A 178,968-nucleotide genomic window follows, 5' to 3' on the forward strand; every position below is an offset into this window, starting at 1 on the left:
TAGTCATAAACATACCCGTTTGCCTATCCCTTATCTTAAGGGGGGAACGGTGTCCTGTCTTTCATGGGGCTCGTTCATAGGAGAAGCACGAATGGCTAAGAGGAGACAGAGGGGAAGAGGACGAGATTACGTCTCTCCCAGAAACGAAAACCCCGGCTCGAGGCCGGGGCGGGTGTTTCGTGGTCTTTGCAAGGAGTCGTAAGCTTTCGCTCATTGGAGCTCAGTGCCAACCTGTGAATCAATCCTACGAGTGGTTGACACCCATGTCAACCCCCATTTATACAGGCGCCTCGCCGAAAGGAATCCGAGAATGCCGCACACTGTCCAGTATAGACCCCAGCTAATCGACCAGCTCATCAGTTCCCACCGCATCGCCAGCTACAGCAAGGTATTTTCGACCAGTAATGACGCGGAGCTGGTAGGGGCTTACCTGTGGAACTCCCACATTTGTGGCGTTCTCTATCCTCTGCTCAGCGCGGCTGAGGTCACGTTACGAAACTCAATTGACACCGCTCTGACAGCTGATATTGGCAAGTTCTGGTGGAAGGCGGGGAAGCTCAAGTATAAAAGCTTCGCCCCTGGCACACCTGCGCCGGACGTGGTTGACAAGCTGACAAAAAATTTTGGATCAGCCTTCAACACTGCTCGATTCGAGCGCAGGAGTCGGCAGGTGAGCGGGAGTCCAGATCACCAAGAGGTCGTAGCAAAAACGGAGTTTTCCACATGGGAGTTCGTTCTTGATAACGAATACATGGGCAACAACCTCATTTGGCCCAAGAATCTGGGACGGGTTTTCAAGGGACAATGGCCAACGAGTCAGGCCGGTGCAATGCTAGCCGGGTGTAAGGATCAGGTGGCACTGGTAAGGAAGTTCCGAAATCGGGTGTTCCATCATGAACCCGCGTGGAAGCGTTTCAACGTCACCAATGAACAGCAGGCGGTAGCTCACCTCCACGAGAAGATCGGCAAAATCACCGATCTGATTTGTTGGATATCACCGGAAAAAATCGATCTTCTTGAAAAAAGCGGCGTTATCCGAACCGCCTATCGGGCCTGCTCCGTAGCCGAGATTCAGCGTTTCAAGTACCAGTGTAAGACCAGCACGGTCAAAAGCATGGCCAAGCTCATTAAGGTCGCTGAGGCTGCCAGTGCCGGAAATGAAGTCCTCCAGATCGCGGTATATGGAAGGCGCAAGCAGGTATATACCCTCCATCCCGCCTGAGTGCCCTGAGATCAGCCAGAACGTATCCGCCCTGGCGTCGGGCGAAGCGTGAATGGCCTTGAGCAGGGCTCACTTGGGGGCAACGTAGTAGCGAACCGATGACTCCAGGAAGCGTTTGTTGAGGTACTCAGGCGTGAGTTGACCGGCCTCTTGGAGATTGGCGAGCAGCTTCTCATCAAGCAACACGAGTTCAGGGCTCACGGGTAGTGCCAGGAAGCGTTGCTCGAAAAGGGCTACGTTCGAGTCGGGGAGAATAAATTTCTCTCTGGGTGTTGAGAAGGGCACCCATACAGTGTCCTTAATCAGCTCCCGGCCTCTGATGAAGAACGATGTGAGTGCCATGCTCACAACCGTGCGGGCTGCGGCATGTGGGTTTCCAGCTACCCTGAGGATTCGGACAGTATCGTGCACCTGCTCAATCTCATCCTTCTCAAGCTCAGCCTGAGACGGTGCCCAAGTCGGGGGCTCCATGATCGAGTCGTAAAGCGGTCTTTCTTTGGCTGCAAAGTAGGCCCGTGCTGCCAGCATCACGAAATATTCTGTGATCCAGGGGGAGCGAGCGATGCTTCCGGTTTCTGCGAATATCGTCAGTTGTTGCTGATAATTGTCCTCGTTCGTTTTGATCATGCCTTGCTCAGCAGGCTGATCCCAAAGACGGGCAACAACAAACGAGTTCTTAGGTGCGCGGTTCAGCGGCTCGCCACTCGATTTGTCTATGATCGTAAGCAGGTCTTCACCGCCTAACCACTGTTTCAAGTGCTTTTGGGGGATGACGTGTTGATTGACCGTAATATCGTTCGGGTTTTTTACACGCTTCCCATCTTCGTTTAGATTTTCGATTGGCTTTTCGTGAGGGGAGTGGTCTTTCTGATACATGTTTCTGGTCTCATTCGTTAAGGGGGCGGGCCGGTGGGCGGTGATATCCGGATCGCTACTGACGATGGAAACACCGTCTTTACCGAGCGACCACTTGGCGTCACGTCGAATTAGTTGAATAGCCGCTTGGAGGAGGAGTCCTCTGGCGTAGTAAACTTGGTCAGAATCCTGCTGCCCTTCGTAGGTGATCGACATGCCCAGAGTGAGCACCCCAGTCGCCTCGATGTAGGAGGCCGATTGCACCTGGCAGTCGCTGATGGAAAACTGACCTAGGTTGGTTTCGTCCATGGCGCGGGAAAGCACCTGCTTTAGCTCTTGATCCAGTTGAGAGAAAACATCGTCCTTGTGGATCGCGTCTTTGAAGTCACGCACGCCGAAGACGGCGAGCATCAAGCGCGGATCCGTGTGGCTTCGCTGGGCGACGACAACGAGCTCGTGGTACTCCTCGAACCCTGCCTGACGCGCAAGCGCTTCTTGAGCAGCAGAAAGCGTCATGCCGCATTGGCGACGATGCTGCTTGGCTCGCGATTTGAAAATGCTTAGAGGGGAAAAATCAGACATAGCAGTGTCACCAAAACCATTCGACGCTTTGGTTACCGATTGCCTGTTCACCGGGCAGCGCCTGGTAGGGACATGCCGATGTAAAACGAGTGGGTGTATCTTCGATGGGCTATTGCTTCGCGAAACAGGCGCCAGGCGACCATCACCGCCTGGCTTGATCATAGGTCAGGCAAATTCACTCTGCAATAGCCTGCGGGAGGGGCGCATCAGGTTGCTTCGCGGGGAGTGTCTTGGAGCTTGCTCGGGTATCAGGCACAACCGCAAGCGGAGCGCGCCGGCTCAGGATGGGCCAGAGGCTTGAGGACAAAAGTCCTGGGTGCCAAAACCGGGCGCAGCCGGGGTTTGGTAAACGAGAGCCGCTCTCCGGAGGGGCGAAGCCCAAAACGTATAGCGTAATGACTCCGATACGGGACATTGAGGCCATTTTTGCCCCTTAATGCGCCCATATGGGGGCATTAGAAGTCTCGCCCCATCGCCGAATCGCACCTTTGTGGTAACAGTCATTTGGGCTTAGCGTCATACCTGGCTAGCTCGCGATCACGCAGTTCCATCAATTCGTCACTCTTGCGCACGAACTCATCCGGAGTGATGTTTTTGAGCTTGAACTTTTTGTAGAGAGCATCGTACTTCTTCTGGTAAAGTGCCAGGGTAGTAGTCCTATGTACGCTTTCGGCGGCATCACCTATGCCATTGTCTCCCTCAAATACTTTTGTTAGGTAGTCCCTCAAAGAATCGATACGTTTATGGCCTGTCCACTCTCTTACCTTACGCAAGAACTCTCTGTCGCTAATCAGCGCCGCTTCGAAATCATCCTTGCTTTCAAATTTGTGTCGTTCGATGAGTAACGTGAACAAGTTTGTGATAAAAGCGTGACGGAACATGTGAGCGCATGCCTGCTCTTCTATGCCAGCAGCCTTTCTTATTAGCAATATGGTCGATGTCAGTGACTCGACAGCTAATGGGCGACCAGTTGTCTGAGAGATGAACAGGTAATCGTTGTTATTCTCTGGGTGTTTTTTTATTATTTTCTGTCTTTCGTGAATGTATTTCTTTACCTCATTTAAAGCAATTGCGTTGACAGGGACTTCGCGGATGAAGGCCTCCCCTCGCTTGAGCGTCACTAGCCTCAGCATTGGGTACTTCATGAGTAGAGCATCTCGTAACGCCGATAACGTTAATGACGCAATTTCTGCTCGACGGGCGCCGGTATGCTGAAGCAATGTTATTAAGGCAAAGTGTCGTGCCTTCAGGAAGTCCGACCCGCTTCCTGAGTTAACAGCCAGTTCCATGCTATCGATGTTGTGAAGGGGGATTGGGCCGCGTGTGTGTTCGCGAAAGGGTAAGGGGTGCGCATGGTGTGAAGTGGTATGTATCGCGACATTTTGATTATTGAACGTACGGATAACTTCTTCTGTGGTTAGTTTTATGGTTCCTTTGCTTGAAACGAAATTAGGGTCACCATGAAAATCCCCAATCCATGCAAGAAATTTTAAGCATTCCCTGCCAATGTTTATTGTGGTTCCGTCTTTCCTCTTCGGCTTGCCGGGACGTGTCGGGTGGGGTTCTTCTATTAATTCGATAATGAAGTCTTCATAGAATTTGTCAGTTATGTGATAGGGGTCAATACCATGCTGCCAGCAGCATTTTATAAGCAGGCTGATATTGCTAGCATACTGGCCTATCGTCCCGCCTTTGCTGTCCTGTCTACGGCCATCAGCGGAAATTTGTTGATGCTTTCTGGAGAGATGAAGTAGGTACAGGTTTGCGATATGGCACGGGTAGTTATCAGGCCACTTGATGTAGGGGAATTTATAGAATGACTTCTTTCGAGCCTTAGTCGAGGAAAATCTATGAAATAGATCTGCATGATCTAATGTTTCCACAAGAAAACCGTCAGTCATTTTTCCTACCCTTGGCCGTGATCGATACGACCGGTGCCTTTTGTATTGATGGGATTTGATACATTTCAGGGTTCAGGCTGGTAATCGCGGTAATGCGTTTCAAGATTTCCGCAGCACGAATCTTGCGAGTGACTTCATCTGGAGCGCTAACAACACCATCCAGTTTGCTGCGAGCGTCGGACAATGTTTGAAGGAGTATTAGGTTTGCGCGTTTGTGTATGTCCAGGTTGAGATTAGCCTCCGCCAATTGCTTAAGGAGCGCTTCGCGCGTTCTATTGTTTTTCGGAAGCGGCTTTCCCTCTTCCTTTTTGATAGCCAATACAGCATTTTTACGCAGGCGATCTATAGCGTCAAACCCCCCTGGTAGTCGCTCCTCAGATCTTTGCTTAAATGTGTTGAGGCTTAGAGGCAATATTTTCAGCGTTTCACCCTCGACCGTGGTCAGTAATTCGAGCTTTGCAAAGGATGCTTGGCTAATAAGTGCTTCTCTAACCACGGCATTGTCGAGATACTTTGATGGCGTCGAGATTACCGCTAGCAATAATTTTCTAGCGTTCTCAATTGACGCGGTTTGAATAGTTTTAACTTCATCCCAATTCATCTTGTTTCCTCAAAACAACAAGTATTTCAACCCGGAACCCGGTGTCACTCTCCAAGAAAACAGGCTCCATGGTCATCTGTCCGGTTTCCATAAGAAAATCAAAGTATCCTGCAAGCTTTTCCGCATCCATTACTGACACATTCCGAGTCCCAAATTTATCCTCAATCTGGTCAATCACATCAGTATAGTGCGTGGCGCCTCCCGTGGTCATATGCTCACTTAGAGCCTGTGCCAGGGTGTTTCGGAGCTCCTTGCCAGGCAGCTCCTCTGTTATGTAGTTCCAGATGTGCGCCGGGTCAGTGTGCCCGAACATCCACTGGAGGATGTCCGCGTTCGCCCCGTAGCCACAGTGCAGGAAAACCAAGGCAAAGAACCGCCTTAGCTGATGCTGACGGATGTAGTAGCGCCGCCCTTGGCCGTCACGCTCGACCTCGAAATAGTCGCAGAACAGGTCAATGTTCTTGTAGTAAAGGTAAACGTCGCAGGGTGTCAAAGAGCTTGTGCCGATGACGCCAGGGGATGAGAACAGGGGAAGACAGTGATCGATGAAGCCAATCTCGACCAGCTCCTTTTGGAAGTCGATCAGCGTCTGAACCATCTCTGCTGCGAGAGGATCGATGGGGCGCGCGTTCTGAGCCCTTAGGCCTTTCAGGCCGCGACTGGACTTCGCGATGCGAGCGATCAGCCAGCTTTTGTCCTCGCTGAGGCAGTTGGTCGGGTCGAGGCTGCGTAGCTCACTGCCACGCTTCGCCATGGTTGCTCCAACCAACAACTGGATGGCCCCGTAGTAAACCCCGATAAGCTCCAGTAGACCTGCGTTGCCCCGTAGCTTGCCAAAGTAAACTTCCTTGGATTCTTTGAGTTCAGTGCCAGGATCCCTACCGCTGGAGCGAGTCGAAATGCCCAGGTACTGCACCCCTAGATCAGCGATGGCGGGTTCGAGGAGCGCGAGGATAGTCTCCTCCGGGATGCCTGTGATGTTCACCTTGTGTTTGACGGAATAATTGGCGATGTTCACATAACTTTTAAGAAGCTGTGGGCCGTGTTCAAAGTGGAACTCAATCCCATCCTTGATCGCCTTGAAGATGATTGGGGTAGGGACGTTTTTGAAACGTCCCATTTTCGCACCGTTAACCTTAAAGGTGGCAATATCTCTGAGATCTTGTTTGCTGGGGAGCTTGAAGTCGAGGGTCGAGATCTTTTGCAAGAAGGTAAAAGCAGTACGATATAAGACCAAGTCCCGTTTGGTCATGCGGTCTGGGTTGCCATTAGTGACTGGGACGCTGTCGAACTCACGAATAAAACGGTCTGCGCGCCAGACAAAGCCTAATATGCTGTGTAGAGGCTTGAGTCGCTTTTTTCCTGCTAAAGTGTCTTTGTAAAGAAGTGCGCTAACTCGTTTTGAGTTTACGTTGAGTCCACCATTCGGATTTGTATGATACATCTTGTTAACATAAAGTGCGGCTCGTACACGCGGGATCAGCTCTAGAGGGATCTCCAGAGTATTCTCCTCTATTTGAAGAGGTGTTATATCTGCGAGGGAAGGGGTTTCCTCCAAGCACTCATCAATGATTTCCTCGCTGGTAGTCTTCAAAAGGGACAGGCAGTAGTCCGTGAGGCGGTTGTCCCAGTCGTAGGTACTCTCGGCAACGGAACTGCTAGTGCCGATCTGCTCAATGATGTCGCACATCTCGTCATAGGTAAGCGCGCTCAGGCCATGCTCTACCAGCTGTAATGCCTCAGCCCTTTGAAGGATATGATCGATAACCGTGATTGTCCGTCGGAAAGAGGCTGCCTGTGAGGCCCAGCTATTGGTGAAACTAGGCCCTATCGCACTTTCAGTCGAGGCGATCAGCCAGCATTGCAATGAGTGCAGGAGTTTGACGTGCTGCGGATCTGTTAATAACGAACCGTCGTACAGGTGGACATGCCAGTCGAGATCTTGGTCAGTCTTGTAACCAAAATTGTATTTCCATACGGGCTCCAGAAAGCTTGATACAAGCCAAGGTGCGGACATGAAGTGTGCTATCTCGCGCTTCTTGAACAGGCTGGCAAAATGGGCAAGGTGTTCAGGATACTGCATGGATCATGTTCTCGTAGGCACTGGGGTTGCAGTTCTTGAGTGCGCACTCCAAGTGTGCGTGTAGGACATTGTCGCGGCTTTTGAGGATGTATTTTTCGACTGTGTCGCAGACCCCGGCCCAGTATTTGGCCAGTCCTCGAACAGCTTGCGGCGTCTTACTCAGCGTGATGGCTTCCCTGATCGACACAAGCGCGGTCATGCTTTCAGATGATACCGCTATACCCACCTCGACTACCTCGCCATTTTCCAAGAGATTTTCCTCCTTGGTTTTGAGGCTGTCGGGCACCTCCTTGAGCGTGTACCGACTCAAAAACTCATGAAGCTGTTCGAGCTTGTTAAATTTGGAAGCACGAAGCAGGTATTTACTGTCTTTCATGGCTTCGCAGATGATGCCCTTCTGGAATATGCGCACGTACCGGGTTACGAAAAAATCGTAGATCGCGGTGGGCAGGTAGGAGTCCAGCAGGTCTCGGCTCAGGTGGGCGTGGCCGAGCTTTCTGGCTAATCTCGATAAGTTGTGATTCTGAATGTAATCGACGACCGCTGCCTGAGCGCGAACTCTGGAAATCGAGAGCTTCTTAATAAACTCCACCAAGTCCTCGCCCCTCTTCGCTGTATGGGGTGATAACCGCTCAATGAAGAAATTCCGCTTTGCTGTATCTTTCTCGACCGCAGTTCGATTCAGAATGTTGCTGTTGGCAGTTATCGGATAGTTGAAGCTATGCCCACAGGTCAAGAATAGCTTTTGCCATGTCGGATCGCCCTGCTTTTTAAGATACTGGCGAAGTGGCTCTGTGATCTGTTCGACCATACGCACGAGCGCAGCTGCCTTAGGATGCAGCAAAATTTTTTGCTCCGAACTCTTACTCCCACGCCGATCCTTGAATCCAATCAGTACATATCCCTTATCAGTCTTCAGGAACGAAACCCTTTCAGGGCCATCCCAGATCACCAAGTCATCCATAAAAGTGGTGGTGATTTCCGGGTGGTAAAGAGTTAGTAATAACTGAAACGGCAGCATGCTGTAGGTCGTGGGAAGGCCAAGTTTTAGTGCGAGTGCTGGGAGTCTGAATCCGTAACGAATACGCGCGTCAACGGTCGTGCACATTCCTTCTTCTTCGAAGGTACGGCAGACATCTTCAAAGACCAGGTTTTCGAAGTCGAAGTCGTTTCTGGGATTGCGGACAACTCGCTCTAGAATCATCCCGTCCTGGGCGTATCTAATCCGAAGTTTTTGAGCTTTGCGGATTTTCAATGCCTCTGATAGTCCCAATTTTTTGACGCACAAAAGATCACTGCCAATGTCTCCGTAAAGGAGGTCGATAGCCTGTATGTCCGTGACATGCACCGGTACTTCTGTCAGAAGTTTGTCTTTGATTTCAATGCCATGTTTGTTCTTCTTGATGTTCAGCTCTGAACCTCGCCGAGAGATTCCGGGAGGCAAAGGAATGGAGTCTTCTTCACCTGACCATACATCGGTTTTGAGGAAACACCTGATGATCAGGTTGCGCATAGTTCTGAAGGTGCGAGCATTAAGACCTGTGCTTTCATTACGCTCATATTCAGTCTCTTGGTAGTGCCAGAAAAAATCCCTGAAAAATTCTTCAAGGATTTCCGGGGACTTGAAAGCTGCCGGGGGGAAACGAAAGCTATGCTCAGCTATGTACATGGCGAGCTTGTTAATCATATGGCTCGAGACTTTGGCGCGCTTTATAGAGTCGCGCCTGATCGCTTCGTGGAAGGACTTCGTGAACTCGGGCCCGTGCGAGTGATACATCGCAGTCAGTTTGAGATAAACCGATTTTCCCTTTTTACCCCTGACCATCCAACCACTCCAGAAGGACACGGCCTCCGGATCTAGCTTGTGCTTACTCTCTTGCCATACCTGGTCGAAGTGAGCCAATCGGGCACGCGACCAAGTCACTGGTTGCAGGCCGGGCACCTGATCTATCAAACCAGAAATCATTTCAGCCGCTGTGATTGAGCGGATCCGGACGACCTCGTCTGCAAGTTGGGTAAGGTCGCCAACATGAAGGTTTCCAAGAAAGCTTTCGATTAGCCACGTTAGCTTTTGGGCTTCGAGGTTTGACAGGCTGAGGTGCTCGCCTAGGCAGTGGCAGTGACAGTCGAAAAGCTGAAGTGCATTCCCCCTCAACGCATCGAATCTTGTGGGGGTCATCAAAAGCTTGCACGCCAGCTCATCATCAATGGCTTGAAGTGGGTAGTGAGGCAGGTAGGCCTTGCTCTTGATGATTGTCACGGTTTTTTTTGTCCATGATTTCGGTCTTAGTCCAGAAAGGGTAGTGGTTAAGTAGGATTTTGACAACATGTCAAATCAGCAAACTCCAAGAACGCAGCCTCGATGCCGACCTGGCGCTGGCCTTGAGCCTGAACGGCCGCGAGCTGCTGCGCGATGACCCGCCGCTGAAGATTCTGCTGATGTCCGCGACCCTGGAAGGCGAGCGGCTATCAGCCATGCTCGATGACGCGCCGGTGATCCGCAGCGAGGGGCGGATGTTCCCGGTGGTGACCCGTTGGGGCAAGCCGTTCGCGCCCGGGGAATATATCGAACCGAGGGTGCAGAACACCGTGCTCGACGCCCTCAATGACGAGTCCGGCAGCCTGCTGGTGTTCCTGCCGGGGCAGGCCGAGATCCGCCGCGTGGCGCAAAATCTGAGTGAAGCCCTGAGCGGGCGGGACGACGTGCTGATCTGCCCGCTGCATGGTGAGCTGGACCTGAACGCGCAGCGTGCGGCCATCGATCCGGCGCCGCCGGGCAAGCGCAAGGTCGTACTGGCCACCAACATCGCTGAAACCAGTTTGACCATCGACGGCGTACGAGTGGTGATCGATGCCGGTCTGGCGCGGGTGCCGCGTTTCGACCCCAACAGCGGCATGACGCGGCTCGATACTCAGCGCATTTCCCGCGCCAGTGCGACCCAGCGCGCGGGCCGGGCAGGGCGTCTGGAGCCGGGTGTGTGTTACCGCCTGTGGTCCGAGGCGCAGCACGAGCAGCTGGCGGCGTACGGCAGTGCCGAGATTCTGCAGGCGGACCTGGCCGGGCTGGCCTTGCAGCTGGCGCGCTGGGGGGTGACGCCGGATCAACTGGCCTGGCTGGACGCGCCACCGGCCGCCGCCTATGCACAGGCCGGGGACTTGTTGCAGCGCCTCGGTGCTGTGGCGGAGCAGGGTCAAACGACGCTGACGCCGCACGGCCAGGCCATGGCGCAACTGCCCGCGCATCCGCGGATCGCGCATCTGCTGTTGCGTGGGCAGGCGCTGGGGCTGGCGGACTTGGCGTGTGATGTCGCCGCCATGCTCGGCGAGCGCGACATTCTGCGCGGCGCAGGTGCCGATCTGCACAGCCGTTTGGCGTTGCTAAGCGGCGAACAGCGCGCCGCTCGCGGGGCGCAGGGGGGCGTGCAGCGGATCAAGCAGTTGGCGCGACAGTACCGAGGTTATTTGCCGAAGCAGCCGGCCTCGCAAGCGGTCACCGATCCGGATCACTCGCGCTGGCTGGGGGCCTTGTTGGCGTTGGCTTATCCGGATCGAGTGGCCCATCAACGTCGCGCCGGTGGTGCCGAATACCGCCTCGCCAACGGCCGGGCCGCGCTGTTCGGCGAGGCCGATGCCTTGATGAAGCACGAATGGATCGTCATCGCCGACCTCGGCAGCCGCCAGGGCCAGCGCGAAGAGCGCATCTACCTGGCCAGCGATTTCGATCCGCAGTTGTTCGATGACGTGTTGGCCGAACAGGTGCGCAGCGTCGAGCAACTCGACTGGGACGAACGCGAAGGGGTGATGGTCGCCGAGCGCCAGCGCAAGGTCGGCGCGCTGATCCTCAGCCGCGAGCCCTTGACCGGTCTGGACGCCGACGCCCGCGCCCGTGCCTTGCTCGGCCTGGTGCGGCGCAAGGGCCTGGCGCTGCTGCCGTGGACGCCGGAGCTGCGCCAGTGGCAGGCGCGGGTGGGCCTGCTGCGCGGCCTGGATGTCGCGGCGGGCAAGCCGAGCGAGTGGCCGGACGTCAGCGACGACGCGCTGCTGGCGAGCCTGGAACACTGGTTGCAGCCCTATCTGGGCAAAGTCTCGCGCCTGAGCCATTTCGCCCAGCTGGACCTGCCGTCGATCATCCGCAATCTGCTGCCCTGGCCGCTGCCGCAACGGCTCGACGAGTACGCACCGCAGCAACTGCCAGTGCCGTCGGGCTCCTCGGTGCGCCTGGATTACAGCGAAACGCCGCCGGTGCTGGCGGTGCGGTTGCAGGAACTGTTCGGCCTGGCGCAGACCCCGAGCGTGGCCCAGGGCCGCCAGCCGGTGCTGTTGCATCTGCTGTCCCCAGCGCGGCGGCCGGTGCAGGTGACGCAGGATCTGGCGAGTTTCTGGGCCAACACCTATGAACAGGTGAAGAAGGATTTGAAGGGGCGGTATCCGAAGCATTACTGGCCGGATGATCCGTTGGTGGCCGAAGCGACGGCGCGCATCAAACCCCGGAAATAACCGTCTGCCCCCAGGTTCCATGTAGCGAGGGGGCTTGCCCCCGATACGGTGGGTCAGTCGCACGCGTGATGGCTGATGCAACCTATCGGGAGCAAGCCCCCTCGCCACAGGGTTGAACCCACAAGCGTGAATCAATCCACGACCCGAATCACCACCTTGCCAAAATGCGCCCCACTGCGCAGATGCTCGAACGCCGCCCGCGCTTCGGCGAAACCGAACACCTGATCGATCACCGGCGCAATCTGCCCTTGCGCCGTCGCCTGCACGGTAGCCTCCAGCAAAGACCGATCGCCTACATTGGTCGAACGCAAACTCGCTCCCGCCCCCATCAGATCGAAGTAATCCAGCGGCGCGCCGGTCTCGCCAAGAAAGCCCACCAGCACCACTTCGCCATGAAAGCTCACTGCCCGCAGCGATTGCTTGAGGGTGGCTGGCCCGCCGACCTCGACCACCCGATCCACGCCCTGGCCACCGGTCAATTCCCGCACGGCGGCGCCCCAGTCGGACGTATCGCGATAGTTGAGCACCTCATCGGCGCCGAGGGCCTTGAGCCGTTCGGCCTTGCTCGCTGACGAAGTCGTAGCGATCACCCGCGCGCCCATGGCCTTGGCGTATTGCAGCGCAAACACTGACACCCCGCCGCTGCCCAGTGTCAGCACCGTTTGCCCCGGGCCGACCGGCAGTTGGCCATTGACCGAGTTCCACGCAGTGACCGCCGCGCAGGGCAGCGTCGCGCCTTGCTCGTGACTCAGCCCATCCGGCAGGCGCACCACGGCCTCGCGGGACACTACCTTGAAGGAGGTCAGCCAGCCGTCGCGATCGTAGCCGTAGCTGCCAATGGCCCGCTCCGCGCGTTTGCGACCGCCGAACCAGCGGGGATGGAACAGGCTGACCACCCGATCGCCGGGGCGGAAATCATCGACATCCTCACCCACCTCGACCACTTCGGCCGAGGCATCGCTGACGGGAATGCCGTTGGCGATGGCTGGTTTGAGGATGCGCCCGTCGATCAGCGCCAGGTCGCGGTAGTTCAGCGACACCGCATGGACCCGCAGCAGCAATTCGCCTCTTTGCGGCACGGGCATGGGCTCGTCGCGCAGACGCAGGCCGTCGAGGGAGGGGCTGTTGAAGCGATAGCTTTGCATGGTGTTTCTCCAATGGGAGGGAAGTGGGACCCATGCTATTGCTTTGGAAAAATTGATAAATGGGCTATAGCTTGCAGGACTCTCAAGGAAAATTTGCCAATGAACCTGCTCAAGTCCATGCAGCTGTTCGTGCTCGCCGTCGACAAAGGCAGCTTGACCGCCGCTGCCGATGAGGCCGGATTGACGCCGACCATGGTTGGCAATCACCTGCGCGCGCTGGAAGAGCACGTCGGCATGCAGTTGCTCAATCGCACCACGCGTCAGCAGCATCTCACCGCGTTTGGCGCCAATTACTACGATCGCTGCGTGGAAATCCTCGGTCTGGTAGAGGCCTCCGAGACCATGGCGTCCAGTGCCCGCGCCGAGCCGCAGGGGCGTTTGCGGGTGACCATCCCACACGCGTTCGGGGCCGAGCGCTTGATGCCCGCGCTCCAGGAATACCTGGCGCAATACCCCAAGGTCGAGCTGGAGATCAGCTTTACCGACCGTTTGGTGGATTTGCTCGAGGAGGGCTTCGAGGCGGCGATACGCATTGGCGACCTGCCGGACTCCGGCCTTATCGCTCAAGCGCTCCAGCCCCATGATCTGGTGCTCTGCGCAGCACCGGCGTATCTGCAGCGACATTCGGCGCCCAGTCATCCCGCGCAATTGATGGAGCACGACTGCCTGACCTATCAATACGCGACCCGCTCGGCGCTGTCGCTGTGGCGGCTGGTCGGGCCGGATGGCGAGCATGGGGTGCAGGTCAAGGGGCGGGTGCAGATGGACAACGGCCCGGCGTTGCGCGAGGCGGCGGTGGCGGGCATGGGCATCACGCTGTTGCCGCAGGTGGTGGTCGCGGGTGATATCGCCGCGGGCCGCTTGCAGCGGGTGTTGCCAGCGTACAGCGCGCCGGCGCGGCAGCTGCATGTGCTGTACCTGCCGGATCGGCAGGGCTCACCGAAGCTGCGCAGTTTCATCCGCTTCATGGTCGAGCGCTTCGGTCGGACCGTGTAGCGAGGGGGCTTGCTCCCGATACGGTGGGTCAGTCGCAAGCGTGGTGTCTGATGCAGTCTATCGGGGGCAAGCCCCCTCGCTACAGGGCAGCGGCAGGGATTAGCGCGCCGGCAGGCTAAAGGTCGCCAAGACCGGCAGATGATCGGATATCTCCAGCGTATCGTCCTGCCGCACCATGGCCTCCTGGCGCGTGATCCGCGGGCTATGGAACAGATAGTCCACCGTCCGATCCGGGCTGTCGCCGGTCTGGCCGTTGGGATAATGGGTCAGCCATTGCGCGCGGTCGACGCTGTCGACTTCGGCATTGCTGGGGACCATGGGGTACTTGTCCCACAGCAGGTGCAGGTCTGCGTCCGCCGAATAACGTTGTTGCTGATCCGCCGGGAGGCGTTGGCGCTGGCCCAGCGGCAGCAGTTCAAAATCGCCGCCGATCAGCCAGGTTTCACCATGGGCTTCCAACTGGTCGAGCTGCTGGCTGATGGCCTGGAGCTGGCGCAGTTGCGTGTCATGGCTGGCGGTGTAGTGATCGAGGCGGGTATTGAGCACCGCCAGCTGGCCACCGCCCTGGATCGGCAGATAGGCGCTGAGCAGGGCACGCTGAGGCGCGAAGGGCAACTTGAGCGGATTGCCCTCGGTGCGTTGCGGCAGTTGCAGACGCTCGGCGTGCTCGATGCGGTAACGGCTCAGGGTCGCCAGGGTGCGTCCGACGCTGCCCAGAATATGCGCGCTGGGGTCGAAGTCGGCCTTCCACTCATAGGCCTGGGCGGAGCAGGGGTAGAGATCGGCCAGGCGTTCGCGGATCAACGCCAGTTGATCCTGGTAATCACTGGACTTGGCCCCCTTGTCCACGGCCTGCAACAGGACCAGGTCCGGTTGCTCGTCGCGGATGACGCGGGACACTTCATCGAGGTTATAGGCGAGGTCGGCGCTGGTGGCGCGGTCATCGGGGCCGCGGTCGTCGGCCAGCTCGTACCAGAACACATAACGCTTGCCCGCCAAAAACTGTACGTTCCAGGTCATCACCTTGAGGCCCTGGCCGGCGGCCAGCTCGGGCGCGCCGCTGTGGCATTGCACGGCGATGTTCTGCCGGGCCGGCGGTCGCCAGCTCAGCGCGTGTATGGCCACAAATACCAGCAGGATGACCAGGGCGATCAGGATCGAGGTGTAGCGCAGCAGTCGGCTCATGGGCGAGGCAGGTCGGTCAAGGTCATCGCCCGAGCATAACCGAGCCCGGGGGCCGCTGCCCACCCGCGCATCAGGCGGCGCTGTTGTCGAGGTCCGGTTCGGTGACCAGCATGAACAGGCGGAACATCACCACGCTGGTGAACAGTTGCAAGAAGCTGTTGAGGCTGTCGATGATCAGGTCCACAAGGGCGTTCTGGCCGGCCGGGAAGACCATGGCGCTGGCGTCGTCCAGCAGCCACAGCGGTATCAGCGCCGCCAGGATGCACACCATGATCTTCCAGAACCGCCCGCGGCTCAGTTCCAGGCTCTGCTTGATGGCCGCCAGGGGAGACAGGCCGTGCAGCACCAGCAGGTACTCGGAAAACGCCAGTTTGGTCATGATCCACAGCCCCGGCAGGATGAACATCGACATACCCAGCATGATCAGCAGGGTGCTGATGGCGGCCAGCAGGGCGTAAGGCGGCCAGATGCGCAGTGCCACCGCCAGCAGGTCGCGGTGGCGCGGAGTGTCGCCATTGCTGCGGGCATCGAGAAACAGGATCAGCGCCCCGGTGTACAGCGGATAGAACAGCAGCCCGACCAGCACGTCGAACACCGGCGAACCATCCGGGCCGACCAGGTGCCCGACCAGTTGCCGGCCAAGGGATTCGAGCACCAGCAACGGCAGGCACAGTTGCGCAATCGCCCACAGGTTGCGTTGGCAGAAGTAAAGCGAGTCGCGCAGAACGCTGAGTGGATTCATGGGTCGAAGTATTCACGGTAATAGCAATCGCACACTTTAGACGATGCGCCGGAGCGCTCCAACCGCTGACACCGGTGCGGTAAATAATCTTTCATGGGGCCGGGCTATTGAATCGGCGTTGATGCCGCCCCATTAATCTTTCGTACCCGGTTCACCTTGAACCCGGTCGGATCAATTCCGGCAATCTGACGAGGTCGCCATGAACAGCGATGAACAAACCCTGATCGATGGACTGTTTTCCCGGTTGCAGCAAGCCGAAAAGGACTCAGGCCCGCAGGACGCCTTGGCGCTAGCGCGGATCAAGGAACACGTGGCTGCCCAGCCGAACGTGGCCTACTACATGGCCCAGGCGATTCTGGTGCAGGAAGCCGCTATCAAGCGTCTCGATGAGCAGAACAAAAAGCTGCAGGCCGATCTGGCCCAGGCGCAAGCGCAACTTCAGGCTCAGGCCGCGCCGGCGCCGAGCAGTGGCGGTGGTGGTTTTCTGTCGAGCATCTTCGGCAGTGGCTCCCGCGATTCGGCGCCTGCCGCGCCGCAGCAATCGAACGGCGGCTGGCGTGAGCCGGCACCACGTTATGCCGCGCCGCCACCGCCACAACAGCAATACGCCCAGCCAGCCCCGGCAGCCGCGCCTGCGGGTGGCGGTTTCATGCGTGGCGCGTTGCAGACCGCGGCCGGCGTGGCCGGTGGCGTGATGCTGGCTGAAGGCATCAGCAGCCTGTTCCATCACAACTCCCAGCCTCAGGAAATCGTCGAGGTGTTGCAGGAATCGCCTGCCCAGTCCAACGACTGGGGCGGCGGTGGCGATGAGCAGCAGCGCCTGAGCAACAACGACAGCTGGGGCAACAGTGACTCGGGCGGCTTCGCCGACAGCGGTTACGACGATGGCGGCAGCGGCTTTTTTGCGGATGACGACGATACGTTCGTCTGACCGATAGCCTCGCTGCACAGGACCGGCCTCTGAATGAGGCCGGTTTTTTTTGTGGTATGGGTGTCAGGCATGCGGGCGTCTTCGCGGGCAAGCCTTGCTCCCATAGAGTGGGTTGAGCCTGTTGGAGCAAGGCGTGCCCGCGAAGAGGCCATCAAGGGCACCTGATAAAACACCCGATATCCCGCAGCGAATTCACAGCAACCCGCTTCGGGCTGGCATACTGGCGCCTCTTTCGGGCATTCGTTGCAGTGCCCGCCCCAGCGGTCAGTTCACGAGGACGAGCGGTGAAGAGAATCGCAGTGTTCGCCGATGTACAGAACCTCTATTACACGGTGCGTCAGGCATACGGCTGCCATTTCAACTATGCCGCGCTGTGGGCCGATATCAGCCAGCATGGCGAGATCGTCGAGGCGTACGCCTACGCCATCGACCGCGGCGACAGCAAGCAGCAGCAGTTCCAGCAAATCCTGCGCAACCTGGGCTTCGTGGTGAAGCTCAAGCCGTACATCCAGCGCAGCGACGGTTCCGCCAAAGGGGACTGGGATGTGGGCATCACCATCGATATCATGGACGCCGCGCCCCATGTCGACGAAGTGGTGCTGGCCTCGGGCGATGGTGATTTCGACCTGCTGCTCGAGCGCGTCATCGGCAAGCATGGGGTCAACGCCGTCGCCTACGGCGTGCCGGGGCTGACCGCCAATTCGCTGATTCGCGCCGCCAGCCGTTATGTGCCGATCGACGGCGCGTTGCTGTTGAGAAATTGATCACGTTGGAGCTGTTGTGGACCGTATAGCCGTCATCGACTTTGAAACCACCGGCCTGTCGCCGGGATCCTGCCGCGCCACCGAGATCGCGGTGGTGATGCTCGAGCGCGGGCAGATCGTCGAGCGCTATCAGAGCCTGATGAACGCGGGCGTGCCGATTCCGGCGTTCATCACCGGCCTGACCGGGATTTCCACGGCCATGGTGCGCAAGGCCCCGGCGGCAGCCCAAGTGATGAACGAAGTCGCCGAGTTCGTCGGCGATACGCCACTGGTGGCGCACAACGCCTCGTTCGATCAGAAGTTCTGGGACTACGAGCTGGGCCTGGTGCGCCGCCGCCGTGCGCAATCTTTCGCCTGCTCGCTGTTGCTGTCGCGGCGCTTGCTGCCGGCGGCCCCGGATCACAAGCTCGGTACCCTGACGCGCTGGGCCAACCTGCCGCACACCGGCCAGGCGCACCGGGCCATGGCCGATGCCGAGATGGCCGCCAACCTGCTGCAACACCTGGCCACTGAACTGCGCCAGACCCACGGCCTGAACAACGTCGGCCACGATCTGTTCTGCACCCTGCAGAAAGTCCCCAAGGCGAAGATCGCCGAGGTGCTGCAGCGCCATCGCGGTTAGGTAGGTGCTGGCGATTTTGCGTAAGGCGGCCGGCCTCTTCGCGGGCAAGCCCTGCTCCTACAGTGCAAACCGATCCCGAGCCGTACATCTGTGGGAGCGAGGCTTGCCCGCGAAGAGGCCCTCACTGACACCACATGACACACGAACCGCAGCCTTACAGGTAAACTGCGCGCCATTGCTGAATTTTCTGACGGTATCCCCATGACATTCGCCTCCCTCGGCCTGATCGAACCCCTGCTGCGCGCCCTCGAAACCCTCGGTTATCAGACCCCGACGCCCGTGCAGGCGCAGGCGATACCCGCGGTGCTGGCCGGCCGCGACCTGATGGCGGCGGCGCAGACCGGCACCGGCAAGACCGCCGGTTTCGCCTTGCCGCTGCTGCAGCGCCTGACTCAGGAGGGCGCCGTGGTGGCCCCCAACTCGGTGCGCGCGCTGATCCTGGTGCCGACCCGTGAGCTGGCCGAGCAGGTCCACGCCAATATCGCGGAATACGCCGAACACCTGCCGCTGCGCACTTACGCGGTGTACGGCGGGGTCAGCATCAACCCGCAGATGATGAAGCTGCGCAAGGGCGTCGACCTGCTGGTGGCCACGCCCGGCCGCCTGCTTGACCTGTTCCGTCAGAACGCCGTCAAGTTCTCGCAGTTGCAGACGCTGGTACTGGACGAAGCCGATCGCATGCTCGACCTCGGCTTCTCCGAAGAACTGCGCGACATCTACAAGGCGCTGCCGAAAAAGCGCCAGACGCTGCTGTTTTCCGCGACCTTCTCCGACGCCATTCGGGCCATGGCCGGGCAGACGCTCGACAACCCGGTGAGTATCGAAGTCAGCCCGCGCAATGTGGCGGCCAGCTCGGTCAAACAGTGGGTCGTCACGGTGGATAAGAAGCGCAAGCCGGAGCTGTTCATCCACTTGCTCAAGCAGCAGCACTGGAAGCAGGTGCTGGTGTTCGCCAAGACCCGCAAGGGCGTCGATGAACTGGTGGACCGCTTGCAGGGACTGGGCATCAACGCCGATGGCATTCACGGCGACAAGCCCCAGGCCACCCGTCAGCGCGCGCTGGACCGCTTCAAGGCCAGCGAAGTGCAGATTCTGGTGGCGACCGACGTCGCTGCCCGCGGTCTGGATATCGAAGAGCTGCCGACCGTTGTCAACTTCGACCTGCCAATCGTGGCCGAGGACTATGTACACCGTATCGGTCGTACCGGTCGCGCGGGCTTGAGTGGCGAGGCCATCTCGCTGGTGTGTGCCGATGAAGTGCAGTTGCTGGCGGCGATCGAAGTGCTGACGCGGCAGACGCTGCGCCGAGTGGAAGAGCCGGATTTCGAACCCGATCATCGCGTGCCGGAAACCAGCGCCAGCGGCGAAGTGTTGAAAAAGCCGAAGAAACCGAAAAAGCCCAAGGTCAGTGGCGGCAAGCGCAATCTGGGCAAGTGGGTGGATAGCGGGGATACACCTGAGTCAGTTCCCGCCGCCAAGCCAGTGCGCAAGGTTCCTGCCTTCAACACCGGCCCACGCAAGCGCAAGCCTTGATCTGACAGGTGGCCCGATGTACCTGTAGCGAGGGGGCTTGCCCCCGATTGCGGGGTATCTGGGACATTTGTTCTGTCTGGGCCACCGCGATCGGGGGCAAGCCCCCTCGCTACAGGGGCAAGTTTGCGTGTGTGGCAACGATCACCTCCTCATGATCCACCACAATCGGGCTCTCGGCCCGGTGGGTCACGATGAACAGCGTCGTCTGCGGGCTGATATTGGCCAGCACGTACTTCCACACTAACGGCTCGGTCCGCACGTCCAGCGAATTGGTCGCTTCATCCAGAAACAACACCCTCGGCCTACGCAACAAACTGCGCACTATCGCCACCCACTGCCGCTCCCCCGCCGACAGATCGTCCATCGGCTTATCCAGCCCCAACGCTCGATTGCCGAAGCCATAGCGCCATTGATCCAGTGCCCTTTGTACGTCCTCAGTACCGATATCCGGATGCTGCAGCGCGATATTTTCGAACACCGAGCCCTCGGTCCATTCCACCTGTGCGCTCAAGTAATGAATGCTTTGGTGCTCTACCTGATTGCCATCGATCAAGTGCTTGTATATCCGCCGCAGAAGGGTGGATTTGCCCGCCCCCGACGCGCCGACCAGCCGGATACGTTTGCCTGTGCCGATGTGCAAGGTACCTGCTTGTACTTCGAACGTTGTCCCCTCGTTGAGCGAGACTCGCCTCCAACTCTCATAAACATGCATGAACGACTCATCGCCGGATTTGTCCATCAGATCATCCATCAGGTCGTAACCCGCTCGAATGGAAATCAAACCGTGCTGGATATTGTTGATGGCCGACGACGCTCCAGTGATGGGCGCCAAGACCCTGTCCAAGTAAATCACCAGCAGAAATAACTGACTGGCCACGATCGCCTTCTCCTCAACCAACCATCCCGCCCAGGCAAAAACGGCCGCATATGCGAAGCAGACCGCCAGCGACAGATATGTGGCGCGAACATATTTTTGGGAGAACAGCAGATGGTGTTGCTGTAGGGAGGTATGGATCAGTTTATTTAGTTGCGAGCTGAAATAAGATTCAGCACTCATTTCGCGACTAAGTTTGGAGTGGGCGAGGATTTCACCGCAATAAATTAGTACATCATTGTCAGATTTGTACGAAGAACGTCCGAGCTGAATCTCTCGTTCTCGGCCAATATGAGTAGCAATGTACAGGACGACTGCTGCGATCAAAAAATAAGTGATAAATATGGGGCCTATAAAGAAATAGATGATGGTGAGCACGACGGTTGTTTCTATAGCAGCCGGTAATATGACTACAAAAAGTCCATGCAAAGCTGACATGGACCCGACATGCATCTTGCTCAGGATCGCTGTGCGCTCTGAGACTTGCGCCGCGCTTTCCGCGAAACCATTGGTGGCCTTGTAGATCGTATTGATACGTTTGACAATGGTGCAGCAGTATTGGTAGGTAACTTCGTATAGTAGCGGATTTACCAGTCGCCACCGTATATCGTTTAATGATTTGCCCGCCAATTTCAATGCGATAAAAGCGGCAATATAAAATAGAGGCTGTGAGCTCGGATTGGATATGTTCGATATCACCTGTGCCATGGCCAGCGGTGCGGTCGCGGAAAAAACTACCGAACCGATAATCACTGCAAGGCCAAGCAAAATCTTGAGTGTATTGTTATGGTTAAAGTCGCGGAGAATGTCTTCACAAATTTTTCTAGTAAACTTTTGATCAAACATATAGGTACCGTTATAAATAAGTTTCTAGGTGGTTGTAGAGGTGTTCGAGATCTTTCATCGAGTGCGAAGATATTGCTTGTTTGAGTCGATATCTGAAAGGTTGGATAGTGGTGCTATTCATAGCTTCGCCGGTCCGGTGCATTATTTTACCACCCTGTGGGCAAGCCCAAAAAAATGGTATATCGCCAGCTAATATATCCATTATTTCCTTCTTCCTTAGCTTGGGATCTAGGATTTTCGGGATATGCCCCGATGCCTTGAAAGCGGCTAGTGTTGATTTAAGATACAAGTCGTGCGAAGAGTTTTGGCTTGGGCTATAGATTCTGTCTACTACAGTCTTGTAATGTGCAGTGGTGCGTACTAGGAAGCGGGTCCGCACGCCACTAATAAGAGATGGATTAATTGAGCCTAATAATTCATTTTTTGTGTTGGCGATAAATTCGTAGCTTTGTGAAAAGGATTCTGTGATCAGTTTTTTGTAATTTGATATAGGGACCACTTTTCCTGATGCGTCCGAAATTCTGTTTGTGGGGGTTGCCTGATTTTTAATGTAGCGAGTAGAGCCACCAGTGCTTAATGTTAAATCAAGTTTTAATACGGGGGTATCACCTCCGCAAATTCCGGACAATGTTTTTTTTGGAGAGATTAATCCGGTATTTACAAGTCGAGTTGTCGTTGGAGGCGGACTATCGTAATAGTCATAAAGCATACATTCGGTGTCAACAATGTGTGGATATCCATCGGAGGTTATTACGTTCTCAATATGTAGATCCGTCATTTTTAGAAGGTAAGAAGTGGCGAGATGTGCTCCCAGGCAGCGGGCGTAATTCTCAATTTGTTCATCCGTATGAGTGGGCTGGGCTTGAAGGTAGGGTGTGATCTGATAGCTATAGTCGCGATCATAAGTTATCTTTATTTTCGGCGATGGAATGCAAAGGTGCGCGTATATTTTATAAAGAATGCTGTTGTAAATCAGGCTTGTTCTGGGGTCGGTGATTTTTAGGACTAATTTTTCATTCTCGCATTGCAATAGTATAGGGCGTTGGCCTTTGTTATGGCTATCCCCATCTAAAAAAGTGACGTGGTAGTCAGCGTGTGCATCGAGGTCGTATAGTGTGCGATTTATTTTTGAGTAAAGTTCACAGAAAAACCCTGCGCGTAGATATAATTTGCGCCTGATAAAATTTTTGTATTGATCGTCTAAGTGGAATCTTAGATGTGAAGAGTTTACATAAGAAAACGCTGATTTTTCTAAACTCGATTTACAGGAAAAAAGAAAGGAGTCGGCATTTGTTTTTCCTGTTGGGTGCGCTTCAATAAACCTACTGATGCGTAGCATCGAGTCATAAATGTAGGGCGGGGCGTACATGTGTTGTCTCCGTTAGATGGCTTAGTGAGTTATTGTTCTTCTTTTTTCAAAGAAAGGTTTCCTGCTGCGCGCCAATAATTTATTTTTCTTATTAAGCCCATGCTGGCTCAGCAGCGTTTCCATGCCGGTAAAGCCACAGGTAAAAATAGCGGTGTGATTAAAGCGAGTAGTCACGGCCTCAAGTAGCTTATGAGACAAACCTGTACCTCGGTATGATCTTAAGACGCAAAGCTCAGCGATGTAGCTCGTGATGATATCGTCCGAGAGGATTCGAGCAGCTCCAAGAAGTTTCCGGTCTTTTACAGAGATTGCGAAGAAACTAAAAGCATTTCCAAAAAATATTTTTTCTACGTGTTTCTCAATGTCATCACGGCTCCCGAAATTGCATTTAAAGTATAGGTCTGCGAGCTCAATGGGATTTATGTCCACGTGATCCATAGTAATCAAAATTTCCATGTTTCCATCCTTTGAAGAGCCGCAGGATTAGCTGCGGCTCAAATTTTAAGTTTTTAGCCGAAGCCACAGGCGTCGTCAAATTCGCAATCGCATGTTCCAGTCGCGCAGCAAGTGGTAGTTGATGCTGCTAATGGGCTTGCTGTTGAGCTGGCAAGGTATATATTGGGATCTGAATAGTATTTGAATTGCCTGTCCATTTCGGCGTGTATGGATGCTATAAATGCATCGTTTGTTAAGTCCGTATGCGTCAATAGTGCTTTTTCAATAGCCATCATTGTCTTCTCTTTTGTATTTTTTTTGTGGTCGGGTTTGCAGTCATTTGAGTGGATTTTTCATTTGAGTGCGGTGTTAAAGTTAGCACTTGGATTAGGTGTGTCCACTAAAAATTTTCTTTTGTACATACCTTGTATCAAAATCATAGCGTTGTAGGAAATTTCTCTTTTTTAGTTATGATCTGTTCAAGATCTATTTGGTTTCTATAATTGGGCGTTTCCGAAAATACTATTTCAAGACTGGAGCGCAAATATGACTGCATCGACTGACTGCTCAACTAACCTTCAGCTGGTCTCGCTAGGGTCTCGGCTGAGACTTGCACGCAAACGTCGAGAGCTCACTGCGGAGCGAGCGGCCCGCGAGGCAGGACTCTCTGTACCTACGCTGCGTGCGTTGGAGCGCGGAGGGGCGGGGGTCGGAATTGGAGCGTACTTGGCTGTTCTGAAGGTCTTCGGGCTGGAAGAAGACTTGGATTCAGTCGCGAGCGTCGATGAGATAGGTCGCCAATTGCAAGACTCACGGCTGCAGATGGGGAAGAAACGTTAGAACGTGACGCGTACGGATTGGGATAGCCCGTGTGGAGAAGGTCTCAGCGTAACCGCCAAACTCTGACGTTTCCCGCGAGGCCTGCTCCTGGTTTGAGGCGCCAGATACCGATGCGGATAGGATCCACCTTATCGGAGGTATCTCCTCACCACGGCAGAGATTGTGTTCAGAAATTCAAACCTGCCATTCAGCGTTGCAGCCAATCCAGCACTCCCCGCGCAGCCCGCCGGCCACTGGCGAAACACGCGGTCAGCAAATACCCCCCAGTCGGCGCTTCCCAATCCAGCATCTCCCCCGCGCAGAACACCCCCGGCAGGGCCTTGAGCATCAACCCTTCATCCAGCCCAGCCGCCATCACCCCACCCGCCGTGCTGATCGCCTCATCCATCGGTCGCGGTTTCAACAGCGTCAACGGCAGCGCCTTGAGCGCCCGTGCCAGCGCCTGTGGATCGGCAAAGCTGTCTTTGCTGGTCAACTCCCGCAGCAAGGCCGCCTTCACCCCATCGATATGCACCTGCCGATGCAGATGCTTGGCCATGGAGTTCGCGCCCCGGGGCCTGGCCAGCAGGCTGGCGACTTTATCCACAGCCATGCTCGGCAGCAGATCGATATGCACCGTCGCCGCGCCATCACGATTGATCGCCTCACGAATCCCCGCCGACAGCGCATAGATCAGGCTGCCTTCGATACCCGTCGCGGTAATCACGCATTCACCCAGGCGCATTGCATCGCCCGCCAGGCCAATGGCGACGTTCTTCAGCGGCGCTCCTGCGAACTTGTCCACAAGCAGCGGCGTCCAGGCCGCTACATCGAAGCCGCAGTTGGCTGCTTGCAAGGGCGCAGCGTCAACGCCTCGGGCCTGCAGCAGTGGCAGCCAGGCGCCGTCGGAGCCGAGTCGTGCCCAACTGCCGCCACCCAGGGCCAACAGCACGGCGCGTGGGCGCAGGGCCAATTCGCCCTGTGGATAACTGATCCGCAGCGCGCCCTCGACGGACCAGCCCTGCCAGCGATGGCGGGTGTGGATAACCACCCCGGCATCGCGCAGGCGCTTGAGCCAGGCACGCAGCAAAGGCGCGGCTTTCATGTCGGTGGGGAAGACCCGCCCGGAGGTGCCGACGAAGGTTTCGATGCCCAGGCTGTGGATCCAGGCCTGCACCGCGTCGGCATCGAAGTCCCGCAGCCACGACGCGACCCAATCCGCTTGGGCGCCATAGCGGCCGGCGAACGCCGAAAAGCCTTCGGAATGGGTGATGTTCATGCCACCCACACCCGCCAGCAGGAATTTGCGCCCCACCGAAGGCATGCCGTCGTACAGATCCACGGGCACTCCGGCCTGGCTGAGGACTTCAGCGGCCATCAGGCCGGCAGGGCCGCCGCCGATGATGGCGACGCGGGAGGAGGGTAGATCGCAAGTCATGGCGCAGAGCTATCGGCTGAAATAGCCGGGCATTCTACCTCAGCCTAGGTCGGTGGGTAGCTGTACAAAAAACGTACAGCGGCTTGCCGGCCTTGCTGCGCCTGGGCGTAACGGCCTTGCGCTCAGGTTATCCACAGGCCGCTCCACAGCCAATGTGAGTAACTAATTGTTTTCCCAGACGCTTTTTGCCGTGTGATGGAGAATGCCGTGGCGTCGGGCCAGGGCTTCACGGTCCTTGCTATAGCCGCCGCCGATCACGCCCATCACCGGGATGTCCCGATCCAGGCAGTGGCGCAGCACCCGTTCGTCGCGAGCGGCCACCCCTGCGTCGGTCAGTTTCAGATAGCCCAGGGCGTCATCCTTGTGTACATCGACGCCGGCGTCGTATAGCACCAGGTCCGGCTGATACAGCGGCAACAGGTAATTGAGGGCGTCATCCACCACTTGCAGGTACTCGCGGTCGCCCATGCCCATGGCCAACGGAATGTCCCAGTCACTGTGGGCCTTGCGCGCGGGGAAGTTTTTTTCGCAGTGCAGCGACACGGTGATGGCCTCGGGGGTATCGGCCAGAATCCGTGCAGTACCGTCGCCCTGGTGCACGTCGCAATCAAAAATCAGCACGCTGGACACCTTGCCCGCTGCCAGCAGGTAGCGACTGATCACCGCCAGGTCATTGAAAATGCAGAAGCCCGCCGGGTAATCGTAGTGCGCGTGGTGGGTGCCGCCTGCCAGGTGACAGGCCATGCCATGGCTCAGCGCCTGCTCGGCGGTGAGCAGCGAGCCGCCCACGGCGCGTACCGTTCGTCGTGCCAGCGCTTCGCTCCAGGGCAAGCCCAGGCGCCGCTGGTCTTCGCGGGACAACTCGCCGCTCATGTATCGCTCTATATACTCAGGCGCGTGGGCGAGGGCGAGGACGTCGGCCGGGCACAGCTCTGGGCGCAGCAAATCCTCATCGCGGGTCACGCCCGTGGCGATCAGGTGATCGTGCAACAAACGAAACTTGTCCATGGGAAAACGGTGATCGGGCGGGAAGTCCGGGCTGTAGTCTTCGTGGTAAATCAGGGGCAAGTGCATGGGCGCGTCGATTGGCAAGGGTGAGCCATCTTGCCAGCAGCATGCCGCCCGCTGCCAGCCCCGATCGGATCAACCAGGCACCACAGGAAGGGGACGATGGCAATTACCGAGCTCGAAAGCGCGCGCCTGCTGATGCGGCAGTGGCGCGATGCGGATCTGGATGCCTTTGCCGACATGTGCGCGGACGAACGAGTGATGAAGTATTTCCCGGACACGCTCAGCCGCCTCGAAAGCGCGGGCGTGATCGGTCGCATCCGCGGGCATTTTGCCGAATTCGGTTTCGGCTTGTGGGCGCTGGAGCGCAAGGATACCGGGGACTTCATCGGTTTCACCGGGCTCAGCACGGTGGCCTTCGACGCGCATTTCAGCCCGGCGGTGGAGATCGGCTGGCGTCTGGCCCATGACCATTGGGGCCTGGGCTTCGCCAGCGAGGCGGCCTGGACTGCGTTGCGCTGTGGTTTTGGCAAGTTGGAGCTCGAAGAGGTGGTCGCCTTTACCGCCGAACTCAATGTGCCCTCGGAGAAAGTCATGCAGGCCATCGGCATGAGCCGCGATGCCCAGGACGATTTCGACCACCCGGCGCTGGCCGTGGGGCACCCGCTGCAGCGTCACCGCTTGTATCGCATCACCCGCGAGCAGTGGCGGGCAACGCTCTGAGCACTCCCACAGGGCACCGTTGGGACTGTATGATTTCCCCTTGAATTCGCTGTTGGAGTGATACATGAGCCATGTGCTGGAAGATCTGGTCGACCTGCTGTCGCTGGAACCAGTTGAAGAAAACATCTTCCGCGGTCGCAGTCAGGACCTGGGGTTCCGCCAGCTGTTCGGCGGTCAGGTGTTGGGCCAGTCGCTGTCGGCGGCAACCCAGACGGTCGATCCCGAGCGCCAGGTGCATTCGTTGCACGGCTACTTCCTGCGCCCCGGCGACGCTTCGCTGCCGGTGGTGTACATGACCGACAAGGTCCGCGATGGCGGCAGTTTCAGCACCCGTCGGGTCACGGCGGTGCAGAAGGGCAAGCCGATTTTCTTCTGCTCGGCGTCGTTCCAGAGCGCCGAAGAAGGCTTCAACCACCAGGCGCAGATGCCTGAGGTGGTGGGCCCGGACAACCTGCCCACCGAGCTCGACATCATGCATCAGGCCGCGCACCTGATCCCCGAGCACATGCGCGAAAAGCTCCTGTGTGCCAAGCCCATCGAGGTGCGTCCGGTCACCGAGCGCGACCCTTACAACCCCAAGCCCGGCGATCCGCTCAAATATGTGTGGTTCCGCGCCGATGGAGCCTTGCCGGACACCCTCGCGCTGCACAAATACATCCTCGCCTACGCCTCGGATTTCAACCTGTTGACCACCTCCTTGCTGCCCCACGGCAAGTCGGTGTGGCATCGCGACATGCAGCTCGCCAGCCTCGATCACGCGCTGTGGTTCCACGGCCCGTTGCGCGCGGACGAGTGGCTGCTGTACGCCATGGACAGCCCCTGGGCCGGCAACGGTCGCGGTTTCGCTCGCGGCAGCATCTATAACCAATCGGGGCAATTGGTGGCGTCTTCGGCGCAGGAAGGCTTGATTCGTCATCGCGAGGATTGGTCATGAGCCTGAGCGATGTACGTCACTGGGTGTTCGACATGGACGGCACCCTGACGATCGCGGTGCATGACTTCGCGGCCATTCGCCAGGCCCTGGCGATCCCGGCCGAGGACGACATTCTCACGCACCTGGCCGCATTGCCCGCCGAAGAGGGGCGCGCCAAGCATGCCTGGCTGCTGGAGCACGAACGCGAGCTGGCGGTGGCCTCGCAGCCGGCCGAAGGCGCTGTGGCGCTGGTGCGCGAGCTGGCCGCCCGGGGTTGCCGGCTGGGCATTCTGACCCGCAACGCGCGGGAGCTGGCGCACATCACCTTGGCGGCGATCGGCCTGGACGAGTGCTTCCCGGTGGTCGATATCATCGGCCGTGACGAGGCGCTGCCCAAGCCTGATCCCGATGGCTTGCTGCAACTGGCCAATCGTTGGGGCGTGGAGCCGAGCGAGATGGTGATGGTGGGTGATTACCGCTTCGACCTGGACTGCGGCCGCGCGGCCGGCGCGCGCACGGTGCTGGTCAACGTGGCGGAAAATCCCTGGCCGGAACTGACCGACTGGCATGCCGAAGATTGCCATGCGCTGGCACGGTTGATCTGACCCGAAAAATCCGCCTCAACAGTGTAGCGGGGGGGCTTGCCCCCGATAGCGGCATGTCAGTCAATGCAGCGTTGCCTGCTGATATTTTTCGGGGGCAAGCCCCCTCGCTACGCATCGCATTCGCGCATGTAAATAAATTAACCAGTCCGAACATTCCGTCATGTTTCGGCAATAATCATTTTCACTTCCAGCGCTTAATCTCGCCCCCTCGTGTCTCTATCATGCCGCGCACCGGAGCCGCCCCTGCGACGGCTTGTCACACGATCTGCCTGAAGAGACCTATGCCCACTTTCGCCCCTCGTTCCCTGATGACCTCCAGCCTGGTCGCCGGCCTGTCCCTGAGCGCGTTGTTGATCAGCCCGGGAGCATCCGCCGCCGATGACGACCTGTATACCCGGCCCTACATGACCGGTGACTGGGGCGGCGAGCGTCAGAAGCTTGAGGACGAGGGCGTCAAGCTCAGCGCCGACTACGTCTCGGAAACCTTCAACAACCTGCACGGCGGTATCAAGCGCAGCACCCGCTACGCCCAGCAGATTCGCATGGGCGCGCGGTTTGATCTGAGCAAGTTGCTGGATACGCCGAATGCCGGCGTGGTGCAGGTGACCATCAATGACCGACGCGGCAACAGCGCCTCCGACGACTTGGTGGGCAACCGTCTGGCTGTCCAGGAAACCGCCGGCTACAACTACACACGCATGACCGAGTTGAGCTACGCCCGTTCGCTGTTCACGCCCGACCTGGAGGCCAAAGTCGGGTACATGGCCATGGGCAATGATTTCGGCGGCATGGGCATCTTGACCAGCTTCGTCAGCGCCGGCTTCTGCGCGCACCCCTTGTCGATGTCCGGTGGCAGTGGCTGGGGCAACTACCCGAACGCCCACTGGGGTGCGGAGCTGAAGTATCAGCTGACGCCGGAGTGGATGGTGCAGGCCGCGATTTTCCAGGTCGATGCCGCCAGCAATAGCGAATCACGCTACGCCTGGACGATGAAATCCTACGGCGCCACCGGCAACATCCTGCCGATCGAAGCGGTTTACACCTACCGCGGCGGTCTGGAAGGCCAATACAAATTCGGCTGGTACTACGACACCTCGGACACCAAGCGCATTGGCAGCAGCCACGAAAACAGCGGCCGCAGCGGTGCCTATGTGTTGGCCGACCAGACCCTGTGGCGCGATAGTGGCGATGCTGCGCGCAACCTGCACGTCTTCGCCCAGGCGACTCAGACCGACAAGGCGACGTCGCCGTTCAGCCACTGGTACTCGGCCGGTGTGGTGTTGCACAAGACCTTCGCCAACCGCGAGCACGACACTCTGGGCTTCGCCTACGGCCGCGCGGTGCTGAACTCGCGGACCCGCGACGTGCAGGAGCAGCAAGCCGCCGACCTGGCCGCCGCCGACAACATCGACAACCTCGACAGCGGTGAGCAACTGCTCGAAGCCAGCTACGGCGCGCAGATCACGCCTTGGCTGCTGGTGCGTCCGGATGTGCAATATGTGATCGAGCCGGGGGCTTTCTATGGCACCAATCAGGGCAATGCGCTGCTGGTGGGGTTGCAGGTCAAGGCGACGTTCTGATTGCGCTGTGTAGCGAGGGGGCTCGCCCCCGAAAATTTGCAAGGCGACGCAGATCGGCGAGCCGGATGGTTTCGGGGGCAAGCCCCCCCGCTACAACGAGTCTGCGGTGATGCCTACAAACTCCGCGCCTTGAACGTATCGCACTGCCCGATCTGCCCTTGCGCGAACCCGGCCTTGAACCAGCGCACCCGCTGCGCCGAAGTGCCATGGGTGAACGAGTCCGGCACCACACGCCCTTGACCCTGCTGCTGCAAGCGATCGTCACCGATCGCATTGGCGGCATTCAGCGCTTCTTCTATATCCCCCGGTTCCAGCCAGTTCAGGCGCTGTTGCGCATGGAAGGCCCAGACTCCGGCCAGGCAGTCGGCCTGCAGTTCCTGGCGCACCAGCAAGCCGCCATCGCCTTCCATCCGTTGCCCGCGCTGACGCGCCGCATCGACCTGGGCGGACACCCCGAGCAAGGTCTGCACGTGATGCCCGACCTCGTGGGCGATCACATAAGCCTGAGCGAAATCACCCGAGGCCGAGAACCGCCGGGACATCTCGTCAAAAAACGACATGTCCAGGTACACCTGCTGATCGGCCGGGCAGTAGAACGGCCCGGTGGCCGAACTGGCCAGCCCGCACGCGGAGTTGACCCGCCCGCTGAACAGCACCAGCTTGGGGTCGCGATACTGCTTGCCGGCCTGCTGGAAGATCGCCTGCCAGGTGTCTTCGGTATCGCCGAGGATCGAGCGCACGAATTCAGCCTGCTGGTCGTTGGCCGGCGGTGCTCGGCGCGTTTGCGGTGCGGGCGCGCTTTGCTGCTGGGTCATCTGCCCGGTGAGCTGGCCGAGGATCTGCATCGGGTCCTGCCCGGTCAGCAGGCCGAAACCGACGATCAACACCACAGCGCCCAGGCTCAGGCCCTTGCCGCCCAGGCGAATACCGCCCCCGCCGCCACCGCTGTCATCACCGCGCTCGTCCACCACGTTGTCGCTGCGCCGGCCTTTTTTCCAGAGCATGGAAAGATCCTTTTATTTCAGATGATTCATAACCAATTGGTTATGAATGCGAGGGTTATTTTCAGTATCGGCCCAGGATGTTTTCCCTGAGACTAGTACCAAGCCTGACCGTGGGCTTTGTATGACAGCAAAAGCTCTCAATAAATCAAATAACAGGAGATCGACATGTCTGATCAAGACACCAGTCGCTTCATTATCCGTGACCGTAATTGGCACCCTAAAGCCCTGACTCCCGACTACAAGACCTCCGTGCCGCGTTCACCGCGCCAGGCCTTGGTCAGCATTCCACAAACTGCCAGTGAGTCCACCGGCCCCGACTTCTCGCATTTGAAGTTCGGCGAGCACGACCATGACCTGCTGCTCAACTTCAATAACGGTGGCCTGCCCATCGGCGAGCGCATCATCCTGGCCGGCCGCGTGTGCGACCAGTACGGCAAGCCGCTGCCGCACACGCTGGTGGAGATCTGGCAGGCCAACGCCGGCGGCCGTTATCGCCACAAGAACGACCGCTACCTGGCGCCGCTCGACCCCAACTTCGGGGGTGTCGGCCGGATGCTCACCGACAGCGAAGGCTATTACAACTTCCGCACCATCAAGCCGGGTCCGTACCCATGGCGCAATGGCCCCAACGATTGGCGCCCGGCGCACATCCATGTGTCGATCAGCGGCCCGTCGATCTCCACGCGTCTGATCACCCAGCTGTATTTCGAAGGTGATCCGCTGATCCCGATGTGCCCGATCGTCAAGTCGATCGCCAATCCTGAAGCGGTACAGAGCCTGATCGCCAAGCTCGACATGGCCCACGCCAATCCGATGGATTGCCTGGCCTATCGCTTTGACATCGTCCTGCGCGGTCAGCGCAAGACGCACTTCGAAAACCGCTGAGGGGGAAACGCTCATGCCTATTCAATTGCTGAATGAAACCCCTTCACAGACCGCCGGCCCCTACGTCCACATCGGCCTGGCACTGGCCGCCGCCGGCCTGCCGCCGCGCGAACAGGAACTGTGGAACCGCCTGGCCAAGCCAGACGCGCCGGGGGAGCACATCCTGCTGCTGGGCAACGTCTACGACGGCAACGGCCATCTGGTGCGCGATTCCTTCCTGGAGTTCTGGCAGGCGGACCATCAAGGTCGTTACCAGCCCGAGTACAACCAGGAAAACGCCTTCAACAGCTTTGGCCGTACCGCGACTACCTTCGATGCCGGCGAGTGGACGCTGAACACCATCAAGCCGGGCGTGGTCACCACCAGCGCCGGTATCCCCATGGCGCCGCACATCAACGTCAGCCTGTTCGCGCGGGGGATCAACATCCACCTGCAGACCCGCCTGTACTTCGATGACGAAGCAGACGCCAACGGCAAGTGCCCGATCCTCAACCTGATCGAGCAACCGGCACGTCGTGAAACCTTGATCGCCAAGCGTTGCGAAGTGGACGGCAAGCTGGCGTATCGTTTCGATATTCGCATTCAAGGCGAAGGCGAAACGGTGTTCTTCGATTTCTAATCGAACGGCTACCTGTAGCGAGGGTGCTTGCGCCCGATTCGGTGTGTCAGGCACTCAAGTAGCGACTGACGAATCTGATCGGGGGCAAGCCCCCTCGCTACAGGGTCAGATCATGCATCCCACTGCGGCGCGAAATCCGGGCTCACCAGCCGCTGATCTTTCGGCAGCGCGGCAATCAGCGCCCGATCCTCATCATCCAACTGCACCTTCAACGCATCCAGGTTGCTCTGCTGGTTGGCCTTGCTGGCAGCCTTGGGAATCGCCGCCACGTTGGCCTGATCCAGCAACCACTTCAATGCCACCTGGGTCGGCAGCACGCCGTGCTTGGCGGCGATCTGCTGCAGCTCCTTGATCTGCGAAACCTTGTTGCGCACCAACGGGCTATACGCGGTCAGCGCCATATCGTGCTCACGGGCGTAGTCGAGCAGCGGGTTCTGCCCCAAGGTGACGTGGTACTCCACCTGAATAGCGGCCAGGGGGGCGTTCAGCTCCTCGACCACTTTTTTCAACAGCGGCAGGGGGAAGTTGGCCACGCCGATATTGCGCGCCCGGCCGTCTTCCTTGAATGACACCAGCGTCTCGATGGTCTTGGCCAGGTCCCAGTCCTTGCTCGGCCAGTGGATCAGGAACAGGTCGACGTAATCACTTTGCAGCGCATTGAGAGTGGCGTCGAAGGAGGCGCGCATGTCGGCCGGTTGCAATTTTTCCCACCAGACCTTGCTGGTCACGTGGATCAGCTCGCGGGCCACCGGCGATTGCACCAGCGCCTTGCCGACCGCCGCTTCGTTGTTGTACCCGGCGGCGGTATCGATGTGCCGATAGCCAAGTTCCAGCGCCTGCACCACTGCATCGGTGCATTCCTCGCCGAGCATGGGCCAGGTGCCGAGGCCCAGTTTGGGCATGTTCAGGTTCAGCTTGTTGGTGATGTTTTCCACGTCGATCTCCTTGGGGTGGCTGATGGGCTCCCGCTATTCATAAGCGCGGATGCCGGCGATATGGCGTGCTGCAATGTAGCCGAAGGTGAGGGCCGGGCCGAGGTTGATGCCGCCCGCCGGATAGTGGCCGCCCATGATGCTGGCCATGTCCGTGCCAGCCGCATAGAGGCCGGCGATGGGCTCGCCGTTGGCATTCAGCACCTGCGCATGCTCGTTGGTCTCGAGTCCGGCGAAGGTGCCAAAGCTGCCCGGCTGCACCTTGACCGCGTAGAACGGCCCTTGCTCGATTGGCGCGACGCAGGGATTGGGGCCGTGCAGCGCATCGCCCTGCTTGCGGTTGTAGGCAGTGCTGCCACGGCCGAATTCAGGGTCTTCGCCCAGCCGGGCATGGCGGTTGAATTCGCTGATGGTGGCATTCAGGCCCTCGGCATCGATACCGCAGGCGTGGGCCAGCTCGGTGATGGTGGCGCCGGTCTTCAGGTAGCCGGAGCGCACGTAGGGCGTCACTGGAATGGGAAAGGGCCGCGAGATGCCCAGGCCATAACGGCGCTGGAACGGCTGGCTGCAGATCAGCCACGAGGCGACCTCGTCGCCCGGCGCGGACTCGACCATGGCCTTGGTGTAGTCGAAATAGCCGCCTGCTTCGTTGACGAAGCGCTTGCCGTTGGCCAGCACGCCGATGATCCCAGGTTTGCCGCGCTCGATGATGTGCGGGAAATGCCCGACGCTGCCATCGCCGTAGGGCACCGCCGAGACCGGGCACCAGGCGACGGGCGAGGCGAGGTCGGTGGCGACCTGGGCGCCGACGCTTTCGCCCAGCCGCAGGCCATCGCCATTGGCCTCCAGCGGCGGCAGCGCCAGATGTTCCTGCCCGGTGGGCGTGCGCGGGAACAGCGCCTTGCGCCGTTCGATATCGTTGCCGAAGCCGCCAGCGGCGAGCACCACGGCCTTGCTGGCGCGAATGGCGACCGGCCCCTTGGCCGTATCGATATGGGCGCCGGCAACTCGGCCCTGTTCGTGAATCAGTTCGGTGACCGGCGCCGATTCCCACAACAGCACGCCCAGGTCCTCAGCCGATTTGGCCAGCCGCGCTACCAGTGCCACGCCATTGACCAAGTGGGTCGCCCGGCCCTTGATGGCCAGGCCCAGCAGGTGTCGGGTGAAGCGCTTGCTCACATGCAGCGCCGAGCGCCATGAGCGGGTCAGGGTGAGGAAGGCGGTGAGGTCGGCGCCTGCCATGATCGGCATGCCCAGGAACGAGGTTTCGCGCATCGTGCGGCGCAGGCGCTTGAGCAGGCTGCCCAGCGCATAGGCGCTGTAAGGGGCGGCGATCACCGAACGGCCACCAGTGCCGGCCCCGGGCGTATCGCCATGGATGTCGGCGATACCGTTGCCATCGGCGAATTGCAAGGCGGTATGGCGCTCGAAGAACGACACCATATGCGGCGCCGCTTCCAGAAATGCATCGACCCGCGCCGCATCGAAGCGCTCGCCGAGTTCGTGTTCGAGATAGCTGCGCGGCGCGGCCGGGTCTTCGATGATGCCGGCACGCTGGGCCAGCGGATTGCGCGGCACCCACATCCAGCCACCGGACCAGGCAGTGGCACCGCCGAACACCGGGGCCTTCTCGACCAGAATGACTTTCTGGCCATGCCAGGCGGCGGTCACAGCGGCGGACAGACCGGCGGCGCCGGAGCCGACCACCAGCACATCGCAATCGACGGTAGCGCGTATCGCGGGGCGGGCAGACATCAAGGTTTCTCCTCGCACTCGGTTCGATCGGGGGATGTTGTAGTATTGTGGAACCGAGTTCCATATTCTATTGTTGCGCGTGGTCCATCGCCAAGAGATGGATCGCCGCAAGTGTTCGAATATCGAACACCTCCCCTGTAGCGAGGGGGCTTGCCCCCGATCAGGTACGTCAGTCATTACTCTGGTGACTGACACTCCGAATCGGGGGCATGCCCCCTCGCCACAGGCGTATCCCTCATCAATCGGACCCCTTTGAACCATGGCTGGTAGTCAAATCGAACGTGCCCTGAGCCTGCTGGAAAGCCTGACCGGCGACTCGCGCGGCCTGCCGATGCAGGCCTTGGCCGAGCAGTTGCAGATCCCCAAGAGCGCGACTCATCGCATGCTCGCCGAGCTGACCCGCCTGGGTTACGTGCGGCAGAACCCGGACAACAGCCGTTATCAGCTGTCGACCAAACTGGTGGCCCTGGGTTTCCGCTACCTGGCCAACAGTGGCGCCGATATCGTCCAGCCCATTCTCGATCGCCTGGCCCAGGAAACCACTGAGCTGGTGCGCCTGGGTGTGGTGGAAGGCGACCACCTGACCTGGATCGCCAAGTCCCAGGGGGCGCGCTCCGGCCTGCGCTACGACCCCGACATGGGCCGCGACGCGCCGTTGTTCTACACCGCGTCCGGGCACGCCTGGCTGGCGCACCTGAGCGACGCCCAGGCGCTGGCGCTCATCGAGGCCCAAGGCATCGCCAACCCGGCGGATTTCGGCCCCCAGGCGCCGCGCAGCAATGTCGAACTGCTCGAGCGCCTGCGCCTGGCCCGTGAGCGTGGCTATGCTTGGGTGGTGGAGAGCTCGGCGGTGGGCATGTCGGCGCTGGCAGCGGCGGTGTGCCATCCCGTCAGCGGCCAGGTGGTCGGCGTGCTAAGCGTGGCGGGGCCGACCGCACGCTTCCCGGAGGCGCGCATGCACGAATTGTCCACCGCACTGCTGGAGGCGACGGCGGAGCTGGCGAACGCCAGTCCGGCGTCGGAGATGTTTGGTTAGCGGAAAATTGTGATTGCAGTGATTGCGAAACAACTGGAACTAGGTTCTAAATAATAAAAACAAACCTCGCCGTTCGGGACCCCCATGAGCCAACGCATCATCTCCCTCGCCGCGCTTACCGTCCTTGAGCTGTCCCCGCCGGATATGGTCGAGGTCGCGGCGCGGGCCGGTTACAGCCATGTCGGGCTGCGCACCGAGCCGGCGACTGCCGAAGAGCACCATTACCCCTTGCTGCGTGGCGCCGACCTGCGCCGTCAGACACTGGCGCGTCTGCGTGACACCGGGATCAAGGTGCTGGACATCGAAATCCTGCGTCTCAAGCCGGATACCCGGGTCGCCGACTTCGACATTCATCTGGCCGCCGGCGCCGAGTTTGGCGCCAGCGAAGTGCTGGTCGCCGGCAACGACCCGGACGAACGACGGCTGACCGAGCGCTTCGCCGAGCTCTGCGACCTGGCCGCGCCCTATGGCATCCATCCGCACATGGAGTTCATGCCCTGGACCGACTGCAAGAGTTTCAGCGAGGCGCAGCGTGTGGTGGAAAACGCCGGGCGCGAAAACGGCTGCGTATTGATCGACGCCTTTCACTTCGATCGCTCGGGATCGCGTCTCGAACAGATCGCTTCCCTGTCGCCCTCACGCATGCGCTACGCGCAGTTATGTGATGTGATCGGCCCCAGGCCCGACGACATGGCCGAGATCCTGCGCCAGGCGCGGCAGGAGCGACGCTTCCCCGGCGAGGGCGATTGTGACCTCATCGGCTTGCTGCGCGCGCTGCCGCCAAGGCTGCCGCTGAGCCTGGAGATCCCCACGCAACGCCTGCTGGAACAAGGCGTCAGCGCACTGCAACGTGCGCAAATGGCCATCGACCACACCCGCCACCTACTGGAACGTCTATAGCGCCATGAGTCCATCCAACACGTCGTTGACCGCCACCAGCCAGCCTTTCAAGGGCATTCTGGTGATGCTGTCCGCAACCCTGCTGTTTGCCGGTCACGATGTGTTGTCCAAGTATCTCTCGGGCTTCTACCCGGTGATGCTGGTGATCTGGGTGCGTTACCTGATTCACACGCTGTTGATGATGGGCATCTTCCTGCCGCAGTCCGGCCTGCGCGTGTTGCGCACCAAGCGCCCGGTGCTGCAGGTGGTGCGGGCCCTGTGCCTGCTCGCCACGAGCATGTTGTTCGTCACGGCGCTGCAGTACATCCCGCTGGCGGAGGCGACCGCGGTCAACTTTCTCGCGCCCTTGCTGGTGACGGCGCTGTCGGTGCCGCTGCTCAAGGAACACGTCAGCACCGGCCAGTGGATTGCCGTGCTGGTGGGTTTTTGCGGGGTGATGGTGATTGTGCATCCGGGCGGCGAACTGTTCACTCCGGCGATTGTGCTGCCGTTCTGTTCGGCGCTGTGTTTCGCGATTTATCAGTTGCTGACCCGGCTGGTGGCGCGGGTCGACAGCCCGACCACCAGTAATTTTTTCGCGGGGATTTTCAACACGCTGCTGATGAGCGCCATCGTGCCGTTCTACTGGCAATGGCCGACGTTCTGGCACGGGCTGTTGATGCTGGCGCTGGGCGGCTGCGGAATGAGCGCCCACTTGTTCCTGACCCAGGCGTTCCGCCATGCGCCACCGGCGGTGCTGGCGCCCTTCGGTTATGCGCAGATCGTCTTTGCGGGGATTCTGGGATATCTGATCTTCGATCACACGCCGAGTCTGACCGCGCAGATCGGCATTACGGTGATCTGCGCCAGCGGTATCGCCGCTGCATGGGTGCAGCGGCGAGTCTCCAGGGCGGTGGTCAAGCCTGATCCAGCACCGGCACCTTACGTGGCGCCATCAGGTACAGCCAACTCAGGGCAATGAAGTACATGACCGGGATCAGCGTGAACAGTAACGCGTAGTTGTTGTTGGTCTTGGTCAGGACATAGCCGACGATCTGGGTCATGAACATCCCGCCCACCGCCGCACACATGCTGCCAAAGCCGAACACCGTGCTCATCATGTGCTTGGGCGTGTAGTCCATGACCACGCTCCAGATGTTCGCGGTCCAGGCCTGATGCGCGGCGATCGCCACCGAGATGGCGGCCACGGCCACCCACAGGCTGGTGGCGCCGGCGGCGAAGATCACGCTGATGATGGTCAGGGCGAACACCAGCATCGACACCAGCCGCGCCGTCACCGGTTGCATGCCGCGGCCGATCAGCCACGACGAGAGAATCCCGCCGCCGATGCTGCCGAAATCCGCCGCCACATAAATGATGATCAGCGGGATGCCCATCTGGGTCACGTTGATGCCCAGGTTGTATTGCTGGTTGAGGAACGGCGGCAGCCAGTACAGGTAAAACCAGAACACCGGCGCCGTGCACATGAAGGCCCCGGCGAACGCCCAGGTGCCGCGCATGCGCAGGATACGGTGGAAGGGCACGCCCTGCTGATCGGGCTCGGGCTCGCCCATTACATAGGCGCGCTCGGTGTCGCTGAGCCGTGGGTGATCTTCGGGGTTGAAGTAGCGCAGGCCCCAGGTCACCGCCCAGAACAACCCCAGGAAGGCGATGCACAGGAACGCCGCCTGCCAGCCCCAGACGCTGAGGATCAACGGCAGCATCAGCGGCGTCAGCAGAGCGCCGACGTTGGTGCCGGCATTGAAGATACCGGTGGCGATGGCCCGCTCGCCGGCCGGGAACCACAGCCGCGTGGTCTTCACGCAGGCCGGGTAGTTGGCGGCTTCGGTCAGGCCGAGGATGAAGCGGCAGACCATGAAGCCCGCCGCCGAGGTAGCGAGGCCGTGGGCGCCGGTGGCCAGGCTCCACAGCAGCACGGCGCAGAAGAACACGCGCTTGACGCCGATCTTGTCGATCAACCGACCTTGCAGCAGGAAGCCGACGGCATATCCCACCTGGAACCAGAAGTTGATGTTGGCGTAGTCCATCGCCGTCCAGCTCATCTCCTTGGCGAGAATGGGCTGCATGACGCCCAGGGCGGCACGGTCGATGTAGTTCAGGGTAGTGGCGAAGAACACCAGGGCGAGCATGCCCCAGCGGGTTTTACCGACTGCCAGGCCACTGCGGATTTTTTCACCGATACCTGGCGTCGCGGCCTTGTCGAGTTGACGGGCTATCGCAGACATGAGTATTTACCGTTTGTTGAAATTTTTATGGGCGACTCTCAGGGTCTATGCACTGAGTAGGAGTAACCTGAGGCCCGCGCTGGCGTTTACCACCGGGAAGGGCTTCACTAAGGGGGTGGATGGTGCTGATCATCAAAGGTATCGTCAATTAACAACGCGGTGGTCTGGCCGATTATCGCACACAAAACTAACCGGTTCGTACGCACTCAATTGCGATATAGAATCGGCACCAACAGAATTCTCGCCCAAGATCGGTCCGCACGTTCAACCCGCGGGCCGGCGTGTCCGAAACCTGGCGCGCAGTGGAAACAGAGCCTTCAGCAAGGCCGTTTCAGCCGCCATTTGGAGTGGAAACATGCACCGTTCGATTGCCACCGTCTCCTTGAGCGGTACCCTGCCGGAAAAACTCGAAGCTATCGCGGCTGCGGGTTTCGATGGTGTCGAGATCTTCGAAAACGACCTGCTGTATTACGATGGCAGCCCGCGTGAAGTCCGGCAGATGTGCGCCGATCTGGGCATCGAAATCACGCTGTTCCAACCCTTTCGCGATTTCGAAGGCTGCCGCCGCGACAAGCTGGCGCGCAATCTGGAGCGGGCCGAGCGCAAGTTCGATCTGATGCAGGAACTGGGCACCGACCTGGTGCTGGTGTGCAGCAACGCGTCCGCCGACTCCGTGGGCGATCAGCAGATTCTGGTCGACGACTTGCGCCTGCTGGCCGAGCGCGCCGGCGCTCGCAACCTGCGCATCGGCTACGAGGCGCTGGCCTGGGGCCGCCACGTCAATACCTATCAGCAAGTCTGGGACATCGTCCGGCAGGCCGATCACCCGAGCCTGGGCGTGTTGCTCGACAGCTTCCACACCCTGTCGCTCAAGGGCGACCCGAGCGCCATCGCCAATATTCCCGGCGACAAGATCTTCTTCGTGCAAATGGCCGACGCGCCGATCCTGGCCATGGACGTGCTGGAGTGGAGTCGCCACTTCCGCTGTTTCCCGGGGCAGGGCGAGTTCGATCTGGCCAACTTCCTGGCGCCGATCATCAAGTCCGGTTACACCGGCCCGCTGTCGCTGGAGATCTTCAATGACGGTTTCCGCGCCGCACCGCCGCGCGCCAATGCCGCCGACGGCCTGCGTTCGCTGCTGTACCTCGAAGAGAAAACCCGCAAGGTGCTGGAGCAGGAAGCCGAGCCGGTACCGAACATCGATATCCTCTTCTCGCCGCCCGAGGCCAGCACCTACGACGGCGTCGAATTCCTCGAGTTCGCGGTCGACGAAGCCCTCGGCGCCAAGCTCGGTCACTGGCTTCAACGGCTGGGCTTTACCCAGGTCGGCGAGCACCGCTCCAAGGCGGTGGAGTTGTATCGCCAGGGCGATATCAACCTGATCCTCAACTCCGAGCCGTACTCCTTTGCCCACAGCTTCTTCGAGTCCCACGGCCCGTCGCTCTGTGCCACGGCGATCCGGGTCAAGGACAGCGCCAGCGCCCTGCAGCGCGCCATCGACTACCGCGGCCAGCCGTATCGCGGCCTGGTCGGCCCCAACGAGCGTCACCTGGCGGCCGTCCGCGCCCCGGATGGCAGCCTGATCTATCTGGTCGATCAGGACGCCGATGGCCGGACCATCTATGACACCGATTTCGCCATCAAGCCGCTGCCGCCGAGCACCGTCGGCCTCAAGCGCATCGACCACATGGCCATGGCCTTGCCGCCGGACAGCCTCGACACCTGGGTGCTGTTCTACAAGAGCCTGCTGGACTTCAAGGCAGACGACGAAGTGGTCCTGCCCGACCCTTACGGCCTGGTCAAAAGCCGCGCGATCCGCAGCCGCTGCAGCACCATCCGCCTGCCGCTGAACGTCTCGGAAAACCGCAACACGGCGATCTCCCATGCGCTGTCGACCTACCGCGGTTCGGGCGTGCACCACATCGCCTTCGATTGCGACGACATCTTCGCTGCCGTCAGCAAGGCCAAGGAGTCGGGCGTGGCCCTGCTCGACATCCCGCTCAACTACTACGACGACCTCGCCGCGCGCTTCGATTTCGATGACGAATTCCTCAGCGAACTGGCCTACTACAACGTGCTTTACGATCGTGACGCCAATGGCGGCGAGCTGTTTCACGTGTACACCGAGCCATTCGAAGATCGTTTCTTCTTCGAAATCATCCAGCGGCGCGGCGATTATGCCGGCTACGGGGCGGCAAACGTGGCGGTGCGCCTGGCGGCCATGGCCAAGGCCCGGGCCGGTGGTGTGCGCCACGCCAAACTTTAAGCTGCAGTGAGCGCCTGTGGGGTAACGTCTGATTCAGACGCCCGCAGGCTTCCCTTACCCCGGCCACGGACTTCATAATTGGAGCTGATTCACGTCGGCCACGAGCGCCCCATGACAATAATTCAAGATCCTGGCGTCGAGCCTGCTGCGGCGCCGCGCAAATCGCGCAAGAACAACCCTGAAAAGACCCGTGAGAATATTCTCCAGGCGGCTATCACCGAGTTCGTCCTGCAAGGCCTGGCGGGCGCCCGCGTCGATGCCATCGCCGAGCGCACGCAAACCTCCAAGCGCATGATCTATTACTACTTCGGCAGCAAGGAGCAGCTGTATGTCGAGGTACTCGAGAAGCTCTACGGAGACATCCGCAACACCGAGAACGACCTGCATCTGGCCGAACTCGGGCCTGTAGAAGGCATTACCCGCCTCGTGGAATTCACCTTCGATCACCATGATCGCAATGTCGATTTCGTGCGCATCGTGTGCAACGAAAACATGCACAAAGGCGAGTACGTCAAGCAGTCCGACGTGATCCGTTCGATGAACAAGAGCGTGCTGCTGGCGCTGGACGAGATACTGCAGCGGGGGGCCAAGCTGGGGATCTTTCGCAGTGGCCTGCAGGCGATCGATGTGCACCTGCTGATCAGCTCGTTCTGCTTCTACCGGGTGTCCAACCGCCACACTTTCGGCGAGCTGTTCCAGGTCGATTTCGGCGATGCGCAGTTGCGCCAGAGCCATCGGCAGATGATCTGCGATTCGGTGTTGCGGTATTTGCTGGTGTAGATGATCGGTTGTCACTCCTGTAGTGAGGGGGCTTGCCCCGATAGGCCATCACTGATTCAACCTCGGTGGGTCAGTGATTGCCTCTCGGGGGCAAGCCCCCTCACTACAGGGAAACTCACGACATCGAGTTATCCATTCATGCTGTTGAAGTGCTCGACCATCCGCTGGGCATCAGGCTCGATGCCACTGAACAATTCGAACGCCTTGACCGCCTGGAACACCGCCATGGTGCCGCCATCCAGGGTGCGTGCGCCCAGCGCTCGGGCTTCGCGCAGCAGTTCGGTTTCCAGCGGGAAGTAGACGATCTCCGCCACCCACAGGTCGGCGCGCAGCAGCGCCTTGGGTACTGGCATGCCCGGCAGTTTGGCCATGCCCATGGGCGTGGTGTTGACCAGGCCGTCGGCGGCGCCGACGCTGGCGCTCAGGTCGGTGCCGAGCACCGCGCGCTGGCCACTGAAATGTTCATTGATGTTGTCGACCAGTGCCTGGGCACGGCTGGCTTCGACGTCGAAAATCGTCAGTTGCTGCACACCTTCGGCGATCAGCGCGTGAGCCACGGCCGCACCGGCGCCGCCTGCGCCCATCTGCACCACGCGTTCACGGGCCACACCGGCCATGCCGCGCTTGAAGCCTTCGCCAAAGCCGAGGCAGTCCGTGTTGTGGCCGACGCGTTTGCCGTCCTTGAGCACCACGGTATTGACCGCGCCGATGCCGCGGGCTTCGGCGGACAGGTCGTCGAGCAGCGGGATGATCGCCTGCTTGCAGGGGAAGGTGATGTTCAAGCCGGTGTAGCTCATGCGCTCGGCGGCGGTGAGCAGTTCTTCGAGGTGACTGGTGTCGAGTTGCAGCTTGTCGAGGTCGATCAGCCGATACAGATAGCCCAGGCCCTGGGCGGCACCTTCCTGCTCGTGCAGGGCAGGGGTACGGGACAACTGGATGCCGGCGCCGATCAGGCCGGCCAGGACGCTGGCTTTTTTATTCTGGGACATACACGAATGCCTTTGTTGGTTCCAAGTGGCCGGCCGGCGAGGGCCGTGGGAGTGCCACACGAGCGCAGACGGACGAGCGTCCACACCATTGTTATTTTGGGTTCCTGCGGACAGGTTCACGGGCGACAAGGCGCTTGCCTGTAAATTGTACTAACCGGTTAATTTGGTCAAATGATTTCGTGTCCCCGAGGATGACATAACGCAACTGTAGCGAGGGGGCTTGCCCCCGATAGCGGAATGTCAGCCACATCGATTTGGCCGACGCATCGTATCGGGGGCAAGCCCCCCCGCTACAGGGTTTATTCAGTGTCGCAACAGATAGCGCAGCGAGGCCTCCAGCATCGGCCCATGATTCAGCCCGGGAAAACTCCGATACTGCACCTGTAACCCGGGCATCGGCTGCAGTGCCTTGAGCAAATCCCGCATCGGTTGATCAGCCTGTACCCCGGGCATTGGCTGAGCGTGGGGTTGCCCGGGTTCATCGTCACCGCGCATCAACAGCACACTCGTGGATTGTCCCTGCAGGCGCGGCGCCAATCCGGCAAGCGCCGCGTTCATGCGCGCCGGCCCCCACCACCACAGCGATGGGCTGGCCGCCGCGTAATGCTGGAAGCTGTGCGGCCGGGTCAGCAGTGCATCCAATACCAGCAGGCCCCCATAAGAGTGTCCCCACAGGGTCTGCTGATGGTTATCCACCACCAGGCGCTGTGCCACCGCCGGCTTGATGCGCTGCTCCAGCAGATCCAGAAACGCCTCTGCGCCGCCGCTGGGCAGTTGCGTCAGCGGGTCGCTGCCCCGTGGTCCCGGGGTGTAGTCCAGGGTCCGGGCGTCGCGGTCGATACGCTTGCCACCGGCATAACCGACCGCTACCAGCACCGGCGCCGCGCCTCGGTTCAGCGCTCGCAGGTCATCGGGCTTGAGCGCGCCCAAGGCCGCATTGCCGTCGAGCATGTACAGCACCGGGTAACCAGAGGCGGGCACCGGGTGCTCGGGTTTGCCGATCCAGATCTGGTAGTGGCGTTGGCCATCGGCCGAATCCAGTGTCAGCGTCTGAAAGTGATAGCCCGTGCCACGGCTATGCACAATAGAGTCATCCATCGGCTGATTCGGATCGGGCCTGGCCCAGGCCGTGGCACAGGCGCTCAGGCCCAGCAGCACAGTCAACGCCCCGCGGCGCAGGCGGCCCATCAGAACGACGCCGTCAGGCTGGTGAACAGGGTACGCCCCGACTCGTTGTAGGTCGCCGCGCCAGCGCCTTCGATATTGGTCACGCCCTGGGCATTGCCTTCACGCCAGTGGCGCTTGTCGAAGAGGTTGTCGACGCCCGCCGTTACACTCAGGTGCTTGGTCAGCGCGTAGGTGCCGCTGACGCCCACCAAGGTGTAAGGCGCGACTTCCTGGTTGGCGGTGCCGGTCACGCGGTTGCCATGGTAATCGTACTTTTTCGGCTTCTGCTTGCCGTACCAGGCCACGGTGGTCTGCAGCGACAGCTTGTCGGTGGCCTGCCAGTCGAGCATCGAGTTGAGGGTGTACTTGGGCGTGACCGACAGCACGTCGCCGGTTTCCTTGTTCACCGAACGCAGCATATAGGTGTAGTTGTTGGTCCAGGTCAGGCTGCTGGCCAGCGGCAGGGTCAGGTTGCCTTCCACGCCCTCGACCAGCGCCTTGGGCACGTTCTCCCACTGGAAGATGTTCGACGCGGTGCCGGTGCCTCCGGTTGCCGTGCCGACCGGCACCAGACCGGACTCGATCTTGTTCTTGTAGTCATTGCGGAAATACGTGAGCCCGGCCACCACGCCGTCATGCTTGTACTCGATGCCCAGTTCCTTGTTGATGCTGTTCTCGGCCTTGAGGTCCTTGTTGCCCTGCAGATAGCAGCTGACGGTCGAGCCATAGCAGCCTTGGCCATTGCTGTAGAGCAGGTAGTTGGGGTCCAGCTGATAGAGGTTCGGCGCCTTGTAGGCCCGGGCGATGCCGGCCTTGAGGGTGACGGTATCGGTCAAGACTTGCGAGAGGTTGAGCGACGGGCTCCAGTTGTCGCCGACGATATCGTGATGGTCGAAACGCAGGCCTGGGGTGAGCTTGGTGCCCGGCAGCAGTTGGATATTGTCCTCGACGAACAGCGAGGCGATTTCCGACGAGAATCGGCTATCTCGGCCCGTGCTCTCGAGCCCCGCGACTGTGCCCCCGGCGGCGGTACTGGTGGCCTGGCTATTGGCGCTCGGGTCGTCGAGTTTGGATTGCACCCACTCGGTGCCGACGGTCAGCACCTGATCGACGCCAAAGTGCAGCGGCAAATTGACCTCGCCATGGGCGGTCAGGTCGTTAAGCGTGGTGGTATAGAAGTCGCTGCTGGAGAAAATCCCCTCCAGCCCGCCGGCCAGGCCCTCGTTGATCCGGGTGTTGCGGGTTTTCTCGTATTGCAGGTACGCCAGGGTGGTGCCGAAGTCGTAGTCGCCGCGATCGGTGAGCGAGAACGTCTGGCGATACATCCGATTGGTCTCGTGGCCCAGCAACGATTTCACGTAGGCATTGCTGTTGGTGTTCTGGGTGTCACCGGTATAGATATTGCCCTGACGGCTGTAGCCCATTTCGAAATCCAGCGTTTGCTCGGGCGACAGCTTCCAGCTCAGCAGGCCATTGAGGTCCTTGTTGCGCACGCCTTCACGCCCCGCCGGCAAAGTGCCGACTTGATTGCCGGTGCGCACCGATTCGTGGCCGCTGTTGATGTCCGAGTCATCGGCTTCGGTCTTGGCGACGTTGCCGAACACGCGGTAGGTGAGGTTGTCGGTCAGCGGGCCGTCGAGGCTGAAGTTCATGCGCTGGGTGCCGCCCTCGTCGCTGTGGGTCGGGAAGCGGGTGTAGACCGTCGCCGAACCGTGGGTCTCCTGCGTGGGCTGCTTGGTGATGATATTGACCACGCCGCCGGCGGCGCCGTTGCCATAGCGCGCCGCAGCCGGGCCACGGATGACTTCGATGCGCTCGACCATCTCGGCCGGTACCCAGTTGGTGTCGCCACGGGTGTCGCGCTCGCCACGCCAGCCGTAACGCACCGAGCTGCGGCTGCTGACCGGTTTGCCGTCGACCAGGATCAGGGTGTTCTCCGGGCCCATGCCACGAATGTCGATCTGCCGGCCATTGCCGCGCTGGCCACTGCTGGAATTGCCGGTGAGGTTGACGCCGGGCATGGTGCGGATGATCTCCGACAGGTCATTGGCCGGCGGGCGCTTCTGGATGTCTTCGGCGGTGATGATCGACACGCCCGGCGCTTGCTTGATCTCCTCCTCGGCGGTACCGAGGATGGTCTGACTGTCCAGCACGATGGGCTTTGGCGCTTCTGCCGGGGCCTCGGCGTGAGCGACGGCAGGCAGCAGGTTGCAGGTGCTCAGGAGCACGGCGAAAAAAGGCAGGGGCGGCAGGCGCAGTTGCATGGTGATCTCCAGGGAAAACGTGGCCGACTGATAGCGGGTGGCCATGGCGATCACGGATGATAGTCAGTCTCAAATGAGAGTAAAGATCATTAACTTTCTAAACATTTGTGGAGTGATACACAGGTCGGGAGCTCAGCTTGCTGGCGAAGCGTCCGTGATGACGGCGCCCCATTCACGCCGCCGGCAAACGCAGATTCATGACCAGCCCGGCCTGGCCACGACTGGCCCATAACTTCCCGTCCTGCAATTCGATCGCTCTTCTGGCGATGCTCAACCCCAGGCCGAAGCCCTTGCCCGGGGTACCGTCCAGGCGCAGGAAGGGGTCGAAGATGCGTTCCAGTTCGGTCTCGGGCACGCCGGGCCCCTGGTCTTCCAGGTGCAGCTGCCAATAGTCGCCATCGCGGTGGCCGCTCAGACGGATCACGGCCGCCTCAGGCGAATGCCGAATTGCGTTACGCAGCAGATTCTCCAGCGCCTGCGCCAGGCTGTTGAGATGTACCTGCACCACGCAGTCCACCTCCAGATCACAGATGAACCGTGACGAGCCCCAGCCCGACTCGAAGCAGGCATCCGCGACCAGCGCTTCCCACACGGACAGCATCAGCACCGGCTCGCGGCTCAGTTGCGGACGTTCGGTGTCGAGCCAGGCGAGGTCGAGGGAGTCTTCGATCAGGCGTTGCATGTCGTCGATTTCCCGTGCCAGGCGCTCTTGCAGATTTTCCACGGGCAGTTGGCTTTCGCTGGCGATGCGCAGGCGCGCCAGGGGCGTGCGGATTTCATGGGACAGAGTGCGCAGCAGTTGGCGTTGCTGCTTGAGGCTCTGGCGCAAGCGCGCGGCCATGTGCTCGAAGGCTTGAGCCAGTTCGCCGAGTTCGTCCTGGCGGCGGGCGACGTCACTGTGCATCACGCTGTCGAGGTCGTCGGCGCGCAGGGCGTTGGCGCGTTCGCGCAGGTCGGTCAGCGGCACCACCAGATGGCGGTACAGCAGCAGGCCCAGGCCCAAGGCCAACAACGCCGGGACGACGCCATGGGTGAACAGGTGGGTCCAGGGTGTGAGGCCCTTGGGCAGCAGGCGCTCGGGCAGTTGCATCACCAGCCGGCCGGTTTGCGGGTGCGTGGGGAAATCGATACTGACGAACGGCAGCTCGTCCTGCAGCCGTCGGCTCATGGGCCAGTCGAGCTTGCGCATGAAGGTCAGATGGCTGTACTCCAGCGCCGTCAGCGGCTGAGTGCCGAGACTTTGCAGGTGGTCGCCCAGCACTGCCACCCAGGTGTGCTCTTGGCGCGCCAGCGCCTGGCGCCAGTGCTCGACACCGGCATTGCCGCCTTGCTCCCAGGCGCGCTCGGCCTGCTGCGCGTATCTGGCCAGGTGGTGCTGATCGGTCTTGTCGAGGAAGTAGGTGCTGCGCTCCACCTCCAGCCCCCAGAACCAGATCAGCCACACCAGCAGCAGGCAAAAGCCGATTTGCAGCAGGGCGAGCTTCCACAGCAGCGAATGACGGCGGCGCATCAATAGGCGTCGCTGGTGACGAGCATATAGCCCTGGTTGCGCACCGCCTGGATGTGCAGATCGGTCACTTCGAGCGCCGCGAGTTTGCGCCGCAGGTTGCAGACGTGCACGTCGAGGCCGCGGTCCAGGCGGGTGTAGGGCCGGTGCAGCACTTGCCGATAGAGAAACGCCTTGCTCAATGGCTCGCCCTGATGCTGGCGCAGCAGGCTCAAGAGGCGGAATTCGGAACCGGTCAGCCCGGCGTGACGACCGTGGTAACTGACGTCCTGGGCACTGAGGTCGTCTTCAAGATCGTCGGCCGGCGCGCGTACGGCGGGCTGTCGATCCAGCGCCACGCGACGCAACAGGGCTTCGAGGCGGGCATCCAGTTCGGCCAGGCTGAAGGGCTTGGGCAAATAATCATCGGCACCGCGGGTGAAGCCGCTGATGCGATCCTGTTCTGCGCCCAACGCCGACATCAGCATCACCGGGATGCCCTGTTCGCGGCGCAGTTGTTCGAGCACCGCAAGGCCATCCATGCCCGGCAGCATGATGTCGAGCAGCACCAGGTCGAAACGTTGCTGTTGCGCCAGGTGCAATCCACCATCGCCACGTTCCACGGCAGTCACGGCGAAACCGCGCTGGCGCAGGTGATGGGCAAGGTGAGTGCGCAGTTCGGCATCGTCCTCGATCAGGAGCAGATGGGCGCGGGGGAGGGGTAATTGAGATTGGTTCACAGTTGCGGGAGTATCGCATCTGTGCGCAAGGACGTCAAAATCCGCAGGCGCAATCCCTGTAGTGAGGGGGCTTGCCCCCGATAGGCCGGTACTGACACCCAGAGGTGAATCAGTGAAGGCCCATCGGGAGCAAGCCCCCTCGCCACAGGGACAACAGATTTACCGCGTCCAGTCTGGGTGGCTCAACGCTCCTGTAGTGAGGGGGCTTGCCCCCGATAGGCCGGTACTGACACACCGAGGTGAATCAGTTAAGGCCCATCGGGAGCAAGCTCCCTCGCCACAGGGACAGCAGATTTACCGCGTCCAGCCTGGGTAGCTCAACGCCGCACCAGCATCACACCGGATTCCATATGGTGGGTATACGGAAACTGGTCAAACAACGCACAGCGCTCGATCCGATGGGTGTCGTGCAGTTGCGCGATATTCTGCGCCAGGGTCTCCGGGTTGCAGGAGATGTACAGGATGTTGTCGAAGCGCCGGGTCAGCTCGCAGGTGTCCGGGTCCATGCCGGCGCGGGGCGGGTCGACGAAAACGCTGCCGAAGTTGTAGCTCTTGAGGTCCACGCCTTCGAGACGGCGGAACGGCCGCACTTCATTCAGTGCTTCGGTCAGCTCTTCGGCGGACAGCCGCACCAGGGTGACGTTGTCCACAGCGTTGTCGGCGAGGTTGTGCAGCGCGGCGTTGACGGACGTCTTGCTGATTTCGGTGGCCAGCACTTTACCCACCCGGGTCGCCAGCGGCAGCGTGAAGTTGCCGTTGCCGCAGTACAGCTCCAGCAGGTCATCCTGGCGCTCGCCCAAGGCGTCGAAGGCCCAGCTGAGCATCTTCTGGTTGACCGTGCCGTTGGGCTGGGTGAACGCGCCTTCGGGCTGACGGTAGCGGAAGGTGCGGCCACCGACCTGCAATTGCTCGACCGCATAATCACGGCCGATCACTACACGCTTGCCCTTGGAGCGACCGATGATGCTGACGTCCAGCTCCTGCGCCAGCTGTTCGGCGGCGACTTGCCAGTGTTCGTCCAGCGGGCGGTGATAGCACAGCGTGACCATGGCATCGCCGGCCAGGGTGGTCAGGAACTCCACTTGGAACAGCTTGTTGCTCAGCGCCGCATTGCCGTGCCAGGCCGCCTTGAGGCGCGGCATCAGATCATTGATACGCAGGCTGGCGATGGGGAACTGCTCGAAAAAGATCGGCGTGTGCTTGTCGCCCGGCGCAAACATCGCGTAAAGGCGCTGGCCGTCTTCGCGCCACAGGCGAAACTCGGCGCGCAAGCGATAGTGCTCGCGCGGCGAGTCGAACACGCTCGGCTCGGGGGCGTCGAAGGGCGCCAGCAGCTCGCGCAGGCGCGCCACTTTGGCCTGCAGTTGGGCGTCGTAGCTCGAGGGATCGAAGACAGCACTCATGCGTTGTACCAGCCCAGCTTGATGACGAACAGAATGGAAAGAATGATCAGCGCCGGGTTGACGTCCTGGCGACGGCCCGACAGCAGCTTGATCGCCGTCCAAGTGATAAAGCCGAAAGCGATGCCGTTGGCGATCGAGTAGGTAAATGGCATGGCCAGCGCCGTGACGACCACCGGTGCCGCTTCGGTAATGTCATCCCAGTTGATCTCGGCCAGGCCCGAGCACATCAGCACCGCCACGAACAACAGCGCTGGCGCAGTGGCATAGGCCGGCACGCTGCCGGCCAGCGGAGCGAAGAACAACGCCAGCAGGAACAGCACCGCAACCACCACCGCGGTCAGCCCGGTACGGCCGCCGGCGCTGACGCCCGCTGCCGACTCGATGTAGCTGGTGGTCGTCGACGTGCCCAGCAGCGAACCGGCCATGGCCGCGGTGCTGTCGGCGATCAGGGCGCGGCCCATCTTCGGCATATGGCCGTCCTTGCCCATCAGGCCGGCGCGTTTGGCCACACCGATCAGCGTGCCGGAGTTGTCGAACAGGTCGACGAACAGAAAGGCGAAGATCACGCTCACCAGGCCGATGTCCAGTGCGCCCCTGATGTCCAGCTGCAGGAAGGTCGGCAGCAGCGATGGTGGCATGGAGACGATGCCGCCGAAGGGGCTGAAGCCGCCGACGATGGACACGATGGTCACCGCCAGAATGCCGATCAGCACCGCACCTCGGACCTTCAGCGCCTCGAGGCCGACGATCAGGAAGAAACCCAGAATCGCCAGCACCGGCCCTGGCGCCTTGAGATCGCCGAGGCCGACCATGGTCGCCGGGTTGCTGACCACGATACCGGCTTCATGCATGCCGATCAGCGCCAGAAACAGGCCGATACCGGCCGCGATGCCGGAGCGCAGCGGCAGCGGGATGCTGTTGACGATCCACTCGCGGATGCGAAAGATCGACAGCACAAAGAAGCACACCGCCGAGATGAACACCGCCCCCAGCGCAACCTGCCAGGTATGGCCCATGTGCAGGACCACGGTGTAGGTGAAGAAGGCGTTCAGGCCCATCCCCGGCGCCAGGGCGATCGGGTAGTTGGCGATCAGGCCCATCACCGTGGAACCGATGGCGGCCGCCAGACAGGTGGCCACGAACACCGCGCCTTTGTCCATGCCGGTCTCGCCGAGGATGCTCGGGTTGACGAAGAGGATGTAGGCCATGGCCAGGAACGTGGTCACGCCCGCCAGGATTTCGGTGCGCACATTGGTGTTGTGCGCCTTGAGTTGAAACAGCCTTTCCAGCATGCCTGCCCCCGCAATGGATGTGACGACCCGTAGAGCACAGCACAGCCTGCGCCAGGTCGCAAAAAAGCCGCGCATCATACCAGCCGCGGGGGCTGTTGGCTCCCTGTAGCGAGGGGGCTTGCCCCCGAAAATCTTTCAAACACCCTGGTGTGCCAGATTGGTCCAATCGGGAGCAAGCCCCCTCGCCACAGAGTTGACTTGAAACCTCGTTAAACTGTTACTGATCCTGCAACACAGCTCCCACCACCTGAGGCAATCGGTCACGCGGCAATAGACCACGCGGGCGGTCGCGGGGAATGGGTCTACTCTTTTACAGATCATTGATCCAGGTCAACGCTTGCAGCCCTGCGAGCGGGTCGTGGCCATTGCTCGCAATCCCTGCGTATTCACACCCTGAAAGTGCCGTGCTCCCTATGCGCAGGGGCCGTTGGTCTGGTTAGCCGCCGGGCCGCATTACCCTGATAGAGGAAGCTATATGTTCGGTTTAGAGGCAATAGATCTCGCCCGAATGCAGTTTGCGTTTACGGTTTCGTTCCACATTCTCTTCCCTGCCATTACCATCGGTCTGGCCAGTTTTCTGGCGGTGCTCGAAGGTCTCTGGCTGAAGACCCATGACGACACCTACCGCGATCTGTATCACTTCTGGTCGAAGATTTTCGCCGTCAACTTCGGTATGGGCGTGGTCTCGGGCCTGGTCATGGCGTATGAATTCGGTACCAACTGGAGCGGATTTTCCGACTTCGCCGGTGCCATCAGCGGTCCGCTGCTGACGTACGAAGTACTCACCGCATTCTTCCTCGAAGCAGGTTTCCTCGGCGTCATGCTGTTCGGCTGGAACCGCGTCGGCCGTGGTCTGCACTTCTTCGCCACCGTCATGGTAGCGATCGGTACGCTGATCTCGACGTTCTGGATTCTGGCTTCCAACAGCTGGATGCAGACTCCGCAGGGCTACGAAATCATCGACGGTCGTGCTGTGCCTGCCGACTGGCTCGCGGTGATCTTCAACCCGTCGTTCCCGTTCCGCCTGGCGCACATGTCGATCGCTGCGTTCGTGGCCACGGCCTTCTTCGTCGGTGCTTCAGCTGCCTGGCACTTGCTGCGTGGTCGCCGTACTCCGGCCATCAAGCGCATGTTCTCCATGGCCATGTGGATGGCGCTGATCGTCGCGCCGATCCAGGCCTTTGTCGGTGATGCCCACGGTCTCAACACCCTGGAACATCAACCTGCCAAGATCGCTGCCATCGAAGGCCACTGGGAAAACGTCGGCAACGAGCCGACCCCGCTGGTGCTGTTCGGCTGGCCGGACATGCAAGCCGAGACCACGCGCTTCAAGATCGAAGTGCCGTACCTGGGCAGCCTGATCCTGACCCACAGCCTGGACAAGCAGATCCCGGCGCTCAAGTCCTTCCCGCCGGAAGATCGTCCTAACTCGACCATCATCTTCTGGTCGTTCCGGATCATGGCTGGCCTGGGCATGCTGATGATTTTCGTCGGTCTGTGGAGCCTCTGGCTGCGCAAGCGCGACGCGCTCTACACCTGCCGTCCGTTCCTGTACCTGACGCTGTGGATGGGGCCATCGGGCCTGATCGCGCTGCTGGCGGGTTGGTTCACCACCGAGGTCGGTCGTCAGCCGTGGGTCGTGTATGGCCTGCTGCGCACCGTCAATGCGGTGTCCAATCACAGCGTCACGCAGATGACCATCACCCTGGTGACCTTCGTCGTCGTGTACTTCTCGCTGTTCGGCGTGGGCCTTGGCTACATGATGCGCCTGGTGCGCAAAGGGCCTAAAGCCCACCACGATCATCAGCCGCACGGTGGTCCTGGCCAGCAGCGTACACCGGCACGTCCACTGTCTGCCGCCGATACTGGCGAGCACAGCGGCCACGACAGCTTGAGCAAGGGGAACTGAGTCATGGGTATTGATCTTCCACTGATCTGGGCCGTGATCATCATCTTCGGCGTCATGATGTACGTGGTCATGGACGGCTTCGACCTGGGGATTGGCATTCTCTTCCCCTTCTTCAAGGACAGCAAAGACCGCGACGTGGCGATGAACACCGTGGCGCCGGTCTGGGACGGTAACGAGACCTGGCTGGTGCTGGGTGGCGCAGGCCTGTTCGGTGCCTTCCCGCTGGCCTATTCGGTGGTGCTCTCGGCGCTGTATCTGCCGCTGATCTTCATGCTCGTGGGCCTGATCTTCCGCGGCGTGGCGTTCGAGTTCCGCTTCAAGGCCAAAGAAGACAAGCAGCACATCTGGGACAAGGCCTTCATCGGCGGTTCGCTGGTAGCGACCTTCTTCCAGGGCGTGGCGCTGGGGGCGTTCATCGACGGTATCCCGGTGGTCGACCGGCATTACGCCGGCGGTGGCCTGGACTGGCTGACACCCTTCAGCGTGTTCTGTGGCCTGGCCCTGATCGTCGCTTATGCACTGCTGGGTTGCACCTGGCTGATCATGAAGACCCAAGGCGGTCTGCAGCAGATCATGCACAACCTGGCGCGGCCGTTGACCTTGCTGCTGCTGGCGGTGACTGCGGTAGTGAGTATCTGGACACCGATGTCGCATCCGGAAATCGCGACCCGCTGGTTCAGCACGCCGAACCTGTTCTGGTTCCTGCCGGTACCGATCCTGGTGCTGGTGGCGGTGTATGGCCTGCTGCGCGCCGTGGCGCGTAACGCCCACTACACACCGTTCCTGCTGACCCTGCTGCTGGTGTTCCTGGGTTACACGGGGTTGGGCATCAGCCTGTGGCCGCACATCGTGCCGCCGTCGCTGAGCATCTGGGATGCCGCTTCGCCGCCCAAGAGCCAGGGATTCATTCTGGTCGGCACCCTGTTCATCCTGCCGTTCATCCTGGGCTACACCTTCTGGAGCTACTACGTGTTCCGCGGCAAGGTGACGCCTGAAGACGGTTACCACTAGTCGTCCGTCAGACGCCCGGGTCCTGGAGACTCGGGCGTTCTTTTAGGAGATGAGTCATGGTTCACAAAGACGTTGTTACCAATGAGCAAGCCAGCGAAACCGTCCAGTCGCCCTGGTACAAGCGCGTTGGCTGGCTGGTGTTGATCTATGTCGGTAGTGTGGTCGCCCTGGGGCTGTTCGCCATGCTGATCCGTCTGTTCATGACGGCGGCGGGGATGAAATCCCACTGAGATGTGTCGACTGTACTGGCCCCTTCGCGGGCAAGCCCTGCTCCCACGGGGATGAGGGACTGTGGTGGGGTTGACTGTACTGGCCCCTTCGCGGGCAACCCCTGCTCCTACGGGGATAAGGGTCTGTGGGAGCAGGGCTTGCCCGCGAAGGGGCCCGCACAGACACCCCACATCCGATCCTACTTACGTGCCTTCAGCACCACGAACTTGGGCGTCGCCGCCACCTGCTCCACCCCTCTGAACAACCGCGCCAGCTTGCTGTGATAGCCCAGGTGCCGGTTGCCGACGATATACAACGCCCCGCCCACCACCAGCGCTTCGCGCGCCTGCTGGAACATCCGCCACGCCAGAAAATCCCCCACCACCTGCTGCTGGTGGAACGGCGGATTGCACAGCACCACATCCAGTGAGTCACCCGGCTGCGTTGCCAGACCGTCATCGGCGCGCACCGTCACCGGGCGCTCGCCCAGTGCGGCTCGCCAGTTCTCGGCCGCCGACTGCACCGCCATGTAGGACTCATCCACCAGGCTGTATTGCGCCTGCGGGTTGGCCAGGGCGCTGGCGATGGCCAGCACGCCGTTGCCGCAACCCAGGTCCGCCACCCGGGCATCCCCCAGATTGCCCGGCAAATGCGGCAGGAAGGCGCGGGTGCCGATGTCCAGGCCCTCGCGGCAGAACACGTTGGCGTGATTGCGCAGTTCGATGGCCGGCGCATCGAGGCAGTAGCGCGTGGGGTAGGGCGAGACGGCGACCGGCCGCGGCTGCGCGGTAGCGATCAGCAAGCGGGCTTTCTTGATCGCCAGCGACGCCTGCATCGTGCCGATGTAGCGCTCCAGCAGATCACCGGCCGCCCGCGGCAGATGCTTGACCATCGCCGCCGCGATGACCTGGGCGCCGGGTGCCAGGTGGCCTTGCAGACGAATCAGTTGTTCCTCGAGCAGGGCCAGGGTTTTCGGCACGCGGATCAGCACCCGGTCGAACGGGCCCTGCCAAGGCGCGCTGGCTGGCAGAAAGGTGACCGAATCGAACGGCTGGTGATTGCGCGTCAGGTTCTTTTCCAGCGCCAGGTGGCCCAGGTAGGAATCGCCACTGCTGATCAGTTGGCACTGCCCGCTGAGGCTCACCGCCAGGGCGCCGAAACTGTCGTTGAGCACCAGCACCCGCGCGCTGGCCGGCAGTTGCTGATCGGCCAGGTGATTGAGCAGGTACTCATCGGCGGCGTCGAACGCCTGCAGCGGTTGGTCCGGCTGGTCGGGCTGGCGGATCAGATCAAGCTGGGCATAGGCGGTTTTGAGCAGGGGCATGGCAGGCGGACACGAAAGCGGCGGAGGGCAGTGATTCTACGGGGTTTTTCCGGGGCCTGCTGGAGATGACATTACAAACCGCCGGTGTTTATCTGCCGCAGTTTGCGGGAAACTGTCGCCCATCAGTTCAATGGAGCGCGTCATGTCCGCCAGCGCAGAGAAATTTACCCGTCAGACCATCACCCACGTCGAGCCGCTGACCCCCAGCCTGTTTATCCTGCGCACCAGCCGCGATGCCGGGTTTCGCTTCGTGGCCGGGCAGTTCGCACGCCTGGGAGTGACCAAGGCCGATGGCACGGTGGTGTGGCGGGCCTATTCGATGGTGTCGTCGCCCCATGACGAGTTTCTCGAGTTCCTTTCCATCGTGGTGCCGGGCGGCGAATTCACCAGCGAACTGAGTCGCTTGCAGGTGGGCGACGAATTGCTGGTGGAGCGCCAGGCGACGGGCTATCTGACGCTTGATCGATTCGTCGACGGTCGCGACCTGTGGATGCTGTCGACCGGGACCGGCGTGGCGCCGTTTCTGTCGATCCTGCAGGACTTCGAAGTGTGGGAAAGATTCGAGCGGATCATTCTGGTGTACAGCGTGCGCGAAGGCCGCGAGCTGGCGTATCAGGAACTGATCGCCGGGTTGGAGTCACGCGAGTATCTGGCGGATTACCGAGGCAAGTTGAGGTTCATCGGCACGGTCAGCCGCGAGGATTATCCCGATACGCTGCGCGGCAGGATCACCGGGCTGATCGAGAATGGCGAACTGGAAGCCAAGGCCGGGGTGGCCCTGACGCCGGAGCATTCGCGGGTGATGATCTGCGGCAACCCGCAGATGATCGACGATACCCGCAAGCTGCTCAAGGCTCGCGACATGAATCTGAGCCTCAGCCGCCGACCGGGTCAGGTGGCGGTCGAGAATTACTGGTAGGCATCAACTCTGTAGCGAGGGGGCTTGCCCCCGATACGTCGGATCAGCCACCGCAGTGATCGGGGGCAAGCCCCCTCGCTACAGGCGGCAAGTGCCTATGAGTTCAAACCAACCGATCAGGCGCCGCAGCAGCCGGAATCGCCTTAGCATTCTGATCCTTGAGCAGATCGCGGATCTCGCCCAACAGCACTTCCTCCTTGCTCGGGGTGGGTGGCAGGGTCGGGGCTTTGGCCTCTTCGCGCTTGAGGCGGTTGATCGCCTTGACGCCCATGAAGATGGCGAACGCAACGATGATGAAGTCGACTACCGTCTGGATGAATTTGCCGTAGGCCAGTACCACGGCCGGGGCATTGCCCTCTGCCGCGCGCAACGTGATGGCCAAGTTGCTGAAGTCAACGCCACCAATCAATAACCCCAGCGGCGGCATGATCACATCGCCGACGAAGGAGGAGACAATCTTGCCGAATGCGGCGCCGATGATGATACCAACGGCCATGTCGACTACATTGCCCTTGACCGCAAAGGCCTTGAATTCACTTAGCACGCTCATTGAGATATTCCTTGTTACAGATGAGGTTGGTCAGCGCAGTGTAATTCAGCCTTGTTTCATGCTCTACGCCCGTTTTTAGTGACACAGGTTATTGCGAGAAGTTTTGTCGAATCTCAGCCTAGACGCATTCGCGCAGCCTGCGGCGAAGTTTCATTCGCCTGTTTTTGCACGCCTCTGTCCCGTGGGTGAGGACGCCCACAGGCAGTGACAGGCGCGCTATCATGGCGGCTTTTGCGGCAGGAGTTTCCATGGCCAAGGCCAAGCGCATGTATGGCTGCACCGAGTGCGGCGCCACCTTCCCGAAATGGGCCGGGCAGTGCGGTGAGTGCGGGGCCTGGAACACTCTGGTAGAAACCGTGCTTGACCAGACCTCCGCCGCGCCCCCCAGCGGGCGCACCGGCTGGGCGGGCCAGCAGGCACAGATCCGCACCCTGGCGGAAGTCAGCGTCGAGGAGATCCCGCGCTTCTCTACCGCCTCTGCCGAACTCGACCGCGTGTTGGGCGGCGGCCTGGTCGATGGCTCGGTGGTGCTGATCGGTGGCGATCCCGGCATCGGCAAGTCGACCATCCTGTTGCAGACCCTGTGCAACATCGCCACACGCATGCCGGCGCTGTACGTCACCGGTGAGGAATCCCAGCAGCAGGTGGCCATGCGTGCCCGGCGTCTGGGCTTGCCGCAGGACAAGCTGCGGGTCATGACCGAAACCTGCATCGAAGCCATCATCGCCACGGCCAAGGTCGAGCGACCCAAGGTGATGGTGATCGACTCGATCCAGACGATCTTCACCGAGCAGTTGCAGTCTGCTCCCGGCGGCGTCTCCCAGGTGCGCGAGAGTGCGGCGCTGCTGGTGCGCTATGCCAAGCAGAGCGGTACGGCGATCTTCCTGGTGGGCCATGTCACCAAGGAAGGCGCGCTGGCCGGGCCGCGAGTGCTGGAGCACATGGTCGATACCGTGCTGTATTTCGAGGGCGAATCCGATGGCCGCTTGCGCCTGTTGCGGGCGGTGAAGAATCGCTTCGGCGCGGTCAACGAGCTGGGCGTGTTCGGCATGACCGATCGCGGGCTCAAGGAAGTCTCCAATCCTTCGGCGATTTTTCTTACACGCGCGCAGGAAGAGGTCCCGGGCAGCGTGGTCATGGCGACATGGGAAGGGACTCGGCCGATGCTGGTGGAAGTGCAGGCGCTGGTGGACGACAGTCATCTGGCCAACCCGCGTCGCGTCACCCTCGGTCTGGACCAGAATCGTCTGGCCATGTTGCTGGCGGTGCTGCATCGCCATGGCGGCATTCCCACTCATGATCAAGACGTGTTCCTCAATGTGGTGGGCGGCGTGAAGGTGCTCGAGACCGCCTCTGACCTGGCGCTGCTGGCGGCGATCATGTCCAGCCTGCGCAACCGGCCCTTGGCCAACGACTTGCTGGTGTTCGGCGAGGTCGGCCTGTCCGGCGAAGTGCGGCCGGTGCCCAGCGGCCAGGAACGCCTCAAGGAAGCCGCCAAACACGGCTTCAAACGCGCCATCGTGCCCAAGGCCAACGCTCCCAAGGAGAATCCGCCGGGGTTGCAGGTGATTGCCGTGACGCGGCTGGAACAGGCGCTGGATGCGCTGTTCGAATAAGCCTCGTTCGAATGGGCTGGCGCGGGGCAGGCGGACTTCTGCTGGCCCTCACCATTTTTCCACGATGCGCAGGTTGTTCAGGCTGTAATCGTTACCTCGTCCTGTGCCGACATGGCTTCTGATCGACAAGCGGGTGTTGGCCGTGGCGACGAAATCACGGGAGTAGGTGCCCCATTGTTCTATTTGCGGGGTAAATCGGGCTCCCAGTTCTTGCCCATCCTGGGTCAGCGAGAGAATGGGCGGTACTGGGTGGCCGATGTTATAGATGGCTTCGACGCTGAACGTGTAAAGCGTGCCAGGTGTGAGATCGGTGAACGTGCGCGTGAGCACATCGCCCGCATTGACGTCGGTGTCGTCGCCGAACGTTTCGAAATGCAATACCGTCCCGCGATTGAATTGGCCTTTGCGGAACACCGCGGTCTGGGTCGCTGTGGTGGGATGCCAAAGCCCCCAGGTGCCATCGTTGAAGTCGGTAAGATCCTCCTCGCGGCCGTAAACGTGAATGTCGTCCAGGTAAAAATTGCCGAAGCCTTGGGTAAATTCCTCGCCGACACTGACGAAATCGATCTTCACGGTGTCGGACTTGGCCTCGAACTGCCCTTCATATTCGATGAAATACATCCGCACCAGCGGTTCGCCCTCGATGATGACGGCATCACCGTACATGACTCTCAGGTACGGCAGATTTTGTGAAACGTTGGGAATATGTGCGCTTTTTCGGGCGCGATAGCTCATCCGGTAGGGTTCGCCCGGGACCAGCCCAGTGAAGGTTTTGCTGAGCACGACCCCTGTGTATTGCTTGTCGCTGTTGCCGAAGAGCACAGCACCCGCCGGCTCGTCCAGATCGATGATCGTGGCGTAGAAGGTATGTGGCTCGACGATCCAGCCATTGAAGTTTGCGTTAGTGAAGTCCGTCAGGTCATTGAGTGGCGGGATACGAATATCAATGGTGTTGCTGAGCGGCTGGATCATGATGGCAGTTCCACGGTGTGATTCCGGCGGAGTATGAGCGCGGGGTATCAACGGAAACACTCACAGAACTCATAGTTGTTCCGAATCCGGGACTCGCCTAAGCTGGTGATTTTTTCGGGGCGATGGCTCCTGAGGGTTGAGTCGTATGAGTGCAGTTGTCCCGCAATTCGGGCCGGTCAAGGCGGTGATCTTCGATATGGACGGGCTGCTGCTCGATACCGAAGGCGTTTACACCGAAGTCACGCAGATCATTGCCGATCGCTACGGCCGCACCTTCGATTGGAGCATCAAGCAGAACACCATCGGCCTGGGCGCCGGCGATCTGTCGAGGTACATCGTCAGCGCGCTGGATCTCCCGCTCAGTCCCGAGGAGTTCATGGAGGCCCGAGCGCCGTTGATGTACGAGCGTTTCCCCAAGGCAGGGGCCATGCCGGGCGCCGAGGCGTTGGTGCGGCATCTCAAGGCCAATGGTATTCCGGTGGCGGTCGGCACCAGCTCTTCGCTGCACTATTTCGACCTGAAGATTACCCGCCATCGTGAGTGGTTCGCGCTGTTCGATACCATCGTCACCGCGGACGACCCGCAGGTCGGCGCCGCCAAGCCCGCGCCGGACATCTTCCTGGTTGCCGCCGAGCGCCTGGGCGTGGACCCGGCCGACTGCCTGGTGTTCGAGGATTCACCCTTCGGCATCACGGCCGCCAAGGCCGCCGGCATGTTCGCCCTGGCAGTGCCCGACTCGGCGATGCCCGCAAGTAAATACACTCATGCCGATGGCTTGTTACCGAGTCTGGAGGCGTTTGTGCCAGCTGCCTGGGGATTGCCGGCGCGTTAACGGGAGATGTGAGGCTTGGCGGTCATTTCCAGTCCCAAGGCTTTCATGACCGTCAGATAGGCGGCGGGGTCGAACTCGGCAAAGGTGTCAGTCATGGTTTGCTAAGTCAAACCGCCAGCAACGCCTTGAGCTCCCGTTCGAGCTCCGCCTCATCACCGAGATTGAGCTCGACCAGGCGGCGCAGGTGGCTGATCGAGTCCACATCTATATGGCTGCAATGAAAGCCAAGCTGGCCGTGGTCGTCGTGCACCAACTCGACTTCCATCACCACCGGGGTGTCGTCGTTGAGGTGGATGCTCGCGGTAAAGCGCGCTTGCGGATCCCCCTCCCAAGGCTGCGGCTTTTCGATCAGCAAGCCTTTGAGTGAAAGGTCCAGCAACTTCACCGGCCAGCTGCTGCCAGCCTGGCTAAGCTCGGTCTTGGCGTCGAAGGCAATGCGTACGAAGCGCCGACGTTCGGCGTGGGTGTCAGTCATGATCGATCCCTCCTGGGTTGCCTGACTATAGCTCAGCGCGTCGAAGGCGATGGCGAACCGGTCGACAATCCATGCATCGACCCCGGTAAAAAAACACGCAACGCCTCTAGGACGAACGTGGGGGTGCTCTTTGGCGCAACTCTGGCTAAACTCGAATAGCTGGTTTCCGTATCCCCTAGCTGGAACTAAAAAATGAAAAATAATAATAGTCTGCTACGCCATCTGCCATGGCTCGTAGTGGCGGTCATAGGAGCTGGCGCATTGGGTGTGGTTGCCCTGCGCCGCGGTGAGCCGATCAACGCGCTGTGGATCGTGGTGGCGTCTGTCGCGATCTACCTGATCGCTTACCGTTACTACAGTCTGTTCATTGCCACCAAGGTGATGCGACTCGACCCCAGTCGCGCCACGCCCGCGGTGGTCAACAATGACGGGCTAGATTACGTACCTACCAACAAACACATTCTGTTCGGCCATCACTTTGCCGCAATCGCTGGCGCGGGCCCGCTGGTGGGTCCGGTACTGGCGGCGCAGATGGGCTATCTGCCAGGCACCCTGTGGCTGATCGCCGGGGTAGTGCTGGCGGGGGCAGTGCAGGACTTCATGGTGCTGTTCCTCTCCACCCGTCGCAATGGCCGCTCGCTGGGTGACATGGTGCGCGAGGAAATGGGCCGCATCCCTGGCACCATCGCACTATTTGGCTGTTTTTTGATCATGATCATCATCCTCGCGGTGCTGGCTTTGATCGTGGTCAAGGCGCTGGCCGAGAGCCCTTGGGGCATCTTCACGGTCATGGCGACCATCCCGATCGCGATGTTCATGGGCGTGTACATGCGTTACATCCGCCCGGGTCGGATTGGTGAAATATCCCTGATCGGCGTGGTGCTGCTGCTGGCCTCCATCTGGGCCGGCGGTCAGATCGCTGCGGATCCGGTGTGGGCCAAGGCGTTCACCTTCACCGGCATCCAGATCACCTGGATGCTCATCGGCTACGGTTTCGTCGCTGCGGTACTGCCGGTGTGGCTGATCCTCGCGCCACGGGATTACCTGTCGACCTTTCTGAAAATCGGCACCATCATCGCCTTGGCCATCGGCATCCTGGTGACCATGCCCGAGCTGAAAATGCCGGCGCTGACGCAGTTCACCGACGGCACCGGGCCGGTCTGGAAAGGCACGCTGTTTCCCTTCCTGTTCATCACCATCGCCTGCGGCGCGGTGTCGGGCTTCCATGCGCTGATCTCGTCGGGTACTACGCCAAAACTACTGGATAACGAAGTCAACGCGCGCTATATCGGCTACGGCGGCATGCTCATGGAGTCGTTCGTGGCGATCATGGCCATGGTTGCCGCTTCGGTAATCGAGCCTGGCGTGTATTTCGCCATGAACAGCCCCGCGGCAGTGGTCGGTGGGGATGTGGTGGCCGTTGCAACCGCAGTCAGCAACTGGGGTTTCACCATTACCCCTGAAGCCTTGCAGGCCGTCGCCCATGACATCGGCGAGACCACCATCCTCGCCCGTGCTGGCGGTGCGCCAACGCTGGCGGTCGGTATCGCGCAGATCCTCCATCAGGTGCTGCCGGGTCAGAACACCATGGCGTTCTGGTACCACTTCGCAATCCTGTTCGAGGCGCTGTTCATTCTCACCGCAGTCGATGCCGGCACCCGCGCGGGCCGCTTCATGCTGCAGGACTTGCTAGGCTCCTTCGTGCCCGCGCTCAAGCGTACCGAGTCGTGGGGCGCCAACGTGCTCGCCACGGCCATTTGCGTGGCGTTGTGGGGCTACCTGCTGTATCAAGGCGTCATCGATCCGCTGGGCGGCATCAACACCCTGTGGCCGCTGTTCGGTATCTCCAACCAGATGCTCGCCGGTATCGCCCTGATGCTCGGTGCGGTAGTCCTGGTGAAAATGAAGCGTCAGCGTTATGTATGGGTGCCACTGGTGCCGGCCGTCTGGCTGCTGATCTGCACCTCCACCGCGGGCTTCATCAAGCTGTTCGACGCCAGCCCGGCGGTAGGCTTCCTGGCGCTGGCGAAGAAGTACAGCGATGCGCTGGCGGCCGGTCAAGTGATAGCACCGGCCAAGAGCATCGAGCAGATGCAGCACGTGATCTTCAACGCGTACACCAACGCGACCTTGACCGCACTGTTCCTGTTCGTGGTGTTCGCGATTCTGTTCTTCGCCATCAAGGTCGGCGTTGCGGCCTGGGGCAAGAAGGAACGCACCGACAAGGAGGCGCCATTTCAGGCGCAGCCCAATGTGTGATCAACCGAGGGTAGCGCCATGTTCAACGACCTGAGCCGACTGGGTAAGTACCTGGGCCAGGCTGCGCGCCTGATGGTGGGGATGCCGGACTACGACAATTACGTCGCGCACATGCAGACCGAACATCCGGACAAGCCGATGATGAGCTACGAGGCGTTCTTCCGGGAGCGTCAGGAAGCGCGTTACGGCGGCAAGGGCGGGCCGAAGTGTTGTTGATGCGCCGCTGAACCTGTAGCGAGTGGGCTTGCCCCCGATTGTGGATTCTCAGTCACCTCGATGTGCCTGATACGCCGTGATCGGGGCAAGCCCCCTCGCTACATAAGCGATACACATTTTTTGCAGTTGGAGGCAGCGTTTGACCCTTCCCATCCCCATCCCCGTCACCGTGCTCAGCGGCTTCCTGGGCGCCGGCAAGACCACCTTGCTACGCTACCTGCTGCGCGCCGAACACGGGTTGAAAATCGCCGTGATCGAAAACGAATTCAGTGAAACCAGCATCGACAGCCAATTGCTGGGCGACGAGCCCGTGCAAGTCATGACCCTCGCCAACGGCTGCGTCTGCTGCACCATCCATACCGACCTGACCAAGGCCCTGTATCTGTTGCTCGAACGCCTCGACAGCGGCGCCATCGCCTTCGATCGCCTGGTGATCGAATGCACTGGCCTGGCCGATCCCGCGCCAGTGGCGCAGACGTTCTTCATCGACGAGGAGCTGCGCGAGCGCTACATCCTGGACGGCATCATCACCCTGGTCGATGCCGCCAACGCCGATACCCATCTGGCGCAGACCATCGCCCAGGCGCAGGTCGGTTTTGCCGATCGCCTGCTGTTGAGCAAGACCGATCTGGTCAGCGCTGATGCGGTCGATGCCCTGAGCGCGCGCCTGACCCGTATCAATCGGCGGGCGCCGATCCGCATCGTCAAGCAGGGCGAGATCGACCTCGCCGAGTTGGTGGATGTGCGCGGCTTCAACCTCAACGCCGACCTGGGCGGTGGCCTGAGCTTGCGCCCGGTGGTCGGCGCCTCCACGGATCGCATCTCGAGCCTGGTCCTGCGCACCGACAAGCCGCTGAACATCGACCGCCTCAGCGACTTCATGAACGAGCTGCTGGAAACTCATGGCAAGCAGCTGCTGCGCTACAAAGGCGTGCTGAATATCGAAGGCGAGTCTCGTCGGCTGGTGTTTCAGGGCGTACTGAAGCTCTACGGCTTCGACTGGGACAGCGAGTGGGGCGCGGATGAGCAGCGCGAAAGCGTGATGGTGTTCATCGCCGATGAGCTGCCGGAGCAGGCGATTCGCGAGGGGTTCGACGCGTTGTAATTGCTGGTGACTGTCCCGACGCCTTCGCCGGCAAGCCGTGCTCCCACCCTGTGGGAGCAGAGCTTGCTCGCGAAGGGGCCAGTCCTGTTGGCAATCACTTCCAGCCATCCAATAAAAAGCCCGGCTCACTGAGCCGGGCTTTTTCACCTCATCAACGCAATCAGCCGTAAACCGGCAGCTTGGCGCAGATGGCCTTGACCTTCTCGCGAACGGCGTCTATCACCGCTTCGTTGTTCAGGTCCGCCAGGATGTCGCAGATCCAGCCGGCCAGTTCCTTGCACTCGGCCTCCTTGAAGCCACGGGTGGTGACGGCCGGGGTGCCGAAGCGCAGGCCCGAGGTCACGAACGGCGAGCGAGGATCGTTCGGCACGGAGTTCTTGTTGACGGTGATGAAGGCGCGACCCAGGGCAGCGTCGGCGTCTTTGCCAGAGATGTCCTGCTTGATCAGCGACAGCAGGAACAGGTGGTTCTGCGTACCGCCCGACACCACGTCGAAACCGCGCTCGATGAACACGCCGGCCATGGCCTGGGCGTTCTTCACCACTTGCTGCTGGTATTCCTTGAACTCAGGCTGCAGCGCTTCCTTGAAGCAGATCGCCTTGGCCGCGATGACGTGCTCCAGTGGGCCGCCCTGGGCGCCCGGGAAGACTGCCGAATTGAGTTTCTTCTCGATGTCGGCGTTGGCACGGGCCAGGATCAGGCCGCCACGTGGACCGCGCAGGGTCTTGTGGGTAGTGGTGGTCACGACGTCGGCGAATGGCACCGGGTTCGGGTACACGCCTGCGGCGACCAGACCGGCCACGTGAGCCATATCGACGAACAGGTAGGCACCGACCTTGTCGGCGATTTCACGGAAGCGCGGGAAGTCGAGGATCTGCGAGTAAGCAGAGAAACCCGCCACGATCATCTTCGGCTTGTGCTCGACCGCCAGGCGCTCGACTTCGTCGTAGTCGATCAGGCCGTTGGCATCGATGCCGTACTGAATGGCGTTGTACAGCTTGCCCGACGAGCTGACGCTTGCGCCGTGGGTCAGGTGACCGCCGTGGGCCAGGCTCATGCCCAGAATGGTGTCGCCCGCTTGCAGCAGGGCCAGGTAGACCGCCGAGTTGGCTTGCGAGCCAGCGTGCGGCTGGACGTTGGCGTAATCGGCGCCGAACAGTTGCTTGGCGCGATCGATGGCGAGTTGCTCGACCACGTCGACGAACTCGCAGCCGCCGTAGTAACGCTTGCCTGGGTAGCCTTCAGCGTACTTGTTGGTCAGCACCGAGCCTTGGGCTTCCATGACAGCCGGGCTGGTGTAGTTTTCGGAAGCGATCAGCTCGATGTGCTCTTCCTGGCGCTGGGCTTCTTGCTCCATGGCGGCAAAGAGATCGGCGTCGTACTTGGCAATTGTCAAATCACGGCGGAACATGGCGGTCCTCGAGGATCGGTCAGAAAAGGGGGGCATTCTAACCCATCAAAAGTTATCTGGCATATGAATGCCAATCATCGCCTGGACGAGCGGGATTCATAAGGATTGCACCAGCCAACAGAGCGGCGGCGCTCCGTTCGCGGGCAAGCCTTGCTCCCACAGCGTTGACAGATCCAGCGGCATCCACCTGTGGGAGCGAGGCTTGCCCGCGAAGAGGCCCGCAAGAGCGCCACAATCAATCGAACATGAACAGCGCATCGTTGCTGAATTGCGCCTCGAAGCGGTTCGCTGGCATCGGCCTACCGAACAGATAACCCTGCACCTCATCACAGCCATGCTCGCGCAAGAACTCCAGCTGCTCGTGGGTTTCGACGCCCTCGGCGATCACCGCCAGGTTGAGGCTGTGGGCCATGGCGATGATCGCCCGGGCGATCTGCGCGTCCTGCTCGCCCGAGGGCAGGCCATCGACGAACGAGCGGTCGATCTTGAGCACATCGATGGGGAACTGCTTGAGGTAGTTGAGCGACGAATAACCGGTGCCGAAGTCGTCCACGGCGATGCTCAAGCCAAGGAATTTCAGGCTGTCGAGAATCTGCATGGCCTCGTCGACCTCGCGCATCAGGATGCTTTCGGTCAGCTCTAGCTCCAGGCAGGCTGGCGGCAGGCCGGTTTCCTTGAGGATGGTGGCGATGCGCGTCCCCAACTGGCCGTCCGAGAACTGCCGGGCCGAAATGTTCACCGAGACCTTCGGCACCCGCACCTTGGCCGCATGCCACGCCTTGAGCTGGCGGCAGGCCTCGGTCAGTACCCAATCGCCCACATCCACCACCAGGCCGAGTTCTTCGAGCACCGGAATGAAGTCACCGGGCGGCACCAGCCCGCGCCGTGGGTGACGCCAGCGCAGCAGCGCCTCGGTACCGGTCAGGCGCTTGCCGTCGCCGCTGAACTGCGGTTGGTAATACAGCACGAACTCTTCCTGCTCCAGCGCGTGACGCAGGTCGCTTTCGAGCTCCAGGCGTTCCAGCGCCGTGGCGTTCATGTCGGCCTGATAGAACTGGAAGTTGTTCTTGCCGCGTTCCTTGGCGTGATACATCGCGGTGTCGGCGTTCTTCATCAACTGGCTCAGCTCATTGCCGTCCTGAGGGCTGAGGGCGATACCGATACTGGCGGTCACGAAAAACTCGCGACCTTCGAGCACGAACGGCTTCACCAGACTGCCGAGTATCTGCTCGGCCACATGGATCGCCCGGTTAAGGGCGATCTCGCGGCTGGCGCCCGGCTGCAACAACAGGGTGAACTCGTCGCCGCCCATGCGCGCCACGGTGTCGTCGTCATCGACGCAGCCCAGCAGGCGCGTGGCCATCTCCTTGAGCATGCGGTCGCCGGCGGCGTGGCCCAGGGAGTCGTTGATAGGCTTGAAACGGTCGAGGTCGAGGAACATCAGCACCACCCACGACTTCTGCCGTTCCGCCGATTGCAGGGCGGTGTGCAGGCGGTCCTGGAACAGCGTGCGGTTGGGCAGGTGGGTGAGGGCGTCGTAATAGGCCAGTCGGTGAATGCGTTGCTCGCTGGCCTTGCGCTCGCTGATGTCGCTGAAAAAACACACGTAGCTGGCCAGGTCGCCTTCGTCATCGACCACCGCGGTGATGCCCACCCAGGCCGGGTAGTGTTCGCCACTGCGGCGTTTGAGCCAGACCTCACCCTCCCAGCTGCTGCGCTCGTGCAGCTGCTTGATGATGTAGGCCAGATGGGCTTCCTGCTGGTCCACCACGGTGAGCATCTTCGGCAGCTCGTCGAGGACCTGCGACACCTCATAGCCGCTCACACGGGTGAAGGCGTCGTTGGCCTGGACGATATAGCCAGCGGGGTCGGTTATCAGGATCGCCGAGGTCGAGTGCTCGAAGACCGTGGCGGCCATGCGCACGTCCTTTTCCGCACGGCGCTGCTGACTGATATCGCGGCCGACGCCCAAAATACCTTCGAATTGATCGTGTTCATCCCACACCAGCACCAACCGCAATTCGATCGGTATCTTGCGACCGTCGGCGCGCAGGCAGTCGAACAGAAACAGCTGGGTGTGCAGCGTGCGCCGCAGCTCGGCCATCGCTTCGGGCGCTTGCAGCGCTCGACGAAGCCGCTCGATCAGCGCTTCGAGGCTGATCAGTTGCGCCGGATTGGCGATGATCGCCTGCCAGCCCTGATCGAAAATAGCTGCCGCGTCGTAGCCGAGCACGGTCTGCACCGAGGGGCTGACATAGTTGAGCTGCAGGCGCCGGTCGGTGGAGAAGATCACGTCACTGATGCTTTCAGCCAGCATGCGATAGCGTTTTTCGCTGTCGCGCAGCGATTCGCTGGCCTCCAGTTGCTCGGTGATGTCCTTGGCCACACCAATGATCCGCGTGACGCGGCCGTTGTGGTCGCGGGCGAGCGTTTGTTCGCGGATATCGAAGCGCCGCCAGCCGCCATCCAGATGCTGAAAGCGATACTGCACGTGCAGTGGGTTGGCGTAGCCCGTGTCACGCTGGTGCTGACGCAATTTATAGTAGTGCGCGGCGTCATCGGGGTGCAGCAGGGTTTCCCAGAACTGCTCGCCTTTTTCTTCGAGCTCGCCTTTTCGGTAGCCGAGGATTTCACCCAGATGGTTGTTGCTGTAGATCTGCATGCGGCTGAGCACATCGCCCACGTACAGGTGATCCGGCACGGTGCTGACGACGTTGGACCAGAACCGCTCGCGCTCCACCAGCGACAACTCGATCTGCTTGCGCCGCGTGTTGTCGCTGAGGCTGAGGATGACCGCCTGGTAGTCGTCGGTCTGCTCGGGGAAGCGCACCATGACCCACACGTGCTGATCCAGCCCGCTGGCATCGGTCAGCCGTACTTCGATCTCGACCTCGTGCTGACGATCGAGCATCGCCTCCACGACCTGATAGCCAACGCCACGGGAGCTGCCTGCGCCTTCGAGCAACTGCAGCCATTGACCCTGCTTGACATCGGGGCCCAGCAGGCCGATGGCCACCTGGTTGATCTCGGTGATGCGCAGTTGCTGCATCAGCATGGGCAGGCGATCAGGGTGGATGCTCAGCCAACGATCGAGCTCCTCGCGGCGCTTGATGGCGATGCCGCGCAGAAACTGCTGCACGCCGCTGAGGTCGAGCACGCACAGGGCAACGCCGGTGCCCTCGAAAATGTCCTGGTAGCGTCGGCGTCCGGCTTGCAGTTCGCGTTGACGGCGCCGCAGGTTGAGCAGGGCAACGCCCGGCAGCAGCGACAGCAGGATGCCCAGTAGACATTTGGCCAGCAACGCCGGAATCAGCGCCCGGCGGGCCTGGGTCGCGTCATAGAGCGAGCGCAGCTGCCAGTCACTGTTGCTGAGGCGCGACATCATCAGGCTTTGCTCATGTTCCTGCGGCGTCAGCTGAGCGGGCGTATGGGGGGTATTGTCCTCACGCCGGATGACCTGCCCGGTCAGGTAGTTTTCCAGCAGCCAATGCTCGGTGCTCGCCCGGCCCGCCTGATGGGTGAGGGTTTCGTAGACGCCGGGTTGCAGGCGCAGCAGCCAGCGCGCGCCGTCGCGGCTGGCCGGTTGATTGAGCAGCAGGTAGATCCAGTCGCCGTTGGCGCTGTTGCTGTAGAAGTAACTCTGGCCAGCGGTGCGCGCGGCGATGCGGCGGATTTCGTCCTGATCGCTGCTTTGCGCCAGGCTGTCGGCGATCACCCGCCCGGCGTCGTCCAGCCAGGCCACGCTATGCAGGTCGGGCAGTGCCTGGCGCAGATCGTCGAGCAGGGTGGCCTTGTCGCTGGACGTGGCCCAGGAGGGGTTGCTGAGCATCTGGTTGAGGCCGATCTGGGCATACAGCGCCATGCCGCCGTCGACCTGCGCGGTGAGGTCGGTGCTGTAGTCCAGGGCACGCTGGCGCTGTTCGGCCTGGGTGCGCTGGAATTGATCGATCAGTTGCCAGAACAGCAACGCTAGCAGCACCAGGGCGAGCAGGGCCAGGGCGCTTTTTATAGAGCCGTGCAGGGGTGTGCCAGTTTCCTGGCCTTTGAGGCGCGATGGCGACGGCTGCGGGAACTGGGTCAAGCTGGTTCATCCTGCGAGTAGGGCGTGCTGGGCAGGTGGGGGGGCGCACGGGCGAATCGGACGCCTGCGTGTCACTCACAGTTTTCACTATAGGCCGCACGCGCGAATGACGCCTAGCTTGCCTTGAATTGTGGCAAAGGGCCAGACCCGGTGACGGTCTGTTCGTCGCGATTGCAGCATTCTTGACGCAAAGCAGCATTCCCCAGGTTTTACAGCGGGGTCAGCATGTTCATGACCGTGTCCAGGGCGGTGCGGGTATCGTCCAGCTGTACCAGCGAGGCATGGCGGGCGCCCAGGGCGTCACGGTTCCTGATGGCGGTGAGGATCGCCTTGTGTCGCGGCAAGGTGAGCTCTTTTATGTTGGGGCGCTGGTTGGTGACATTGATCGACTCGCGCAGAGGCAGCGACAGCATGTTGCACATATAGGCCAACAGATCGTTGTGGGTGGCGTCGGCGATAGCGCGGTGAAAGTCCAGGTCGGCCTGCAGGCGCGCTTCGTGGGTTTGCGCGCCCTCCATGCGCTGGTACGCCTGGGCGATGGTGTCGATATCGCGCTCGGTCGCGGTAGTGGCGGCCATGGCGGCGATTTCCGGTTCAAGCACTCGGCGCACCCCGGCCAGGGTGTTGAAGAACTCGCTGTGGGGCGTCGACTGCATCAGCCAGAACAGCACGTCCGGGTCCAGCAGGTGCCATTCCGCCCGGGGCCGCACCAGGGTGCCGACACGCGGTTTGGACGAGACCAGGCCCTTGGCGCTGAGCACCCGCGTGGCCTCACGCAGGACCGGTCGGCTGACCTGATATTCCTCACACAGCGTCGACTCCAGCGGCAGCTTGTGTTCCGGCTTGAAGCGCCCGGAAACGATGTGCATGCCCAGCTCCTGAACGATCTGGGCATGCATGCTCTTGCGCGGTTTTGGAGCCTGATAATCCATAGCGAGGGCAATGTCTCTGGCGAAAATACCGGCCATCATAGCATCGCGCTCGAACCCTCAGAGCATCCCCTGTGGCGAGGGGGCTTGCTCCCGATACGATCGATCAGTCACCACGGTTGGCGCTGACCCACCGTATCGGGGCCCTCCCCTGTGGCGAGGGGGCTTGCTCCCGATACGATCGATCAGTCACCACCGTTGGGGCTGACCCACCGTATCGGGGGCAAGCCCCCTCGCTACAGGGTGAGTGCCTCAATGGGAGTGGCGTGGCACCGCCGAGCCGCGGCAGCCGACCAGGAAGTCGAAGTCGCAGCCCTGGTCGGCCTGCAGCACATGGTCGACATACAGGCGTGCATAGCCGCTGGAGAAGATATTGGCGCTGGTGTCCGGCTGCAGATCGCTGAGGCGCGCGGCCAGCTCCTCGTCGCTGATGTCCAGATGCAAGCGGCCACCGGCACAGTCGAGTTCGATGAAATCGCCATTGCGTACGGCGGCCAGCGGACCACCGGCGGCCGCTTCCGGCGCCACGTGCAACACCACGGTGCCGTAGGCGGTGCCGCTCATGCGCGCATCCGAGATCCGCACCATGTCGCTCACGCCCTTGGCCAGCACCTTGGGCGGCAGGCCCATGTTGCCGACTTCGGCCATGCCCGGGTAACCCTTGGGCCCAGCGTTCTTGAGCACCAGCACGCAGGTCTCATCGACATCCAGATCGGGGTCGGCGATGCGCGCCTTGTAGTCGTCGAAATTCTCGAACACCACCGCGCGGCCGCGGTGTTGCATCAGTGCCGGGGTCGCCGCCGATGGCTTGAGCACGGCGCCCCGTGGCGACAGGTTGCCGCGCAGGATGCACAGGCCGCCATCGCTGACCAGCGGCTTGTCGAGGGGGCGGATCACTTCGTCGTTGTACTGCGGCGACGCCTGGCAGTTGTTCCACAGGCTCTGGCCATTGGCGGTCAGCGCCTCGGGGTTGGGCAACAGGCCGGCTTCGCCCAGGCGGCGGATCACCGCAGGCAGGCCGCCGGCGTAGTAGAACTCCTCCATCAAAAAGCGCCCCGACGGTTGCAGGTCGACGATGGTCGGCGTGCCGCGGCCGATGCGGGTCCAGTCTTCGAGGTCGAGCTCGACGCCAATGCGCCCGGCGATGGCCTTGAGGTGAATGACGGCGTTGGTCGAGCCACCGATGGCGGCGTTGATGCGGATCGCGTTCTCGAAAGCCGCCTTGGTGAGAATTTTCGACAGGCGCAGGTCTTCGCGGACCATGTCGACGATGCGCATGCCCGACAGGTGCGCCAGCACGTAGCGGCGCGAGTCCACGGCCGGGATCGCCGCGTTGTGCGGCAGCGAGGTGCCCAGCGCTTCGGCCATGCAGGCCATGGTCGAGGCCGTGCCCATGGTGTTGCAGGTACCGGCCGAACGGGACATGCCGGCTTCGGCGGAGAGGAATTCGTCGAGGCTGATCTGCCCGCCTTTATAGGCTTCGTGCATTTGCCACACCACCGTGCCCGAACCGATGTCCTTGCCATGGTGCTTGCCGTTGAGCATCGGCCCGCCGGTGACCACGATGGCCGGCACGTCGCAGCTGGCGGCGCCCATCAGCAGGGCGGGGGTAGTCTTGTCGCAGCCGGTGAGCAGCACCACGCCGTCGATCGGGTTGCCGCGGATGGCTTCCTCAACGTCCATGCTGGCGAGGTTGCGGGTCAGCATGGCGGTCGGGCGCAGGTTCGATTCGCCACTGGAGAACACCGGAAACTCCACCGGGTAGCCGCCGGCCTCGAGCACGCCTTTCTTCACGTGTTCGGCGATCTTGCGGAAATGGGCGTTGCAGGGCGTCAGCTCCGACCAGGTGTTGCAGATGCCGATGATGGGTTTGCCCTGGAATTCGTGATCCGGGATCCCTTGGTTCTTCATCCAGCTGCGGTACATGAAGCCGTTCTTGTCGGCGGTACCGAACCATTGCGCGGAGCGAAGCGGAGTCTTTTTGTCGGTCATGGTACTGGTCACTCTTATTGTATGACTATATTGGAGCGATATGAGAGGACTCTACCCCATAAAATGCCGATGCGAAACGATTGTGGTCAAAATAGTATTACTATATTGTCTCCCGACAGGTTCCTGCCTTCCCTGTAGCGGGGGGGCTTGCCCCCGAAAATCCTTCAGCCACGCAAGGGTGGGTGGCAGGACTTTTTTCGGGGGCGAGCCCCCTCGCTACAGGCGATGTGAAGTCGGGCAAGACTTCCTTCCATTACAAGAATAATTGTGGAGAAGACCATGAATCCGGAAGCTCGGATCATTCGCACGCTCACGCTCAGGTTGATTCCCTTCCTGGTGCTGCTGTACCTCGTGGCCTACGTCGATCGCTCTGCGGTGGGCTTTGCCAAGCTGCACATGAATACCGATCTCGGTATCAGCGATATGGCCTACGGTTTCGGCGCGGGGCTGTTCTTCATCGGTTACTTCCTCTTCGAAGTCCCCAGCAATCTGCTGCTGGAGCACTTTGGTGCGCGGCGCTGGTTCGCGCGGATCCTCATCACCTGGGGCGCGATCACGGTCGGGATGGCCTTCGTGCAGGGTTCGCAGAGCTTCTATGTCATGCGTTTTCTGCTGGGCGCGGCGGAGGCGGGGTTCTTCCCGGGGGTGCTGTACTACATCACCCGCTGGTTCCCGGTGCGCAACCGCGGCAAGGTGCTGGGGTATTTCATTCTCTCGCAGCCCCTCGCGCTGCTGGTGACCGGCCCCCTGGCCGGTGGCCTGTTGGGGCTGGACGGTGTGCAGGGACTGGCAGGCTGGCAGTGGCTGTTCATTGCCATCGGTGCCCCGGCCATCGTGCTGGCCTGGCCGACCTTGAGGTTTCTGCCCGATACGCCGAAAGACGCGCGCTGGCTGCCCGAGGCCGATCGCCAATGGTTGCTGGCTGCACTGGAGACCGATCGCAAGGAGTACGGCCAGACGGAGCACAGCAACCCGCTGCGGGCGCTCACCGATCGTCGCGTGCTGATCCTCGCGCTGCTGTACCTGCCGGGCACCCTCAGCATCTACGGGCTGAGCATGTGGCTGCCGACGCTGGTGCATCAGTTTGGCGGCAGCGATCTGACCACCGGCTTCGTGTCGGCGATTCCCTATCTGTTCGGCGTCATCGGGCTGTTGCTGGTACCGCGCAGTTCCGACCGTCTCAACGACCGTTATGGTCATCTCACCGTGCTCTATGTACTGGGCGCGCTGGGGCTGTTTCTCAGTGCCTGGTTCGCGCTGCCGGTGCTGCAACTGGCGGCGCTGTGCCTGGCGGCCTTCAGCCTGTTTTCGGTGACGGCGGTTTTCTGGACCTTGCCCGGTCGTTTCCTCTCCGGCGCCACGGCCGCAGCGGGCATCGCCCTGATCAACTCGTTCGGCAACCTGGGGGGCTATATCGGCCCGTTCGGGATCGGCGCCTTGAAGGAGTACACCGGGAGCCTGTCGTCGGGGCTGTATTTTCTCTCGGCGGTGATGCTCAGCGGGGTGTTGTTGACCTGGATCGTCTACGCGCGCCTCGAGAAAAAGGCCGCTGGCCCCGTAGCGAGGGGGCTTGCCCCCGATTCGATCCCTCCAACGCTTCAATAATTTGCGATTTTCGGGGGCAAGCCCCCTCGCTACGGGTTTGGACCTGGCTGGGGGCGCCGTTCGTCGTTTAGGCCGGACGGCGTGCTGGCATGCCAAGGCGGCTGGCTACCCTTAAGTGGGGCAAACCGTGCATTCCCCCTCATCGCGAATAGTCGATCAAGCGCTTTTGTCTTATGCTTCGCGCCTGTTTTTCACCGTTCCAGCGAGGTCCAGATTTTGGCTCAATACGTTTACACCATGCATCGGCTGAGCAAAGTTGTTCCGCCGAAGCGGGAAATTCTCAAGAACATCTCCTTGTCCTTTTTCCCGGGCGCCAAGATCGGCGTGTTGGGCCTCAACGGTTCGGGCAAGTCCACGCTGCTGAAGATCATGGCTGGCGTCGACAAGGAATTCGACGGCGAAGCACGGCCGATGCCTGAGCTGAACGTCGGCTACCTGCCTCAGGAGCCACAACTGGACCCGAACAAGACCGTGCGTGAAGTGGTCGAGGAAGCCGTGTCGGTGATCAAGGGCGCCCAGGCCCGCCTGGACGAGGTCTACGCCGCCTACGCCGACCCGGATGCCGATTTCGACAAGTTGGCCGCCGAGCAGGCCAAGCTCGAAGCCATCCTGCAGGCCAGTGATGGCCACAACCTGGAGCGTCAGCTGGAAGTGGCGGCCGATGCCCTGCGCCTGCCGGCCTGGGATGCCAAGGTCGAACACCTCTCCGGCGGTGAGAAGCGCCGTGTGGCTCTGTGCCGCCTGCTGCTCTCGGCCCCGGACATGCTGTTGCTCGACGAACCGACCAACCACCTGGACGCCGACTCCGTCGCCTGGCTGGAGCATTTCCTGCACGATTTCCCGGGCACCGTGGTCGCGATCACGCACGACCGTTACTTCCTCGACAACGTCGCCGGCTGGATCCTGGAGCTCGACCGCGGCGCCGGTATCCCGTACGAAGGCAACTATTCCGGTTGGCTCGAAGCCAAGTCGGACCGTCTGGCTCAGGAATCCAAGCAGCAATCGGCCCATGAAAAGGCCATGAAGGAAGAGCTGGAGTGGGTGCGCAAGGGCGCCAAGGCACGTCAGTCGAAATCCAAGGCCCGTCTGCAGCGCTTCGAAGAAATGCAGTCGCAGGAATTCCAGAAACGCAGCGAAACCAACGAGATCTACATCCCGGCCGGGCCGCGTCTGGGCGACAAGGTCATCGAGTTCAAGAACGTCAGCAAGGGCTACGGCGATCGCGTACTGATCGACAACCTGTCGTTCGTCATGCCAAAAGGCGCCATCGTCGGCGTGATCGGTGGTAACGGTGCCGGTAAATCGACGCTGTTCCGCATGCTGATGGGCAAGGAGCAACCGGATTCGGGCTCCATCGAAGTGGGTGAAACCGTGCAGCTGGCCTGCGTGGATCAAAGCCGCGACGACCTGGACGGCGGCAAGACCGTGTTCCAGCAGATTTCCGATGGCTCCGATCAGATCCGCATCGGCAACTACGAAATCCCTTCGCGCACCTATGTTGGCCGTTTCAACTTCAAGGGCGGCGACCAGCAGAAGTTCGTCAAGGACCTCTCCGGTGGTGAACGCGGCCGCTTGCACCTGGCGTTGACGTTGAAGGAGGGCGGCAACGTTCTGCTGCTCGACGAACCGTCCAACGACCTCGACGTCGAGACCCTGCGTTCATTGGAAGAAGCGCTGCTGGATTTTCCGGGCGCCGCCATTGTGATCTCTCACGATCGCTGGTTCCTGGACCGTGTGGCCACGCACATTCTGGCTTATGAGGATGACTCGCAGGCGGTGTTCTTCGAAGGCAACTACACCGAGTACGAGGCCGATCGCAAGAAACGCCTGGGTGAAGCTGCAGCGCAACCACACCGTGTGCGTCACAAGAAGCTGGCGTAATAGGTTGGGGCGGCGGCGTACAAGCCGCCGCCTTCGCCAGCAAGCTGTGCTCCCACAGTGCTGGCCGTACCTGCGCTGTAGGGCATAGCTCACTGGCCCTGCTTGCACTGTGGGAGCACAGCTTGCTGGCGAAAGCGGCCTAACAGGCGCAGCTGTCTCAGGGCGTGACCGATATCTCGGTCACTTCCAGATGCAGATCCCCCGCCGGACGCTCCCACAGCACTTCATCACCCACCGATGCGCCCAGCAATGCACGCCCCAGCGGCGAAGCCCAATTGATCAATCCCAACGCCACATCGGCCTGATCCTCACCCACCAGGCAGACCCGTTGCGGCGTGCCTGTGTCATCGACGAAGGTCACCCAGCTGCCGATCTGGACAGTGTCGGTAGTGGTCACTGGCGGTACCAGCTGCGCACTGTGCATGCGTTGCGTGAAATAGCGCAGGTCGCGTTCGAGCTCGGCAAGCAACTGCTGGTCGGCCTTGTCGCCACAAGTGGCTTGCTCGGCGTGCAGTTCCTGCACTTCATCGACCCTGGCGCGCAACTGCGCCATTCCGCTCTCGGTCACGTAGTTGGGTTGCATGCTGATCGGTCGCTCCACCGGCGGGCTGGCGAGAGTGGCGTGATCTTCGTTGACGAATGCGCGGCTCATGGCAAGTCTCCAAGTCGAATTTGGTCGATGCCCGTGGTGTATGGCGCTCCTGCCCGCAGGAGATTCCATGGTGCGTAGGCAACCCTGTAGCGCGGGGGGCTGGCCCCCGATTGGCAGTGTCAGCCGAGCAGTCGGAACAAGCCGACCGCACTGGCCCGCTGCGCCCTCGCGACGGGAACGGCGAGCCGTCTAGCCGATACTGCATGTAGCGATTTTCGACGCGTCAAAGCGCCTGCTGCTTAAGCTTGGGCACTCGAACCGATCAACAAGTTGCATCTATATATGCATCGACCCATCAATGAGACCGATAAGCCTTGGCCTCACCTTGGGCTTTCTCCTGATCCCAGTTGCGATCTCGATCACTCCAGAAGTGCTGGTCGAACTGTTGTTTGTCGGTGTTGACCAGCTGCGCCTGGCATTGCCGAAAACCATCGTCCCATCCACCACTGTAGAAGGTTTCGCTGGTATAGCGTGGCACGTCCTTGGCGAAGCTGCTCATAGCCCCTGCGGCTTGCCGTCCGCTGCTGCAGCCGTCCTTGTAGCCATCGGCGTAGGCCGGGGGGTAGCCACGGGACAGCAGATCATCATGGGTCGACTGGCAACCCGCTAATCCGGCAAGCGCACTCAAGGCGCCCAATAACGACCACAACGCGACTCTACTACTGTGCCGGCGCATGTTTGATGCTCCCGATGAACCACAGCCAGTACGGCGCCGAAAAGCGCCGCACCTGCGGTTGATTATAGACGCCGGGAGTGTGGCGGCGGATCTGGCGACAATCGGTCACGCCGTTGTCAAAAAACTGTATTGAAGACCCTCGCCACGGTTCAGTAGTGATACCACTTGAGTGACAGCATCACCTCGTTCTGTGCCGACGTCAGCCCGCTGAACTCACGTTGCGCACTCAGACGCAGGCCCAGGTTGCGGCTCAGTTCCCATTGCTGATTGAGGCTCAGGGTGCGGCGCACTTCGCCGTTGAGGAAGTAGTCACCCTGCGCCTCGACGCTGAAGTTGCCCAGCGGGTTGCGCCACAGCAGCCCGGTATCGAAGCCCGCCGCGGGGCTCACGAACGCGTCGAAATCGGCATTGTGCTCGACTCGCACTGTGCCCAGCGCGAAGCCCAGCGTCTGCTCGCCGAGCTGCCAGGTTCCGCCTGCGCCCCCGTTCACATGGCTGACCAGCGTCTCGTCGCCGTGCTTGCTCAAGACCCGCTCCAGTCCGCTGCTGACTTGCCAGGACAGCGGCTGGAGCATCTGATTGCGCGGCGTCAGCGAGCGAATGGTCGCCAGATCCAGGCGCTGCAATTGCCACTGATTGCCCTCGTACTGGCGCACCTTGAGTCCGAGAATCTCGATCTGCGCGCCCAGCGGGAAACCGTAGGCGTTGTCGTTCAGATCGTGGTAGGCCATGCGCAGGCCATATTCGGCGTAGGCGCGGTCGTCACGGCTGCCGGCCCCCAGCTCCCAGGTCCGCGAGTCGTGGCCGTTTTCCGGCAGCCCCGGGCGCTCGAGGGTGAGCGGCGGCGGTGGATTCTGGTTGATGGCACGCAGCAGCTCGAAGCTGCGCTGGGTGCGCGCCGGATCGCGATCCTGCCCGGTTGCGCGATAGCGCTCGAGGCGAAACGCGGTGTCCTGGATCAGCGCCTGGCGCGCCTTGGGCAAGGCCACGAACTCGGGGCTCTGGAGCTGCGCAGTGTCGTTGCTGAGCGCGAGAGCCTGCGCCTGTTCGTCATGGCTCAGAGGCTCGGCGCGGCCCAGCAGTTCGCGTTCGCGGGACGGGCGATAGTTGATAGTGTCGACCAGGCCGGCATCCTTCACCGCCTTGACCGTATCGGTGGGGATCGCGGTCAGCGGGAACTGATCGGTCAGGTGCAGACCCGGGCGTGCCACTTGCAGCAACTCCAGCAGACGGTACGAGCAGTTTTCGTCAAAGAAGAAGTAATCGAAGCGCACCTGCTGTAATTCCCACACGTGCTCGACCATGCGCGCGGTCTCGACGGGCGTCAGGTTGAGCCGGTATTCCCACAGGTCGCGGTTCTCCAGGCGGCTGTACTCGGCCAGTTTCTGCTGGTAGGGCACCATCGAGAACAGCCCGGGATAACCGCCCGCCAAGCCCTTCCAGGCATACAGAATGCTGTTGTCGCTGCCTTCGATATAGGCGCCGAAATTGATCGCGTAGCTGAGCAGGGCGGTCTTGTCGGTTTCGACATCGGCCTGGTCGACCCGCAGCAGGGTGTGGCCGAACATCGACGACGGGCTGTTGAGATAGGCCGCCGGAAAGATCATGACCGTGCTGTGTGGCGAGACGTCCTTGAACCACTCGTTGAAGCCCTTGCAATCGACCGCTGGCAGGTCAGTCAGATGCAGTTGATCGCGCAGCCAGCGGGTACGCGCCGGATACACGCATTGCGCCTGCTTGTCGCCCAGTGTCGGCGAGCCATAGAGCGCTTGCAGCGTGGCCTGCAGCTCATGATCGGGATGATGGGCACCGTCGGCGGCGAGGAAGAACTTCGCGTCGTCGACATAGCTGCGCCAGCCGCCCAGTTTGCTGGGGGTGTAATGCCCCAGGGCTATCCAGTACGGATCGCTGGCCAATTGCTGAATACGGGAGGAATCCACCGCCGTGGCGGCATGCAGAGGGGCACAGGCACAGAGCGCCAGGTAAGCGAGGCGTTTGAGCATGGAAGGCGCGACGTCCGAGAAAAAAGAGATTCTTGCACATGTAGTGAGGGGGCTTGCCCCCGATAAGGTGTATCAGTCACTTATGCAGCGTCTGAACCACCGTATCGGGCGCAAGCCCCCTCGCCACAGGGTTGAATTACGCCTGGGTAGCGTATTTGGCCAGGCGGCTATCGCCTTTGATCACGGCCAGGGTGTTGTTGTGCACATCTTCGGCAGTCGCTTCGCTGCTGGTGAAGATCTGCTGGAAGTGCTGGTGAGTCACGGATTCGAAATAAGCGCGGTCCTCCGGAGCGACACCCATGACCACTGCATAGGTGGTCAGCGCTTCGCCTTGGCCCTTGGCCATGTCTTCGGAAAGCTCATCCATCATGCCGTTCATGGCCAGCCACGACTTGCCGCCGTAAGTCAGCGGGGCATTGGTGGAGCAGCCGTTGGTGCCGGAGGTCATGCCGAACGTGGCGTTACCCGAGGAGCCATTGGTGGTGGAAGCGAGGAAGTGCGCAGGCGTGCCGCGTTGGCCTTCGAACAGCAAGTTGCCCCAGCCGCAATCCGGACCGCCTGGCGCTTGAGCCATGGCGTTGAGAGAAGCAGCGGCTAACAGAGTACCCAGAAGAATCCGTTTCATAGCGTTTATCTCTTTGTGTGTTGATCAAGGTCGGTCGGCCCCTAAGGCCTGAGGGGCTGGTTATAGGTCCAGCCGCGAATGTTGGAGTTTAGGCAGGTTCTTCAGGTTCCGCGTTTAATTGCAAAATATTGCTAGAAAATTTCGGCTTAAAGCCAATTCCTGCCTAGACGCGGATATGTTTCAAAACTCTACGATGTGCCTTGCCAGTCGTTGCCGCACGGCGCCAGAATGCCGTCATCTGCCCCGCCGAAGTAAGGAAGCCCGATGCCTGATCCTGTAGCTGCCAGCCTGCGTCTCGCGCCCGAGGCGCTGACGCGCCCGTTCTCCGCTGAACAGTTCAGCTTCTCTACCACCAACGATCTGGAGCCTTTTCGCGGTGTACTGGGGCAGGAGCGCGCTGTCGAAGCCCTGCAGTTCGGGGTCGCCATGCCGCGCCCCGGTTACAACGTATTCGTCATGGGGGAGCCGGGCACTGGCCGTTTCTCGTTCGTCAAACGCTACCTCAAGGCCGAAGGCAAACGCCTGCAAACTCCGTCGGATTGGGTCTATGTCAATCATTTCGACGAGCCTCGCGAACCTCGCGCGCTGGAGTTGCCGCCCGGCACCGCGGCCGATTTCATCGCCGATATCGGGGTGCTGATCGACAACCTGGTGTCAACCTTTCCAGCGGTGTTCGAGCACCCCTCGTTCCAGCAACGCAAGAGCGCCATCGATCGCGCCTTCAATCAGCGCTACGACCGGGCGTTGGACGTTATTGAACGTTTGTCGCTGGAAAAAGACGTCGCCCTGTACCGCGACAGCACCAACATCGCCTTCACCCCGATGCTCGACGGCAAGGCGCTCGACGAAGCCGAATTCGCGCAGTTGCCCGAGGCTGATCGCGATCGTTTTCACAAGGACATCTCGGACCTCGAAGAGCGTCTTAACGAAGAGCTCGCCAGCCTGCCGCAATGGAAGCGCGAATCGGGCAACCAGTTGCGCGAACTCAACGAAGAGACCATCACCCTGGCGCTGCAGCCCTTGCTCTCGCCGTTGTCGGAAAAGTACGCCGAGAACGCAGGAGTCTGCGCGTACCTGCAGGCCATGCAGGTGTATCTGCTCAAGACCGTGGTCGAGCAACTGGTCGACGACAGCAAGATCGACGCCCAGGCGCGCAAGCTCCTGGAGGAGCAATACAGCCCCAGCCTGGTGGTTGGCCACCACGTCAGCGGCGGCGCGCCGGTGGTGTTCGAACCCCATCCGACCTACGACAACCTGTTCGGCCGCATCGAATACAGCACCGACCAGGGTGCGCTCTACACCACCTACCGGCAATTGCGCCCTGGCGCGCTGCACCGTGCCAATGGCGGGTTTCTGATTCTCGAGGCCGAGAAGATGCTCGGCGAGCCGTTCGTGTGGGACGCGCTCAAGCGCGCCCTGCAATCGCGCAAGCTGAAGATGGAGTCGCCGTTGGGCGAATACGGCCGGCTGGCCACAGTGACCCTGACCCCGCAGCACATCCCGCTGCAGATCAAGCTGATCATCATCGGTTCGCGGCAGCTCTATTACGCGCTGCAGGACCACGATTCGGACTTCCAGGAGATGTTCCGCGTGCTGGTGGACTTCGATGAAGACATCGCCATGCACGACGACAGCCTCGAGCAGTTCGCGCAGTTGCTCAAGACCCGCACTTCCGAAGAAGGCATGGCGCCGCTGACCGCCGATGCGGTGGCGCGCCTGGCCACCTACAGTGCCCGCCTGGCCGAGCATCAGGGACGCTTGTCGGCCCGAATCGGCGATCTGTTCCAGTTGGTCAGCGAAGCGGATTTCATTCGCCACCTGGCCAACGACGAGATGACCGACGCCGGCCATATCGAGCGCGCGCTCAAGGCCAAGGCCACGCGCACCGGGCGGGTCTCGGCACGGATCCTCGACGACATGCTGGCGGGGATCATCCTGATCGATACCACAGGCGCGGCCGTGGGCAAGTGCAATGGCCTGACGGTGCTGGAGGTCGGTGACTCGGCGTTCGGCGTGCCGGCGCGGATCTCGGCGACGGTGTACCCGGGCGGTAGCGGTATCGTCGATATCGAGCGCGAGGTCAACCTCGGGCAGCCGATCCACTCCAAGGGCGTGATGATCCTCACCGGTTACCTGGGCAGCCGCTATGCCCAGGAATTCCCGCTGGCGATCTCGGCCAGTATTGCGCTGGAGCAGTCCTACGGTTACGTGGACGGCGACAGCGCTTCGCTGGGCGAGGCGTGCACGCTGATTTCGGCGCTGTCGAAGACGCCGCTCAAGCAGTGCTTCGCCATTACCGGTTCGATCAACCAGTTCGGTGAGGTGCAGGCGGTAGGTGGCGTCAACGAGAAGATCGAAGGCTTCTTCCGCCTGTGCGAAGCCCGCGGCTTGACCGGCGAGCAGGGGGCGATCATTCCCCAGGCCAACGTCGCCACGCTGATGCTCGACGAGCGCGTGCTGCAGGCGGTACGCGCCGGGCAGTTCCATGTGTATGCGGTGCGCCAGGCCGACGAGGCGCTGAGCCTGCTGGTGGGCGAACCTGCCGGCGAGCCGGATGCCGAAGGGCAATTCCCGGAAGGCAGCGTCAATGCCCGGGTGGTCGAGCGCCTGCGGGCCATCGCCGAGATGATCAGCGAAGAGGATCTCAAGGAGGCCGAAAAAGAAGCGGCCGTCGAAGCGTTGGCGGAGGTCAAGCCGACCTGATGACGCCCTGTAGCGAGGGGGCTTGTCCCCGAAAGGTCCCTCAGCCACTGCTGTGGCAACTGGCGGGCCTTTTCGGGGGCAAGCCCCCTCGCTACCTTTTCATTCCTTCGCGGTGACCATTCGGCGCCCGCCGATGCCATGCATTGGCCATCCTCGAAATTCTGCTCTACTCTGCAAAGAGATCTCCACTGGTCGTCGGAGCGAACCGATCTTCGCCGCGAGCGCGTTGAAGGTTGAAAGCAGGCCCTCCCGAGGAACGACGCCATGCCGCGCAACCTCTGCCTCACTCGCCAATGCCTGGGTCTGGTGACCCGCATTGAATGCAGTATCCGCCCCCTGACGGGCGAAAACGGTTTGTGGACCTTGCTGTTTGCCGCCGGCATGACGGGCGAGCAACCCACAGCACTCAAGGCCCAAGGCCCCTTTGCCGGTCCGCAGGCTGCCGAATCGGTGCTCACGGCTATCGTCGACAGCCTGACCCTGCATGGCTATTCGGTCGAGGAACAAGCTCCGCCGATCTGGTCGCTGCACCTGCAGGCGCAATGGCGCAAGGTGTGTGGTGGCCGCACGCCCGGGCTGTCGATGCATTAGCGGGCACTGGAGGCAGGCTCGGGAAACAATTGGTGACAGTTCTTTGCGCCTCATTCAATGCGGTCGCCATTGCCGTGTCCCCCGTGCCATCGGCCGTGCGGCTGGTATCCGCGTCTTTCTCCTGTGACTACGAGTCGCACCTGTTTGAAGTATCCATCGCTATAATCGGGGCCATTTTTCAATCGCTTTGTGAGTAGCAATGGAACGTTTAGTCGAAAAGACCATGTACGCCTCGCGCTGGTTGCTGGCGCCGATCTATCTGGGCCTGTCGCTGGGGCTGCTGGCATTGGCCGTGAAGTTCTTCCAGGAAATCATTCACGTCATGCCGCTGCTGCTGGAGACCTCCGAGGCCGATCTGATTCTGCTGCTGTTGTCGTTGATCGACATGGCGCTGGTCGGCGGCCTGCTGGTGATGGTGATGATCTCGGGTTACGAAAACTTCGTCTCGCAGCTGGATATCGACGAAGACGCCGAGAAGCTCAGTTGGCTGGGCAAGATGGATTCCACATCGCTCAAGGCCAAGGTTGCGGCGTCGATCGTGGCCATTTCGTCGATCCACCTGTTGCGGGTGTTCATGGATGCGGCGAACCTCGAAGTGGAACATTTGAAGTGGTACGTGATCATCCATATGACGTTCGTCGTGTCGGCGTTCGCCATGGGCTATCTGGACAAGCTCACCAAGCACTGATCCGGGCATTTGTCGTATGACGAGGGGGCGGGATGAATCTGCAGGAATTGACCGAGCATGTTCACGCAGGCCGTATCGATGAGCTGAACCTCATCTCCATCGAAGGCGGTATCTATCTGCTGGAGGTGCGCCACGGTGGTCGCGTCCAGCCCCTTGACGACGGCGCGGGCAGGGCGGTGCGGCTGCGCTCGGTAGAACACGCGCGGACCTATCTGGAAAACCTGCCGACGGTGCCCTTTCATCTGGTGCACGCCTCGGCCCACGACGAAATGTGCGGGCTGCGCAGCCGTGCCGACGAGCCGTTGAAGGTGCCTATCTCGCTGCGTTCGGCGCTGTACCGCTGAAACACCAGGTGTGTACGCAGGCGGGTTACAGGCGCTTGTGCTGAATCCTGGTGGCGCTCTGTGCTAGTCTGCTCGCCCTTTTGATCAAGGGCGCAATGGCTGCAGGTCAGCCATGTGCGACCCTTCTGCGGAGCGAAGACATGTCCGAAGTAAACCTGTCGACCGACGAAACCCGTGTCAGCTACGGCATCGGCCGTCAGCTGGGTGACCAACTGCGCGACAACCCGCCACCGGGTGTTGCGCTGGACGCCATCCTGGCCGGTCTGACCGACGCCTTCAACGCGCTGCCAAGCCGTGTCAGCCAGGAAGACCTGTCGGCCAGCTTCAAGGTCATCCGCGAAATCATGCAGGCCGAAGCCGCCGCCAAGGCTGAAGCTGCCGCCGGTGAAGGCCTGGCGTTCCTGGCTGAAAACGCCAAGCGTGACGGCATTACCACATTGGCTTCTGGCCTGCAGTTCGAAGTGCTGACGGCCGGCGAAGGCGCCAAGCCAAGCCGTGACGACAGCGTGCGCACCCATTACCACGGCACCCTCATCGACGGCACTGTGTTCGACAGCTCCTACGATCGTGGCCAGCCGGCTGAATTCCCGGTCAGCGGCGTGATCGCTGGCTGGACCGAAGCCCTGCAACTGATGAACGCTGGCAGCAAATGGCGCCTGTACGTGCCGAGCGAGCTGGCTTACGGCGCCCAAGGCGTGGGCAGCATCCCGCCGCACAGCGTGCTGGTGTTCGATGTAGAGCTGCTGGACGTTCTGTAAGCGCTGACGCTGTAGCGGGGGGGCTCGCCCCCGAAAGAGGATCGGCTGGATGTTGCAGTTAGCCGGTCGCTTTTTCGGGGGCAAGCCCCCTCGCCACATGAGCGCTCAGAAATAATGCTGTGCCTTGGCCGGAAACCCCGCGCCAATCGGGCGCAAGGCCCTGGCATAGCAGAACAGGAACAGGTTGCGCACCAGTTCCTTGAGGACCACAGGTTCGCTTGAGTTCAAGCCGGTCAGGTCCAGATCACCCTGATCGCGCAGTTCATCCAGGGCTTCTTCTTCCAGTACGGCACAGACCTCACCGGTTTCGCGATGCAGAATGCGCAAATACGGGTGGGGGCGGTCCAGCCAGGCATCGATCAAATAAGTCATCTCATATTCTCCTTGAGAGCACCCAATGAGAATAATTCTTATTCGAATAATAGCAAGTGACATTTGCCGATTTGTTGTTTCAGGTCATGACCGCCTGACGGATGGGCTCAGACCTTGCGCACGAATTCGGACTTGAGCTTCATCGCGCCAATTCCATCGATCTTGCAATCGATGTCATGGTCGCCATCGCACAGGCGGATGTTCTTGACCTTGGTGCCGACCTTGACTACCAGAGACGAGCCCTTGACCTTGAGGTCCTTGATCACGGTCACGGTGTCGCCATCCTGCAGCACGTTGCCGACCGAATCCTTTTTCACTTCGTCGCTCCCGGCCGCCTCGCTCTCGCCATGGGGGGACCACTCGTGGGCGCACTCCGGGCAGATCAGCTGGGCGCCGTCTTCGTAGGTGTATTCGGAATTGCAGTTGGGGCAGGGCGGCAAAGTGCTCACAGGTATCCTCGGACAGGCGGGGCCAATAAAGGCGCGCATTGTATAGGGTTTTTACCTCTGAATGTAGCGAGGGGGCTTGCCCCCGAAAGATAGCACTGGCACCCCGTAGGGTCAGGCCTATCGAATCGGGGGCAAGCCCCCTCGCTACAGGGTTGTCAGTGCGTGCGGGCGACGGCGAATTCGCTGAGTTCGACCAGCGCGTCGCGATATTCGCTAGCGGGCAGTGCGTCGAGGCAGGCGATGGCGCGTGCGACATAGTCGCGGGCCAGCTGTGCGGTGTAATCCAGCGCGCCGGCGGTTTCGACCGCCTCGCGGATGCTCTCGAGGTCTTCGATGCCGCCCTTCTGGATCGCCCGACGAACCAGCGCCGCTTGCTCGGCAGTGCCTTCGCGCATGGTGTAGATCAGCGGCAGCGTCGGCTTGCCCTCCGCCAGGTCGTCGCCAACGTTCTTGCCCAGGGTGTCGGCGTCGCCGCGGTAATCGAGCAGGTCGTCGACCAGCTGGAAGGCCACGCCCAAGTGATCCCCGAAAGTGCGCAGCGCTTCACGCTGGACTTCGCTGGCATCGGCCAATGCGGCGGCGCTGTGGGTCGAGGCCTCGAAGAGCATCGCGGTCTTGCCGCGGATGACTTCCATGTAGGTCTCTTCCGTGGTGCTGGCGTCACGCACCTTGGACAACTGCAGCACTTCGCCTTCGGCAATGATGCGCGTGGCCTGGGAGAGAATGCGCATGACCGGCATCGAGCCCAGCTCGACCATCATTTCGAACGAGCGCGAATAAAGGAAATCGCCCACCAGCACACTCGGTGCGTTGCCCCACATGGCGTTGGCCGTAGAGCGGCCGCGGCGCATGCCGGACATGTCGACCACGTCATCGTGCAGCAGCGTGGCGGTGTGCAGGAACTCTATGGTGGCCGCCAGCAGGTTCAGGTCCGGACCGTGATGGCCAAGTGCCTTGCCGCACAGCAGCACCAGCAGCGGTCGCAGGCGTTTGCCCCCGGCCGAGGTGATGTAATCGCCGATTTTCGACACCAGCGGCACACGCGAAGTCAGCTGCTTCTTGATGATTTCGTCAACGGCGATAAAATCATCCGCCACCGCGCGGTAGAAAGCTTGGGGTTGCATCAGCGAAAGGCGCTCCAGAAGGGTTGCGCGGCATGCTAGGTCGGGGGCGGGAGCCTGTCAAGGCGACACTTTCGACCTCTTGCGCCGCAGGCAAAGCTTACGTACAATCGCGCACCCTGAACTTCCTGGGCATCACCTGCCTTACGCAATTGCATCTGGGCCGTTCCAGCCCCGTGCAGCCATGCCAGCCGACACTCTACTTATAAAGAGCTGGGTGAGCAGGATTATCGGAGAAATACCATGTCTTATGCAGTAATCGTTACTGGCGGCAAGCAGTACAAAGTCGCCCCAGGTGAATACCTGAAGATCGAAAAACTGGAAATCGCCACTGGCGAATCCGTAACTTTTGATCGCGTTCTGTTGGTTGCCAACGGTGACGACGTGAATATCGGTGCTCCAGTCGTTGCTGGCGCTACCGTTGTGGCTGAAGTGATCTCCCAAGGTCGTCACGATAAAGTCCGCATCATCAAGTTCCGTCGTCGTAAGCACCACATGAAGCGTATGGGCCACCGCCAGTGGTACACCGAGATCAAAATCACCGGTATCCAGGCTTAATTCAGCCTCGACACCCTCTACTGGAGTATTGAACTCATGGCACACAAAAAAGCTGGTGGTAGTACCCGTAACGGTCGCGACTCAGAAGCCAAACGCCTTGGCGTGAAGATGTATGGCGGCCAGGCTATCATCCCAGGCAACATCATCGTGCGTCAGCGCGGCACCCAATTCCACGCCGGTTACGGTGTTGGCATGGGTAAAGATCACACCCTGTTCGCCAAAGTGGCAGGCGTGATCAAGTTCGAAGTAAAAGGCGCCTTCGGTCGTCGCTACGTGAGTGTTGTCGCGGCCTGATCGCGTTGACGCTGGAGAAGCCCTGTCTCGCGACGGGGCTTTTTCGTTTGTGGGGTGAGTCTCTTGCAAAGCTGTTTGTATGGGCTGCCGGCGCTGGATTCTACGGTCGTTGACGGGGGTCGCCGCGCTCATCTTTGCAAGAGCCTTATGTCTTTACGTTTTTCAGCTCGCCCGTGTGGCGAGGGGCGTGTTTATGAAGTTTGTTGATGAAGTGTCCATCCGCGTCAAGGCGGGTGATGGTGGTAACGGTTGCATGAGCTTCCGTCGGGAAAAGTTCATCGAGAACGGCGGCCCTAACGGCGGCGACGGCGGCGATGGCGGTTCGATCTATCTGGTGGCTGACGAAAACCTCAACACCCTGGTCGACTATCGCTACACCCGTCACTTCGATGCCGAGCGTGGCTCCAACGGCGGCAGCACCGACTGCACTGGCAAAAAAGGTGAAGACCTGCTGCTGCGCGTACCTGTCGGCACCACGGTGATCGATGCCGGCACCCAGGAAGTCATTGGTGACCTGGTCAAGGCCGGTCAGCGTTTGATGGTAGTACAGGGCGGCTGGCACGGGCTGGGCAACACCCGCTTCAAGTCCAGTACCAACCGCGCGCCGCGCCAGACCACTCCGGGCAAACCGGGCGAGCAGCGTGACCTCAAGCTGGAAATGAAAGTGCTGGCCGACGTCGGTCTGCTGGGCTTGCCGAATGCCGGCAAGAGCACCTTCATTCGTTCGGTGTCCGCTGCCAAGCCGAAAGTCGCCGACTATCCGTTCACCACCCTGGTGCCGAACCTCGGCGTGGTCAGTGTCGACCGCTGGAAGAGCTTCGTCATCGCCGATATTCCCGGCCTGATCGAGGGTGCGTCCGATGGCGCCGGCCTGGGCATTCGTTTCCTCAAGCACCTGGCGCGCACGCGTATCCTGCTGCACCTGGTCGACATGGCGCCGCTGGATGACACCAGTGCGGCCGACGCGGCTGAGGTGATCGTCAACGAGCTGCAGAAATTCAGCCCGGCGCTGGCGGATCGCGAGCGTTGGCTGGTGCTGAACAAGGCCGACCAGTTGCTCGAAGAAGAGCACGACGAGCGCATCAAGGAGATCGTCGATCGCCTGGAGTGGGAAGGTCCGGTCTATGTGATTTCGGCGATTTCCAAGCAGGGCACCGAGAAGCTCAGCCAGGACATCATGCGGTATCTGGAGGATCGTGCCGATCGTCTGGCCAACGATCCGGAGTTCGCCGCCGAGTTGGCCGAGCTCGATCAGCAGATCGAAGACGAAGCCCGTGCACAGTTGCAGGCCCTGGACGACAAGCGTGCCCTGCGCCGCAGCGGCGTCAAGAGCGTGCATGACTTCGGTGAAGATGACGACAGCGATTGGGATGAAGAAGACGCCGAAGATGGCCCGGAAATCATCTACGTCCGCGATTGATGTTATCCACTGTAGCGAGGGGGGCTTGTCCCCGAAAACCCGATGGGCCGATGAAAATCCTTGGTCGATCCATTTTTCGGGGGCAAGCCCCCTCGCTACAGATACCCGTAGTAAACTACAGCGCCGCTCACTCGAGCGGCGTTTTGGTTTCTACGATTTCTACCGGGTAAAGGTTGGAAGATGATGCGGAGCAAGGTGACGGGTGCGCAACGCTGGGTCGTGAAGATCGGCAGCGCGCTGCTGACGGCAGACGGCAAGGGCCTGGATCGCGCCGCGATGAGCGTCTGGGTCGAGCAGATGGTGGCCCTGCGTGAGGCGGGTGTCGAGTTGGTGCTGGTCTCCTCGGGGGCGGTCGCTGCAGGCATGAGTCGGCTGGGCTGGACCGTGCGACCGAGTGCCATGCACGAGCTGCAAGCCGCCGCCGCCATCGGTCAGATGGGCCTGGTGCAGGCCTGGGAGTCGAGCTTCGCCGAGCACGGTCGCCATACCGCGCAGATCCTGCTCACCCACGACGACCTGTCCGACCGCAAGCGCTACCTCAATGCCCGCAGCACCTTGCGTGCGCTGGTGGAGTTGGGCGTAGTTCCGGTGATCAACGAAAACGACACCGTGGTCACCGACGAAATCCGCTTTGGTGACAACGACACCTTGGCAGCCCTGGTGGCCAACCTGGTAGAGGCTGACCTGCTGGTGATTCTCACCGATCGCGATGGCATGTTCGACGCCGATCCGCGCAACAATCCCGATGCCCAGTTGATCTACGAGGCCCGCGCCGATGATCCGGCTCTGGATGCGGTCGCCGGTGGCACCGGTGGCGCGCTCGGGCGTGGCGGTATGCAGACCAAACTGCGTGCGGCGCGTCTGGCGGCCCGTTCGGGGGCACACACCATCATCGTCGGTGGTCGCCTGGAGCGTGTCCTGGATCGCCTCAAGGCGGGTGAGCGCCTCGGCACGCTGTTGTCGCCCGAGCGGGAGATGCTCGCGGCACGCAAGCAGTGGCTGGCAGGGCATCTGCAGACCCGCGGCACGCTGGTGCTCGATGACGGCGCAGTCAAGGCGTTGAGTCAGGATCACAAGAGTCTGCTCGCCGTTGGGGTCAAGACCGTGCAGGGCAGTTTCCGCCGTGGCGAGATGGTGGTGTGCGTGGCGGCGGACGGTCGTGAAATCGCCCGCGGCCTGACCAACTACAGCGCCCTCGAGGCACAAAAGATCATCGGTCTGCCATCGGACGCCATTGAAGGCGTGCTGGGCTATATGGCCGAGCCGGAGTTGCTGCATCGCGACAATCTGATTCTTGTCTGAAGGGAAGGCCGGCATGCGATTGATTCATGGAGTTCTGGGTGCGCTGTTGGCGTTGCCGCTGCTGGCGTCGGCCGAGGAAATCGGTCAGGTGTCGACGGTGTTCAAGTTTCTCGGGCCCAATGACCGGATCGTCGTCGAAGCCTTCGATGATCCCAAGGTGCCGGGGGTGACCTGTTACCTGTCGCGCGCCAAGACGGGTGGCGTCAAAGGTGGGCTGGGGCTGGCGGAGGATCGCGCCGAGGCGTCGATCGCCTGCCGTCAGGTCGGGCCGATCCAACTGCCTGCCGATCTCAAGGATGGCGAAGAGGTATTCAAGGAGCGCACCTCGCTGGTATTCAAGACCATGCAGGTGGTGCGCTTCTATGATGAGAAGCGCAACACGCTGGTGTACCTGGTGTATAGCGACAAGGTGATCGAGGGCAGTCCGCAGAATGCGGTGACGGCGATTCCGATCATGCCATGGCCACATCAGCAATAAGTCTGTGTATCAAGCGCAGATAACGGATCAAATGAAAGTTTAAATTCAAGTCTGCCCTGTATGAATTAATGCAGGGCTTTGATGTTGTGGCTGTTATTGCCATTAAGTATAAGTAGGATGGGTTGTTTTTTGGGTCGCCTGCTAGGCTGGTTTTTAACTGTGCACCCGGATCAATAAAAAGGTGCCGCTGAAGTAACTAGTGGGGGGCTATTATGTCCGGCGATCATGAAAAAAAATCCCTTGGCAGAGATGAGCTGAAAAATAAATATCACCCCGAAGACGTTGCCGAGATGGAGCGATTGACTGAGTTCTTTCCTGACTACATGAACATGGTGGTCGAATTCGGACTGGGGGATATTTGGCAGCGTGCTGGTTTATCTGCCCGAGAAAAAGAGTTGGTTGTGCTCTCCAGTCTGATATCGCAGGGGGACACCGAGCGCGCGCTGCGGCAGCATTTATATACCTCCTCTCAGCGGCAATTGCCCCTTGAGGATATTCTCGAGTGCGTGCTGCTACTGTCCCTGTATCTGGGTATTCCGCGCACGTACAACGCCCTAGAGATTATCCGTTCGGCCCGTGAGGTGCGGCCATGATTGCCGCGGCAGCCGTGCTTGATGTCGTGCGTCAGGAAGGGGTGTCCCATATTTTCTGTGTGCCCGGGCAGTCCATCGATTGCTTCCTTGAACGCCTTAGCGAAAGCCACGAACTGGTGACGATAGTCGCTGCGCATGAGGCGGGTGCTGCCTACATGGCCGACGGCTATAGTCGCGCCAGCGGGCGGTTTGGTGTCTGCTTGGCGATTGGTGGGCCCGGCGTCACCAATACCGTCACAGCAATGGCGACGGCTCGCACCGATCGATCGGCGGTATTCTTGATCACGGGCGAAACCAGCGCCGAAGTGCAAGGCTGCGGCGGGCTTCAGGATTCCAGTAGCGCGGGTATCAATGCTTCGGCGATTCTCTTGCCACTATTGGTCGCTCAGCGGGAGGCGGCATCCGCGCAGATTTATCGCCAGTTGGCTTATCTGTTTCGCAGGATGCTAAGTCCTGATTCTCGGGGGCCGGTGCGCCTGTCAGTACCGATGGATGTGCAGGTGTCGGATGTTGCTGGTCAGTGGAAGACGTTGCCTGAGGCGTTGTACTGTCCGCGCTTTATCGATGTTGACGCGTGTCGCTCATTCTGGAGTCGGGTAGGGAGCAGTCCCAGGATTGCGATTCTGGCGGGCTCGGGTTGCGTTCAATCGGCTGCGGATGGCGAGTTGCTTCGTTTCGCCGAACGCTTCAGCATCCCGGTCGCAACTACATTGGCGGCCAAGGGTATATTTCCCGAAAATCATCCATTGAGCATGGGTGTTTTTGGTTGGTATGGCAATGACCCCGCTATTAAAGCCCTGGGTACGCAGGCGCTGGATGTCCTGATAGTCATCGGCTCTCGGCTGAACATGCTCAGTACTTTGCGCTGGGTAAAGGGGTTTCAGCCGGTAGCGGCGTTAATAGTCAACGATATAAATATCAGTGAGGTGTTCAATAATTTTACTGTTGATCTGGCAGTCCTTGGCGATGCGCGCACTTTTCTTGCGGCTTTAAATTCGACGGGTGAGGATGAATGCTCGGCCTGTTTAAAAAGTGCGTCACAGCGAAGGGCGTGGTGGTCGAATCTGGCGAATGTTACCCCTCGCTATAAGCCAATCATGCCTGAAGACCAAGATCAGCTACTGATTCATCCCGCCCGAATAGTGACCGCTTTGCAACAGGTTATGCCGAGCAACGGCATGGTGTTTTCCGACAGTGGCGCCCATGCGTTTTTCGTCGGTCATTATTTTTGTAGTTGCAGTCCAGGAGGGTGGTATTCATCGATCAAGTATATGGGGGCGATGGGTTGGGCAATTCCTGCCGCTATTGGCGCGCTCCTGGCTCGACCAGATAAGCCTTGTGTGGTCGTGACCGGAGATGGCTGCATGTTGATGCACGGTATTGAAATGCAGACGGCTGCCCGATACGGCATCCCATTGATTTGTATCGTCATGAACAATGCTGCCTTGGGCAATCCTAAGCTTCGTGCTGAGCGGATCAGTCCGGCGATGGGTAAACTCCATGAGTTACCCCGGCACGATTGGGCGGGTTTCGCTCAGGCTTTGGGGGTGGAGGGGGTGACTGTCACTGAGGTATCCGGGCTGATACCTGCGCTGGCACTGGCCTTTAGCGCAAAAAAGGCCATGGTGATCGACGTGCTCTGCGAGAACGCTCCCGCCCCCACTGATCGATTCGATGCAGTGGGCCGTGGGGAGCCGCTGCATTTTGAGTGAGGCGTCAGCGTCGCGCTACTCACGCGCACAAAAAAACCGGCCCTGAGGCCGGTTTTTGTACACATCAAGCGACTAATCAGGCAGCAGCCTGGCTCAGTGCTTTGATGTGGCCGTTCAGGCGGCTCTTGTGGCGAGCAGCCTTGTTCTTGTGGATGATGCCCTTGTCGGCCATACGGTCGATGACAGGCACAGCCAGAACGTAAGCAGCTTGTGCTTTTTCGGCGTCTTTTGTGTCGATGGCTTTGACTACATTCTTGATGTAGGTGCGAACCATGGAACGCAGGCTGGCGTTGTGGCTGCGACGCTTCTCAGCCTGTTTTGCACGTTTTTTGGCAGAAGGTGAGTTGGCCACCGTCGAGCTCCTCGAAAGACTTGGTAAATATAGCGAACAAAATAGGCCGCGAATAATGCCGATGCAATGACGCGTTGTCAAGAGCATGGCGGACGTTCCGCTGAGCGGTCAACGTTGCCAGTGAAGTGATTCACTTATTGCCCGCGACCTGTAAACTCGCGGATCTCTAGGCTCTGCCTGCTTTAGCGGCGCGCAGTATTGCACAACTGGTCGCTGCACGGGCCTGCTCTTTGTCCATAGGCGCAAAAAACTTTCGATGAACCTCCTCAAATCCTTGGCTGCAGTCAGCTCCATCACCATGGTGTCGCGGGTCCTGGGCTTCGTGCGCGATACATTAGTTGCCCGAATCTTCGGCGCAGGCATGGCCACCGACGCCTTCTTCATCGCCTTCAAGCTGCCCAATCTGTTGCGCAGGGTGTTCGCCGAAGGGGCTTTCTCCCAGGCGTTCGTGCCGATTCTGGCCGAATACAAGAACCAGCAAGGGGAGGAGGCGACGCGCACGTTCATCGCCTATGTCGCCGGCCTGCTGACCTTGATGTTGGCCGTGGTGACGCTGATCGGCGTGCTGGCCGCGCCGGTGGTGATCTGGATCACCGCCCCCGGTTTCGCCGATACGCCCGAGAAGTTCAAGCTCACCAGCGATCTGCTCAGGGTGACGTTCCCCTATATATTGCTGATCTCGCTGTCCTCCTTCGTGGGCGCGATCCTCAACACCTGGAACCGTTTTTCGGTGCCGGCGTTCACGCCGACGCTGCTCAATGTCAGTCAAATCGTCTTTGCGCTGTTTCTCACGCCATATTTCAATCCGCCGATCATGGTGCTGGCCTGGGGTGTACTGGCCGGTGGTCTGGCGCAGTTGCTGTATCAGCTGCCGCACCTGAAAAAGATCGGCATGCTGGTGCTGCCGCGTCTCGATCTGCGCAACAGCGGCGCCCTGCGGGTGATGAAGCAAATGGGGCCGGCGATTCTCGGGGTGTCGGTCAGTCAGATCTCGCTGATCATCAACACCATCTTTGCCTCGTTCCTGGCGGCGGGCTCGGTGTCGTGGATGTACTACGCCGATCGCCTGATGGAACTGCCGTCCGGGGTGCTGGGGGTGGCGCTGGGCACCATATTGCTGCCGACCCTGGCCAAGACTTACGCCAACAAGGATCGCCACGAGTACTCGCGGATTCTCGACTGGGGCCTGCGCCTGTGCTTCGTGCTGGTGCTGCCGTGCTCGCTGGCCCTGGCGCTGCTGGCCGAGCCGCTGACGGTGTCGCTGTTCCAGTACGGCAAGTTCGGCGCCTTCGATGCGGCCATGACCCAGCGCGCGCTGGTGGCCTACGCCGTTGGTCTGCTGGGCATCATTCTCATCAAGGTGCTGGCGCCCGGGTTCTATGCGCAGCAGAACATCCGCACGCCGGTGAAGATCGCGATTTTCACCCTGGTGGCGACTCAGGTGCTGAATCTGCTGTTCATTAGCCATCTGCAGCACGCCGGCCTGGCGCTGGCGATCAGTGGCGGCGCCTGCATGAACGCCGGCCTGCTGTTCTGGCAACTGCGCAAACAGAAAATGTTCGAGCCGCAGCCGGGCTGGGCGGCGTTCCTCGGCAAGCTGATGATCGCCGTGCTGGCGATGTCGGTCGCGCTGCTGGGGCTGATGCACTACATGCCGGCCTGGAGTGACGGCACTATGCCCGAGCGCTTCCTGCGCCTGGGGCTGCTGGTGGGTACCGGGGTGGCGGTGTATTTCGGCATGTTGCTGCTGCTCGGCTTTCGTCTCAAGGACTTCGCCCGCAGAGGGTTGAGCTAGGCCTGTGCGTTGACCGATGCCTGTAGCGAGGGGGCTCGCCCCCGAAAAAAGTAGCGCGCTGCGCAGTGTCAGGTGTACCGAATCGGGGGCAAGCCCCCTCGCTACAGGGGGAGGCGGGCCGTCGGTTTCTCGATTTCAAGGTGAAAGCATGCTTGTGTCGCCTGTCGTCGCGGCCCGGGTGTGGTTATAATCGACCACTTTATGAGCAAGAAGCGTGTTATGCAGCTGGTTCGAGGTCTCCACAACCTGCGGCCCCAGCATCGGGGCTGTGTCGCCACCATTGGCAATTTCGACGGCGTTCATCGCGGTCATCAGGCTATCCTGGTGCGGCTGCGCGAGCGTGCCGTGGAGTTGGGCGTGCCCAGCTGCGTGGTGATTTTCGAGCCGCAACCCCGTGAGTACTTCGCGCCCGACAGCGCCCCGGCGCGTCTGGCCCGGTTGCGCGACAAGCTCGAACTGCTCGCCGCCGAAGGCGTCGATCAGGTGCTCTGCCTGGCGTTCAACCAGCGCCTGAGCAAGCTCAGCGCCGCCGAGTTCGTCGAGACCATTCTGGTCGACGGCCTGGGCGTCAAGCACCTGGAGGTCGGTGACGATTTCCGCTTCGGCTGCGATCGCCTGGGGGATTTCGACTTCCTCACCCAGGTCGGCGCCGCTCAGGGCTTCACCGTCGAGGCCGCCCGCACCGTCGAGATGCAAGGCGTACGGGTAAGCAGCACCCAGGTGCGCAAGGCGCTCGCGGTTGCCGATTTCAAGCTGGCCGAGGAATTGCTCGGCCGCCCGTTCCAGATCACCGGGCGAGTGCTGCATGGCCAGAAACTCGCTCGCCAGCTGGGTTGGCCGACTGCCAACGTCCAGCTCAAGCGCCGTCGTGTGCCGTTTACCGGGGTCTATCTGGTGAGCGTCGAGATCGACGGCAAGCAATGGCCGGGAGTCGCCAACATAGGCGTGCGGCCAACCGTTGCAGGTGATGGCAAAGCCCACCTGGAAGTGCACCTGCTGGATTTTGCCGGCAATCTTTACGACCGGCGTTTGACGGTGGCTTTCCACCACAAGCTGCGCGATGAGCAGCGTTTCGCCTCCCTGGAGGCGCTGAAGTCGGCGATCGATGCGGATGTTGCCGCCGCACGAGCCCACCGCCCTTAACTGAAAGCAGCGGCCAGCCGCTATTGAAGAGCCTGAAATGACCGACTACAAAGCCACGCTAAACCTTCCGGACACCGCCTTCCCCATGAAGGCCGGCCTGCCCCAGCGCGAGCCGCAGACGCTTGAGCGCTGGAACAGCATCGACCTGTACCGCAAGCTTCGCGAAATTGGCAAGGATCGTCCCAAGTTCGTCCTGCACGATGGTCCTCCTTACGCCAACGGCACTATTCACATCGGTCACGCGCTGAACAAGATTCTCAAGGACATGATCACGCGCTCCAAGACCCTCTCGGGCTTCGACGCGCCTTATGTCCCGGGTTGGGACTGCCACGGCCTGCCGATCGAGCACAAGGTCGAGGTCACCCACGGCAAGAACCTGCCTGCGGACAAGACCCGCGAACTGTGCCGCGCCTACGCCAGCGAGCAGATCGAAGGGCAAAAATCCGAGTTCATCCGCCTGGGTGTACTGGGTGATTGGTCCAACCCCTACAAGACCATGAACTTCACCAACGAGGCCGGTGAAATCCGCGCCCTGGCGGAAATGGTCAAGGGCGGCTTCGTGTTCAAGGGCCTCAAGCCCGTGAACTGGTGCTTCGATTGCGGTTCGGCCCTGGCCGAGGCCGAGGTCGAGTACGCCGACAAAAAGTCGCCCACCATCGACGTCGCTTTCCCGATCGATGATGCATTGGGTTTGGCCGATGCGTTCGAAACCGATCCGCTGACAAAACCCGCCGCCATCGTCATCTGGACCACCACGCCCTGGACCATCCCTGCCAACCAGGCGCTCAACGTGCACCCAGAGTTCACCTATGCCCTGGTGGACGTGGGCGATCGCTTGCTGGTCCTGGCTGAAGAGTTGGTGGAGTCCTGCCTGGCACGCTACAACCTGTCGGGCACCGTAATCGCCACGGCGGTTGGCGCACGCCTGGAGCTACTGGCGTTCCGTCACCCGTTCTATGATCGTCTGTCGCCGGTGTTCCTCGCCAACTACGTCGAGCTGGGTGCTGGTACCGGCGTGGTTCACTGCGCGCCCGCCTATGGCCTCGACGACTTCAACATCTGGAAGCAATACGGCCTGAGCAACGATGACATCATCAGCCCGGTGCAGAGCAACGGCGTGTACGTCGACTCGCTGGAATTCTTCGGTGGCCAGTTCATCTTCAAGGCCAACCAGAACATCGTCGACAAACTGACCGAAGTCGGCGCGCTGATGCACACCGAAGTCGTCAGCCACAGCTACATGCACTGCTGGCGCCACAAGACTCCGCTCATCTACCGCGCCACCGCGCAGTGGTTCGTGGGCATGGACAAGCAACCGGCAACCGGTGACACCCTGCGTGTGCGCGCGGTCAAGGCCATCGAAGACACCAAGTTCGTCCCGGCCTGGGGCCAGGCGCGCCTGCACTCGATGATCGCCAACCGCCCGGACTGGTGCATCTCGCGTCAGCGCAACTGGGGCGTGCCGATCCCGTTCTTCCTGCACAAGGCCACCGGCGAGCTGCACCCGCGCACCGTCGAGCTGATGGAGCAGGTGGCGCAGCGCGTCGAACAAGAGGGCATCGAAGCCTGGTTCAAGCTCGACGCCGCCGAACTGCTGGGCGATGAAGCCAGCCAGTACGACAAGATCAGCGACACCCTGGACGTGTGGTTCGACTCCGGTACCACCCACTGGCACGTGCTGCGCGGCTCGCACCCGATGGGCCACGAGACCGGCCCGCGCGCCGACCTGTACCTCGAAGGTTCCGACCAGCACCGCGGCTGGTTCCACTCGTCCTTGCTGACCGGTTGCGCCATCGACAACCACGCGCCGTACCGCGAGCTACTGACCCACGGCTTCACCGTCGACGAGAACGGCCGCAAGATGTCCAAGTCGCTGGGTAACGTCATCGCCCCGCAAAAGGTCAACGACACCCTGGGTGCCGACATCATGCGTCTGTGGGTGGCCTCGACCGACTACTCCGGCGAAATGGCCGTGTCGGAAACCATCCTGCAGCGCAGCGCCGACGCCTATCGGCGGATCCGCAACACCGCGCGCTTCCTGCTCTCCAACCTGAGCGGCTTCGACCCGGCCACCGACCTGCTGCCCGCCGACGAAATGATCGCGCTGGACCGCTGGGCCGTCGACCGCACCCTGCTGCTGCAGCGCGAACTCGAAGAGCACTACGACGAATACCGCTTCTGGAACGTCTACTCCAAGGTGCACAACTTCTGCGTGCAGGAGCTGGGCGGTTTCTACCTGGACATCATCAAGGACCGCCAGTACACCACCGGCGCCGACAGCATCCCGCGTCGTTCCTGCCAGACCGCGCTGTATCACATCAGCGAGGCGCTGGTGCGCTGGATCGCGCCGATCCTGGCGTTCACCGCCGACGAGCTGTGGCAGTACCTGCCGGGCGAGCGCAACGAGTCGGTCATGCTCAACACCTGGTACCAGGGCCTCACCGAGCTGCCGCAAGGCTTCGACATGGGCCGCGAGTACTGGGAGCGGATCATGGCGGTCAAGGTCGCGGTCAACAAGGAAATGGAAAACCTGCGCGCGGCCAAGGTCATTGGCGGCAACCTGCAGGCCGAAGTGACCCTGTACGGCGATGAAGCCCTGAGCGCCGATCTGAACAAACTCGGCGATGAGCTGCGTTTCGTGCTGATCACTTCCAAGGCCGCCGTGGCGCCATTCGTGCAGGCCCCGGCCGATGCCGTGGTCACCGACGTGCCTGGCCTCAAGCTGCAAGTGGTCAAGTCCGGCGGCGTCAAGTGCGCCCGTTGCTGGCACTTCCGCGAAGACGTAGGTGTGAACCCGGAGCATCCGGACATCTGCGGTCGCTGCGTCGACAACATCAGCGGTGCCGGCGAGGTGCGTCACTATGCCTAACACTGCGGGGCGCTTCGGGCGCCTTGGCTGGCTGTGGATCAGTGCGCTGGTGTTCATTCTCGATCAGGCCAGCAAGTACTACTTCGAGCACACCTTGGAGCTGTACCAGCAGATCGTGGTCATCCCCGACTACTTCAGCTGGATGCTGGCCTACAACACCGGCGCGGCCTTCAGCTTTCTGGCCGACAGCGGCGGCTGGCAGCGTTGGCTGTTCGCGTTGATCGCGGTGGTGGTCAGCGCGGTGCTGATCGTCTGGCTCAAGCGCCTTGGGCGCAACGACACCTGGCTCGCCATCGCCCTGGCGCTGGTGCTGGGCGGCGCGCTGGGCAACCTGTACGACCGCATCGTGCTGGGCCACGTGATCGATTTCATCTTCGTGCACTGGCACGAGCATGGCTTCCCGGCCTTCAACGTCGCTGACAGCGGCATTACCGTGGGTGCCATCATGCTGGCCCTGGACATGTTCAAAACCAAGAAGTCGGGAGCGCCTGTCCGTGACTGAACAACGTATAGCCCAGAACACCGAAGTGACCCTACACTTCGCGCTGCACCTGGAAAACGGCGACACCGTCGACAGCACCTTCGACAAGTCGCCGGCGACCTTCAAGGTTGGCGACGGCAACCTGCTGCCCGGCTTCGAAGCTGCGCTGTTCGGCTTCAAGGCCGGCGACAAGCGCACCGTCACCGTGCTGCCGGAAAACGCTTTCGGCCAACCGAACCCGCAGAACGTGCAGATCATGCCGCGTTCGCAGTTCGAGGGCATGGAGCTGTCCGAAGGCCTGCTGGTCATTTTCAACGACGCTGCCAACACCGAGCTGCCGGGCGTGGTCAAAGCTTTCGACAACGCTCAGGTGACGGTCGACTTCAACCACCCGCTGGCGGGCAAGACCTTGAATTTCGAGGTTGAAATCCTTTCGGTCACGGCCCTTTAAGGGCCCCGAGGCAAGCATGCACATCAAACTCGCCAACCCCCGTGGCTTCTGCGCTGGCGTGGACCGTGCGATCGAAATCGTCAACCGCGCCCTGGAAGTCTTCGGCCCGCCGATCTACGTGCGCCACGAAGTGGTCCACAACAAGTTCGTGGTCGAGGACCTGCGCAACCGCGGCGCGATCTTCGTCGAAGAACTCGACCAGGTGCCGGACGACGTCATCGTCATCTTCAGCGCCCACGGCGTTTCCCAGGCCGTGCGTCAGGAAGCGGCCGGCCGCGGGCTCAAGGTCTTTGACGCCACCTGTCCGCTGGTCACCAAGGTGCACATCGAGGTCGCCCGCTACAGTCGCGACGGCCGTGAGTGCATCCTTATCGGCCATGCCGGCCACCCGGAAGTCGAAGGCACCATGGGCCAGTACGACGGCAGCAATGGCGGCGCGATCTACCTGGTCGAGGACGAGCAGGATGTCGCCGACCTGCAGGTGCGTAACCCCGATGCCCTGGCGTTCGTGACCCAGACCACCCTGTCGATGGACGACACCGGTCGCGTCATCGACGCTTTGCGCGCGCGCTTCCCGAACATCGGCGGCCCGCGCAAGGACGACATCTGCTACGCCACCCAGAACCGCCAGGATGCGGTCAAGCAACTGGCCGACGAGTGCGACGTGGTGCTGGTGGTCGGCAGCCCCAACAGCTCCAACTCCAACCGCCTGCGCGAACTGGCCGAACGGCTGGCGACCCCGGCGTACCTGATCGACGGCGCCGAAGACATGCAACGCAGCTGGTTCGATGGCATCGAGCGTATCGGCGTCACGGCCGGCGCTTCGGCGCCTGAGGTGCTGGTGCGCGGCGTGATCGAGCAGTTGCAGGCCTGGGGCGCCACCGGCGCTGATGAACTGGCTGGACGTCCGGAAAACATTACGTTTTCGATGCCTAAGGAGTTACGCGTCAAGACCATCAGCTGAGGCTGCATGGCTCGGTATTGTCCGGGCCCGCGAGCAGCTGTACCCGCCCGGGAACGTTGATCACGACCCGGGAGTGGGTCAGCCCGGTGCCCTCATCGCAGATGTACAGGGTGCCATTGCCGGGTGATGCGCCGGCGTAAGACGGTGTGCCCATACCGTTGAAGCGAACCCACTTCTCCAGTCGGTAATTACCGACGATCCGTACCTTGCCGCCATTCTGACGCACCGCCAGCACTGGATTGTCCGGATCGCTCAGGCCCTTGCCGCTCACATCCGCAATCATCCTCCAGCCGAACGCCCAGTCGCCCTCGAGCGGCTGAATGATCACCGACTGATGTCGCAGGACCGCTTCCGTACGGGCGGAACGCACGGCGTTCAGCAGCTCGTTCGCAGCCACTTGTTGCCGATTGCTGCCGATCAACTGCCGAAACGACGGCATCGCCAGGTGCAGGATAATGGCGAGGATGGTCACGGTGGCCAGCAGTTCGATGAGGGTGATGCCGCGTTGATGCATGGTGGATACCGTCCTTGGAATGGGAATTGCTGGGACAGGGGATAGGTGTCAAAAGCCCGGCGGGAATTGAATCAACATGTTCCATCACGCTGATCCGGCCAGAACAACCCTATATTCTGATGTGCGCTTGCCAAGCGGCACAGTTGGCTTATAGTCGCCGGGTCTCGGGGAGTATCGCAATGCGGGATCGTAACAAGGGGTTTTCGCTGATTGAGTTGATCGTGACGGTTGCCGTCATCGCGATCGGCGCGTCTATTGCGATCCCGTCTTTCACCACGCTCATTCGTAACAACCGGGCTGATTCGGATACCGGCGATTTTTATCGCGCGCTCAACTACGCTCGCCTGGAGGCGATCAACCGTGGCGTCAATGTGCGCGTTACCCCCGCTACGGTCGGCGCAACCTGGGCAACCAACCTGAACGTGCAGTTCACCGACCCCCTCAACAGGGTGACAGTCCTGCGCGTCATTGCCCCCATGTCTGCGAACTCGGCGATGACGCCGTCGGTCACGGCCACCTATGTCGAATTCAATAATCTGGGTGCGCTGGCCTACCCGACGACTGCGGTCACCATGGTCTACACCAACGGCGCCACGAGTCGCAACGTAGGGATCTGCCTCAACGGGCGCGTCATCCTCAATGGAGCCTGCCCATGAGTCGCCGCCAGGCAGGCTTCAGCCTGATCGAAGTATTGGTGGCGCTTTTGGTTATGTGTATCGGTTTGCTCGGCGCTGCCGCCATTCAATTGAACGCCTTGAAATACACGGACAGTTCGTCGCTGAGCAGTCAGGCGAGCTTTATCGCCTACGACATGATGGATCGGATCCGTGCAAATACCGACAATATCTCCCAGTACGCGTTAACCAATCTCGCCTCGGCACCGACCACAGCGGGGAGCACCGCGGTCAGCCAGGACCTGACCGACTTGCGCACTAACATCACCAACATGAGCAACCTGCCAGGCACGGACGCCAGCATCGTGCTCAAGGGCTATGTGGTGACCATCACCATCGTCTGGAACGACACGCGGGCAGGTACGGTAATCAGGGCGGACAACAGCTCCGATGCCACCGCAACGACTCGCAATTTTGTGCTGGTGAGCCGGGTAGCGGCCGATGGGACGGCTTATCCATGAAGACATCTTGCAAAGGATACGGCCTGGTCGAGCTGATGGTCGCCATGGCCATCGGCTTGATCATCGTGCTGGGCGTGACGCAGATTTTCCTGTCCGCGAAGAATACCTTCATGTCGCAGAACGCTTCATCGACCATGCAGGAGGACGCGCGCTATGTGCTCAGCCGCATGGTGCAGGAGTTGCGCATGGTGGGGATGCAGGGCTGTATCGCTCAGGGGACCACGTCGTTCACCGATGTGAGCACCGGGTTGTCCTACACGCTGGCGACCGTGAATCCCATCATGTACACCTCGGTGACCACCGGCGGGGCCACTACCAACGTGCTCACGCTGGTCACTGGAGACGTCGGGGCCAATGGCGGTACGCCGACCTGGACCATCATTTCCGATTGCCTGACAACCGCCAAGGCGTACACCGGCCTGGCCACCGCGAATGCCTCTGCTGGAGAGCTGGCCTTCCCGATACGCAAGGTCATCTACACAGTTGCCAATAGCCAGCTTTCAACCACGGTGAACGGCACGACATCGGTACTGATAAACGGGGTCAAGACATTCAATGTCAGCTTTGGCATGGCCACGGCCGCATCGCCCAACACCGTGCAGTCCTACAGCGCTGCTCCCGCGTTAGCGGACTACGGCAACATCCGCAGCGTGCGCATCAGCATGACCCTGACCGATCCCAATAGTCGCGTCCGAGATCAGACGTTCAATGTGGTGGCCTCGCTACGTAACCGGTTGCGCTAGGGATGAGAGACATGAACAGACGATCCCCTCGCTTGGACTCATCCGCGCATCAGCGGGGCATGGCGCTGTTGGTCAGCCTGATCATGCTTTTGCTGTTGACCATGATTGGCATCTCGTCGATGCAGAACGCAACCCTGCAGGAAAAGATGAGCGGCAGTGTGATGAACCGCAACCAATCGTTCCAGGTGGCAGAGGCATCCCTGCGTGTGGGAGAAAATGTCGTTTCGGCATCTTCCTACTCGTTGGCCAAGTGCGCCACCGTCGCGGCCTGCGCGCCCCCTGATGCGACCCAGGTCACGGTGGCCAGTACGAACGCCAACGGTATCGCTTGGGTCGCGGCCTACAACGGCTTCTACGCGATCCAGAACATCGGCAGCAACGGTGCTCCGGTCAACATGCCGTCCGGTTGCAGTTCTTCATCCGCCATCACTTTGTATCGAATCACCGGTGTCGCGCAGGTCGGCAGCAGTCGCTCAATTGTGGAGAGTATTTATGCCAAATGCAGCGGTTGAGCGCAGTTCGTACTGGCGGCGTTTGAAGGCGGCATTGCTGGGTGGTGCGCTGGCCATGTATCTCGCTGCTCCGGCCATGGCGGCGTTCACGCCGTCTTCGGCACCTTTGCTCAGCACCGCCGCGGTCACGCCGAACGTGATGCTGCTGGTGGATGACTCTGGCAGTATGAACAACTTGATTCGTGCTACCGCCTTCGACCAATCCGTCAGCCGGACGCAGGTGTACAACTGCAGTAGTGATTCAAGTTGCAACAGAATTACCGCGCTCGATATGGACAGTGAAAACCTGTTCATCGGCGATCTCAACCGTGGCGGCTGCAGTAATCTCTATTACGGCTTCTACCGCTATTCGAATAACACGGTGTTGTGCCTGAAGCTTCCCGACCCCGTGGGCAGCGGGAATACCCGCTATTCGAGCAATTACATCGCGTACCTGATCGGCCTGGTGTCCACGTCGGTGAACTCCAAGGACTATACCGACGGCAGCATCCCCAACGACTACCGCATCAATGTCGCCCGCTCCGTGTCCAGCGCGCTAGTCACCGCCAACCGCGCGTTGCGCATCGGGCTGGCTACCTTCAATCCGCCGGCATTCGGGGACTCGGGCCCCGGTGGCTACATCGCGCGCACTGTCGCCGACCTGCAGGCCACGACCAGCACCACGGCGGCCCAGGCGAACACCAACTACAACAACCTGATTTCGTCGATCAATGGCTTGGGCGCCGTCGCCAACACGCCGCTGGCGGAAACCTACTACGAGATATCCCGTTACTTTCGGGGAATGTCCTCCTATTACAACTCGGGTGTCTCTTACACCAGCCCCATCCAATACCGCTGCCAGAAGAACTACGGCATCGTTATCACCGATGGCCTGCCCACCTATGACCGGACTTTTCCCACGGCGGTCGGTAGCATCGAGCCCAACAACAGCACCGCTACCAAGCTGCCCAACTGGGACAACAAGGCCAATGATGGCGACAACCTCAATGGCGATGGGGAAGGGGACACGCTTTATCTCGACGACCTGGCCAAGTTCACCTATGACATCGATATGCGCTCGACGGGTAACGATGCCGCTGGCAAGAGCTGGGACGCAACCGACTTTCCCAAACAAAACCTGTTGACCTATACCGTAGGTTTTACCGCCGCCAACCAGATGCTCTCGGATGCTGCGGCCTACGGGCAGGGCAAGTACTACCAGGCCACGGACAGCGCTTCATTGACCACTGCCCTGACGGCTGCACTCAATGCGATCAGCTCGACTGCCGGATCCGGGGGTGGTGGGGCGGCCAACAGCACCACCCTGACCAGCAATACCTTTTTCTATCAGACGGCCTACGATCCGACCGACTGGCGCGGCACGATAGGTGCGTACGCCATCAGCACGGCTGGCGTCATCAGCGATACGCCGACCTGGAGCACCGATGTGAAGGTTGCGGTGGGGACCACTACGCCGACGTACGAATCGTTCAATACCACTACCAACCTTCCCATTACCCTGGCATTCGCCAACTTTTCCGCTACCCAGCAGGCAACGCTCAACACCTCGGCCACCTCCAATTTTGGTGCGGCGTCCGGTATAACCGGCACCAACCTGGTGGACTGGTCAAAAGGCATCAACAAGACGGGCCTCAAGCAGCGCACGGTATTGCTGGGGGACATCATCAATTCGCCGCTGGTGCTGGCCTCGCCAAGCACCCAGACATCCTCGTCGGCCGACAGCGGCTATTCCGCTTACCTGACCGCCAAGGCGGCGGGCATGGTGCCGAGTCTGGTAGTCAACTCCAATGACGGAATGACCAGCGTCATCAATGCCAACACGGGCGCTCGTCTTTACGCCTACATGCCTTCGAGTGTCGTGCCGAACCTCTACGCAGTGGCCGACCCGACTTACATCAACGGCACCTCGCACAAGTTTCTGGACGATGGGCAGATCACTGTGTCGGATGCCAAGACCAACAGCTCCTGGAAGACCCTGGCGGTAGGCGGTACCGGGGCCGGCGGCAAGACCTTCTTTGCCCTGCAGCTCTACAATCAGGGTTCCGGAAGCGCACCCAAGGCTCTCTGGGAAATCAGTGCGCCGGCCACTGCTTCCACCAGCGCCACCTTCAATGACCTCGGCTACGCCTATGCCAAGCCTGAGATCGCCCAGTTGGCTGACGGTACCTGGGCGGCCTTCATCGCCAACGGCTATGGCAGCAACTCCGGCGTAGCAGCGCTTTATGTGGTGAGCCTTACCGATGGTTCGCTGATCAAGAAGATCGTCATCGATAGCACCGAGACCACCAATGGGTTGTCCTCGGTCAAACTGACGGTCAACGCCTCCAACGTCGTGCAAGCCGCCTATGGTGGCGATCTTAAAGGCCGTATGTGGAAGTTCGATCTGAGCGCCGCATCGCCCGCTAGCTGGGGCGTGGCGTTTTCAAACAAGCCACTGTTCACGGCCCCAGGCGGTGCGACTCAACCCATCACTGCCCAGCCACTGCTGGTCGCTTATCCGACTACCGGCTACATGGTGTATTTCGGCACCGGCAAATTCAACGAGGTGACTGATAAAGCCACGACTGACCCGCAAGGTTTCTACGCGGTCTGGGATTCAGGGACTGGCGCAGTGGGTAACTACACCACCGCCAATCTGCAGAGCCAATCTGTCATCAGTACGTTTGCGGGAACGGGAGGGCAGTACGTCACCAGCTCTGCCAACAAGGTGGATTACACCACGCAGAAGGGCTGGTATCTGCCCTTGGTCTATGGCACCAGCATGGTCGGCGAACGCGTGATTTATTCGGCTCAGATCAAGTTGGGGCGGATACTTTTCACCACGGCCAAGGTCGACTCTACCGACCCCTGTGCCAGCAGCGGTTCTGGTGAGTTCTTCGAACTGGACGCGTTGTCTGGTGGGATGCTGAGTTATCAGGTCATCGATACCAATGGCGATGGGCTGATCAATACCAGTGACACCATCACCTCCGGATTGGTCATTTCCACGGGTATCCCGACGCTGAACGCTATCATCGACATGCCGACGAGCACGACAAACTCGGATGGCTCGACCACCATGACATCCAGCCCGACGGACCCCAGCGAGAAGGTAATCATCGACTCCAAAGGCAACCGGGTGATCATCAAGGAAAAAGGCGCGGCTGGTAGTGGCGCTGGCCGCATCATGTGGCGACAAATTCAATGAGGACTAGAGACATGGCAGCCAGAAGCAGAGGTTTTTCCTTGATTGAACTGATGATCGTTGTGGCGATCATCGGTATTATCGCCGCTATTGCTTACCCCAGTTACACGAAATATGTCCAGCGCAGCCATCGGGCGGAGATCGCCGAGTTGCTGGCGGAGAGCGCGCAGACGTTCGAGCGTGTTTATTCGCGGCTTGGTACCTATGTCGATGCGACTACGCCCAATCCAGCGAGTAATAACTGGTACACGGTGGCGACGACTCGCAACCCTCAAGACTTCACTATCGTTGCAACGCCAATTGCGGGTGGGCTGATGTCGTCCGACGCCTGTGGGGCGTTCACGATCACCCAGACGGGTGCCCGTACGGTATCAGGCACGACCATAACCGCCGCTACTTGCTGGGGGCGCTGAGCCCGATATGCCGAATATCCCTCAGGCCATTCGGCTTCAACATTGGATTCTGCATGTCTGATTCAAGTCATATTCTAATCATCGGCGGCGGCGCCATCGGCCTGCTCACGGCCCTGAATCTCGCCCCCCATGTTGGCTCGATCACCATCCTCGACCGCAGCGAAGCCGGCCGTGAATCCTCATGGGCAGGCGGCGGCATCGTCTCGCCGCTGTATCCCTGGCGGTATAGCGCCGCTGTAACCGCCTTGGCCCATTGGTCCCAGGACTTCTATCCGCAGTTGAGCGATGAGCTGTTCAGCCGCACCGGTATCGATCCTGAAGTGCACGTCACGGGCCTGTACTGGCTGGATCTGGATGACGAAGCCGACGCATTGACCTGGGCGCAGCATCTGCAGCGGCCGTTGAGCGCTGTGAACATCGATGCCGTTTACCGGAAGGTGCCAGTACTCGGCGCAGGTTATGAGCGCGCGGTGTACATGGCCGACGTCGCCAACGTGCGCAATCCACGCTTGGTCAAATCGCTGAAGGCGGCGTTGCGTGCCCTGCCGAATGTGGAGATCCGTGAGCACTGTGCGGTCAGCGGATTCATCCGTGAAGGCGAGCGTATCGTCGGTGTGCACACCGAACAGGGTGATTTGCAGGCCGATCAGGTGGTGCTTACAGCCGGCGCCTGGAGCGGGGACTTGCTGAAGACCTTGGGCATCGACCTGCCGGTGGAGCCGGTCAAGGGCCAGATGATCCTGTTCAAATGCGCTGATGATTTCCTGCCGAGCATGGTCCTGGCCAAGGGCCGTTATGCGATCCCGCGGCGCGATGGACATATTCTGGTGGGCAGCACGCTGGAGCATGAAGGATTCGACAAGACGCCGACGCAATCAGCATTGGAGAGCCTGAGGGCTTCGGCCATCGAGCTGTTGCCAGCGCTGGTGGACGCCGAAGTGGTGGGGCATTGGGCAGGGCTGCGGCCGGGGTCGCCGGACGGGGTGCCATTCATCGGGCCGGTGGCGGGGCAGGAGGGGTTGTGGTTGAACTGCGGCCATTACCGTAACGGGCTGGTGCTGGCGCCGGCGTCCTGCCAGTTGTTCGCGGATTTGCTGTTGGGGCGTGAGCCGATCATCGATCCGGCACCTTATGCGCCAGAAACCAGGCTAGAACCGCCCATGTAGCGAGGGGGCTTGCCCCCGAAAATATCAGCTACCCCGAGATGTGTTGCGCAGCGGATGTTGTCGGGGGCAAGCCCCCTCGCTACAGGGTTAATCGAGCCCGAGCTTCTTGAGCCTGTAGCGCATCGAGCGAAACGACATGTTCAATCGTTGCGCTGCCGCAGTGCGATTCCAGCGGGTTTCTTCGAGGGCCTGGAGGATCAACTTGCGCTCCACGCTCTCCAGGTAATCCTCCAGATTATCCACCTCCGCCAGACTCGGTTCCCCGGCCTCGACGTTGGCGGCCTGGTCGGTCACCCGCAGATCACCGGCATCGATGCGATCGTCTTCGCACAGGGTGTAAGCCCGCTCGAGCATGTTCTCCAGTTCCCGCACGTTCCCCGGGAATCGGTAGCTTTTCAGGGTGTCCATCGCTCCAGGCGTGAGTACCGCAGGCGGTAATCCACTGCTGCAGGCCAAGCGCTTGAGCACTGCCTGGGCCAACTGCGGGATATCCTCGCGGCGCTCGCGCAGGGCCGGCACGCGCAATTCGATGACGTTGAGCCGGTAATAAAGGTCCTGACGAAAGCGCCCGGCCGCCACTTCAGCGGCCAGGTCCTTGTGGGTGGCGCACAGAATCCGCACATCCACCACCACCTCGGCTTGCCCGCCGACGCTACGGATAGCCTTCTCCTGAATGGCCCGCAGCAGTTTGACCTGCATGGCCAGCGGCAGATCGGCGACTTCGTCGAGGAACAGCGAGCCACCGTTGGCGGCCTGAAACAGCCCGGGCTTGTCCTCGGTCGCGCCGCTGAAGCTGCCTTTGCGGTGGCCGAAGAACTCGCTTTCCATCAGCTCCGAAGGAATGGCCCCACAGTTGACCGGCACAAAGGTGCCTTGCGCACGCGGCCCTTGCTCGTGGATCGAACGTGCGACCAGTTCCTTGCCGCTGCCGGATTCGCCGCTGATGTACACCGGCGCCTGGCTGCGGGCGAGGCGGGCGATCTGTTTGCGCAGCGCGGCCATGGGCGGGGATTCCCCGAGCAAGCGGCCGTCCATGGGCGTGGCGGCTTCGGCCGGGCCTTGCAGGCGCAAGGCGGTGCCGACCAGTTCGCGCAGGCGGGGGAGGTCTACCGGTTTGCTCAGAAAGTCGAATGCACCGGCCTTCAGCGCGGCGATGGCCGTGTCGACGCTGCCGAAGGCGGTGATCATCGCCACCGGCACTTGCGCGTGGCGCTGCTGAATGTGTTGCACCAGTTCCAGCCCCGTGCCGTCGGGCAGGCGCATGTCGGTCAGGCACAGGTCGAAGGGCTCGCGGGCCAGCCAGTCGCGGGCTTCCTTGACGTTGCGGGCGCTGCGGGTGTCGAGCTTCATCCGGCCCAGCGTGATTTCCAGGAGTTCGCGGATGTCCGGCTCGTCGTCGACAATCAGGATCTTTTGCCGTGGGCTCATGTTCGACTCTGCTTTTTGGCGTGGGCGAAGGTAATGCGCATACAGCTGCCGCCTTGTTCACGTGGCTTGTAGTCTAGGTGGGCCTGATTGCTTTCGCACAGCTCTTTGGAGATATACAGGCCCAGCCCGGTGCCCTTGGCTTCGGTGGTGAAGAAGGGCTCGAAAATATGCTGCAGGCGGTCCGCCGGGAAGCCCGGGCCATCATCGAGGACGTCGAGGATCGGCAGGCCGTTGGTCGGCTCGACGAACAGGTTCAGCCACACTTGCGCCTGACCATGCTGCTGGCCGCTGTAGCGCAGGCCGTTTTGCACCAGATTGTTCAGCACCTGATGCAGTTGGCTGGGGTCCATGCGCGTTTCGATCGGGTCGTCTGCCAGATAGATGTACAGTTGCTCGCTGGGCTTGGCGGTTTCGCGGAATTCGGTGACGTACTGCTGTAGCCAATGGCTGAGGTTGACGATCTCGGGTTCGGCCTCCCGTCGGCGGGATAGCTGCAACACGTTCTCGATCACCAGGTTCATGCGCCGGGATTGATCGATGATGATCTGCGTCAGGCGTCTCTCGGCCTCGGGCAGTTCTTCGGATTCCTGCAGCAACTGCCCGGCATGGCTGATGGCGCCCAGCGGGTTGCGTATCTCGTGGGCGATACCGGCGGTCAGGCGGCCCAAGGCAGCGAGTTTGAGTTGCTGGGCTTGCTGGATGATCTGTGACAGGTCTTCGAGAAACACCAGTGTCTGCTGGTCTTCGCGGCGGTTGAGGGCGATGAAGTTGACCTGCACGGAGGGGCCGGTGGAGGTCAAGCGCAGGCTCTTGATGCGCAGGCTCGGATTGACCTGCCACTGCAACAGGCGCTCGATCAGCTCAGGGGAGAAGTGACGGATGTCTTCGTCGATCAAGCGGTCGCGCTTGAACAGCGTCAGGGCGCCCTGATTTGCCAGCAGTACCCGTTGCTGGGCGTCGAGCACCAGGATGCCGGTGCGCATGCGCTGCAGGATCAGGGCGTTGAGGGCTTCGAGGCTGGTGACGTCGTCGGCGCGTTTTTCCGCCAGGGTTTCGCTGGTGTGCAGCAGCCGCGTCAGGCCCTGAACGATCAGGGCCACGGCGAAGCACAACACCCCCAGAGTGCTGGCCTGCAGGTAATCGTTGGCCGCGGTGGGGCGGCTGAAACTCAGGTAGAACGTCAGGTAGATGATGCCGCTGGAGGCCACCGCCGCGATCAGCAGGCCGAGGCGGTTGCGAAGCAGCAGGTTGCCCATGGCCACGGAGGCGATCATCAGGTTGCCGATGCCGCTGGGTGTGCCGCCACCGGCATAGAACACCGCGCTGAGCAGCATGACATCGGCCATGGACAGGGCGAAGACCTTGGCGGGGTGGCGCAGATTGCCGAACAGCAGCACGGTGGCGATGTTGAGGACCAGATACAGCCAGCTGCAAGCGCGGAACAGCTGGACGTTGGCCAGTTCCAGCAGGCTGCTGTCCATGTTGCTGGAGATCAGCGCTACCAGGCAGATGCCGATGAGCAATCGATACAGGTGGTACAGCCGCAGCATGCGCTGCGCTTGGGTGTGACCGGTCGATGACTCAGCGAGCACGCGGGCGCGGGCCTTCTTCCAGATGCAGGCGGGTGCAATACCACTCGCTGTCCTGCTGCAGGGCACGGCTTTGCAGAAGGTGCACGCCGCAGTTGGCGCAGCGGACCATGGGCGGGGCGTGCTCGTCGGCACTGCCACTGCGCGGTTGTGCGGGTTGCTGTGCGGGCGCCTTGAAGCGTCGCCAGGCCCAGAAGGCGATATAGATCAGGGCAGCCCAGAAAACGATGCGGATCATGTTGGCCAGCTTCGACGGAAAGAGTTCGCCAGTTTAGCTGTGGGCGGGGGCACAAGACAGGGGCTATCGGGTAATAAAATCGCTACGTTTTGTTGTGGGCCTGCTGGCCTCTTCGCGGGCAAGCCCTGCTCCCACAAATGCACGACTCTCTACTGTAGGAGCCGGGCTTGCCCGCGAAGAGGCCATCAGCAGCCCCCCAAAAAACCGGACAAAAAAAGAGGCCCTGTTTCAGAAGGCCTCCCCCACAGTAGAGGGTCACACACCTGTAGGAGCCGGGCTTGCCCGCGAAGAGGCCATCAGCAGCCTCCCAAAACCCCGGACAAAAAAAAGAGGCCCTGTTTCCAGAAGGCCTCTTTTTTCATCGCAGCACGAGATCAGTCAAACAAACCAAAGGTCGCATAACTGAACCACGAGCGGCTCTTCTTCACCGGCTCGCCGGGCACCTGGTCTTCCAGGGTACCGCCTTCGTCCTTGGGCAGCAGCTCTTTAGGAATGGATTCCTTGTAGTCGCGATACTGCTTGGTCAGTTCTTCGTTGGCGCGGGTTTCGCCCGGTGGCAGCGGCGGGGTGCTGCCGATCCAGCCCAGGGTCGCCTTGGACAGCCACGAACGGTTGTCGGCCTCCTGCTGCTGCGGCACGAACTTGCCGTCCTTGAGGCTCGGGTGGTTCGGGTAGTTGAGCTTCAGGGTTTCCAGGCTGGTGGCGGCCAGGTCGTCCAGGTGCAGGCGCTGGTAGGCCTCGGTCATCACCGCCAGGCCGTCACCGACCGAGGGGGTTTCCTGGAAGTTTTCCACCACGTAACGGCCACGGTTGGCGGCGGCGACATAGGCCTGACGGGTCAGGTAGTAGTCGGCGACGTGGATCTCGTAGGCGGCCAGCAGGTTGCGCAGGTAGATCATGCGCTGCTTGGCGTCCGGCGCGTAGCGGCTGTTCGGGTAGCGGCTGGTGAGCTGGGCGAATTCGTTGTACGAATCGCGCGCGGCGCCAGGGTCACGCTTGGTCATGTCCAGCGGCAGGAAGCGGGCAACGATGCCGCGGTCCTGGTCGAACGAAGTCAGGCCTTTCAGATAATAGGCGTAGTCGACGTTCGGGTGCTGTGGGTGCAGGCGGATGAAACGCTCGGCGGCAGATTTTGCGGCCTCGGGCTCCGAGTCCTTGTAGTTCGCATAGATCAGCTCGAGCTGCGCCTGATCAGCGTAGCGACCGAACGGATAGCGCGAGTCCAGGGCCTTGAGCTTGGCCACGGCGCTGGTATAGCTATGGTTGTCCAGGTCGGCCTGCGCCTGCTGGTACAACTCGACCTCGCTGAGGTTTTCGTCGACGACTTCCTTCTTCGACGAGCAGGCAGCGGTGAGTCCGAGGATGGCGATCAGCAGCAGGTGTTTCACTTGCATGGCGGCTTGCGTCCCTATGACGGCCGCTGTCTCGGGCGTGGCCGTCCTGTTATGATGTGCACCCCGAGCAACCCTCGGGACAAAAGACGCCGTATTTAACCACAAGCGTGCAGCTGAAACCAAAGGCTGTGCCCGCCGCCTAGTCCGAGCATGTCCGATATAATCAAACTCAGCGCCGAGGTGACCTCCGAAATGGGTGGTCAGCGCCTCGATCAAGTCGCCGCACAACTCTTCGCAGAGCACTCACGCTCGCGCCTTTCCGCCTGGATCAAGGAGGGCCGCTTGACCGTGGATGGTGCGGTGTTGCGTCCGCGCGACATCGTGCACGGCGGTGCCTTGCTGGAGCTCGAAGCCGAGCAGGAGGCCCAGGGTGAGTGGGTCGCTCAGGACATCGAGCTCGATATCGTCTATGAAGACGACCAATTGATGGTCATCAACAAGCCGGCCGGTCTGGTAGTGCATCCGGCTGCCGGTCATGCCGACGGCACGCTGCTCAACGCCTTGCTGCACCACGTGCCGGACATCATCAATGTGCCGCGCGCGGGCATCGTCCACCGTCTGGACAAGGACACCACCGGTCTGATGGTGGTGGCCAAGACCATCCAGGCGCAGACCGCCCTGGTGACCCAGTTGCAGAATCGTTCGGTCAGCCGCATCTATGAATGCATCGTGATCGGTGTGGTGACCGCCGGCGGCAAGATCAACGCCCCCATCGGTCGCCACGGCCAGCAGCGCCAGCGCATGGCCGTAATGGAAGGCGGCAAGCCGGCCGTCAGCCACTATCGGGTGCTGGAGCGCTTCCGCTCGCACACCCACGTGCGGGTCAAGCTCGAGACCGGTCGCACTCACCAGATTCGCGTGCACATGTCCCACATCAACTTCCCGCTGGTGGGCGATCCGGCCTACGGCGGGCGTTTCCGCATTCCGCCAGCGGCCAGCGCGACCATGGTCGATGCCCTCAAGACCTTCCCGCGTCAGGCCCTGCACGCGCGCTTCCTGGAACTGGAACACCCGGTGACCGGCGAGCGCATGAGCTGGGAGTCGCCATTGCCGGATGATTTCGTCTGGTTGCTGTCGCTGCTCAAGCAGGATCGCGAGGCGTTTATCGGATGAGTGGTTTTGCGCAGACGCTGCTGATTCCCGACTGGCCCGCGCCGGCTTCGGTGCAGGCCTGCGTGACCACTCGCGCTGGCGGTGTCAGCGCTGAGCCCTTTGACAGCCTCAATCTGGGCGATCATGTGGGCGATTCGCCCGAGTCGGTGGCGATCAACCGCCAACGTCTCACCGAACATTTCGATATTCAGCCGGCCTGGCTGAGTCAGGTGCATGGTGTGGTCGTCGCCGAGGCGGATCCAGCCCATATAGTTGAAGCCGACGGCAGCTGGAGCGCAACCCCGGGCGTCGCCTGTACGGTGATGACCGCCGACTGCCTGCCCGCGCTGTTCTGCAACCGTGCTGGCACTCGTGTCGCGGCGGCCCATGCCGGCTGGAGGGGGCTGGCCAATGGCGTGCTGGAGGCCACGGTCGAAGCGCTGGGCGTGGCGCCCGAGGACATCCTTGTGTGGCTGGGCCCGGCCATCGGGCCGCGCAACTTCGAAGTCGGGGCCGAGGTGCGGGAGGCCTTCGTCAGTCGTCACGGGCCAGCGGCCGAGGCCTTTGTGCCAGGCGCCGCGCCGGGCAAGTACCTGGCGGACATCTATCAGCTGGCGCGTGTGCGGTTGGCGGCGATAGGGGTGACGGCGGTGTATGGCGGCGGCTTGTGCACCATCGAAGATACCCGTTTCTTCTCCTACCGCCGCGCCAACCCCACCGGCCGCTTCGCCTCCCTGGTCTGGCTGAACCACCCATAACCCTGTAGCGGGGGGGCTTGCCCCCGAAAATAGTTGATTCGGCGCCCATTTGGTTGAAACACAGATTTTCGGGGGCAAGCCCCCTCGCTACAGAGTTCAGGCTTTAATTGACCTGCATCAGCAAATCTTGCACCACCGCTTGAATCTCCCCCATTCCCCCCCATCTAACTGATCATCTCAGGCAGGTTTTCTTCATCAGGTGTGTCCATCGCTCCGGCCTGCCCTTTCAGGAAGGTGACTCATGCGTATTGACCGTTTGACCAGCAAGTTGCAATTGGCCTTATCAGATTCTCAGTCCTTGGCGGTGGGCCTCGACCACCCGGCCATCGAGCCCGCGCACCTGATGCAAGCGCTGCTTGACCAGCAGGGCGGCTCGATCCGGCCGTTGTTGATGCAGGTGGGCTTCGATGTCCCCAGCCTGCGCCGCGAGCTGACCAAGGAGCTCGACCAGCTACCGAAAATCCAGAATCCTACGGGCGACGTCAATATGTCCCAGGACCTGGCGCGCCTGCTCAACCAAGCCGATCGTCTGGCGCAGCAAAAAAGCGATCAGTTCATCTCCAGCGAGCTGGTGTTGCTGGCCGCCATGGACGAAAACAGCAAGCTCGGCAAACTGCTGCTGGGCCAGGGCGTGACCAAAAAGGCCCTGGAAAACGCCATCCTCAACCTGCGCGGCGGCGATGCGGTCAACGACCCCAACGCCGAGGAGTCGCGCAAGGCCCTGGAAAAATACACCGTCGACCTGACCAAGCGCGCCGAAGAGGGCAAGCTTGATCCGGTGATCGGCCGTGACGACGAAATCCGTCGCACCATTCAGGTCCTGCAACGTCGCACCAAGAACAACCCGGTGCTGATCGGTGAGCCTGGTGTCGGCAAGACCGCCATCGCCGAGGGCCTGGCCCAGCGCATCATCAATGGTGAAGTGCCAGATGGCCTCAAGGGCAAGAAGCTGCTGTCCCTGGACATGGGCGCGCTGATCGCCGGGGCCAAGTTCCGCGGCGAGTTCGAAGAGCGCCTCAAGGGCCTGCTCAACGAGCTGTCCAAGCAGGAAGGGCAGATCATTCTGTTCATCGACGAGCTGCACACCATGGTCGGCGCCGGCAAGGGCGAAGGCTCCATGGACGCTGGCAACATGCTCAAGCCGGCTTTGGCTCGCGGTGAGCTGCATTGTGTTGGTGCCACCACGCTCAACGAGTATCGGCAATATATAGAGAAGGACGCGGCGCTCGAGCGGCGCTTCCAGAAGGTCCTGGTGGAGGAACCGAGCGAAGAAGACACCATCGCCATCCTGCGCGGCCTCAAGGAGCGCTATGAAGTGCACCACAAGGTCGCCATCACCGATGGCGCGATCATCGCTGCGGCCAAGCTGAGCCATCGCTACATTACCGATCGCCAGCTGCCGGACAAGGCCATCGACCTGATCGACGAGGCCGCCAGCCGCATCCGCATGGAAATCGACTCCAAGCCTGAAGTGCTCGATCGCCTGGAGCGTCGTCTGATCCAGCTCAAGGTCGAATCCCAGGCCCTGAAGAAAGAAGACGACGAAGCCGCGATCAAGCGTCTGGAAAAGCTGAAAGAAGAAATTACCCGGCTGGAGCGCGAGTACGCCGATCTCGAAGAAATCTGGACCTCGGAAAAAGCCGAGGTGCAGGGCTCGGCGCAGATCCAGCAGAAGATCGAGCAGGCCCGCCAGGAGCTCGAGGCCGCACGCCGCAAGGGCGACCTGAGCCGCATGGCCGAGTTGCAGTATGGGGTCATCCCGGACCTGGAGCGCAGCCTGCAGATGGTCGACCAGCACGGCAAGCCGGACAATCAGCTGTTGCGCAGCAAGGTCACCGAGGAAGAAATCGCCGAAGTGGTTTCCAAGTGGACTGGCATTCCCGTCGCCAAGATGCTCGAAGGCGAGCGGGACAAGCTGTTGAAAATGGAAAGCCTGCTGCACCAACGCGTGATCGGTCAGCATGAGGCGGTGGTGGCAGTTTCCAACGCGGTGCGGCGTTCCCGCGCCGGGCTATCGGATCCGGATCGGCCAAGTGGCTCGTTCATGTTCCTCGGCCCTACCGGTGTGGGCAAGACCGAGCTGTGCAAGGCCTTGGCGGAGTTCCTGTTCGACACCGAAGAGGCAATGGTGCGCATCGACATGTCCGAGTTCATGGAGAAGCACTCCGTGGCGCGGTTGATCGGTGCACCGCCAGGCTACGTGGGCTACGAGGAGGGCGGTTACCTGACCGAGGCGGTGCGTCGCAAGCCGTATTCGGTGGTGTTGCTGGATGAGGTCGAGAAGGCTCACCCTGACGTGTTCAACGTGCTGCTGCAGGTGCTCGAAGATGGTCGCTTGACCGACAGCCACGGGCGTACGGTGGATTTCCGCAATACCGTGATCGTGATGACCTCCAACCTGGGTTCCGCGCGGATTCAGGAGCTGGTGGGTGATCCCGATGCGCAGCGTGCCGCGGTGATGGATGCGCTGGGCTCGCACTTCCGGCCGGAGTTCATCAACCGGGTAGATGAAGTGGTGATCTTCGAGCCGTTGGCCCGTGATCAGATCGCCGGCATCACGCAAATCCAGCTGGCCCGCCTGCGCAGCCGCCTGGCCGAGCGCGAGCTGACCCTGGAGCTGAGCGACGAGGCGTTGGACAAGCTGATTGCCGTGGGGTACGACCCGGTCTATGGCGCGCGGCCACTCAAGCGCGCGATCCAGCGCTGGATCGAGAACCCGTTGGCGCAGCTGATCCTGTCCGGGAAATTCCTGCCGGGAACGCCAGTAACGGCCACGGTGGACAACGACGAGATCGTCTTTGCCTGATGCATCACCCTGTAGCGAGGGGGCTTGCCCCCGATTACGGTCTATCAGCCACAGAATGGGTGCTTGATATGACGTTTTCGGGGGCAAGCCCCCTCGCTACAAGTGCCAATGCTGGATTTGGATATTTTCCTTTGCATTTTCGCTTCGCTGCTTCTAAAATGCGCCCCGCTGTACGGTCACCCGCAGAAACACCGGCTCTGTCGGAATTCTGAAAAAAGTTGCAAATTCAGTGTCTTGAAAGCGATTTAAAGGGTTGACAGGGGTTTTGAAGCTTGTAGAATAGCGCGCCTCAGAGGCACTAACGTAGCGATACGGCAGGGTCGAAGAGTTCAAGGCGGTAGTGATACGGTTTTGAAATTGCAGCACGCAGTACTGAAATTGATGCATCTGAAATTGATAGTTCCGTGATAGCTCAGTCGGTAGAGCAAATGACTGTTAATCATTGGGTCCCAGGTTCGAGTCCTGGTCACGGAGCCAAATTTCACATCGGGGTATAGCGCAGTCCGGTAGCGCGCCTGCTTTGGGAGCAGGATGTCAGGAGTTCGAATCCCCTTACCCCGACCATTTTTGGGTCGTTAGCTCAGTTGGTAGAGCAGTTGGCTTTTAACCAATTGGTCGTAGGTTCGAATCCCACACGACCCACCATTTTTGATTCCGGTTCGCTGGGTCAGATCTTAAAAAGCCCTTGGATGTAACAGTTCAAGGCATCAAAAAAGGCGCCTTACGGGTGCCTTTTTTGTACCGGGGTATAGCGCAGTCCGGTAGCGCGCCTGCTTTGGGAGCAGGATGTCAGGAGTTCGAATCCCCTTACCCCGACCATATTCAGCAAAAAAGGCGTCCCGCAAAGGACGCCTTTTTTGTTGCCTGCGATTCTATCCCTGTAGCGAGGGGGCTTGCCCCCGAAAGCTATATCAGGCCCAGAGGCTTCGCTGGTGCGATCTATCGGGGGCAAGCCCCCTCACCACAGGGTGTGTTCACCCATCCCGCTGCGCGCCATTGACGGCCATGCGGCTGCCCAGCCGATACCGCGACGACGGATGCACCAGGCGCACATAGGTCACCACCTTGCCGCCGTTCCAGGTGCGCCGCATCAGCACCAGGCACGGTTCCGTGGCCCCCACCTGCAAATGCCGGCTTTCCTCGATGGAAGGATGCGCGGCTTCGACTATGTGCTCCATCTCGTCCGGGCTGATCACTTGCAACAGATACCGCGCCGGTTGCAATTGCCCGCCGAACTGCTGCTGCAGAAACTCCGGCACCAGCTCCGGGCTGACGTAGCGGTCTTCGAGCTGCACCGGCACGCCTTCTTCCAGATGCACACACACCAAATGGAACACCGAAGCGCCCGTGGGCAGCGCCAGCGCGGCGGCGACCGTCATCGATGCCGACTCGCGAGACAGCTGCAACACCTGGCAATCGTAGCGGTGGCCGCGGGCGGTGATCTCTTCGGCGATATTGGTGATGGTCAGCAGATTTGACTTGGGCTTGCTCTCGGCGACGAAGGTGCCGACGCCCGAGACCCGCAGCAGCAGACCCTCCTCGGTGAGCTCGCGCAGCGCGCGGTTGACCGTCATGCGCGACATGCCCAGCTCCACCACCAAGCGGTTTTCCGACGGGATCAGGTCGCCGGTCTTCCATTCGCCAGCGCGCAGTTTGCCCTGCACGTAATCCTTGGCCCGTTGGTACAGCGCTTGTGGAGGGTTCTTCATCGGCCCGTGTTCCCGGTCATGGCCGCAACTGCGGCAAAAGGCGTCGCAAGGTACCGCAAATGCGCAACTCAGGGAACCGCCCCGATCCCTGTAGCGGGGGGGCTTGCCCCCGAAAAACAACCAATCCCCACGCATTTGGGGAAAAGCGAGATCTTTCGGGGGCAAGCCCCCTCGCTACAGGCACGGTCATACGGCGGCTTCTGCTTTACCGTCCTGCCAGAACGCGTTGCGATCCAGATAGTTCTGCAAGAACTGTTGCAGGCGCGGATGTTCGGCCTGATGGAAAATCTGCTGCGGCGTGCCGCGGGCCACCACCTCGCCCTTGTCGAGGAAAACCACCGAGTCGGCCACCTGCGCGGCGAAGCCCATTTCGTGGGTGACCACCACCATGGTCATGCCTTCCTTGGCCAGATCCTTCATCACCTGCAGCACTTCGCCGACCAGTTCCGGGTCGAGGGCCGAAGTCGGCTCGTCGAACAGCATGATGTGCGGTTCCATGGCCAGTGCTCTGGCGATCGCCACTCGCTGCTGCTGCCCGCCGGACAGCTGCACCGGCCAGGCATCGGCCTTGTGCGCCAGGCCGACCTTGTCGAGCATCGCCAGCGCGCGCTCGCGGGCCTGTGCCTTGCTCTGTTTGCGCACCTGTTGCAGCGCTTCGCAGACATTGCCGAGCACGGTCATGTGCGGCCACAGATTGAACTGCTGGAACACCATGCCGACGTTCTGGCGCACCTGATTGATCTTCGATTGCGCTGCCCGCTTGCGCGTCGGGACGTCGGTATCGGCGTTCTGCCAACCGAGCAACTGGCCTTCGATATGAATCTGCCCCTCGTCGTACTCCTCGAGGAACGCCATGCTGCGCAACAGGGTGCTCTTGCCCGAGCCGGAAGGGCCGATCAGGCACACCACTTCGCTGTGATGGATGGTCAGGTCGATGCCCTTGAGCACCCGCAGTGGCCCGAAGTGCTTGCCGACGTTGCGCAGTTGCACCATGGCCTTGCGGCTGTCGGGGGCGTGGCTGGCGCTGCGGTCGTCGGGTGCCAGGGTGAGGGAAGCATTGCTTGGGTTCATCGAGGTTGCCTCTGCATAAAGCGTCCGACCCGCGTTTCCAGGAGCATGCCCAGGCGCGAGCAGGCTTCGACCAGTATCAGGTAGCCGATGCACAGGGCCAGCAGGGTCTCGACGAAGGCGAAAGTCTGCGAGCCGATGCCGGTCAGCACCATGGTCAGTTCGGGGATGGTAATGATCGACAGCACGGCGGTCTCCTTGCACAGCACGGTCACCAGATTGACCAGCGCCGGCAGAATGATCACCAGCATCTGCGGCAACTGGATGCGCAGGATGCAGCGCAGCCGGCCGATGCCCAAGCAATCCGCCGCTTCCAGCTGCCCACGCGGGATTGATTCGAAGCCGCCGCGGAAGATCTCCGCGAAGTACACGCTGCCGTACACCGACAGGCCGAGGATGCCGGCGGGCACCGGGTCCAGCTCAAGGCCGAACGAAGGCCCGCCGTAATACAGCAGAAACAGCTGCACCAGAAACGGCGTGCTGCGGATGATTTCGATGAACACCCGCAGCGGGGCGCGTATCAGGCTGTTGCCGAACACCTGAGCCAGGGCGATCAGCAGGCCCAGCAGCAGGCCGAGGACGACGCCGCTACTCCAGGTGCCCAGGGTCATGAGGAAGCCGTTGCCGATGTCATCCAGGTGGTCGGTGAGGATGTGCGGGTCGAAATTCATGCGCCGCGCTCCTTCAAGCGTTTTTCCAGGCGCCCGCCGGCATACGCCAGGGGGATGTTGATCAAGCAGTAGAAGGCCGCCAGCATCAGGTAGTCCTGAACGAACAGGTAATCGCTGGCGGCGAGGTTCTGGGCGGTGCGGGTGAGGTCGGCGAGGCCCACCACCGACACCAGCGATGAGGCCTTGATCAGCAGGATCATTTCGTTGATCAGGCCTGGCAAGGTCAGGCGCACGGCTTGGGGCACACGGATACGCACCAGCATCTGCCGACCGTTGAGGCCCAGCAGGCCAGCGGCTTCCAGTTGGCCGCCGGGGATGGCAAGCAAGCCACCGCGCAGGATTTCAGCGATATAGGCCGCGCAGCACAGCGCCAGGCTGATGATTGCCGCCACCATCGGCGACATGTTCGGCAGGCCAGCGCGAGGCAAGAAGTAATAGATGAACAGCAGTTGCACCAGCAGCGGGATGCCACGGAACACGAAAATATAGGCGCCGCCCAGCCGCCGCAGGATAGGGGCGGGCGACAGGCGCATGGCGGCGACGCCGACACCGATGAAAAAACCGATGAACAGCGCGGCGGCGGACACCTCGGCGGTGGTCAGCAGCGCGCTGAACAGCAGCGGAAAATTCTGTTGGAACGTTGACCAGTCGAACATCGTTCATTCGTCCATCAATACACGGCGCTGTAGCGAGGGGGCTTGCCCCCGAATGACAGCACAAGCAATGCAGCGCGCCAGACGTACCGAATCGGGGGCAAGCCCCCTCGCTACCAGTTTTGTAACACGACGGGCCGTTACCAGCTCGGCGTGAAGTCCGTCTTCGGCACATCCATCTCGGCACCCAGCCATTGTTTTTGCAGGGCAGCCAAACGACCGTCGTCATGCATTTTCAGCAAGGCGGCGTCGAGCGCGGCGATCAGGCTGTCGGCATCGGCGTCCTTGCGCCCCAGAAAGGCGAAGTAGGACTTCTTGCCGAACGGCGGCTGCACCACCTTGTACAGATTGCTCTTCTGCGCGGCTACGTAGGAGATGTTCGGCAGCGAGTTGGCCACCGCCGACAGGCGATGAGCCGCGAGGTCGGCGTACGCCTGGTTGTTGTCGACGTATTCGCGGATGGTGACCTTCTCCGGCAGCGTCGCCGCGTAGGCCTTGAGTTCTTCGAGCTGCGCCGAGCCCTTGCCGGCCCCGACCGTCTTGCCGGCGATGTCGGCAGGTTTGGTCAGCTTGTCATCCTTGGCGCCGGCCATCAGCGACACGGTGGCCTCGGCGATCGGCAGCATGAAGTGGTAGCGTTCCTGGCGTGCCTTGGTCTCAATGATCGGCCCGGCGACCACGTCGAACTTCTTCGCTTCCAGCCCCGGCAACACGCTCGGCCATGGCAGGTCGATGAACTTGATCTTGACCCCCAGCTCCTTGCCCAGCTCAGCGAACAGCGCCTTGTTGAGGCCGTCTTGCTCACCCTTGGTGAGGAAGTCGAACGGTGCGAATTGCATCTCGGTACCGACTACCAGCTCGCCGGCCTGTTTCACATCGGCCAACTGATCGGCCTGGGCGGCCATGGATCCCATTGCCATCGCCAAGGCCAGAGTCAGGCCACCGGCGGTTTTGCTGAACTTGCTGTACTGGGAATCGAGTTGCATGGATCACTCCTTCATCAGACGGTCGGTCGTGTGCGTTCGAGATGAAGAGGCTCCTGCAGTTCGCGTGCCATACCGGTATATACAAGTGGCGTGCGGGGTGCACATCCGAAAGAGAAGGGAACTGCGCAACGGGTGAGCACGAATGAATCACCCAAGCACCGTTTCAGGTCACGCCCCATGTAGCGAGGGGTCTTGCCCCCGATACGGCGTATCAGCCACCGCATCAGGATCTGATACCCCCTATCCTGTAGCGAGGGGGCTTGCCCCCGATACGTTGCATCAGCCACCGCATCGAGGACTGACACACCCTACCCTGTAGCGAGGGGGCTTGCCCCCGATACGTTGCATCAGCCACCGCATCAGTGACTGACACACCGTATCGGGGGCAAGCCCCCTCGCCACAGGAGATATCAGGCATACAAACGGGCAACTGGCAGCCATTGCCCAAACTTGCCATCCTCGACCCACGCCCGCGCGGCAGCGATATCAGGGGCGAAGTAGCGGTCTTCGTCGTAATGCGCCACGTCCGCACGAATCATCGCCAGCACTTCCCGCAGAATCGGCGAAGTCGTCAGCGGCGCGTGCAGGTCCACACCCTGAGCCGCACCGAGCAGCTCGATGGCCACCACGGCGCTGCTGTTGCCGGCCATGTCCAACAGGCGGCGGGCGGCGAAGGTCGCCATCGACACATGGTCTTCCTGGTTGGCCGAGGTCGGCAGGCTGTCGATCGATGCCGGGTGAGCCAGGGTCTTGTTCTCCGAGGCCAGTGCGGCAGCGGTCACCTGAGCGATCATGAAGCCGGAGTTCAGCCCGCCTTCCAGCACCAGAAACGCCGGCAGGCCGGACAGGGCCGGGTCCACCAACTGCGCGATGCGCCGTTCCGACAAGGCGCCGATTTCCGAGATGGCCAAGGCCAGCACGTCGGATGCCATGGCCACCGGTTCGGCGTGGAAGTTGCCACCCGACAGCACGTCGCCGTCGGCGCTAAACACCAGCGGGTTGTCCGATACCGCGTTGGCTTCACGCAGGAACACCCCGGCAGCAAAGCGCAGGTGGTCAAGGCAGGCGCCCATCACCTGCGGCTGGCAGCGCAGCGAGTACGGATCCTGCACGCGAGCGCAGTTGACGTGGGATGCACCGATCTCGCTGGTGGCCAGCAGTTCGCGGTAAAAGGCCGCCACGGCGATCTGCCCTGGCTGACCCCGCACCGCCTGAATACGCGGGTCGAAGGGCACGCGCGAGCCCATCAGCGCCTCGACGCTGAGGCTGCCGGCGACCACCGCGGCGCTGAACAGTTTTTCCGCCGCGAACAGGCCGCGCAAGGCCAGCGCTGTGGACACCTGGGTGCCGTTGATTAGCGCCAGGCCTTCCTTGGGCCCCAGCTCCATGGGTTGCAGACCGGCCAGCGCCAGACCTTCGACCGCGTCCATCTCGCGGCCTTGATGACGCACGCGACCGACGCCGATCAGCACCGCCGACATATGCGCCAGCGGCGCCAGGTCACCCGAAGCCCCCACCGAACCCTGCGACGGAATGCACGGGAAGACCTTGTGGCTGTACAGCGCATTCAGGGCCTGGATCAGCTCCCAGCGCACCCCGGAAAAACCGCGGGCCAGGGACGCGACCTTGAGGGCCATGATCAGACCGACACTGGCGTCATCCAGCAGTGGCCCGGTGCCGGTGCAGTGGGACAGCAGCAGGTTGCGTTGCAGCTTGGTCAGCGACTGGTCCGGGATCGAGGTGCGCGCCAGCAGCCCGAAGCCAGTATTGATGCCGTACACCGTGCGCTTGTTCTCGATGATCTGGGTGACGGTGCGCGCCGCCTCGTCGACTACCGTACGCGCGGCCGGATCGAGGCTGAAGTCGACTTGCTGCTGATAGATCGCGCGCAGTTGATCGAGGTCGAAGTGGCCGGGCTGGATGACGAGGGGCGCTGGCATGGCGATGTCCTGGATAAGGAGAGAAGAAGTGGCTATCTAAGCCTGTATATACAGGTAAGGCAAGATGCAAGCCAAAAATCTTTCTTCCAAGCCTAGACCAGGCAGATGGGGGTAGAGGGGAGCTCGGACGGAATGCCCGCGCGGGTGGATGTCACGGAAAGTTGCACTGGGGCGCTACGGATCGCACCGCCGTGGTGCCTGGGTAACGCGTGCTGGAGGAGGGGCTTGCGCGTCACTTAGCGAAGGAGGCCACCAGGGTGCCGGGCGGCACTCCCGTGCTGTATATACCGCTACCTGTAGCGAGGGGGCTTGCCCCCGATAGGGAGTGTCAGGCACGAATAGGTGCCTGATACACCGCCATCGGGGGCAAGCCCCCTCGCTACATAATTGATCAGTGCAGCTTGAGTCGTGGTTCGGTCCCACGGCCGATCCGGCTGCCCAGCATCAGCATCGCCGTGCGGAATATCCCGAACAGCGCCATCTGGTGCATGCGGTACAGCGACACGTAGAACATCCGCGCCAGCCACCCCTCGAGCATCACGCTGCCGGTCAGGTTGCCCATCAGGTTACCCACCGCCGAGAAGCGCGATAGCGAGATCAGCGAGCCGTAATCCTTGTAGGTGAACTCCGGCAGGCTGTTGCTCCCCTCGATGCGCAGTTTCAATGATTTCACCAGCATCGATGACTGCTGGTGCGCCGCCTGAGCGCGGGGCGGGACGTTGCGGTCGGTGCCGGCTTGCGGGCACGCGGCGCAGTCACCGAAAGCAAAGATGTTCTCGTCGCGGGTGGTCTGCAGGGTCGGCAGCACTTGCAGCTGATTGATGCGATTGGTCTCCAGGCCGTCGATGTCCTTGAGGAAGCCCGGCGCGCGGATGCCCGCTGCCCAGACTTTCAACGCCGCCGGGATTTCCTTGCCGTCGGCGGTGCGCAGGCCGTCGGCGGTCACCTCGCTCACCGAGGCGCCAGTCAGCACCGTGACGCCAAGTTTTTCCAGGGTCTTGTGCACCGGCGCGCCGATACGCTCGGGCAATGCCGGCAAGACCCGCGGGCTGGCTTCGATCAGGGTGATGTGCATGTTCTCGGGCTTGATCCGCCCCAGGCCATAGGCCGCCAGCTCCTGAGCGGCGTTGTGCAGCTCGGCGGCCAGTTCGACCCCGGTGGCGCCAGCGCCGACGATGGCGACGCTGATCGAGGCGACCTGATCCTCGTCACCGGCGTGGGCGCGCAGGTAGTGGTTGAGCAACTGCTGGTGAAAACGCTCGGCCTGCTTGCGGGTGTCGAGGAACAGGCAGTGCTCGGCCGCGCCCAGGGTACCGAAGTCGTTGGTGGTGCTGCCCACGGCCATGACCAGGGTGTCGTAGTTCAGCGAGCGCGCAGGCACCAGCTCATCGCCGTTCTCATCGAGGGTGGCTTCGAGGTGAATGCGCTTGGCGGCACGATCGAGCCCGCCCATGCGGCCCATCTGGAAGGTGAAGTGGTTCCACTTGGCCTGGGCGACATAGTTGAGCTCGTCTTCCGACGAGTTCAGCGAGCCGGCCGCCACTTCGTGCAGCAGTGGTTTCCAGATGTGGGTGAGGTTGGCGTCCACCAGCACGACGCTGGCCTTGCCTTTTTTGCCCAGGCTGTTACCCAGGCGGGTCGCCAGTTCCAGGCCGCCGGCGCCGCCGCCGACAATCACGATACGGTGTGTCATAGGGATATCTCATAAGGTTTACGGAATTCGGCCGAGTGCCCTGGGCGAGCGCGAAGCAGCTCACAGCGCCAGGGTATTCGGGGGAGGGCCGCACTCGATCAGCCGGACCACCACGACCACAGCTCGCAGCAGGAGCAATGGCTCGACTGGCTGTGCGGGGCTGTTCATCGGGGTTCATGGGGCGGGTCATGCGGGCCTCGGGGAAGTAGACGCTTCAGACTGCGGGAACGTTACACGGTTCACTACCGCAGAGGGTACTTGTAGGGAGGAGGCTTGCCCCCGAAAAATCGATCCGCCCCAGAGAGGGGGCGCATGGAGCGATACCCGCTTTGTATCACTGCTGCAGATCCTCGGCAATCGCTGCCTTAGAGACTGATCCCGACATCGAACACAATGCTGCGCCCCAGGTTGCTGCGTAGAAAATCCGGCGCATCCGGGTGGGCGAAAAGCACCCGCGCGAAGGTCGGCCCCACCAGGGACAGCGACCGCCAGCCCTGACGCAGGTATTCGGTTGGCGGCGGGAAATGGCTGTTGAGGTCGAGTGTTTCGCGCTTGAGGCTGGTGAAGGCGATGATGTCCAACTCGCCCAGGTCGATGTCGCGCTCTTTGTAGTTGTGCGCCTTCTTGCGCAAGGTCGGCGCCAGGCGCTGCAGCAACTCCGGGGCGCGGATGCGCTTGGGGCGGGCCTCGCGGCGCACCAGTTGGCTGAGGGAGAAGGCGCTGCGGCGGCGTTGCAGTTCTTCGCGCCACTCGTCATTGAGGCGTCGACCCTCGTCGAGCACGAAGAACACCTCGAAGCACGCCTCGCGAAACAGCACGTCCGGCGGCTCCTGTCCGGCGGGCAAGAACTCGTCGGCGCGATAGGGGATGTTCAGGCCTTGCAGCAGGCGCTCGCAGACCCAACGCTCACGCTCCCATTTGCGGGCATTGGACAGAAACGCATTGGCTTGTTCGGCCTGGTTGGTGAGCAGGCGCAGGTAGTCTGAGTCATCCATGAGCTCTAGCTTAGCGCTCAAATGTGACGTTGAAGAATTAAAAAACGCGGGGCCTGCTCCCGATCGGATGTGGCTGACACGCTGCGCATGGCAGGCCAGACCTATCGGGGGCAAGCCCCCTCGCCACAGGTTGCGCGGCCGGTCAGGCGATGCCGATTTTCCACTGCGGTGGCGGCGCCGTGCCGTTGACCGCGAAGTCGCCGACGATGCGGTCCTTGTAGATCCGCGGGTTGTGCGACGCCAGGGTCCGCGCGTTGCGCCAGAAGCGATCCAGGCCGTGGGGGCGCAACGTCGCCGAGGCGCTGAGGGCATCGAACAGCCGCGAGCTGGCGTCGATGATCAGGTCGCTGACGATGATCTGCGCCTGAGCGATCTCCAGCTCGGCGATGTTCACCGCATGGGTCAGGGCGCCAGCGTCCTCCTGCTGGCTGGCCTCGTAAGCGCGTTGCAGCGCCTCGGCGTTTTTCAGCACGATGGCCCCGGCGCAGTAGGCCGCAGCGCGCACGCTGCCGACCACCTGTAACACCTGCGGGTCCTGAGCCACCCGCGACGCGTTGCCGTGGCTGAAGCTGCGGGTGCGCTGACCCACCGCAGTGGCCAGTTCACCGCTCAGGGCACGGCCGATACCGGCGAGGTTGGCCAAGTGGAAGATCTGGTAGAAGGCCGGTGAATACTGGAAGCGCTCTTCGTTGCTGACGATATGGCGCGGGTCCACCGCAACGCTGCGCAGGTGCGTGGTGCCGCTGGCGGTGAGGGTCTGGCCGAAGCCGTCCCAGTCATCCACTACCTCGACGCCGGGGTCATCGCGGCGCACGGTGACGAACATACGCTTGCCCTCGTAGTCGCTGACCGTGACATCGAGCCAATCGCTGTACAGGCAGCCGGTGGTGTAGAACTTGCTGCCGTCGATGCGCCATTGTTCGCCATCCAGATACAGCCGCGAGTTGTGTTGCGCCTGCGCGGCCTGGCCGATTTCACCGGTCGCCGGGCCTATGGTTTCGCCCCGGCCGATGCGCTCCAGCCACAGTTGCTGGCGCGCCGGGTCGCGGCTGTTGAGGACGTTTTCGGTAAAGCCGAAGTGGCCGCGCAGGGCCTGCACCAGATTGGAGTCGGCTTCGCCCAGCTCGATCAGCAGGTTGGTCAGCTCGGTCAGGCTGGCGCCCGCGCCGCCGTAGGCCACGGGCACCCGCACAGCGGTAAAGCCTGACGCCTTGAGCTGTTGCAGTTCTTCCACGGGCAAGCGCCGCTGCCGTTCCCGTTCGATGGCGCCTTCGCGCAGTTGCGCGAATAGCGGCCGGAAGCGGGCGGCCAATGTTTCGTATCCGGGGGTGGGGCCTGCGCCCCATGCTGCGTCGATTTGAGTCATGTTGGTCTCGCTTGGCGCCAACGCAAATTTCTGTAGCGAGGGGGCTTGCCCCCGAAAAATGCAGCAGGCGCAGCATAGGTGGTGTGGTTGATATTTTTCGGGGGCGAGCCCCCTCGCTACAGGTGTGTACCTAGATCGCGATAGACCATTCAGCTGTCTGAACCTGCGCCGGATGCTGCGGATACGGCAACCCCAGCCGCTCACGCAGCGTTTTGCCCTGCGGTCCATCCGCCGGCACCAGACCACGGCGGCGCAACTCCGGGAGGATCAACGAAATGAAATCGTCCAGCCCCTCCGGATAGGTCGGCGGCAAGATATTGAAGCCATCCGCGCCACGCCCCTCGAACCAGCTCTGCAGCTGATCCACCACCTCGGTCGGCGAACCCACCAGCGTCCAGTGCCCACGCGCGCCCGAAAGCTTCAGGTACAGCTCGCGAATGCTCAGGCCTTCCGCTGCCAGTTTTTGAATCAACAGCTGGCGGCTCTTGGAAGCGTTGGTGACAGGCAGCTCCTTGGGCAGCGGGCCATCCAGCGGCAGCTGCGACAAGTCGACGCCGCCCAGCAGGCTCGACAGCAACGCCAGGCCCACTTGCGGATGCACAAGGTCCTGCAAGCGCTGATGCTTGGCGTGGGCCTCGGCGGAAGTCGCTGCGGTAAAGATGGTCACCCCCGGCAGAATCTTGATGTGCTCGGGGTTGCGGCCCAGCGCGGCGGCCTGGGATTTGACGTCGTTGTAGAACGCCTGGGCATCTTCGAGCGACTGATGCGCAGCGAAGATCGCCTCGGCGGTGGAGGCAGCCAGGGCGCGCCCATCTTCCGAGGCGCCGGCCTGCACCAGCACCGGTTTGCCCTGCGGCGAGCGCAGCACGTTGAGCGGCCCGCGCACATTGAAGTGCTCGCCCTCATGATGGGCGAAGTGCAGTTTGTGGCGGTCGATGAACACGCCGCTGGCCTTGTCGAGCAGCAGCGCGTCGTCTTCCCAGCTATCCCAGAGCTTGCTCACCACGTCGTGGAATTCCCGCGCGCGGCTGTAGCGATCGGCGTGAGCGGCTTGCTGGCGCTGGTGGGCGCCGCCGAAGTTTTTCGCCGCTTCCGGGTCGCTGCTGGTCACCAGGTTCCAGCCGATGCGGCCGCCGCTGATCTGGTCCAACGAGGCGAACTGACGGGCCAGGTTGTAGGGTTCGCTGTAGCTGGTGCTGGCGGTCGCCACCAGGCCGATCTTCGAGGTCACGGCGGCCAGGGCGCCGAGCAGGGTCAGCGGCTCGAAACTCAGGCTCGGGGCGATGACACGGTCGAAGGTCGGCGCATCGATGCCGCGGATCGACACGCTGTCGGCCAGGAACAGCGTGTCGAAACCCGCCGCCTCGGCCTTGCGCGCCAGGTCGACAAAGTGATCGAGGCGAATGCCGGCGTCGGCCTGCGAGCCGCTGTCGCGCCAGGCCGCCAGGTGGTGGCCGGTGGCGCGCAGGAAGAGGCCGAGCTTGAGCGTGTCTTTACGTTGGGTCATGAAAAGGCTCCTTGGTTAACAGGCCACAGCGAACGGCAAGCGCTGCTGGGCCAGTGGCAGTGGGCGTTGAATCGATGCGGGCGTGCGGGTGCCGGGGATGGCCGCCAGCAAGCGTTGGCTGTACGCGTGCCGAGGGCTGTGCCACAGGCTCTGGGGCGTGGCCTGCTCGACGATGCACCCGTCATGCATGACCAGCACCCGGTCGGCGAAATAGCGCACCACGGACAGGTCGTGGGAAATGAACAGATAGGACAGGTCGAAGGCTTCACGCAGCTCCACCAGCAGGTTGAGAATCTGCGCCTGGGTCGAGACGTCGAGCGCCGACACCGGCTCGTCGCAGATCACCAGCCGCGGCTTGACGATCAACGCCCGCGCGATACCGATGCGCTGGCGCTGGCCGCCGGAAAACTGGTGGGGCAGGCGATTGAGACTGCTGCGCGGCAGACCCACGGCGTCGAGGATCGATTCGCGCGCTTGTTGGCGCGCACGGGCATCGTCCTGACCATGCAGGCGCTGCACCCGGTCGAGCAATGTCTCGACGCTGTGGCGTGGATTGAGCGCGGCGTAGGGGTCTTGAAAGACCATCTGCAACTGGCTGCGCCATTGCCGTTGCTCGGTAGCGGTGAGCGTGGCGATGTCTCGGCCGGCGAATTGGATGTGGCCTTCGCGGGGTTTAAGCAGGCCCAGTAGTGCCCGGCTCAGGGTCGATTTGCCGCAACCCGATTCACCCACCAGGCCGACCGTCTCCCGCGCGCCGATCTGAAACGACAGTTGGCTGAGCACATCGCTCTGGCCATAGGCGAAGCTCAAGTTGTCGGCGCGCAGCAGCGGTGTGCTCTGCGCCGGCGTTGCCTGCGGCGTCTTGCCGGTTGCGTGCAGGGTGCTGCTGACCTTGTAGCTGTTGGGCTGCCCGGCACGGCGGGTGACCTGAATCTCGGCCAGGCGGTTGTGCCGGTAATGCTGATCGTGATCACGGTCCAACGAGGCACTGAGCAGGCCTTGGGTGTAGGGATGCGCCGGGCTGCGAAACAGCTCGGCGGTCGGCCGATGCTCCAGGGCGACGCCGTCGTGCATGATGATCACCCGGTCGGCCTGCTGCTTGACCACGCCCAGGTCGTGGGTGATCAACAGCAGGCCCATGCGCAATTCCCGGCGCAGGCGATCGAGCAATTCGAGAATCTGCGCCTGCACACACACGTCCAGCGCGGTGGTCGGTTCGTCGGCGATCAGCAGCCGCGGTTCGCAGGCGATGGCCATGGCGATCATCACCCGCTGCCGCTGGCCGCCGGACAGATGCTGCGGGTACTCGCGCAGGTGCGCGGCCGGGCGCGGCAGTTGCACCAGGGCGAACAGCTCCTCGGCGCGCTGCCAGGCCTGACGGCGAGTCAGGGCGGTGTGGGCGAGCAAGGTCTCGGTCAATTGCTCGCCGAGGGTGAGGACCGGGTTGAGGCTCGACAGCGGCTCCTGAAACACCATGGCGAGGTCCTTGCCCTGCACCTGGCGCAATTGCCGCGGCGACAGGCGCAGCAGGTCGCGCCCTTCGAACAGCACTTCACCGCTCAGCTGCGCGTTGCCGGGCAGCAGCCCCATCAACGCCAGCGCGGTGGTGGACTTGCCGCAGCCGGACTCGCCCACCAGCGCCAGGGTCTCCCCGGCCTCCAGATTGAAATCCAGGCCCTGCACCGCTTCGACACCTTGATACCCCACGCGCAGCCCGCGTACTTGCAGCAGGCTCATGGGATGTACCGGCGCAGGCGCGGGTTGAGGGCATCGTTAAGGCCGTCGCCGAGCAGGTTGAAGGCCAGCACCACGAGGATGATGGCGAAGCCCGGCAGCGCCGTAAGGTACCAGGCGCTGGCGATCTGTTCGCGGCCGGCGCCGATCATGCCGCCCCAGCTCGGCCGGTTGGGGTCGCTCATGCCGAGAAAGGCCAGCCCGGCTTCGATGAGGATCGCCGAGGCCACCAGAATCGACGTGGTGACGATCAGCGGCGCCAAGGCGTTGGGCAGTATTTCCCGCAGGATGATGGTGCCCGTGCTGAAGCCCTGAGCGCGTGCCGCGGTGACGAAATCGGCCTCGCGCAGGGTGCGAAATTCCGCGCGAATCAGTCGGGCAATGGTCGGCCACGAAGAGATACCGATCGCCAGGGCGATGATGTTCACCGTGGGGTTGCCGATGGCGACGATGACGATCACCAGCAAGAACGACGGCACGGTCTGGAACACTTCGGTGATGCGCATCAGCAGGTCGCCCAGACGCCCGCCGTGATAGCCGGCGCTGGCCCCCACCAGCACGCCGATGACCACGCTCAGCAGGGTCCCGGACACGGCGATCAGCAGCGACGCCCGCGCCCCGTAGGCGATGCCCGCCGCGACATTGCGGCCCAGCGAATCGGTGCCCAGCGGATAGGCCGGGTCGGCACCGGGCCACAGCAGCGGCTCGGCGACCATGTCCGACGGATCGCCGGGGAAGAAGTAGCTGGCGCTCAGCGCCATGGCCAGCATCGCTACCAGCACGGCGGTGCCGATCAGCGCTGCCGGGCTGCGGCGCAAGGCGGCCCAGAGGGTTTCGCTACGGCCTGTAGTAATCGACATTGCCTTACTCCTCAAACACTGTAGCGAGGGGGCTTGCCCCCGATTCGCCGGGTCAGATACACCGCTGGCGCTGGAACACCGCCGTCGGGGGCAAGCCCCCTCGCTACAAGGGTTGCGTTTATTGCACCTGCTGCGTGTAGCGCGGAGGCTTGCCTCCGATTGCAGAGTGTCAGCACCCGCTCTGTCGCTGACACGCCGCAGTCGGACGGAGACGCTGCACTCATTGCACCTGAATCCGTGGGTCGAGCCAGGCTTGCAGCAGGTCCATGGCGACGTTGATCACCACCACCAGCATCGACGACAGCAGCAGGATCCCCAGCAGCAGGTTGTAGTCCCGCGACAGCACGGCATCGAGGGTCAAGCGCCCCAGGCCGGGCCAGCCGAACAGCGTCTCGGTGACCGCCGCGCCGCCCAGCAGCGCAGCGAAATGCAGGCCGGCGAGGGTTGTCACCGGCAGCAGTGCATTGCGCAGCACATGGCGCACGGCGACCCGGCTGGGATGCAGGCCCTTGGCGCGCGCGGTGCGGACAAAATCCTGACGTTGCACCTCGAGCATCGACGCGCGAGTCAGCCGCGCATAGAGCGCGATATAGAAGGTCGCCAGGGTGAGAATCGGCAAGATCGCGTGCTTGCAGCGGTCGAACAGCCAGGCACTACCGTGCAAGTCCAGCCCCAGGGTTTCGATGCCGTCGCTGGGCAGCCAGCCCAGGGTCACCGAGAACAGCACCACCGCCATCAGACCGATCCAGAAGCCCGGCGTCGAATACAGCAGCAACACCGTCAGCGACAGCAATCGATCAGGCCAGCGCCCGACGCGACTGGCCATGATCACCCCGGCGCTGATGCCGATCGCCAAGGCCAGCGCCAGGGCGCCGACCATCAGCAACAAGGTGTTGGGCAGGCGCTCGGCGATCAGTTGGCCCACCGGCAGGTTGAAGCGCGGCGACACACCCAAGTCCAGGTGCACCAGGTGGTTGAGGTAGGCGAGCAACTGCTGGCCCAGGCTCAAATCCAGGCCGAAGTGACTGCGCCATTGCGCGAGGGTGGCCTCGGTAGCGCCGCCGGACTCGCTGGCGAGCACGTCCACCGCATCGCCGGGTATCAGGCGCAACAGCAGGAAGTTCAGCACCAGAATGCCCAACACCGTCGGTATCGCCTGCCACAACGTGCGCCGCGCCAGCCTGAACATCCGCCGCCCCTGGCCAAAGGTGGCATGCCCCCGATCATCACGCTGCCCAAGCTCGGCCGCCGAAGGCTCCTGTGGCAGCGGGCTCTGTCCGCGAAGCTGCAGAGGCTTACCCATTGGCCAGCGCCGTATTGCCCAACTGCACCGACGCCAAACTGCCATCCAGGCCGTTGCCATCCCCCTCGAAACCCGACACCCGAGCGTTGTACACCGTCACCTGCTGCTGCATCACCAGGGTGATCGAAGGCACCTCTTCGATGACGATCTTCTGGAACGCCTTGAACAGGTCACCGCGCTTCTGCTCGTCGGCCTCTACCGCAGCGGCTTCCAGCAGGCGGTCGACCTCAGGATTGTGGTAGTGGGTGCCGTTGGAAAACGGCAGGCCCTTGCGGAAGTTCTTCGACCAGAACAACCGCTGCACGCCCACCGTCGGGTCGAACATGGTGCCCATGCCGACCACCGCGAAGTCGAAATCGCGATCGGTGTAGATACGCTTGGTGTAGGTCGGAAAATCCTGCGAGCGCAATTGCACGTCGATGCCGATGCGCGACAGCGCCGTGCGGATATAGGCCGCAGTGCGCGCATAACTGTCGCCATAGGGCAGCGGATCCAGAGTCAGAGTAAAACGCGAGGCGCCCTTTTTCGGCAGATTGGCGGCGTCCAGCAGGGCGTTGGCCTTGGCGACATCGAAGGGGTAGGGATCAGGCCCGGTGTAGACGTATTGCGGGAAGTTTTTCGGGATCGGCGACACGCTGACGTCGGCATAGCCGTAATACACCACCTTCTTGATCACCTCGCGGTCGATGGCGTGGGCAATGGCCTGGCGCACTTCGAGGCGCGACAACAGCGGGTTGTCGAGATTGAACTCGAGCATGGTCGGCGTGATGCTGTAGTTGTAGCCGCGGGTGGTGGATTTCAGCTTGCCGGACGCGGTGATACGCGCCAGGTCGCTGAGCGGCACCGGGCTTTGCCCGCCGGCGTCGAGGCTGCCGTTTTCGAAGGCGGCCAGGCGCGCGGCGGAGTCCGGCACCACTTTCAGGTACAGGGTGTCGACCCCCGGCGGATTGGCGCCCCAGTAGTCGGCGTTACGCTCGAACTCGATGAAGCTGCCGCGCTGCCACTGCTTGAAGCGATAGGGGCCGGTGCCGATGGGCGCGTTGTTGTGCGGGTTGCTCAGCGGGTCGCCAGCGTCGTAGAGGTGCTTGGGCAGGATCGGTGTTTCACCGCCCGCGAACGCGCGAATCAGGTACGGCGCCGGTTTGCCCAGGCGTACGATGGCGGTGTGTTCGTCCGGCGTGTCCACCGCCGTCAGGTTGGCGAAGGTGCTGCCGCCGCGCGGGTGATAGCGCTTGATGAGATCCAGCGAGAAGGCCACGTCGGCTGAAGTGAACGGTTGGCCGTCATGCCATTTGACTCCCTGGCGCAGGTCGAAGTGGTAGCTCAGGCCGTCGTCGGCGACCTTCCAGGCGGTGGCCAGCCGCGGTTGTGGCGCCAGTTGCTCATCGTAACCGAGCAGGCCTTCGAGGACCTTGCTGCTGGCGGTGATGGTGGTGCCCGCGGTGGTGTTGAACGAGCTCAACGACGGTGGCTCAGGGTTGACCAGCAGGTTGAAGATGCGCCGACCGCTCGCGGCCTCGGCGGTGGCGGCCGCAAGAGCGCTGGGCAGGAACGGCACGCTGGCGCCCAGCAAGGGCAGCGCGGACAGACCCGCGATGAATTGGCGACGAGAAAAGGCCATGCACAGTCTTCCTTGCAATGTTGATCAGTAGCGCAGGCCGGCTTGGTACAGCAGCGGCAGGACGCGCTCGCCGAACTGTTCCAGATCCGGGGCGAAGTCGAAGAAGCTCAGTTGGATGCCATCGATGCCGGCCTGCTTGAGGCGGATGATGTCGCGCACCACGGTTTCGGGGCTGCCCACCAGCTGGATGTTGCCGCCCACGTAGCGGTGCGCCGCCTGATGGCCGCGCCAGGCATGGGCGTCGCTGGCCTCGCGGGCGTGGCCTTCCAGGGTGCCGGGGTCGCCGGCGGCGGTGATCGCGGCGTGCACTTCCCAGGCCTCGGCGTCGCTGTCGCGGCAGATCACCAGCGGGTTGATCAAGGTCCGCACCTCGCGGCCATAGCCCTTGGCGGCCTGTTTGATGCGCTGCAGGTGGTCGGGCAATTTCGCCAGCGCGTCTTCGATCTCGGCGCTGCCGGGGCTGGTGGTGAAGATGATGTCCGAGTGCCGCGCGGCGAAATCGATGCCCGCCGTGGAGCCAGTGGCATTGACCAGCACCGGCCGGCCGAAGCACGGCTTGACGCTGCTGTAGGCTTCTTCGAGGCGGTAATAGTCGCCGTTGAAGTCGAGGTTCTCGGTGCCGGTCCAGAGCTGCTGGACCACACGAATGAACTCATCGGCCTGGTGGTAGCGCTGATCGTGCTCGATGGGCGCCTGACCGAAGCGGCGATGCTCGCGATGGCGGTGGCCGGTCACCAGGTTGAGGCCCCAGCGGCCGTTGCTGATGTGATCCAGGGTGGCACCGAACTTGGCCAGGTGCAGCGGGTGCCAAGGGCCGTAGAGCACGTGCAGGGTGGAGATCAGCAGGATGCGTTCGGTCACCGAGGCCAGCGCCGCCTGGGTGATAAAGGCGTCCAACGACTCATCGTGGTAGCGGATTTCGCCGCCATAGCCGCCCTTGCCCAGCCACTCCGCCAGCGCGAAGACCAGATCGAAGCCGAGGGCTTCGGCGCGCAGGGTCAGCTGCTTGTTGTACTCGAAACGCCAGTCGGTGCTGCGTGGCAAGGCCGAGGCGCTCCAGCCGCCGGACTGCACCGGCAGGAACAGGCCAAGCATCAGCGGTTGTGCGAAAGCACGGGAGACAGGGCTGTCGGGAAAATCCAGGGGCGAGGGCAACAAGGGCAAAGGACACACTCCGACGTTTACGTTCGTCAGAGGGTGATTGCAACGGCTGTGCCGCTAGCATGGGATCGGTTGCAGGCTACTGAAAAGTCAGTAGATTTTCAGCTTTGATGGCATCCCGAGCAGGTTGTAGCGCTGTTGCAACCCAGGCTTTCTGTACACCAACTGTTGCCGCAGCAACACCCTGTAGCGAGGGGGCTTGCCCCCGACTGCGGTGTATCAGTCAACTCACCTATGGCCGACACACCCTGTCGGGGGCAAGCCCCCTCGCTACAGCCGGTGTGCAGGAGCACGCTCTGCCCACAAAAAGGCCCTTTGCAACACCCCTGACCTGAAGCGAACACCTGTGGGAGCAAGGCTTGCCCGCGAAGAGGCCCACAGCCCTCACCAACAGATCAATGCTCACGCGGCGGCAAATCATCCGAGAACAAATCATCCTCAGCATCCGGGCTAACCGGGATCTTGTGCTCCTCCGACGCCCAGGCGCCCAAGTCGATCAGTTTGCAGCGGTCGGAGCAGAACGGGCGATTGGCGTTGGCCGCATTCCACTCCACAGGCGCGCCGCAGGTAGGGCATTCGACGGTCAGGGGTTGGCTCATTCAGGGGCTCCAGGCAATGTCAGGTAAAAGTGATGCAGACGGTCGACCTCGCTGTGCAGCCAGGCCAGATCACGGTCGTTGAGCACCACGTCGTCGGCCAGCGCCAGGCGTTGTTCACGACTGGCCTGAGCCTTGAGGATGGCCTCGACCTGCTCCGGGGTCGTAGTGTCGCGCTTCAGCGTGCGCTCGCGTTGCAGCTGCGCCGGCGCGTCGATCACCAACAAGCGGTCGGTGCGCTTGTACTGCCCGGACTCCACCATCAACGGTGACACGAACACCGCATAAGGCGAAGTGGCCTGAGCCAGGTTATCGGCAATTTCCTGTGCGATCAGCGGATGCAGCAGCGCCTCGACCCAGCGCCGCTGCTCTGCGTCCTCGAAGATGCGTTTGCGCAGCGCCTGCCTATCCAAGGCACCGCTGGGCTGCAGAATCTCGGCACCAAAATGCTCGGCCAGTTTTTGCAAAGCGGGGCGCCCAGGCTCGACGACCCAGCGCGCAGCCTGGTCGGCATCGACCACATGAATCCCATGCGCGGCGAAGCGCTCGGCAGCGGCGCTCTTGCCGCTGCCGATGCCGCCGGTCAGGCCCAGCACCCAGGTTTTTGCAGCTGTGGTCATTTAGAATCCGGCGAATTGCAGGTACGAAGCGGTTATTTGACCACCCCACAGCAATGCAATCCACCCCGCAATCGCCAGATAAGGACCAAAGGGGATCGGCGTGCTGGTGGCCTGGTCACGCAGCTTCAACAGCATGACCCCAAGCACCGCACCCACCAGCGACGACAGCAGTACCGTCAGCGGCAAAATCTGCCAGCCGCCCCAGGCGCCGAGCATGGCCAGCAACTTGAAATCCCCGTAGCCCATGCCCTCCTTGTCGGTCACCAGCTTGAACAGCCAGAACACCAGCCACAGCGAGAGATAGCCGAACACCGCGCCCCACAGCGCGCTGGAGAGATCGGTGAGCAGGCCGAAGTTGTTGACGATCAGGCCTAGCCAGAGCAAAGGCAGCACGATGGCGTCGGGGAGGAGTTGGCGGTCGATGTCGATCATGCTCATCGCCAACAGGCCCCAGGTCAGGAGCATGAAAGCCCCTGCCGGGTAGCCGAAGCCGAAGTGGTAGGCGATGAAGGCGGTTAGCAGGCCGCTCGCCAGCTCCACGAGTGGGTAACGCTTGCTGATGGGGGCCTGGCAGGCGGAGCAGCGGCCTTTGAGAAACAGGTAGCTGATGATCGGGATGTTTTCGCTGGCGCGGATCTTGTGATTGCAGTGCGGGCAGGTGGAGTTGGGGAGGATCAGGCTGTAGCGTTCGGGCTGCGGCTCGGCTGGGAGGTCGAGGATTTCTCGGGATTGGGCCTTCCAGTCGCGGTCGAGCATGATCGGGAGGCGGTGGATCACGACGTTGAGGAAGCTGCCGACGAGAAGGCCGAGGAGCAGGGAACAGAGGGTGAAGGCCAGGGGGGAGCTGGCCAGGAATTCGGGTAGGGACATGTTATACGACGTTGCCGAGTTGGAAGATTGGGAGGTACATGGCGACGACGAGGCCGCCTACCACCACGCCAAGTATCGCCATGATAAAAGGTTCCATTAGGCTGGTGAGGCTATCTACCATGTTGTCTACTTCTACCTCATAAAAGCCTGCTACTTTGTCTAGCATTTCATCTAGAGCACCTGACTCCTCTCCGATGGCAGTCATTTGTATAGCCAAACTGGTGAATACGCCTGTGGAACGCATAGAAACATTTAACTGAGTACCAGATGATACATCCTGTTTTATTTTGCCTACTGCGTTTTTGAACACTACATTCCCTGTGGCGCCCGAAACTGAATCTAATGCTTCGACAAGAGGGACGCCAGCGGCGAAAGTAGTCGATAGTGTACGTGCGTATCGTGCTATCGCAGATTTATAAAGTATCTGTCCCACAATTGGCAGCTTAAGCAGCAGCCTATCAATGCCATCTCGCATTCGCTGGCTTTTTTTGAGTGCATATTTGAAGCTATACATTATTCCCACCAATGCAATCAAGACTATCCACCACCACTCCTGTAGATAGCGAGATATGCTAATTACAAACTGGGTAAAGGCTGGTAGTCCAGCGCCAAATCCCGAAAAAACTATCTCGAACTGAGGTACGACCTTGATTAGCAAGATTGCAGAAACGATGCATGCGACTACTACTACAGCGATGGGATAAGTCATTGCTTTTTTGATTTTAGCTTTAAGTGCCTCAGTTTTTTCCTTGTATGTTGCTACCCTGTCGAGCAAGGCCTCAAGGGCGCCGGCTTGTTCGCCTGCATTGACTAAGTTGCAGTAAAGATCATCAAAGTATTGGGGCTTCTGCATTAAAGCGCTTGCAAAGCTATTGCCCGCTGAGACCTCGAGTTTTAACTCAAGGATGAGATCTCGCATCTTTGGGTTGTCAACACCCTCCGCGATGATGTCGAATGATTGTAGCAATGGTACGCCTGCCCTCATCATCGTTGACATCTGACGGGTAAAGAGAGCAATGTCCATGGGCTTTATTTTTTTGCCCTTTCCAAACAAGGGTGCGCTTTTTTTACGGACTTTTTGTGGGGTTATCCCCTGTTTGCGTAAATGGGCTTTTACAATGGCAATATTGATCCCGGTGGTCTCTCCGGAAATTTTAGCGCCCTTGCGATCCGAGCCTTCCCAAGTGTAAACCGTGGTTTTTACAGGTTTGGGGGCCATGTTTAATCCTTGGTTACCCGGTTGATTTCGGCTAAGCTAGTTACTCCCTGCATTACCTTCGATAGTCCAGAAGAGCGGAGATCTTTGAATCCCTCTCTGCGCATCTGGTCAGCAATTTCGATCGAGTTTGCAGACTCCATAATTAGCCGTTGTAGTGCTTGAGTGTTTTTGACAACTTCATATATTCCTTGTCGCCCCTTGTATCCACCGGTGCATTGTTCGCACCCCACGGGTTCATACACTATGAATGAGCCGATTTTGTCGGCCGGGAATCCCTCTGCTATTAGTGCTTCTCTAGGAATATCTGATGTCTTTTTGCAGTGAGTGCATAGCTTTCTAGTAAGTCGTTGCGCAATGATCAAGTTGACCGATGTAGCGATGTTAAATCCTGCAACACCCATGTTCTGCAACCTGGTCAACGTCTCTGCGGCGCTATTTGTGTGGAGGGTGGAAAGTACCAAGTGACCAGTTTGTGCAGCTTTTATGGCAATCTCGGCGGTTTCCAGATCTCGAATTTCCCCTACCATAATGACGTCAGGGTCTTGGCGTAGAAAAGAGCGTAGAGCTGAGGCAAAGTCCAGGCCTTGACGGTTGTTGACGTTAACCTGGTTAATACCTTCCATGTTTATTTCTACGGGGTCTTCTGCAGTAGAAATATTTATGTCTACCGTATTGAGAATGTTGATGCCTGTGTAGAGGGAAACAGTTTTTCCCGATCCCGTGGGGCCAGTGACCAATATCATGCCTTGGGGCTGGCGTAGTGCTTGAAGGTAGAGTTCTTTCTGTTCCGGTTCATACCCAAGGGCATCAATACCCATCTGCGCACTCGACGGGTCCAGAATACGCATTACGATTTTTTCGCCCCACAAAGTAGGGAGTGTATTGACTCGGAAGTCGATTGCTTTATTTTTGGAAATACGCATTTTGATACGGCCATCTTGCGGTTTCCGACGCTCGGATATATCCAGGCTCGCCATTACTTTCAGGCGTGCCGCAATACGATTAGCCAGATTAATAGGAGGTTTCGCGATTTCCCTCAGCATCCCGTCTGTGCGAAATCTGACTCTATAGGTTTTTTCATATGGTTCGAAATGCAGATCTGAGGAGCCGCCACGGATAGCATCCAATAGCATTTTATTTACAAATCGGACCACTGGCGCGTCGTCTGCGTCTTGGCCCGCAATAGGTTCATTGCGATCGTCGCCGACTGACTCGACATCCATGCCATCGAGATCGACATCTGCCATGTCTTCGAGGCCGGTGGCGCCGTTATCGAAAAATTTTTCTATCGCTTCAGTCAGCTTGTCGTCTTCGACAAGTATCGCTTCTGCAGTCAGACCTGTACTAAACTGAATGTCGTTTATAGCCTGGTGGTTGGTTGGATCGGAGAGGCCGATGAACAGCTTATTGCCTCTGCGCCAGAGTGGAAGTGCATGGTGCTGGCGAATGAGCTTTTCGCTGATGACGCCTTGCGGCTGACTTTCCCTGTCAAGCGTTTTTAGGTCAAGCAAGGAAACGCCGAATTGATCGGCAGCCACTTCCGCCACTTCACGGCTGTTCGCCAGCTTATTTTGGACCAGAAAATGGACGAATGGTGTTTTGGTTCGCTGTGCCTGAGCGAACGCTTGCTGCGCGCTTTTGTCTGTCAGGATCTCCGCGAGCACCAGTTGCTTGGCCAAGCCGGATAAGGCGATATCGTTCATATAGGTACCTAAAACACCGAATTGGGAGAGTTATAGCGTAGTCGAGCTCTGGAGCCAAATCTCCCCGTCAAAGTGACAAAAAACGTCATAAATCTACCTTTTGCGCGTTATGTATGCGCCGAAATTCGTGCAGAGATCGCCTCGTGAGGGGGAGCGAAAAGTGGCATGGAGTTTGCTAAATACAACTCAGGCCTGAGGGCTTCAAAAATCTGACTTCGGAGAAGTATATGAAAGGGCAAAAAGGTTTTACGCTTATCGAACTGATGATCGTGGTTGCAATCATTGGTATCTTGGCCGCTATCGCTATTCCTGCCTACTCGAAGTACCAGGCGCGCGCTAAGACTTCAGCCGGCCTTGCTGAAATTTCGGCTCTGAAAACAAACTTTGAAGATCAACTGAACCAAGGGAATACGCCCGCTACAGTAGCGGATCTTGGCGGTGTTTCCCCAACGCCTAACTGCACAATTACCTTCACCACCGGCGTTACAGGCACTTTAGTTTGCACCTTGGCGAATGCGCCAGCCTCTGTTAGTGGCGGCGTTATTACTCTTACTCGCAACGCATCTACCGGGTGGACTTGCTCCACAAACGCTTCTATCGGTGCAGATTTGAAGCCTAAAGGCTGCTGATGCTGAATCTGTAATTTAACGGTACTGCTGTAGATAAAGCCCCGTATATTAGGGGCTTTATTTTTTGCGATACTGGAGTTTCGATGATGAATCAGCAAAAAGGATTTAATCTCATTGAATTGATGATTGTCGTTGCCATAGTTGGGGTGCTGGCTGCAATCGCTATACCCTCTTATTCCAAATATTTGGCAAAAGCGAAAGTAGTTGCGGGGGTTGAGGAGACCTCGTCGCTCACGAAGGTATTCGAAGTTAACCTGAGCCAGGGTTATAGTATATCCGGTCCTAGTGATATAGGGGGCCCTTCCAGTAGCGCAAACTGTAATCCTGTGACCGCATCTTATGATTCTGTAAGTGGTATTGGGTCCGTTGGATGTACGTTAATTAATGCTCCTGCAAGTGTCTCAGGCCAAGTCATAACGTGGACGCGTAACGCGTCAGGGGCTTGGGCTTGTTCTACCACAGCGTCTTTAGTTTATGCTCCAATGAGTTGCCCGGGATCATAGATGTAGTTATGTCTAAAATCTGCCGTTGCGGCACGCGATTTGTAATGTTATTTTGCGTGGTACGAAAAGCCGGTGTAGCTCAGTCGGTAGAGCAGCGCACTCGTAACGCGAAGGTCGTAGGTTCGATTCCTATCTCCGGCACCATTTCCCTTCTCCTGCATCCCCAGCCGCTCAGTGCGGTTTTTTTGCGTCCTGATTTTTACTCGAATACTACCGCCCGACATGCCCCGCAACGTGTCTGCAGATCAAGGCCATTGCAGCCCTCCCTGATGCTCGGTATCGTTCGCCCCGTCGCTGCACATTCAGCGACCGGGTTTGACGGCCCGATCAACTCTAGGCGCACAGGCGCCCCCATGACGATTGCAGGCGCTTTTTTGTGCCTGCACATTTTGTTATGGCGGCTGTGCGTGGGAGACCTTCGGGTCTGCCGGGTTCCTAGAGTTCCGGTCCGTCAACCTGCGCACAGTTGCCACCCTCATTCGTTTGACGGCGAACCGTGGCAGCTCCTCAACTCTAGGAGTTACACCAATGCCTATTATCGTATTGCCCAATTTTCGAGCCCGCCGGCCTGATAACCTCTCGTATGAGTGTCTCCGCTCACCGGCCACTCTGCGTCCAACGCCGAGCCACGGAGATGCCCAATGAAAAAACCATTGGTCACGAGAGAGCAAAAATTTTCAGACTACGGGTCAGATGGCGAAAAGGACTATGTATTCGCCGTAAACGCGGGAGTAAACGGTGATCGTGCGCTCCACCAAGCGTCCGACCTGATCGCGAGTGCCTTGGAGGCAGTAAAGGATGCCGCCATGGGCAAGCCCCTCCAGGACAATCAAGCATGGCTGGTGCACCACTCGCTCACCAGCGCCAAAGCGGTCGTCGATGCACTCAGTGCCACGTATCAATTCGATGACGGGAAGTAAGACGCGCCTTGCACTAAGCAAGTGCTGACGCAGGTGCTAGGTGACCGCTGTGTTCAGAAGCTCAGCGATCACTTCACCGCCAATCACAAGCGCTTGGTGACGCCTTCGTAAACCTCGTCGTTACGGCGAGGGTCTACGCTGCAACCGGTTGAAGTAGTCCATTGCGTGTCCGCTCATAGCTGCCTTTCTCTTTTGCGAAAAAAGCGGGCTACTACCCAGCAGCGCGCGGCCTGGGGGCCCTAACCAAATAGCTCGCTGTGAGAGCCTAGATCAACAAAAATAAGTAGGTGGCCATCATCTTGGTAGACCAGAAGAAAATCGCCGCCGATGTGGCATTCGCGAGAACCTTCCCAGTTTCCGCGTAGCTCGTGATCAAGATACTCCGCAGGTAGCGGCTTGCCCGCGAAAAGCAGGGACATGACCGTGATGGCTTCATTCATGTCCCTCATTCCTGCCCGCTCATAGCGCTTCCAGGATTTTTTAAAGTCAGGCGTGTACGCGACGCTCCTAGGTATTGCGGCCCGCTTTTGCTTCTTCTCCTGCTTCGCCATTCAAGTCCTCTAGCATCTCTTCCATCGAATAGAACTGACCGCGAATTTCGCGAGCTTGAGCAAGCGCTCGTGCGGTTTTCTCGCTAGGGACTTTTACCTCAAAGGGCAGTCCCTGGACGGCTACAACCTGGCGGAGGAAAAGGCGCATCGCGTCACTGATGCTGAGGCCGCAGCTCTGGAGTACCGCCGTGGCGCTCTCCTTCAAATCCTCCTCGATGCGACAGCGCACGTCAGTGGTCTTAAGTACGCCAGCCATAGTATTACCTCTTTCAAAAATGTAGCTACGTTGTGGTAACGTGCTTGCAATACTAAATGCTTGCTCAAATTTGATCAAGCAGACGCTATACGGCCTGACTAGCGGTTGCTTGATAAGCGATAGCAAAGCTGGATAGCCAACGGCCTGTGGCCTGTGGCGTGTGGCGTGTTGGTTCGGCTCGGGTCACTACTGAACATCGTTTTCATGGCAGTGGGGGATGGCAGAGGTCCGACTTGATCCCCAACGCCTTCTGCGCCAGCTCAGCCAATTCCAGTGTCTGCTCGGTCACGTTGCTGCTATCCAGCATAGTATTCACATTGCTGGCGGTACTGGCCTGAATACTGCCAATCATCTGTTCAATCTCTTGCGTTGACTGCGCCGTTGGCCTTTCATGGCGATGCTGCGCGATTCCTGGGACAGCTCCGAGGTGGAAGAGGCATTGCGCGTGACTTGCTCGATGGCGGTGGTCATCTCGGTCACGGCGTTGGCCGCCTGTTCTATTTCTCCATGTTGCTGTTGCAAGCCGCGGCTACCCTCTGCCAGCGGCGATCACTTCAAGCAAATCCCCGCCGCGCCGATAGTAGGGATACTGCATTTCGAAGGGCACGGAGGCTTTATGAAGAAGGTAGCTATCGCAGTAATGGTCGTGCTGATCTCGATGGTTTCGGTATCTGCATCGGCTTGCCCGAAGGGAACCCATCCGGTGGGCGGTACAGGTTCTCATCATAAGGGTGGGACTTGTAAGTAATGAAAGCCCGGCATTGAGCCGGGCTTCTTGTTTGCGGCGGCAGCGGTTGAGGGCGACGTTTACCGTTTGTTCACTCGCCGTAGTCGTAGTTGCAAAGGTGGTCAGCGCTTCGGTGATGACTGATTTCCCGCGCTTGCACGAATAGCGGAAGTACCTTGTAGGAAACGAGAGTTTTTTATCCAAACGCCCGCCAACGGTTGATCGAACCTGTGCGAGCGCCCAAAATCGGCGTCAGTTTTGAACTCACGCAAAGGGGAGGGCCGATGACTAATACCGAATCACCAAGCCGTCTCCTAAGCGTAGGCCTCTACACCCCCAGGGAAGCATCGCTCTACACCGGTATTCCCGCAAAAGACATTCGCCGCTGGATCTTCGGGTACAGCGCGCAGGGCGTTGATCACCCCGGATTGTGGATACCTGAACTGACATTTCTGGATGAGCAGGTGCTGGGGTTCCACGATCTGCTTGAGATCAGATTCGTCCATGCGTTCCGGCAACATGACGTTAGTCTCCAGGCCATTCGAAGCGCCTCCAGACAAGCCCGGGAGCTGTTCGCGCAAGATTATCCATTCACCTGCAAGCGGTTCCAAACGGATGGCCGTAATATTTTTGCTACGGTTCTGGATGAAACGGGCGATGAAGCGTTGCTCGATCTGGTCCGGCGGCAGTGGGCGTTCAAGCAGGTGATCAAGCCTTCTCTCCATGAAGGTATTGATTACGCGAGTGAGGGCGCCGCACAACGTTGGTATCCGCAGAAACGTAGTAAAGCCATAGTGCTGGACCCTGCTCGAAACTTCGGCAAACCCATCGTTACCGCTATTGGCATAGATACCTCGACGATCTACCAGGCCTATCAGGCTGAAGGTCAGGACGCCAGGCGAGTTGCCACAATATTCGAGATTGCAATCTCATCGGTGGATGCCGCTGTCGCGTTTGAGCTAAGGGTCGCGGCTTGAATTTTTTGATCGACAATAATCTCCCACCTGCTCTTGCGAGGGCCCTCCATGAGCTCTGTAAAGCGGATGGTTACCGAGTGGTCCCGTTACGAGATAAGTTCGATCGGGCTGATAGCGATATCAACTGGGTTTCACAGCTTCGTTCAGAAGGCGGATGGGCTGTTGTGTCTCAAGACAAATTCACCAAAGGCGAGTTTGAGAAAAAGGCCTTTTGAGAGAGTGGACTGCCCATATTCTGTTTGGCGAAACAGTGGGGGCAGGCTTCCTACTGGCACAAGGCGGAGAATCTCGTGAAGTGGTGGCCTGCGATCGTGGAGCAGTCCGAACGAATTAGTGGCGGGGCGGCGTTCCGAGTCGTATGGCGGTTCACCACTCCTGGAAAATTTGAACAACTGAAAATCTGACCCCGGAACGCTTCGATTTCCGCATCACCAACTATCTCAGGATCGTCATCGTGCAAAGAGCGACAGATGCAGTCGGTCCCCCGGGCAGCAGCGGCCTCAAAGAGGGAAGGACGGGGTCGACGCGATCAACCATTGTTCCTCCCCAGAAGAGGAAACAATCCATGCCATTTCTATCTCGAATTGCTGACGCGCCCTTGATAGTTCCCGAAAAGGGACCTATCGTTCCCTTTTTGGGACTTATCGAGCCAGTCATGTCCTCCCTGCCATTAAGTGATGCGCTGTTTTCAGCTACCCAGCAAAAAATCCTTGCGCTGCTGTTCGGCAAGCCGGAAAAAAGCTACTACGGCAACGAAATTGCCCGCTGGGCGAATGTAGGCAAAGGCAGTGTCATGCGCGAGCTGGATCGCCTGCAGCGATCCGGGATATTGACGGTGAGCCGCTAAGGTAACTAGGTCCACTATCGAGCCAATCCAATGATCGATGGGCTCATTCAGTCGGCCTGAACATAAGCCAACGGTTCTGAGGTGGTTTCAACGATCTCACCTGCGGCCATCTGACGATGGCCGTTCAGGCAGGCTGAGCCAATACGATGTCCGCCTCATGCCCCACCGCAAAATTCACCGACCGCGCGATAAAGCACTTCTCATGCGCCACCCCATGCAGCGCCTTCGCCTTGTCGACATCCGACCCCGGCGCCAGCACTACCCTGGGCTTGAGCACCACCGAGGTAAATTGCCCCGCGCCATCACGCTCTTCGACCATCGTCCCTTCGGCATGATCCTCATATTCCACCACCACGACCCCGGCCTCGGCGCACAACCCGAGATACCACAGCTTGTGGCAGGCCGATAACGACGCCAGCAGCAGCTCCTCCGGATTCCAGCGCGCCGGATCGCCGCGAAAGCTGGGGTCGGACGAACCCTCGATCGGCGCCTTGCCCGCCGCCTTGATCTCGTGTGCCCGGCTGTAGCCGCGATACGTGGCGGTGCCGGTGCCCTGGTTGCCGGTCCAGATGACTTGAACCTGGTAGTGGTGTTCTTTGTTGGCCATGGATCCTCCCTGTGGTGGCTACTGACGAGTAACAAGCTGTTGCCATGATGATTGCAGGCGATATCCTGCCTGATTCTCTCGGCCGTTATCAAAGAAAGGAAACACCATGGAACTGGGTCGCCACATCAAAGCCTGTGCTGTCCTGGCAATCATCGCCGCCATGGCGGGTTGCGCCACACCGACCAGCGCGCCGTCCAAGGGCTCGCGCACGACGCTGCAGCACGTCGCCTACCCCAGCGGCTACGAGGTCAACGTGATCCGTATCGTACTGCCGGCCAACACCAACTCGCCGCACCACACCCACCCCGGGCTGGAGTCCGGTTATGTGGTCCGTGGCTCGGTGACGGTGGCGATCGATGGCCAGCCGGAGCATGTTCTGCACGCCGGCGACACCTTCGAAACCCCGGCCAATGCGCCGCATATCGTCAAGAATGGGCCGCAGGAGACGGAAATCGTTTCGACCTATATCACTGAGGTGGGCAAGCCAATGACGCAGGTGATTCAGTAAGGTCTGTGCGCCACTTCGAAGTTGGGTGAAATATCGAGCGGCACTCAATCAGTGGAGCGAGGCTTGGTGTATCGGGATAATCGATCTTGTCACCAGAACGCTGGCAGAAGTCAGTCACGGTCTATCCAGCAGCGTAGATAGTGCGAAGCAAGCTCCGCTGCGCTTTGCATCAAGCCGCCATCTGGCGGCTTTGTTGTTTCTGGCAACGCTATAAGACTGATCACACGTTCTGCTTGGAGCGACTAGGCGTTAATTTTTATGTTTCTCCAAGTTGCAGAAAGAGATTGGCGGCTGAGCCTGGATTGTTGCAAAAGCCCCATCTAGACAGCCTCTTGCTGGTGGGCTGTCAGCTCTGAAGAGATAAATGCAGCAGCGCTTTGCAGGCCAAATTCAAGCAGCGAGACGTTAAAATCTCCAACAGAGACAGGAGATAACGTGTCCGACATCCTTAGCCATAAGACCAACAAGCTGATCGAACACCCGAACGGCGGAATGGTGTTCGGAATTGTCCCGGCGATCCACCGACTTGCGCTTGACCAGGGCCATATCTACTTGAGGGTGGGAATACACCGAGTGCACCGAGGGCAGGCAGCAGTCGGTTTCGGCTTAAGGCATATATGGGAAGGTAAAAAGCAGGAGCTGAAAAAGCGCGGATTGCTAGCGGCGGGTGAGATCCCTCGATTCATTACCACTTTGATAAAGAAAGGAACCGAGATTTATCACGATCCGGATCACCCGCGAGCCAGCATGAAGCGTATTACCCTACTGAGAACGGTGGATGGGACTCTGTTGTTGGAGCCTCGGCAATCAGATAGGTATTTGGGCTTTCATTACCAGATAATCACTTGGACGCCACGTGCTTTGCCCAAGGGAATAAAGGTGGGTGTCATCGAGCTTGAGCCAAGCCAATAAAAAAAGCGACCCTGAGGCCGCCTTTGATATTTTTGAGGGTAGTCGCAGCGATTCTTTAGCTTCGAGACTCGTTTCCGTGTCTCTTGGATCAGAACCCAACCAAATCAACGGCCTCTCGACCTATCGGTTGTCCCTACGTCAGTGAGAACCAGTTTCACTGCTGCCTAAGGTTCAGGGGGCCATTACTGGAAAGCCAAGCCCGAAAATGCGCAGTTGCAGACCTCGCGCCTAGTTTTGGGCAACCGAGTTGCTATGTCAACCCAAAAGGCTTTACATCTCGATGGTACGTTGCAGCTTGCTACGCCTTTGTGGGCACTCAACCCCTCACTTCCAAACCACATCCCCCACCACAATCTTCTTCGGCAACAACCCGTTCCCGTAAAACAGATCCGCCGTGGCCTGCTGCGCCTTCACCACCCCGTCGTCGATTGGCAGGATCGGCGAAGGCGGGCGGTTATCCACGTACCGTTCGATAATCCCCTGCGGCAGGCCCATCGATTGCGTCAGCAGCTGGATGCTTTCGTCCCGCTGACTGCGCGTCAGTGCCTCGGCCGCGGTCAATTCCCCCAGCAGTGCATGGACAAAATCGCCATAGTCCTGCGCATAAGCCCGCCGCGCCGTATAGATCGGCCCGGACAACCCCAGCCCTGTGCCATCGGCCAGCAACCGCGCATGCCCCTCGCTCAGCGCCAGCGACGCATACGGGTCCCAGATCGCCCAGGCATCCACGCTGCCTTGCTCGAACGCTGCGCGGGCATCGGCGGGGGTGAGGTACACCGGCTGAATGTCCTTGTAGCTCAGCCCAGCCTTGTTCAGCGCACGCAGCACCAGGTTATGGGAGCTGGAGCCTTTCTGGAACGCAACCTTCTTGCCCTTCAGCGCCGCCACGTCCTGCAGCGGGCTGTCGTTGCGCACCAGGATGTTCTCCGCCTGCGGCTTGGCCGGTTCGGCGCCGATATACACCAGGTCAGCCCCGGCAGCCTGGGCGAACAGCGGTGGGATATCGCCGGTCGAGCCGACATCCAGCGCGCCGACGTTCAGAGCTTCGAGCATCTGCGGCCCAGCGGGGAATTCCACCCACTTGACCTGGGTATGGGGGAAGCGTTTTTCCAGCAGGCCATGTTCCTTGGCCAGCACCAGCGCGATCGAACCCTTCTGATAACCGATGCGCAGGGTGGCGGGGTCGGCGGCCCAGGCGCTGAGGGTGAAGGCCAGCGCAAGCACGCTGGCGACTGCTTTGACGACGATGTTCATGAAGCTCTCACTTACTCAGCGCTGGAAGGTTTTTCCCACAGATTGATACCGCCCTCGACCGCAAAGCGATCGATTTCAGCCAGCTCTTCGGTACTGAAGGCCAGGTTGTTCAAGGCGCCGACGTTCTCGATGATTTGCTCCGGGCGGCTGGCGCCGATCAGTGCCGAGGTCACCCGCGGGTCGCGCAGGGTCCAGGCCAGGGCCATTTGCGCCAGGCTCTGGCCGCGGCGTTGGGCGATGTCGTTGAGGGCGCGCACGTGGGCGAGGTTGGCGTCGGACAGGTGATCGGCTTTCAGCGAGCCGCCGCCGGGACGATTGACGCGAGCGTCGGTAGGCGTGCCGTTGAGGTACTTGTCGGTGAGCAGGCCTTGGGCCAGGGCGGTGAAGGCGATGACGCCGGCGCCGAGCGCTTCGGTAGCCTCGAGCAGGTCTTTTTCCACCCAGCGGTTGAGCAGGTTGTAGGCCGGCTGGTGAATCAGCAGCGGAATTTTCCACTCGCGCAGCAGGGCGGCGATCTCGCGGGTCTTGCTGCCGGAGTAGGAGGAAATCCCGATGTACAGCGCCTTGCCCTGCTGCACGGCGGTGGCCAGGGCGCTGGCGGTTTCTTCCAGCGGGGTGAGCGGGTCGAAGCGGTGCGAATAGAAGATGTCGACGTAGTCGAGGCCCAGGCGCTTGAGGCTCTGATCGAGGCTGGCCAGCACGTATTTGCGCGAGCCGCCGCCCTGGCCGTAGGGGCCGGGCCACATGTCCCAGCCGGCCTTGGTGGAAATGATCAGTTCGTCACGGTACTGGCTGAAGTCTTCTTGCAGCAGGCGGCCGAAGTTGCTCTCGGCGCTGCCGTAGGGCGGGCCGTAGTTGTTGGCGAGGTCGAAGTGGTTGATGCCTAGGTCGAAGGCGGTGCGCAGCATGGCGCGCTGGGTGTCGATGGGCGTACTGTCGCCGAAGTTGTGCCACAGCCCGAGGGACAGCGCCGGCAGCACCAGGCCGCTGCGGCCAACGGCGCGGTAGGGCATGTTCTCGTAGCGGTTTTCGGCAGCGATATAGGTCATGGGGCAGATTACCTGTTGGCAGTGAAAGAAGGCCGCGCGAGGCCAAGGTGGTCGCGCAGCGTGGTGCCAGTGTAGTCATGACGGAATATTCCGCGCCGCTGCAGTTGCGGGATGACGTGGCGGGCGACGTCTTCGAGGCCACCGGGCAGGTGCGGCACCAGAATATTGAAGCCGTCTGCGCCATGGCCTTCGAACCAGGCTTGCATCTGCTCGGCAATGTCGTGGGCGGTACCGATCAGGCTGTAATGGCCGCGGCCGCCGGCGATCTTGCGGCCCAGCTGGGCGAGGGTGAGATTTTCGTCCCGGGACAGTTTGGTCAACAGGTGTTGTCGGCTTTGTTGACCGCTGTCGGTAAGCGGCAGCTCGGGCAGCGGCTGATCCAGCGGGTAGCCGGACAGGTCGAAATTGCCGAGCATGCGCCCGAGCAGGGCGACGCCGACTTGCGGCTCGACGAGGTCCTGGAACTGCTCGAACTTCTCCACGGCCTGGGCGGTGCTGTCGCCCACCACCACGAACACCCCTGGCATGATTTTCAAGGCGTCGGGGTCACGCCCGAAGCGCGTCATGCGGCCTTTCAGATCGCGATAGAAGGCCTGGGCGGCGGCCAGCGAGGTTTGCGCGGTGAACACCACCTCGGCGGTTTCGGCCGCCAGTTCCAGGCCGACCTCCGAAGACCCGGCCTGCACCACCACCGGCCGACCTTGCGGCGAGCGGGCGACGTTGAGCGGGCCCTTGACCTTGAAATGCTCGCCCTGGTGATCGAGCACGTGCAGTTTGGCCGGGTGGTAATACTGGCCGCTGGCTTTGTCGCGGACAAAAGCGTCGTCTTCCCAGCTGTCCCACAGGCCGGTCACTACCTGATGGAATTCCCGCGCCCGGGCGTAGCGCTCGGCATGGCCGACGTGGCTGTCGCGGCCGAAGTTGAGGGCCTCCGCGGCGGCATCCGAGGTCACCAGGTTCCAGCCCGCGCGGCCGCTGGACAGGTGGTCCAGCGAGGCGAACTTGCGCGCGACATGGTAGGGCTCGTTGTAGGTGGTGGTCGCGGTGGCGATCAGGCCGATGCGCTCGGTGACCGCGCTCAGGGCCGAGAGCAGGGTCAGCGGCTCGAAGTAGTCGGAGCGAGCCATGTGGCTGGCGATATCACCGGTGGCGGCGGCGATGCTGTCGGCGATGAAGATCGCGTCGAACTTCGCTGCCTCGGCGACTTGCGCCAGGTGCTTGTAATGCTTGAAGTCCAGGCCGGCGTTGGCCGGGACTTCAGGATGCCGCCAGGCCGCGACGTGGTGCCCGGTAGCCATGAGGAAGGCGCCGAGCTTGAGTTGTCGTGTTGCGGTGGTCATGTGCTGTCCTTAAAAAATATCGGGCTCCCCCTGTAGCGAGGGGGCTTGCCCCCGATAGCGGTAGTTCAGCCATATCTTCTGCGGCTGACATAGCTCAATCGGGGGCAAGCCCCCTCGCTACAGGTGTTTGCGGTTTTGTTTGTCAAAAATCCTTGCGCAACTGCACCCCGAAATACCGCTGATCATCCCGCGGCACCGCCCGATAGATATACCCCGTACCACTGGCCAGCAGCGGCGAATAGGACTTGTCGGTCAGGTTCTTGGCCAGCAACGCCACGCGCCAGCCATTGTTGTAGTCGGCCAATGCCACGCTGGCATTCCAGATGCCGTAGGCGCCCTGTTTGGTGTCGGGGTTCTGGCTGATGTCGTACTGCACTTCGCTCTGCCAGTTGTAATCGGTGCCGAGCTCCACATCCAGGCCGTTGTCCAGCGGGATGCTGTAGTCGGCGCGCACGTAGCTCTTCCAGTCCGGGCTGAAGGGCAGGGTCTTGCCGTTGACGTTGCACGACGCCGCCGCGCCCACCGGGCAGGAGAAGTCGTCGATGCGCGCGCGGGTGTACGCGAAGGCCCCGGACAGCTTCAGGTTGCGCGTTGCCTGCAAGGCGTAGTCGGCCTCGACGCCTTCGGTGCTGACGCTGCCGGCGTTGATCAGACGGGTCACTACCTGACCGGCCACGGTGTCGTAGAAGTTGGCCTGGTAGTTGTCGTATTCGCTGTGGAACACCGCCAGGTTGGTGGTCAGGCGATTGTCGAAGCTGGTGGCCTTGAGGCCCAGCTCCCAGTTGTTGGACGTCTCCGGCTTGAGCGCGCCGGTGTCGCGCGGCTGCATGTTGAAGAACACGTTGTACGCCGGGCCCTTGTAGCCGCGCGAGTAGGTCAGGTAGGCCATGACGTTGTCGGTCAGGTCGAACTGCGCACCCAAGCGCCCGGACCAGCCGTCTTCGTCCACCGAACCCGAGCTGCTGGTGCTCGGCTGAATGCCGCTGACGGTGGTGGCCGAGGTCGACACCCGGCGGTGATCGTACTCGAGCTGGTCGTGGGTCCAGCGCAAGCCGGCGATGCCGCGCAGGCGCGAGGTGAAGTTGAGGGTGGTCTCGCCAAACGCCGAGTAGCTGTCGCTGGTGGTGCTGTAGTTGGCCACGCCGTTGGTATTGCCGGTGGTGGTGCGCAAGGTGCGGCGGTAGGTTTCGTCATCCTTGCCGTGCATATAGAACAGGCCGCCGACGTATTCGAGGAATTGCCCCTTGGGCGACGCCAGGCGCAGCTCTTGCGAGTACTGGTCGTAACTGAGGTCGCCCTTGTCCTCGGTGCCGGGGAACGCCGCGCTGATGGTCGAAAGGCGATCGCCGTCCTGCCACTGGGTGTTGTCCCAGCCGCGCCAGGCGGTGATCGAGGTCAGGGTGTAATCGCCCAGGTTCCAGTCGAGCTGGGCGGACAGGCCCTTGTTGATGTCCTCGACGTGGCTGCGGTAGTCGCTGACGATGTGGCGGTTGTCGTGGCTGGCGGTCACCGGCGATAACGCGGTGGCGAAGGCCGGGGTCAGCGCCTGGCTGATCACGCCGTTGGGCGCATCGCTGTGGTTCTGCATGTAGTCGCCGATCAGGGTCAGCTTGACGTCTTCGTTAGGGGTGAACTCCAGCTTGCCGCGCAGGCCCTTGCGGTTGTAGCCGTTGACTTCCTGGCCGTTGGCCTTGTTGTCGACGTTGCCGTCGTAGCTGCCCACCAGCCCGGTCAGCGAGCCCCTGAGCACATCAGGCACCAGGGTGCCGCCGATGCCAAAGCGCGTGCGGCTTTCGGTGCCGGTGTAGAACGACTGATCGATGTAACCGTGGGTTTCGGCGCTGGGCGCCTTGGTGATGACGTTGAGCACGCCGGCCGAGGCGTTCTTGCCGAACAGCGTGCCTTGGGGGCCGCGCAGCACTTCGATACGCTCCAGATCCAGCAGGTCGAGGGTGGCCTGGCCCGGGCGTCCATAGACCACGCCATCGACCACGGTCGCCACAGTAGGCTCGACGCCGGGGGAAGTGGAGATGGTGCCGACGCCGCGGATGAACAGCGAAGTGTCTTTGTTCGAGGCGTTGGTGCGAAAATTCAGGGTCGGTATCTGTTGGGCGATGGTGGCAATATCGGTACGGTTGTCGCGCTCCAGTTGCTCGCCGTCGACCACGGTGACGGCTACGGGGACTTTCTGCAGCGATTCCTCGCGGCGGGTGGCGGTCACGGTGACGGCCTGCAGCTCCACGGATTGACCGCTGCTGTCGGCGCCGTAGCTGGGCGCGCCGACCAGCGCCAATGCGGCCGCGATGGCCTGGGCCAAGTGCGCGGGTTTGAGTGTTTCCCCGAAGTGTTGATGCATGGTTGGTGCTCGCGTGTGTGAATGCCGGGCTGCTACGGTTCTGCGACCGCTGCAGCAATACAGTGCTGGGGATGCAGTGCTGGAGAGTGTTCGGCGGCATTCGCTCATGCGAGTAGCAAGCGATAAAACACTTCGTTAGCGCTAACGGTGCAAGTATCATCAACTCCCGGATAGATCGTCAAATAATCAAAAATTACCTTCTTATGTCTTTTTCAATGATCGCAGGAGTATCCCTTTGAGCGACTCCAAGGGCCCGACGCGCAGCAAGCGGCGTTCGGCCGGGCGTACTACCCTGGCAGCCGTGGCCGCGCACCTGGGCGTATCGACGATGATGATCTCGCGCTATTTCAATCAGCCCGATCAGGTCTCGCCCGAGCAGCGCGAGAAGATCGCCGCGGCGGTGGCCGAGCTCGGTTACGTGCCCAATCTGGTGGCCGGCGGCCTGGCCTCGGCGCGCGGGCGTATCGTCGGCATGGTGGTGCCGAACATCTCCGGGCCGATCTTCGCCAATACCCTGCAGGGCTTCAGCGATACTCTCAGTCGCCACGGCTACCAGACGCTGCTGGCGTCCAGTTACTTCGATGAGCAAAAAGAAGAGAGCGCAGTGCGGGCCTTTCTCGGCTGGTCGCCGGCGGCCTTGGTGGTGACCGGCCACTTTCATTCACCCACCACGGAAAAGATGCTCGCCCAGGCAGACATCCCACTGATCGAAACCTGGGACTATCAACCGGATAGGGCGCCGGTACAGATCGGCTTCTCGCACCATGAGGTGGGGATCCAGAGCGCCCGCTACCTGTTCGGCAAAGGCTATCGACGCATTGCCTATGTGCTCAACAGCGCCCCGGGCGACCTCAGTGCCTTGGAGCGCTGCGAAGGCTATGCCGCGACCGTGACCGACTTGGGCCTGACCCCACAGGTGTTCACACCTGATGCGACCAACCCGCCATTCGAAGCCGGCAAGCAAGCGATGCAGGCATTGATGGCCAGCGCCGAGCCGCCGGACGCGATCATTTTTGCCAACGACAACCTTGCCGCCGGTGGTTTGCTGGCGGGGCAACGTGCAGGTCTGAGCATTCCCCGGGATTGCGCGATCCTCGGCTTTGGTGACTTTCCCTTCGCGCAGATGCTGATGCCCAGCCTCAGCACGCTCAAGCCGCCAGCGCTGGAAATCGGCGTGCTGGCGGCGACGCGGGTACTGGAAAGCCTGGGCGTGCTGGCTCTCGAGGGCGAGGTGCAGCGCCTTAATCTGCTGGGCTGCGAGGTGATCGAGCGGGAGAGCAGCTGAGCTTGGGTCACATCGAAAAGGCCAATAGTGGCAATAGATTCCACCCCCTACCGGACGGGGGCGCGGTTGCTCTACACTCGGTTCAGCTTCCCGCCACTACCAAAGAGAGGCCTTTGTGAACGCGCCGCAAAAACGCCGTACCTTCGATCGCATTCGTGATGCCGTGTTGCCTGAATACCGCGACCGGGTGGATGAGTATCTCGAACAGTATGAAAGTGTCTTGCACGATGAACTGGCCGAACCCGCCACCAGGACCGCCGCCGGGCAACAGTTGCGCGGCTATCTGCGTGGCCTCAACACCACCCGGGTGATCGGCATGGCCGAGTGGGAAGATCTGGACCACCGTGTGGTAGAAGCCTGGCTGCTCTAGGCCTCGCCGGAGTCGGACTTTTCCTGCTCGCTCAACTCTACCGCCAGCGCCGCCGCCTCCACGTCCGTGTGCCGATGGTGCACCTGGCCATCGGCGCCTTCTACCTGAAACACCACGTCCGGCGCCGAGTCATCGACGCGCAGCTCTTGCGGGATGTCCTTGCCGCTGAGTTTCTTCACCGAAATCGCCATGTGCCTGCCCCTGCAAGGTCGTAAAACAGTGGGACTGTAGCGGCAAGGAAGAGTGCGGTCGGATTGCCGACTGACCTGTGGGCGACTGCTGCCAGGCCACCATTCGTCAGCCCCGGAAACTTTCCCGGCCGGCCCGGCACTAACCCCCCAGAGCACAACTGCGCACGGGGGTAATCCATGGAAGCGAGCGACACCTTGACCAGCTACTGGGCGCTGGGGCTGGCGATTCCGTTGGTGGGGCTGGTGGCGATGTTCATGGAGCTGCATGCCCAGGCGCAGCCTGACGACAGCTGGTGGCACGACTGCCGGCAATCCATCCAGTGGGTAGGACGAACGTCGACGGCAGTATCGGTAGGGCTGTTTGCGATCGGTGCGCTACTGATGTGGGGAAGCGCTTGAGTCAGAGGCTCAAACGCATCGACAGGTCCACCGCTTTCACATCTTTAGTCATGGCGCCGATGGAGATGTAATCCACACCGGTTTCGGCAATCACCCGCAAGGTGCTGTCGTTGATGCCGCCGCTGGCTTCGAGCTTGGCGCGGCCGGCATTGAGGCGTACGGCTTCGCGCATGTCGTCGAGGCTGAGCTCGTCGAGCATGACGATGTCGGCGCCTGCGTCCAGGGCTTCTTTCAATTCGGCCAGGCTCTCCACTTCGATTTCCACCGGCTTGCCCGGGGCGATGCGGTGGGCGGCGCTGACCGCCTGGGCGATGCCGCCGCAGGCTGCAATGTGGTTTTCCTTGATCAGGAAGGCGTCGTACAGGCCGATGCGGTGGTTATGGCAGCCGCCGCAGGTGACGGCGTATTTCTGCGCAAGACGCAGGCCGGGCAGGGTCTTGCGGGTGTCGAGCAGTTTGACCTGGGTGTCGGCGACCTTGTCGGCGAAATACTGCGCGCGGGTGGCCACGGCCGAAAGCATCTGCAGGAAGTTCAGCGCCGTGCGCTCGCCGGTCAGCAGCGAGCGTGCCGGCCCTTCGAGGTGGAACAGCGGTTGATTGGCCGTGGCGCGCTGGCCGTCGCTGACCTGCCAGTGCACGGCAACCCGTGGATCGAGCTGACGAAACACCGCGTCGACCCAGGCGGTGCCGCTGATGGTGCAGTCGTCACGGGTGATGATGGTGGCCTTGGCCAGCCGCTCGGCGGGGATTAACTGAGCGGTGATATCGCCACTGCCGACGTCCTCGAGCAGTGCGCGACGCACATTGGCTTCGATTTCGGCGGTGAGGTCGGCGAGGCGTAGATTCGGCATGGCGGGCTCCCTGAACAAGTGCGGCGATTATAGGCAGCAAAGTGCGGGGAGGTAACCTTTGGCATTTGGCCACTATGCGCCGGAAATAATCGTGCCTTTGGTCGGCGTTTTCCTAACTATTTTTCAAATTTGTGGTCTACGGCTCAGCAGGTGCTCTTTGCAGTGAAGGCACTAGCAAGCCGTGGGCAATTCGCATAATAATGTGCGACTTGTTATTGACGTCACGTCTTTGACGTTTTCCTCCGTGATCCGTGAACTTTCGTTGTTCAACTCTGACAAAGAGTGTTCAGCAGGTGGGCGGTGCTTGGATGCCAGGGCTTGCAGTGAACGATCTCTCATATCGGGTTCCGAATCTACTCTGGCAGGGGGCAAGCATGCAGAACGACGGTAAGGTGGTGCCCTTGAACAAAGCGGCCGAGCAGGCTGCCAGTGCGCCGCTCGCTCGTTTGCCTGTGGTCCTCCTGCAAGTGCGCGACAAAGCCGCACAACAGTTGAAGCATGCCCTGCAGGCATTGTTCGACAATGCCGATGACACCCTGTTCGAAATGGCCGACAAGGCGCAGAACAACGTCGATCAAAACAACTTTTTCGAAGCCATGCGCGACTTGCGCTTGAAGCGAAAGAGTATCGAACGGGGGTTTCTGGACAAGTTCTACGAAGCCTTCGTTCGTATCGGTCAATATGATGTGGCCCACGATCCGGCCCCGCCCATGAGCTATGACAAGTTGGCACTGGTGCCCAACGATGAGCTCGAGCGCACCGTGGCCCTGGATGCCATGGTCGGCAAGGTGTTCGCGCGTGACGGGTTTGCCCTGGGGCAACTCACCACGCGCCTCAATACCCTGGTGCCGCGCCGCCTCGAAGACTCCACCAATCCCATGGGCCCCGCCATGCTCTGCGATTTTTTCCTGCAGGCCGGGCGCAACCTGGGGGTGGAGATCAAGGTCAAGCTGATCATCCTCAAGCTGTTCGAAAAGTACGTGCTGAGCGACACCGAAAAACTCTACGGTGACGCCAACCAGTTGCTCATCGCCACCGGGATCCTGCCGGAGCTCAAAGCCGCGCCGACCCGCCGTGCCGAAGACCGCCCGGCGCCCCGTGTGCGCAGCAACAACGATATCCCCACCAGCAGCGGTGCGCCCCAGCCGCCGCCGGATCAAGCCGTGCAGGAAGTCTTCACCGCCCTGCAGGATCTGATCCACGGCCTTCGCGGCAGCGTCGCGCCGAAGATGGAAACCCACAGCGAGCCGCAGCCGATCTCCACCAACGACCTCATGCGCCTGCTGTCGCACCTGCAACAATACGTGCCGAACGCTCCAGCGCATCAGGACGACTTCGATCTGCGCTATCAGTTGGAACAACTGCTGACCCGGGTCAGCGTCAAGAGCGGGAAGTTCCGCGTGGTAGGCGTGGTCGACGAAGACGTCATCAACCTGATCGCCATGCTGTTCGAGTTCATCCTCGACGACGGCAGCCTGCCGGACTCGCTCAAGTTGCTGATCGGTCGCTTGCAGATTCCGATGCTCAAAGTGGCGGTGCTGGACAAGAGCTTCTTTTCCCGCGGCAGTCATCCTGCTCGGCGCTTGCTCAACGAAATCGCCTCGGCGGCCATGGGCTGGGGCGGCCGCGACGATCATCAGCGCGACAGCCTTTATATGCGCATCGAGCAGATCGTCCAGCGCTTGCTCAACGACTTCGTCGACGATCCGGCGCTGTTTTCCGAGTTGCTGGTGGACTTTCTGGCTTTCAGCGCCGACGAACGCCGTCGCAGCGAACTGCTCGAGCAGCGCACCCGCGATGCCGAGGAGGGGCGTGCCAAGGCTGACCTGGCGCGGCGTCTGGTGCAGATCGAATTGAATCACCGCCTGTTCGGCAAGACCCTGCCCGAAGTGGTGGTGCGTCTGCTGGAAGAGGCCTGGAGCAAGGTGTTGCTGCTGGTGTGCCTCAAGCATGGCGTCGAGTCGCCGGAGTGGACCAGCGGCCTGCGCACCATGGACGACCTGATCTGGAGCGTCGAGCCGCACGATGAGCCGGCCGCGCGCATGCGTCTGCTGGAGCTCGTCCCGGGTCTGCTCAAGGCGCTGCGTGACGGCCTGACCAGCTCGGCGTTCGACCCGTTCGCCACCGGCGAATTCTTCAGCCAGCTCGAAGCCCTGCACGTGCAGGCCTTCCAGCGTGAGTTGGAGAGCGTCGACCCGGCTGCTCCCCACGACGAGCCACCCATGGTCGCGGTGCTTGAAGAGATCGTGCTCGAAGGTGCCGAGACCGCGCCGGCCGACGCGCAGATCGCCTTGGCCGATGACGATGCCGGGCTGGTGGAAGTCGACAAGCTGCGCCTGGGCAGCTGGGTCGAGATCCGCGAAGACGCCGAGTTCACCCTGCGCTGCAAGCTGACGGCGATCATCGAGTCCACCGGCAAGTACATTTTCGTCAACCGCACCGGGATGAAAGTGCTGGAGCGCACCCGCACCCAGCTGGCGCTGGAGTTCCGTGAAGGCCACGTGCGAGTGCTGGACGACACCCTGCTGTTCGATCGGGCGCTGGATTCGGTGGTCACCAACCTGCGCAAGCTCAAGGCTTGATGCACACCTGGCTGCACAAGGCCTGCGCTTCGCGGCATACTCTCCCGGTTGTCTCGCGTTCAAGGTAAGCCCATGCAGTTGGACCTTATCACTGGCTGGTGCGCCGGTGTACAGCATTGCCCCTCACCCAATTTCAATGAACGCCCGGCTGGCGAGATCTCGCTGCTGGTGATTCATAACATCAGCCTGCCGCCCGGCCAGTTCGGCACCGGCAAGGTACAACCGTTTTTCCAGAACCAACTGGATCACGGCGAGCATCCGTTCTTCGAGGAGATCGCCCACCTGCGGGTGTCGGCGCACTTTCTGATCGAGCGCGACGGCCGGGTCACTCAGTTCGTTTCCTGCCTGGATCGTGCCTGGCATGCCGGGGTCTCGCTGTTCGATGGCCGCGAGGGCTGCAACGACTTCTCCCTGGGGATCGAACTGGAAGGCACCGACACCCTGGCGTTCACCGATGCGCAGTACCGGGCGCTGATCACCTTGACCCGACAGTTGCAGGGGGCCTGGCCGGCCATTACTGTGGAGCGCATCTGCGGCCACAGCGATGTCGCGCCTGGCCGCAAGACCGATCCAGGCAGCGCCTTCGACTGGGTGCGCTATCGCGCCGGGTTGCGCGCCGAAGAGGATGCAAAATGAGTTTTCTGGTGTTGTTGCTGGTGTTGTTGATCGAGAAGTTCTCTGCGTTGCGCCAGCGTTTTCAGCGTGACGGGTTTTTCCTCGGCGAGCTGGCGCGGCTTGAAGTGCAGCGCAGCCTGGCGGCGCGGCCGTGGTTGCTGCTGATCATTCTGGTGCTGTTGCCGGCGGTGTTGCTGGGCCTGCTGCTGTTGGTGCTCAAGCCTGTGGCCTATGGCTTGCTGGCGCTGCCGGTGCATTTGCTGGTGGTGATCTACAGCCTGGGCCGCGGCGACATCAAGGCTTCCCTCGGGCCGTTGCGCGATGCCTGGCGCCGGGGTGATGAGCAGGCAGCGGTGCATGTGGCTGAACGCGATCTGGGGCTGGTGGCCGAAACCCCGGAGGCCTTGCTCGAGGGGGTGGAGAACCATTTGTTGTGGCACGCCTATCAGAGTTTCTTCGCGGTGGTGTTCTGGTATTTTCTGCTGGGGCCGGTGGCGGCGCTGAGCTATCGCCTGCTGGCCCTGATTGCCGAGCAGGGGCGCAATCCGGCGCTGGTCGAGCGTGCTGCGCAGTTGCGTCATGCCTTTGATTTTCTGCCGGTGCGGGTGCTGGCGGCGAGCTTTGCGATGGTGGGCAACTTCCTCGCGGTGAGCCGCGTGATGCTACACGAGTTGCTGAACTGGCACCTCAGTGCCTGGGACTTCATCGCCCGCTCCGGTCGCGTGGCGGGGGAGCTGTCGGCACCGCAGGTGGGCGCTGAAGGCGTCGAGAGCCTGGCCAGCCTGTGGGAACTGCTGCTGCGCTCGGCGGTGCTGTGGTACGCCGCGTTCGCGTTGTGGACGCTGTTCTACTGATCGTCGCCCGCTGGCCAGTTGAATAGCTGACAGGCATTGGCGCTGCTGGCCTCGGCCAGCGCCTCGGGCGTGCAGCCCATGATCTCGGCCAGCGCCCTGCAGATGTCCGGCAGGTGCACCGGGCTGTTGCGCACCCCCGGGTACATGGCCGGCGCCATGTCCGGGGAGTCGGTTTCCAGCACTACGCCCTCCAGCGGCAACTCGGCGATCACCTTGCGCAAGCGTAGTGCCTGGGGCCAGGTTGCCGCGCCGCCCAGGCCCAATTTGAAACCGAGCCTGAGATACTCCCGCGCTTCCTCCCGGCTACCTGAAAACGCATGGATGATCCCCGCGCGTTTGAGCTTGTACCGCTTGAGCGCGGCGGTCACCGGCGCATGGCTGCGACGCACGTGCAGCAACGCCGGCAACTCGAAGTCGGCGGCCAGCTGCAACTGCGCCTCGAACAAACCCTGCTGGCGTTCGCGATCAAGCTCGGGCAAATAGTAATCCAGGCCGAACTCGCCCACGGCGCACAACTGCGGATCACCCGCCAGGCGTTCCAGCCAATCGCGCAATTGCCGCAGATGCTCAGGGCGGTGCGAGTCGAGATACACCGGGTGCAGACCCAGCGCCGCATACAAGCGCGAATCGGCCTTGACCCCGTCCCACACCCGCTGCCAGTTACCACGCTCGACGCCCAGCACCACCATGTGCTCGATCCCTGCGGCCTGCGCCTGGGCCAGCAGCGCCAGGCGATCGCCGTCGAAGTCGGGAAAGTCCAGGTGGGTGTGGGTGTCGATCAGGCGCATCCTCAAGCCTCGGCGATGCGCTGCTTGAAGGTCCGCGGGATCGCGTGCACACCCGTTTCGTACGAGTTTTGCTCGATGGCCGCCAAAGCCAGGGCCAACGCCTGCTCGGCGATCAGTTCGTGTTGCTGGGCCATGGCATTCACTGGCAGCGGCAGGAAGTCCAGCAGTTGCGTGTCACCGAAGGTGGCCAGGTGCAGCGGCTGGGTGTCGAGCCTGAGCCCTTGCAGGATGTCGAACACGCCTTGCAACAGCACGTAGGAGGTGGTCACCAGGGCGTCCGGCAGATGCCCCAGGTGCTGCAGCAGGTCGCTCATCAACTGCCGCCCGCATTCGCGGCTGAACGCCTCGCCCTGTTGCAGCAGCACGTTGCCGTCGAAGCCTTCGAGGGCTTCCTGAAAGCCCCAGGTCCGCTCCTGGCTGACGCTCAGTTCCGGTCGCGCGCCAATCAGTGCGATATGCCGGGGCGTGGGGCGCAGCAGGCTGCGGGTCAGTTGCAGGCTGGCGTTGCGGTCGTCGCTGATGACCGAGCAGAAGTGCCGAGGGTCCAGGCAGCGGTCGATACCGATCACCGGCGTGCCCTTGCTCTGCAGCAACTGATAGCTGTCGTCTTCGGCGGGCAGGCAGGTGGCCACGAACAAGGCGTCGCAGCGCCGAGCCTGAAACAATTGCTGCAGCTGGCGCTCGCTGGTCGGGTCATCGTCGGAGCTGGCGATGAGCAATTGATAGCCCTTGGCCCGCGCGCGCTGTTCGAGGATCTTGGCGATCCGCGCGTAGCTGGGGTTCTCGAGGTCGGGGAGGATGAAGCCCAGGGTGCGGGTGTGGCGGCTGCGCAATCCGGCGGCCTGGGGGTTGGGCGTGAACCCATGGGCGTCCACCACGGCGCGTACGCGCTCCACGGTAGCGGCGCTGATGCGTTGCTGTTCGGCCTTGCCGTTGATGACATAGCTTGCGGTGGTGACCGAGACCCCGGCCAGGCGGGCGATATCGCTGAGTTTCAACCGAAATTTCCTTGTTCTGCTGAGCGAGACGACATGAGCGTCGGCCAAGGCTCTATTGTTACCGATCCGCAGTGCGTGCGGCAGTTCAACCTGTTTTTTGCACCGCCGAGCGACAGGAAGGGCTTCATTGGTCGCAGATTATCGAGTAACGTGCCAGTCATTCTAGATTAAACGATTCAGCTGGCGAGTCCATGCGGTAAATCTGCTTTGATCGGGGTCGTACTCTTATCCCGCTCAACACCAGCCGATCCTTGATCCTGTATAGCGGCGTTGCGCAGTTGATCGCCTCTATGTCGATTCGTCTACAACAATACCTCAGCGCCCCGATGACGCTGCAAAGGAGTAAGGCAATGCTCGAGCTCACTATAGAGCAGATTTCCATGGGCCAGACGGCGGCGGACAAGCCCGCCGCCCTGCAATTGCTGGCGGGCAAACTGGTGGCCGACGGCCTGGTCGCCGAGGGTTACCTGGCCGGGCTGCAGGCCCGCGAAGCTCAAGGCTCGACCTTTCTGGGGCAGGGCATCGCCATCCCCCACGGTACCCCCGAAACCCGCGACCTGGTGTACGCCACCGGTGTGCGCCTGCTGCAATTTCCCGAGGGTGTGGACTGGGGCGACGGCCAGATCGTCTACCTGGCCATCGGCATCGCCGCCAAATCCGATGAGCATCTGCGCCTGCTGCAGCTCCTGACTCGCGCACTGGGCGAGACCGATCTCGGTCAGGCCCTGCGCCGCGCCACGTCCGCCGAGGCGTTGTTGAAACTGCTGCAAGGCGCGCCGCAGGAACTGGCGCTGGATGCGCAGATGATCGGCCTGGGAGTGGCCGCCGACGACTTCGAAGAACTGGTGTGGCGCGGCGCTCGTTTGCTGCGCCAGGCCGATTGCGTGAGCGGTGGCTTTGCCGCCGTGCTGCAGCAGGTCGAAGCGCTGCCGCTGGGTGATGGCCTGTGGTGGCTGCACAGCGAGCAGACGGTCAAGCGCCCGGGCCTGGCATTCGTCACCCCGAGCCAGCCGCTGCGCTACCTCGGCCAGCCGTTGACCGGGCTGTTCTGCCTGGCCAGCCTCGGCGAAGCCCATCAGGCCTTGCTCGAGCGCTTGTGCGCCTTGCTGATCGAAGGCCGCGGCCAGGAACTCGGGCGCGCCACCAGCACCCGTGCGGTGCTCGAAGTCCTGGGCGGTGAAGTGCCGGCCGACTGGCCCAGCGCACGTATCACCCTGGCCAATGCCCACGGCTTGCATGCACGCCCGGCCAAGATCCTCGCGCAACTGGCCAAGAGTTTCGACGGCGAGGTGCACCTGCGCCTGGTCGACAGCAACGAGCCGGCGATCTCTGCCAAGAGCCTGAGCAAGCTGTTGAGCCTGGGCGCCCGTCGCGGTCAGGTACTGGAATTGATCGCCGAGCCCAGCGTTGCCGCCGATGCGTTGCCGGCCTTGCTGGCGGCCATCGAGTCTGGCCTGGGTGAGGAAGTCGAGGCGCTGCCCGTGGCCACCGCCGTGGTTGAGAAAGTCGCTGAAATCGAGCCCGAAGTCAGCGTTCAAGTCCCTGTCGCCGGCCAGCGCGTGCAAGGTATCGCGGCGGCTCCCGGCATTGCGGTGGGCCCGGCCCATGTGCAGGTGCTGGCCGATTTCGATTTCCCGCTGCGCGGCGAAAGCCCGGCGGCCGAACGTCAACGTCTGCAAGCGGCGTTGACCGCCGTGCGTGCCGACATCGAGGCGCTGGTGCAGCGCAGCAGCGTCAAGGCCATCCGCGAGATATTCATCACTCACCAGGAGATGCTCGACGACCCGGCCCTCACCGACGAAGTCGAAGCGCGGCTCAAGCACAACGAAAGCGCGGCCGCCGCCTGGAACACCGTCATTGAGGCCGCTGCCCGTCAGCAGGAATCGCTGCAGGACGCGCTGCTGGCCGAGCGCGCCGCCGACCTGCGTGACATCGGCCGCCGCGTGCTGGCCGAGCTGTGTGGCGTGCAGACCGTCGAAGCGCCGGATCAGGCCTACATCCTGGTGATGGACGAAGTCGGCCCCTCCGATGTGGCCCGGCTCGATCCGACCCGCGTCGCCGGCATCCTCACCGCCCGCGGTGGCGCCACGGCGCACAGCGCTATCGTCGCCCGCGCCCTGGGCATTCCTGCCGTGGTCGGCGCAGGTGCCGCAGTGCTGTTGATCACGCCGGGCACGCCGCTGTTGATCGACGGCCAGCGCGGCGTGCTCACCGTCGAGCCCGCCGCCGAGGTGCTGGAAAAAGCCCTCGCCGAGCGCGACAGCCGCGAGCAGCGCTTGCAGGCCGCTGCCGCCCGTCGTCACGAAACCGCAGTGACCCGCGATGGCCATGCGGTGGAAGTGTTCGCCAACATCGGCGAAAGCGCCGGCGTGGCCGCTGCGGTGGAGCAGGGTGCTGAAGGCGTCGGCCTGCTGCGCACCGAACTGATTTTCATGGCCCACTCCCAGGCGCCGGACGAAACCGTGCAGGAAGCCGAGTATCGCCGTGTGCTCGACGGCCTGGCAGGGCGGCCGCTGGTGGTGCGCACCCTCGATGTGGGCGGCGACAAGCCGCTGCCCTATTGGCCGATCGCCAAGGAGGAAAACCCCTTCCTCGGCGTGCGCGGCATCCGTTTGACCTTGCAGCGTCCGCAGTTGATGGAGGGCCAGTTGCGTGCCTTGTTGCGCGCCGCCGACAACCGCCCGCTGCGGATCATGTTCCCCATGGTCGGCAGCGTCGAAGAATGGCGCCAGGCGCGGGACATGACCGAGCGGCTGCGCGCCGAGATCCCGGTCGCCGACCTGCAACTGGGGATCATGATCGAGGTGCCGTCCGCTGCCCTGTTGGCGCCGGTGCTCGCCCGCGAGGTGGACTTCTTCAGCGTCGGCACCAACGACCTGACCCAGTACACCTTGGCCATCGACCGCGGTCACCCGACGCTGTCGGCCCAGGCCGATGGCCTGCATCCGGCGGTGTTGCAACTGATCGACATCACCGTGCGCGCCGCCCATGCCCATGGCAAGTGGGTGGGCATCTGCGGCGAATTGGCGGCAGACCCTGCAGCCGTGCCGTTACTGGTCGGTCTGGGGGTAGATGAATTGAGTGTCTCGGCGCGCAGCATTGCCGAGGTCAAGGCCGGGGTCCGCGAGTTGACCCTGGCACAAGCACAAGCGTGGGCGCAGCAAGCCCTCACGCTGGGCACCGCCGCCGAAGTGCGGGCCCTGGTGGAGAACGCATGATGGCCAAGATCCTGACCCTTACCCTCAACCCCGCGCTCGACCTGACCATGGAGCTGACCTCCCTGCGCCTGGGCGAAGTCAACCGCGGCGACGCGCTGCACGTGCACGCCGCCGGCAAAGGCATCAACGTCGCCCAGGTACTGGCCGACCTCGGCCATGAACTGACGGTGGCGGGTTTTCTCGGCGCCGACAACACCGGGCATTTCGATGAGTTGTTCACTGCCCGTGGTTTCGTCGACGAGTTCGTCCGCGTGCCGGGCGAGACGCGCCGCAACATCAAACTGGCGGAGACCGGTGGCCGTGTCACCGACGTCAACGGCCCCGGCCCGCAGGTCAGTGAAGAGGCGCAGCAGTTGTTGTTCGAACGCCTGGAGCAGATCGCCCCAGGCCACGATGTGGTCATCGTCGCCGGCAGCCTGCCCCGCGGCATCAGCCCGCAGTGGTTGCAGGCGCTGCTCGAACGCTTGCACGCCATGGGCCTCAAGGTGGTGCTCGACACCAGTGGCGCGGCTTTGCGCGCAGGCCTCACGGCACAGCCTTGGTTGATCAAGCCCAACACCGACGAGTTGACCGAAGTGCTCGGCGAAACCGTCAGCACCCTGGACGATCAAGCCCGCGTGGCCGCCCAGCTGCGCGCCCGTGGCATCGAGCACGTGGTCATTTCCCAGGGCGCTCAGGGCGTCAACTGGTTCCACAGCCAGGGCGCCTGGCAGGCCCTGCCGCCGACGGTGGATGTCGCCAGCACCGTGGGTGCGGGTGATTCGCTGTTGGCCGGGATGGTCCACGGGCTCCTCAGCCAACATGACGATGCCCAGACCCTGCGCAAGGCCACGGCGATCGCCGCCATGGCGGTGATGCAGATCGGCTTCGGCATCGGTGATCACGATGCACTGGAACGGCTCGAAAGCGGCGTCAGCGTCCGCGCGCTCGCAGAACAATAAGAGGGTCTGAAATGAAGTTAGCCATTGTCACGGCGTGCCCCAACGGGCGCGTCTCCAGCGTGCTCAGTGCGCGCCTGCTGGATGCCGCCGCTCAGCGTCAGGGCTGGAGCACCAGTGTTGAAGTGCATGATCCGCAGCATCCGGAGCGCCAGCTGACCCAGGCCACCATCGATGAGGCCGAGTGGGTGCTGGTGGTCAACACCGGGTCGCTGGACCTGCGCCGCTTCGCCGGCAAGCGCCTGTACCAGAGCACGCCGGCCCATGCGCTGCAAGACGTCGAGGCGTTTCTGCGCGATGCGGCGGCGCAGGCCCAGCCCTATGTGCCGGTGGCCGAGGCGGGCCCGGCGGTCGGCGCCGATCGTGCGCCGCGTCTGGTGGCGATCACCGCCTGTCCGACCGGCGTGGCGCACACCTTCATGGCGGCCGAGGCCCTGCAACAGGCGGCCAAACAGCTGGGCTACGAGCTCAAGGTCGAGACTCAGGGCTCGGTGGGCGCGCGCGATCCACTGAGCGCTACGGCGATCGCCGAGGCCGATGTGGTGTTGCTGGCCTGCGATATCGACGTCGCTACCGAGCGGTTTGCCGGCAAGCGGATTTTCCGCTGCGGCACCGGTGTGGCCCTCAAGCAGTCCCAGGCGACCTTGAAAAAGGCCTTGGCCGAAGCCAAGCAGGAATCCAGCGCCAAGGCTGAAGGCGCGGCCCCGGCGCGCAAGGAGAAGACCGGCGTCTACAAGCACCTGCTCACGGGCGTGTCCTACATGCTGCCGATGGTGGTGGCGGGGGGCTTGATGATCGCGCTGTCGTTCGTGTTCGGCATCAAGGCCTTCGAAGAACCGGGCACGCTGGCTGCAGCGCTCAAGCATGTCGGCGATGCTGCGTTCACCCTGATGGTGCCGTTGCTGGCGGGCTACATCGCCTATTCGATCGCCGACCGCCCGGGCCTCGCGCCGGGCATGATCGGCGGCCTGCTGGCGAGCACGTTGCTGGCGGGCTTCCTCGGGGGTATCGTCGCGGGCTTTATCGCTGGCTACACGGCCTTGGCCATGAGCCGCTATATCCGCTTGCCGGCCAGCCTCGATGCGCTCAAACCGATCCTGATCATCCCGTTGCTGGCGTCGTTGATTACCGGCTTGCTGATGCTCTATGTGGTCGGCTCGCCGATTGCGGGAGTGATGGCGGCCCTGACCGAGTTCCTCAAGAGCATGGGCACCACCAACGCCATTCTGCTGGGGATCTTCCTCGGCGGCATGATGTGCGTCGACCTCGGCGGCCCGGTGAACAAGGCGGCCTATGCGTTTTCGGTGGGCTTGCTGGCCAACGGCAGCCAACTGCCGATGGCCGCGGCCATGGCGGCGGGCATGGTGCCGCCGATCGGCCTGGCCATTGCCACCTTCATCGCGCGCCGCAAGTTCGCCCAGAGCGAGCGGGAGGCGGGCAAGGCGGCCTTGGTGCTGGGGCTGTGCTTCATTTCCGAAGGGGCGATTCCGTTCGCGGCCAAGGACCCGTTACGGGTTATTCCGGCCAGCATCGCTGGTGGTGCGCTGACCGGCGCGCTGTCGATGTACTTCGGCTGCCAGCTGGCCGCGCCCCATGGCGGCTTGTTCGTGTTGCTGATCCCGAACGCCATGAACCATGCGCTGCTGTATCTGCTGGCGATCGTGGCGGGGAGTGTGGTGACCGGGGTGGTTTACGCGTTGATCAAGCGGCCTGAAACCCAGGAAATAGCACTGGCCGAACCCGCCTGATAGCGCCTCCCCCTCGCTACAGGGGAGTGCGTTGTCGGTCATTGCATGGGAGTGCGGTGTCAGCCCCGTGCATGGGGGTGCGGTGTCGGTCAGTACACATCCCGGCGATACCGCCCCTGCTCGACCAACTGCTCCACAGCCTCCTCGCCGAGCACCTGTTTCAACACCTCATCCACCCCGCCGGCCATGCCGATCAGGCTGCCGCATACGTAGATATAGGCGCCGTCGGCCAGCCATTGCTGTAACTGCACTGCGGCGTCGAGCAAGCGGTCCTGGACATAGATCTTCTCGCTCTGGTCCCGTGAAAACGCCAGATCGAGCCGCTGCAGATCGCCGCGCTGCACAGCGCCTTGCAGCTCATCCTTGCAGTAGAAGTCATGCTCGGCATTGCGCTCGCCAAACACCAGCCAGTTGCGCTGCTGCCCCCGCGCAATCCGCGCTTGCAGCAGGCTGCGTAAACCCGCCAGCCCGGTGCCGTTGCCCAGCAGAATCACCGGTGCATCCTCGCTCGGCAGATGGAAGCTGCTGTTACGACGAATGCGCAGGCTGATGTGGGTACCCACCGCCGCGTGCTCGCACAACCAACCCGAGCCCATCCCCAATGTGCCGTCCGGATGCCGTTCCAGGCGCACGATCAATTGCAGCCGACCGTCTTCAGCCACCGAGGCGATGGAATATTCACGCGCATCCAACGGAATCAGCGCATCCACCACTGCCTGAGCGTGCAGGCCCACCAGATGCTCGGTGCTGGCCGGCAACTGGCGCATCGCCAGGGCCTGGCCAAGGGGTTCTTCGAGGTCGTTCAGGCGGACCTTGGCATATGCCGACAGGCCAAGGCGCTTGAGCAGTGCATCGATTGCCGCAGCGCTATTGCGCGGCAGCACCTCGACAAGGTCGCCAGCCTCCCAGTGGCTACCTGCAGGCCCCTGCAGATCCAGCAGATACACCGGCGAGCCGGCGCTGCCGGGGTTCAGTCGTTGGCGTTGTTGCAGGCTCCAGGCCTCGAACACCGGCGCCTGCCACGCGGTGGTCGGCGTGCTGCCGGTGAGTTGTGCCAGCTGGCGCTGCCACTGCTGCAAGGCCTCGCTGTCGGCGTTGTCGACCTCCACCGGGGTAAAGGCCGGGCGAGCGCCGTGCTGTTCCAGCCAGCCCTGCAGGCGCTGGCCGAAGGCGCAGAAGTTCGCGTACTGACGATCCCCCAGCGACAGTAGAGCGAAGCGGATATGCCCCAGCGCGTAGGCCTGGCCCAGCACCTTGCGCTCGAAACCTCGCGCGTTGTCCGGTGCCTGGCCGTCGCCGAAAGTACTGACCACGAACAGCGCCTGCTGCGTGGCCTGCCAGTCGTTGTCGTCCAGCTGCGCCAGCGAACGCACCCGCACGCTGTGCCCTGCGGCTTGTAGCTGACCCGCAGACTGCCACGCCAGTTGCTCGGCCAGACCGCTCTGGCTGGCGAAGGCCACCAGCCAGTCGCTGACGCCGGCGGGCTGCTCGGCGACATTGCCACGGGAACGGGCGATCTCGCGCTTTTTGCGCCGGCGGTCCAGATACAGCAGCCAGCCGGTCACGAAGAACAGCGGCATGCACAGGCTGGCCAAGGTCATCAGAATGCGCCCGACGATGCCGAAGTAGCTGCCGACGTGCAGCGCATAGATGCTGGCGAACAGCTGCCCGCCCAACGGCTGATCGGCATAGCGCTGTTGCTTGAGCACTTTGCCGGTGCCCGGCTCCAGCGAGATCTGGTTGAGCGCACGCTCGTGGGGGGAGCTGCGCAGCAGGTAGAACACGCTCGCCGGTTGCCCGCCGTTGGCGGCCACGCGCAGCACGAAGGAGGTCAGTTCAGGTCCGGCGGTGCGCTTGATGCTGTCAAACAGCGCATCGTAGTCGACGGCTGCGACTGCTTCGGCCTCGGGTTTCGCCTGGCTCTGCTTGCCACCCCCCGGCGGCCCGTCGCGGCGGCGCTGCTCACCCGCAGGCGGCCCGCCCACCAGCAACGCATTCACCCCATCGCGAAACCAGCCGTACGACCAGGTCAGCCCGGTCACGGCCGACATGAGGTAGAACACCAGACACCAGGTGCCGAACACCGAGTGCAGGTCCCAGTTGAACGCGCGGCCTTTCTTCGCCCAGTCCAGTGTCAACCAGGCTCGCCAGTCGAGTGCCTGCCGCGGCCAGCGCAGGTACAGCCCCGACAGAGCGAAGAACAACAGGATCAGGGTGCAGGCGCCGGTGATCTGCCGGCCGGTGTCGCCGATGGTCAAGAAGCGGTGCAGTTGCAGGACGAACTCGAAGAAGTCCTGGCCCATCACTTCGCCCTGCATCTGCCCGGTAAAGGGATCGAAATAGCGCTGCGTACCGCGGCGTTCACCCGGTGCTGGCGCGTAGTTGACCCGCGCGGCGTCGCCCAGTGCGGTATCGATGCGCAGCCCGAAGACCTTCTCGCCCTGCGCGGCCTCCAGCAACGGCACCAGTCGCGTGAGCGGCATGATGCCCTCGGGGCGCACTTGCACACTCATGCTCTGTGGATTGAGCGCATGCAGGATCTCGTCCGAAAACGAATACAGGGCGCCGCTGATACCCATGACGGCCAGCACCAGCCCGGCAGTGATGCCGAAAAACCAGTGCAACTGGAAGAGGACTTTCTTGAACACGCAAACCACCATGAAATCGGTAAAAGGGGCAGGGCGCCGGGATTATGGCAAAAAGCATTAAGAATTATTCAGCTTTTACACGCAAAAACCCCGCTTAGGTCAATAAGCGGGGCTGGTGTGCGGTGCTACAGAATCAGAAGTGGAAGCTGGCACTCATCATTGCGGTGCGGCCCGGGGCCACGTGCGCGTAGTGAGTGGTGAAGATCTGATCGAAGTAACGCTTGTTGGTCAGGTTCTGTACGTTGAGCTGCAGGTCGACGTTTTTGGTCAGCTTGTAGCTGGCCATCGCGTCGTAGCGCCAGTACGAGGGAATCTCGATGGAGTTGGCTTCATTGCCGAAACGCTGGTCGACGAAGGTTGCGCCCGCGCCCAGGGTGAGTTTGGGCACCACTTCATAGGTCGACCACAGGTTGAAGCTGTTACGCGGCGTACTTGGCATGTGATTGCCTTTGTCGGCTGCGGTGGAGGTCTTGACCAGCTCGCTTTCCATGTAGGTGTAGCCACCGAACACTTTCCACTGGCGCGTGATATTGCCGGTGTAGGTGAACTCGAAACCTTGTACGCGCTGCTCGCCATCCAGGACCTGGAAGCTGGAGTTGTCCGGATCGGTGATACGGGCGTTGGTCTTTTCGGTGCGGAACAGCGCGGCGGTCAGCGACAGGTCGTCGTCGAAGAAGTCCCACTTGGTACCGACTTCATAGTTGCGGCTCTTTTCCGGATCGAGGTCGGCGTTGTTGGCCGCGATCTCCTGCCCACCGTTACCGGCGGTTTCACCCGACGGGTTGCTGGAGGTGGACCATGCCGCATAGACGCTGCCGTTGGGCAGTGGCTTGTACACGACGCCGAGTTGATAGCTCCAGATGTCGCTGGTTTTTTCGCGGTTGAAATTACCGGCCACCGAACCGCGGCCACCGGTGGAGTAGCCACTGGAGGCGATTTCGTAGTGATCCAGACGCAGGCCCAGGTTCAACGACCATTGTTCGTTGAATTTCAACGTGTCGAACACATAGGCCGCGCTGTTTTTGGCGTCGGTGTCGGTGTACGCCAGGCTGTCGGTGATCGAGCCGTTCCAGCTGTCATGGGGATTTGGATCGTAGGCGCTGGTGCAGTCGTGGGACGCCAGCAAGGCGGCGTTACAGGTGTTGCCGGTGCTTGCCACGCCGATGTTGTAGCCGCGGTTGTGGGTGTCCTGATACGAGAACTCGATACCGGTGGCCAGGCTGTGTTCAAGGCTGCCTGTGTTGAATTTGGTGGTCAGGTCAGTCTGGTTGACGAAGCCCGAGGACGTCGAATTGCGGTTCTTGGACGAACGATACAGCAGGCCGTTGGCGACGTTGCCACGGCTGTCGTCGGGGTTGGTGACGATGTAGTCCAGCGTCGAACGCGACATGCGGAAGCTGTTGGAGAGGGTCGTATCTTCGTTGAGGTCATGCTCGATGCGGATCGTGCCGCTGTCGTTGACGCTTTTACGGTAGTCACGGTCGTTCAGACCGTAGAAGTTGCTCTTGCTGACGTTGGCCGGCCCATCGACGTGATACTTGCTGCGGTTGCTGCTCAGGGTCAGCGGAATGCCGTAGTCCGGCATGTCGTCGGTGCGCAGGTGATAGTAATCGACCATTACACGGGTATCGGTGCCAAGGCCGAAGGCGAACGAGGGGGCGAAGCCCCAGCGGCTGTTGTCGACATCGTCGCGGCCCGCCACGTTGTTCTCGTGTTTCATCAGGTTCAGACGAAACGCCGAAGTTTCGGTCAGCTGTTTGTTCACGTCCAGGGTGTAACGCTGGGTCTGATCCGAGCCGAAGCTGTATCCGCCGTTGTAGGCGTCGCCGAGTTTGGCGCTCTTGGTGATCAGGTTGAGGCTGCCGCCGGTGGAACCGACGCCGGTATAGGCAGAGCTTGGGCCTTTGCTGACTTCGACGGATTCGACGTTGAAGATCTCGCGGCTCTGCGCCGCCACGTCGCGCATGCCGTCGATGAAGATATCGCTTTCGGCACCGAAGCCGCGAATGATCGGACGGTCGGAGTTCGGGTTGCCGCCTTCACCGGCTCCGAAGGTGATGCCCGGCGTAGTGCGCAGCGCGTCGGTCAGTGACATCGCACCCGTGTCGCGGATCACCTGTTGCGGGATGACGGTGAGCGTCTTGGCCGAATCGCGCAGAGGTGCCGTCATTTTCTTCGACTCGGAGACGTCGGTCTTGTAACTGGTCTCCGATTGCTGGGCATTGATGTCGGTAGCGCCCAGCGAAATGGATTTGCCATCGCTCTGCTCGGCGGCCTGGGCCAGATGCCCTGCCGAAAAGGCTGTGATCGCCATACCGACCGCAGAAGCTAAGGCGCGCGGAGCGCCGAGCGCATTTTGCATGTTTTGACGCGACATGAATTGTTACCTTCCCCAAGGTTGAGGCGGCGAAATATAGGGGAAGTGTTCCTCTGTAGCAATTGAGACACATTGCTATTTGCGGTTAATTTACATTCTTTACACATTTCGACCATGGGATTTTCACGATTCCTTCACGGGGTGGTTGTGCTCAGGCAATAAGAATCAATATCATTGACGCCTTTCCGCTTTCAGGCCGCGCACCATGCTCATTCACATCCCCGGCGTCTTCAGCCGCGACGAAGTCGGCCGCATCCGCGAGGCGCTGGAGCAGGCCGATTGGGCTGATGGCAAGATTACCGCCGGTCATCAATCGGCCAAGGCCAAGCACAATCTGCAACTGCCCGAGAGCCACCCGCTGAGCAAGGAAATCGGCGCCGCGCTGCTCGAGCGTCTGTGGAGCCATCCGCTGTTCATGTCGGCGGCGTTGCCGAACAAGGTGTTCCCGCCGTTGCTGAACTGCTACCGGGCCGGCGACAACTTCGGTTTTCATATCGATAACGCCGTGCGCCAGGCCCGGGGCAATCCAGAGCGAGTCCGTACGGATCTGTCCACCACGCTGTTCTTCAGCAACCCTGAGGATTACGACGGTGGCGAACTGGTGATCCAGGACACCTTCGGCACCCGCGAGATCAAGCTGGCGGCCGGGGATCTGGTGCTGTACCCGGGCACCAGCCTGCACAAGGTCAACCCGGTGACGCGCGGCGTGCGTTACGCCGCGTTCTTCTGGACTCAGAGCCTGGTGCGCGAAGACGCACAGCGCGCCTTGCTGTTCGAGATGGACACGGCGATCCAGCGCCTGACCCAGGATGTGCCCGATCACCCGTCGCTGATCCAGCTCACCGGCACCTATCACAACCTGCTGCGCCGCTGGGTGGATGTCTGACATGGGCTTCGAGATGCGCCGTGAAGAAGTCCTCGATGCCGACAGCCTGCGCACGATGCTCGATGAGCAGCCGGGGCGGGCGGCCCAGGCGATCCTGGCCGCGGCCGGGCAGAACGTGGTCGAGGCCCAGGCATTGCTGGGGCAGATCCTTCTCGATGGTCGCGGTATCGCTCAGGATCAGCCCCTGGCCTTGCGCTGGTTCGCCATCGCCGCCGACGCCGGGCACTTGATGGCGCGCAACATGCTTGGCCGTTGCCATGAGCACGGTTGGGGCTGCGCCGCCGACGCGCGCGAGGCGGCGGTGCATTACCGCCTGGCTGCGGCGGCGGGGCTGGACTGGGGCTTGTACAACTACGCCAACCTGTTGAGCACCGGGCGCGGTGTGGCCGTGGATCAGGAGCTGGCGCTAGCCTGCTACCGCAAGGCGGCGAATCTGGGGCACGCCAAGTCGATGAACCTTTACGGTCGCTATCTGGAGCTTGGAGTGGCCTGTGAAGCGAACCCGGCCGAGGCATTCGACTGGTACGAACGCTCGGCTGAAGCCGGTGATTTTCGCGGGCAGTTCAGCCATGCCTCGGTACTGGCCAGCAAGGGCCAGGTCGAGCTGGCGCTGGCGTGGTTCGAAGAGGCGCTGCGCATTGGTAACGCCAACTTCCTGCGGGTCAGCGGGCCGCACCTCGAAAGCGCGGAAGACGAGCGGATCAGGGCGTTGGCTCCGCGCTATCACGCACGGCTGGCCGAGCTCGGTGGCTGAAACGACCCTGTGGTGAGGGGGCTTGCTCCCGATGCGGTGGGTCAGTTGCAAATGTTCTGTCTGCAATACCGCATCGGGAGC

154 protein-coding genes, 5 tRNA genes and 4 pseudogenes are annotated in these 178,968 nt (G+C 61.3%); 82 read left to right on the top strand and 81 right to left on the bottom strand.

What is annotated here, in order from left to right:
• Positions 1–310: 310 nt before the first annotated feature.
• Positions 311–1,222: a CAAX protease gene (locus AC3WJP_RS14335; RefSeq protein WP_493723895.1), complete on the top strand. Its 912-nt coding sequence runs from the start codon at positions 311–313 to the stop codon at positions 1,220–1,222.
• A 69-nt stretch (positions 1,223–1,291) separates the two neighbouring features.
• Here AC3WJP_RS14335 and AC3WJP_RS14340 read toward each other — a convergent pair whose 3' ends face one another.
• The 5 genes from AC3WJP_RS14340 to AC3WJP_RS14360 form a co-directional block, all read right to left on the bottom strand.
• A complete protein-coding gene (locus AC3WJP_RS14340; RefSeq protein ID WP_493723894.1) occupies positions 1,292–2,659 on the bottom strand; it encodes a hypothetical protein in 1,368 nt (455 codons plus the stop codon).
• A gap of 500 nt (positions 2,660–3,159) precedes the next feature.
• Complete coding sequence (locus AC3WJP_RS14345; RefSeq protein WP_493723893.1) at positions 3,160–4,560, bottom strand: tyrosine-type recombinase/integrase; 1,401 nt, start codon at positions 4,558–4,560, stop codon at positions 3,160–3,162.
• Positions 4,553–5,161 carry a hypothetical protein gene (locus tag AC3WJP_RS14350; protein ID WP_493723892.1) on the bottom strand — a complete coding sequence of 203 codons (609 nt, stop codon included), beginning with the start codon at positions 5,159–5,161 and terminating at the stop codon, positions 4,553–4,555. The genes AC3WJP_RS14345 and AC3WJP_RS14350 overlap by 8 nt, the downstream gene beginning before the upstream one ends.
• Positions 5,148–7,244, bottom strand: coding sequence for a hypothetical protein (locus AC3WJP_RS14355; protein WP_493723891.1), 2,097 nt, complete (start codon positions 7,242–7,244; stop codon positions 5,148–5,150). Before AC3WJP_RS14355 ends, AC3WJP_RS14350 begins: the two co-directional genes overlap by 14 nt.
• On the bottom strand, positions 7,231–9,504 hold the full coding sequence (locus AC3WJP_RS14360) for a hypothetical protein (RefSeq protein ID WP_493723890.1): 2,274 nt from the start codon (positions 9,502–9,504) through the stop codon (positions 7,231–7,233). Before AC3WJP_RS14360 ends, AC3WJP_RS14355 begins: the two co-directional genes overlap by 14 nt.
• Positions 9,505–9,584: 80 nt before the next feature.
• On the opposite strand from AC3WJP_RS14360, the pseudogene hrpB reads away from it, so the two are divergent.
• Positions 9,585–11,741 (top strand): annotated as a pseudogene (hrpB, locus tag AC3WJP_RS14365) (ATP-dependent helicase HrpB); the annotation flags it as partial.
• A gap of 131 nt (positions 11,742–11,872) precedes the next feature.
• On the opposite strand, the gene AC3WJP_RS14370 reads toward hrpB, so the two are convergent.
• On the bottom strand, positions 11,873–12,886 hold the full coding sequence (locus tag AC3WJP_RS14370; protein ID WP_493723889.1) for a zinc-dependent alcohol dehydrogenase family protein: 1,014 nt from the start codon (positions 12,884–12,886) through the stop codon (positions 11,873–11,875).
• A gap of 99 nt (positions 12,887–12,985) precedes the next feature.
• Here AC3WJP_RS14370 and AC3WJP_RS14375 point away from each other — a divergent pair, with 99 nt between their 5' ends.
• Positions 12,986–13,882 (top strand): LysR family transcriptional regulator, encoded by an 897-nt coding sequence (locus AC3WJP_RS14375; protein WP_493723888.1) that lies wholly within the window; start codon positions 12,986–12,988, stop codon positions 13,880–13,882.
• A 99-nt stretch (positions 13,883–13,981) separates the two neighbouring features.
• Here AC3WJP_RS14375 and AC3WJP_RS14380 read toward each other — a convergent pair whose 3' ends face one another.
• Positions 13,982–15,067 carry an endonuclease/exonuclease/phosphatase family protein gene (locus tag AC3WJP_RS14380; RefSeq protein ID WP_493723887.1) on the bottom strand — a complete coding sequence of 362 codons (1,086 nt, stop codon included), beginning with the start codon at positions 15,065–15,067 and terminating at the stop codon, positions 13,982–13,984.
• A 70-nt stretch (positions 15,068–15,137) separates the two neighbouring features.
• Positions 15,138–15,809, bottom strand: a complete 672-nt coding sequence (locus AC3WJP_RS14385) for a YciC family protein (RefSeq protein WP_493723886.1) — start codon at positions 15,807–15,809, stop codon at positions 15,138–15,140.
• Between the two features lie 199 nt (positions 15,810–16,008).
• Between AC3WJP_RS14385 and AC3WJP_RS14390 the strand changes: the two genes are divergently transcribed.
• The 4 genes from AC3WJP_RS14390 (at position 16,009) to rhlE1 (ending at position 19,659) form a co-directional block, all read left to right on the top strand.
• Positions 16,009–16,740: a DUF2076 domain-containing protein gene (locus tag AC3WJP_RS14390; RefSeq protein WP_493723885.1), complete on the top strand. Its 732-nt coding sequence runs from the start codon at positions 16,009–16,011 to the stop codon at positions 16,738–16,740.
• Positions 16,741–17,024: 284 nt separating this feature from the next.
• Positions 17,025–17,504, top strand: coding sequence for a LabA-like NYN domain-containing protein (locus AC3WJP_RS14395; protein WP_493723884.1), 480 nt, complete (start codon positions 17,025–17,027; stop codon positions 17,502–17,504).
• Between the two features lie 16 nt (positions 17,505–17,520).
• The gene (locus AC3WJP_RS14400; protein ID WP_493723883.1) at positions 17,521–18,126 is read left to right on the top strand and encodes a 3'-5' exonuclease; all 606 of its coding nucleotides are present in this window, start codon (positions 17,521–17,523) and stop codon (positions 18,124–18,126) included.
• A gap of 201 nt (positions 18,127–18,327) precedes the next feature.
• Positions 18,328–19,659 (top strand): RNA helicase RhlE1, encoded by a 1,332-nt coding sequence (gene rhlE1, locus AC3WJP_RS14405; protein ID WP_493723882.1) that lies wholly within the window; start codon positions 18,328–18,330, stop codon positions 19,657–19,659.
• Positions 19,660–19,768: 109 nt separating this feature from the next.
• Here rhlE1 and AC3WJP_RS14410 read toward each other — a convergent pair whose 3' ends face one another.
• The 3 genes from AC3WJP_RS14410 to AC3WJP_RS14420 are packed head-to-tail and all read right to left on the bottom strand — an operon-like array spanning position 19,769 to position 23,204.
• A complete protein-coding gene (locus tag AC3WJP_RS14410) occupies positions 19,769–21,379 on the bottom strand; it encodes an ATP-binding cassette domain-containing protein (RefSeq protein WP_493723881.1) in 1,611 nt (536 codons plus the stop codon).
• Positions 21,380–21,389: 10 nt separating this feature from the next.
• Entirely contained in the window at positions 21,390–22,748 is a 1,359-nt protein-coding gene (locus AC3WJP_RS14415; protein ID WP_493723880.1) for a DUF4135 domain-containing protein, read from the bottom strand.
• A gap of 21 nt (positions 22,749–22,769) precedes the next feature.
• Positions 22,770–23,204, bottom strand: coding sequence for a GNAT family N-acetyltransferase (locus tag AC3WJP_RS14420; RefSeq protein WP_493723879.1), 435 nt, complete (start codon positions 23,202–23,204; stop codon positions 22,770–22,772).
• A 525-nt stretch (positions 23,205–23,729) separates the two neighbouring features.
• Between AC3WJP_RS14420 and AC3WJP_RS14425 the strand changes: the two genes are divergently transcribed.
• Complete coding sequence (locus tag AC3WJP_RS14425) at positions 23,730–24,023, top strand: helix-turn-helix transcriptional regulator (RefSeq protein ID WP_493723878.1); 294 nt, start codon at positions 23,730–23,732, stop codon at positions 24,021–24,023.
• 187 nt (positions 24,024–24,210) lie between these two features.
• Here the strand turns inward: AC3WJP_RS14425 and AC3WJP_RS14430 are convergent, their stop codons facing one another.
• On the bottom strand, positions 24,211–25,440 hold the full coding sequence (locus AC3WJP_RS14430; protein WP_493723877.1) for a TIGR03862 family flavoprotein: 1,230 nt from the start codon (positions 25,438–25,440) through the stop codon (positions 24,211–24,213).
• Positions 25,441–25,602: 162 nt separating this feature from the next.
• Positions 25,603–26,514 (bottom strand): histone deacetylase family protein, encoded by a 912-nt coding sequence (locus AC3WJP_RS14435; RefSeq protein WP_493723876.1) that lies wholly within the window; start codon positions 26,512–26,514, stop codon positions 25,603–25,605.
• Between the two features lie 96 nt (positions 26,515–26,610).
• Between AC3WJP_RS14435 and AC3WJP_RS14440 the strand changes: the two genes are divergently transcribed.
• The 4 genes from AC3WJP_RS14440 to AC3WJP_RS14455 all read left to right on the top strand — a co-directional run bounded on the left by AC3WJP_RS14440 (position 26,611) and on the right by AC3WJP_RS14455 (position 30,269).
• The gene (locus AC3WJP_RS14440) at positions 26,611–27,171 is read left to right on the top strand and encodes a GNAT family N-acetyltransferase (protein WP_493723875.1); all 561 of its coding nucleotides are present in this window, start codon (positions 26,611–26,613) and stop codon (positions 27,169–27,171) included.
• Positions 27,172–27,235: 64 nt separating this feature from the next.
• Positions 27,236–28,105: an acyl-CoA thioesterase II gene (tesB, locus tag AC3WJP_RS14445; RefSeq protein ID WP_493723874.1), complete on the top strand. Its 870-nt coding sequence runs from the start codon at positions 27,236–27,238 to the stop codon at positions 28,103–28,105.
• Positions 28,102–28,689: an HAD family hydrolase gene (locus tag AC3WJP_RS14450; protein WP_493723873.1), complete on the top strand. Its 588-nt coding sequence runs from the start codon at positions 28,102–28,104 to the stop codon at positions 28,687–28,689. Before tesB ends, AC3WJP_RS14450 begins: the two co-directional genes overlap by 4 nt.
• A 308-nt stretch (positions 28,690–28,997) precedes the next feature.
• Positions 28,998–30,269, top strand: a complete 1,272-nt coding sequence (locus AC3WJP_RS14455) for a carbohydrate porin (protein WP_493723899.1) — start codon at positions 28,998–29,000, stop codon at positions 30,267–30,269.
• Between the two features lie 113 nt (positions 30,270–30,382).
• Here the strand turns inward: AC3WJP_RS14455 and ypfJ are convergent, their stop codons facing one another.
• Positions 30,383–31,273 (bottom strand): KPN_02809 family neutral zinc metallopeptidase, encoded by an 891-nt coding sequence (ypfJ, locus tag AC3WJP_RS14460; protein ID WP_493723872.1) that lies wholly within the window; start codon positions 31,271–31,273, stop codon positions 30,383–30,385.
• Between the two features lie 165 nt (positions 31,274–31,438).
• On the opposite strand from ypfJ, the gene pcaH reads away from it, so the two are divergent.
• Both pcaH and pcaG read left to right on the top strand, forming a co-directional pair.
• Positions 31,439–32,158, top strand: coding sequence for a protocatechuate 3,4-dioxygenase subunit beta (gene pcaH / locus AC3WJP_RS14465; RefSeq protein ID WP_493723871.1), 720 nt, complete (start codon positions 31,439–31,441; stop codon positions 32,156–32,158).
• A gap of 13 nt (positions 32,159–32,171) precedes the next feature.
• A complete protein-coding gene (pcaG, locus tag AC3WJP_RS14470; protein ID WP_493723870.1) occupies positions 32,172–32,777 on the top strand; it encodes a protocatechuate 3,4-dioxygenase subunit alpha in 606 nt (201 codons plus the stop codon).
• Between the two features lie 110 nt (positions 32,778–32,887).
• On the opposite strand, the gene AC3WJP_RS14475 is transcribed toward pcaG, so the two are convergent.
• Both AC3WJP_RS14475 and AC3WJP_RS14480 read right to left on the bottom strand, forming a co-directional pair.
• The gene (locus AC3WJP_RS14475; protein ID WP_493723898.1) at positions 32,888–33,679 is read right to left on the bottom strand and encodes an aldo/keto reductase; all 792 of its coding nucleotides are present in this window, start codon (positions 33,677–33,679) and stop codon (positions 32,888–32,890) included.
• Between the two features lie 66 nt (positions 33,680–33,745).
• A complete protein-coding gene (locus AC3WJP_RS14480; protein WP_493723869.1) occupies positions 33,746–35,464 on the bottom strand; it encodes an FAD-dependent oxidoreductase in 1,719 nt (572 codons plus the stop codon).
• Positions 35,465–35,723: 259 nt separating this feature from the next.
• On the opposite strand from AC3WJP_RS14480, the gene AC3WJP_RS14485 reads away from it, so the two are divergent.
• The 3 genes from AC3WJP_RS14485 (at position 35,724) to AC3WJP_RS14495 (ending at position 38,361) form a co-directional block, all read left to right on the top strand.
• Positions 35,724–36,500 carry an IclR family transcriptional regulator gene (locus tag AC3WJP_RS14485; RefSeq protein WP_493723868.1) on the top strand — a complete coding sequence of 259 codons (777 nt, stop codon included), beginning with the start codon at positions 35,724–35,726 and terminating at the stop codon, positions 36,498–36,500.
• Between the two features lie 84 nt (positions 36,501–36,584).
• Entirely contained in the window at positions 36,585–37,400 is an 816-nt protein-coding gene (locus AC3WJP_RS14490) for a sugar phosphate isomerase/epimerase family protein (RefSeq protein ID WP_493723867.1), read from the top strand.
• Positions 37,401–37,404: 4 nt separating this feature from the next.
• Positions 37,405–38,361 carry a DMT family transporter gene (locus AC3WJP_RS14495; RefSeq protein WP_493723866.1) on the top strand — a complete coding sequence of 319 codons (957 nt, stop codon included), beginning with the start codon at positions 37,405–37,407 and terminating at the stop codon, positions 38,359–38,361.
• Here AC3WJP_RS14495 and AC3WJP_RS14500 read toward each other — a convergent pair.
• Positions 38,297–39,625 carry an MFS transporter gene (locus AC3WJP_RS14500; protein WP_493723865.1) on the bottom strand — a complete coding sequence of 443 codons (1,329 nt, stop codon included), beginning with the start codon at positions 39,623–39,625 and terminating at the stop codon, positions 38,297–38,299. The genes AC3WJP_RS14495 and AC3WJP_RS14500 overlap by 65 nt on opposite strands.
• A gap of 355 nt (positions 39,626–39,980) precedes the next feature.
• On the opposite strand from AC3WJP_RS14500, the gene quiC reads away from it, so the two are divergent.
• Complete coding sequence (gene quiC, locus AC3WJP_RS14505; protein ID WP_493723864.1) at positions 39,981–41,891, top strand: 3-dehydroshikimate dehydratase QuiC; 1,911 nt, start codon at positions 39,981–39,983, stop codon at positions 41,889–41,891.
• A gap of 111 nt (positions 41,892–42,002) precedes the next feature.
• Entirely contained in the window at positions 42,003–42,671 is a 669-nt protein-coding gene (locus AC3WJP_RS14510; protein WP_493723863.1) for a TetR/AcrR family transcriptional regulator, read from the top strand.
• A gap of 128 nt (positions 42,672–42,799) precedes the next feature.
• Here AC3WJP_RS14510 and AC3WJP_RS14515 read toward each other — a convergent pair whose 3' ends face one another.
• The 7 genes from AC3WJP_RS14515 to AC3WJP_RS14545 all read right to left on the bottom strand — a co-directional run bounded on the left by AC3WJP_RS14515 (position 42,800) and on the right by AC3WJP_RS14545 (position 52,012).
• On the bottom strand, positions 42,800–43,660 hold the full coding sequence (locus AC3WJP_RS14515; RefSeq protein WP_226506363.1) for a shikimate dehydrogenase: 861 nt from the start codon (positions 43,658–43,660) through the stop codon (positions 42,800–42,802).
• A 303-nt stretch (positions 43,661–43,963) separates the two neighbouring features.
• Positions 43,964–44,839 carry an alpha/beta hydrolase gene (locus AC3WJP_RS14520; protein WP_493723897.1) on the bottom strand — a complete coding sequence of 292 codons (876 nt, stop codon included), beginning with the start codon at positions 44,837–44,839 and terminating at the stop codon, positions 43,964–43,966.
• An 8-nt stretch (positions 44,840–44,847) separates the two neighbouring features.
• Positions 44,848–47,091 (bottom strand): TonB-dependent siderophore receptor, encoded by a 2,244-nt coding sequence (locus tag AC3WJP_RS14525; RefSeq protein ID WP_493723896.1) that lies wholly within the window; start codon positions 47,089–47,091, stop codon positions 44,848–44,850.
• A gap of 172 nt (positions 47,092–47,263) precedes the next feature.
• Positions 47,264–48,601 carry a HAMP domain-containing sensor histidine kinase gene (locus AC3WJP_RS14530; protein ID WP_493723862.1) on the bottom strand — a complete coding sequence of 446 codons (1,338 nt, stop codon included), beginning with the start codon at positions 48,599–48,601 and terminating at the stop codon, positions 47,264–47,266.
• Positions 48,601–49,317 carry a response regulator transcription factor gene (locus AC3WJP_RS14535; RefSeq protein WP_493723861.1) on the bottom strand — a complete coding sequence of 239 codons (717 nt, stop codon included), beginning with the start codon at positions 49,315–49,317 and terminating at the stop codon, positions 48,601–48,603. The genes AC3WJP_RS14530 and AC3WJP_RS14535 overlap by 1 nt, the downstream gene beginning before the upstream one ends.
• Before the next feature lie 317 nt (positions 49,318–49,634).
• Positions 49,635–50,720, bottom strand: coding sequence for a tRNA (uridine(54)-C5)-methyltransferase TrmA (gene trmA / locus AC3WJP_RS14540; protein WP_493723860.1), 1,086 nt, complete (start codon positions 50,718–50,720; stop codon positions 49,635–49,637).
• A complete protein-coding gene (locus AC3WJP_RS14545) occupies positions 50,717–52,012 on the bottom strand; it encodes an NCS2 family permease (protein WP_493723859.1) in 1,296 nt (431 codons plus the stop codon). Before AC3WJP_RS14545 ends, trmA begins: the two co-directional genes overlap by 4 nt.
• Before the next feature lie 475 nt (positions 52,013–52,487).
• On the opposite strand from AC3WJP_RS14545, the gene AC3WJP_RS14550 reads away from it, so the two are divergent.
• From AC3WJP_RS14550 to AC3WJP_RS14560, 3 genes are read left to right on the top strand one after another with little or no spacing between them, the layout of a single operon-like run.
• Complete coding sequence (locus tag AC3WJP_RS14550) at positions 52,488–53,921, top strand: cytochrome ubiquinol oxidase subunit I (protein WP_493723858.1); 1,434 nt, start codon at positions 52,488–52,490, stop codon at positions 53,919–53,921.
• A 3-nt stretch (positions 53,922–53,924) separates the two neighbouring features.
• Positions 53,925–54,932 carry a cytochrome d ubiquinol oxidase subunit II gene (gene cydB / locus AC3WJP_RS14555; protein ID WP_493723857.1) on the top strand — a complete coding sequence of 336 codons (1,008 nt, stop codon included), beginning with the start codon at positions 53,925–53,927 and terminating at the stop codon, positions 54,930–54,932.
• A gap of 56 nt (positions 54,933–54,988) precedes the next feature.
• Positions 54,989–55,162 carry a DUF2474 domain-containing protein gene (locus AC3WJP_RS14560; RefSeq protein WP_493723856.1) on the top strand — a complete coding sequence of 58 codons (174 nt, stop codon included), beginning with the start codon at positions 54,989–54,991 and terminating at the stop codon, positions 55,160–55,162.
• 179 nt (positions 55,163–55,341) lie between these two features.
• On the opposite strand, the gene AC3WJP_RS14565 is transcribed toward AC3WJP_RS14560, so the two are convergent.
• Complete coding sequence (locus tag AC3WJP_RS14565; protein WP_493722427.1) at positions 55,342–56,466, bottom strand: methyltransferase; 1,125 nt, start codon at positions 56,464–56,466, stop codon at positions 55,342–55,344.
• Positions 56,467–56,608: 142 nt separating this feature from the next.
• Between AC3WJP_RS14565 and AC3WJP_RS14570 the strand changes: the two genes are divergently transcribed.
• Positions 56,609–57,385, top strand: a complete 777-nt coding sequence (locus AC3WJP_RS14570) for a ferredoxin--NADP reductase (RefSeq protein ID WP_493722428.1) — start codon at positions 56,609–56,611, stop codon at positions 57,383–57,385.
• Positions 57,386–57,488: 103 nt separating this feature from the next.
• On the opposite strand, the gene mscL is transcribed toward AC3WJP_RS14570, so the two are convergent.
• Entirely contained in the window at positions 57,489–57,935 is a 447-nt protein-coding gene (gene mscL, locus AC3WJP_RS14575; protein WP_493722429.1) for a large-conductance mechanosensitive channel protein MscL, read from the bottom strand.
• Positions 57,936–58,183: 248 nt separating this feature from the next.
• Between mscL and radA the strand changes: the two genes are divergently transcribed.
• Positions 58,184–59,551: a DNA repair protein RadA gene (gene radA, locus AC3WJP_RS14580; protein WP_493722430.1), complete on the top strand. Its 1,368-nt coding sequence runs from the start codon at positions 58,184–58,186 to the stop codon at positions 59,549–59,551.
• A gap of 48 nt (positions 59,552–59,599) precedes the next feature.
• Here the strand turns inward: radA and AC3WJP_RS14585 are convergent, their stop codons facing one another.
• Positions 59,600–60,523, bottom strand: a complete 924-nt coding sequence (locus AC3WJP_RS14585) for a carbohydrate binding domain-containing protein (RefSeq protein ID WP_493722431.1) — start codon at positions 60,521–60,523, stop codon at positions 59,600–59,602.
• Between the two features lie 145 nt (positions 60,524–60,668).
• Between AC3WJP_RS14585 and AC3WJP_RS14590 the strand changes: the two genes are divergently transcribed.
• Complete coding sequence (locus AC3WJP_RS14590) at positions 60,669–61,355, top strand: HAD-IA family hydrolase (RefSeq protein ID WP_493722432.1); 687 nt, start codon at positions 60,669–60,671, stop codon at positions 61,353–61,355.
• Between the two features lie 106 nt (positions 61,356–61,461).
• Here AC3WJP_RS14590 and AC3WJP_RS14595 read toward each other — a convergent pair whose 3' ends face one another.
• Complete coding sequence (locus tag AC3WJP_RS14595) at positions 61,462–61,830, bottom strand: PilZ domain-containing protein (RefSeq protein ID WP_493722433.1); 369 nt, start codon at positions 61,828–61,830, stop codon at positions 61,462–61,464.
• A 192-nt stretch (positions 61,831–62,022) separates the two neighbouring features.
• Here AC3WJP_RS14595 and AC3WJP_RS14600 point away from each other — a divergent pair, with 192 nt between their 5' ends.
• The 3 genes from AC3WJP_RS14600 (at position 62,023) to yjiA (ending at position 65,410) form a co-directional block, all read left to right on the top strand.
• Positions 62,023–64,089: a carbon starvation CstA family protein gene (locus tag AC3WJP_RS14600; protein ID WP_493722434.1), complete on the top strand. Its 2,067-nt coding sequence runs from the start codon at positions 62,023–62,025 to the stop codon at positions 64,087–64,089.
• Positions 64,090–64,107: 18 nt separating this feature from the next.
• Positions 64,108–64,305 (top strand): YbdD/YjiX family protein, encoded by a 198-nt coding sequence (locus AC3WJP_RS14605; RefSeq protein ID WP_493722435.1) that lies wholly within the window; start codon positions 64,108–64,110, stop codon positions 64,303–64,305.
• A 139-nt stretch (positions 64,306–64,444) separates the two neighbouring features.
• Positions 64,445–65,410, top strand: a complete 966-nt coding sequence (yjiA, locus tag AC3WJP_RS14610; protein WP_493722436.1) for a GTPase — start codon at positions 64,445–64,447, stop codon at positions 65,408–65,410.
• 160 nt (positions 65,411–65,570) lie between these two features.
• On the opposite strand, the gene glyA is transcribed toward yjiA, so the two are convergent.
• The 4 genes from glyA to AC3WJP_RS14630 form a co-directional block, all read right to left on the bottom strand.
• Entirely contained in the window at positions 65,571–66,821 is a 1,251-nt protein-coding gene (gene glyA, locus AC3WJP_RS14615) for a serine hydroxymethyltransferase (protein ID WP_493722437.1), read from the bottom strand.
• Between the two features lie 235 nt (positions 66,822–67,056).
• A complete protein-coding gene (locus tag AC3WJP_RS14620; protein ID WP_493722438.1) occupies positions 67,057–70,902 on the bottom strand; it encodes a sensor domain-containing protein in 3,846 nt (1,281 codons plus the stop codon).
• A 209-nt stretch (positions 70,903–71,111) separates the two neighbouring features.
• Complete coding sequence (locus tag AC3WJP_RS14625; protein WP_493722524.1) at positions 71,112–71,834, bottom strand: FadR/GntR family transcriptional regulator; 723 nt, start codon at positions 71,832–71,834, stop codon at positions 71,112–71,114.
• Positions 71,835–72,083: 249 nt separating this feature from the next.
• Complete coding sequence (locus AC3WJP_RS14630; protein ID WP_493722439.1) at positions 72,084–73,823, bottom strand: IlvD/Edd family dehydratase; 1,740 nt, start codon at positions 73,821–73,823, stop codon at positions 72,084–72,086.
• 279 nt (positions 73,824–74,102) lie between these two features.
• On the opposite strand from AC3WJP_RS14630, the gene AC3WJP_RS14635 reads away from it, so the two are divergent.
• Positions 74,103–75,428 carry an MFS transporter gene (locus tag AC3WJP_RS14635; protein ID WP_493722440.1) on the top strand — a complete coding sequence of 442 codons (1,326 nt, stop codon included), beginning with the start codon at positions 74,103–74,105 and terminating at the stop codon, positions 75,426–75,428.
• A 216-nt stretch (positions 75,429–75,644) separates the two neighbouring features.
• On the top strand, positions 75,645–77,309 hold the full coding sequence (gene ettA / locus AC3WJP_RS14640; RefSeq protein ID WP_493722441.1) for an energy-dependent translational throttle protein EttA: 1,665 nt from the start codon (positions 75,645–75,647) through the stop codon (positions 77,307–77,309).
• 157 nt (positions 77,310–77,466) lie between these two features.
• On the opposite strand, the gene AC3WJP_RS14645 is transcribed toward ettA, so the two are convergent.
• From AC3WJP_RS14645 to AC3WJP_RS14660, 4 genes are all read right to left on the bottom strand, one after another.
• A complete protein-coding gene (locus tag AC3WJP_RS14645) occupies positions 77,467–77,961 on the bottom strand; it encodes a GreA/GreB family elongation factor (RefSeq protein ID WP_493722442.1) in 495 nt (164 codons plus the stop codon).
• Between the two features lie 295 nt (positions 77,962–78,256).
• Positions 78,257–78,610, bottom strand: a complete 354-nt coding sequence (locus AC3WJP_RS14650) for a hypothetical protein (RefSeq protein WP_493722525.1) — start codon at positions 78,608–78,610, stop codon at positions 78,257–78,259.
• A gap of 176 nt (positions 78,611–78,786) precedes the next feature.
• Complete coding sequence (locus AC3WJP_RS14655) at positions 78,787–80,640, bottom strand: Lnb N-terminal periplasmic domain-containing protein (RefSeq protein ID WP_493722443.1); 1,854 nt, start codon at positions 80,638–80,640, stop codon at positions 78,787–78,789.
• 136 nt (positions 80,641–80,776) lie between these two features.
• Entirely contained in the window at positions 80,777–81,265 is a 489-nt protein-coding gene (locus tag AC3WJP_RS14660) for a DUF3015 domain-containing protein (protein ID WP_493722444.1), read from the bottom strand.
• A 264-nt stretch (positions 81,266–81,529) separates the two neighbouring features.
• Here AC3WJP_RS14660 and AC3WJP_RS14665 point away from each other — a divergent pair, with 264 nt between their 5' ends.
• The 5 genes from AC3WJP_RS14665 to bamJ all read left to right on the top strand — a co-directional run bounded on the left by AC3WJP_RS14665 (position 81,530) and on the right by bamJ (position 86,349).
• Entirely contained in the window at positions 81,530–83,968 is a 2,439-nt protein-coding gene (locus tag AC3WJP_RS14665; RefSeq protein WP_493722445.1) for a Lon protease family protein, read from the top strand.
• Positions 83,969–84,232: 264 nt separating this feature from the next.
• On the top strand, positions 84,233–84,559 hold the full coding sequence (locus tag AC3WJP_RS14670; RefSeq protein WP_493722446.1) for a PA4575 family protein: 327 nt from the start codon (positions 84,233–84,235) through the stop codon (positions 84,557–84,559).
• A 199-nt stretch (positions 84,560–84,758) separates the two neighbouring features.
• Positions 84,759–85,247, top strand: coding sequence for a TIGR00645 family protein (locus AC3WJP_RS14675; RefSeq protein WP_493722447.1), 489 nt, complete (start codon positions 84,759–84,761; stop codon positions 85,245–85,247).
• Positions 85,248–85,279: 32 nt separating this feature from the next.
• Positions 85,280–85,591, top strand: a complete 312-nt coding sequence (locus AC3WJP_RS14680) for a DUF6482 family protein (RefSeq protein WP_493722448.1) — start codon at positions 85,280–85,282, stop codon at positions 85,589–85,591.
• A gap of 140 nt (positions 85,592–85,731) precedes the next feature.
• Positions 85,732–86,349 (top strand): BamJ family beta-barrel-assembly machinery protein, encoded by a 618-nt coding sequence (gene bamJ, locus AC3WJP_RS14685; protein WP_493722449.1) that lies wholly within the window; start codon positions 85,732–85,734, stop codon positions 86,347–86,349.
• Between the two features lie 105 nt (positions 86,350–86,454).
• Here the strand turns inward: bamJ and AC3WJP_RS14690 are convergent, their stop codons facing one another.
• The 3 genes from AC3WJP_RS14690 to AC3WJP_RS14700 all read right to left on the bottom strand — a co-directional run bounded on the left by AC3WJP_RS14690 (position 86,455) and on the right by AC3WJP_RS14700 (position 88,294).
• Positions 86,455–86,721 (bottom strand): PA4570 family protein, encoded by a 267-nt coding sequence (locus AC3WJP_RS14690; protein WP_226506394.1) that lies wholly within the window; start codon positions 86,719–86,721, stop codon positions 86,455–86,457.
• A gap of 107 nt (positions 86,722–86,828) precedes the next feature.
• Positions 86,829–87,170 carry a zinc ribbon domain-containing protein YjdM gene (locus AC3WJP_RS14695; RefSeq protein WP_493722450.1) on the bottom strand — a complete coding sequence of 114 codons (342 nt, stop codon included), beginning with the start codon at positions 87,168–87,170 and terminating at the stop codon, positions 86,829–86,831.
• Between the two features lie 155 nt (positions 87,171–87,325).
• Complete coding sequence (locus tag AC3WJP_RS14700; RefSeq protein WP_493722451.1) at positions 87,326–88,294, bottom strand: polyprenyl synthetase family protein; 969 nt, start codon at positions 88,292–88,294, stop codon at positions 87,326–87,328.
• Positions 88,295–88,534: 240 nt separating this feature from the next.
• On the opposite strand from AC3WJP_RS14700, the gene rplU reads away from it, so the two are divergent.
• From rplU to AC3WJP_RS14735, 7 genes are all read left to right on the top strand, one after another.
• On the top strand, positions 88,535–88,849 hold the full coding sequence (rplU, locus tag AC3WJP_RS14705; protein ID WP_003176051.1) for a 50S ribosomal protein L21: 315 nt from the start codon (positions 88,535–88,537) through the stop codon (positions 88,847–88,849).
• A 36-nt stretch (positions 88,850–88,885) separates the two neighbouring features.
• On the top strand, positions 88,886–89,143 hold the full coding sequence (gene rpmA / locus AC3WJP_RS14710) for a 50S ribosomal protein L27 (protein WP_008371588.1): 258 nt from the start codon (positions 88,886–88,888) through the stop codon (positions 89,141–89,143).
• 193 nt (positions 89,144–89,336) lie between these two features.
• Positions 89,337–90,563 carry an Obg family GTPase CgtA gene (cgtA, locus tag AC3WJP_RS14715; RefSeq protein WP_493722452.1) on the top strand — a complete coding sequence of 409 codons (1,227 nt, stop codon included), beginning with the start codon at positions 89,337–89,339 and terminating at the stop codon, positions 90,561–90,563.
• 183 nt (positions 90,564–90,746) lie between these two features.
• Entirely contained in the window at positions 90,747–91,865 is a 1,119-nt protein-coding gene (proB, locus tag AC3WJP_RS14720; protein WP_226506481.1) for a glutamate 5-kinase, read from the top strand.
• A gap of 13 nt (positions 91,866–91,878) precedes the next feature.
• The gene (locus tag AC3WJP_RS14725; protein WP_493722453.1) at positions 91,879–92,343 is read left to right on the top strand and encodes a CreA family protein; all 465 of its coding nucleotides are present in this window, start codon (positions 91,879–91,881) and stop codon (positions 92,341–92,343) included.
• A gap of 212 nt (positions 92,344–92,555) precedes the next feature.
• Entirely contained in the window at positions 92,556–92,936 is a 381-nt protein-coding gene (locus AC3WJP_RS14730; RefSeq protein WP_493722454.1) for a carboxymuconolactone decarboxylase family protein, read from the top strand.
• Positions 92,933–94,648 carry a thiamine pyrophosphate-binding protein gene (locus AC3WJP_RS14735; RefSeq protein ID WP_493722455.1) on the top strand — a complete coding sequence of 572 codons (1,716 nt, stop codon included), beginning with the start codon at positions 92,933–92,935 and terminating at the stop codon, positions 94,646–94,648. The genes AC3WJP_RS14730 and AC3WJP_RS14735 overlap by 4 nt, the downstream gene beginning before the upstream one ends.
• A gap of 76 nt (positions 94,649–94,724) precedes the next feature.
• On the opposite strand, the gene rpsT is transcribed toward AC3WJP_RS14735, so the two are convergent.
• Positions 94,725–95,000, bottom strand: coding sequence for a 30S ribosomal protein S20 (gene rpsT / locus AC3WJP_RS14740; protein ID WP_226506402.1), 276 nt, complete (start codon positions 94,998–95,000; stop codon positions 94,725–94,727).
• 256 nt (positions 95,001–95,256) lie between these two features.
• Between rpsT and murJ the strand changes: the two genes are divergently transcribed.
• Entirely contained in the window at positions 95,257–96,795 is a 1,539-nt protein-coding gene (gene murJ, locus AC3WJP_RS14745; RefSeq protein ID WP_493722456.1) for a murein biosynthesis integral membrane protein MurJ, read from the top strand.
• Positions 96,796–96,930: 135 nt separating this feature from the next.
• On the opposite strand, the gene AC3WJP_RS14750 is transcribed toward murJ, so the two are convergent.
• A complete protein-coding gene (locus AC3WJP_RS14750) occupies positions 96,931–97,107 on the bottom strand; it encodes a hypothetical protein (RefSeq protein ID WP_493735677.1) in 177 nt (58 codons plus the stop codon).
• Between AC3WJP_RS14750 and ribF the strand changes: the two genes are divergently transcribed.
• Genes ribF through ispH form a run of 5 tightly spaced genes read left to right on the top strand, consistent with a single transcriptional unit; the run spans position 97,075 to position 102,703 of the window.
• Positions 97,075–97,938 (top strand): bifunctional riboflavin kinase/FAD synthetase, encoded by an 864-nt coding sequence (gene ribF, locus AC3WJP_RS14755; protein ID WP_493735676.1) that lies wholly within the window; start codon positions 97,075–97,077, stop codon positions 97,936–97,938. The genes AC3WJP_RS14750 and ribF overlap by 33 nt on opposite strands.
• A gap of 37 nt (positions 97,939–97,975) precedes the next feature.
• Positions 97,976–100,807 (top strand): isoleucine--tRNA ligase, encoded by a 2,832-nt coding sequence (gene ileS / locus AC3WJP_RS14760; protein WP_493722458.1) that lies wholly within the window; start codon positions 97,976–97,978, stop codon positions 100,805–100,807.
• Positions 100,800–101,309 (top strand): signal peptidase II, encoded by a 510-nt coding sequence (lspA, locus tag AC3WJP_RS14765; RefSeq protein ID WP_493722459.1) that lies wholly within the window; start codon positions 100,800–100,802, stop codon positions 101,307–101,309. Before ileS ends, lspA begins: the two co-directional genes overlap by 8 nt.
• On the top strand, positions 101,302–101,739 hold the full coding sequence (gene fkpB / locus AC3WJP_RS14770) for an FKBP-type peptidyl-prolyl cis-trans isomerase (RefSeq protein ID WP_493722460.1): 438 nt from the start codon (positions 101,302–101,304) through the stop codon (positions 101,737–101,739). Before lspA ends, fkpB begins: the two co-directional genes overlap by 8 nt.
• Before the next feature lie 16 nt (positions 101,740–101,755).
• Positions 101,756–102,703 carry a 4-hydroxy-3-methylbut-2-enyl diphosphate reductase gene (gene ispH / locus AC3WJP_RS14775; protein WP_493722461.1) on the top strand — a complete coding sequence of 316 codons (948 nt, stop codon included), beginning with the start codon at positions 101,756–101,758 and terminating at the stop codon, positions 102,701–102,703.
• Here ispH and AC3WJP_RS14780 read toward each other — a convergent pair.
• Positions 102,696–103,217 (bottom strand): GspH/FimT family pseudopilin, encoded by a 522-nt coding sequence (locus tag AC3WJP_RS14780; protein WP_493722462.1) that lies wholly within the window; start codon positions 103,215–103,217, stop codon positions 102,696–102,698. The genes ispH and AC3WJP_RS14780 overlap by 8 nt on opposite strands.
• 14 nt (positions 103,218–103,231) lie before the next feature.
• Between AC3WJP_RS14780 and AC3WJP_RS14785 the strand changes: the two genes are divergently transcribed.
• The 7 genes from AC3WJP_RS14785 to thiO are packed head-to-tail and all read left to right on the top strand — an operon-like array spanning position 103,232 to position 110,370.
• Positions 103,232–103,873 (top strand): GspH/FimT family pseudopilin, encoded by a 642-nt coding sequence (locus tag AC3WJP_RS14785; RefSeq protein ID WP_493722463.1) that lies wholly within the window; start codon positions 103,232–103,234, stop codon positions 103,871–103,873.
• Positions 103,831–104,352 (top strand): type IV pilus modification protein PilV, encoded by a 522-nt coding sequence (gene pilV, locus AC3WJP_RS14790; RefSeq protein WP_493722526.1) that lies wholly within the window; start codon positions 103,831–103,833, stop codon positions 104,350–104,352. Before AC3WJP_RS14785 ends, pilV begins: the two co-directional genes overlap by 43 nt.
• Entirely contained in the window at positions 104,349–105,095 is a 747-nt protein-coding gene (locus AC3WJP_RS14795) for a PilW family protein (RefSeq protein ID WP_493722464.1), read from the top strand. The genes pilV and AC3WJP_RS14795 overlap by 4 nt, the downstream gene beginning before the upstream one ends.
• Before the next feature lie 11 nt (positions 105,096–105,106).
• Complete coding sequence (locus AC3WJP_RS14800) at positions 105,107–105,607, top strand: pilus assembly PilX family protein (RefSeq protein WP_493722465.1); 501 nt, start codon at positions 105,107–105,109, stop codon at positions 105,605–105,607.
• On the top strand, positions 105,588–108,794 hold the full coding sequence (locus AC3WJP_RS14805) for a pilus assembly protein (RefSeq protein ID WP_493722466.1): 3,207 nt from the start codon (positions 105,588–105,590) through the stop codon (positions 108,792–108,794). The genes AC3WJP_RS14800 and AC3WJP_RS14805 overlap by 20 nt, the downstream gene beginning before the upstream one ends.
• An 11-nt stretch (positions 108,795–108,805) precedes the next feature.
• Positions 108,806–109,204 carry a type IV pilin protein gene (locus AC3WJP_RS14810; protein WP_493722467.1) on the top strand — a complete coding sequence of 133 codons (399 nt, stop codon included), beginning with the start codon at positions 108,806–108,808 and terminating at the stop codon, positions 109,202–109,204.
• A 53-nt stretch (positions 109,205–109,257) separates the two neighbouring features.
• Complete coding sequence (gene thiO, locus AC3WJP_RS14815; RefSeq protein WP_493722468.1) at positions 109,258–110,370, top strand: glycine oxidase ThiO; 1,113 nt, start codon at positions 109,258–109,260, stop codon at positions 110,368–110,370.
• 87 nt (positions 110,371–110,457) lie between these two features.
• Here thiO and AC3WJP_RS14820 read toward each other — a convergent pair whose 3' ends face one another.
• The 4 genes from AC3WJP_RS14820 to AC3WJP_RS14835 all read right to left on the bottom strand — a co-directional run bounded on the left by AC3WJP_RS14820 (position 110,458) and on the right by AC3WJP_RS14835 (position 115,019).
• The gene (locus AC3WJP_RS14820; RefSeq protein ID WP_493722469.1) at positions 110,458–111,798 is read right to left on the bottom strand and encodes a sigma-54-dependent transcriptional regulator; all 1,341 of its coding nucleotides are present in this window, start codon (positions 111,796–111,798) and stop codon (positions 110,458–110,460) included.
• Positions 111,795–113,390, bottom strand: coding sequence for a sensor histidine kinase (locus AC3WJP_RS14825; protein ID WP_493722470.1), 1,596 nt, complete (start codon positions 113,388–113,390; stop codon positions 111,795–111,797). The genes AC3WJP_RS14820 and AC3WJP_RS14825 overlap by 4 nt, the downstream gene beginning before the upstream one ends.
• Complete coding sequence (locus tag AC3WJP_RS14830; RefSeq protein ID WP_493722471.1) at positions 113,380–113,625, bottom strand: PP0621 family protein; 246 nt, start codon at positions 113,623–113,625, stop codon at positions 113,380–113,382. The genes AC3WJP_RS14825 and AC3WJP_RS14830 overlap by 11 nt, the downstream gene beginning before the upstream one ends.
• A gap of 374 nt (positions 113,626–113,999) precedes the next feature.
• The gene (locus tag AC3WJP_RS14835) at positions 114,000–115,019 is read right to left on the bottom strand and encodes an outer membrane protein assembly factor BamD (protein WP_493722472.1); all 1,020 of its coding nucleotides are present in this window, start codon (positions 115,017–115,019) and stop codon (positions 114,000–114,002) included.
• A 150-nt stretch (positions 115,020–115,169) separates the two neighbouring features.
• On the opposite strand from AC3WJP_RS14835, the gene rluD reads away from it, so the two are divergent.
• The 7 genes from rluD to AC3WJP_RS14870 all read left to right on the top strand — a co-directional run bounded on the left by rluD (position 115,170) and on the right by AC3WJP_RS14870 (position 120,494).
• Positions 115,170–116,132, top strand: coding sequence for a 23S rRNA pseudouridine(1911/1915/1917) synthase RluD (gene rluD, locus AC3WJP_RS14840; protein ID WP_493722473.1), 963 nt, complete (start codon positions 115,170–115,172; stop codon positions 116,130–116,132).
• Positions 116,129–116,869, top strand: coding sequence for a peptidoglycan editing factor PgeF (gene pgeF / locus AC3WJP_RS14845; protein WP_493722474.1), 741 nt, complete (start codon positions 116,129–116,131; stop codon positions 116,867–116,869). Before rluD ends, pgeF begins: the two co-directional genes overlap by 4 nt.
• 241 nt (positions 116,870–117,110) lie before the next feature.
• The gene (clpB, locus tag AC3WJP_RS14850) at positions 117,111–119,675 is read left to right on the top strand and encodes an ATP-dependent chaperone ClpB (RefSeq protein WP_493722475.1); all 2,565 of its coding nucleotides are present in this window, start codon (positions 117,111–117,113) and stop codon (positions 119,673–119,675) included.
• A gap of 401 nt (positions 119,676–120,076) precedes the next feature.
• A tRNA-Asn gene (locus AC3WJP_RS14855) sits at positions 120,077–120,152 on the top strand.
• A gap of 10 nt (positions 120,153–120,162) precedes the next feature.
• Positions 120,163–120,239 (top strand) — tRNA-Pro (locus AC3WJP_RS14860).
• A 5-nt stretch (positions 120,240–120,244) separates the two neighbouring features.
• Positions 120,245–120,320, top strand: a tRNA-Lys gene (locus tag AC3WJP_RS14865).
• 97 nt (positions 120,321–120,417) lie between these two features.
• Positions 120,418–120,494, top strand: a tRNA-Pro gene (locus tag AC3WJP_RS14870).
• Between the two features lie 155 nt (positions 120,495–120,649).
• Here AC3WJP_RS14870 and hutC read toward each other — a convergent pair.
• From hutC to pilB, 20 genes are all read right to left on the bottom strand, one after another.
• A complete protein-coding gene (gene hutC / locus AC3WJP_RS14875) occupies positions 120,650–121,384 on the bottom strand; it encodes a histidine utilization transcriptional repressor HutC (protein ID WP_493722476.1) in 735 nt (244 codons plus the stop codon).
• A gap of 186 nt (positions 121,385–121,570) precedes the next feature.
• Positions 121,571–122,377, bottom strand: coding sequence for an amino acid ABC transporter ATP-binding protein (locus tag AC3WJP_RS14880; protein WP_493722527.1), 807 nt, complete (start codon positions 122,375–122,377; stop codon positions 121,571–121,573).
• Between the two features lie 74 nt (positions 122,378–122,451).
• Positions 122,452–123,123 (bottom strand): amino acid ABC transporter permease, encoded by a 672-nt coding sequence (locus tag AC3WJP_RS14885; protein WP_493722477.1) that lies wholly within the window; start codon positions 123,121–123,123, stop codon positions 122,452–122,454.
• Entirely contained in the window at positions 123,120–123,779 is a 660-nt protein-coding gene (locus AC3WJP_RS14890) for an amino acid ABC transporter permease (protein ID WP_493722478.1), read from the bottom strand. The genes AC3WJP_RS14885 and AC3WJP_RS14890 overlap by 4 nt, the downstream gene beginning before the upstream one ends.
• Before the next feature lie 137 nt (positions 123,780–123,916).
• Positions 123,917–124,762, bottom strand: coding sequence for a transporter substrate-binding domain-containing protein (locus AC3WJP_RS14895; RefSeq protein ID WP_493722479.1), 846 nt, complete (start codon positions 124,760–124,762; stop codon positions 123,917–123,919).
• 410 nt (positions 124,763–125,172) lie between these two features.
• The gene (gene hutH, locus AC3WJP_RS14900) at positions 125,173–126,702 is read right to left on the bottom strand and encodes a histidine ammonia-lyase (RefSeq protein WP_493722480.1); all 1,530 of its coding nucleotides are present in this window, start codon (positions 126,700–126,702) and stop codon (positions 125,173–125,175) included.
• A gap of 391 nt (positions 126,703–127,093) precedes the next feature.
• On the bottom strand, positions 127,094–128,395 hold the full coding sequence (locus tag AC3WJP_RS14905; protein ID WP_493722481.1) for an NAD(P)/FAD-dependent oxidoreductase: 1,302 nt from the start codon (positions 128,393–128,395) through the stop codon (positions 127,094–127,096).
• A gap of 365 nt (positions 128,396–128,760) precedes the next feature.
• Positions 128,761–129,390, bottom strand: a complete 630-nt coding sequence (locus AC3WJP_RS14910; RefSeq protein WP_493722482.1) for a DUF1780 domain-containing protein — start codon at positions 129,388–129,390, stop codon at positions 128,761–128,763.
• 142 nt (positions 129,391–129,532) lie between these two features.
• On the bottom strand, positions 129,533–130,756 hold the full coding sequence (locus AC3WJP_RS14915) for an acyl-CoA dehydrogenase family protein (RefSeq protein WP_493722483.1): 1,224 nt from the start codon (positions 130,754–130,756) through the stop codon (positions 129,533–129,535).
• Positions 130,757–130,886: 130 nt separating this feature from the next.
• Positions 130,887–132,263, bottom strand: coding sequence for an LLM class flavin-dependent oxidoreductase (locus AC3WJP_RS14920; RefSeq protein WP_493722484.1), 1,377 nt, complete (start codon positions 132,261–132,263; stop codon positions 130,887–130,889).
• Between the two features lie 15 nt (positions 132,264–132,278).
• Positions 132,279–134,000 (bottom strand): dipeptide ABC transporter ATP-binding protein, encoded by a 1,722-nt coding sequence (locus AC3WJP_RS14925; protein WP_493722485.1) that lies wholly within the window; start codon positions 133,998–134,000, stop codon positions 132,279–132,281.
• Positions 133,997–134,857, bottom strand: a complete 861-nt coding sequence (locus AC3WJP_RS14930; RefSeq protein ID WP_493722486.1) for an ABC transporter permease — start codon at positions 134,855–134,857, stop codon at positions 133,997–133,999. The genes AC3WJP_RS14925 and AC3WJP_RS14930 overlap by 4 nt, the downstream gene beginning before the upstream one ends.
• A gap of 220 nt (positions 134,858–135,077) precedes the next feature.
• Complete coding sequence (locus AC3WJP_RS14935) at positions 135,078–136,160, bottom strand: ABC transporter permease (RefSeq protein ID WP_493722487.1); 1,083 nt, start codon at positions 136,158–136,160, stop codon at positions 135,078–135,080.
• Positions 136,153–137,781 (bottom strand): ABC transporter substrate-binding protein, encoded by a 1,629-nt coding sequence (locus tag AC3WJP_RS14940; RefSeq protein WP_493722488.1) that lies wholly within the window; start codon positions 137,779–137,781, stop codon positions 136,153–136,155. Before AC3WJP_RS14940 ends, AC3WJP_RS14935 begins: the two co-directional genes overlap by 8 nt.
• Positions 137,782–137,805: 24 nt before the next feature.
• Positions 137,806–138,945: an LLM class flavin-dependent oxidoreductase gene (locus AC3WJP_RS14945; protein WP_493722489.1), complete on the bottom strand. Its 1,140-nt coding sequence runs from the start codon at positions 138,943–138,945 to the stop codon at positions 137,806–137,808.
• A gap of 392 nt (positions 138,946–139,337) precedes the next feature.
• A complete protein-coding gene (yacG, locus tag AC3WJP_RS14950) occupies positions 139,338–139,541 on the bottom strand; it encodes a DNA gyrase inhibitor YacG (RefSeq protein ID WP_493722490.1) in 204 nt (67 codons plus the stop codon).
• Positions 139,538–140,158, bottom strand: a complete 621-nt coding sequence (gene coaE, locus AC3WJP_RS14955; RefSeq protein ID WP_493722491.1) for a dephospho-CoA kinase — start codon at positions 140,156–140,158, stop codon at positions 139,538–139,540. Before coaE ends, yacG begins: the two co-directional genes overlap by 4 nt.
• Positions 140,159–141,028, bottom strand: coding sequence for a prepilin peptidase (locus tag AC3WJP_RS14960; RefSeq protein ID WP_493722492.1), 870 nt, complete (start codon positions 141,026–141,028; stop codon positions 140,159–140,161).
• A 1-nt stretch (position 141,029) separates the two neighbouring features.
• Complete coding sequence (locus tag AC3WJP_RS14965; protein ID WP_493722493.1) at positions 141,030–142,247, bottom strand: type II secretion system F family protein; 1,218 nt, start codon at positions 142,245–142,247, stop codon at positions 141,030–141,032.
• Positions 142,248–142,249: 2 nt separating this feature from the next.
• A complete protein-coding gene (pilB, locus tag AC3WJP_RS14970) occupies positions 142,250–143,950 on the bottom strand; it encodes a type IV-A pilus assembly ATPase PilB (RefSeq protein WP_493722494.1) in 1,701 nt (566 codons plus the stop codon).
• Between the two features lie 227 nt (positions 143,951–144,177).
• Here pilB and AC3WJP_RS14975 point away from each other — a divergent pair, with 227 nt between their 5' ends.
• From AC3WJP_RS14975 to AC3WJP_RS14990, 4 genes are all read left to right on the top strand, one after another.
• A complete protein-coding gene (locus AC3WJP_RS14975; RefSeq protein WP_493722495.1) occupies positions 144,178–144,579 on the top strand; it encodes a pilin in 402 nt (133 codons plus the stop codon).
• Positions 144,580–144,665: 86 nt separating this feature from the next.
• Positions 144,666–145,082 carry a pilin gene (locus AC3WJP_RS14980; RefSeq protein ID WP_493722496.1) on the top strand — a complete coding sequence of 139 codons (417 nt, stop codon included), beginning with the start codon at positions 144,666–144,668 and terminating at the stop codon, positions 145,080–145,082.
• Positions 145,083–145,150: 68 nt separating this feature from the next.
• Positions 145,151–145,226 (top strand) — tRNA-Thr (locus tag AC3WJP_RS14985).
• A 497-nt stretch (positions 145,227–145,723) separates the two neighbouring features.
• Positions 145,724–146,002, top strand: a complete 279-nt coding sequence (locus AC3WJP_RS14990; RefSeq protein WP_493722497.1) for a DUF3077 domain-containing protein — start codon at positions 145,724–145,726, stop codon at positions 146,000–146,002.
• A 239-nt stretch (positions 146,003–146,241) separates the two neighbouring features.
• Here AC3WJP_RS14990 and AC3WJP_RS14995 read toward each other — a convergent pair whose 3' ends face one another.
• The 4 genes and pseudogenes from AC3WJP_RS14995 to AC3WJP_RS15010 all read right to left on the bottom strand — a co-directional run.
• On the bottom strand, positions 146,242–146,553 hold the full coding sequence (locus AC3WJP_RS14995; RefSeq protein WP_493722498.1) for a type II toxin-antitoxin system YafQ family toxin: 312 nt from the start codon (positions 146,551–146,553) through the stop codon (positions 146,242–146,244).
• Positions 146,510–146,809, bottom strand: coding sequence for a type II toxin-antitoxin system RelB/DinJ family antitoxin (locus AC3WJP_RS15000; protein WP_493722499.1), 300 nt, complete (start codon positions 146,807–146,809; stop codon positions 146,510–146,512). Before AC3WJP_RS15000 ends, AC3WJP_RS14995 begins: the two co-directional genes overlap by 44 nt.
• A gap of 202 nt (positions 146,810–147,011) precedes the next feature.
• On the bottom strand, positions 147,012–147,161 hold the full coding sequence (locus AC3WJP_RS15005; RefSeq protein WP_493722500.1) for a hypothetical protein: 150 nt from the start codon (positions 147,159–147,161) through the stop codon (positions 147,012–147,014).
• Between the two features lie 23 nt (positions 147,162–147,184).
• A pseudogene (locus tag AC3WJP_RS15010) lies at positions 147,185–147,346 on the bottom strand (methyl-accepting chemotaxis protein); the annotation flags it as partial.
• A gap of 579 nt (positions 147,347–147,925) precedes the next feature.
• On the opposite strand from AC3WJP_RS15010, the gene AC3WJP_RS15015 reads away from it, so the two are divergent.
• The 3 genes and pseudogenes from AC3WJP_RS15015 to AC3WJP_RS15025 form a co-directional block, all read left to right on the top strand.
• Positions 147,926–148,513 carry a DUF433 domain-containing protein gene (locus tag AC3WJP_RS15015; protein WP_493722528.1) on the top strand — a complete coding sequence of 196 codons (588 nt, stop codon included), beginning with the start codon at positions 147,926–147,928 and terminating at the stop codon, positions 148,511–148,513.
• A pseudogene (locus AC3WJP_RS15020) lies at positions 148,510–148,917 on the top strand (PIN-like domain-containing protein). Before AC3WJP_RS15015 ends, AC3WJP_RS15020 begins: the two are co-directional and overlap by 4 nt.
• A gap of 251 nt (positions 148,918–149,168) precedes the next feature.
• Positions 149,169–149,357: pseudogene (locus AC3WJP_RS15025) on the top strand (transcriptional regulator); the annotation flags it as partial.
• Positions 149,358–149,484: 127 nt separating this feature from the next.
• On the opposite strand, the gene AC3WJP_RS15030 reads toward AC3WJP_RS15025, so the two are convergent.
• Complete coding sequence (locus tag AC3WJP_RS15030) at positions 149,485–149,967, bottom strand: OsmC family protein (RefSeq protein ID WP_493722501.1); 483 nt, start codon at positions 149,965–149,967, stop codon at positions 149,485–149,487.
• 106 nt (positions 149,968–150,073) lie between these two features.
• On the opposite strand from AC3WJP_RS15030, the gene AC3WJP_RS15035 reads away from it, so the two are divergent.
• Positions 150,074–150,475 (top strand): cupin domain-containing protein, encoded by a 402-nt coding sequence (locus AC3WJP_RS15035; protein ID WP_493722502.1) that lies wholly within the window; start codon positions 150,074–150,076, stop codon positions 150,473–150,475.
• Between the two features lie 435 nt (positions 150,476–150,910).
• A complete protein-coding gene (locus AC3WJP_RS15040) occupies positions 150,911–151,387 on the top strand; it encodes a hypothetical protein (RefSeq protein ID WP_493722503.1) in 477 nt (158 codons plus the stop codon).
• A gap of 324 nt (positions 151,388–151,711) precedes the next feature.
• Here AC3WJP_RS15040 and AC3WJP_RS15045 read toward each other — a convergent pair whose 3' ends face one another.
• The 4 genes from AC3WJP_RS15045 to AC3WJP_RS15060 form a co-directional block, all read right to left on the bottom strand.
• The gene (locus AC3WJP_RS15045) at positions 151,712–152,641 is read right to left on the bottom strand and encodes a sulfonate ABC transporter substrate-binding protein (RefSeq protein ID WP_493722504.1); all 930 of its coding nucleotides are present in this window, start codon (positions 152,639–152,641) and stop codon (positions 151,712–151,714) included.
• 11 nt (positions 152,642–152,652) lie between these two features.
• Positions 152,653–153,690, bottom strand: coding sequence for an L-glyceraldehyde 3-phosphate reductase (mgrA, locus tag AC3WJP_RS15050; protein ID WP_493722505.1), 1,038 nt, complete (start codon positions 153,688–153,690; stop codon positions 152,653–152,655).
• A gap of 8 nt (positions 153,691–153,698) precedes the next feature.
• Positions 153,699–155,030: an LLM class flavin-dependent oxidoreductase gene (locus tag AC3WJP_RS15055; RefSeq protein ID WP_493722506.1), complete on the bottom strand. Its 1,332-nt coding sequence runs from the start codon at positions 155,028–155,030 to the stop codon at positions 153,699–153,701.
• 142 nt (positions 155,031–155,172) lie between these two features.
• Positions 155,173–157,386, bottom strand: coding sequence for a TonB-dependent receptor (locus AC3WJP_RS15060; RefSeq protein ID WP_493722507.1), 2,214 nt, complete (start codon positions 157,384–157,386; stop codon positions 155,173–155,175).
• 235 nt (positions 157,387–157,621) lie between these two features.
• Between AC3WJP_RS15060 and AC3WJP_RS15065 the strand changes: the two genes are divergently transcribed.
• Both AC3WJP_RS15065 and AC3WJP_RS15070 read left to right on the top strand, forming a co-directional pair.
• The gene (locus AC3WJP_RS15065; RefSeq protein ID WP_493722508.1) at positions 157,622–158,671 is read left to right on the top strand and encodes a LacI family DNA-binding transcriptional regulator; all 1,050 of its coding nucleotides are present in this window, start codon (positions 157,622–157,624) and stop codon (positions 158,669–158,671) included.
• A gap of 115 nt (positions 158,672–158,786) precedes the next feature.
• Complete coding sequence (locus tag AC3WJP_RS15070; RefSeq protein ID WP_493722509.1) at positions 158,787–159,041, top strand: hypothetical protein; 255 nt, start codon at positions 158,787–158,789, stop codon at positions 159,039–159,041.
• Here AC3WJP_RS15070 and AC3WJP_RS15075 read toward each other — a convergent pair.
• Positions 159,038–159,232, bottom strand: a complete 195-nt coding sequence (locus AC3WJP_RS15075; protein ID WP_493722510.1) for a hypothetical protein — start codon at positions 159,230–159,232, stop codon at positions 159,038–159,040. The two genes, AC3WJP_RS15070 and AC3WJP_RS15075, sit on opposite strands and share 4 nt — an antisense overlap.
• A gap of 177 nt (positions 159,233–159,409) precedes the next feature.
• Here AC3WJP_RS15075 and AC3WJP_RS15080 point away from each other — a divergent pair, with 177 nt between their 5' ends.
• Positions 159,410–159,631, top strand: a complete 222-nt coding sequence (locus AC3WJP_RS15080; RefSeq protein WP_493722511.1) for a hypothetical protein — start codon at positions 159,410–159,412, stop codon at positions 159,629–159,631.
• Between the two features lies 1 nt (position 159,632).
• Here the strand turns inward: AC3WJP_RS15080 and nadC are convergent, their stop codons facing one another.
• Complete coding sequence (gene nadC / locus AC3WJP_RS15085) at positions 159,633–160,481, bottom strand: carboxylating nicotinate-nucleotide diphosphorylase (protein ID WP_493722512.1); 849 nt, start codon at positions 160,479–160,481, stop codon at positions 159,633–159,635.
• A gap of 374 nt (positions 160,482–160,855) precedes the next feature.
• On the opposite strand from nadC, the gene AC3WJP_RS15090 reads away from it, so the two are divergent.
• From AC3WJP_RS15090 to ampE, 3 genes are all read left to right on the top strand, one after another.
• On the top strand, positions 160,856–163,063 hold the full coding sequence (locus AC3WJP_RS15090; RefSeq protein ID WP_493722513.1) for a DUF1631 domain-containing protein: 2,208 nt from the start codon (positions 160,856–160,858) through the stop codon (positions 163,061–163,063).
• A 72-nt stretch (positions 163,064–163,135) separates the two neighbouring features.
• Complete coding sequence (ampD, locus tag AC3WJP_RS15095; protein ID WP_493722514.1) at positions 163,136–163,699, top strand: 1,6-anhydro-N-acetylmuramyl-L-alanine amidase AmpD; 564 nt, start codon at positions 163,136–163,138, stop codon at positions 163,697–163,699.
• Positions 163,696–164,532, top strand: coding sequence for a regulatory signaling modulator protein AmpE (gene ampE, locus AC3WJP_RS15100; RefSeq protein ID WP_493722515.1), 837 nt, complete (start codon positions 163,696–163,698; stop codon positions 164,530–164,532). Before ampD ends, ampE begins: the two co-directional genes overlap by 4 nt.
• Here the strand turns inward: ampE and AC3WJP_RS15105 are convergent.
• Positions 164,526–165,320: a TatD family hydrolase gene (locus AC3WJP_RS15105; protein ID WP_493722516.1), complete on the bottom strand. Its 795-nt coding sequence runs from the start codon at positions 165,318–165,320 to the stop codon at positions 164,526–164,528. The two genes, ampE and AC3WJP_RS15105, sit on opposite strands and share 7 nt — an antisense overlap.
• 2 nt (positions 165,321–165,322) lie before the next feature.
• Positions 165,323–166,318: a catabolite repressor/activator gene (cra, locus tag AC3WJP_RS15110; RefSeq protein ID WP_493722517.1), complete on the bottom strand. Its 996-nt coding sequence runs from the start codon at positions 166,316–166,318 to the stop codon at positions 165,323–165,325.
• 350 nt (positions 166,319–166,668) lie between these two features.
• On the opposite strand from cra, the gene ptsP reads away from it, so the two are divergent.
• The 3 genes from ptsP to AC3WJP_RS15125 are packed head-to-tail and all read left to right on the top strand — an operon-like array spanning position 166,669 to position 172,222.
• The gene (gene ptsP, locus AC3WJP_RS15115) at positions 166,669–169,536 is read left to right on the top strand and encodes a phosphoenolpyruvate--protein phosphotransferase (protein WP_493722518.1); all 2,868 of its coding nucleotides are present in this window, start codon (positions 166,669–166,671) and stop codon (positions 169,534–169,536) included.
• Complete coding sequence (gene pfkB / locus AC3WJP_RS15120; protein WP_493722529.1) at positions 169,536–170,477, top strand: 1-phosphofructokinase; 942 nt, start codon at positions 169,536–169,538, stop codon at positions 170,475–170,477. The genes ptsP and pfkB overlap by 1 nt, the downstream gene beginning before the upstream one ends.
• Before the next feature lie 11 nt (positions 170,478–170,488).
• Positions 170,489–172,222: a PTS fructose-like transporter subunit IIB gene (locus AC3WJP_RS15125; RefSeq protein WP_493722519.1), complete on the top strand. Its 1,734-nt coding sequence runs from the start codon at positions 170,489–170,491 to the stop codon at positions 172,220–172,222.
• An 89-nt stretch (positions 172,223–172,311) separates the two neighbouring features.
• Here AC3WJP_RS15125 and AC3WJP_RS15130 read toward each other — a convergent pair whose 3' ends face one another.
• Positions 172,312–174,882 (bottom strand): PepSY domain-containing protein, encoded by a 2,571-nt coding sequence (locus tag AC3WJP_RS15130; protein WP_493722520.1) that lies wholly within the window; start codon positions 174,880–174,882, stop codon positions 172,312–172,314.
• 121 nt (positions 174,883–175,003) lie between these two features.
• The gene (locus AC3WJP_RS15135; RefSeq protein ID WP_493722521.1) at positions 175,004–177,247 is read right to left on the bottom strand and encodes a TonB-dependent receptor; all 2,244 of its coding nucleotides are present in this window, start codon (positions 177,245–177,247) and stop codon (positions 175,004–175,006) included.
• A gap of 205 nt (positions 177,248–177,452) precedes the next feature.
• On the opposite strand from AC3WJP_RS15135, the gene AC3WJP_RS15140 reads away from it, so the two are divergent.
• Positions 177,453–178,133, top strand: coding sequence for a Fe2+-dependent dioxygenase (locus AC3WJP_RS15140; protein ID WP_493722522.1), 681 nt, complete (start codon positions 177,453–177,455; stop codon positions 178,131–178,133).
• A gap of 1 nt (position 178,134) precedes the next feature.
• Complete coding sequence (locus AC3WJP_RS15145) at positions 178,135–178,887, top strand: tetratricopeptide repeat protein (RefSeq protein ID WP_493722523.1); 753 nt, start codon at positions 178,135–178,137, stop codon at positions 178,885–178,887.
• The last annotated feature ends 81 nt before the right edge of the window (positions 178,888–178,968 follow it).

The sequence above is a fragment of the Pseudomonas sp. GW821-FHT01A09 genome, from assembly GCF_058986725.1.

What these genes read in the sequence shown, in the direction of transcription:
- AC3WJP_RS14930 (WP_493722486.1), bottom strand. Translation starts at nt 134,857, where the DNA reads ATGTCGATTACTACAGGCCGTAGCGAAACCCTCTGGGCCGCCTTGCGC.
- AC3WJP_RS14510 (WP_493723863.1), top strand. Translation starts at nt 42,003, where the DNA reads ATGACAATAATTCAAGATCCTGGCGTCGAGCCTGCTGCGGCGCCGCGC.
- AC3WJP_RS14410 (WP_493723881.1), bottom strand. Translation starts at nt 21,379, where the DNA reads ATGTTTGATCAAAAGTTTACTAGAAAAATTTGTGAAGACATTCTCCGC.
- AC3WJP_RS14380 (WP_493723887.1), bottom strand. Translation starts at nt 15,067, where the DNA reads ATGAGCCGACTGCTGCGCTACACCTCGATCCTGATCGCCCTGGTCATC.
- AC3WJP_RS14625 (WP_493722524.1), bottom strand. Translation starts at nt 71,834, where the DNA reads ATGGATTATCAGGCTCCAAAACCGCGCAAGAGCATGCATGCCCAGATC.
- AC3WJP_RS15135 (WP_493722521.1), bottom strand. Translation starts at nt 177,247, where the DNA reads ATGTCGCGTCAAAACATGCAAAATGCGCTCGGCGCTCCGCGCGCCTTA.
- AC3WJP_RS15075 (WP_493722510.1), bottom strand. Translation starts at nt 159,232, where the DNA reads ATGGCGATTTCGGTGAAGAAACTCAGCGGCAAGGACATCCCGCAAGAG.
- AC3WJP_RS15080 (WP_493722511.1), top strand. Translation starts at nt 159,410, where the DNA reads ATGGAAGCGAGCGACACCTTGACCAGCTACTGGGCGCTGGGGCTGGCG.
- AC3WJP_RS14660 (WP_493722444.1), bottom strand. Translation starts at nt 81,265, where the DNA reads ATGAAACGGATTCTTCTGGGTACTCTGTTAGCCGCTGCTTCTCTCAAC.
- AC3WJP_RS14830 (WP_493722471.1), bottom strand. Translation starts at nt 113,625, where the DNA reads ATGATCCGCATCGTTTTCTGGGCTGCCCTGATCTATATCGCCTTCTGG.
- pgeF (WP_493722474.1), top strand. Translation starts at nt 116,129, where the DNA reads ATGAGTGGTTTTGCGCAGACGCTGCTGATTCCCGACTGGCCCGCGCCG.
- AC3WJP_RS15090 (WP_493722513.1), top strand. Translation starts at nt 160,856, where the DNA reads ATGCAGAACGACGGTAAGGTGGTGCCCTTGAACAAAGCGGCCGAGCAG.
- AC3WJP_RS14880 (WP_493722527.1), bottom strand. Translation starts at nt 122,377, where the DNA reads ATGGTGCAACTGCGCAACGTCGGCAAGCACTTCGGGCCACTGCGGGTG.
- trmA (WP_493723860.1), bottom strand. Translation starts at nt 50,720, where the DNA reads ATGAGTGCTGTCTTCGATCCCTCGAGCTACGACGCCCAACTGCAGGCC.
- AC3WJP_RS14495 (WP_493723866.1), top strand. Translation starts at nt 37,405, where the DNA reads ATGAGTCCATCCAACACGTCGTTGACCGCCACCAGCCAGCCTTTCAAG.
- tesB (WP_493723874.1), top strand. Translation starts at nt 27,236, where the DNA reads ATGAGCCATGTGCTGGAAGATCTGGTCGACCTGCTGTCGCTGGAACCA.
- AC3WJP_RS14430 (WP_493723877.1), bottom strand. Translation starts at nt 25,440, where the DNA reads ATGACTTGCGATCTACCCTCCTCCCGCGTCGCCATCATCGGCGGCGGC.
- AC3WJP_RS15005 (WP_493722500.1), bottom strand. Translation starts at nt 147,161, where the DNA reads ATGATTGGCAGTATTCAGGCCAGTACCGCCAGCAATGTGAATACTATG.
- cydB (WP_493723857.1), top strand. Translation starts at nt 53,925, where the DNA reads ATGGGTATTGATCTTCCACTGATCTGGGCCGTGATCATCATCTTCGGC.
- pilB (WP_493722494.1), bottom strand. Translation starts at nt 143,950, where the DNA reads ATGAACGATATCGCCTTATCCGGCTTGGCCAAGCAACTGGTGCTCGCG.
- AC3WJP_RS14700 (WP_493722451.1), bottom strand. Translation starts at nt 88,294, where the DNA reads ATGCAACCCCAAGCTTTCTACCGCGCGGTGGCGGATGATTTTATCGCC.
- bamJ (WP_493722449.1), top strand. Translation starts at nt 85,732, where the DNA reads ATGTCCGAAGTAAACCTGTCGACCGACGAAACCCGTGTCAGCTACGGC.
- AC3WJP_RS14725 (WP_493722453.1), top strand. Translation starts at nt 91,879, where the DNA reads ATGCGATTGATTCATGGAGTTCTGGGTGCGCTGTTGGCGTTGCCGCTG.
- AC3WJP_RS14675 (WP_493722447.1), top strand. Translation starts at nt 84,759, where the DNA reads ATGGAACGTTTAGTCGAAAAGACCATGTACGCCTCGCGCTGGTTGCTG.
- AC3WJP_RS14355 (WP_493723891.1), bottom strand. Translation starts at nt 7,244, where the DNA reads ATGCAGTATCCTGAACACCTTGCCCATTTTGCCAGCCTGTTCAAGAAG.
- AC3WJP_RS14920 (WP_493722484.1), bottom strand. Translation starts at nt 132,263, where the DNA reads ATGACCCAACGTAAAGACACGCTCAAGCTCGGCCTCTTCCTGCGCGCC.
- thiO (WP_493722468.1), top strand. Translation starts at nt 109,258, where the DNA reads ATGTCTGATTCAAGTCATATTCTAATCATCGGCGGCGGCGCCATCGGC.
- proB (WP_226506481.1), top strand. Translation starts at nt 90,747, where the DNA reads ATGCGGAGCAAGGTGACGGGTGCGCAACGCTGGGTCGTGAAGATCGGC.
- AC3WJP_RS14560 (WP_493723856.1), top strand. Translation starts at nt 54,989, where the DNA reads ATGGTTCACAAAGACGTTGTTACCAATGAGCAAGCCAGCGAAACCGTC.
- AC3WJP_RS14630 (WP_493722439.1), bottom strand. Translation starts at nt 73,823, where the DNA reads ATGACCGACAAAAAGACTCCGCTTCGCTCCGCGCAATGGTTCGGTACC.
- AC3WJP_RS15055 (WP_493722506.1), bottom strand. Translation starts at nt 155,030, where the DNA reads ATGACCACCGCAACACGACAACTCAAGCTCGGCGCCTTCCTCATGGCT.
- AC3WJP_RS15035 (WP_493722502.1), top strand. Translation starts at nt 150,074, where the DNA reads ATGGAACTGGGTCGCCACATCAAAGCCTGTGCTGTCCTGGCAATCATC.
- AC3WJP_RS14810 (WP_493722467.1), top strand. Translation starts at nt 108,806, where the DNA reads ATGGCAGCCAGAAGCAGAGGTTTTTCCTTGATTGAACTGATGATCGTT.
- AC3WJP_RS14450 (WP_493723873.1), top strand. Translation starts at nt 28,102, where the DNA reads ATGAGCCTGAGCGATGTACGTCACTGGGTGTTCGACATGGACGGCACC.
- murJ (WP_493722456.1), top strand. Translation starts at nt 95,257, where the DNA reads ATGAACCTCCTCAAATCCTTGGCTGCAGTCAGCTCCATCACCATGGTG.
- ileS (WP_493722458.1), top strand. Translation starts at nt 97,976, where the DNA reads ATGACCGACTACAAAGCCACGCTAAACCTTCCGGACACCGCCTTCCCC.
- AC3WJP_RS14925 (WP_493722485.1), bottom strand. Translation starts at nt 134,000, where the DNA reads ATGAGCCTGCTGCAAGTACGCGGGCTGCGCGTGGGGTATCAAGGTGTC.
- AC3WJP_RS14960 (WP_493722492.1), bottom strand. Translation starts at nt 141,028, where the DNA reads ATGTCCCTACCCGAATTCCTGGCCAGCTCCCCCCTGGCCTTCACCCTC.
- AC3WJP_RS15130 (WP_493722520.1), bottom strand. Translation starts at nt 174,882, where the DNA reads ATGGTGGTTTGCGTGTTCAAGAAAGTCCTCTTCCAGTTGCACTGGTTT.
- AC3WJP_RS15030 (WP_493722501.1), bottom strand. Translation starts at nt 149,967, where the DNA reads ATGGCCAACAAAGAACACCACTACCAGGTTCAAGTCATCTGGACCGGC.
- AC3WJP_RS14595 (WP_493722433.1), bottom strand. Translation starts at nt 61,830, where the DNA reads ATGACTGACACCCACGCCGAACGTCGGCGCTTCGTACGCATTGCCTTC.
- ptsP (WP_493722518.1), top strand. Translation starts at nt 166,669, where the DNA reads ATGCTCGAGCTCACTATAGAGCAGATTTCCATGGGCCAGACGGCGGCG.
- AC3WJP_RS14435 (WP_493723876.1), bottom strand. Translation starts at nt 26,514, where the DNA reads ATGCACTTGCCCCTGATTTACCACGAAGACTACAGCCCGGACTTCCCG.
- AC3WJP_RS15145 (WP_493722523.1), top strand. Translation starts at nt 178,135, where the DNA reads ATGGGCTTCGAGATGCGCCGTGAAGAAGTCCTCGATGCCGACAGCCTG.
- AC3WJP_RS14590 (WP_493722432.1), top strand. Translation starts at nt 60,669, where the DNA reads ATGAGTGCAGTTGTCCCGCAATTCGGGCCGGTCAAGGCGGTGATCTTC.
- AC3WJP_RS14390 (WP_493723885.1), top strand. Translation starts at nt 16,009, where the DNA reads ATGAACAGCGATGAACAAACCCTGATCGATGGACTGTTTTCCCGGTTG.
- AC3WJP_RS14795 (WP_493722464.1), top strand. Translation starts at nt 104,349, where the DNA reads ATGAAGACATCTTGCAAAGGATACGGCCTGGTCGAGCTGATGGTCGCC.
- AC3WJP_RS14370 (WP_493723889.1), bottom strand. Translation starts at nt 12,886, where the DNA reads ATGCAAAGCTATCGCTTCAACAGCCCCTCCCTCGACGGCCTGCGTCTG.
- AC3WJP_RS14425 (WP_493723878.1), top strand. Translation starts at nt 23,730, where the DNA reads ATGACTGCATCGACTGACTGCTCAACTAACCTTCAGCTGGTCTCGCTA.
- AC3WJP_RS14500 (WP_493723865.1), bottom strand. Translation starts at nt 39,625, where the DNA reads ATGTCTGCGATAGCCCGTCAACTCGACAAGGCCGCGACGCCAGGTATC.
- AC3WJP_RS14480 (WP_493723869.1), bottom strand. Translation starts at nt 35,464, where the DNA reads ATGTCTGCCCGCCCCGCGATACGCGCTACCGTCGATTGCGATGTGCTG.
- AC3WJP_RS14730 (WP_493722454.1), top strand. Translation starts at nt 92,556, where the DNA reads ATGTCCGGCGATCATGAAAAAAAATCCCTTGGCAGAGATGAGCTGAAA.
- AC3WJP_RS14340 (WP_493723894.1), bottom strand. Translation starts at nt 2,659, where the DNA reads ATGTCTGATTTTTCCCCTCTAAGCATTTTCAAATCGCGAGCCAAGCAG.
- AC3WJP_RS14905 (WP_493722481.1), bottom strand. Translation starts at nt 128,395, where the DNA reads ATGACACACCGTATCGTGATTGTCGGCGGCGGCGCCGGCGGCCTGGAA.
- AC3WJP_RS14585 (WP_493722431.1), bottom strand. Translation starts at nt 60,523, where the DNA reads ATGATCCAGCCGCTCAGCAACACCATTGATATTCGTATCCCGCCACTC.
- AC3WJP_RS14965 (WP_493722493.1), bottom strand. Translation starts at nt 142,247, where the DNA reads ATGGCCCCCAAACCTGTAAAAACCACGGTTTACACTTGGGAAGGCTCG.
- AC3WJP_RS14420 (WP_493723879.1), bottom strand. Translation starts at nt 23,204, where the DNA reads ATGGAAATTTTGATTACTATGGATCACGTGGACATAAATCCCATTGAG.
- AC3WJP_RS15105 (WP_493722516.1), bottom strand. Translation starts at nt 165,320, where the DNA reads ATGCGCCTGATCGACACCCACACCCACCTGGACTTTCCCGACTTCGAC.
- AC3WJP_RS14525 (WP_493723896.1), bottom strand. Translation starts at nt 47,091, where the DNA reads ATGCAACTGCGCCTGCCGCCCCTGCCTTTTTTCGCCGTGCTCCTGAGC.
- AC3WJP_RS14805 (WP_493722466.1), top strand. Translation starts at nt 105,588, where the DNA reads ATGCCAAATGCAGCGGTTGAGCGCAGTTCGTACTGGCGGCGTTTGAAG.
- AC3WJP_RS15060 (WP_493722507.1), bottom strand. Translation starts at nt 157,386, where the DNA reads ATGCATCAACACTTCGGGGAAACACTCAAACCCGCGCACTTGGCCCAG.
- ampE (WP_493722515.1), top strand. Translation starts at nt 163,696, where the DNA reads ATGAGTTTTCTGGTGTTGTTGCTGGTGTTGTTGATCGAGAAGTTCTCT.
- cgtA (WP_493722452.1), top strand. Translation starts at nt 89,337, where the DNA reads ATGAAGTTTGTTGATGAAGTGTCCATCCGCGTCAAGGCGGGTGATGGT.
- glyA (WP_493722437.1), bottom strand. Translation starts at nt 66,821, where the DNA reads ATGTTCCGCCGTGATTTGACAATTGCCAAGTACGACGCCGATCTCTTT.
- nadC (WP_493722512.1), bottom strand. Translation starts at nt 160,481, where the DNA reads ATGCCGAATCTACGCCTCGCCGACCTCACCGCCGAAATCGAAGCCAAT.
- AC3WJP_RS14680 (WP_493722448.1), top strand. Translation starts at nt 85,280, where the DNA reads ATGAATCTGCAGGAATTGACCGAGCATGTTCACGCAGGCCGTATCGAT.
- AC3WJP_RS14490 (WP_493723867.1), top strand. Translation starts at nt 36,585, where the DNA reads ATGAGCCAACGCATCATCTCCCTCGCCGCGCTTACCGTCCTTGAGCTG.
- AC3WJP_RS15125 (WP_493722519.1), top strand. Translation starts at nt 170,489, where the DNA reads ATGAAGTTAGCCATTGTCACGGCGTGCCCCAACGGGCGCGTCTCCAGC.
- AC3WJP_RS14980 (WP_493722496.1), top strand. Translation starts at nt 144,666, where the DNA reads ATGAATCAGCAAAAAGGATTTAATCTCATTGAATTGATGATTGTCGTT.
- AC3WJP_RS14345 (WP_493723893.1), bottom strand. Translation starts at nt 4,560, where the DNA reads ATGACTGACGGTTTTCTTGTGGAAACATTAGATCATGCAGATCTATTT.
- hutH (WP_493722480.1), bottom strand. Translation starts at nt 126,702, where the DNA reads ATGCCAGCGCCCCTCGTCATCCAGCCCGGCCACTTCGACCTCGATCAA.
- AC3WJP_RS14665 (WP_493722445.1), top strand. Translation starts at nt 81,530, where the DNA reads ATGCCTGATCCTGTAGCTGCCAGCCTGCGTCTCGCGCCCGAGGCGCTG.
- yacG (WP_493722490.1), bottom strand. Translation starts at nt 139,541, where the DNA reads ATGAGCCAACCCCTGACCGTCGAATGCCCTACCTGCGGCGCGCCTGTG.
- AC3WJP_RS14975 (WP_493722495.1), top strand. Translation starts at nt 144,178, where the DNA reads ATGAAAGGGCAAAAAGGTTTTACGCTTATCGAACTGATGATCGTGGTT.
- rplU (WP_003176051.1), top strand. Translation starts at nt 88,535, where the DNA reads ATGTCTTATGCAGTAATCGTTACTGGCGGCAAGCAGTACAAAGTCGCC.
- AC3WJP_RS14565 (WP_493722427.1), bottom strand. Translation starts at nt 56,466, where the DNA reads ATGCCCCTGCTCAAAACCGCCTATGCCCAGCTTGATCTGATCCGCCAG.
- AC3WJP_RS14895 (WP_493722479.1), bottom strand. Translation starts at nt 124,762, where the DNA reads ATGCAACTCGATTCCCAGTACAGCAAGTTCAGCAAAACCGCCGGTGGC.
- AC3WJP_RS15000 (WP_493722499.1), bottom strand. Translation starts at nt 146,809, where the DNA reads ATGGCTGGCGTACTTAAGACCACTGACGTGCGCTGTCGCATCGAGGAG.
- AC3WJP_RS14635 (WP_493722440.1), top strand. Translation starts at nt 74,103, where the DNA reads ATGAATCCGGAAGCTCGGATCATTCGCACGCTCACGCTCAGGTTGATT.
- AC3WJP_RS14440 (WP_493723875.1), top strand. Translation starts at nt 26,611, where the DNA reads ATGGCAATTACCGAGCTCGAAAGCGCGCGCCTGCTGATGCGGCAGTGG.
- AC3WJP_RS14995 (WP_493722498.1), bottom strand. Translation starts at nt 146,553, where the DNA reads ATGGCGAAGCAGGAGAAGAAGCAAAAGCGGGCCGCAATACCTAGGAGC.
- AC3WJP_RS14990 (WP_493722497.1), top strand. Translation starts at nt 145,724, where the DNA reads ATGAAAAAACCATTGGTCACGAGAGAGCAAAAATTTTCAGACTACGGG.
- AC3WJP_RS15045 (WP_493722504.1), bottom strand. Translation starts at nt 152,641, where the DNA reads ATGAACATCGTCGTCAAAGCAGTCGCCAGCGTGCTTGCGCTGGCCTTC.
- ampD (WP_493722514.1), top strand. Translation starts at nt 163,136, where the DNA reads ATGCAGTTGGACCTTATCACTGGCTGGTGCGCCGGTGTACAGCATTGC.
- AC3WJP_RS14415 (WP_493723880.1), bottom strand. Translation starts at nt 22,748, where the DNA reads ATGTACGCCCCGCCCTACATTTATGACTCGATGCTACGCATCAGTAGG.
- lspA (WP_493722459.1), top strand. Translation starts at nt 100,800, where the DNA reads ATGCCTAACACTGCGGGGCGCTTCGGGCGCCTTGGCTGGCTGTGGATC.
- ypfJ (WP_493723872.1), bottom strand. Translation starts at nt 31,273, where the DNA reads ATGCTCTGGAAAAAAGGCCGGCGCAGCGACAACGTGGTGGACGAGCGC.
- AC3WJP_RS14375 (WP_493723888.1), top strand. Translation starts at nt 12,986, where the DNA reads ATGAACCTGCTCAAGTCCATGCAGCTGTTCGTGCTCGCCGTCGACAAA.
- coaE (WP_493722491.1), bottom strand. Translation starts at nt 140,158, where the DNA reads ATGACCACAGCTGCAAAAACCTGGGTGCTGGGCCTGACCGGCGGCATC.
- quiC (WP_493723864.1), top strand. Translation starts at nt 39,981, where the DNA reads ATGCACCGTTCGATTGCCACCGTCTCCTTGAGCGGTACCCTGCCGGAA.
- AC3WJP_RS14570 (WP_493722428.1), top strand. Translation starts at nt 56,609, where the DNA reads ATGTCCGCCAGCGCAGAGAAATTTACCCGTCAGACCATCACCCACGTC.
- pcaH (WP_493723871.1), top strand. Translation starts at nt 31,439, where the DNA reads ATGTCTGATCAAGACACCAGTCGCTTCATTATCCGTGACCGTAATTGG.
- AC3WJP_RS14750 (WP_493735677.1), bottom strand. Translation starts at nt 97,107, where the DNA reads ATGACCGCGATGAACGCCGTCGAAATTGCCAATGGTGGCGACACAGCC.
- AC3WJP_RS14780 (WP_493722462.1), bottom strand. Translation starts at nt 103,217, where the DNA reads ATGCATCAACGCGGCATCACCCTCATCGAACTGCTGGCCACCGTGACC.
- pcaG (WP_493723870.1), top strand. Translation starts at nt 32,172, where the DNA reads ATGCCTATTCAATTGCTGAATGAAACCCCTTCACAGACCGCCGGCCCC.
- AC3WJP_RS14605 (WP_493722435.1), top strand. Translation starts at nt 64,108, where the DNA reads ATGTTCAACGACCTGAGCCGACTGGGTAAGTACCTGGGCCAGGCTGCG.
- rluD (WP_493722473.1), top strand. Translation starts at nt 115,170, where the DNA reads ATGTCCGATATAATCAAACTCAGCGCCGAGGTGACCTCCGAAATGGGT.
- AC3WJP_RS14485 (WP_493723868.1), top strand. Translation starts at nt 35,724, where the DNA reads ATGGCTGGTAGTCAAATCGAACGTGCCCTGAGCCTGCTGGAAAGCCTG.
- mscL (WP_493722429.1), bottom strand. Translation starts at nt 57,935, where the DNA reads ATGAGCGTGCTAAGTGAATTCAAGGCCTTTGCGGTCAAGGGCAATGTA.
- AC3WJP_RS14385 (WP_493723886.1), bottom strand. Translation starts at nt 15,809, where the DNA reads ATGAATCCACTCAGCGTTCTGCGCGACTCGCTTTACTTCTGCCAACGC.
- AC3WJP_RS14350 (WP_493723892.1), bottom strand. Translation starts at nt 5,161, where the DNA reads ATGAATTGGGATGAAGTTAAAACTATTCAAACCGCGTCAATTGAGAAC.
- rpmA (WP_008371588.1), top strand. Translation starts at nt 88,886, where the DNA reads ATGGCACACAAAAAAGCTGGTGGTAGTACCCGTAACGGTCGCGACTCA.
- AC3WJP_RS14910 (WP_493722482.1), bottom strand. Translation starts at nt 129,390, where the DNA reads ATGGATGACTCAGACTACCTGCGCCTGCTCACCAACCAGGCCGAACAA.
- hutC (WP_493722476.1), bottom strand. Translation starts at nt 121,384, where the DNA reads ATGAAGAACCCTCCACAAGCGCTGTACCAACGGGCCAAGGATTACGTG.
- rhlE1 (WP_493723882.1), top strand. Translation starts at nt 18,328, where the DNA reads ATGACATTCGCCTCCCTCGGCCTGATCGAACCCCTGCTGCGCGCCCTC.
- AC3WJP_RS14940 (WP_493722488.1), bottom strand. Translation starts at nt 137,781, where the DNA reads ATGGCCTTTTCTCGTCGCCAATTCATCGCGGGTCTGTCCGCGCTGCCC.
- AC3WJP_RS14820 (WP_493722469.1), bottom strand. Translation starts at nt 111,798, where the DNA reads ATGAGCCCACGGCAAAAGATCCTGATTGTCGACGACGAGCCGGACATC.
- radA (WP_493722430.1), top strand. Translation starts at nt 58,184, where the DNA reads ATGGCCAAGGCCAAGCGCATGTATGGCTGCACCGAGTGCGGCGCCACC.
- pfkB (WP_493722529.1), top strand. Translation starts at nt 169,536, where the DNA reads ATGGCCAAGATCCTGACCCTTACCCTCAACCCCGCGCTCGACCTGACC.
- AC3WJP_RS14835 (WP_493722472.1), bottom strand. Translation starts at nt 115,019, where the DNA reads ATGCAAGTGAAACACCTGCTGCTGATCGCCATCCTCGGACTCACCGCT.
- AC3WJP_RS14600 (WP_493722434.1), top strand. Translation starts at nt 62,023, where the DNA reads ATGAAAAATAATAATAGTCTGCTACGCCATCTGCCATGGCTCGTAGTG.
- AC3WJP_RS15140 (WP_493722522.1), top strand. Translation starts at nt 177,453, where the DNA reads ATGCTCATTCACATCCCCGGCGTCTTCAGCCGCGACGAAGTCGGCCGC.
- AC3WJP_RS14735 (WP_493722455.1), top strand. Translation starts at nt 92,933, where the DNA reads ATGATTGCCGCGGCAGCCGTGCTTGATGTCGTGCGTCAGGAAGGGGTG.
- AC3WJP_RS14800 (WP_493722465.1), top strand. Translation starts at nt 105,107, where the DNA reads ATGAACAGACGATCCCCTCGCTTGGACTCATCCGCGCATCAGCGGGGC.
- AC3WJP_RS14655 (WP_493722443.1), bottom strand. Translation starts at nt 80,640, where the DNA reads ATGCTCAAACGCCTCGCTTACCTGGCGCTCTGTGCCTGTGCCCCTCTG.
- AC3WJP_RS14935 (WP_493722487.1), bottom strand. Translation starts at nt 136,160, where the DNA reads ATGGGTAAGCCTCTGCAGCTTCGCGGACAGAGCCCGCTGCCACAGGAG.
- AC3WJP_RS14335 (WP_493723895.1), top strand. Translation starts at nt 311, where the DNA reads ATGCCGCACACTGTCCAGTATAGACCCCAGCTAATCGACCAGCTCATC.
- AC3WJP_RS14690 (WP_226506394.1), bottom strand. Translation starts at nt 86,721, where the DNA reads ATGACTTATTTGATCGATGCCTGGCTGGACCGCCCCCACCCGTATTTG.
- AC3WJP_RS14475 (WP_493723898.1), bottom strand. Translation starts at nt 33,679, where the DNA reads ATGCCCAAACTGGGCCTCGGCACCTGGCCCATGCTCGGCGAGGAATGC.
- AC3WJP_RS14530 (WP_493723862.1), bottom strand. Translation starts at nt 48,601, where the DNA reads ATGCGCCGCCGTCATTCGCTGCTGTGGAAGCTCGCCCTGCTGCAAATC.
- ispH (WP_493722461.1), top strand. Translation starts at nt 101,756, where the DNA reads ATGCACATCAAACTCGCCAACCCCCGTGGCTTCTGCGCTGGCGTGGAC.
- AC3WJP_RS14915 (WP_493722483.1), bottom strand. Translation starts at nt 130,756, where the DNA reads ATGACTCAAATCGACGCAGCATGGGGCGCAGGCCCCACCCCCGGATAC.
- mgrA (WP_493722505.1), bottom strand. Translation starts at nt 153,690, where the DNA reads ATGACCTATATCGCTGCCGAAAACCGCTACGAGAACATGCCCTACCGC.
- AC3WJP_RS14550 (WP_493723858.1), top strand. Translation starts at nt 52,488, where the DNA reads ATGTTCGGTTTAGAGGCAATAGATCTCGCCCGAATGCAGTTTGCGTTT.
- clpB (WP_493722475.1), top strand. Translation starts at nt 117,111, where the DNA reads ATGCGTATTGACCGTTTGACCAGCAAGTTGCAATTGGCCTTATCAGAT.
- AC3WJP_RS14515 (WP_226506363.1), bottom strand. Translation starts at nt 43,660, where the DNA reads ATGTCCCAGAATAAAAAAGCCAGCGTCCTGGCCGGCCTGATCGGCGCC.
- AC3WJP_RS14645 (WP_493722442.1), bottom strand. Translation starts at nt 77,961, where the DNA reads ATGAGCCGCGCATTCGTCAACGAAGATCACGCCACTCTCGCCAGCCCG.
- AC3WJP_RS14670 (WP_493722446.1), top strand. Translation starts at nt 84,233, where the DNA reads ATGCCGCGCAACCTCTGCCTCACTCGCCAATGCCTGGGTCTGGTGACC.
- AC3WJP_RS14890 (WP_493722478.1), bottom strand. Translation starts at nt 123,779, where the DNA reads ATGTTCGACTGGTCAACGTTCCAACAGAATTTTCCGCTGCTGTTCAGC.
- AC3WJP_RS14885 (WP_493722477.1), bottom strand. Translation starts at nt 123,123, where the DNA reads ATGAATTTCGACCCGCACATCCTCACCGACCACCTGGATGACATCGGC.
- AC3WJP_RS14455 (WP_493723899.1), top strand. Translation starts at nt 28,998, where the DNA reads ATGACCTCCAGCCTGGTCGCCGGCCTGTCCCTGAGCGCGTTGTTGATC.
- AC3WJP_RS14545 (WP_493723859.1), bottom strand. Translation starts at nt 52,012, where the DNA reads ATGCTGGAAAGGCTGTTTCAACTCAAGGCGCACAACACCAATGTGCGC.